Origin of the sequence: Curtobacterium pusillum, assembly GCF_007673235.1 — a bacterium.
Lineage (GTDB): Bacteria > Actinomycetota > Actinomycetes > Actinomycetales > Microbacteriaceae > Curtobacterium > Curtobacterium pusillum_C.
Genome location: NZ_VDZH01000003.1, coordinates 283,168 through 507,955, shown reverse-complemented (window position 1 = coordinate 507,955; position 224,788 = coordinate 283,168). Strand labels below are relative to the sequence as shown.

At 71.1% G+C, this 224,788-nt stretch carries 237 protein-coding genes and 1 pseudogene (1 of these 238 cut by a window edge); 155 read left to right on the top strand and 83 right to left on the bottom strand.

The genetic code is table 11. The features are described 5' to 3' along the window. The 11 genes from FS532_RS10905 to FS532_RS10855 all read left to right on the top strand — a co-directional run. A protein-coding gene (locus FS532_RS10905; RefSeq protein ID WP_144753851.1) for an arabinofuranosidase catalytic domain-containing protein crosses the window boundary here: on the top strand, positions 1-1,141 show its 3' portion. Its footprint begins 746 nt before the window's first position; 1,141 of the gene's 1,887 nt are visible here — the last part of the coding sequence; its start codon lies beyond the left edge, outside the window; the stop codon is at positions 1,139-1,141. A gap of 150 nt (positions 1,142-1,291) precedes the next feature. Next, positions 1,292-2,089 carry a hypothetical protein gene (locus tag FS532_RS10900; RefSeq protein ID WP_144753848.1) on the top strand — a complete coding sequence of 266 codons (798 nt, stop codon included), beginning with the start codon at positions 1,292-1,294 and terminating at the stop codon, positions 2,087-2,089. Positions 2,090-2,193: 104 nt separating this feature from the next. Beyond that, positions 2,194-3,243, top strand: a complete 1,050-nt coding sequence (locus FS532_RS10895) for a LacI family DNA-binding transcriptional regulator (RefSeq protein WP_144753844.1) — start codon at positions 2,194-2,196, stop codon at positions 3,241-3,243. Positions 3,244-3,323: 80 nt separating this feature from the next. Further along, entirely contained in the window at positions 3,324-4,586 is a 1,263-nt protein-coding gene (locus FS532_RS10890; protein ID WP_144753841.1) for a sugar ABC transporter substrate-binding protein, read from the top strand. Beyond that, positions 4,583-5,551 (top strand): carbohydrate ABC transporter permease, encoded by a 969-nt coding sequence (locus FS532_RS10885; RefSeq protein WP_222121977.1) that lies wholly within the window; start codon positions 4,583-4,585, stop codon positions 5,549-5,551. The genes FS532_RS10890 and FS532_RS10885 overlap by 4 nt, the downstream gene beginning before the upstream one ends. Beyond that, a complete protein-coding gene (locus FS532_RS10880) occupies positions 5,541-6,458 on the top strand; it encodes a carbohydrate ABC transporter permease (protein ID WP_222121976.1) in 918 nt (305 codons plus the stop codon). Before FS532_RS10885 ends, FS532_RS10880 begins: the two co-directional genes overlap by 11 nt. After that, a complete protein-coding gene (locus FS532_RS10875; RefSeq protein ID WP_144753838.1) occupies positions 6,455-7,792 on the top strand; it encodes a family 1 glycosylhydrolase in 1,338 nt (445 codons plus the stop codon). The genes FS532_RS10880 and FS532_RS10875 overlap by 4 nt, the downstream gene beginning before the upstream one ends. A gap of 171 nt (positions 7,793-7,963) precedes the next feature. Next, on the top strand, positions 7,964-9,397 hold the full coding sequence (locus FS532_RS10870) for an MFS transporter (RefSeq protein WP_144753835.1): 1,434 nt from the start codon (positions 7,964-7,966) through the stop codon (positions 9,395-9,397). Then, positions 9,394-10,335, top strand: a complete 942-nt coding sequence (locus FS532_RS10865; RefSeq protein WP_222121975.1) for a nucleoside hydrolase — start codon at positions 9,394-9,396, stop codon at positions 10,333-10,335. The genes FS532_RS10870 and FS532_RS10865 overlap by 4 nt, the downstream gene beginning before the upstream one ends. Continuing rightward, a complete protein-coding gene (locus tag FS532_RS10860) occupies positions 10,332-11,210 on the top strand; it encodes a PfkB family carbohydrate kinase (RefSeq protein ID WP_144753832.1) in 879 nt (292 codons plus the stop codon). Before FS532_RS10865 ends, FS532_RS10860 begins: the two co-directional genes overlap by 4 nt. A gap of 12 nt (positions 11,211-11,222) precedes the next feature. Next, positions 11,223-11,993 carry a GntR family transcriptional regulator gene (locus FS532_RS10855; RefSeq protein ID WP_144753829.1) on the top strand — a complete coding sequence of 257 codons (771 nt, stop codon included), beginning with the start codon at positions 11,223-11,225 and terminating at the stop codon, positions 11,991-11,993. A gap of 6 nt (positions 11,994-11,999) precedes the next feature. Here FS532_RS10855 and FS532_RS10850 read toward each other — a convergent pair whose 3' ends face one another. Continuing rightward, a complete protein-coding gene (locus tag FS532_RS10850) occupies positions 12,000-12,446 on the bottom strand; it encodes a MarR family winged helix-turn-helix transcriptional regulator (protein WP_144753826.1) in 447 nt (148 codons plus the stop codon). 61 nt (positions 12,447-12,507) lie between these two features. On the opposite strand from FS532_RS10850, the gene FS532_RS10845 reads away from it, so the two are divergent. From FS532_RS10845 to FS532_RS10825, 5 genes are all read left to right on the top strand, one after another. Beyond that, positions 12,508-12,873 carry a VOC family protein gene (locus FS532_RS10845; RefSeq protein WP_144753823.1) on the top strand — a complete coding sequence of 122 codons (366 nt, stop codon included), beginning with the start codon at positions 12,508-12,510 and terminating at the stop codon, positions 12,871-12,873. Positions 12,874-12,898: 25 nt separating this feature from the next. Continuing rightward, positions 12,899-13,681, top strand: coding sequence for an MBL fold metallo-hydrolase (locus FS532_RS10840; protein WP_260852645.1), 783 nt, complete (start codon positions 12,899-12,901; stop codon positions 13,679-13,681). 146 nt (positions 13,682-13,827) lie between these two features. After that, positions 13,828-15,858 carry a GMC oxidoreductase gene (locus FS532_RS10835; protein WP_144753820.1) on the top strand — a complete coding sequence of 677 codons (2,031 nt, stop codon included), beginning with the start codon at positions 13,828-13,830 and terminating at the stop codon, positions 15,856-15,858. A 35-nt stretch (positions 15,859-15,893) separates the two neighbouring features. Then, entirely contained in the window at positions 15,894-16,778 is an 885-nt protein-coding gene (locus tag FS532_RS10830; protein ID WP_144753817.1) for an NAD(P)-dependent oxidoreductase, read from the top strand. A gap of 9 nt (positions 16,779-16,787) precedes the next feature. Then, entirely contained in the window at positions 16,788-17,021 is a 234-nt protein-coding gene (locus FS532_RS10825) for a hypothetical protein (protein ID WP_144753814.1), read from the top strand. A gap of 60 nt (positions 17,022-17,081) precedes the next feature. Here the strand turns inward: FS532_RS10825 and FS532_RS10820 are convergent, their stop codons facing one another. The 5 genes from FS532_RS10820 to FS532_RS10800 all read right to left on the bottom strand — a co-directional run bounded on the left by FS532_RS10820 (position 17,082) and on the right by FS532_RS10800 (position 20,893). Continuing rightward, positions 17,082-18,335: a type II toxin-antitoxin system HipA family toxin gene (locus FS532_RS10820; protein WP_144753811.1), complete on the bottom strand. Its 1,254-nt coding sequence runs from the start codon at positions 18,333-18,335 to the stop codon at positions 17,082-17,084. Continuing rightward, a complete protein-coding gene (locus tag FS532_RS10815; protein ID WP_144753808.1) occupies positions 18,332-18,649 on the bottom strand; it encodes a helix-turn-helix domain-containing protein in 318 nt (105 codons plus the stop codon). The genes FS532_RS10820 and FS532_RS10815 overlap by 4 nt, the downstream gene beginning before the upstream one ends. 94 nt (positions 18,650-18,743) lie before the next feature. Next, positions 18,744-19,487, bottom strand: a complete 744-nt coding sequence (locus tag FS532_RS10810; RefSeq protein WP_144753806.1) for a sulfite exporter TauE/SafE family protein — start codon at positions 19,485-19,487, stop codon at positions 18,744-18,746. Next, positions 19,488-20,282 carry an alpha/beta fold hydrolase gene (locus FS532_RS10805; RefSeq protein WP_144753803.1) on the bottom strand — a complete coding sequence of 265 codons (795 nt, stop codon included), beginning with the start codon at positions 20,280-20,282 and terminating at the stop codon, positions 19,488-19,490. A 95-nt stretch (positions 20,283-20,377) separates the two neighbouring features. Continuing rightward, complete coding sequence (locus tag FS532_RS10800) at positions 20,378-20,893, bottom strand: MarR family winged helix-turn-helix transcriptional regulator (protein ID WP_260852644.1); 516 nt, start codon at positions 20,891-20,893, stop codon at positions 20,378-20,380. Positions 20,894-20,950: 57 nt separating this feature from the next. Between FS532_RS10800 and FS532_RS10795 the strand changes: the two genes are divergently transcribed. Both FS532_RS10795 and FS532_RS10790 read left to right on the top strand, forming a co-directional pair. Next, complete coding sequence (locus tag FS532_RS10795) at positions 20,951-22,198, top strand: FAD-dependent monooxygenase (RefSeq protein ID WP_260852643.1); 1,248 nt, start codon at positions 20,951-20,953, stop codon at positions 22,196-22,198. Then, positions 22,195-22,716, top strand: coding sequence for an AAA family ATPase (locus FS532_RS10790; protein ID WP_144753801.1), 522 nt, complete (start codon positions 22,195-22,197; stop codon positions 22,714-22,716). The genes FS532_RS10795 and FS532_RS10790 overlap by 4 nt, the downstream gene beginning before the upstream one ends. Before the next feature lie 3 nt (positions 22,717-22,719). On the opposite strand, the gene FS532_RS10785 is transcribed toward FS532_RS10790, so the two are convergent. Then, positions 22,720-23,121 (bottom strand): MerR family transcriptional regulator, encoded by a 402-nt coding sequence (locus FS532_RS10785; RefSeq protein WP_144753798.1) that lies wholly within the window; start codon positions 23,119-23,121, stop codon positions 22,720-22,722. A gap of 85 nt (positions 23,122-23,206) precedes the next feature. On the opposite strand from FS532_RS10785, the gene FS532_RS10780 reads away from it, so the two are divergent. From FS532_RS10780 to FS532_RS10770, 3 genes are all read left to right on the top strand, one after another. After that, positions 23,207-23,908, top strand: coding sequence for an SDR family oxidoreductase (locus FS532_RS10780; protein WP_144753795.1), 702 nt, complete (start codon positions 23,207-23,209; stop codon positions 23,906-23,908). Between the two features lie 92 nt (positions 23,909-24,000). Next, positions 24,001-24,531 carry a hypothetical protein gene (locus tag FS532_RS10775; protein ID WP_144753792.1) on the top strand — a complete coding sequence of 177 codons (531 nt, stop codon included), beginning with the start codon at positions 24,001-24,003 and terminating at the stop codon, positions 24,529-24,531. Further along, positions 24,528-25,097: a DUF6611 family protein gene (locus FS532_RS10770; protein ID WP_313957235.1), complete on the top strand. Its 570-nt coding sequence runs from the start codon at positions 24,528-24,530 to the stop codon at positions 25,095-25,097. The genes FS532_RS10775 and FS532_RS10770 overlap by 4 nt, the downstream gene beginning before the upstream one ends. Here the strand turns inward: FS532_RS10770 and FS532_RS10765 are convergent. The 7 genes from FS532_RS10765 to FS532_RS10735 all read right to left on the bottom strand — a co-directional run bounded on the left by FS532_RS10765 (position 25,048) and on the right by FS532_RS10735 (position 29,540). Continuing rightward, the gene (locus FS532_RS10765; protein WP_144753786.1) at positions 25,048-25,749 is read right to left on the bottom strand and encodes an alpha/beta fold hydrolase; all 702 of its coding nucleotides are present in this window, start codon (positions 25,747-25,749) and stop codon (positions 25,048-25,050) included. The genes FS532_RS10770 and FS532_RS10765 overlap by 50 nt on opposite strands. Then, entirely contained in the window at positions 25,746-26,531 is a 786-nt protein-coding gene (locus tag FS532_RS10760) for an SDR family NAD(P)-dependent oxidoreductase (protein WP_144753783.1), read from the bottom strand. The genes FS532_RS10765 and FS532_RS10760 overlap by 4 nt, the downstream gene beginning before the upstream one ends. Before the next feature lie 5 nt (positions 26,532-26,536). Further along, complete coding sequence (locus tag FS532_RS10755; protein ID WP_144753780.1) at positions 26,537-27,184, bottom strand: SDR family oxidoreductase; 648 nt, start codon at positions 27,182-27,184, stop codon at positions 26,537-26,539. Between the two features lie 118 nt (positions 27,185-27,302). Then, positions 27,303-28,064: an ABC transporter permease gene (locus FS532_RS10750; RefSeq protein ID WP_144753777.1), complete on the bottom strand. Its 762-nt coding sequence runs from the start codon at positions 28,062-28,064 to the stop codon at positions 27,303-27,305. Beyond that, positions 28,064-28,825, bottom strand: coding sequence for an ABC transporter ATP-binding protein (locus FS532_RS10745; RefSeq protein ID WP_144753774.1), 762 nt, complete (start codon positions 28,823-28,825; stop codon positions 28,064-28,066). Before FS532_RS10745 ends, FS532_RS10750 begins: the two co-directional genes overlap by 1 nt. Beyond that, complete coding sequence (locus FS532_RS10740; protein WP_079237533.1) at positions 28,822-29,190, bottom strand: DUF1048 domain-containing protein; 369 nt, start codon at positions 29,188-29,190, stop codon at positions 28,822-28,824. Before FS532_RS10740 ends, FS532_RS10745 begins: the two co-directional genes overlap by 4 nt. 2 nt (positions 29,191-29,192) lie before the next feature. Beyond that, positions 29,193-29,540, bottom strand: coding sequence for a PadR family transcriptional regulator (locus tag FS532_RS10735; RefSeq protein WP_097181398.1), 348 nt, complete (start codon positions 29,538-29,540; stop codon positions 29,193-29,195). 157 nt (positions 29,541-29,697) lie between these two features. On the opposite strand from FS532_RS10735, the gene FS532_RS10730 reads away from it, so the two are divergent. Next, the gene (locus FS532_RS10730; protein ID WP_144753771.1) at positions 29,698-30,183 is read left to right on the top strand and encodes a DUF4126 family protein; all 486 of its coding nucleotides are present in this window, start codon (positions 29,698-29,700) and stop codon (positions 30,181-30,183) included. A gap of 43 nt (positions 30,184-30,226) precedes the next feature. Here FS532_RS10730 and FS532_RS10725 read toward each other — a convergent pair whose 3' ends face one another. Then, complete coding sequence (locus FS532_RS10725; RefSeq protein WP_144753768.1) at positions 30,227-30,772, bottom strand: TetR/AcrR family transcriptional regulator; 546 nt, start codon at positions 30,770-30,772, stop codon at positions 30,227-30,229. Between the two features lie 91 nt (positions 30,773-30,863). Between FS532_RS10725 and FS532_RS10720 the strand changes: the two genes are divergently transcribed. From FS532_RS10720 to FS532_RS10705, 4 genes are all read left to right on the top strand, one after another. Beyond that, the gene (locus FS532_RS10720) at positions 30,864-31,595 is read left to right on the top strand and encodes an SDR family oxidoreductase (RefSeq protein WP_144753765.1); all 732 of its coding nucleotides are present in this window, start codon (positions 30,864-30,866) and stop codon (positions 31,593-31,595) included. Between the two features lie 49 nt (positions 31,596-31,644). Continuing rightward, the gene (locus tag FS532_RS10715) at positions 31,645-32,616 is read left to right on the top strand and encodes an NAD-dependent epimerase/dehydratase family protein (protein ID WP_144753762.1); all 972 of its coding nucleotides are present in this window, start codon (positions 31,645-31,647) and stop codon (positions 32,614-32,616) included. 96 nt (positions 32,617-32,712) lie between these two features. Continuing rightward, positions 32,713-32,985 carry a hypothetical protein gene (locus FS532_RS10710; RefSeq protein WP_222121974.1) on the top strand — a complete coding sequence of 91 codons (273 nt, stop codon included), beginning with the start codon at positions 32,713-32,715 and terminating at the stop codon, positions 32,983-32,985. Then, complete coding sequence (locus tag FS532_RS10705) at positions 32,985-33,317, top strand: helix-turn-helix domain-containing protein (RefSeq protein ID WP_144753756.1); 333 nt, start codon at positions 32,985-32,987, stop codon at positions 33,315-33,317. Before FS532_RS10710 ends, FS532_RS10705 begins: the two co-directional genes overlap by 1 nt. Before the next feature lie 3 nt (positions 33,318-33,320). Here FS532_RS10705 and FS532_RS10700 read toward each other — a convergent pair whose 3' ends face one another. Continuing rightward, positions 33,321-34,019 (bottom strand): carboxymuconolactone decarboxylase family protein, encoded by a 699-nt coding sequence (locus FS532_RS10700; protein WP_144753753.1) that lies wholly within the window; start codon positions 34,017-34,019, stop codon positions 33,321-33,323. Positions 34,020-34,141: 122 nt separating this feature from the next. Between FS532_RS10700 and FS532_RS10695 the strand changes: the two genes are divergently transcribed. Continuing rightward, positions 34,142-35,158 (top strand): aldo/keto reductase, encoded by a 1,017-nt coding sequence (locus FS532_RS10695; RefSeq protein ID WP_144754304.1) that lies wholly within the window; start codon positions 34,142-34,144, stop codon positions 35,156-35,158. Positions 35,159-35,229: 71 nt separating this feature from the next. Here the strand turns inward: FS532_RS10695 and FS532_RS10690 are convergent, their stop codons facing one another. The 4 genes from FS532_RS10690 to FS532_RS10675 all read right to left on the bottom strand — a co-directional run bounded on the left by FS532_RS10690 (position 35,230) and on the right by FS532_RS10675 (position 38,727). Then, positions 35,230-36,420: an MFS transporter gene (locus tag FS532_RS10690; protein ID WP_260852642.1), complete on the bottom strand. Its 1,191-nt coding sequence runs from the start codon at positions 36,418-36,420 to the stop codon at positions 35,230-35,232. Further along, positions 36,417-36,623 (bottom strand): hypothetical protein, encoded by a 207-nt coding sequence (locus tag FS532_RS10685; RefSeq protein WP_144753750.1) that lies wholly within the window; start codon positions 36,621-36,623, stop codon positions 36,417-36,419. Before FS532_RS10685 ends, FS532_RS10690 begins: the two co-directional genes overlap by 4 nt. Next, positions 36,620-37,534, bottom strand: a complete 915-nt coding sequence (locus FS532_RS10680; RefSeq protein ID WP_144753747.1) for a helix-turn-helix transcriptional regulator — start codon at positions 37,532-37,534, stop codon at positions 36,620-36,622. Before FS532_RS10680 ends, FS532_RS10685 begins: the two co-directional genes overlap by 4 nt. Positions 37,535-37,602: 68 nt before the next feature. Beyond that, a complete protein-coding gene (locus FS532_RS10675; RefSeq protein ID WP_144753744.1) occupies positions 37,603-38,727 on the bottom strand; it encodes a PQQ-dependent sugar dehydrogenase in 1,125 nt (374 codons plus the stop codon). Positions 38,728-38,877: 150 nt separating this feature from the next. Between FS532_RS10675 and FS532_RS10670 the strand changes: the two genes are divergently transcribed. Next, entirely contained in the window at positions 38,878-39,543 is a 666-nt protein-coding gene (locus FS532_RS10670; protein WP_144753741.1) for an SDR family NAD(P)-dependent oxidoreductase, read from the top strand. A gap of 51 nt (positions 39,544-39,594) precedes the next feature. Here the strand turns inward: FS532_RS10670 and FS532_RS10665 are convergent, their stop codons facing one another. Continuing rightward, a complete protein-coding gene (locus FS532_RS10665) occupies positions 39,595-40,137 on the bottom strand; it encodes a TetR/AcrR family transcriptional regulator (protein WP_222121973.1) in 543 nt (180 codons plus the stop codon). Positions 40,138-40,191: 54 nt separating this feature from the next. On the opposite strand from FS532_RS10665, the gene FS532_RS10660 reads away from it, so the two are divergent. Next, positions 40,192-40,524 (top strand): DUF952 domain-containing protein, encoded by a 333-nt coding sequence (locus tag FS532_RS10660; RefSeq protein WP_144753736.1) that lies wholly within the window; start codon positions 40,192-40,194, stop codon positions 40,522-40,524. 50 nt (positions 40,525-40,574) lie between these two features. Beyond that, the gene (locus FS532_RS10655) at positions 40,575-41,690 is read left to right on the top strand and encodes a hypothetical protein (protein WP_144753734.1); all 1,116 of its coding nucleotides are present in this window, start codon (positions 40,575-40,577) and stop codon (positions 41,688-41,690) included. Positions 41,691-41,716: 26 nt separating this feature from the next. Here FS532_RS10655 and FS532_RS10650 read toward each other — a convergent pair whose 3' ends face one another. From FS532_RS10650 to FS532_RS10640, 3 genes are all read right to left on the bottom strand, one after another. Then, complete coding sequence (locus FS532_RS10650) at positions 41,717-41,953, bottom strand: hypothetical protein (protein WP_144753731.1); 237 nt, start codon at positions 41,951-41,953, stop codon at positions 41,717-41,719. Beyond that, complete coding sequence (locus FS532_RS10645) at positions 41,950-42,543, bottom strand: ArsR/SmtB family transcription factor (protein WP_144753728.1); 594 nt, start codon at positions 42,541-42,543, stop codon at positions 41,950-41,952. The genes FS532_RS10650 and FS532_RS10645 overlap by 4 nt, the downstream gene beginning before the upstream one ends. 73 nt (positions 42,544-42,616) lie before the next feature. Further along, the gene (locus FS532_RS10640) at positions 42,617-43,411 is read right to left on the bottom strand and encodes an SGNH/GDSL hydrolase family protein (protein ID WP_186321989.1); all 795 of its coding nucleotides are present in this window, start codon (positions 43,409-43,411) and stop codon (positions 42,617-42,619) included. A 119-nt stretch (positions 43,412-43,530) separates the two neighbouring features. Here FS532_RS10640 and FS532_RS10635 point away from each other — a divergent pair, with 119 nt between their 5' ends. Beyond that, positions 43,531-43,974, top strand: coding sequence for a hypothetical protein (locus tag FS532_RS10635; protein ID WP_144753722.1), 444 nt, complete (start codon positions 43,531-43,533; stop codon positions 43,972-43,974). A 73-nt stretch (positions 43,975-44,047) separates the two neighbouring features. Here the strand turns inward: FS532_RS10635 and FS532_RS10630 are convergent, their stop codons facing one another. The 4 genes from FS532_RS10630 to FS532_RS10615 form a co-directional block, all read right to left on the bottom strand. Then, complete coding sequence (locus tag FS532_RS10630; protein ID WP_144753719.1) at positions 44,048-46,882, bottom strand: ABC transporter permease; 2,835 nt, start codon at positions 46,880-46,882, stop codon at positions 44,048-44,050. Next, entirely contained in the window at positions 46,879-47,607 is a 729-nt protein-coding gene (locus FS532_RS10625; RefSeq protein ID WP_079237515.1) for an ABC transporter ATP-binding protein, read from the bottom strand. Before FS532_RS10625 ends, FS532_RS10630 begins: the two co-directional genes overlap by 4 nt. Then, positions 47,604-48,179: a PadR family transcriptional regulator gene (locus tag FS532_RS10620; RefSeq protein WP_144753716.1), complete on the bottom strand. Its 576-nt coding sequence runs from the start codon at positions 48,177-48,179 to the stop codon at positions 47,604-47,606. The genes FS532_RS10625 and FS532_RS10620 overlap by 4 nt, the downstream gene beginning before the upstream one ends. Positions 48,180-48,330: 151 nt before the next feature. Next, positions 48,331-49,212: an aldo/keto reductase gene (locus FS532_RS10615; RefSeq protein ID WP_144753713.1), complete on the bottom strand. Its 882-nt coding sequence runs from the start codon at positions 49,210-49,212 to the stop codon at positions 48,331-48,333. Positions 49,213-49,297: 85 nt separating this feature from the next. Here FS532_RS10615 and FS532_RS10610 point away from each other — a divergent pair, with 85 nt between their 5' ends. After that, the gene (locus tag FS532_RS10610; protein WP_144753711.1) at positions 49,298-50,218 is read left to right on the top strand and encodes an endonuclease/exonuclease/phosphatase family protein; all 921 of its coding nucleotides are present in this window, start codon (positions 49,298-49,300) and stop codon (positions 50,216-50,218) included. A gap of 21 nt (positions 50,219-50,239) precedes the next feature. On the opposite strand, the gene FS532_RS10605 is transcribed toward FS532_RS10610, so the two are convergent. From FS532_RS10605 to FS532_RS10595, 3 genes are all read right to left on the bottom strand, one after another. Beyond that, complete coding sequence (locus tag FS532_RS10605) at positions 50,240-50,821, bottom strand: YdeI/OmpD-associated family protein (RefSeq protein WP_144753708.1); 582 nt, start codon at positions 50,819-50,821, stop codon at positions 50,240-50,242. Positions 50,822-51,005: 184 nt separating this feature from the next. Next, positions 51,006-52,568, bottom strand: a complete 1,563-nt coding sequence (locus FS532_RS10600; protein ID WP_144753705.1) for an FAD-binding oxidoreductase — start codon at positions 52,566-52,568, stop codon at positions 51,006-51,008. Between the two features lie 9 nt (positions 52,569-52,577). After that, on the bottom strand, positions 52,578-53,120 hold the full coding sequence (locus FS532_RS10595) for an acyl-CoA thioesterase (RefSeq protein ID WP_144753702.1): 543 nt from the start codon (positions 53,118-53,120) through the stop codon (positions 52,578-52,580). Between the two features lie 131 nt (positions 53,121-53,251). Here FS532_RS10595 and FS532_RS10590 point away from each other — a divergent pair, with 131 nt between their 5' ends. Both FS532_RS10590 and FS532_RS10585 read left to right on the top strand, forming a co-directional pair. Next, a complete protein-coding gene (locus FS532_RS10590) occupies positions 53,252-54,238 on the top strand; it encodes an aldo/keto reductase (protein WP_144753700.1) in 987 nt (328 codons plus the stop codon). Between the two features lie 178 nt (positions 54,239-54,416). Beyond that, positions 54,417-55,808 (top strand): nucleobase:cation symporter-2 family protein, encoded by a 1,392-nt coding sequence (locus tag FS532_RS10585; protein WP_260852641.1) that lies wholly within the window; start codon positions 54,417-54,419, stop codon positions 55,806-55,808. 171 nt (positions 55,809-55,979) lie between these two features. Here the strand turns inward: FS532_RS10585 and pucL are convergent, their stop codons facing one another. The 5 genes and pseudogenes from pucL to FS532_RS10565 form a co-directional block, all read right to left on the bottom strand. After that, positions 55,980-56,897, bottom strand: coding sequence for a factor-independent urate hydroxylase (gene pucL / locus FS532_RS10580; protein ID WP_144753697.1), 918 nt, complete (start codon positions 56,895-56,897; stop codon positions 55,980-55,982). Positions 56,898-56,901: 4 nt separating this feature from the next. Further along, complete coding sequence (uraH, locus tag FS532_RS19050) at positions 56,902-57,240, bottom strand: hydroxyisourate hydrolase (RefSeq protein ID WP_186322009.1); 339 nt, start codon at positions 57,238-57,240, stop codon at positions 56,902-56,904. Further along, a pseudogene (uraD, locus tag FS532_RS19045) lies at positions 57,241-57,699 on the bottom strand (2-oxo-4-hydroxy-4-carboxy-5-ureidoimidazoline decarboxylase); the annotation flags it as partial. A gap of 278 nt (positions 57,700-57,977) precedes the next feature. Then, positions 57,978-58,460 (bottom strand): FBP domain-containing protein, encoded by a 483-nt coding sequence (locus tag FS532_RS10570; protein WP_144753694.1) that lies wholly within the window; start codon positions 58,458-58,460, stop codon positions 57,978-57,980. Positions 58,461-58,640: 180 nt separating this feature from the next. Beyond that, positions 58,641-59,453, bottom strand: coding sequence for a class I SAM-dependent methyltransferase (locus FS532_RS10565; RefSeq protein ID WP_144753691.1), 813 nt, complete (start codon positions 59,451-59,453; stop codon positions 58,641-58,643). 38 nt (positions 59,454-59,491) lie between these two features. Here FS532_RS10565 and FS532_RS10560 point away from each other — a divergent pair, with 38 nt between their 5' ends. Beyond that, positions 59,492-59,743 carry a hypothetical protein gene (locus FS532_RS10560; RefSeq protein WP_144753688.1) on the top strand — a complete coding sequence of 84 codons (252 nt, stop codon included), beginning with the start codon at positions 59,492-59,494 and terminating at the stop codon, positions 59,741-59,743. Between the two features lie 25 nt (positions 59,744-59,768). Here the strand turns inward: FS532_RS10560 and FS532_RS10555 are convergent, their stop codons facing one another. The 3 genes from FS532_RS10555 to FS532_RS10545 all read right to left on the bottom strand — a co-directional run bounded on the left by FS532_RS10555 (position 59,769) and on the right by FS532_RS10545 (position 63,227). Beyond that, a complete protein-coding gene (locus tag FS532_RS10555; protein ID WP_144753686.1) occupies positions 59,769-60,674 on the bottom strand; it encodes a helix-turn-helix transcriptional regulator in 906 nt (301 codons plus the stop codon). 241 nt (positions 60,675-60,915) lie between these two features. After that, positions 60,916-62,175, bottom strand: a complete 1,260-nt coding sequence (locus tag FS532_RS10550; protein ID WP_144753683.1) for a hemolysin family protein — start codon at positions 62,173-62,175, stop codon at positions 60,916-60,918. A gap of 83 nt (positions 62,176-62,258) precedes the next feature. Continuing rightward, on the bottom strand, positions 62,259-63,227 hold the full coding sequence (locus tag FS532_RS10545) for a M23 family metallopeptidase (RefSeq protein ID WP_144753680.1): 969 nt from the start codon (positions 63,225-63,227) through the stop codon (positions 62,259-62,261). Positions 63,228-63,389: 162 nt separating this feature from the next. Between FS532_RS10545 and FS532_RS10540 the strand changes: the two genes are divergently transcribed. After that, entirely contained in the window at positions 63,390-63,884 is a 495-nt protein-coding gene (locus tag FS532_RS10540; RefSeq protein ID WP_144753677.1) for a hypothetical protein, read from the top strand. 18 nt (positions 63,885-63,902) lie between these two features. Here FS532_RS10540 and FS532_RS10535 read toward each other — a convergent pair whose 3' ends face one another. Both FS532_RS10535 and FS532_RS10530 read right to left on the bottom strand, forming a co-directional pair. Then, a complete protein-coding gene (locus FS532_RS10535) occupies positions 63,903-65,594 on the bottom strand; it encodes a cation:proton antiporter (protein WP_144753674.1) in 1,692 nt (563 codons plus the stop codon). A 27-nt stretch (positions 65,595-65,621) separates the two neighbouring features. Beyond that, on the bottom strand, positions 65,622-65,987 hold the full coding sequence (locus FS532_RS10530) for a hypothetical protein (RefSeq protein ID WP_144753671.1): 366 nt from the start codon (positions 65,985-65,987) through the stop codon (positions 65,622-65,624). A 191-nt stretch (positions 65,988-66,178) separates the two neighbouring features. Between FS532_RS10530 and FS532_RS10525 the strand changes: the two genes are divergently transcribed. Beyond that, positions 66,179-68,389 (top strand): NADP-dependent isocitrate dehydrogenase, encoded by a 2,211-nt coding sequence (locus FS532_RS10525; RefSeq protein WP_144753668.1) that lies wholly within the window; start codon positions 66,179-66,181, stop codon positions 68,387-68,389. Positions 68,390-68,528: 139 nt separating this feature from the next. Here FS532_RS10525 and FS532_RS10520 read toward each other — a convergent pair whose 3' ends face one another. Then, positions 68,529-68,975 carry a DUF3817 domain-containing protein gene (locus FS532_RS10520; RefSeq protein ID WP_144753666.1) on the bottom strand — a complete coding sequence of 149 codons (447 nt, stop codon included), beginning with the start codon at positions 68,973-68,975 and terminating at the stop codon, positions 68,529-68,531. Between the two features lie 89 nt (positions 68,976-69,064). On the opposite strand from FS532_RS10520, the gene FS532_RS10515 reads away from it, so the two are divergent. Next, positions 69,065-69,841 carry a ThuA domain-containing protein gene (locus FS532_RS10515; RefSeq protein WP_260852640.1) on the top strand — a complete coding sequence of 259 codons (777 nt, stop codon included), beginning with the start codon at positions 69,065-69,067 and terminating at the stop codon, positions 69,839-69,841. Next, the gene (locus tag FS532_RS10510; protein WP_144753664.1) at positions 69,838-70,968 is read left to right on the top strand and encodes a PP2C family protein-serine/threonine phosphatase; all 1,131 of its coding nucleotides are present in this window, start codon (positions 69,838-69,840) and stop codon (positions 70,966-70,968) included. The genes FS532_RS10515 and FS532_RS10510 overlap by 4 nt, the downstream gene beginning before the upstream one ends. Before the next feature lie 3 nt (positions 70,969-70,971). Here FS532_RS10510 and FS532_RS10505 read toward each other — a convergent pair whose 3' ends face one another. Further along, a complete protein-coding gene (locus tag FS532_RS10505) occupies positions 70,972-71,397 on the bottom strand; it encodes a hypothetical protein (protein ID WP_079237497.1) in 426 nt (141 codons plus the stop codon). 78 nt (positions 71,398-71,475) lie between these two features. Between FS532_RS10505 and FS532_RS10500 the strand changes: the two genes are divergently transcribed. The 8 genes from FS532_RS10500 (at position 71,476) to FS532_RS10465 (ending at position 78,329) form a co-directional block, all read left to right on the top strand. Then, positions 71,476-72,138 (top strand): ScbR family autoregulator-binding transcription factor, encoded by a 663-nt coding sequence (locus FS532_RS10500; RefSeq protein WP_144753662.1) that lies wholly within the window; start codon positions 71,476-71,478, stop codon positions 72,136-72,138. Between the two features lie 156 nt (positions 72,139-72,294). Beyond that, positions 72,295-73,173, top strand: a complete 879-nt coding sequence (locus FS532_RS10495) for an aminoglycoside phosphotransferase family protein (RefSeq protein WP_144753660.1) — start codon at positions 72,295-72,297, stop codon at positions 73,171-73,173. A 60-nt stretch (positions 73,174-73,233) separates the two neighbouring features. Next, a complete protein-coding gene (locus tag FS532_RS10490; protein ID WP_144753658.1) occupies positions 73,234-73,845 on the top strand; it encodes a DUF6197 family protein in 612 nt (203 codons plus the stop codon). Next, positions 73,842-74,534, top strand: a complete 693-nt coding sequence (locus tag FS532_RS10485; RefSeq protein ID WP_144753655.1) for a DinB family protein — start codon at positions 73,842-73,844, stop codon at positions 74,532-74,534. The genes FS532_RS10490 and FS532_RS10485 overlap by 4 nt, the downstream gene beginning before the upstream one ends. Before the next feature lie 127 nt (positions 74,535-74,661). After that, the gene (locus FS532_RS10480; RefSeq protein WP_097181359.1) at positions 74,662-75,309 is read left to right on the top strand and encodes an ABC transporter permease; all 648 of its coding nucleotides are present in this window, start codon (positions 74,662-74,664) and stop codon (positions 75,307-75,309) included. Then, positions 75,296-76,573, top strand: a complete 1,278-nt coding sequence (locus tag FS532_RS10475) for an ABC transporter ATP-binding protein (protein WP_144753652.1) — start codon at positions 75,296-75,298, stop codon at positions 76,571-76,573. The genes FS532_RS10480 and FS532_RS10475 overlap by 14 nt, the downstream gene beginning before the upstream one ends. Next, a complete protein-coding gene (locus FS532_RS10470; protein ID WP_144753649.1) occupies positions 76,570-77,331 on the top strand; it encodes an ABC transporter permease in 762 nt (253 codons plus the stop codon). Before FS532_RS10475 ends, FS532_RS10470 begins: the two co-directional genes overlap by 4 nt. Beyond that, positions 77,328-78,329, top strand: a complete 1,002-nt coding sequence (locus FS532_RS10465) for a glycine betaine ABC transporter substrate-binding protein (protein WP_144753646.1) — start codon at positions 77,328-77,330, stop codon at positions 78,327-78,329. The genes FS532_RS10470 and FS532_RS10465 overlap by 4 nt, the downstream gene beginning before the upstream one ends. Positions 78,330-78,404: 75 nt before the next feature. On the opposite strand, the gene FS532_RS10460 is transcribed toward FS532_RS10465, so the two are convergent. After that, complete coding sequence (locus FS532_RS10460) at positions 78,405-79,034, bottom strand: TetR/AcrR family transcriptional regulator (protein WP_144753643.1); 630 nt, start codon at positions 79,032-79,034, stop codon at positions 78,405-78,407. Positions 79,035-79,114: 80 nt separating this feature from the next. On the opposite strand from FS532_RS10460, the gene FS532_RS10455 reads away from it, so the two are divergent. The 3 genes from FS532_RS10455 to FS532_RS10445 are packed head-to-tail and all read left to right on the top strand — an operon-like array spanning position 79,115 to position 81,689. Beyond that, the gene (locus FS532_RS10455; RefSeq protein ID WP_144753640.1) at positions 79,115-79,861 is read left to right on the top strand and encodes an ABC transporter ATP-binding protein; all 747 of its coding nucleotides are present in this window, start codon (positions 79,115-79,117) and stop codon (positions 79,859-79,861) included. Continuing rightward, positions 79,858-81,135, top strand: coding sequence for an ABC transporter permease (locus FS532_RS10450; RefSeq protein WP_144753637.1), 1,278 nt, complete (start codon positions 79,858-79,860; stop codon positions 81,133-81,135). Before FS532_RS10455 ends, FS532_RS10450 begins: the two co-directional genes overlap by 4 nt. A 26-nt stretch (positions 81,136-81,161) precedes the next feature. Continuing rightward, a complete protein-coding gene (locus FS532_RS10445) occupies positions 81,162-81,689 on the top strand; it encodes a GNAT family N-acetyltransferase (protein ID WP_144753634.1) in 528 nt (175 codons plus the stop codon). A gap of 143 nt (positions 81,690-81,832) precedes the next feature. Here the strand turns inward: FS532_RS10445 and FS532_RS10440 are convergent, their stop codons facing one another. After that, positions 81,833-82,108: a hypothetical protein gene (locus FS532_RS10440; protein ID WP_144753631.1), complete on the bottom strand. Its 276-nt coding sequence runs from the start codon at positions 82,106-82,108 to the stop codon at positions 81,833-81,835. Between the two features lie 103 nt (positions 82,109-82,211). On the opposite strand from FS532_RS10440, the gene FS532_RS10435 reads away from it, so the two are divergent. The 3 genes from FS532_RS10435 (at position 82,212) to FS532_RS10425 (ending at position 84,864) form a co-directional block, all read left to right on the top strand. Further along, positions 82,212-82,898 (top strand): hypothetical protein, encoded by a 687-nt coding sequence (locus FS532_RS10435; RefSeq protein ID WP_144753628.1) that lies wholly within the window; start codon positions 82,212-82,214, stop codon positions 82,896-82,898. A 74-nt stretch (positions 82,899-82,972) separates the two neighbouring features. Next, entirely contained in the window at positions 82,973-84,418 is a 1,446-nt protein-coding gene (locus FS532_RS10430) for a phytoene desaturase family protein (RefSeq protein ID WP_144753624.1), read from the top strand. Positions 84,419-84,420: 2 nt separating this feature from the next. After that, positions 84,421-84,864: an SRPBCC family protein gene (locus FS532_RS10425; RefSeq protein ID WP_144753621.1), complete on the top strand. Its 444-nt coding sequence runs from the start codon at positions 84,421-84,423 to the stop codon at positions 84,862-84,864. Between the two features lie 85 nt (positions 84,865-84,949). On the opposite strand, the gene FS532_RS10420 is transcribed toward FS532_RS10425, so the two are convergent. Next, positions 84,950-85,768, bottom strand: coding sequence for a shikimate 5-dehydrogenase (locus tag FS532_RS10420; RefSeq protein ID WP_144753618.1), 819 nt, complete (start codon positions 85,766-85,768; stop codon positions 84,950-84,952). 135 nt (positions 85,769-85,903) lie between these two features. On the opposite strand from FS532_RS10420, the gene FS532_RS10415 reads away from it, so the two are divergent. Further along, positions 85,904-86,095: a PspC domain-containing protein gene (locus FS532_RS10415; RefSeq protein ID WP_144753615.1), complete on the top strand. Its 192-nt coding sequence runs from the start codon at positions 85,904-85,906 to the stop codon at positions 86,093-86,095. A gap of 34 nt (positions 86,096-86,129) precedes the next feature. Beyond that, the gene (locus FS532_RS10410; protein ID WP_144753612.1) at positions 86,130-87,521 is read left to right on the top strand and encodes an L-serine ammonia-lyase; all 1,392 of its coding nucleotides are present in this window, start codon (positions 86,130-86,132) and stop codon (positions 87,519-87,521) included. Positions 87,522-87,552: 31 nt separating this feature from the next. On the opposite strand, the gene FS532_RS10405 is transcribed toward FS532_RS10410, so the two are convergent. The 5 genes from FS532_RS10405 to FS532_RS10385 are packed head-to-tail and all read right to left on the bottom strand — an operon-like array spanning position 87,553 to position 92,279. Further along, a complete protein-coding gene (locus tag FS532_RS10405; RefSeq protein ID WP_186321988.1) occupies positions 87,553-88,389 on the bottom strand; it encodes a class II fructose-bisphosphate aldolase in 837 nt (278 codons plus the stop codon). Next, the gene (locus FS532_RS10400) at positions 88,386-89,375 is read right to left on the bottom strand and encodes a 1-phosphofructokinase family hexose kinase (protein ID WP_144753608.1); all 990 of its coding nucleotides are present in this window, start codon (positions 89,373-89,375) and stop codon (positions 88,386-88,388) included. The genes FS532_RS10405 and FS532_RS10400 overlap by 4 nt, the downstream gene beginning before the upstream one ends. Further along, positions 89,372-90,499 carry an N-acetylglucosamine-6-phosphate deacetylase gene (gene nagA, locus FS532_RS10395; protein ID WP_144753606.1) on the bottom strand — a complete coding sequence of 376 codons (1,128 nt, stop codon included), beginning with the start codon at positions 90,497-90,499 and terminating at the stop codon, positions 89,372-89,374. Before nagA ends, FS532_RS10400 begins: the two co-directional genes overlap by 4 nt. Further along, a complete protein-coding gene (locus FS532_RS10390) occupies positions 90,496-91,401 on the bottom strand; it encodes an ROK family protein (RefSeq protein ID WP_144753603.1) in 906 nt (301 codons plus the stop codon). The genes nagA and FS532_RS10390 overlap by 4 nt, the downstream gene beginning before the upstream one ends. Then, entirely contained in the window at positions 91,401-92,279 is an 879-nt protein-coding gene (locus FS532_RS10385) for an SIS domain-containing protein (protein ID WP_144753600.1), read from the bottom strand. Before FS532_RS10385 ends, FS532_RS10390 begins: the two co-directional genes overlap by 1 nt. Positions 92,280-92,411: 132 nt before the next feature. On the opposite strand from FS532_RS10385, the gene FS532_RS10380 reads away from it, so the two are divergent. The 14 genes from FS532_RS10380 to FS532_RS10315 all read left to right on the top strand — a co-directional run bounded on the left by FS532_RS10380 (position 92,412) and on the right by FS532_RS10315 (position 107,929). Then, positions 92,412-93,200: a DeoR/GlpR family DNA-binding transcription regulator gene (locus FS532_RS10380; protein ID WP_144753598.1), complete on the top strand. Its 789-nt coding sequence runs from the start codon at positions 92,412-92,414 to the stop codon at positions 93,198-93,200. A gap of 165 nt (positions 93,201-93,365) precedes the next feature. Further along, positions 93,366-94,574 (top strand): Gfo/Idh/MocA family protein, encoded by a 1,209-nt coding sequence (locus FS532_RS10375; RefSeq protein WP_144753596.1) that lies wholly within the window; start codon positions 93,366-93,368, stop codon positions 94,572-94,574. A gap of 22 nt (positions 94,575-94,596) precedes the next feature. Then, on the top strand, positions 94,597-95,922 hold the full coding sequence (locus FS532_RS10370; protein ID WP_144753594.1) for an ABC transporter substrate-binding protein: 1,326 nt from the start codon (positions 94,597-94,599) through the stop codon (positions 95,920-95,922). Further along, a complete protein-coding gene (locus FS532_RS10365; protein ID WP_260852639.1) occupies positions 95,919-96,917 on the top strand; it encodes a carbohydrate ABC transporter permease in 999 nt (332 codons plus the stop codon). Before FS532_RS10370 ends, FS532_RS10365 begins: the two co-directional genes overlap by 4 nt. Next, on the top strand, positions 96,914-97,774 hold the full coding sequence (locus FS532_RS10360; protein ID WP_186321987.1) for a carbohydrate ABC transporter permease: 861 nt from the start codon (positions 96,914-96,916) through the stop codon (positions 97,772-97,774). The genes FS532_RS10365 and FS532_RS10360 overlap by 4 nt, the downstream gene beginning before the upstream one ends. Beyond that, a complete protein-coding gene (locus FS532_RS10355) occupies positions 97,771-98,532 on the top strand; it encodes a hypothetical protein (protein ID WP_144753592.1) in 762 nt (253 codons plus the stop codon). Before FS532_RS10360 ends, FS532_RS10355 begins: the two co-directional genes overlap by 4 nt. Positions 98,533-98,586: 54 nt before the next feature. After that, positions 98,587-98,805: a hypothetical protein gene (locus FS532_RS10350; RefSeq protein ID WP_144753590.1), complete on the top strand. Its 219-nt coding sequence runs from the start codon at positions 98,587-98,589 to the stop codon at positions 98,803-98,805. A gap of 62 nt (positions 98,806-98,867) precedes the next feature. After that, complete coding sequence (locus FS532_RS10345) at positions 98,868-99,050, top strand: YegP family protein (protein ID WP_144753588.1); 183 nt, start codon at positions 98,868-98,870, stop codon at positions 99,048-99,050. A 39-nt stretch (positions 99,051-99,089) separates the two neighbouring features. Continuing rightward, positions 99,090-100,775 carry a bifunctional 3'-5' exonuclease/DNA polymerase gene (locus FS532_RS10340; protein WP_144753586.1) on the top strand — a complete coding sequence of 562 codons (1,686 nt, stop codon included), beginning with the start codon at positions 99,090-99,092 and terminating at the stop codon, positions 100,773-100,775. An 84-nt stretch (positions 100,776-100,859) separates the two neighbouring features. After that, positions 100,860-101,531 (top strand): GntR family transcriptional regulator, encoded by a 672-nt coding sequence (locus tag FS532_RS10335; RefSeq protein ID WP_144753583.1) that lies wholly within the window; start codon positions 100,860-100,862, stop codon positions 101,529-101,531. A gap of 57 nt (positions 101,532-101,588) precedes the next feature. Then, positions 101,589-102,410, top strand: a complete 822-nt coding sequence (locus tag FS532_RS10330; RefSeq protein WP_144753580.1) for a phosphatase PAP2 family protein — start codon at positions 101,589-101,591, stop codon at positions 102,408-102,410. 496 nt (positions 102,411-102,906) lie between these two features. After that, entirely contained in the window at positions 102,907-104,469 is a 1,563-nt protein-coding gene (locus tag FS532_RS10325) for a serine/threonine-protein kinase (RefSeq protein ID WP_144753577.1), read from the top strand. Positions 104,470-104,516: 47 nt separating this feature from the next. After that, positions 104,517-107,669 carry a GH92 family glycosyl hydrolase gene (locus FS532_RS10320; RefSeq protein ID WP_260852638.1) on the top strand — a complete coding sequence of 1,051 codons (3,153 nt, stop codon included), beginning with the start codon at positions 104,517-104,519 and terminating at the stop codon, positions 107,667-107,669. 59 nt (positions 107,670-107,728) lie between these two features. After that, entirely contained in the window at positions 107,729-107,929 is a 201-nt protein-coding gene (locus FS532_RS10315) for a hypothetical protein (RefSeq protein WP_144753574.1), read from the top strand. A 6-nt stretch (positions 107,930-107,935) separates the two neighbouring features. On the opposite strand, the gene FS532_RS10310 is transcribed toward FS532_RS10315, so the two are convergent. The 4 genes from FS532_RS10310 to FS532_RS10295 form a co-directional block, all read right to left on the bottom strand. Beyond that, positions 107,936-109,099: an acyltransferase family protein gene (locus FS532_RS10310; RefSeq protein WP_144753571.1), complete on the bottom strand. Its 1,164-nt coding sequence runs from the start codon at positions 109,097-109,099 to the stop codon at positions 107,936-107,938. A gap of 123 nt (positions 109,100-109,222) precedes the next feature. Next, positions 109,223-110,161, bottom strand: a complete 939-nt coding sequence (locus tag FS532_RS10305) for an aldo/keto reductase (protein ID WP_144753568.1) — start codon at positions 110,159-110,161, stop codon at positions 109,223-109,225. Between the two features lie 95 nt (positions 110,162-110,256). Then, positions 110,257-110,868: a CG0192-related protein gene (locus FS532_RS10300; RefSeq protein ID WP_144753565.1), complete on the bottom strand. Its 612-nt coding sequence runs from the start codon at positions 110,866-110,868 to the stop codon at positions 110,257-110,259. Positions 110,869-110,904: 36 nt separating this feature from the next. Then, positions 110,905-111,660, bottom strand: coding sequence for an SDR family NAD(P)-dependent oxidoreductase (locus FS532_RS10295; RefSeq protein ID WP_144753562.1), 756 nt, complete (start codon positions 111,658-111,660; stop codon positions 110,905-110,907). Between the two features lie 35 nt (positions 111,661-111,695). Here FS532_RS10295 and FS532_RS10290 point away from each other — a divergent pair, with 35 nt between their 5' ends. After that, positions 111,696-112,514, top strand: a complete 819-nt coding sequence (locus tag FS532_RS10290) for a putative RNA methyltransferase (RefSeq protein ID WP_144753559.1) — start codon at positions 111,696-111,698, stop codon at positions 112,512-112,514. Then, a complete protein-coding gene (locus FS532_RS10285; RefSeq protein ID WP_186321986.1) occupies positions 112,511-113,074 on the top strand; it encodes a GNAT family N-acetyltransferase in 564 nt (187 codons plus the stop codon). The genes FS532_RS10290 and FS532_RS10285 overlap by 4 nt, the downstream gene beginning before the upstream one ends. On the opposite strand, the gene FS532_RS10280 is transcribed toward FS532_RS10285, so the two are convergent. Both FS532_RS10280 and FS532_RS10275 read right to left on the bottom strand, forming a co-directional pair. After that, positions 113,071-113,571, bottom strand: a complete 501-nt coding sequence (locus tag FS532_RS10280) for a hypothetical protein (RefSeq protein WP_144753553.1) — start codon at positions 113,569-113,571, stop codon at positions 113,071-113,073. The two genes, FS532_RS10285 and FS532_RS10280, sit on opposite strands and share 4 nt — an antisense overlap. A gap of 91 nt (positions 113,572-113,662) precedes the next feature. After that, positions 113,663-114,079, bottom strand: coding sequence for a VOC family protein (locus FS532_RS10275; RefSeq protein ID WP_144753550.1), 417 nt, complete (start codon positions 114,077-114,079; stop codon positions 113,663-113,665). Between the two features lie 62 nt (positions 114,080-114,141). Here FS532_RS10275 and FS532_RS10270 point away from each other — a divergent pair, with 62 nt between their 5' ends. The 5 genes from FS532_RS10270 to kdpC all read left to right on the top strand — a co-directional run bounded on the left by FS532_RS10270 (position 114,142) and on the right by kdpC (position 119,779). Next, positions 114,142-115,086, top strand: coding sequence for a helix-turn-helix transcriptional regulator (locus FS532_RS10270; RefSeq protein ID WP_144753547.1), 945 nt, complete (start codon positions 114,142-114,144; stop codon positions 115,084-115,086). 226 nt (positions 115,087-115,312) lie between these two features. Next, positions 115,313-115,402: a potassium-transporting ATPase subunit F gene (locus FS532_RS10265; RefSeq protein ID WP_144753544.1), complete on the top strand. Its 90-nt coding sequence runs from the start codon at positions 115,313-115,315 to the stop codon at positions 115,400-115,402. Beyond that, a complete protein-coding gene (gene kdpA, locus FS532_RS10260; RefSeq protein WP_144753541.1) occupies positions 115,402-117,084 on the top strand; it encodes a potassium-transporting ATPase subunit KdpA in 1,683 nt (560 codons plus the stop codon). Before FS532_RS10265 ends, kdpA begins: the two co-directional genes overlap by 1 nt. Next, on the top strand, positions 117,081-119,174 hold the full coding sequence (kdpB, locus tag FS532_RS10255) for a potassium-transporting ATPase subunit KdpB (RefSeq protein ID WP_144753538.1): 2,094 nt from the start codon (positions 117,081-117,083) through the stop codon (positions 119,172-119,174). Before kdpA ends, kdpB begins: the two co-directional genes overlap by 4 nt. A 2-nt stretch (positions 119,175-119,176) precedes the next feature. After that, positions 119,177-119,779, top strand: coding sequence for a potassium-transporting ATPase subunit KdpC (gene kdpC / locus FS532_RS10250; RefSeq protein WP_144753535.1), 603 nt, complete (start codon positions 119,177-119,179; stop codon positions 119,777-119,779). An 8-nt stretch (positions 119,780-119,787) separates the two neighbouring features. On the opposite strand, the gene FS532_RS10245 is transcribed toward kdpC, so the two are convergent. Next, on the bottom strand, positions 119,788-120,552 hold the full coding sequence (locus FS532_RS10245; protein ID WP_144753532.1) for an Abi family protein: 765 nt from the start codon (positions 120,550-120,552) through the stop codon (positions 119,788-119,790). 236 nt (positions 120,553-120,788) lie between these two features. On the opposite strand from FS532_RS10245, the gene FS532_RS10240 reads away from it, so the two are divergent. From FS532_RS10240 to FS532_RS10220, 5 genes are all read left to right on the top strand, one after another. Beyond that, entirely contained in the window at positions 120,789-123,281 is a 2,493-nt protein-coding gene (locus FS532_RS10240) for an ATP-binding protein (protein ID WP_144753530.1), read from the top strand. 13 nt (positions 123,282-123,294) lie between these two features. Next, positions 123,295-123,987 carry a response regulator gene (locus FS532_RS10235; RefSeq protein ID WP_144753528.1) on the top strand — a complete coding sequence of 231 codons (693 nt, stop codon included), beginning with the start codon at positions 123,295-123,297 and terminating at the stop codon, positions 123,985-123,987. A gap of 91 nt (positions 123,988-124,078) precedes the next feature. Beyond that, positions 124,079-124,576 carry a helix-turn-helix domain-containing protein gene (locus FS532_RS10230; RefSeq protein ID WP_144753525.1) on the top strand — a complete coding sequence of 166 codons (498 nt, stop codon included), beginning with the start codon at positions 124,079-124,081 and terminating at the stop codon, positions 124,574-124,576. Positions 124,577-124,700: 124 nt separating this feature from the next. Next, the gene (locus FS532_RS10225; protein WP_144753522.1) at positions 124,701-125,786 is read left to right on the top strand and encodes a bifunctional GNAT family N-acetyltransferase/class I SAM-dependent methyltransferase; all 1,086 of its coding nucleotides are present in this window, start codon (positions 124,701-124,703) and stop codon (positions 125,784-125,786) included. Beyond that, positions 125,783-126,505 (top strand): alpha/beta hydrolase, encoded by a 723-nt coding sequence (locus FS532_RS10220; RefSeq protein ID WP_186321985.1) that lies wholly within the window; start codon positions 125,783-125,785, stop codon positions 126,503-126,505. The genes FS532_RS10225 and FS532_RS10220 overlap by 4 nt, the downstream gene beginning before the upstream one ends. On the opposite strand, the gene FS532_RS10215 is transcribed toward FS532_RS10220, so the two are convergent. Beyond that, the gene (locus tag FS532_RS10215; protein WP_260852637.1) at positions 126,465-126,905 is read right to left on the bottom strand and encodes an NUDIX domain-containing protein; all 441 of its coding nucleotides are present in this window, start codon (positions 126,903-126,905) and stop codon (positions 126,465-126,467) included. The two genes, FS532_RS10220 and FS532_RS10215, sit on opposite strands and share 41 nt — an antisense overlap. A 45-nt stretch (positions 126,906-126,950) precedes the next feature. On the opposite strand from FS532_RS10215, the gene FS532_RS10210 reads away from it, so the two are divergent. The 3 genes from FS532_RS10210 (at position 126,951) to FS532_RS10200 (ending at position 130,977) form a co-directional block, all read left to right on the top strand. Then, positions 126,951-127,496, top strand: coding sequence for an AAA family ATPase (locus tag FS532_RS10210; RefSeq protein WP_144753516.1), 546 nt, complete (start codon positions 126,951-126,953; stop codon positions 127,494-127,496). 125 nt (positions 127,497-127,621) lie between these two features. Then, a complete protein-coding gene (locus FS532_RS10205; protein WP_144753513.1) occupies positions 127,622-128,389 on the top strand; it encodes an HAD family hydrolase in 768 nt (255 codons plus the stop codon). A gap of 77 nt (positions 128,390-128,466) precedes the next feature. Then, positions 128,467-130,977, top strand: a complete 2,511-nt coding sequence (locus FS532_RS10200) for a glycoside hydrolase family 65 protein (protein ID WP_144753510.1) — start codon at positions 128,467-128,469, stop codon at positions 130,975-130,977. 33 nt (positions 130,978-131,010) lie between these two features. Here the strand turns inward: FS532_RS10200 and FS532_RS10195 are convergent, their stop codons facing one another. The 3 genes from FS532_RS10195 to FS532_RS10185 are packed head-to-tail and all read right to left on the bottom strand — an operon-like array spanning position 131,011 to position 132,199. Then, positions 131,011-131,397 carry a VOC family protein gene (locus FS532_RS10195; RefSeq protein WP_144753508.1) on the bottom strand — a complete coding sequence of 129 codons (387 nt, stop codon included), beginning with the start codon at positions 131,395-131,397 and terminating at the stop codon, positions 131,011-131,013. Beyond that, positions 131,394-131,909: a DUF1697 domain-containing protein gene (locus FS532_RS10190; protein WP_144753505.1), complete on the bottom strand. Its 516-nt coding sequence runs from the start codon at positions 131,907-131,909 to the stop codon at positions 131,394-131,396. Before FS532_RS10190 ends, FS532_RS10195 begins: the two co-directional genes overlap by 4 nt. Before the next feature lie 26 nt (positions 131,910-131,935). Then, positions 131,936-132,199, bottom strand: a complete 264-nt coding sequence (locus FS532_RS10185; RefSeq protein ID WP_144753502.1) for a hypothetical protein — start codon at positions 132,197-132,199, stop codon at positions 131,936-131,938. Positions 132,200-132,440: 241 nt separating this feature from the next. On the opposite strand from FS532_RS10185, the gene FS532_RS10180 reads away from it, so the two are divergent. The 3 genes from FS532_RS10180 to FS532_RS10170 all read left to right on the top strand — a co-directional run bounded on the left by FS532_RS10180 (position 132,441) and on the right by FS532_RS10170 (position 133,646). Continuing rightward, positions 132,441-132,800: a prevent-host-death protein gene (locus tag FS532_RS10180; protein WP_144753499.1), complete on the top strand. Its 360-nt coding sequence runs from the start codon at positions 132,441-132,443 to the stop codon at positions 132,798-132,800. A 66-nt stretch (positions 132,801-132,866) separates the two neighbouring features. Beyond that, positions 132,867-133,148 carry a hypothetical protein gene (locus FS532_RS10175; protein WP_260852636.1) on the top strand — a complete coding sequence of 94 codons (282 nt, stop codon included), beginning with the start codon at positions 132,867-132,869 and terminating at the stop codon, positions 133,146-133,148. Between the two features lie 36 nt (positions 133,149-133,184). Beyond that, positions 133,185-133,646, top strand: a complete 462-nt coding sequence (locus tag FS532_RS10170; protein WP_144753493.1) for a hypothetical protein — start codon at positions 133,185-133,187, stop codon at positions 133,644-133,646. Between the two features lie 53 nt (positions 133,647-133,699). Here the strand turns inward: FS532_RS10170 and FS532_RS10165 are convergent, their stop codons facing one another. Further along, entirely contained in the window at positions 133,700-135,172 is a 1,473-nt protein-coding gene (locus FS532_RS10165) for an NCS2 family permease (protein ID WP_079237442.1), read from the bottom strand. 158 nt (positions 135,173-135,330) lie between these two features. Between FS532_RS10165 and folE the strand changes: the two genes are divergently transcribed. From folE to FS532_RS10140, 5 genes are all read left to right on the top strand, one after another. Then, positions 135,331-135,936, top strand: coding sequence for a GTP cyclohydrolase I (gene folE, locus FS532_RS10160; protein ID WP_144754282.1), 606 nt, complete (start codon positions 135,331-135,333; stop codon positions 135,934-135,936). Continuing rightward, on the top strand, positions 135,933-136,868 hold the full coding sequence (gene folP, locus FS532_RS10155) for a dihydropteroate synthase (protein ID WP_144753489.1): 936 nt from the start codon (positions 135,933-135,935) through the stop codon (positions 136,866-136,868). Before folE ends, folP begins: the two co-directional genes overlap by 4 nt. Continuing rightward, positions 136,865-137,617, top strand: a complete 753-nt coding sequence (locus FS532_RS10150) for a pyrimidine reductase family protein (protein WP_144753486.1) — start codon at positions 136,865-136,867, stop codon at positions 137,615-137,617. The genes folP and FS532_RS10150 overlap by 4 nt, the downstream gene beginning before the upstream one ends. A 117-nt stretch (positions 137,618-137,734) precedes the next feature. Next, positions 137,735-138,388 (top strand): HAD-IA family hydrolase, encoded by a 654-nt coding sequence (locus FS532_RS10145; RefSeq protein ID WP_144753482.1) that lies wholly within the window; start codon positions 137,735-137,737, stop codon positions 138,386-138,388. 89 nt (positions 138,389-138,477) lie between these two features. Further along, the gene (locus FS532_RS10140) at positions 138,478-139,020 is read left to right on the top strand and encodes a type 1 glutamine amidotransferase domain-containing protein (RefSeq protein ID WP_144753479.1); all 543 of its coding nucleotides are present in this window, start codon (positions 138,478-138,480) and stop codon (positions 139,018-139,020) included. A gap of 16 nt (positions 139,021-139,036) precedes the next feature. Here FS532_RS10140 and FS532_RS10135 read toward each other — a convergent pair whose 3' ends face one another. Then, a complete protein-coding gene (locus tag FS532_RS10135; protein ID WP_260852635.1) occupies positions 139,037-139,609 on the bottom strand; it encodes a molybdenum cofactor biosysynthesis protein in 573 nt (190 codons plus the stop codon). Between the two features lie 89 nt (positions 139,610-139,698). On the opposite strand from FS532_RS10135, the gene FS532_RS10130 reads away from it, so the two are divergent. The 7 genes from FS532_RS10130 (at position 139,699) to FS532_RS10100 (ending at position 145,817) form a co-directional block, all read left to right on the top strand. Next, positions 139,699-141,279: an AlkA N-terminal domain-containing protein gene (locus tag FS532_RS10130; protein WP_144753476.1), complete on the top strand. Its 1,581-nt coding sequence runs from the start codon at positions 139,699-139,701 to the stop codon at positions 141,277-141,279. Further along, a complete protein-coding gene (locus tag FS532_RS10125; protein ID WP_144753473.1) occupies positions 141,276-141,788 on the top strand; it encodes a methylated-DNA--[protein]-cysteine S-methyltransferase in 513 nt (170 codons plus the stop codon). Before FS532_RS10130 ends, FS532_RS10125 begins: the two co-directional genes overlap by 4 nt. A gap of 28 nt (positions 141,789-141,816) precedes the next feature. Further along, entirely contained in the window at positions 141,817-142,077 is a 261-nt protein-coding gene (locus tag FS532_RS10120; protein ID WP_260852634.1) for a type II toxin-antitoxin system Phd/YefM family antitoxin, read from the top strand. Beyond that, positions 142,074-142,334 (top strand): type II toxin-antitoxin system RelE family toxin, encoded by a 261-nt coding sequence (locus FS532_RS10115; RefSeq protein WP_144753469.1) that lies wholly within the window; start codon positions 142,074-142,076, stop codon positions 142,332-142,334. Before FS532_RS10120 ends, FS532_RS10115 begins: the two co-directional genes overlap by 4 nt. Positions 142,335-142,482: 148 nt before the next feature. Continuing rightward, positions 142,483-143,301: an alpha/beta fold hydrolase gene (locus tag FS532_RS10110; RefSeq protein ID WP_186321984.1), complete on the top strand. Its 819-nt coding sequence runs from the start codon at positions 142,483-142,485 to the stop codon at positions 143,299-143,301. Positions 143,302-143,315: 14 nt separating this feature from the next. Further along, on the top strand, positions 143,316-144,197 hold the full coding sequence (locus tag FS532_RS10105) for a hypothetical protein (RefSeq protein ID WP_144753462.1): 882 nt from the start codon (positions 143,316-143,318) through the stop codon (positions 144,195-144,197). A gap of 144 nt (positions 144,198-144,341) precedes the next feature. Beyond that, on the top strand, positions 144,342-145,817 hold the full coding sequence (locus FS532_RS10100; protein ID WP_144753459.1) for an APC family permease: 1,476 nt from the start codon (positions 144,342-144,344) through the stop codon (positions 145,815-145,817). 23 nt (positions 145,818-145,840) lie between these two features. Here FS532_RS10100 and FS532_RS10095 read toward each other — a convergent pair whose 3' ends face one another. Beyond that, entirely contained in the window at positions 145,841-146,656 is an 816-nt protein-coding gene (locus FS532_RS10095) for a LysE/ArgO family amino acid transporter (protein WP_144753456.1), read from the bottom strand. A gap of 69 nt (positions 146,657-146,725) precedes the next feature. Between FS532_RS10095 and FS532_RS10090 the strand changes: the two genes are divergently transcribed. Further along, positions 146,726-147,661: a LysR family transcriptional regulator ArgP gene (locus FS532_RS10090; protein ID WP_144753453.1), complete on the top strand. Its 936-nt coding sequence runs from the start codon at positions 146,726-146,728 to the stop codon at positions 147,659-147,661. On the opposite strand, the gene FS532_RS10085 is transcribed toward FS532_RS10090, so the two are convergent. Next, positions 147,643-148,188 carry a TetR/AcrR family transcriptional regulator gene (locus tag FS532_RS10085; RefSeq protein WP_144753450.1) on the bottom strand — a complete coding sequence of 182 codons (546 nt, stop codon included), beginning with the start codon at positions 148,186-148,188 and terminating at the stop codon, positions 147,643-147,645. The two genes, FS532_RS10090 and FS532_RS10085, sit on opposite strands and share 19 nt — an antisense overlap. 128 nt (positions 148,189-148,316) lie before the next feature. Between FS532_RS10085 and FS532_RS10080 the strand changes: the two genes are divergently transcribed. Continuing rightward, positions 148,317-149,351, top strand: a complete 1,035-nt coding sequence (locus tag FS532_RS10080) for an aldo/keto reductase (protein WP_144753448.1) — start codon at positions 148,317-148,319, stop codon at positions 149,349-149,351. A gap of 188 nt (positions 149,352-149,539) precedes the next feature. On the opposite strand, the gene FS532_RS10075 is transcribed toward FS532_RS10080, so the two are convergent. Then, positions 149,540-150,319 carry an Fpg/Nei family DNA glycosylase gene (locus FS532_RS10075; RefSeq protein WP_144753445.1) on the bottom strand — a complete coding sequence of 260 codons (780 nt, stop codon included), beginning with the start codon at positions 150,317-150,319 and terminating at the stop codon, positions 149,540-149,542. An 8-nt stretch (positions 150,320-150,327) separates the two neighbouring features. Further along, positions 150,328-155,058, bottom strand: a complete 4,731-nt coding sequence (locus tag FS532_RS10070) for an ATP-dependent helicase (protein WP_144753442.1) — start codon at positions 155,056-155,058, stop codon at positions 150,328-150,330. A 162-nt stretch (positions 155,059-155,220) separates the two neighbouring features. Between FS532_RS10070 and FS532_RS10065 the strand changes: the two genes are divergently transcribed. Next, a complete protein-coding gene (locus FS532_RS10065; RefSeq protein ID WP_440130709.1) occupies positions 155,221-155,862 on the top strand; it encodes a PadR family transcriptional regulator in 642 nt (213 codons plus the stop codon). Positions 155,863-156,002: 140 nt separating this feature from the next. Here FS532_RS10065 and FS532_RS10060 read toward each other — a convergent pair whose 3' ends face one another. Then, a complete protein-coding gene (locus FS532_RS10060) occupies positions 156,003-156,620 on the bottom strand; it encodes an alpha/beta hydrolase (protein WP_186321983.1) in 618 nt (205 codons plus the stop codon). An 85-nt stretch (positions 156,621-156,705) separates the two neighbouring features. Between FS532_RS10060 and FS532_RS10055 the strand changes: the two genes are divergently transcribed. Next, on the top strand, positions 156,706-157,248 hold the full coding sequence (locus tag FS532_RS10055) for an NUDIX hydrolase family protein (RefSeq protein WP_079237421.1): 543 nt from the start codon (positions 156,706-156,708) through the stop codon (positions 157,246-157,248). 86 nt (positions 157,249-157,334) lie between these two features. Here the strand turns inward: FS532_RS10055 and FS532_RS10050 are convergent, their stop codons facing one another. Together FS532_RS10050 and FS532_RS10045 are read right to left on the bottom strand one after the other, a co-directional pair. After that, on the bottom strand, positions 157,335-157,538 hold the full coding sequence (locus FS532_RS10050; RefSeq protein ID WP_097181291.1) for a CsbD family protein: 204 nt from the start codon (positions 157,536-157,538) through the stop codon (positions 157,335-157,337). A 122-nt stretch (positions 157,539-157,660) separates the two neighbouring features. Continuing rightward, positions 157,661-159,268: a DEAD/DEAH box helicase gene (locus FS532_RS10045; protein WP_144753434.1), complete on the bottom strand. Its 1,608-nt coding sequence runs from the start codon at positions 159,266-159,268 to the stop codon at positions 157,661-157,663. Between the two features lie 230 nt (positions 159,269-159,498). On the opposite strand from FS532_RS10045, the gene FS532_RS10040 reads away from it, so the two are divergent. Further along, entirely contained in the window at positions 159,499-160,332 is an 834-nt protein-coding gene (locus FS532_RS10040; protein WP_222121971.1) for an endo alpha-1,4 polygalactosaminidase, read from the top strand. Positions 160,333-160,485: 153 nt separating this feature from the next. Here FS532_RS10040 and FS532_RS10035 read toward each other — a convergent pair whose 3' ends face one another. The 4 genes from FS532_RS10035 to FS532_RS10020 all read right to left on the bottom strand — a co-directional run bounded on the left by FS532_RS10035 (position 160,486) and on the right by FS532_RS10020 (position 162,717). Further along, the gene (locus FS532_RS10035) at positions 160,486-160,845 is read right to left on the bottom strand and encodes a GntR family transcriptional regulator (RefSeq protein WP_144753431.1); all 360 of its coding nucleotides are present in this window, start codon (positions 160,843-160,845) and stop codon (positions 160,486-160,488) included. A gap of 10 nt (positions 160,846-160,855) precedes the next feature. Further along, positions 160,856-161,425 (bottom strand): DUF1684 domain-containing protein, encoded by a 570-nt coding sequence (locus FS532_RS10030; protein ID WP_144754270.1) that lies wholly within the window; start codon positions 161,423-161,425, stop codon positions 160,856-160,858. A gap of 128 nt (positions 161,426-161,553) precedes the next feature. Further along, on the bottom strand, positions 161,554-162,045 hold the full coding sequence (locus FS532_RS10025; protein WP_144753428.1) for a hypothetical protein: 492 nt from the start codon (positions 162,043-162,045) through the stop codon (positions 161,554-161,556). Between the two features lie 39 nt (positions 162,046-162,084). Further along, positions 162,085-162,717 carry a GNAT family N-acetyltransferase gene (locus FS532_RS10020; protein WP_144753425.1) on the bottom strand — a complete coding sequence of 211 codons (633 nt, stop codon included), beginning with the start codon at positions 162,715-162,717 and terminating at the stop codon, positions 162,085-162,087. A 96-nt stretch (positions 162,718-162,813) separates the two neighbouring features. Between FS532_RS10020 and FS532_RS10015 the strand changes: the two genes are divergently transcribed. Both FS532_RS10015 and FS532_RS10010 read left to right on the top strand, forming a co-directional pair. Then, on the top strand, positions 162,814-163,434 hold the full coding sequence (locus FS532_RS10015) for a 2-phosphosulfolactate phosphatase (RefSeq protein WP_260852632.1): 621 nt from the start codon (positions 162,814-162,816) through the stop codon (positions 163,432-163,434). 37 nt (positions 163,435-163,471) lie between these two features. Then, the gene (locus FS532_RS10010) at positions 163,472-163,774 is read left to right on the top strand and encodes a DUF427 domain-containing protein (RefSeq protein WP_144753423.1); all 303 of its coding nucleotides are present in this window, start codon (positions 163,472-163,474) and stop codon (positions 163,772-163,774) included. 7 nt (positions 163,775-163,781) lie between these two features. Here the strand turns inward: FS532_RS10010 and FS532_RS10005 are convergent, their stop codons facing one another. The 6 genes from FS532_RS10005 to FS532_RS09980 all read right to left on the bottom strand — a co-directional run bounded on the left by FS532_RS10005 (position 163,782) and on the right by FS532_RS09980 (position 169,155). Further along, complete coding sequence (locus tag FS532_RS10005) at positions 163,782-165,038, bottom strand: Nramp family divalent metal transporter (RefSeq protein WP_144753420.1); 1,257 nt, start codon at positions 165,036-165,038, stop codon at positions 163,782-163,784. Between the two features lie 73 nt (positions 165,039-165,111). Next, entirely contained in the window at positions 165,112-165,807 is a 696-nt protein-coding gene (locus tag FS532_RS10000) for a CGNR zinc finger domain-containing protein (RefSeq protein WP_144753417.1), read from the bottom strand. A 47-nt stretch (positions 165,808-165,854) separates the two neighbouring features. Next, entirely contained in the window at positions 165,855-166,331 is a 477-nt protein-coding gene (locus tag FS532_RS09995; protein WP_144753414.1) for a SprT-like domain-containing protein, read from the bottom strand. Then, entirely contained in the window at positions 166,328-167,167 is an 840-nt protein-coding gene (locus FS532_RS09990; RefSeq protein WP_144753412.1) for a hypothetical protein, read from the bottom strand. Before FS532_RS09990 ends, FS532_RS09995 begins: the two co-directional genes overlap by 4 nt. A gap of 151 nt (positions 167,168-167,318) precedes the next feature. Further along, positions 167,319-168,014, bottom strand: a complete 696-nt coding sequence (locus FS532_RS09985; protein ID WP_144753409.1) for a DUF4064 domain-containing protein — start codon at positions 168,012-168,014, stop codon at positions 167,319-167,321. A 298-nt stretch (positions 168,015-168,312) separates the two neighbouring features. Beyond that, on the bottom strand, positions 168,313-169,155 hold the full coding sequence (locus tag FS532_RS09980) for a spermidine synthase (RefSeq protein WP_144753406.1): 843 nt from the start codon (positions 169,153-169,155) through the stop codon (positions 168,313-168,315). Positions 169,156-169,288: 133 nt separating this feature from the next. On the opposite strand from FS532_RS09980, the gene FS532_RS09975 reads away from it, so the two are divergent. From FS532_RS09975 to rpoC, 6 genes are all read left to right on the top strand, one after another. Next, the gene (locus tag FS532_RS09975; protein ID WP_144753403.1) at positions 169,289-169,798 is read left to right on the top strand and encodes a hypothetical protein; all 510 of its coding nucleotides are present in this window, start codon (positions 169,289-169,291) and stop codon (positions 169,796-169,798) included. After that, complete coding sequence (locus tag FS532_RS09970; protein WP_144753399.1) at positions 169,795-171,018, top strand: sensor histidine kinase; 1,224 nt, start codon at positions 169,795-169,797, stop codon at positions 171,016-171,018. The genes FS532_RS09975 and FS532_RS09970 overlap by 4 nt, the downstream gene beginning before the upstream one ends. Next, entirely contained in the window at positions 171,015-171,665 is a 651-nt protein-coding gene (locus tag FS532_RS09965) for a response regulator transcription factor (RefSeq protein ID WP_144753397.1), read from the top strand. Before FS532_RS09970 ends, FS532_RS09965 begins: the two co-directional genes overlap by 4 nt. A 380-nt stretch (positions 171,666-172,045) precedes the next feature. Continuing rightward, on the top strand, positions 172,046-172,564 hold the full coding sequence (locus FS532_RS09960) for a hypothetical protein (protein ID WP_144753394.1): 519 nt from the start codon (positions 172,046-172,048) through the stop codon (positions 172,562-172,564). Between the two features lie 396 nt (positions 172,565-172,960). After that, positions 172,961-176,449, top strand: coding sequence for a DNA-directed RNA polymerase subunit beta (gene rpoB, locus FS532_RS09955; protein WP_144753391.1), 3,489 nt, complete (start codon positions 172,961-172,963; stop codon positions 176,447-176,449). A gap of 42 nt (positions 176,450-176,491) precedes the next feature. Beyond that, the gene (rpoC, locus tag FS532_RS09950; protein ID WP_144753388.1) at positions 176,492-180,373 is read left to right on the top strand and encodes a DNA-directed RNA polymerase subunit beta'; all 3,882 of its coding nucleotides are present in this window, start codon (positions 176,492-176,494) and stop codon (positions 180,371-180,373) included. 69 nt (positions 180,374-180,442) lie between these two features. On the opposite strand, the gene FS532_RS09945 is transcribed toward rpoC, so the two are convergent. Beyond that, on the bottom strand, positions 180,443-181,591 hold the full coding sequence (locus FS532_RS09945) for a hypothetical protein (RefSeq protein ID WP_144753385.1): 1,149 nt from the start codon (positions 181,589-181,591) through the stop codon (positions 180,443-180,445). 145 nt (positions 181,592-181,736) lie between these two features. Next, positions 181,737-182,135 carry a VOC family protein gene (locus tag FS532_RS09940; RefSeq protein ID WP_144753382.1) on the bottom strand — a complete coding sequence of 133 codons (399 nt, stop codon included), beginning with the start codon at positions 182,133-182,135 and terminating at the stop codon, positions 181,737-181,739. A gap of 63 nt (positions 182,136-182,198) precedes the next feature. Here FS532_RS09940 and FS532_RS09935 point away from each other — a divergent pair, with 63 nt between their 5' ends. The 43 genes from FS532_RS09935 to rplO all read left to right on the top strand — a co-directional run bounded on the left by FS532_RS09935 (position 182,199) and on the right by rplO (position 224,758). Further along, positions 182,199-183,233 carry a GNAT family N-acetyltransferase gene (locus FS532_RS09935; RefSeq protein ID WP_144753379.1) on the top strand — a complete coding sequence of 345 codons (1,035 nt, stop codon included), beginning with the start codon at positions 182,199-182,201 and terminating at the stop codon, positions 183,231-183,233. 172 nt (positions 183,234-183,405) lie between these two features. Then, entirely contained in the window at positions 183,406-185,076 is a 1,671-nt protein-coding gene (locus FS532_RS09930; RefSeq protein ID WP_079237399.1) for a GspE/PulE family protein, read from the top strand. 16 nt (positions 185,077-185,092) lie between these two features. Then, complete coding sequence (locus FS532_RS09925; protein ID WP_144753376.1) at positions 185,093-186,724, top strand: type IV pilus twitching motility protein PilT; 1,632 nt, start codon at positions 185,093-185,095, stop codon at positions 186,722-186,724. After that, positions 186,724-187,947: a type II secretion system F family protein gene (locus FS532_RS09920; protein WP_144753373.1), complete on the top strand. Its 1,224-nt coding sequence runs from the start codon at positions 186,724-186,726 to the stop codon at positions 187,945-187,947. Before FS532_RS09925 ends, FS532_RS09920 begins: the two co-directional genes overlap by 1 nt. Before the next feature lie 186 nt (positions 187,948-188,133). Further along, positions 188,134-188,616, top strand: coding sequence for a type II secretion system protein (locus tag FS532_RS19135; RefSeq protein WP_313957234.1), 483 nt, complete (start codon positions 188,134-188,136; stop codon positions 188,614-188,616). Positions 188,617-188,669: 53 nt separating this feature from the next. Then, positions 188,670-190,091: a type IV pilus modification PilV family protein gene (locus FS532_RS09910; protein WP_144753370.1), complete on the top strand. Its 1,422-nt coding sequence runs from the start codon at positions 188,670-188,672 to the stop codon at positions 190,089-190,091. Beyond that, positions 190,088-190,780, top strand: coding sequence for a PulJ/GspJ family protein (locus tag FS532_RS18685; protein WP_186321982.1), 693 nt, complete (start codon positions 190,088-190,090; stop codon positions 190,778-190,780). Before FS532_RS09910 ends, FS532_RS18685 begins: the two co-directional genes overlap by 4 nt. Beyond that, complete coding sequence (locus FS532_RS09900) at positions 190,777-192,567, top strand: hypothetical protein (protein ID WP_144753367.1); 1,791 nt, start codon at positions 190,777-190,779, stop codon at positions 192,565-192,567. The genes FS532_RS18685 and FS532_RS09900 overlap by 4 nt, the downstream gene beginning before the upstream one ends. Then, positions 192,564-193,403, top strand: coding sequence for a prepilin peptidase (locus tag FS532_RS09895; RefSeq protein WP_144753364.1), 840 nt, complete (start codon positions 192,564-192,566; stop codon positions 193,401-193,403). The genes FS532_RS09900 and FS532_RS09895 overlap by 4 nt, the downstream gene beginning before the upstream one ends. 23 nt (positions 193,404-193,426) lie before the next feature. Next, on the top strand, positions 193,427-194,482 hold the full coding sequence (gene pilM / locus FS532_RS09890; RefSeq protein ID WP_144753361.1) for a type IV pilus assembly protein PilM: 1,056 nt from the start codon (positions 193,427-193,429) through the stop codon (positions 194,480-194,482). Beyond that, positions 194,479-195,228: a hypothetical protein gene (locus tag FS532_RS09885; protein ID WP_144753358.1), complete on the top strand. Its 750-nt coding sequence runs from the start codon at positions 194,479-194,481 to the stop codon at positions 195,226-195,228. The genes pilM and FS532_RS09885 overlap by 4 nt, the downstream gene beginning before the upstream one ends. Further along, the gene (locus FS532_RS18680) at positions 195,225-196,031 is read left to right on the top strand and encodes a type 4a pilus biogenesis protein PilO (RefSeq protein ID WP_186321981.1); all 807 of its coding nucleotides are present in this window, start codon (positions 195,225-195,227) and stop codon (positions 196,029-196,031) included. The genes FS532_RS09885 and FS532_RS18680 overlap by 4 nt, the downstream gene beginning before the upstream one ends. 176 nt (positions 196,032-196,207) lie before the next feature. Further along, a complete protein-coding gene (locus tag FS532_RS09875) occupies positions 196,208-196,771 on the top strand; it encodes a CBU_0592 family membrane protein (protein ID WP_144753355.1) in 564 nt (187 codons plus the stop codon). Between the two features lie 24 nt (positions 196,772-196,795). Then, positions 196,796-197,251, top strand: coding sequence for a DUF6121 family protein (locus FS532_RS09870; RefSeq protein ID WP_144753352.1), 456 nt, complete (start codon positions 196,796-196,798; stop codon positions 197,249-197,251). Between the two features lie 34 nt (positions 197,252-197,285). Then, on the top strand, positions 197,286-198,422 hold the full coding sequence (locus FS532_RS09865) for a hypothetical protein (RefSeq protein WP_144753349.1): 1,137 nt from the start codon (positions 197,286-197,288) through the stop codon (positions 198,420-198,422). Between the two features lie 475 nt (positions 198,423-198,897). Continuing rightward, on the top strand, positions 198,898-199,266 hold the full coding sequence (gene rpsL, locus FS532_RS09860; RefSeq protein WP_071292552.1) for a 30S ribosomal protein S12: 369 nt from the start codon (positions 198,898-198,900) through the stop codon (positions 199,264-199,266). A gap of 4 nt (positions 199,267-199,270) precedes the next feature. Next, a complete protein-coding gene (rpsG, locus tag FS532_RS09855; protein WP_071299505.1) occupies positions 199,271-199,741 on the top strand; it encodes a 30S ribosomal protein S7 in 471 nt (156 codons plus the stop codon). A gap of 89 nt (positions 199,742-199,830) precedes the next feature. Further along, positions 199,831-201,945: an elongation factor G gene (gene fusA / locus FS532_RS09850; protein ID WP_144753346.1), complete on the top strand. Its 2,115-nt coding sequence runs from the start codon at positions 199,831-199,833 to the stop codon at positions 201,943-201,945. A gap of 147 nt (positions 201,946-202,092) precedes the next feature. Further along, entirely contained in the window at positions 202,093-203,280 is a 1,188-nt protein-coding gene (gene tuf, locus FS532_RS09845) for an elongation factor Tu (RefSeq protein WP_079237384.1), read from the top strand. Between the two features lie 193 nt (positions 203,281-203,473). Beyond that, positions 203,474-203,740 (top strand): Rv0909 family putative TA system antitoxin, encoded by a 267-nt coding sequence (locus FS532_RS09840; RefSeq protein WP_144753343.1) that lies wholly within the window; start codon positions 203,474-203,476, stop codon positions 203,738-203,740. A 347-nt stretch (positions 203,741-204,087) separates the two neighbouring features. Next, entirely contained in the window at positions 204,088-212,652 is an 8,565-nt protein-coding gene (locus tag FS532_RS09835; protein ID WP_186321980.1) for an isopeptide-forming domain-containing fimbrial protein, read from the top strand. 95 nt (positions 212,653-212,747) lie between these two features. After that, positions 212,748-213,725, top strand: a complete 978-nt coding sequence (locus FS532_RS09830) for a DNA topoisomerase IB (protein ID WP_144753337.1) — start codon at positions 212,748-212,750, stop codon at positions 213,723-213,725. An 81-nt stretch (positions 213,726-213,806) separates the two neighbouring features. After that, complete coding sequence (locus tag FS532_RS09825) at positions 213,807-214,616, top strand: DarT ssDNA thymidine ADP-ribosyltransferase family protein (protein ID WP_144753334.1); 810 nt, start codon at positions 213,807-213,809, stop codon at positions 214,614-214,616. Positions 214,617-215,134: 518 nt separating this feature from the next. Next, positions 215,135-215,443: a 30S ribosomal protein S10 gene (gene rpsJ / locus FS532_RS09820; protein ID WP_022903286.1), complete on the top strand. Its 309-nt coding sequence runs from the start codon at positions 215,135-215,137 to the stop codon at positions 215,441-215,443. A gap of 13 nt (positions 215,444-215,456) precedes the next feature. Beyond that, the gene (gene rplC, locus FS532_RS09815) at positions 215,457-216,110 is read left to right on the top strand and encodes a 50S ribosomal protein L3 (protein WP_079237379.1); all 654 of its coding nucleotides are present in this window, start codon (positions 215,457-215,459) and stop codon (positions 216,108-216,110) included. A 2-nt stretch (positions 216,111-216,112) separates the two neighbouring features. Beyond that, entirely contained in the window at positions 216,113-216,772 is a 660-nt protein-coding gene (rplD, locus tag FS532_RS09810) for a 50S ribosomal protein L4 (protein WP_079237378.1), read from the top strand. Next, complete coding sequence (rplW, locus tag FS532_RS09805; RefSeq protein WP_022903283.1) at positions 216,769-217,068, top strand: 50S ribosomal protein L23; 300 nt, start codon at positions 216,769-216,771, stop codon at positions 217,066-217,068. The genes rplD and rplW overlap by 4 nt, the downstream gene beginning before the upstream one ends. Positions 217,069-217,086: 18 nt before the next feature. Beyond that, positions 217,087-217,926, top strand: coding sequence for a 50S ribosomal protein L2 (gene rplB / locus FS532_RS09800; protein WP_144753331.1), 840 nt, complete (start codon positions 217,087-217,089; stop codon positions 217,924-217,926). A gap of 11 nt (positions 217,927-217,937) precedes the next feature. Beyond that, positions 217,938-218,219: a 30S ribosomal protein S19 gene (gene rpsS, locus FS532_RS09795; RefSeq protein WP_022906343.1), complete on the top strand. Its 282-nt coding sequence runs from the start codon at positions 217,938-217,940 to the stop codon at positions 218,217-218,219. A 25-nt stretch (positions 218,220-218,244) separates the two neighbouring features. Then, positions 218,245-218,637: a 50S ribosomal protein L22 gene (gene rplV / locus FS532_RS09790; protein WP_022906344.1), complete on the top strand. Its 393-nt coding sequence runs from the start codon at positions 218,245-218,247 to the stop codon at positions 218,635-218,637. Continuing rightward, positions 218,637-219,434: a 30S ribosomal protein S3 gene (rpsC, locus tag FS532_RS09785; RefSeq protein ID WP_022906345.1), complete on the top strand. Its 798-nt coding sequence runs from the start codon at positions 218,637-218,639 to the stop codon at positions 219,432-219,434. Before rplV ends, rpsC begins: the two co-directional genes overlap by 1 nt. Before the next feature lie 2 nt (positions 219,435-219,436). After that, positions 219,437-219,856, top strand: coding sequence for a 50S ribosomal protein L16 (gene rplP, locus FS532_RS09780; protein WP_066657030.1), 420 nt, complete (start codon positions 219,437-219,439; stop codon positions 219,854-219,856). Next, a complete protein-coding gene (rpmC, locus tag FS532_RS09775) occupies positions 219,856-220,176 on the top strand; it encodes a 50S ribosomal protein L29 (protein ID WP_071292542.1) in 321 nt (106 codons plus the stop codon). Before rplP ends, rpmC begins: the two co-directional genes overlap by 1 nt. Continuing rightward, positions 220,176-220,460, top strand: a complete 285-nt coding sequence (rpsQ, locus tag FS532_RS09770) for a 30S ribosomal protein S17 (RefSeq protein ID WP_022906348.1) — start codon at positions 220,176-220,178, stop codon at positions 220,458-220,460. The genes rpmC and rpsQ overlap by 1 nt, the downstream gene beginning before the upstream one ends. A gap of 31 nt (positions 220,461-220,491) precedes the next feature. Beyond that, positions 220,492-220,860 carry a 50S ribosomal protein L14 gene (gene rplN, locus FS532_RS09765; RefSeq protein WP_017885523.1) on the top strand — a complete coding sequence of 123 codons (369 nt, stop codon included), beginning with the start codon at positions 220,492-220,494 and terminating at the stop codon, positions 220,858-220,860. Between the two features lie 3 nt (positions 220,861-220,863). Continuing rightward, positions 220,864-221,223 carry a 50S ribosomal protein L24 gene (gene rplX / locus FS532_RS09760; protein ID WP_022906349.1) on the top strand — a complete coding sequence of 120 codons (360 nt, stop codon included), beginning with the start codon at positions 220,864-220,866 and terminating at the stop codon, positions 221,221-221,223. Further along, positions 221,223-221,813, top strand: coding sequence for a 50S ribosomal protein L5 (rplE, locus tag FS532_RS09755; RefSeq protein ID WP_022906350.1), 591 nt, complete (start codon positions 221,223-221,225; stop codon positions 221,811-221,813). The genes rplX and rplE overlap by 1 nt, the downstream gene beginning before the upstream one ends. Positions 221,814-221,966: 153 nt before the next feature. Continuing rightward, entirely contained in the window at positions 221,967-222,365 is a 399-nt protein-coding gene (gene rpsH, locus FS532_RS09750; RefSeq protein WP_022906351.1) for a 30S ribosomal protein S8, read from the top strand. A gap of 6 nt (positions 222,366-222,371) precedes the next feature. Further along, positions 222,372-222,908, top strand: coding sequence for a 50S ribosomal protein L6 (gene rplF / locus FS532_RS09745; RefSeq protein ID WP_031261772.1), 537 nt, complete (start codon positions 222,372-222,374; stop codon positions 222,906-222,908). 2 nt (positions 222,909-222,910) lie between these two features. Beyond that, positions 222,911-223,285 (top strand): 50S ribosomal protein L18, encoded by a 375-nt coding sequence (gene rplR, locus FS532_RS09740; RefSeq protein ID WP_031261773.1) that lies wholly within the window; start codon positions 222,911-222,913, stop codon positions 223,283-223,285. Next, a complete protein-coding gene (rpsE, locus tag FS532_RS09735) occupies positions 223,282-224,112 on the top strand; it encodes a 30S ribosomal protein S5 (protein ID WP_079237376.1) in 831 nt (276 codons plus the stop codon). Before rplR ends, rpsE begins: the two co-directional genes overlap by 4 nt. Further along, positions 224,112-224,297, top strand: a complete 186-nt coding sequence (gene rpmD, locus FS532_RS09730) for a 50S ribosomal protein L30 (RefSeq protein ID WP_022906355.1) — start codon at positions 224,112-224,114, stop codon at positions 224,295-224,297. The genes rpsE and rpmD overlap by 1 nt, the downstream gene beginning before the upstream one ends. Further along, a complete protein-coding gene (gene rplO / locus FS532_RS09725; RefSeq protein ID WP_022906356.1) occupies positions 224,294-224,758 on the top strand; it encodes a 50S ribosomal protein L15 in 465 nt (154 codons plus the stop codon). Before rpmD ends, rplO begins: the two co-directional genes overlap by 4 nt. The last annotated feature ends 30 nt before the right edge of the window (positions 224,759-224,788 follow it).

The window sequence follows — 224,788 nt, the reverse complement described above, 5'->3', positions numbered from 1 at the left end:
CGCGATCAACACCGCGAACACCGGCAACTCGTCGAAGTTCGTCACGGCGCTCCTCAAGAACGACGGCGTCGCGAACTTCGCGCTGAAGGGCGGGAACGCGCAGTCCGGTTCGCTGTCGAAGTGGTACGAGGGGGCGCTGCCGACGGACAAGGACGGTGACGGCCAGGGCTACACGCCGATGAAGCTCGAGGGCTCGATCGTGCTCGGCGCCGGCGGCGACAACTCGAACCGCGGTACGGAGTCGTTCTTCGAGGGTGTGATGACCACCGGGTACTCCTCCGACGCGGCGGACAATGCCGTGCAGTCGAACGTCGTGGCGCAGAACTACCAGGGCGTGTCTACGGGCGGCGGCCCGGGGGCGGCGATCACCGGCCCCGGCGGCAAGTGCGTCGACGTCGACGGTGACGACACCGGTGGGAACACCGCGGTCGTGCAGCTGTACGACTGCCAGACGCTCGCTGCCGACCAGCACTGGCTCGGCAGCGTCTACGGCGCGCACACGCTGAGCACGCTCGGTCGGTGCCTGGACGTCAACGGCAACGGCACGGCGAACGGCACCCACGTCGAGCTCTACGACTGCAACGGTGTCGGCGGGCAGCAGTGGATCGTCCAGCCGGACGGCTCGATCAAGAACCCGCAGTCCGGTCGGTGCCTCGACGACCCGTCGGGCAACACGGCCAACGGCACGGCGCTGCAGATCTACGACTGCAACGGCAACCAGGCGCAGAAGTTCGTCGCCGCGGTCCCGATCGGGACGATCGGGTCCAAGTGCGTCGACGTGGCCGGCAACGACCTGCAGCAGAACGGCCAGCAGGTCCAGGTCTACGACTGCCAGACGCTGCTGACCGACGAGCAGACCACGGACCAGCAGTGGGCCTACAACGCGGCTGACCACACGATCCGGACGCTCGGGCGCTGCCTGGACGTCGACGGCAACGCGACGGCGAACGGCTCGCACCTGGAGCTGTACACGTGCAACGGCGTCGGTGGGCAGCAGTGGGTGCCGCAGGCGAACGGTTCCGTGCTGAACCCGCAGTCCGGTCGGTGCCTCGACGTGCCGTCGGGCAACACCGCGAACGCGACGCCGCTGCAGCTCTACGACTGCAACGGGCAGCAGCCGCAGGTGTTCAGCTTCAACTGAACCAGGTGACGGACAGGAGGCGCGGTGCCAGCTGGCACCGCGCCTCCAGTCCGTCGTTCCGCAGCTCACGAGCCGACACCTGTCGGTGAGGATGCCGTCGTGCCGTGCACTCATCCGCTACCGTGAGCACGTCGGGGAGGGGCAGCACACATGGGTGGGACCACAGCAGACTGGATCGGCGCAGCGTCGTCGGGCGCAGCGGTCATCGTGAGCGTCCTCGTGGCGCTGTTCGTGGGGCGGCAGTCCGCCTCGATCGCGGCGAACCAGGTCCGCCAGGAGCGCGAGGCGTACCTCGCGGGCCGGATGCAGGGCCTCGTCGACCACGCGCGCGCCGTCGTCACCGAAGCACGAACGGTGTGGGCGCTGACGAGCACTCGGTTCCGCGACGAGCTCCTGCAGATCCCCGCCGAAGACGAGCAACGTCGTGCGAGCCGACAGGAGAAGCTCAGTGAGGCGCTGACGCGGCTCGAGACCGAGGTCGGCCTGCTCCGTGCCTACGGCGTCACCATGCCCAACGGGCCGGAGAACGCACCCGACCCCGACGCCCGAGCTGCGGTGAGCCGGCTGACCGACGAGGGGACCTGGCTGTCCAGCGCTGCCCAGTTCGCGGCGTACACGCACTTCGAGGATCCGGACGACTCATCCGACGACTCCGTGTTCGACGACCTGGTGAGCGGTCACCTGGAGAACATCGACGCGCGGCTGCTCGCGAGTCTTCCCGATGGGATGGACCCGGATCGGGTGCCGTACTACCGCGAACCCGGTTCGCCGTGGCCAGCGATCCTCGACGATCGTCGGGACATCATGCGCGATGAGAGCCGGTCGTGGGCGGGGGAACCCCTGCCGGTCGTCGCCAACAGGGCCGTTGCATTCCTGCTGAACCGCTTCCAGGACGAGTTGATCACCGTGCTCGACGCGTGGAACAAGCAAGCACTGCGACGCGACTGACTCCCGCAGGGCGTGCGTTTTCGGACAACGCTTGCTTCATCGATTAAGCAGGTGCATGATGATGCCAGTTAATCGATAAAGCATCCCCGAGAAGAGGAGGCGTCATGCCGAAGTCCGTCACCCTGAAGGACGTCGCCGCGAAGGTCGGCGTGACGTCCGCCGCGGCGAGCATGGCCCTCGCCGGCCACGACCGCATCAGCGAACGGACCCGCGAAGCGGTCCGCCGCGCCGCCGACGAACTCGGGTACGTCCCGAGCTCCGCGGGCCGGGCACTCCGCAGCCAGCGCGCCGACGCCGTCGCCCTCATCGTCCCGAACTCGTCCGCGCACGTCTTCGGCCACCTGTACTTCATGCACGTCCTCACCGGGATGTCGACCGCGGCGAACGCCCACGACGCGCAGGTCATCGTGTCGACGAACGCCGACACGTCCTCGGGCGACGTCGCCTACGAGCGCGTGATGCGCTCCCGGACGGCCGACGGCGCTATCGTCACCAGTGCCGCGATCGAGGACGACCACGTGCAGGGCCTCGTCGCGAGCGGGCTGCCCGCCGTCCTCATCGGCAACTACCCGCACCTGTCCGGCGCGGTGACGGTCGGCATCGACGACGTCGCCGCGACCGAGCGGCTCGTGGACCACCTGGTCGAGGTGCACGGACGCCGTCGTCTGCTGCACGTCACCGGCACGCTCGACCACCAGACCGGCCTCGACCGTCGCGAGGGCTTCCTCCGCGCGGCCGCACGGCACGGCCTGACCGACGTCTCCGTGATCGAGGGCGACCTCTCCGAGGCCTCTGGCGCCACCGCGATGGAGCAGATGGTGCACGGGGACCCGTCGACCCGGCCGGACGGCGTCGTCTTCGCGAACGACGACATGGCGGTCGGTGGGCTGCACACCCTCCGTCGCGCCGGAGTCGACGTGCCGGGCGACGTCTCGGTCGTCGGCTTCGACGACTTCGGACTCGCACGCGTGACGACGCCGGGCATCACCACCGTGCGCGTCCCGGCGGAGGAGATGGGCCGCATCGCGACCGAGCGACTCTTCGACCTCGTCGACCACCGTGGCGGCCAGCCCGCCCACACCGAACTCCCCGTCGAGCTCGTCGTCCGCGCCTCGTGCGGGTGCGACCCCGACGCGGAACGCGTCCGGACCTGACCGGGCGCACCCAACACCGAACACGAACACCGAACACCACACCACCCTGCGAGCACAGCAACGCAAAGGAGCGTTCCCCGATGAAGCACGCACGCGCGACCCTCGCGGTCGGAGCCTTCGCCGCCGTGGCGGCCCTGGCCCTGACCGGCTGTTCGGCCGGCGGCAACGCCAGCACCGACGGCCCCGTCACCCTCAAGGTCTGGACCGGGTTCACCGGCGGCGACCGCCCCGGCTACGCCACGATCGTCAAGGACTTCGAGAAGGCCCACCCGGACATCAAGGTCGAGATGACCGTCCAGCCGTGGGACACCATCCAGCAGAAGCTGCCGTCGGCCTGGCTCACCGGCCAGGGCCCGGACGTCGCTGCGGTGAGCTCGGACCCGAACGCCGTCGCCCAGTACGTCAAGACGAACTCGGTGATGGCCATCACGAACACGGGCAGCGGCGACGGCAAGATCAACACGTCCGAGTTCGCCCCCGGCACCGTCAAGGAGTTCACCTACGACGGCAAGCTCTACGGCGTCCCGGCGAACTTCGCCACGCTGAGCCTGTACTACAACAAGAAGCTCTTCCAGGACGCCGGCATCGCGAACCCGCCGACCACGGTGCAGGAGATGGCGACCGACGCGAAGAAGCTCACCACGGGTGGCAAGTACGGCATCGCGCTCGCCGACAACCAGACGATCCAGATGTGGCCGGTGCTGCAGTGGCTCGAGGGCGGCGACATCGTGAACGGCAAGAACTGCAGCGTCCTGCAGACCAGTGACGGGCAGCAGTCCCTGAAGACCTGGGCCGACCTCGTCGCGAAGGACAAGGTCAGCCCGGTCGGACTCACCGGCGCCGAGGCCGACTCGCTGTTCTCGGCCGGCAAGGCCGCGATGGAGATCAACGGACCGTGGGCAGCGCCCGGCTACAAGTCGGCCGGCATCGACCTCGGCATCGTGGAGGTCCCGGTGGGCGTCGACGGCAAGTCGACCACGCTCGGCTCGATCGCACCGCTGTCGATCTCGGCGAAGACGAAGTACCCGGAGCAGGCGCAGGAGTTCCTCGCCTACTGGACCTCGAAGAGCGCGCAGCAGAAGTTCTCGCTGCAGACCGGCTTCCCGCCGCTGCGCACCGACCTGTCCGACGACGCGAAACTCAAGGCAGATCCCACGGTGTCCGTGTTCGCCAGCCAGGTGCCGGACTCGCGCCTGTACCTGCCGCACGTGCCGAGCGCCACGAAGGTCGACTCCGACGGGTACGTCCCGCTCATCGGCGAGATCACCCGCGGCAAGTCCCTCGCCGACGCCACCAAGTCCGCCGGTCAGACGATCGACGGTCTCACCGGCTGCAGCCAGTGACCGACCAGATCACCGGTTCGGCCCCGCCACGCACGCCGCGTGGCGGGGCCCCGGCCTCCGGCCGGACGAGCAGCCTGGAGGCGCGACCCACTCGCCGTCGACAGCGTCGGTTCCAGCCGGCCTGGCTCTTCATGGCCCCGTCACTGCTCATCCTCGGCGCGTTCGTCGTCTTCCCGATCCTGCGGTCGCTCTACTACTCGTTCTTCGACTGGACAGTCGGCGCGGTCTCGCAACCGTTCGTCGGCTTCGGGAACTACGTGCAGCTGTTCCACGACCAGCAGTTCTGGAACGCACTGCGGATCACGCTCGAGTACACGATCGTGTCGGTCGTGCTGCTGGTCGTCCTCGGCTTCGTCGCCGCCCTGCTGCTGCAGCGGGACACCCTGGCGAACCGGATCGTCCGGTCGGTGTTCTTCTTCCCGACGATCGTGTCGCTCGTGACGATCGGGCTCGTGTGGAAGTTCCTGCTCGACCCCGACATCGGGCTGGTCGGCGGCATCACCACCATGCTCGGCCTGCCGAGCGTCGCCTGGCTGCAGTCCACCTCGCTCGCCCTGCCGACGATCATCTTCGTGTCGGTGTGGAAGAGCATCGGGTTCGCGATGATCCTCTTCGTCGCCGGGCTCAAGGGCGTGCCGGCCGAACGGTACGAGGCCGCCGAGCTCGACGGTGCGAACCGCTGGCAGACCGTCTGGCGGATCACCCTGCCGAGCATCCGGCCGACCATGCTCTTCACGTCGATGATCCTGACGATCCAGTCGTTCCAGGTCTTCGACCTCGTGTACGTGATGACCGGGGGCGGCCCGGTCTTCCACACCGACACCCTCGTGAACCTGCTCTACCGCGACGGGTTCGTCAACTACCAGACCGGCTACGCGTCGGCGATCTCCTGGGTCCTCTTCGTGATCATCATGCTCATCTCCCTCCTGCAGCTCCGGCTCTTCCGGTACGACGATGTCGACTGAGGCGAGCGTCCGGCGACCGCCCGTGGCGGAGCCGACCCGTGCCTCCAGTCCGGAGGCCGTGCACCCGAGGCGACCCGGTCGCCGGAGCGGTGCCGCGCGCACCGGCTCCGTCCTGAAGTGGGTCTACCTCGGGGTCGGACTCGTGTTCGCCCTCGTGCCGTTCGTCTGGATGGTCAGCGGGTCGTTCCGGTCCGAGGCCGACCTGTTCGGCCACCCCGCCTCGCTCCTGCCGACGAGCGTCACCCTGCACGGCTACGAGGGTGTCTGGTCGCAGCTGCCCTTCCTGCGGCTGCTGCTCAACTCCCTCGTGTTCACCGTCGTGACGACCGTCCTGACGCTGCTGTTCGACTCGATGTGCGCCTACGCCCTCGCCCGGATGCGGTTCGTCGGACGGAACGTCGCGTTCGTGCTCGTCATCGCGACGCTCATGGTGCCGTTCCAGGTGACGCTCATCCCAGTGTTCGTCGAGCTGTTCCACCTCGGCTGGCTGAACACCTACCAGGGGCTCATCATCCCTCGGGCGACGAGCGCGTTCGGGATCTTCCTGTTCCGGCAGTTCTTCATCGACATCCCCACCGAGCTCGACGAGGCCGCACGCATCGACGGTGCCGGCCACTGGAGGATCTACTGGCAGGTGATCCTGCCCCTGGCGAAGCCGGCGATCGCGACGGTCGCGGTGCTGAACGGCATGGCGCTCTGGAACGACCTGCTCTGGCCGCTCGTCGTGACGACCTCGAACGACATGCTCACGCTGCCCGCCGGGCTGACGCTCTTCGGCGGCGCCCACGTCACCGACCACGCGGTCCTGCTCGCCGGTGCCGTGATCTCCCTGCTGCCCATCGCGCTCGGGTTCTTCTTCGCCCAGAAGTTCTTCGTCGCGGGCGTCGCCACCACGGGGCTGAAGTGAGCAGCCGCGACCCGGCGTTCGCTCCGGGGACGTTCACGTGGATCGCCGGGATCGAGGACACCTGCGTGTACCCGCCCGAACGGTTCGCGATGGCCCCGCTCGACGAGCACCGCCTGACCGGACACGACGACACCTGGCGTGCCGACCTCGACCAGGTGCGGGACCTCGGGGCGACCGCGCTCCGCTACGGCGTGGACTGGCCGCGGGCTCACGTGGCACCGGGCGTCTTCGACTGGTCGGTGCTCGACGAGCGGTTGCCGTACGCGGCCGCGCTCGGCCTCACCGTGATCGCGGACCTCGTCCACTACGGCACCCCGACGTGGCTCGACGAAGCGTTCGCGGACCCCGGCTACCCGGACGCGGTCGCGGACTTCGCGGCGGCGTTCGCGGCGCGGTACGCCGGCGTCGTCGACCACGTCACCCCGCTCAACGAGCCGATCACGACCGCGTCGTTCGCCGGACTCCGGGGTGTGTGGCCGCCCGCGCTGCACGGGTGGGAGGGGTGGACCCGGGTGGTGCTCGGGATCGCCGACGGCATCCAGCGGTCCGTCACGGCCATGCGCGCCGAGAACCCGGACGTCCGGATCGTGCACGTCGAGGCCTCGTCGCTGTTCTCGGCCGGGACCCCCTCGGATCCCGCACTCGTGGCCGAGGCAGCGCTCCTGAACGAGCTCGGGACCGTCCCGACCGACCTCGTCCTCGGCCGCGTCACCCCGGGGCACCGCTCGTACGACTGGCTCCTCCGGAACGGCGCTGCACCGGAAGCGCTCGCCGCCCTGGTCGAGGGTGCGGTCACGATCGACCTGCTCGGCGTCAACTACTACCCCGACCTCACCCCGCGCACCCTCGTCGCGACGGCCGCCGGGACGGTCCAGCACACCCACGACCGCTGGGCGTCCGGCCTCGAGGAGTCGTTGCGCTCCTTCTCCGATCGCTACGGGCTGCCGGTGCTCGTCACGGAGACGAGCACCGAGGGTGACGACGAGCGCCGCGGGAGTTGGGCGCGGGACTCGGTCAAGGCGGTGCGGGCGGTGGTCGCGGACGGCATCGACGTGCGCGGATGGACCTGGTGGCCGGTGTTCGACTTCGTGGACTGGTCGTACGCGTCGGGCGGTCGGAACGTCGAGGAGTTCGAACTCGCCGACGACGTCGTCGCGGCCCGGTCAGCATCGGCCGCGAAGGAGCCGTACCTGCGGCGGATGGGACTCATCCGGCTCGAGGAGGACGTCGACGGCGCGCTCCGGCGCGTGCCGACCGGCGCGGCCGCGGTGTACGCGGCGATGGCCTGGGGCGTGGCCGCAGGCCACGAGCGGGGCAGTCGGCTCACGCGGTAGACGCGGTGGACGTCCGGACCTGACGGACTGGAGGCACGGTGCGGGCTGGCACCGTGCCTCCAGTCCGTCCGTGCGCGCGTCGAGGGCAGCGCTTGCCAGCATGGGGACCGGGCCATAGAGTACGGACCTGTATTACAGGTACGTACGACAACTCGGACGAAGGAGTCCTCCATGACCGTCGCACCCGCTCGCCTCGAGACGGAACGCGAGCGCCTGTCCGGCCCACGCGTGCCCCTGCTCGTCGCGTCCCTCATCGTCGCGGTGCTCGCGTTCCAGCTGAACGCGAGCCTGCTCACCCCGGCCATCCCCGCGATGGCGATCGACCTGCACGCCTCCGCCGGCGTCGTCTCCCAGGTGCAGTCCCTCTTCTTCCTCTCCGGTTCGGTCCTCGGCATGGTGGTGTCCCGCTGGTCGGACACCATCGGTCGGCGGCGGGCGCTCCTGGTGACGATGGCGGCCCTGCTCGTGGGGACCCTGCTGACCGTCACGGCGCCGTCGCTCCCCCTCCTGCTCACCGGGCGGGTGCTGCAGGGGACCTCGTCGGCGGCGCTGACGATCGCGTTCCTCGTGCTGTCCGAGGAGCTCACGGCGAAGCAGTTCGGCATCTCGGTCGGCGTCGTGACCGCGGTGAACGGCGGCCTCGGTGGCCTCGACGGGTACATCGGCGGGGCGATCACCGACATCTTCGGCTGGCGCGCGGTCTTCGTCGTCATCCTCGTCGTCGCGGTGCTCGGCACCCTCTCGGTGATCGCCTTCGTGCCGCGGGTACGACGCACGGCAGCCCGCCGGATGGACTGGCTCGGCGCGACGATCCTCGGCGCGTTCCTCGTCGGGTTCTCGCAGTTCGTCAGCGAGGTCCCGTCCCGGGGCATCGCCGATGCGCGCACCCTGCTGTGGCTCGCCGTCGCCGTGCTCGCCGCCGTGGCGTTCGTGCTCGTCGAACGCCGGGTGACGCAGCCGCTCATCGCCGTGCCGGCACTCCGCGCCCGCACCGCGTGGCCGGTGCTGCTCTGCACGTTCCTGACGCTGTCCGGGGTCTTCGCGTCGACGAACTTCACCATCGTGGTCCTCAGCCAGGACGGGCCGAACGGGTTCGGGCTGAACGCGGCGATGTCCGGGCTCCTGTTCCTGACGCCGACCGCCATCGCGGGGCTGCTGACCGCACCGGCGGCCGGCTGGATCGCGCAGCGCATCGGGTGGGTCCGGTCTCTCCGCGTGGCCACCGGCGGGATCCTCCTCATCTCCGTCGCGCTCGCGTTCTCCGCCACCGACAAGTGGGTCGTCTTCGGCCTGCTCATCGTGATGGGCGTGTTCTACCTCGGGCTGTACCAGGCCACCGCGAACGGGCTGTCCGTGCTGAACGCCCCCGCCGACGCGCCGGGTTCCCTGCCGGGCATCCACGGGGCATGCTTCGGTCTGGGAGCCGGCACCGGGGTCGCCCTCGTCGGTCCTGCCGTCAGCGCGGGCACGCCCGAGGGATACCACCTGGCGCTCTGGATCTCCGTCGCCCTCACCGCCGCCGCGTTCGTCGCAGCGCTCGTCCTCCGTCCCACCCCGAACGCTCTGCCCGCCGGAGCCCGCTCAGAAGGAGCCGCAACCGCATGACCACCCCCACGATCCCGCTCTTCCTCGACTGCGACACCGGGGTCGACGACGCCCTCGCCCTGGCGTACCTGCTCGACGTCCCGCACGTTGACCTCGTCGGCATCGGCACGGTGTCCGGCAACATCGACTCGACGACCGCGGCGGTGAACACCACGGCGCTGCTCGGCATGTGCGGGCGCACGGTGCCGGTGGCGGTCGGCGCGCACGACCCGCTCGGCGGCGTGTACGGCGGTGGCGCTCCGCACGTGCACGGCGTGAACGGGGTCGGCGGAGTCGACCTGCCGGCCGGGGTGGCCGCAGCGGAGGACCCCGCGGCCGAGCTCCTGGTGCGCCTGGCGCGGTCGTACGCAGCCGGTCCGCGCCGGCTGGACGTGCTCGCGATCGGGCCGCTGACGAACCTCGCCGTCGCCCTCGACCTCGAGCCGAGGCTGCCGGAACTGATCGGCACGCTGACGATCATGGGCGGCGCCGTCTGGGAGCCGGGCAACGTGTCGCCGGTCGCCGAGGCGAACATCCACAACGACGCCGAGGCCGCGCGCCGCGTGCTCACCGCCGGGTTCGACCTCGTGCTGGTCCCGCTCGACGTCACGCGCCAGCACCGGTTCGACGACGCCGACGGCGACCGGTTCATCGCGGCCGGCGATCCGCTCCGTGTGGCACTCGGCACGATGCTGCACCGCTACATCGACTTCTACGAGACCGTCGACCAGGTCCGCCGAGCACCCCTGCACGATCCGCTCGCCGCAGCCATCGCCGCCGGCGAGGTCGAGCCGACCGTCCGCGAGACCGCACTCGACGTCGTGGTCGACGGTACCGAGCACGGCCGGACCGTCCCGGCGGCGCAGGGGCCGGTCGTGCAGGTGGTCGTCGGCGCCGACGCGGCCGCCGCGGACGTCATCCGGAACCGGATCCTCCAGCTCGACGCGGTGCACGCATGACCGGCACCCCTGCGCTCCCCTCGCTCGCCGTCCTCGGCAGCATCAACGTCGACGCCGTGCTCCGGGTCCCCGAGCTCCCGGCGCCGGGTGAGACGGTCCTCGCCACCGAGCAGCACCGGTTCCTCGGGGGCAAGGGTGCGAACCAGGCCGTCGCCGCCGCGCGACTCGGTGCCGCGGTCACGATGATCGGCGCGGTGGGCGACGACCCGGACGGCACCTTCGCCGTCGAGGAGCTCCGGCGAGCGGGTGTGCGGACCGAGCTCGTCGCGACGACCCCGGACGCCCCGACCGGCACCGCCGCCATCACGGTGGACGCCGCCGGGGAGAACGCGATCGCGGTGTTCCCCGGGGCGAACGCCCTCGTCGCCCTGCCGGCGGCACTGCCGGACACCGACGTGCTGCTCTGCCAGCTCGAGGTCGACCCGGCACTGGTCGACGCTGTCGTCGGAGGGTCGTCGGCGTTCGTCGCCGTCAACGCCGCGCCCGCCCGGCACCTGCGCCCGGAGACGCTCGAGCGCGCCGACCTGGTGGTCGTCAACGAACTCGAGTGGGCTGCGCTGCCGGAACTCGCAGGGTGCCGTCGCGTCGTGGTGACCGCCGGCTCGTCGGGTGCGTCCGTCCTCGAGCGGGGACGGGTCGTCGCCCGGGTACCGGCCGTGCCAGCGCGGGTCCGGAACACGGTCGGTGCCGGCGACGCCTTCACCGCGGCGGTCACGATCGCCCTCGCCGCCGGGCTCCCCGCCGAACAGGCCCTCCGCACCGCAGCGCGCGTCGGCGCCGCGGCCGTGGCGGACGAGGCGTCACAGCCCGCACTGCTCGCCTTCGCCGAGTACGCCGAAGCCGAAGCCGACCCCGTCGCGAGCGCGAGCGTCTGACAGGCTGAGCACATGACGATCGCCGATGCTCTCCGGGGCCCGCTCCCCGCACACGCCGGGGTCCCGCTCCGTGTGGCGGCCTACATGCGCATCAGCGACGCGATCCGCAGCGGGGCGGTCCGGCCGGGCATCCTGCTGCCGTCGGAGGCCGAGCTGGTCGAACTGCTCGGGGTGTCGCGGACGGTCGTCCGCGAGGCACTGATCTTCCTGGAGGAAGACGGGTTCATCCGCTCCCGCCGGGGCATCGGCCGCTTCGTCGCGGAACGGCTGCCGGTGTCCGGCCTGGAGCGGGTCGAGGCGCCCGAACGGCTGCTCGTGCCCGAGGGCGGCAGCGTCGAACGCACCGAGATGGTCGTCCAGGACCGCACCGGGCTGTTCGCGTCGGAGTCGCTCGGCATCGCGGAGTCCTCGGCGTCGTGGTTCGTCGAGAGCGTCGTCCGCCGCGGGGACACCGTCGTCGGCCTCGTCCAGGAGCACCTGCCACCGGACGAGGCACTGGTCGGCGAGTTCGCCCCGATCCGCGAGCTGATCCGGATGAGCCGGCCCGATCAGACGATGCTCGCGGCGATGTTCGACGCGGGCATCGTCCCCGGACCCGGCACCACCGAGGTGTCCATCGGCACACCGGGCGACACCCGCGGGCACCGGCTCGGTGTGGCCGCCGAGGAACCCGTGCTCGTCCTGTCGCGCAGTCTGCGCTTCGCGGGTCGGCCGCTCTACGTGTCGAAGACGCTCGTCAACCCGCACGAGGCGCGGATCACCGTGGCCCACGGCGCCCCCTGAGCCCGATCAGTCGTCGCGGAGTGCCCGCACCATGCTCCGCAGCGCGCTGAGCGCCGCCGCCTGCTCCTCTCCGCTCATCCCGCCGAGCATCCGCACCTCGACACCGCGCACCGCTGCCGAGGCCTGCTCGAGGGTCCGCTGACCCGCCGCCGTCAATCGCGTCGGAAGTGCCTTCCCCACCGGCGCCGCGGCGGGGCGGGACACGAGCCCGTCGCGCTCGAACGCCTGCAACAGGACGTTCATCGACTGCCGGGTGACGAACGCACCCCGCGCCAGGTCGGAGTTCGACAGCCCGGGTCGTTGCGCGAGCAGCTCGAGGCACGAGTACTGCGTCACGGTCAGCCCGAGGGGCCGCAGCACCGCCTCCATCGCGGCGCGCAGGGCACTCGAGGCCTCCTTCAGCAGGTAGCCCAGCGACGAGTCGAGGTCGATGCGATCAGCGTCTTGACTCATGTCAGTAGTCTGACATAGATTGCCTCGTGTCAGAAGACTGACACCCAACGAAGGAGCACCCATGCCCGTCACCGGCCCCGACTTCATCTCCCTGCAGACCCGCGACCTCGACGCGTCGCAGGCGTTCTACGAGCAGTACCTCGGGCTCGTCCGCTCCCAGGCCGGCCCGCCCCACGCGGTCGTCTTCGAGACCACCCCGATCGCGTTCGCACTGCGCGACATCGTCCCGGGCACGGACCTCGCCGTGTCCCAGCCCGGCATCGGTGCGGCGATCTGGCTGCACGCGACCGACGTCCAGGCCATCCACGACGCCCTGGTCGCCGACGGGCACACCATCGTCGCCGCGCCGATCGACGGGCCGTTCGGCCGGACCTTCACCTTCGCCGACCCGGACGGCTACCACGTGACGCTCCACGACCGCGCCTGAGGCCGCCTGTCCTAGGCTGACGCGCGTGGGGTCCGGTGGGAGTGCGGTGGTGACGGGGTTCGTGCCCGTGGCCGACGGCGTGCACGTCGCCACGAGCCGGCAGATGTCGACCACGTCGACGCTGCTGCACGACGGTCGTGACGCACTGCTCGTGGACCCCGCGTGGATGCCCGACGAACTCGCCGCGATGGCGGGCTCGCTCGAGCGCGCCGGCCTCCGGGTCATCGCCGGCTTCTCGACCCACGCGCACCACGACCACCTCCTGTGGCACCCGGGTCTCGGCGACGTGCCCCGCTACGCGTCGCCGCGGACGGCGGAGCTCGCCAGGACGGAGCGGGGCGACCTCGTGGAGTCCCTCGGTGCCGGTTTCCCGGCATCGTTGACGGAGCTGATGGGTCGTGTGCAGGGCGTCGAGGCGCTGCCCGCCGCGGCGATCCCGTCCGGGTTCCACCCCGAGGTCGTGGCGCACGACGGGCACGCCCCCGGGCACACCGCCGTCTGGCTGCCGGACCAGCGGGTCCTCATCGCCGGCGACATGCTCAGCGACCAGGAACTCCCGCTGCCGTTCTGGCCGGACGACCTGCCCGCGTACCTGCACGCCCTCGATGTCCTGGCGGAACACGCACGCACGGCGGAGGTGGTGATCCCCGGTCACGGTCGCCCCGGCACGGACGCGCTCGCACGGGTGGACGCTGATCGTCGCTTCCTCGAGACCGTCGCGCGCGGCGGTGACCCGGACGATCCGCGGCTCGCCAACCCCGGCATGCCAGAGGTCCTCGAGCACCTCCGACAGCTCATGCCGCGCTGATCGGTCGACGCGACTACGGCCTGGAGGCACGGTGCGCGTCCGGCGCACACCGCGCCTCCAGGCCGTGGTCGCCACCGACCACCGCAGCCCGCCCCGGTACGGTGGTCGCGGGCCGCAGCGGAGCAGCCCGGAGGGCTGGTGCACCGATGACCGGACGGACGTTCGTCCAGCAGCACACGGCGCGTCTGCGCGCGCTGGTCGACCGGGTGCTGCCGGGCGACGAGTACCCGTCGGCGTCCGAGGCCGGGGCCCTGGACTTCCTCGCCACCGTCCTCGACGACCGGCCCGACTGGACCGACCGGCTCCGCGCGGTGATCGACGGCGCCGACGACGACGGTGACCCCGACTGGGTCTGGTTCGCCGAACTCGTGTCGGCCGGCTACTACGCCGACGCGGGGAACGGCGGCAACGAGGGTGAGCGCTCCTGGGAGATGGTCGGGTGGCAGCCCGGACCGCCGGACGGGTGGAGCGTCCCGGTGCCGGTCCCCACGGCACAGCCGGTCGTGGTCCACCCGTCGGAGTTGGCCGAACGCTACGACGCGATCGTCGTCGGCTCGGGTGCAGGGGGCGGAGTCGCCGCGTGCGGACTGGCCGAGTCGGGCCGCCGTGTCCTGGTCGTCGAGGCCGGGCAGTGGCCGGGCACCGCCGAGCTGAGCCGCGACCACATCCGGAACCCGCGGTCGACGTGGGGCGTCGCACCGCGCTCCGGGCCCTCCGACGCGGGCAACCCGCGCACGGTGTCCGACGGGCGGACGCAGCTGCTGCTCCGGCCGTCCTCGCCTGGCTGGCACAACAACGCGGTCACGGCCGGCGGCGGCACCCGGGTGTACGGGGCACAGGCGTGGCGGTTCGGGCCGCGCGACTTCACGATGGCGTCGACGTACGGGGTGCCGGACGGCAGCAGTCTGGCGGACTGGCCGATCGGGTACGACGAACTCGAGCCCTGGTACGAGCGCGCCGAGTGGGAGGTCGGGGTGAGCGGCGGCGACACCGACGGACCCTGGGCCGGGCACCGGGGCCGGCCGTTCCCGATGCCCCCGGTGCCGTCCGGTGCCGCTCGGGACCGGCTGGCGCGTGCGGCCGACGTCCTCGGGATGTCGACGGTGCACGTCCCGCTGCTCGTGAACTCGACGCCGTACCTGGGGCGTCGGGCGTGCGAGCAGTGCGGGATGTGCGTCGGGTTCGCGTGCCCGGTGGACGCGAAGAACGGCAGCCAGAACACGATGCTGACGCGGGCGTTCGCGACGGGGAACGCCTCGATCCTGCTCGGCAGCCGGGTCGCCCGGCTCCGGACCGACGGCGCCGGTCGGGTCGTCGGCGTGACGATCGTCGGGACGGCGGACGGGCGGGACTGGACCCGGGACGTCGACGCCGCCGAGGTCGTGGTCGCCGCGGGGGCGGTGGAGTCCGCACGGCTCCTCCTCAACAGCCGCAGCGACCGGGAGCCGGACGGCATCGGCAACGGCACCGACCAGGTCGGACGACACCTGCAGGGACACGTGTACGGCGGGGCGATGGGGCTCTTCGACGACGTCGTGGACGACGGACTCGGACCGGGGCCCTCCATCGCCACGACCGACTTCCGCCACGGCGTGGACGGCCAGGTCGGCGGCGGGATCCTGGCGAACGAGTTCATCGCGACGCCGTCGAACACCTACCAGTACCTCGTCGGCACCGGACTCATCCCCCGGGCCGGCATCGAGAGCAAGCACGCGATGCGCGACCTCGCCCGGCGCAGCATGCGGATCATGGGGCCGATCCAGGAGGTCACGACCGCCGACGCCGGCGTCCGCGTCGACCCGTCCGTGACCGACCGCCACGGCATCCCCGTGGCGTGGTTCAGCGGCGGCGTCCACCCCGAGGACGTCCGCGCCCGCGACCACACGAGCGTGCGGAGTGCCGAGTGGCTGCGAGCAGCCGGGGCCACCCGGGTCGCGGAACTGCACGGACCCGTCGTCGGGACGAGCGGCGGGCAGCACCAGGCCGGCACGCTCCGGATGGGCACCGACCCCGCGACCTCGGTCGTCGACCCCGTCGGACGGGTGTGGGGCCACGACAACCTCCGGGTCGCCGACGGCTCCGTGCACGTGACGAACGGCGGGGTGAACCCGGTGCTGACGATCTTCGCCACGGCCATGCGGACGATCGACGCGATGGTCGCAGAACGCGGAGCCTGAGCCGCCTCCGCCCGCGCACCGAGTTGCGTCGACGGATGCACTCCACCATCGGGCTCGTCGGCGTGGGGCGGATGGGCGGCGCGCTGCTCCCGCACCTGCTGTCCGTCGCGCCGGTGGTGGCGCACGACGCCGACCCCGCCCGGACCGAGGCCGTCCGGGCCGCCGGTGCACGGTGGGCGGACGACGTCGACGAGGTCTTCCGGTCCGCGACGACCCTCGTCACGGTGCTCCCCGGGCCGCGGGAGCTCGAGTCGGTGATGGCGTCCGCCGCGTTCCTGCGCCCCGAGGCCCTGTGGATCGACATGACGTCGGGCGACCCGCGGGTGTCGGACCGGCTCGCCGCGGCTGTCGAGGCGCTCGGCGCGCAGGTGGTCAGCGCTCCGATCGCCGGCTCACCACTGGACGCCGAGCGGCAGGCATTGACCTTCTTCAACGGAGGTTCCCCGTCGGCGAAGACCGCCGCGGCACCCCTCCTGGAGCACCTGTCGACCGACGGGACCGTGCGGGACGCCGGACCCCGCGCCGGGGACGCCCAGACCGCGAAGCTGGTCGCGAACGCCCTCTGGTTCGCCATCGCCGTCGCGACGAGCGAGGCGCTGCTGCTCGGACGGTCCCTCGGCATCGAGCCGCCGGCGCTCGCCGCCCTGCTGCGCGACAGCGCCGGCGGGAGCGTCTTCGCGGACCGGCACCTCGGGCCGATGCTCGACGGCGATCCCTTCGCGACGTTCGGGATCGACCGGGTCGTCGAGGAGCTCGACACCGTCGCGGCGCTCGGCACCGACACGGGCGCGCCGATGCCGGTGCTCGGTGCCTCGGCCGCGGTGCACCGGGCGGCGCTGGCGCGGTACGGGCCGGAGCTCGGGGAGCTGCTGGCGGTGCGGTGGCTCGAGGACGAGGCGGGCCGACGGCTCCGGGGTTAGCCTGGCCCCATGAGCGACGACGCCGACGCACAGGCCCTGTGGCGATCCATCGTCGGGCGGCCGTGGGTCTGGCAGGCCGTCGCCTGGATCGTGATCGGCGCCGCGTGGATCGCGCTCGCCGTCGGTGCAGACGGGGTCTGGCGCTGGATCGTGGGCGGGATCTGGCTGGGGATCGGGGTGCTCTGGCTGTTCGTGGCGCTCTCGGACCGGCGACACGGGCGCGGGCGGTACGCGGGGCGCTGACGCCCGGCACTATGTCGGCAACGGGCATGCTGCGCGGCGTGCGAGAGTTCCGCTCCACGATCAGCGCCGTAGGGCGGCTCTCACGGTGCGGAGCGTCGCCACCCCGGCCTCGATGACGCCCCCGAGAGTCGCGTGTTCACGCTCGGGGACCCCGTTGATCCGTGCTCGGTCGCGCCAGCTGGATGCGGCCTCGGCGATGCGTTCGACTCGCTCCGCGGCGCGGTCGAGTCGCAGGCCGAGGTCGTCGCCGAGTGCGCGGAGACCGTCCGCTTCGTCTTCGATCGAAGTTGCTCCCGCGATCGCTGTCCGCCGGTCAGCCGAACTGTTCGGATTCGGGTTCACGTCGAACACCGGCGCGAGGCGCCACCCGCGCCCACTGTCGAGGATCCCCAGGTTCCGGAGGTGGTCGTCGGTGTTGTGCACGGCGACCGAGAACGCTACGCGGTCGAACAGGTCAGCCCGATCGGCTCGGAGAGCGCTCGAAGCATCCGCCAGACTCTCGCCGACTTCGATGTAGTCACTCTCCGCTCCGTCCTCGGCTCCGAGAAGGCTCATTGCGCTGATGTACGCGTGCCGTCGTCCGTCTGCTTCGCGGTCGAAGCGGCGGAGCAGCAGCACGTGGCGGCCATCGACCCGAGTGAGGCGGCGCTCGGGGACGGGTAGGCCAGCGCTCGCGGCCAGGTCGAGCATGGTTGCCTCCCAGCCCATCACGTCCCACTCGTCATGCGCGTGCGGGAACTTCGCTATCCCGAGTCCGCCGTCCTCGAGTCGGACGGCGGCCTTCGGACGCGCCCCGCCGAGTGATCCGGTGCCCGCGTCGAGGAGTGCCTTGACAGCCGCCGCGTCATCGGGGTCGGCGACGGCGTGGTCTGCGGCGTGGAGGAGTTCCGGCAAGCTGATCAATTTGGGGACCGTGGTGTCCTCCGCGAGGAACGGCCCGTCGTCGACCCGGTAGCGCAACGCACCCTGGCGAGTGTGGTCGCTCACACCGAGCAGGTAGTCGAGCTCGTCGAGCCGACGTGCCCGACGGCCTTCGATCCGGGCCGCTGCTCGCTCACGCCTGTCGATGAGGTTCCGCCCCCAACGGTCTGGAGCGCCGTCACCGAAAGCACCGGGCAGTCCGGTCGTGTGCTGCGCGCCGCCGGTGAGCGGGAGGTGTGGATCGATCGCAGGCGCACGTTCCACGGCCAGATAGTCCGGGTCGTACGTGAACGTCGTGCTGAGCGCGTTCCGGCCTCGGGTGACGAACGCGGTGCCGGCGCGGCGTGTCCTGCCGTCCTCGTCAAGGTGGACCTGGATCTGACCCGAGTTCACCGGCTCGATCCCTGCACTCGTGGAGTGCGACCGGCACGGACCCGACCGAGCGCGGACGCTCGTGCTCGCCCGAGGTCACTCGCGAGCGGGTCGACGCTCGCCGTGAGCTGATCGATCACGCCGAGCGCACGGCACACTCGGAGCACGACGTCGAACCCGACCGTCGTCTTGCCTCGTTCGAGGTTCCGCAACGTCGTCGGGGTGATGTCCGCGCGTTCACAGACTTGGACCGCAGTCAGTCCGAGGACGAGTCGCCATCCGCGGAGGTGTGCGCCGAAGTCCTGACCCTGCCGCGAGATGTCGTAGCCAGCCATGTTTCCTCCCAACTGCTACTGTAACGCGACTTAGCACTGTCAAACAGCAGCAGAGTGCCAGTTACTGGGAGGCTGAACCGCTTCGCAAGGCGGGTCACGTCGTCACGAACAAGTAGACCGCCAGTACGAACCCGCAGCCCGCGATGAGCACCCGGAGCACCGCGGCCGGAAGCCGCCGCGCCACGGACGGCCCGATCAGCCCGCCGATCACGGCTCCGATCCCGAGCGCCACGGCAGCGTGCCACACGACTGCCCCGAGCACCGCGAACAGCACCGCCGGCAGGATGTCCGCCGCGACGAGGATGACGTTCTTCAGCGCGTTCGCTCGGTGCAGGACGGGCTCGGTCGTCAGGAGCAGCAGCGCGATGAGCAGGATCCCCGACCCCGCGCCGAAGTACCCGTTGTAGACCGCGACGCCGGCCCCGGCAACTCCGACGACCGGACGGGAGAGTGCACGCCCTCGTGCGGTCTGCCACCGGGTGATCGCCGGCTGCAGCAGGAGGACGAGCGACCCGGCGGCGACGAGGAACGGCACGATCCGGTCGAAGACCTCGCCGGGGGTGACGACGAGCAGTGCGGCTCCCGCGAGCGAGAGCGCGACCGACACCGGCAACCAGGTGCGGATGGTCCGCCCGTGGCCGACGACGTCGGGTCCGGCCCGGAGTGCCGAGCTCAGTCCGGAGCCGATCAGGGCCACCGAGTTCGTGACGTTCGCGGCCAGGGGCGGGATGCCGACCGCGAGCAGCGCCGGGTACGCGACGAGGGAGGTGATGCCGCCGGCGGTGCCGATGATCCCCGCGACGACCCCGGCCGCGACGAGGAACAGCGCCTCCGGCACTCAGTCGCCCGCGGTGAAGGACAGCACGTCGTCGACGAGCCGGTCGGCCTCCTCGTACGCGAGCATGTGGCCGGAGTGCTCGTAGACCTCGAATCGTGCGTGCGGCAGGTGGTCCGCGAGTTCCCGGCCGAGTTCGGGTGGGTTCAGCCCGTCGCTCGCGCCGGAGATCACCAACGCGGGTGCGGTGACCGTGCTGAGACCGGGTCGGAGGTCGAAGCCGGCCAGGGACCGTTCGACCCGTGCCTGTTCGTCCGGCGTGAGCTGCACCTGCTCCCCCGCCATCGAGCCGAGCAGTTCCGCGCGGCGATCGGCAGGGGTGTCCGGGGACCAGAGCGCATCGGCGAGCAGGGCCATCGCGGCCTCGGGGTCGAGGCTCGCGAGATCGACCCCGCGCCGTGCGGCGAACGCGGCCGACGAGGACGTCGTGCCGTGCGCCTTGCTCACGACGAGGATGAGTCGGTCGGTGCGCGGGGGTTCGAGGATCGCGGCCTGCGCGACGAGGTACGAGCCCATCGAGATGCCCGCGAGGGTCGCGCTGGACCGCCCGAGTGCCGCGACGAGGGCGTTCAGCACGCGGCCCTGGTCCTCGATGGTGAAGGACGCCGGGTGGTCGGAGCGGCCGTGCCCGAGGGCGTCGGGCGTCACGACGTGGAAACGCTCCGCCAGTCGCGCTGCGAGCGGTGCGACGCTGGACGCGTCGCCGTTCAGCCCGTGCACGAGGACCAGCAGCGGCTGCTGCGGATCGCTGTACGCCTCGTACGCGATCCGGTGGCCCAGGACATCGATGGTCGGCATCTGGTTGTCCCTTCCAGTGGTGACCTCTCGAACGGTAGTCGCGACCACCGACGGCCTGGAGGCGCGTGGCGGCGCCGCCACGCGCCTCCTCTCCGTCAACCGGTCGCGTCGTCGTAGATCGCGATCAGCCGGTCCAGGAAGGTCTCGACGGCGGCCCGCTGGCCGGCGTCCATGCCGTCCACGAGGTCCTCGATCCCGTCGATCAACGGCAGTACGAGGTCGTACGCGCGGTCGGAGGAGCGTTCGGCGGCGGTGACCACGAGCTTCCGTCCGTCGCTCGGGTGGCGGTCGCGGCGGACGTGCCCTGCGGTCTCCAACCGGTTCAGCACGAGCGTCATCGCGGCGGTCGAGATCTCGAGTCGGCGGGCCAGTTCGGTCGGCGTCGCCGGCCCGGTCGCGATGAGGTGGTCCATCGCCTCGAGGCCCATCGCGTCGACCTCGAGCGCCCGCGCCAGGTGCCGTTCGAACCGCTGCTGCCGGACCGCGACCTGCTGCACGCGGGAACGGATGTCGTCGTCGGGGAGCGGCCGACCGTCGCGGCGGGCGGACTCGCGGTCGCGGCGGTCGTCGCGGTCTCGTCGGGGCTGCCCCGGCTGGTCCTCGTGCGGCACGGCTTCCATGGTAACCGTGTACATTGCCAATATCATTGGTAATCAAGGATCTGAGGAATGATGCAGCGCACCGACCGTGGACGCGTCCTGATCTCCGGCGCGAGCATCGCCGGACCCGCACTGGCGTACTGGCTCCACCGCTACGGCTACCGGACGGTGGTCGTCGAGCGTGCACCGGCACTCCGGACCGGCGGCCAGAACGTCGACGTCCGCGGCGCCGGGCGCGAGGTCGCGCGGCGCATGGGCGTCGAGGACGACATCCGGGCGGCGACGACGGGTGAGGTCGGCACACGCTTCGTCGGCCCGCGCGGCAGGACCGTCGCCGAGTTCCCGGCGGGCACGTCCGACTCCGGCGGGGCCACCGCGGAGCTCGAGGTCCTGCGCGGCGACCTCGCGCGCCTGCTCGTCGACCGGACCACCGGCGTCACCGAGTACCGCTACGGCGACCGGATCACGGGGATCGACCAGGACGACGACGGCGTCACGGTGTCGTTCGAGACCGCCCCCGACGAGCGGCTCGACCTGGTCGTCGCCGCGGACGGCATCGGGTCGAGCACCCGGCGGCTCGTGTTCGGCGACGAACCCGAGATCCGGTCGCTCGGTCTCGAGACGACCTACGGCACGATCCCCCGGACCGCCGCCGACGACGACTGGTGGCGTTGGTACAACGCCCCGGGCGGCCGGTCGATCACGCTCCGACCAGACGCACACGGCACGATCCGTGCGGCGATGTCGATCGTGACGGACCGGAAGCGCGAACGGGCGGGATCGGAGCGCCGCGACCTCGACGCCCAGCGCCGCCGGCTGCACGCGCTCTTCGCCGACGCCGGGTGGGAGGCGCGTCGGGTCCTCGAGGGCTTCGACCGGTCCGACGACCTGTACTCCGAGTCGATCGGCCAGGTGCACGCGCCGCGGTGGTCGGACGGTCGCGTGGCCCTGGTCGGCGACGCGGCGTACTGCGCCTCCCCGGTCAGCGGGATGGGCACGAGCCTGTCCCTCACCGGCGCGTACGTCCTCGCCGGCGAACTCGCGGCGCACGTCGACCACCGGGACGCCCTCCGTGGGTACGAGCGGATCATGCGCCCGTACGTCGCGCAGGCGCAGCAGCTGCCGCCGGGTACCCCGCGCGTCGCGAACCCGAAGTCCCGGCTCGGCATCGCGGCGTTCGGAGCGGCGGTGCGCGTCGCTTCCACGCCGCTGATCGGACGGCTCGGGGACCGGTTCTCCACGCCCCCGGCGGACGCGATCGACCTGCCCGACTACGCGCACCTCGAGGTCGACGGCCCGGGCACACTGGACGCATGATCGTCTGGCTCAACGGCACCCACGGCGTCGGCAAGACCACCACGAGTCGTCTGCTGCAGCCGCTGCTGCCGGGCGCCCGGGTCCTCGACCCCGAGAAGGTCGGCGAGACCCTGATGGACATCCGGCCGACCCTGCGCGCGACGGACGACTTCCAGCACTGGGACCCGTGGCGGCCGCTCGTCGTGGAGACCGCCCAGCAGGTCCTGCAGTACGCGGGCGGGACGTTGATCATGCCGCAGACCGTCCTGGTCGAGCGGTACTGGCGGGAGATCGCGGACGGCCTGGCGGGGCACGGCATCCCGGTGCGGCACTTCGTGCTGCACACCGACACGGACACGTTGCGCGATCGGATCCGGAACGACACCGACATGGGTCCGTCGACGTTCCGGTTCAGTCGGGTCGAGCCCTACGCCGAGGCAGCGCGGACGTGGTTGCACGACGAGGCCGAGGTGGTCGACACGACGAACACGACGGCCGAGCAGGCGGCACGGCAGATCGCGAGCGCCGTGCTCGGCTGATCGTCAGGCCGCCTGCGCCTGCGCCTGCGGCTGGGGCTCCCGGAGCGCCGGGCAGTGCTCGGGCGTCGGGTGCTCGCTGATCGCGATGACCTCGTCGAGCCGTTCCCGTGCGGCCTCGAGTTCGGCCAGCTGTGCCGTGATCCGGTCGCGCTCGGACACCAGCAGCGCAAAGGACTCCGGGGTCGCCCGACCGGAGTCGACGCAGGGCAGCAGTTGCACGATGGTCCGGCTGGGCAGCCCGGCGGCGAAGAGCTGCTGGACGAGCTGCACGCGTTCGACCGCGGGTGCGCCGTACACGCGCTGCCCGCTCGGCGTGCGGGTCGCGACGAGCAGGCCCTGCTCCTCGTAGTACCGCAGTGAGCGGACGCTGGCCCCGGTCGCGGCGGCGAGGTCTCCGATGCGCACGATTCCTCCTTGCACCTCACATGGATGTCAGGTCTTAGCGTAGCCGAGCCGCCGCGGGAAGTGCCCGCCCGGCAGGAGGAACACCATGGACATCGCTGGATCGGTCGCACTCGTCACGGGCTCGAACCGCGGCATCGGACGACGCTTCGTGCTGCAGCTGCTCGAACGCGGAGCGGCCAAGGTCTACGCCACCGCCCGCCGCCCCGAGCTCGTCGACATCGAGGGCGTCGAGGTCCTGCCGCTGGACATCACCGACCAGGCGTCGATCGCCGCCGCTGCCGCCGCGGCGTCGGACGTCACGCTGCTGGTCAACAACGCGGGGATCGCGACGACCGGCTCCCTGCTCACGGACCCCCTGGACGACGTCCGACGCGAGATGGACACGCACTTCTGGGGCAACCTGGGGATGGTCCGGGCCTTCGCGCCGGTCATCGAACGGAACGGCGGCGGCGGGATCGTGAACGTGCTGTCGGCGCTGTCGTGGTTCGCCTACCCGGGCTCCGGCGGGTACGCAGCGGCGAAGGCCGCGGAGTGGAACATGACGAACGCCGCCCGACTCGAACTCACCGCGAAGGGCATCACGGTGCAGGGCCTCCACCTCGGCGCGGCCGACACCGACATCATGGCCGGGTACGAGGGCCCGATGATCGACCCGGCGGAGGCCGCGCGGGCTGCACTCGACGGGGTCGAGCGTGGTGCGGCCGAGGTCGTGGTGGACGACTGGAGCGCGATGGTGAAGGCGTCGCTCGCGCACGAGCCCGAGCGCTTCTACGCCCAGTTCGCCTGAGCCGTCAGGGCGCCGCACGGAGTCGGCACCGGGGCGTGAGGAGTCCGTCAGGACCCGTTCCCCGGGCCGGCTCCCGGACGGATCGTGTCGGTGTGACCCTCACAGCGATCCTCCCGACGCTCCGCGCGTCCCTCCCGGAACCGATGGACCCCGCCCTCTGGCCGGCCCACACCGAGACCACCACCGACGACGTCCTGGTCGCCGCCGTGTCGATGGTGCGGCTCGCCGGACTGACCGGCACCCCGTGCGTGCACACCGCCGAGCAGGCGCCGCCCCGCTACCGACCGCGCTCGTGGACGCCGCGCGACGTGAGCGTCGCCGTCGCCTCGGTCCTCCGGGTCCGTCGACCGCGGACCGGTCTGGTACTCCTCGAGCTCGACGCCGTGCTGCCCCCGTTCGCCGTGCTCGACCAGGTGCGGTTGATCGGACGGGTCAGCACGGCCGCGCCGACCCGGACCTCCGTGGTCACGCCGTACGACGGAACGGACGGCGAACCCTTCCACCGGCTGCCGGCACCGTTGCCCGCGGACGTCCGGGAGGGCGACCTGCTCTGCTTCCCCTGCGTCTCGGCGATCCGGCACCGTGACGTCGTCGAGCCCGTGCGGGCCGAGGTGTCGCGGTGAGCCACGCCACGTGGCACCGGACCGGAGCGGACCTGCGCGCCCGAGTGGTCGACGGACCGCACGTCTGGGGCAGCTGCTCGGCACGCCCTGTGGGTCGCACGATGTGGAGCAGCCGCACCCTGGTCGTCTTCCCGCCCGGCACCACGCGGAGCGAACGTGCGCGGCTGCGGGCGTGGTCGACGTGGCCGGGCGTCGGGGCGCTCCTCGCCGTCGCGGTGATGGCGGCGCTCGCCGGGTCGCCGGTCATCGGCACCCTGGCGGCGGTGCTCGTGTACGGGGGTGGGTTCGCGACGCTCGCCCGAGCGACCCGGCGGCTGCGACCCGGTGTCCGCTCGGTCACCGTGACGACGTTCCACGGCAACGGCCGGCCCGAGGTCCACGGGGACGTCCGGCTGCTCCGGCGTTCCCTCGACGCGTTGGCCGTCACGGAGCGCGCACTCCGGGCCGGGGACCTCCGACCGGTCGACTTCGAGTCGGTCTGGGCCGATGTGTGGAACGACCTGCCGGCGCGCCCGGTCAGACCAGGAACGCCTCGAGCTGCTCGACGACGAGGTCCGGTCGACTGATGAACGGGTGGTGCCCGGTCGGCAGCTCGACGGCGCGCGTGGCCCGTTCGGCGTGCTGCCGCTGCAGGGCGACCGTGGTCGATCGGTCGTCACCGCACACGATCGCCGTGGAGTCCACGTCCGTCCACCCGGCCGCGGTCGTCGGCGTCCCGAACGCTCGGACGTCCTGCGAGGTGACGCGGCTCCAGGCCTCGCGGCGGGTGGCCTCGTCGGCGTCCTGCAGGAACCGTGCTCCGAACGAGTCCGCGTCGTACCCGTCGACGACGATGCGTCCGTCGTCGTCCTGGCGGACCGCGACGGGGTCCGGCTCGCCGGACATGATCGAACCCTGCGACGACCCGACCGGCGGCAGGTAGGACGACACGAGCAGGAGGTGCGACACGGCGGGGTGCGGGCCGGCCTCGGCGATGACGGTCCCGCCGTAGGAGTGGCCCACGAGGAGCGCCTCGGGCACCTCGTCGAGTGCTCGGCGCAGCGCCGCGGCGTCCTCGGTCAGGCCACCGGCCGCCTCGGTCTCGCCGCAGGACGGCAACGCGACCGCTCGGCTCTCGATGCCGGTGCGTTCCCGGAGGAGGTCGGCCGTCGGGCCCCACCACCACGCACCGTCGCGGACGAGCGCGCCGTGCACGAAGAGGACCGTCGGGTTCGTCATCGCATCACCATCGCGGACATGCGCGCCATCAGCCCCCGCGGCACGAACCGGTGCGCGCTGGCCATCACGGCGTTCCGGGCACCGGAAACCACCGTCGGACCCCCGTTCCGCGCGAACGCCTCGAGCCCGACCCGTGCGACCTCGTCCGCGGTCTGCCGTCCGCCCTCCAGGAAGGACCCGCCGCCGGCAGCCTCGAAGAATCCGGTCGACGTCGGGCCTGGACAGAGCGCGAGGACCCGGACGCCGGAGCCCCGGGTCTCCTCCCACAGCGCCTCGGTGAACGAGAGCACGAACGCCTTCGTCGCACCGTAGAGCGCCATGTGCGGTGTCGGCTGGAAGGACGCCGTCGACGCGACCGTCATCACGCCGCCCACCCGGCGCGCGGTCATCCCGGGGAGGAACGCGCGGACGAGCCGCACCACCGCGGTCTCGTTGAGGGCGATCTGCTGGACGATGCCGTCGTCGGGCTGCTCCGCGAAGGAGCCGTGCCACCCGACACCGGCGTTCGCGACGAGGACGTCGACCCGTGTGCCCTGCAGCGCCTCGATCACCGAGTCGACGCCGGGACCGGTCGCGAGGTCCGCCGGCAGTACCCGCACCGAGACACCGTGACGCGAGCGGAGACGACCCGCCACGGTCTCGAGGCGGTCGGCCGAGCGGGCGACGAGCACGAGGTCGGCTCCGCCCGCCGCGAGGCCCTCCGCCAGGGACTCGCCGATGCCGCCGCTCGCACCGGTGACGACGGCGAGCCGGCCGCGGTAGGGGTCGCGGTTGCGTGCCACGGTGCTCAGCCCGCCGAGCGGAGGAAGTCGGCGATCGGGGTCGAGCCGGTGTTGAAGCGGATGGTCTTCCCGACGGTCTCGTCGCTCTCGACCGCGTCCGCCACGACGTGCGCGACGTCCCCGCGCGGCACCTCGGTCGAGGACCCGTCCCAGTCGACCGAGCCGGTGGGCTCGTCGTCGGTGAGGGTGCTCGGTGCGACGACGGTCCACCGCAGCCCCGAGTCACGGAGGACGGCGTCGGCGATCATCTTCGACTGCGCGTACGCGAAGAAGTCGTTGTCCTGCGGGACCCCGTGGTCGAGGACCGATCCGGACCAGGACACCATCACGTACCGGTCGACGCCGGCCTTCGCGGCTCCCTGGACGGACAGCACGGCGGCATCACGGTCGATCGCCCACGTCCGGTCGGCGGATCCCCCGCCGGCACCCGCGGACCACACGACGGCGTCGTGCCCGTGGATGAGTTCGGCGAAGTCGGTGAGGGTCTGCTGCTGGATGTCCGCGACGTGCGGCTCGCCGCCGTGGGCGCGGATCTCGTCGGCCTGGTCGGGGTCGCGGATGACCGAGGTGACGGTGTGGCCGCGGTCGGCGAGGATCCGGGTGGCGAGGAGTGCGACCTTGCCGTGGCCGCCGAAGAGGATGACGTTGCTCATGCGGCGGACGCTACTCGCGGCGCCTCAGCAGACCGGGTGGCGGTCTGCAGGTGACCATCATCGGACTGGAGGCGCGGTGCGAGCTGGCACCGCGCCTCCAGTCCGTCTGTTGGTCGCGTCAGCCGACCCGCCGGCGCTGCACCAGGGTCGCGGCGCCGAAGGCGACGAGCAGGATCCCGACGCACCAGGCCGACGCGACCCACAGGTCGGACTCGGGTGCCTGCCCCGCGAACAGCGCACGGATCGAGTTCACGATGGACGTGACCGGCTGGTGCTCTGCGAACCAGCGGACCGGACCGGGCATGGTGTCCGTCGGCACGAACGCCGAGCTGATGAACGGCAGGAAGATCAGCGGGTACGAGAACGCGCTCGCGCCGTCCACCGACTTCGCCGACAGCCCCGCCACGACCGCGATCCAGGTGAGCGCCAGGGTGAACAGGACGAGGATCCCGAGCACCGCGAGCCACGCACCGACGCCCGCACTGCTCCGGAACCCCATGAGCAGGGCGACCCCGACGACCACCGTCACCGACACCAGGTTGGCGACGAGGGACGTCAGCACGTGCGCCCACAGCGACGCCGCGCGCACGATCGGCATCGACCGGAAGCGTTCGTCGATCCCGGCCTGCAGGTCGAGGAACAGCCGGTAGGACGTGTACGCCACCCCGGACGCCACCGTGATGAGCAGGATCCCCGGCAGCAGGTAGTCGACGTACGAAGTGCTCCCGGTCTCGATCGCGCCGCCGAAGACGTAGACGAACAGCAGCAGGAACGCGATGGGCATCACGGCGGTGGTGATGATCGTGTCGGGGCTCCGGAGCACGTGCTTCAGGGAGCGCCCGGTCAGGACGGCGGTGTCGTGGATCGGGTGGGCGGACATCACGCGACCTCCTTCTCGTGGCCGATGACTGCGAGGAAGACGTCCTCGAGCGTGGGTTGCTTCTCGACGTACTCGACCTTCGCGGGCGGGAGCAGTCGCTGGAGTTCGGCGAGGGTGCCGTCGGCGATGATGCGACCCTCGTGCAGGATGGCGATGCGGTCGGCGAGGTGCTCGGCCTCGTCCAGGTACTGCGTGGTGAGCAGCACGGTGGTGCCGCTGGCGGCGAGGGCGCGGACGGCGTCCCAGACCTCGATGCGTGCCTCTGGGTCGAGGCCGGTCGTCGGTTCGTCGAGGAACACCACGGCCGGGTCCCCGATCAGGCTCATCGCGATGTCGAGCCGTCGACGCATCCCGCCCGAGTAGGTCCCGGCACGACGCGACCCCGCCTCGGTGAGGGAGAACCGGGCGAGCAGGTCGTCGGCGATGGTGCCGGCGTGCGGCAGGTGCCGGAGCCGGGCGACGAGGACGAGGTTCTCGCGACCCGTCAGGACCTCGTCGACTGCGGCGAACTGCCCGGTGAGGCTGATCGACTCGCGGACCGCACCGGGTTCCGCGGCCACGTCGTGTCCCGCGACCGACGCCGTGCCGGCCGTGGCCTTCGCCAGCGTCGCGAGGATCCGGATCGTGGTGGTCTTGCCCGCGCCGTTCGAACCGAGCAGGGCGACCACGGAGCCGGCCTCGACGTCGAGGTCGACGCCACGCAGGACGTGCAGGTCACCGAAGGACTTCTCGAGCCCCCGGACCCGGATCGCCGCGGTCACGAGGGGTCTCGTTCCCTGTCGGCCTTGTCGATCGCGTCGACGAGGCGCTGCTGCTCCTTGCTGAGCCACGAGCCGATGCCGTAGTTCGCCTTGAACTCCTCGGCGAAGGCGATCGGGTCGTCGCCGACCACCGCGCGGACGCTCGTGCCGTCGGCGGCGCTCTGCTCGAACAGGTCGGCGAGGTCGTCGAGCATGCGCATGAGCTGCTCGCCGTCGTTCGGGCCGGTGTACATCAGGTACCGCTCGATGCCGTCGATGGCGGTGCGGTGACTCGTCGGCAGCGCTGCCGTGCGGGCCTTGTACTGCTTCCAGCGCTTCTTGTCGCCGATGAGCTTGGTCGTGATGTCCGAGATCGAGATCCCCATGGTCAGTCCTGTCCGTTCGTGCTGGTGGTGGTGTGCTTGAGGTGGTCGAGCCGCTCGGAGAGGAAGGCCCATGCCTGCCAGAAGTCGTCGAGTTGCTCCTGCCCGCGGGCGTTCAGGGTGAACACCTTGCGGGGCGGGCCCTTCTCCGAGGGGACCTTCTCGACGTCTACGAGGCCGCGCTGCTCGATGCGGACGAGCAGGGCGTAGACGGTGCCCTCGGCGATGTCGGTGAAGCCCTGCTCCCGGAGCGAGGCCGTGATCTCGTACCCGTGGGCCGGTCGGCCGACGAGCACGGCGAGGACGATCCCCTCGAGGATGCCCTTGAGCATCTCGGTCTCCTGCTTGGGCATGCGTGCCTCCTGCTGTCGATGTCGTGGTGCCGGTCGTGCTGCCGGTCATGGCGCCGGTCATGGCGCCGGTACTCAGTGTCGTTGACTACCAGTACATAGTAACGCTGAGTACCAGGAGCGCAAGAGTAGGTTCCGAACGGACTCGACAGGAGAACCGATGAGCAAGAAGAACGAGCAGCACACCCTGGTCCGCACCCTGGCGCTGGGCATCCTCAGTGGTGGCCGGAGCGCGACCCCGCTCGCCGTCATGGCGCTGAACCACGACCGTTCCTCGCTGAAGGGGTCGTGGCAGGACTGGAAGGTGTTCAGCACCCCGATCGGCCGTGGCGTACTCGTCGCCTCCGCCGTGGGTGAGCTCATCGGGGACAAGCTGCCCGGGACCCCGAACCGCATCTCCCCCGCCGGTCTGATCGGCCGGGTGGCCTCAGGTGCACTCGCCGGTGCCGCGCTCGGGACGACGGGCAAGCGGGACCTCCGCATCGAGGGTGCGATCCTCGGCGGCGTCGGCGCGATCGTCGGCAGCTTCGTCGGCTGGGGTGCGCGCAAGCTCGTCGGTGCGACCACCCGGCTCCCGGACCCGGTCGTCGCGCTCGCCGAGGACGCCGCGACCATCGCCGGTTCCGTGAAGGTCATCACCGCCTGACCACCGTCGGGCGGGGTGTCGCCGCTGGCGCTCGGCCCGCCGGTCAGCCGGCGGCGAGGACCCCTGCCGTCGCCAGCTGCACACGCTCCCGTGCTCGCTGCTCGTCGTCCCCGAACCGGTCGACACCCCACGACACCGTGGTCAACAGCTCGAAGACTGCGCTGGCGTCGACATTCGAGGCGGCCGCCGCTGCGCGGGCTCGGTCGAGGAGTTCCGCGGTCCGTCCGGTCAGCCGTGCGCACATCGTCCGGACGGGCGAGTCCTCGTCCTCGATGGCGTCGGCGATGCAGGTCGGGAGGTTCTGCCACACGCGGAGCTGCCAGGTGAGCCGGAACATCCACTCGCGCAGCGCGGAGGCGGGATCGACATCGTCGAGGTCGGCGGACTCGTCGATGATCGCGCGCACACTGTCGTCCATCACTGCGGCGAGCAGGTCGTCGCGCGTCGGGAAGTTCCGGTAGAGCGTCGCGTTGCCGACTCCGGCCCGGGTGGCGATCCCGTCGATGGGCGCGAGGATGCCCTCGGCGTCGAAGAGTTCTCGAGCCGCCGTGAGGATCGCGTCACGGTTCCGCTGTGCGTCGGCACGCATGCAACTCCTGGCTTGACGGATGTGGGGACACTCCCCACATAATGATCCGGGGACCTTCCCCGTTTCCGTCAGTCTAACCGCAGGAGTGATCATGTCCAACCAGCTCGAGAACCGAACCGTGCTCGTCACCGGCGCGAACGGGGGCCTCGGGACGGAGTTCGTCCGGCAGGCACTCGAGCGCGGCGCACGCCGGGTGTACGCCGCTGCCCGTTCCCCACGGCAGTGGGAGGATGACCGCGTGCAGCCGCTCGTCCTCGACCTCACCGATCCGTCGTCGATCACTGCGGCAGCCGAGACGGCTTCCGACGTCGACCTCCTCGTGAACAACGCCGGCATCGCGCCCGCCACGGACGGCTCGATCGCAGCGCCGTCGGACGAGTCGCTCGAGCAGGTCTTCGCGACGAACACCTTCGGCACCATCCGGATGTCCGCTGCGTTCGCGCCGGTCCTCGCCGCGAACGGTGGTGGGGCCGTGCTGAACGTGCTGTCACTCGCCGCGTGGACCCCGATCCCCACCGTCTACGCCGCGTCGAAGGCAGCCGCGTGGTCCGCGACCAACGGCCTCCGGGTCGAACTGGCCGCGCAGGGCACCTCGGTCACCGGGCTCATCGTCGGCATGGTCGACACCGCGATGGGTGCCCGCTTCGACGTGCCGAAGTCCCGTCCGGAGGACGTCGTTGCCCAGGCCCTCGACGGCGTCGCCGCCGGTGTGTTCGAGGTCCTGGCCGACGAGGACTCCCGCTTCGTGAAAGGGCTGCTGGCCCGGCCGGCCGAGGAGCTCGCGGCCGCGACCGAGGCTGCCATGCGCGCCGTCGTCGCCTAGCAGCCCGTTCCTGCTCGACACCCGGCCCGGTGCGCCTACGGTGAGCGGCATGCGTATCGTCGTCATCGGAGCCACCGGCCACATCGGCACGTTCCTCGTCCCCCGCCTCGTCCGCGCCGGGCACGAGGTCATCGCCGTGAGCCGCGGGACCCGCTCCGCCTACGCCGACTCCCCCGAGTGGGCCCAGGTCGAGCGGGTTACCGCGGACCGCGAGCAGGAGGACCGCGACGGCACGTTCGGTGCCCGCATCGCCGGACTCCGAGCAGACGCCGTCGTCGACCTCGTCTGCTTCACCCTGTCGTCCGCCGAAGCCCTCGTCGCCGCCCTCCGCGGGAGCGGCACGCACCTGGTGCACTGCGGGTCGATCTGGCGTGCCGGGGTCTCGCACGTCCTGCCGATCACTGAGGAGAACGCCACCGAGCCCTTCGGTGAGTACGGTACCCAGAAGGACGCCATCACCCGGATGCTCAAGCGTGAGACCGCCGACGGTGGTGTCGTAACGACCTCGCTGCACCCCGGGCACATCAGCGGTCCGGGCTGGGCGCCGATCGGTCCGCTCGGGAACCTCGACCCGTCGGCCTGGTCGAGGCTGGCCGCCGGCGAGACGCTCGAGGTCCCGGGCCTCGGCGCCGAGACCATGGCGCACGTGCACGCCGACGACGTCGCTCAGGCGTTCCAACTGGCGGTCGAGCACCGGGAGGCCGCGGCGGGCGAGGACTTCTTCGTCACGGCCTCGACAGCGCTCACGGTGCGCGGGTACGCCCACCTCGCGGCGTCGTGGTTCGGCCAGGAGGCGCGGCTCGAGTCCGTCACGTGGGACCGGTTCCGCGAGAGCACGGCTCCGGAGCACGCCGGTGCCAGCTGGGAGCACCTGTCGCGCAGCCAGGTGTTCAGCACCGAGAAGCCGCGCCGGCTGCTGGGCTACGAACCGGCGTACACGGCCGAGGCGACGGTGCTCGACGCGGTCCGCTGGCTCGTCGAGTACGGCGAGGTCGACGTCGCGCGGCCCCTCATCGCCTGACCGCGACCCAGTTGTGCTTGCGACCGTGATCAGTTGCAGCTAATATCAGTCCTGACTAATCTACAGCTCGAGCTCCTCACCTTCATGCTCAAACGGTTGGCGGATCTGGACGCGGTGCCCGTGCAGGACACGGCGATGATCAAGCGAGTCCGGCAGTCGAAGCAGCACGTCGTCTGGCGGGTCTCGCACCCGTACGTCGAAGGAATCGCGCTGCGGCTGATCTGCTGGTTCCCGCCGGGTGCGGATCGAGTGGTCGTCACGCTGTTCTCGGGAGACAAGGCCTCGATGGGCGACGTGTTCTACGACTCGGTGGGCATCCGGGCCGACCGATTGATCGACCGATGGGTCGACGAAGCGAAGGAAGCGTGATGGGCGAGAAGGACTTCGTACGCGGGAACGACCGCCTCGAGCGGCTGCTCCGGCGACCGGGCATGGCGGAGGCCGTCGAGGCGCTCGACGCCGAGGGCGACGAGTTGGACCGCGTCCACGCGATGAGCCTCGCGATGGTGCGGGAAGCCGGCAAGCGGACGCAGGCCGAGATCGCTCACGAACTCGGGATCAGCCAGGGCGCGGTGTCGCAGATGGAGCGTCGAGAGGACATGCTGCTCTCCACGCTCCGGAGCTACATCACCGCGACCGGCGCGCAGAACCCCCGGATCATCGTGACCGTCAACGGCCACGACGTGGAACTCGCCATCTGACCGTCAGGCGGCGGGCGCGCCCTCGTTCACCGCGGCCAGGCCGTTGAGCGTGCGGGGGTACCCGATCCAGGGCACCAGCACGGTGAGCACGTCGAGCAGGTCCGCGCGGGTGTTCCCGACCTGCAGGTTCCCAGCCACGTGCCCGCGCACCTGGGCGTCCGCCCCGCCGAGCGCGACGAGCACCGCGAACGTCAGGAGCTCCCGCGTCCGCAGGTCGAGGCCCGCGCGACCCACGGTGTCGCCGAAGCAGTTGCCGGTCAGGAACCGCTGGAAGTGCAGGGTGTCCGGCGTCGCGTTGTCGTACATCGCGTCGAGGCGCTCGGTGCCGACGACGGCGCCCTGGACCTCCCGGCCGCGCTCGAGCCGGTCCTCCGGGGTGCTCGTCGACTGACCGGGCAGGGGCAGTTCGACGCCCCGCGCGGTGAGGGTCTCGTTGACGATCCCGAGGAAGTCCCCAGCACGCGCGAACCCGACGTAGGCGACCGCCTGGTACACGACCTCCTTCGCCTCGACCGGAGTGACCGGCCCGTCGAGCGCCGAGCCGAGCAGCTCCCGGAACGTCCCGTGCGCACCGACGGCCACGACCGCGCCGAGCTGCACCACGAGTCGGTCGTGGTCACCCAGCGATGCGTGCCGCAGCGTCTCCTCGACGAAGGCGGCGGAGTACTGGGCGAACTCGGGATCGGTCTCGGTGATGCTCATGCCTCGACGCTACGGGTGGGTCCGGGCGCGAGGGAGGTACGGTCCTCACCCCTTTCCGGCACGCCCGTCGACCTACCGTGGCAACCGTGCCGGTCGGACGAGACCGGCACGGAGAGGACACCATGGAGTACCGCCAGCTCGGACGCACCGGCGTCGAGGTGAGCCCGCTCGCGCTGGGCACGATGATGTTCGGCCCGTGGGCGAACGCCGACGTCGACGACTCGATCCGGATCATCCACCGCGCACTCGACGCGGGCATCAACTTCGTCGACACCGCCGACGTCTACTCGGACGGCGTCTCGGAGGAGATCGTCGGCAAGGCGCTCAAGGGTCGCCGAGACGACGTCGTGCTCGCCACGAAGTTCTTCATGCCGATGGGCGACGGACCGAACCGCTCGGGGGGATCGCGCCGCTGGATCATCCGGGAGGTCGAGGACTCCCTCCGTCGTCTCGGCACGGACCACATCGACCTGTACCAGGTGCACCGGCCCTCGCCGTCGATGGACGTCGAGGAGACCCTGGGCGCCCTCACCGACCTCGTCCGCCAGGGCAAGGTCCGGAACATCGGCTCGTCGTCGTACTCCGGGGCCGAGATCGTCGAGGCGCAGTGGGTCTCCGAGCGTCGCGGCCTCGAGCGCTTCCGCACCGAGCAGCCGCCGTACTCGATCCTCGTGCGCGGCATCGAGCAGGACGTGCTCCCCACCGCCCAGCGGTACGGCATGGGCACCCTCGTGTACAGCCCGCTCGCCGGCGGGTGGCTGAGCGGGCGGTGGCGCAAGGACGCCCCGGGCACCCCGACCGCGAAGCACCGCCCGGCCGCCCGGTTCGACATGTCGACACCCGCGAACCAGCGGAAGCTCGACGTCGTCGAGGAGCTCGCACTGCTCGCCGAGTCGCAGGACATGTCGCTCATCGAGCTGGCACTGGCGTGGGCGATCACCCACCCCGGCGTCACGAGCGCGATCATCGGTCCCCGCACGATGGAGCAGTTGGAGTCCCAGCTGCCGGCTGCCGATCGGGTCCTGAGCGCCGAGGTGCTCGACCGCGTCGACGAGGTCGTCGCACCCGGCGTGACGATCAACCCCGATGACGACAGCTACGGTCAGCACACGCTCCTCGCGTCGGCTCGCCGGCGCTGACACGGGACGGACTGGAGGCACGGTGCCAGCCCGCCCCGTGCCTCCAGTCCGTGCATCGCACCATCCGCGCGTCAGTGCGCGGTGCGCACCACCAAGCCACGTCGGCGGTGGACCGCCCAGACCGTCAGCGCGAACCCGACCAGCACCGCGCCGCCCACGGTGACCGCGGTCCACCCGCCGGCGTTCCACAGGACCGAGGCGAGTGCGGACCCGATCGCTCCGCCGACGAAGTTCCCGGTGACGAACGCGGTGTTGAGGCGGCTCCGCGCTGCCGGGTCGATCGCGAAGAGCCGCGTCTGGTTGAGGACGTTCGTCGCCTGCACACCGACGTCCAGCAGTACGACGGCGACGAGGACCACCACGATCGACCGCGACCCGAGCCCGGCGACCACGAGCGAGACGAGCACGAGGGCGATCGTCGCGCCGGTCACCGGCACCGAGACCCCGCGGTCGTGGAGCCGACCGACCCGCTGCGCTGCGACCGCTCCGGCGAGCCCAGCCAGACCGACGAGCCCGATCGCACTCGTCGAGTACCCGAACGGCTCCGCGCTGAGCAGGAACGTCAACGCCGTCCAGAACATCGTGAAGACGGCGAACACCGCCGAGCTGATGACGAGGGTCACGCGCACGGAGCGGTGCGCGGCGACGGCACGGAACACCGAGGCGATGAGCGCCGGGTACCGCACGCGATCGCGTCGGTCCAGCTCGGGGATCGCCCGTCGGAGCAGCACGGCGAAGACCAGGGCGGCGACGGCGGCGACCACGTAGATCGTCCGCCAGCCGAACGCGTCCGCGACGAGCCCGCTCACCGTCCGCGAGACCAGGATGCCCGTGAGGACGCCCGACGCGATGGTCCCCACCACCCGCCCGCGGGACGCGGGATCGGCGAGGTCGCCGGCGAGCGGGATGAGGAGCTGGCCCGCGACGGTGGTGAGACCGACGAGTGCGAGTGCCACCAGGAGCACGGCGAACGACGGCGCGACGGCGGCGAACAGCAGCGTGACCGCGGACGCGACGAGCACCCCGGGGACCAGCCTGCGCCGGTCGAGGACGTCGCCGAGCGGCACCACGAGGAGGATGCCGAGCGCGTACCCGACCTGGGTCAGCGTGACGAGCAGCCCGGCGACCGCTGCGGAGGTCCCGAGCGACGACGCGATCTCGTCGAGCAGCGGTTGTGCCCAGTACAGGTTGCCGACCGCCGCGCCCCCGGCGATCGCGAAGAGCAGGGTCCGCGCGGGCGTCATCCCCGTGCGGTCGCTCACGGACGGCGCCGGAAGAGCTCGCCGAGGTGCCACGGCCCCGGGGCCAGGCGGACGGCTGCCTCGGCGCGGATGCGGTCCTCACGGGCGTGGTCGCGGGTGAGTTCGTCGATCTCGCGTTCGGCGTGCAGGCGGAACCTGATCCGTCCGAAGAACGAGAGCGGTTCCGCCGGGCGGGCGGTGCGGATCGAGTCGGTCTCGCTCATGCGTCCTCCGCGGTGGTCACGGCAGCGGAACCCGCGGCTTCGGCGGTGGACGCCTCCGCGGCGCTCGCCGCCTCGGTCGCGGTGAGGTTGGCGAGCAGCTGCAGGCGTTCCTCGGACGGGGAGCCGGGCTCGGCGCCGTAGACGATGAGCGTCAGCCCCGTGTCGGTGACCAGTTCCATCGTCTCGTAGGTGAGGTCGAGGTCGCCGACCTCCGGGTGGTGGAGCAGCTTCGTGCCGGTGCGGTGCCGCATCACGTCGTGCGCGGCCCAGCGCTGCCGGAACTCCTCGCTGCGGGTCGAGAGCTCCCCGATGAGGTCGGTGAGGCCCTTGTCGTACGGCGATCGGGCGGCCTCGGCACGGAGCACGGCGACCATGTCACCGGTCACGCCGTCCCAGTCGCGCCAGTACTCCCGGCCGCGGGGGTCGAGGAAGGCGAAGCGTGCGGTGTTCGGTGTCCCGGACGGTTCGAGGAAGAGCGGTGCGTAGAGCGCGCGGGCGAGGGCGTTGCCGGCGAGGAAGTCCGAACGGCCGTTCCGCACCCAGGCGGGTGCGGTCATCGAGTCGAGCACCCGTTGCACGTTCGGCCGGACCTTCGAAGTGGGGGTCCGCCGCCGCGTCGTCGCCGAGGCGTTCTGCGCACGGGCGAGGTCGAACAGGTGGGCGTGCTCGGCGTCGTCGAGGCGGAGGGCACGGGACAGCGACTCGAGCACGCTCTCGGACACCCCGGTGAGGTTCCCCCGCTCGAGCCGGATGTAGTAGTCGACGCTCATGCCCGCGACGAGGGCGAGCTCCTCGCGGCGGAGGCCCTTCACGCGCCGGGCGCCGCCGAAGTCGGGCAGACCGACCTGCTCCGGCGTGACGCGCTCCCGGCGGGTGCGGAGGAAGTCGCGGACTTCGTCTCTCGTGTCCATGTCCTCCACGGTACGGCGACCGGCCGCAGCGAAGGAGGGGCCGTCCGTACCTGCCAGCGGAGGTCTGGTCAGGCGAGCGGCACCGACACGATCCGGTCGTCGCCCTCGGCGGGGTCGCCGCGGCCGTCGGTGTTGTTCGTGACGAACCAGAGCGACCCCTCCGGCCCCTCCAGCACGGTCCGGATGCGGCCGAAGTCCCCCGTGAAGTACTCGGCGGACTCCGCGGGTGACGACGCCGGGATCGCCCGGACGACCTCGCCGCGCAGGTTCGCCACGAACACCGTGTCACCGATGACCGCGAGGCCGCTCGGCGATGCGTCGTCGGTGGACCACTGCTGCACTGGGTCCACGAACCCCTGGTCCTCGCCGCCCTTGCCCTCGACCTCGGGCCAGCCGTAGTCCTTGCCCTGCTCGATGACGTTCAACTCGTCCCAGGTGTCCTGCCCGAACTCGGACGCGAACATCGTGCCGTCCGCGGTCCAGCCCATGCCCTGCACGTTCCGGTGTCCCAGGCTCCACACCGGGGATCCGGGGAACGGGTTCGCGCCGGGGACGTCGCCGTCCGGGGTGAGCCGGAGGATCTTGCCGGCGAGCGAGTCGCGGTCCTGTGCGTCCGACCCCGTGCCGGCGTCGCCGACGCTCGCGTAGAGCATGCCGTCCGGGCCGAACGCGATGCGGCCGCCGTTGTGGAAGCTGTTGGACGGCAACCCGTCGATGATCGTCGTCGCGTCGCCGAGCGCGTAGGACCCCGCGCTGCCGGTGAGGTCGTAGCGCTGGATGCGGTTGCCGTCCTCGGCGGTGGAGTACACGAACAGGTCGCCGTCGTGCATCGCCAGCCCGAGCAGTCCGCCCTCGCCGCCTCCGGTGACGCCCGCGACCGTGCCGACCTCCCGTGTCTTCCCCGGCGCGGTCAGCTCGAGCACCTTCGCCGAGTCGCGTTCGCTGACCAGGGCGTCGACCCCGTCGCCCGTGCGGACCACCGACCACGGGGCGTCGAGGCCGGTGGCGATGTCGGAGGTCTCACCGCCCGGCGCGAGGACCCCGGCTGCCGGGGCCGTCGGGACCGTGGACGCGGACGCGGTGCCCCGCAGCGTCCGTGCCCCGTCGTCCGTGCACGCCGTCAGCACGAGTGCGGTGACGGCGGCCGCTCCGAGGGCCGCCCAGGTGCGGTGTGGTCGAGGGGTCGTGTGCACGGTGTTCCTCCCGGTTCGTGCGTCGATCACACTCGGCGTGATCGGGAATCCGCTGGGTGGCCCTGTCCGCACCCCTCTCCGGTGCGCTGCGCGGCCTACCGTCGGGTCCGAGCACGAGCAGGACGCCGTCACAACCGGAAGGACCACGTCATGACCACCATCGCCATCGTCGGAGCCGGCAAGGGCCTCGGCCTCGCCGTCGCCGAACGCTTCGGCCGCGAGGGCTTCTCGATCGCCCTCGTCTCCCGCAACCAGGACCGCCTCGACGGCCTCGCCGCGTCGTTGCGGGAGCAGGGCCTCACCGCTGCCGGGTTCGCCGCGAACGTCCGGGACGGTGACTCGCTCCGCGGCGCGCTCGAGCGTGCCACCGAGCAGCTCGGCCCGATCGAGGTGCTGCAGTACAGCCCGCTGCCCGCGAAGGAGTACATGCGTCCGGTGCTCGAGACCACGGCGGAGGACCTGGTCGGCCCGATCGAGTTCTCGGTCTACGGCTCGGTCAACGCGGTCCGCCAGGTCCTGCCGGGCATGCGTGCGATCGGCCGCGGCACGATCCTGTTCGTGAACGGCGGCAGTGCCGTCCGCCCGGGCGCGCGGGTCACCGGCACGTCCGTCGCCTTCGCGGGCGAGAGCGCCTACGCGCAGCTCCTGCACGACGCGGTCCGCGACGAGCAGGTGCACGTCGGGCAGCTCATCATCCCGTTCGGGATCGACGACGGGCAGCCGGACCACTCCGGCGAGTCGATCGCGGACCGCCTGTGGGCGATCCACACCGAGCGCGGCGACTTCCGCACGTACGCGGAGCCGCTCCCCGAGTGACGGCCTGGAGGCGCGTGGGGACCTGCCACGCGCCTCCCGTCCGTCAGCGGGTCACGTCGAGAGCAGCGCGACGGCCCGCGAGGCGCGCGCCGCGACCTGGTCGGCCGTCGGCTCCGGTGCCAGGCCGAGCAGCCGCTCGCGGTGGAGTTCCCCGAGCAGCAGCGTGAAGAGCTCCGCGGCGGTCTCCGGGGTCGCGCCGGCCCGGACGAGGGCTGCCTGCGCCGCGAGCGGGCCGGCCTCGTGGAACTCCCGCGCCAGCTCCGGGGACCGTCCGGCCTCCGCGATCACCAGACGGTGGAGCGCGACGGCCCGATCGGTCAGCAGCGCACGCGCGATCCCCGCGGCGGTCGATTCGAGGTCACCCGTCGGCTCCTCGGCGTAGGTGTGCTGCCGGCGGACGACGGCGCGGAGCAGCGCGTGCTTGTCCCCGACGGAGACGTAGAGGGTCCGCTTCGTGACCCCGGCGTCGGCAGCTACCCGGTCGAGCGTCACACCTGCGAAGCCGTGCGACAGGAACAGGTCGGTCGCGACGTCGAGGACCCGCTCGTCCCGGGCGGCACGTTCGTCGGCGGTCGGTCGTCCTCGCTTCGTCACGATCCCAGCCTACTCGGTAATGATACGGTCACGTGTCATTAGCGAGGAGGATCCATGACCGACGTCGTGTGCCACGTGGCGATCGCCGACGACTGGGAGATGAGCCGCGGGTTCGGCGAATACGAGGTGGCGACGCGTGGCGTGCCGCTCGAGCCGGGCGGCTACGTCCGGGCGACCCTCCCCGAGCGGGTCGGCGCCGTCGTCACCGAACGGTTCGGCGACCTGTCGATCCCCCTGCTCCGCATCGACCTCAGTGTCGCGGGGCTGGAGGCCACGGGCGTCCCGGTCGACTGGGTCGACGGCGACCCGCGCATCCAGGGCGCGATCCCGATGGACCCCGAGGTCGTCCTCGCCGAGGAGCCGATCCCGATGGGCCGTCGGACGTAGTCCTCCGTCCTGACTCTGCCGCGCCGAGGTCGGACTCGTAGCGTCGCGACGTGGACCCCGACGCCTTCGACGCAGCGGCCGGCACGGCGCTGCTCCTGCTGATGCCCGCCGCAGTGCTCTTCGCCGCCGCGGCCCTCAGGCGCCTCGGTGTCCCGAGGTGGTCGTGGGCGCTCTTCCTGCTCGGCATCGGCGGCGTGCTCGTGCTGCTGCACCTGTACGGGCACACGCGGTACGAGCTCGACGGCCCGTACCCCGACACGATCGTCGGGTGGGGGTTCGGGCAGTTCGTCGGCCTCGAGTTCGGTCGGATCGGGGTCGCCGTCAACGCCGTGGCTGCGGCCGTCTGGATCGCAACCCGCAGGACGGGTTACCACGAGCGGCTCCCTGAGCGTGAGACCGGTCTGCTCGTCGCGGCCTACGGCACGATGGCGGTCGCGACCGCGCTCCCGGCGACCTGGTGGGCCGTCGGGCTCGGTGTCCTCCCGCTGTTCGTCGAACTCCCCGTCGTGCTGGCGGGTGCGGCGTTCCTGACCGCCTCGCTGACGCTGCGGTGGCGACGACACCGGGGGATCCCCGAGGCCGAGCTCCCGTCGATCATGACCACCTGGCCGGCGGACGCCGTCGTCGCGGTCGCACTGACGGGCGCGATCGCGATCGGTCCACTCTTCGCGGGCAGCGGCCTGCCGGATGCGTCGCTGCTGTCCCGACCCGGGTATGCGACGTCGTCCGCCCCGGCGCGGACGCCGGAGCCCGAGTGGCCGGGGCCGACGCCGGTGACCTCGACGAGCCTCGACGCCGCCGTGGTCCAGAACGGCACCCGCACACTGCTCGACGACACGATCCGCTGGGCCGGTCCGCTCGACGACCTTTCCTCGCCGACCCCGGCGCGAGCGGAATCGCCACCCGTGGTCCTGACGGAGGAACGGTGCGACGGCGAGGGGCGGCGGTGGACCGGGGCGCTCGTGCTGCCGAGCGTGCGGCCGCAGGACCTCGCTCCGCGCGTGCTGGCCGGCTGGGAGTCGGCGGGCTACGCCGCGGTCGACCGGGCCATGGGGACCGACCTCGTCATGCCGCTCCGGGCCGATGCCGCCGTCGAGCGGATGCGACTCGGCGGCGGGCCCGACGGTGTGCACGTCGCCGTCGAGTCGTTCTGCGTCGGCGGCTGAGGCCGACCCGTCGGGCCCGACCGCGGTCAGCGGACCCGGGGTGCGTCGGCGGTGAGCGTGTCCCAGTGCCGGTGGCGTGCCTCCAGGGCGGTGCGCTGCTCGAAGGCGAGGCGTGCTGTCGTGCGGTCGGGGGCCGTGACGGGCCCGGACCGGAACTCGACCCGGGCGGCACGTGACTCGCTCCAGCGGAGCAGTGCCGTGCCGATGCGGTGGGCGGCCCGTTCGAGCGGGCCGACGTCGGTGAGGTGGAGTGCTGCGCTCATGATCCTTGCTCTTCGTCGTCGAGGACGGGCAGTGCTGCGAGGCGGAGGAAGACACGTTCGGTGCCCTCGACCGTGGTGTCGTCGAGCACATGCCGGGTGCGGAATGTGTCGATGAGGGCGTGGATGCCGTCGGTGAGTTCGACGACCTCGTCCGGGGTGAGCCGCATGATCGCGGTGGAGAACTCGCTCGCATCGCGCCAGGCGGGGTCGAGCGTCTCCTGGTCGCGCGCGAGGAACTCGCGGATCAGCTGCTCGGAGAACTCGTTCGACCCGTTCGCCAGCAGTCTCGCGGCCGCGATGCCCGCGGGCGACTGCGGACCGGTCGTGCCACCGGAGTGCACGGCGACGGGGACCCGGCGCCACCAGCGCTCACGGCCGTTGCCGCGGCCCTCGACCTCCTCTATGAAGCCGTGCTTCTCGAGTTGGCGGAGGTGGTAACTGGTCGAGCCGGTTGACTCCCCGACCCGTTCGGCGAGGGTGGTGGCCGTCGCCGGACCGTGCGCGGCGAGCTCGTTGAAGAGCTCGGTGCGCAGTGGATGGTTGAGCGCCTTCATCGACGGGAGGTCGAGGACGCGTGCTTCGGGGGCCATGCCTCGAGAGTACGACTGCAAAGAACTCTTTGCAAGTACTTCTTTGCAGCAGGTTCTTTGTAGTCGGTGACGGTCAGTCTCGGCGTGCGGCCGCGGTGATCGCCGAGGCCATCTCCCGTGCGATCCCGACGTTGGTCGCCGCCGTCCCGTGGATGCCGTCCGGCGAGGAACCGCGCACCCAGGCGCCGTCCGCCTGCCGGAACGCCGTGAACGGATCGGCGTACGACCAGCCGTGCTCGATCGCGTCCCGCTCGAGTGCCCGACTCAGGACGAGCTGCCCGGCGCGGCGGTCGGCACCCCAGTGGCTGCTCGTCCAGTCCGACGGCGGCCCGGCGACGACCAGGACGTGCTGTGCGCCGACCTTCCGCACGACGGCGTCGACGTTCGCGATCGTGGTCGCCGTCGGGACCGCCTGGTTGACGTCGTTCGTTCCGAGTTCGACCACCAGGACGTCCGCCGTCGGCACCGGGCCGATCTCGTGGAGCACCTGGTCCGCCCGGTAGCCGCTGTGCGCGTACCCGCCGACGGCGTGCAGGCGCGCGTCGGACTCGATGACGTGCAACCAGGAGTCGGGCCGGGCCGTGATCGAGTCGCCGGCGTACGCGAAGGTGACGGCGCCGGAGCGGCCGCGGTCGCCGAGGGCACCGGTCACGACCTGCTCGCGTACCGGGATGCTGGTGTCCGCCCGCTCCACCGGTGCCAGGGTGACGCGGGCACCGGGGACGGACAGGCCCGCGGTCGCGTTCTCGGCGGTGGCCGACCGTGCGGTGCCGAAGACGGCGGAGCCGACGACGAAGGAGCCACCAGCGACGAGGCAGGCGGCGGTGACGATGCTCGCGATCAGGGCGAGCCGACGGGTGCGGGACACGACATCAGGTATCCCCCGGATCGGCGCTCGGTACCAGCCCCCAGACCTGGGGAACCACGGCGTTCGCTGTGGGTCCTCGCGGCCGCTCCCAGCTTCGCCCACGCCCTAGGCTGGTGCGGATGTCCAGCGTCCTCCTCACCGTCCACGTGGTGGCGGCGCTCCTCACCCTGGGGCCGGTCTCGGTCGCCGGCAGCCTGTTCCCGAAGCCGGCTCGTGCGCTCGTCACCGACGCCGCCGACCCGGGGGCGCGGGCGGTCGCGACGGTCCTCCACCGGATCTGCCACGTCTACTCGATCGTGTCGCTCGCGGTCCCGACGTTCGGTGTGGCGCTGGCGTACGAGCTGGACTCCCTCGGCGAGGTCTGGCTGCTCGTGTCGATCGGACTCACGGCGGTGGCGGCCGCGATCCTGGCGTTCGGGGTGCTGCCGGAGCAGCGCGAGGTGCTCCGGGGCAACGGCACGGCCGCGTCACCGCGTCGACTCGCGCTCCTCGTCGGTCTGTTCAACCTCGTGTGGGTGGCGGTCGCCGTCCTCATGGTCGTGCAGCCCGGCGCCCGTTCCTGACGGGGCCGGGTCGCACCGGCCCGGAGGCGCGTGGCGGCGCCGCCCCGTGCCTCCAGTCCGGTGTGGGGCCGCGTCAGAGTGCGCGACGCACCGCGACCCGTCGGCTGCGGCCCGCCGTCAGCCACGTCCCCACCGTCACCAGCAGGGGCAGGCCGACGGCGAGCAACGCGAGGAACGGCCAGTCCGCGACGAACGGCATGTGCGACGTCCCGACCGGACCCGCCGTGAAGCGCAGCGTGAGCGCCCGGATCGGCAGCAGCCCGAGCAGGGTGCCGATCACCGCGCCGACCGTGGTGAGGATCGCCGCCTGCCAGGCCGACACCCGACGCCGGAGGACCGGGGCTGCACCGACCGAGTCGAGCACCTCGTCGTCACGGCGCCCGTCCGAGCGTGCGAGTCCGATGGCGACCGCCGTCGCGCCGATCGTCACGGCAGCGGCGAGTGCGAGCACGAGCGCCTTCACCACGCCCTGCGCGTCCACCGGACCGGTCTCGTACATGAACGTCGGGCCACCCCACCGGTCGCGGTCGAGGCCGCCCTGGCTCTGCCACGCCGAGGACAGTTCGTCCCACTGCGTCGGGGTGAGCTCGGTCGGCTGCGTCGTCACGAGCATCCCGTCGACGGCCGGCACGCGGTACCGCTCGGCGGTCTCGCGGGTCATGAAGACGCCGACCTGGATCCGCGGCGACTGCACGTCGAGCACGGCGGGGATCGTCGTCGTGGCGTCCGGTCGGTCACCCGACGTCGTCGTCATGCTGTCCCAGGTCTGGTCGTGGAAGGTGTCGATCTGCACGGCGCCGTCGTGCGCGTACTCCGGCCAGAGCGACACCGCCTTGCCGGAGGTCAGCGCGTCACGGACGGTCGCGGACGGACGGTGTCCGGTCAGCAGGGCGTAGTCGTCGACCGTGCCCGTCCAGATGTGCGGCGTCGAGTCGTCCTGGGACTGCAGGTACGCCGAGCACGAGGTCGTGTCGTTCGCCGGGCACTCCCGCGTCCCCCAGTCGTGCGGGAGGGTGACCGTCGAGGGGACCTCACCGGCCTGCTCGGACACGGCGCCCAGCACCCGCACCCTGTCGTGGGTGAGCACTCCGGCCACGACCTTCGCCGCGCGGGCGGTGAGGGCGGCGTCGTAGCCGGTCGCGTTGCCCTGGTCGTCGGTGACCGACACCGATGCGGTGGCGACGCCGACCGCCGTCCGGTACTCGTAGTCGCGGACGAACTGCGCGTGCGAGGACGCGCTCCACGTGATCGCGACCGAGGCCACGAACACGACGCTCATCACACTCGCGAGCACCGGGACGGTCCGGACCGGGTTCCGTCGAGCGTCCCGCGCAGCGAGGCGTGCCGACAGCCCGAGCCGGGTCGACAGGCGGGCGACGAGCGCGAGGAGCCACGGCGAGCACATCGCGACGCCGACCTGCACGAGGCACGGGCCGATCGCGACGCCCGCCCCCGCGACCCAGGCGTAGTCGTCGCCCTGCACCGGACGGTCGTTGAGCAGCAGGACCCCGACGCCGCACGCGAGGGTCATCACCGTGCCGACGACGATGAGCACCGGTGCCCAGACGCGTCGTCGACGCTCGGCGCGGGGGTTCACCTGCGCCGGTCGGAGGGATCCGCGCAGCGCGGCGAGCACGTTGATCCGGGTGGCGGCCCGCGCGGCGACCAGCGCGGCCACGAGCCCGGCGAGCACCCCGGCCGCACCGATCGCGAGCAGCAGGAACCCGGGGACGTGCAGGCCCGGCCAGGTGCTGACGTTGCCGTTGTCGACCAGACGGAACGCCAGCGCGCCGATCCCGGTGCCGAGTGCGACGCCGAGCACCGCCCCGGTGACGCCGAGCACGAGCCCGGACCCGGCCACGATCGTCCGCACGAACCGACGGTCCCCACCGACGCTCGTCACGATCGCGTACGAGCGGGTGTCCGCCCGGGTCCCGACCAGGAACGCGGCCCCGGCGAGCAGGGCGACCTCGAACATCGCGAAGACCCCGAGCAGCGCCATCGCCCCGAGGTACCAGCCGAGGGACGAGTTCCGCTGCGCGGCAGGGAACCGCTCGTCCGGCGGGTCGAGGACGACGGGGCGGGACTGGACGACGATCCCGTGCGCGTTCAGCTGTCGGATCTCCGACCACGTCGGTGCGTCGGACGCCAGGTAGACCGTGACGTCGGAGACGCCGCGCGTGTCCTCCCCGGTGGTCGGCGAGAGCGTGGTGCCCCACGGCAGGAAGACACCCTGCTCGCCCGGGTCGGAGCCGAGGTCGCGCATCGTCCCGGTGATGGTGAACCGCTTCGTGACCGGGTCGGTCAGGTCGACGGTGTCCCCGATCGACGCCCCCAGCCGTGCCAGGGTCGCCGGCGTCACCATGAGCTCGTCGCGGTCGGTCGGTGCGGTGCCCTCGAGCACCTGCCAGTGCCCCGCGAGCACCTTCGACCACACCGCACCCTCGACGGCCATGAGCCCGATCGGACCCTTCGGCCCGGAGAGCACGATCGACGCGGACCCGACCGGGATCGACACCGCGCCCGCCGGCACGTGGTCGAGGACGTTCGCGTAGCGGAGGTCGCCCTCGGCCTTCGACGCGGGGCTGCCCTTCGCTGCCTCGGAGTACTGCCAGGCGACCGGGTCCTGCCGCATGCCCGGCAGGTCGGGGCCCATCGCCCGCATCTGCGCGGCCGCGTGCCCGAGGTCGTACCCGAGCTGTTCGGTCGTGGTCGGCTGCGTGGACTGCACCACGACGGACACCGCGGCGAACCCGGCCGTCGGGATCCCGATCAGCGCGACGATGAGCGCCGCACGCCCGACCTTCGCGAACGCCAGACGTCGCCCGAGCCGGAGCGCCGGTCGGAGTGCGAACGGCGTGCGGACACGGGGCTGGTCGACGTCGGCTCGGCGCCGACGCGCGCTCACGAGGCGGCCCGGTCCGTGAGCGCCATCTCGACGCCCGAGTACACCGTCTCGTCCACCACCCGGCCGTCGCGGAGGAACACGATCCGGTCCGCCCACGCCGCGTGCCGGGCGTCGTGCGTCACGAGGAGCGCCCCCGCACCGGCGTCGACGTGTCGACGGAGCATCCGGAGCACGACCTCGCCGGTCTGCGAGTCCAGGGCACCCGTCGGCTCGTCGGCGAGGACCAGCCGGCGCTCGCCGACGACCCCGCGGGCGATCGCCACGCGCTGCTGCTGCCCGCCGGACAGGTCGTCCGGGAAGGCGTCGGAACGGTGACCGAGCTCGACGTTGTCGAGCGCGAGTTCTGCGGCTCGCCGTGCCTGCGAGGCCTTCCACCCGTCGAGTTCGAGCGGCAGGGCCACGTTCTCGACGGCGGTGAGCGACGGGATGAGGTTGAAGTCCTGGAACACGAACCCGACCAGGCGTCGGCGGAGCGCGGCGAGGTCCTTCGCGGGACGGTCCGACACGAAGTCCCCGTCGATCACCACCTCACCGCTGGTCGGCGGGAGCAGGGTACCGGCGCACGCGAGCAGCGTGGACTTGCCGGAGCCCGACGTACCCATCACCGCGACCATCTCGCCGCGGCGGATCTGCAGGTCGATGCCGGCGAGGGCGGTGACGGCCTTCGCGCCGGAGCCGTACTGCACGCTCACAGCGTCGAGCTCGAGGAGCGGCGCGGCGGTCACCGGGCGCTCCGGACGGTCGCGTCGGACGCCGGTGCGTCGACCGGAGCGGGATGCTCGTTCGGCCGGTACCGGGCGACGCTCGACTCCACGTGGTCGAGCCAGCGCACCTCGGCTTCCGCCTGGAACAGCATCGCCTCGAGGACGAGCGACCACGCGAGGTCCTCCGCCGGGTCCGTGCCCCGCTTCAGCCGGGTGAGGTCCTGCAGGTTCCGCACGGCCGCCGCGCGCTGCACCTGCACGAGGTGCGTGACGTCGACGCCGGGCACGGTGACGGCGAGGGCGAACTTGATCGCGAGCTCGTCGCGTCCGCGCTTGGCCGGGACCGGTTCGCTGAACCAGCGCGCCACTGCCTCGCGACCCGCGTCGGTCGCCGTGTAGACGACGTGTCCGTCGTCGTCGGCGTCGCCGCGGGCCACGAGGCCGTCCCGTTCCAGACGGTCGAGCGTCGTGTAGACCTGGCCGATGTTCAGCGGCCAGCTGCCCCCGGTCCGGTGCTCGAACTCCCCCCGGAGCTGGTACCCGTAGCCGGGTCCCCCCACCAGCAGCGCGAGTACGCCCATCCGTACGCTCATGACACTTCCCCCAGTTCCCGTCCACCGTGGACATACTGAGTATGCACATACCCGGTATGGGTGCGCAAGTGCGGCCCGCGAACGGTGCTGGAGACGGACTGGAGGCGCGGTGCCAGCCAGCACCGCGCCTCCAGTCCGTCTCGTGGTCGCGTCAGCGACCCAGCTTCGACAGCTCCTCGAACTCGTCGTCGGTCAGCTCGATGGTCGCGCCCTGCAGGTTGTCCTCCAGGTGCGAGACGCTCGACGTGCCCGGGATCGGCAGCACGACGGGCGAGCGCTTGAGCAGCCAGGCGAGCGCGAGCTGCGCCGGCGACGCACCCTTCCGCGACGCGATCTCGGTGAGCGGGGAGTCCTCGCCGGTCAGCCCGCCGGTCGCGAGCGGGAACCACGGGATGAACGCGATGCCCTGCTCGGTCGACCAGTCGAGGAGCTCCTCGGCGTCGCGCTTCTGCAGGTTGTACAGGTTCTGCACGGAGACGATCGTCGCGATCTCCTGGGCCGCCTTGACGTCGTCGACCGACACCTCGGACAGGCCGATGTGCCGGATCTTGCCCTCGTCCTGCAACTTCTTCAGCTCGCCGACCTGGTCCTCGAGCGGGACCTTCGGGTCGATGCGGTGGAGCTGGAACAGATCGATGCGTTCGAGGCCCAGGCGGCGGAGGCTCATCTCGGCCTCCTGGCGCAGGTACTCCGGGCGGCCGACCGGCGGCCACTCGTTCGGGCCGGTCCGGGTGAGTCCGGCCTTCGTCGCGATGACGACGTCGTCGCCGTAGGGGTGGAGGGCTTCGTGCAGGAGCTCCTCGGCGACGTAGGGGCCGTAGGAGTCGGCGGTGTCGAAGAAGTCCACGCCGAGCTCGACCGCGCGCTTGAGGACCCGGACGGCCTCGTCGTGGTCCTTCGGCGGCCCCCAGACCCCGGGGCCGGTGAGCTGCATGGTGCCGTAGCCGAGGCGGTGGACTTCGAGGTCGCCCCCGATGCGGAAGGTGCCGGAGGCGGCGGCCGGACGGTTCGTGGTGTCGGTGCCAGTGGTCATGCACCCGGTGTACGCCTGAGCGTTCGACCCGTGCTGGACGGTTGTCCCCCGGGGTGCTGTCAGCGCCGGTTCGTATGCTCCTCGGGTGCCCTTCCGTTCCCCACGACGGAGTCCCGGCCGCTCGCTCGTCATCGGTGTCGTCGGGATCGTGCTGCTCGCCGGGATCGTCGTCCTCGTGTTCCCCGCCGCGCTCGGTGTCCTCGGGACCGCCGGCTCGGTCGTCGGCTCCCTGCTCCCCTGGCTCGCCCTGCTGCTCGTGCCCGTCGCCGGGGTTGCCCTCGGCTCCCGGTCGAAGCGGCTCGCGGTGGGCTCCCTGGCGTTCGCCGCCGCGTGGGCGTTCGCGATCCTGCCCGGTGTGCTCACGCCGGACGCGCCGGGGTCGCCGGAGCTGACGGTCGTGACGGAGAACGTCGAGGCCGCGAACGAGGACCCGGCGGCCACGGCGCGGTCGATCGCAGCACGCACCCCGGACGTCATCGCCCTCGAGGAGCTCACGGAGTCCTCGGGCACCGCCGTCGCGGGCGTGCTCGACGAACGGTACCCGCACCACTACCGGGTCGGGTCGATCGGGGTGTGGAGTCGGACGACGCTGAGCGGCGGCGAGCCGTTGACGCTCGGCCTCGGGTGGGCGCGGGCGCTCCGCGTCACCGTGGACACCGACCGCGGCGACGTCCGGCTGTACGTCGTGCACATGGACTCGCTGCGGCTCGGCGGCGAGGACGGACGGCCGACGATGCTGGCGTCCCTCGCGACCGCGGTCCGTGACGACGACTCGGAGCGGCTCGTCGTCGCCGGGGATTTCAACGGCGGCTCGAAGGACCCGGAGATGCTCCCGCTGACCCGGATGCTCGACGAGGGCGGCGGGTTCGGGTTCACCTGGCCCGCGCAGGCGCCCGTCGTGCGGATCGACCACGTGTTCGTCCGCGGGCTCGACACCACGTCGACCGAGGTCCTCCCCGCGAACGGCAGTGACCACCGCGGCGTGCAGGTAGGGCTGCGCGGCTGACGCAGGCGGCCTGCCGGTGGCTCAGACCTTCCGCGGGTACGGCGTCTCGCCGCGCTCGAGCCCGCCGACGAGCTTCGTCAGCCGGTTCGTCCGGGCCGTCGCGCTCGGTGCCGTCATGATCCGGTGCAGTACGGCGTACCGGTTCGTGGCATCGAGTTCGGCGAACAGCGCGGCGGCGGCGGGCGAGGCGTCGAGCGCTGCCTGCAGGTCCTCCGGCACGGTCGCCGCAGCGGCCCCGGAGTAGGCACGGTCCCACCGGCCGTCGTCCTTCGCGCGGTCGATCTCCGCCTGACCCCGGTCCCGCATCCTCCCCTCGGCGAGGAGCGTCGCGACGAGTCCGATGTTCCGCTGCGACCAGAGCGAGGCCCTCCGCCGCGGGGTGAACCGCTGCCGGAACGTGGCCTCGTCGCGCCCGCGCTTCTGGCCGTCGATCCAGCCGGAGCACAGGGCCTCGTCGAGTGCCTGGTCGTAGGTCAGGGTCGTCGGCTCCGTTGTGCCCTTCTTCGCGAGGACGAGCCACACCCCGTCGGGTTCGTCCTCGTGGGCGTCGAGCCAGGCGCGCCAGGCGGCGGTGTCCGGCAGCACGAGGTCGTCGATGTCCACGCGCTCATCGTAGGACGGCGGTCCGGTCCCCGGCCCGGCCGGCCCGGCCGGCCCGGCCCGGCCGTGCCCGAGTCTCGGCGTGGGCGACACTTCTCGCGGCGCGCACCGCGAGAACTGTCGCCCACAGCGAAACTCGCGTCGCGCATGCCGAGACTCGCGTCGCGCACGGCCAGACCCCGCGCGGTCACACCCAGTGCGGCTGCGCCAGCATCCCCGTCGGGTCCGCCTGCTCCGCGATCCGGTGCAGCCGCGAGGTGTTCACGTCGAAGTAGTCCGCCGGGTCCGTGATCGCCGCGTCGCAGTAGTTCGCGTAGGCCGCGTCGCCCCACGCCGGCCGCATCGCCTTCCGGAACCCCCGCACGTACGCGTCGAACGGCGCCGGGTCCGCCCCGTCCGCGAACACCGCCGTGTACTGCACGGTCATCAGCGCCGACCGCCACGGGAACGCGGTGTCGGTCCGTCCGACGTCCGACACGACGCCGCCGAGCGCGTCGAGGGCGACCCCGCCCTCGCGGTTGCCGGCGACGTCGCCCGCCGCGGCCGCGTGCTGCACCAGGGTGTCGATCTGCGCGTCTGTCAGCTTCGTGGTGCCGATCGACGAGGTCGCCGCCTGGGAGACCCGCTGCGCCTTCCCCGCGAGCGTCGACATCGCCGCTCCGTAGGTCAGCTGCTGGGCGGTGTGCGCGAGCGGCGTGGCACCGGTCGCGCGGATGAACCCGTCGACGGAGGCGTCCGCCCCGGTCTTCGCCCCGGTCCACACGCCCGTCACGGTGACCGTCGGGGCGCTGTGCCGCGAGCCGTTCAGGAGCTTGAGCGTCGACCACAGCTGCCGGTCCGCCGTGGGCGCCCAGTCTTGCCAGGCCCGCACCACGGCAGCGGCGGCCGACCACCGGAAGGTGATGCGGAAGAGCAGGACGGGAGGCGCGGCCTGCGTCCGGTAGGTCAGTGCGGTCACGACGCCGACGCTTCCACCCCCACCGCCCCGGCAGGCCCAGAAGAGGTCGGGTTCGGCGGTCGCCGAGACCTCGTGCACGGTGCCGTCCGGGGTGACGAGGGTCGCACCGGTCAGCTGGTCGCAGGTCAGGCCGAAGGAGCGCACGAGCACCCCGACACCGCCGCCGAGCGTCAGCCCGCCGATGCCGACCGTCGGGCACGACCCGGCGCCGATGGCACGACCGGCCTTCGCGAGCGCGGCGTACACGTCCCCGAGCTGCGCACCGGGGCCGATCGTCACCGTGTCGTCGTCGTGCAGCTGGATCTGGTCGAGGTCCTGCGTGCTGATCACGAGCGACCGCGGGACGTCGGTGCCGCTCGCGCCGCCGGCCGACCACCCCGTGTAGGAGTGCCCGCCGGCCCGGAGTGCCACGGGGGTGTTCGTGTTCCGGGCGAAGGCGACCCCGGCCTGCACGTCGGTGGCGTCGGCGGCCCGGAGGATCGCCTGCGGATCGGCGTCGTCGTACCGGGGGTTCTCGACGAGCCGCGCCGAGTCCCAGCCGTTCGACCCCGACCGCAGCAGCCGGCCGGACACCGCGGCGGCGAGGGCGTCCCACGTGTCGGGTCCGCCCGGTGTCGGGGACGCGGTCGGGGTCCGGGTCGGCCGGGGTGTCGACGTCGCGCTCGGTGACGGGGACGGCGACGGTCGACTGCACGCCGCGAGCACCCCGGCGATCCCGAGTCCGACTCCCCCGGCGAGCAGGACCCGTCGGCTGGTGGCAGGGGTGCGGTGCTCGTCGTCGCGTTCGCTCACCGGACCTGTCTACCCCGCGGAGCTGCTGATGCGGGTCGCCCCCGCCCACTCGTGCACCCACTCCGGCACCGACAGGTCCCGGTCCGTCGCGCCCGCTGCCTCGAGGAGCTCCGACGGCGGCACCGTCCCGCCGGCCCGCAGGAGGAACCGCGCCTGGACCACGGCCCGTGCGACGACGGTCCCGCGTCGGACGAACGTCTGTTCCAGGTAGGCCGCGCGGTCGTCCATGCCGAGCACCCGGGTGACGAGTTCGAACCGCTGCCCGAGCGTCAGCGACCGCTTGTAGGTGATCGTCTGCGCGGACACCACCGGGTACCAGCCCCGCTCGGCGATGGCATCCCAGAACCCCGAGCGGAGCATGAGGTCGAGCCGCCCGAGGTCGAGCATCGACAGGTACTTCCCGTTGTTCACGTGGCGCAGCGGGTCGAGGTCGGTCAGGGTCACACGGAACGGCGTGCGGACCTCGTCCCAGAGCGAGGGTCGCCGTCCGCCGATCGTGGGGCGGAGCCGGACGCGCAACTGGAGCAGGAACAGCCGGAAGTACAGGTTCACGGATCCGATCCCACCAGCGGAGCCGGCCGAACGCGCGGAACCTTGGAGGAACCGCACGAAGTCGCATTCCCGGCTGACGGGTCCGGTCAGTGCCTCCCTCCAACCGAGGGACCCGGAGTAGACCTGCACCCATGCAGACACGCAAGCTCGCAGACCTCGAGGTCGCAACCGTCGGCCTCGGCACCATGGGCATGAGCGCCTTCTACACGGGCGCCGGCACCGACGACGACGAGTCGATCCGCACCATCCACCGCGCGATCGACCTCGGCGTCACCCTGTTCGACACCGCCGAGGCGTACGGCCCCTACACGAACGAGGACCTGCTCCGCCGCGCCCTCGCGGACCGTCGCGACGACGTCGTCATCGCGACGAAGTTCGGCCTCATCACCCACACCGCCGGTGAGGAGACCCCGGCCACCGGCCGCGGCATCAGCTCCGCGCCGGAGTCCGTCCGAGAGGCGCTCGAGGGCTCCCTCCGTCGGCTCGGCACCGACCACATCGACCTGTACTACCAGCACCGCGTCGACCCGGCTTTCCCGATCGAGGACGTCATCGGGCAGCTCGCCGGCTTCGTGCAGGAGGGCAAGATCCGCCACATCGGTCTCTCCGAGGCGAGCGCCGCCACGATCCGGAAGGCGCACGCCGTGCACCCGATCACGGCCCTCCAGAGCGAGTACTCGCTGTGGACGCGGGACCCGGAGGGCGACGTGCTCGACACCCTCCGCGAGCTCGGCATCGGCCTCGTGCCGTACTCGCCGCTGGGCCGCGGGTTCCTGACCGGTGCCATCACGAAGCCGTCCGACCTGGACTCCGACGACTTCCGCCTGGCGAACCCGCGCTTCCAGGAGGAGGCCTTCGCCGAGAACATGCGCATCGTCGACGCCGTCAAGGACATCGCCACCGAGGCCGGCGGGACCCCCGCGCAGGTCGCCCTCGCCTGGCTGCTCGCACAGGGCGACGACGTCGTCCCGATCCCCGGCACGAAGCGGGTCTCGCGGCTCGAGGAGAACGTCGGCGCAGCCGACCTCACCCTGACGGCGGACCAGATCACGCGCCTGTCGGCGCTCCCGGTCCCGACCGGCGACCGCTACCCCGACATGTCGACCATCGGTCGGTAGACGCGACCGGATGACGGCCTGGAGGCGCGGTGCCAGCTGGCACCGCGCCTCCAGGCCGTTGCGCGGTGCGTTTCGGGCGCGTGCCCGGTGACGGACGCGACCCACGCCCGTCATCCCGGGGAAACACGGGCTGCATAGCGTCCGGAGGACAGGGAAATCCACCACCGGAGGGGACGCCATGACGACCACGAAGACCAGTGCGGACGGGGTGGACTCCGTCCCGCCGCTCGCACGACTCCTGCCGCTCGGCCTGCAGCACGTGCTCGCGATGTACGCGGGGGCGATCGCCGTGCCGCTCATCGTCGGCGGTGCACTCGGCTTCGACAGCGCCGACCTGGCGTTCCTCATCAGCGCGGACCTGTTCGTCGCCGGACTGGCCACGATCGTGCAGTCCGTCGGCTTCTGGCGCTTCGGCGTCCGGCTGCCCCTCGTGCAGGGCGTCACGTTCGCCGCCGTCGGCCCGATGATCGCGATCGGCACCGAGCACGGCATCACCGCCGTCTACGGGGCGACGATCGCGTGCGGTGTCTTCATGGTCGTGATCGCGCCGTGGTTCGCGCAGCTCGTGCGGTTGTTCCCGCCGATCGTCACCGGCACGGTCATCCTCATCATCGGGCTGTCGCTGATGAGCGTCGCGGCGGGCTGGGTCACCGACGGCGGGAAGGACGGCGCGGCCGACCCGCTCGACGTCGCGTTCGCCGCTGGGGTGCTGCTCGCGATCGTCCTGGTCGAGCGGTTCGCGCCGCGGGGACTCGCCCGGGTGTCGGTGCTGTTCGGGCTGCTGCTCGGCACTGTGGTGGCGCTGTTCGTCCCGGGCATGGTCGACGGGTCGGGCATCGGGAGTGCCTCGTGGTTCGCCTTCGTCACGCCGTTCCACTTCGGGCTGCCGACGTTCGACCTGGCCTCGATCGTGTCGATGCTCGTCGTCGGGCTCGTGATCATGACCGAGACGACCGGGGACATGATCGCCGTCGGTGAGGTCACCGGCCGGCCGGTCTCCAAGCGAACGCTCGCCGACGGGCTCCGCGCGGACGGCCTCGGCACGGTCGTCGGCGGGGTGTTCAACACGTTCCCGTACACGGCGTTCGCGCAGAACGTCGGGCTCGTCGCACTGACCGGCGTGCGTTCCCGGTACGTGGCGACGGCGGCCGGCGGCATCCTCGTGGTGCTGGGCCTCGTGCCGAAGGTCGCCGCGGTCGTCGAGGCGATCCCGCACGCGGTGCTCGGCGGCGCCGGCGTCGCGCTGTTCGGTATGGTCGCGGCTTCGGGCATCAGGACGCTGTCGAAGGTGCGGTTCGACAACCGGAACGTCCTCGTCGTGGCGCTGCCGCTCGGCATCGCGCTGCTGCCGACCGTCGCCCCGGAGATCTACGGGCAGTTCCCGACCTGGTTCACCTTGATCTTCGACTCGGGCATCTCGGCCGGGGCGGTCGCGGCGATCCTGCTCAACCTGCTGCTCGGGTCGCGCTCCGTGGCCGAGCGGTACGGCGAGGACCCGGCGGTGGGCTCGTACGACGGGGTGCGTTCCACGGCGCCGATCGCCATCACCCGCGAGTCCGACCCGGTCTGATCGGGCTCGCCCAGCGGGCGCGCGGAGGGGCGTCGGGTGTGGTCGGACGGGCGCGCGAACGGGCGAAACATGCGCCTCTGGCAATGCTGAGGCTGCGTGTTTCGCCCGTTCGCTGCGTTGGTCGCGGACGCATGCCACCAGCGGCATGCACCGCCAGGCCGGCCGCCCGCCTCAGACGAACGCCGGCAGGTGCTCCCACGCACGCGGCGCATCGGCGACCCCGTCCCGTACGACGGTCCCCTCGATGAGCCCGTACGGACGGTCCGCCGCGATGAACACCTCGTTCTCGTTGGTCAGGTCGAACGGCGACAGGTCCACGACGAAGTGGTGCTTGTTCGGCATCGCGAAGCGCACCTCGGCGAGCTCGGGCCGGAGTGCGATCGCCGCGCGGCCCATCTCCCACAGGGTCTGCTGCAGCGCCAGGGAGTGCACCGTGGCGAACTGCTCGAGCATCACCCGGACGACGTCCTCGTACAGGCCGTCGTAGTCGATGCCGGCCTGCACGGCGGATGGCAGGTAGCGCCAACGCGCCGTGACCTCGGTCGCCATGATCCGGTCCGTGGTCTCCGGCAGCGTGGTGAACCGGGAGCGCGGGAACCCGTGGAACTCGGACCCGGTCGACTTCAGCACCACCAGGTCCTTGACGCCGCCGGTCACGTGGCGCTCCCCGGCCTCGACGTGCACGGTCGCGAGCCGGGTGCCCGAACCGGTGCGCCGGAACGAGTGGTCGTGCGGCCGGCCGTCGACCTCGATGCGCTCCCACGGGTGCACCTCGGCCTGCCAGACGCCACCCTCCACCCAGTCGAACTCGCTGGTGAACTGGTCGGCGAGCACCGCCAGGAACTCCTCCGGAGCACCGACCCCGTGCTCCTTCGCGAGCGCGAACACGGTGTTCTTCTGGGTGTCGGTCGCGACGATCCGGGAGTTGTCCCCGGCGGTGAACGACCCGGCGAACGCCTCGCCGATCAACTGCGAGGTGACGGTGAGGTCGGCGATCTCGTGCCGGTCCCCGTGCCGGGTCACCCGCACGAGGCGGTTCTCGGCCTTCCCGTACTTGTTCGGTCCCAGGTGGACGGAGACGTCTGGCATCGGATCAACTCCCTCGGTAGGTGCTGTAGGCGAACGGGCTGAGCAGCAGCGGCACGTGGAGGTGCTCGGTACCGCTGACGGTGAATGCGACGACCACGAACGGGTGGAACGCCGGGACCCCGACGGCCCGGTGGTACGCGCCGGAGTCGAAGCGGAGCAGCAGGTCGCCGCGGGGCAGGACGTCCGGCCCGAGCGCGGCGCGCCCGTCGGTGTCCGTCGTGCCGGTGGCGACGACGTCACCGTCGACGGTGCTCAGCACGAGGTGGATCCCGGCGGCCGGGGTTCCCCGCGTCGCGTCGAGCACGTGCGTGGTGAGGTGCGGGACGGCGAACGTCGCACGGATGCGGTGCACGGCGATGTCGGAGAGGGCTGCAGCGGCCTCGTCCGTCTCGGTCGCGGCGTCGTTGCCGAGCCGTCGTTGGAGTTCGGCGAGGAGTTGCTCCGGCGTCCGTCCGGCAGCGCGCACGAGGAACACCCGTCCGAAGCGGCGCTCGTACTCGGCGTTGCCCGCGGCGATCGCCTCGGCGACGTCGTCGGCGGCGGACCGCATCGACGACTGCTCCCGAGCCGAGGAGGCATCGACGGCACGCTCACCGATCCGCGGGTGCTGGGCCAGTGCTCCGTCGAGCTCCGTCGCGCCCCACGCACCGGCGGTGGCGGCGGCTCGCTCGATGAGGGCCTGCACGCTGCCGAACGGCCGCGCGGCCACGAGCGCGTCGACCCACGCGGGCACGTCCGCCCACCCCGCCGCGGTCGCCGCGGCATCGGGGGCGGTCGCGTCGTTGAAATCGCCGAGGTCCATCCCCTCACGCTATGGAACGCCCGTTTCACGGGCGTTACGCGGTGGTTTCCCCCGGAACGCGACCCACGGTCCTGAAACGGCCCTGTCTGCCGGCCTGGAGGCGCGGGTCGGCCCCGCCCGCGCCTCCAGGTCGTCACCCGGTCGCGTTTTCCGTCCCATCGCGCGCGCCATAGGAAGCGGAATCGCGCGTAGGAGGCCGAAAGAAACGGCCTCCTACGCGCGGAACGGTTTCCTACGCGCGGAACTGCCTCCTACGCGCGGAACGGCCGGGCCGGGGGCTAGACCTCGGCGGCGAAGGACGCGGCGCGGAGCTGCAGGTCCTCGATCCGCTGGAGGCGGGCGGCCTCGACGTCGTAGCCCTCGTAGGCGGGCGGCGGCAGCTTCCGGACGTTCCGGGAGCACTGGAACTCCTGGCAGACGAGCGTGCCGACCGTGTTGCCGTTCCGCCCCGCCTTGCCGGACCGTTTCGCGCTGTAGAACACGACGTCGTTCGGGAGCTTCACGTCCTGGCACCACGAGCACTGTGCACGGGAGCGCGACGAGGCCTCGGCCTGCCGGAAGAGGATCCCGACGATGTCGCCCTCGAGCGTGGGCACGACGGCGTACGCGCGCCGACCGATCTTCGGGTCGCGCCAGCCGAGGTAGTCGAGCGCGTCCCAGTCGATCGTCTCGAAGTCGGCGGGCAGGGTGAGGTCGGAGGTCTCCTTGCGGGAGGCGTTCACGAAGGAGCTACGCAGGGTCTTCTCGCTGATGGGCAGCATGGTCGATCGCTTTCGGAAGGGCCCGGGGCACGCGGACGCATGCCGCACCGGGCGGAGGGTTCAGGGTTCGATGACGGCGGCCACACCGAACGGTGCGACCGGGGGCATCACGCCCTGATGCCGGCGTTACGGGCGCCGACCACCTCCTGGAAGCTCACCCGACCAGCCTACGACGACGTGTCAAGCCGGGCGTGTCGCGGCAGTCGCGGACGGGCTCGCCGGCACCGCGGTGACCAGCACCAGTGCGCCCTCGTACGTCGGCTGCACGCGGAGCGAACCGTGGGCACGGTCCCAGTCACCGGACTCCAGCGCGGTCCGGAGTGCGGCGACGGAACGTCGTGCGGTCATCTCGTCGACGAAGCTCCACGCCGAGTTCGCCTGCCGGGCGCCCGGGTCGAGGAGCCGCTCGGGTCGGGCGTAGTACGCCTCCGAGAACCCGTCGACGCAGGTGAAGGGGATCGGCAGCGGGGTGCTCATCACGGTGTCCTGACCGAGCGCGTCGGCGATGCGGGCGAGCGAGGGGTAGCGCCGTGCCTCGGTGGCCATGACCTCGGGCGCGTACTCGGCGAGCCAGTAGTCCTCGACCCGGTCGGGGTCGCACGTCAGGATCACGATCGGACCCCGGGTCACCCGACGCAGCTCGGCCAGCCCGCGCTCGAGGTCGCCCCACTGGTGCACGGAGAACGTCGTCATCGCGGCGTCGAACGTGTCGTCGGCGAACGGCAGGTCCTCGGCTGTGGCGTCGATCGCCGTCGCGAGGGACTCCGGCCGCTGAGCGCGCATCGACTCCGACGGCTCGACCGCGGTCACCTCGCGGTCGGTCGGCTCGTAGGAACCCGCACCGGCACCGACGTTGAGGACGGTCCGCGCGTCGCCGAGCGCCGCTGCGATGGCCCGGGCGAAGGACGGCTCCGGTCGGCGGTACTTCCGGTAGTCCTGCCCGATCCGGGCGTAGTCGGCATCCCCCGCTGAACCGTCCGTCGTCCTCGTCACGACCCCAGCCTACGGACCGTGGCTGTTACGGTCGGGGCATGGTCTCCGGGGGATTCGCCGTCGTCAGTGTCCTGTACATCGCGTTCTTCGTGGCGCTGGCCGTGCTGACGGTCGCGCTCATCGTGCTCGTGTTCGCCGCGATCCGCGTGCTGCGGTTGTCCGCGACGGAGCGACAGCTGCGCATCGAGCGGCTGCGGTACCAGGCGGTCGTCGACGGCATCGACGACGGCGGTGCCGGCCCGGAGACGAATGGCCCGGACGCGGCCGGTCCGGCGGCGCCCACCGCCTGATGACGGCGGCCACGGCGACGACCGGTCAGTCGACCGGTTCGGTCTCCGACTCGCGGAGTGCCGCGTACTGCTCGGCGCGTTCGGTCGCCGCCCACGACCCGAGGAGGGCCAGGGACCGCTCCGACTCGCTGCTCGGTTCCGCCGAGTACGAGAACATCACGAGGCCGGGGTCGGCGACGAGCTCGAGTGCCTCGTAGTCGAGCCGCAGTTCCCCGACGATGGGGTGCAGGATCCGCTTCTTGCCGGTGCGGTGGGTCCGGACGTCGTGCGCAGCCCACCAGGCGCGGAACTCCTCGCTCCGCGTCGACAGCTCACCGACCAGCGTCACCAGGCCGGGCTCGCACGGGTTCGACACCGCTGCCGCACGGAGGATCGCCACCGCGTCCCGAGCGGTCTGCGCCCAGTCCGGGAAGAACTCCTTCGCCGCCGGGTCGAGGAACGTGAAGCGCGCGGTGTTCACCGGGCGCCCGGGGCCGGCGAACATCGGCGCGTACAGGGCACGGCCGAGCTCGTTCGTCGCGACGACGTCACCGCGCTCGTTCCGCACCCACGCCGGCGCTCCGGTGATCGAGTCGAGTAGCCGCTGCACGCCCGGGCGCACCCGGGTCGGCACGTTGCGGTGCATGACCTTCACGCCGGCGTTCGCCAGACGCGCGAGGTCCCACAGGTGGACGCGCTCGTCCTCGTCGAGCTGCAGGGCTCCGGCGAGCCCCTCGAGCACGCTGTCGGAGACGCCCTTGAGCGAGCCCCGTTCGAGCCGCGTGTAGTAGTCGACGCTGACGCCGGCGAGCATCGCGACCTCGTGGCGACGCAGCCCCGGCACCCGCCGGACCCCACCGCCGAACGAGGGCATGCCGACCTGCTCGGGGGTGAGTCGTGCCCGCCTCGAGGACAGGAAGTCGCGGATCTCGTTGCGCACGTCGATACCCATGCGACGAGCGTACGTCCCGAGGCTGGTACCGAGGCAGGCCCTGCCCGTACCCGCCACGGGCGGACTGGAGGCGCGGCGCGGGGCGGTGCGCGAAAGCGACACATCGCGCTCGGGACAACGAGCGTGTGCGCCGAAGCGACAGATCACCGCGAACGGTTCGCGGCGATCTGTCGCTTTCGCGGGATGGCACGGACGGGCGGACTGGAGGCGCGGGGCGGGGCCGCCACGCGCCTCCCGTCCGCTACGCGGTTGCGCTGGCCGTGATGCGCACGCGCGCCACGCGGTGACCGTCCATGGCGGTCACCTCGAGACGGTGGCCGTCCACCTCGACGACGTCCCCCACCTCGGGCACCCGGTCGAGGGCGACCTGCACCAGGCCACCGACGGTCTCGTAGTCGCCGTCGGGCAGGGCCGGGCCGCCGTCGGCGACGAGGTCCTCGAGCACGGTCGCCCCGTCGACGCCGTCGAGCTCTGCCGTCGGCTCGTCGTACTCATCGCGGATGCGTCCGACGAGGTCCTCGAGCAGCGCCTCGAGCGTCACCATGCCCGCGCTGCCGCCGTACTCGTCGACGACCAGGGCGATCTGGTGTCCCTCGGTGCGCATGTCCGCGATCGCACTCGACAGCGACTTCGTCTCCGGCAGCGCGAGCACCGGTCGGACGAGCGTCGACACCAGGGCCGTCGGGTCGGCCGGCCGCAGGAGGTCCCGCAGGTGCACGAAGCCGTCGACGTGGTCCCGCGTGCCGTCGGTGACGAGGTACCGGGTGTGCCCGAGGTCGATGGCGTGGTCGGTGGCCGCGGCGATCGAGGTGCCGGCGTCGATCGTCGACACGTCGTACCAGGGCCGCATCGACTCGCGGAGGATGCGGTCCCCGGCGTCGAGCGCGCTCCGGGCGATCCGGCGCCCCTGCGCGTCGATGGCGTCGTGGTCCTCGACGAGCCCGCGGAGTTCCTCGGTGCTCATCGACTCGCTCCGGGCGTTCGGGTCCCCGCCGAGCAGTCGCACGACGGTGTCGGTCGACTTCGAGAGGAGCCAGATGACCGGGCGCATGAGCGTGGCGAACCGTTCGAGCGTCGGTGCGACGGCCATCGAGAAGCCCTCGGCGCGCTGCAGGGCGAGCCGCTTCGGCACCAGCTCGCCGAACACGAGCGACAGGTAGGCGATGACGAGCGTCATCAGCACGAGCGCCACCGTCTCGGCCACACCCTGCTCGAGTCCGAGTCCGGTGAACAGCGGGGCCACGTCGGGGGCGATCGACGACGCACCGTACGCGGCGGAGAAGAAGCCCGCGACCGTCACGCCGATCTGCACGGCGGACAGGAAGCGGTTCGGGTCCCGTCCGAGCTCGGCGACGCGCATGCCCCGGGAGCCACGACGCTCGAGCTGCTGCAGCTGCGACTCACGGAGCGAGACGAGGGCGATCTCGGCGGCGGCGAAGACACCGCCGACGAGCACGAAGAGGACCACGAGCCCGAAGGCGATCCAGGTGTCGACGCCCATCAGCGGGCTGCCGGGTCAGATCGGCGACGGGCGGGCGGTCTGTGACAATCGTCCATGCCTGTGACTCTGCACAGGAAAGCTGATCAAGCGGTGAGGGAACGCCCGATGCGCGCTTCGAGCCAGGCCTCGGGGTCGATCGGCGTGATGCCGTCCATCCAGACCTCGAGGTGCAGGTGCGCCCCGGTCGAGACGCCGGAGGACCCGACCTTGCCGATGAACTCGCCCGCCTCGACGGTGTCGCCGACCTTGAGCGGGGAGGACCCCGGGATCATGTGGCCGTAGAGCGTGGAGACCTCGCGGCCGTCGACCACGTGGTCGATGATCACCGCGGTGCCGTACGAGAAGTAGGTGCCCGAGACCCGGACGGTACCCGCGGCGACGGCACCGATCGGTGCACCCATGCCGGGGTTGAAGTCGAGGCCCTGGTGCAGCGACGAGCACGCGCTGCACGGTGCCGAGCGGTACCCGAAACCCGAGCTCATCCGGACCGGTCCGGGGAACGGCGACCGGATCTCGCCGCCGTAGGACACCGACGTGCCCGGTGCTCCGGCGGAGCCGCCGCCGACGGTGAACTCGTCACGGTCGAGGGCGCTCGCCGAGATCGCCTTCGTCACGGCGTAGTCCTGCGTGCGGACGGACGGGGCGAGGGTCGCGGTCGCCATCGAGGTCCCGGCACTGGCGTGCGCCGGCATCGCCGACGCGGCGAACATCGCCAGGGCCGCGAGGGCGCTGGTCAGGGTGATCCGGCTGGCGCGGTACGACCGGGAGGCGCGGGGAGCGCTGGGCGCTCGGCTCACGCTGGGTGCGGGGCGGCGGACGACGTGCTGGATGCGGGAGTCGACGTGCTCGGTGGTGGCGCGGGCGGCGGCGGCGCGACGGCCGGGGCGCTCGGGCTTCGCGGGTCGCTCCGCCGCCGTGCGCTCCGGCTTCGTGGGGCGGTCGCGGCGGGCGGGCTTGCGGGCGGCTGCGCGCTCGGCCTCGAGGGCGGCGCGACGGGACAGGTGCACCACCGGGGTGTCCGGGTGCTGGTCGAGTTCGCGTGCAGTCGTCATGGCCGCCCACCATTCTGCACGACTCTGTCGCTTTGTACAGGTCCTTTCGTGATCTCTTCGTTACCGACGGCCTGGGAGGGTCCTGATGCGTCCGCCTGCCCCGACCGCGGACCCTCGGGGATCGGTAGTGTCCGCAGTGAGCGAGCGGAAAGGACCCTCCACATGGCCCGAACGCCGCGAGAGCGGCACGAACCCGTCGACCTGGCGTCGGCGCACGTCGTGCTCGCAGGGACGCAGGAACTCCTGCCGGTGCTCCGGACGGCGGCCGTACGCGCCGGGGTCGACGCGGCCCGGATGCGCGTGGTCGGTGTCGACGACCTGCCGGATCCCGGCGAGACCTGGGACGCGGAACTCGCCGTCATCGCCATCCGTCGACCGGGCAGCGACCCCGCCTTCCACCGTGCACAGGAGGCAGCGGAGATGATCGACTCGCTGCTCGCCCCGCACGCGGTCCGCATCGTCGTGACCGTGTCCGGCCTGACCCGGCTCGCGCCCAAGCTCGAGCGGACGCTGACGTCCGAGGTGCTGCACCAGATCGGCGCGGCGTCGGCCCCGTCCGGGTTCGAGCGGCCGTTCCGGAACTTCCGGATGCGGCTCGGGCTCGCGGCCCTGAAGACCGCCGGGGTCCGGGTCTTCCGCGTCCGCATCGGCGAGTGACCGCGAGCCGCCTGACCCTCAGCGGGCCGGCGCGCCCCTGAGCTCGAGCGCGATCTGTTCGGCGTCGAGGTTCTGCAGCAGGGACTCGAGTACCTCGGCATCGAAGCTGCCGTCGTCGCGGGCGTCGAGGATCGCGGCTCGCTGGGCCTCGAGCACCGCGAGTCGTCGAGCCTTCTCGCGACCCATCCACGCCCGGAGCTCGGCGGGGTCGGCTGCTTCGAGGTCCTCGCGCGCACGGGGTCCGGCCTCGCTCGTTCCCGGGACCTGCTCCGCCGCCGTCCGCATGAGGTCGAGGAGCCGCCTGCGCTCCTCGGTGTCCTTCGCGGCAGTGTCCGGCGCCGGAGCGGCGATCCGGCGGAGGAGGGGTCCGATCGTGCCGCCCTGGACCACGAGCGACAGCAGCGCGACCGCGAAGGCGATGAACACGAGCAGTGACTTCTGCGGCGTGCCGTCGGGCAGCGTCTGTGCCGCGGCGACCGTGACCGCACCGCGCATGCCGGCCCAGACGACGGCCGTGCCCTCCCGCCAGCCGAGCGGTGCCTTCGTGTAGTACGCGATGTCCGCCAGGGTTCGGCGGACCCGTGTGGAGAACCGGTCGAGCTCCCGCTCCGACGGGGCGCGGTTGCCGGGACGGTGCTCCCGGATGACGTCGCTCATGGCGTCGCGGTCACCGGCGTGCATCTCGGCGAAGCGCTCCTGCATGCGCTCCCCGCGCTTGGCGCTCGACGACAGCGCGAACAGCAGGGGGACGACGTACGCGGCCCGGACGGCCACGGTGAGCACGAGCGCGCCGACGGCGATGAGGAGCGCCGGCCCGATGCCCGTGTGGTCCCGCTCGACCTCCCGGAGGATGGACGCGAGCTCGAGGCCCATGGTGAGGAACACTGCGCCCTCGAGCACGAGTTCGATCGTCTGCCAGTTCTGTGCGTCCGACAGACGGTGCCCGGGCGGGAGTTTCCGTGGGCCCACGATCCCGGTGAACAGCCCGGCGACGACCGCGGCGACGAGCCCGGACCCGTGCAGGAGCTCGGTCGGCACGGCGGCGACGAACGGGACCGCGAACGAGAGCGCCGTGTTGACCGCGGCGTTCGGGACCCGGGCGCGGACGTACACGTTCGCCCAGCCGACGAACCAGCCGATCACCACGGCGATGGCCACGGCCTTCGCGAAGTCCCCGAGCGCGCCCCAGAACGAGAACGATGCGGCCGCGGCGACGATGGCGGTCCGCAGGAGCACGAGCGCGGTCGCGTCGTTGAGGAGCGATTCGCCGTCCAGGATCGAGATCGCCCGGCGGGAGATCGAGGTCTGCTTGACGATCGAGGTGGCCACGGCGTCGGTCGGGCTGACGATCGCCCCCAGTGCGATGCCCCACCAGAACCCGAGCCCCGGGATCACCCAGGCGAAGAACAGCCCGACGACGAGGCTCGACGCGATGACGAGCAGGACCGACAGCCCGCTGATGGCCCCGAACTCGCGCCGGAAGTTCATCGACGGCATCGACACCGCCGACGAGTAGAGCAGCGGCGGGAGGACCCCGGCGAGGATCCACTCCGGGTCGATCTCGGCGTTCGGGATCCACGGCACGAGGCTCGCGACGATCCCGACGACGACGAGCACGAGCGGTGCAGCGACACCGATGCGCGGACCGAGCACGGCGGCGCCCGCGATGGCGATGAGGGCGATGACGCCGATGACGAGGAATTCGGTCACGCACCCAGAATGACACCGTCCGGGCGGTCAGTCCCGGTCGGGCTCCGCGCTGTGGACGGCCGAGGCGTTCACCGCGTGCTGTGGAGGAACGATGTGCGCGACGACGGCCACGCTCCCGACGGCGAGGACGAGGGTGAGCGTGCCCGCGGTCACGGCGGTCCCGATCCGCCGCAGCCGCGAGCCCGACCCGCGGTCCCGTGGCGCGAACCGGGCGACACCACGTCGCGGCTCCGGTCCGACCAGCCAGGGTCCCGAGCCGTCTTCGTCGTACGAGAACGGACCGGAGCCGTCGGGCGCGTACCGGTACGGTCCGCTGCCGTCGACGGCGTACGCCGAGCGCAGGTCCTCGGCGGTCCACCCGAAGTCCGACGGTGTCTGCCGTGTCGTGGACATGCGCGCCTCCTGCGGTCGTGTGGTGCGGAAGACCATTGCAGGCGACGTTCCTATGTGTCGACAGTGCGCCTCCAGGAAGAAAGCCGAGTACCTGCTCGGCGCAGGCCGCACCATGTATCTTGATGTCGAGACATCCTGCGCCACGAGTACCGTGGACGTACCGACGGTCGAACAAGGGAGTACCCGCCAGCATGGCCAAGATCATCTACACCCTCACGGACGAGGCACCGTTCCTCGCCACCCACTCCTTCCTCCCGGTCATCCAGGCCTTCGCCGGCACCGCAGGTGTCGAGGTCGAGACCCGCGACATCTCGCTCTCCGGCCGGATCATCGCCCAGTTCCCGGAGCGGCTCACCGCTGAGCAGCGCCTGGACGACGCCCTCGCCGAGCTCGGCGACCTGGCGAAGACGCCCGAGGCGAACATCATCAAGCTGCCGAACATCTCGGCGTCCATCCCGCAGCTCAAGGCCGCGATCAAGGAGCTCCAGGCGCAGGGCTACGACCTGCCGGACTACCCCGACGAGCCGGAGACCGACGACGAGCGCGACGCCCGTGCCCGCTACGACCGCACCAAGGGCAGCGCCGTGAACCCGGTGCTGCGCGAGGGCAACTCCGACCGTCGTGCGCCGCTCTCGGTGAAGAACTACGCGCGCAAGCACCCGCACCGCATGGGTGCGTGGTCGTCCGACTCGAAGACGAACGTCGTGACCATGGGCGTCGACGACTTCCGCTCGAACGAGCAGTCCTGGATCGCCCCGGCGGACGACGTCCTGACGATCGAGTTCGTCGGCACGGACGGCGAGACCACGGTCCTCAAGCAGTCGATGCCCGTCCTCGCGGGCGAGGTCGTCGACGGCACCGTGCTGCACGTCCGCGCGCTCGAGGCGTTCCTGAAGGACCAGATCGCCGCGGCGAAGGAGCAGGGCGTCCTGTTCTCGGTCCACCTCAAGGCCACGATGATGAAGGTCTCCGACCCGATCATCTTCGGGCACGTCATCCGCGCGTTCTTCCCGAGCGTCTTCGAGCGCTTCGGTGCCGACCTCGTCGCCGCCGGGCTGAACCCCAACGACGGCCTCGGCTCGATCCTCGCCGGCCTCGACGCCCTGCCGAACGGTGCCGAGATCAAGCAGGCGTTCGCGGACGGCATCGACGCCGGCCCCGAGCTCGCGATGGTCGACTCCGACAAGGGCATCACGAACCTGCACGTCCCGAGTGACGTCATCGTCGACGCCTCGATGCCGGCGATGATCCGCACCTCCGGTCACATGTGGGGTCCGGACGGCGACGAGCACGACACCCTCGCCGTCATCCCCGACTCGAGCTACGCCGGCATCTACCAGGTCGTCATCGAGGACTGCCGCGCGAACGGCGCGTTCGACCCGGCCACCATGGGCTCGGTGCCGAACGTCGGCCTGATGGCGCAGAAGGCCGAGGAGTACGGCTCGCACGACAAGACGTTCGAGGTCCCGGCAGCCGGTCGCGTGCGCGTCGTCACGAGCGGCGGCGAGACGGTCATCGAGCACGGCGTCGAGGCGGGCGACATCTGGCGTGCCTGCCAGACCAAGGACGTCGCGATCCGTGACTGGGTGAAGCTCGCGGTCACCCGTGCGCGTGCCTCCGAGACCCCCGCCGTGTTCTGGCTCGACGAGACGCGTGCGCACGACGCGAACCTCATCGGGCTCGTCCGCACCTACCTCGGCGAGCAGGACACCGATGGGCTGCAGATCGAGATCCTCTCCCCCGAGGACGCCATGCGCTTCTCGCTCGAGCGCATCCGTCGCGGCGAGGACACCATCTCGGTCACGGGCAACGTCCTCCGCGACTACCTCACCGACCTGTTCCCGATCATGGAACTCGGCACCTCGGCGAAGATGCTCTCCGTCGTCCCGCTGCTCGGTGGCGGTGGCCTGTTCGAGACCGGTGCCGGTGGCTCCGCGCCGAAGCACGTCCAGCAGCTCGTGCAGCAGAACTACCTGCGCTGGGACAGCCTCGGCGAGTTCCTGGCGCTGGCGGTCTCGCTCGAGCACCTCGCCGGGGTGACCGGCAACGAGCGGGCGAAGCTCCTCGGCGAGACCCTCGACCGTGCCACCGGGACGTTCCTCGAACAGGACAAGTCGCCGGGCCGGAAGCTCGGCTCGATCGACAACCGCGGCAGCCACTTCTACCTGGCGAAGTACTGGGCAGAAGAACTGGCGGCGCAGACCGCTGACACCGAGCTCGCAGCGGCGTTCGCGCAGATCGCGTCGACGCTGGGCGAGCAGGAGGACACGATCGTCGGCGAGCTGAACGGCGTCCAGGGGCACCCGGCGGACATCGGCGGGTACTACCGCCCGGACGACGCGAAGACGAGCGCCGTGATGCGCCCGTCCGCCACGTTGAACGGGATCCTCGCGGCCCTGTAGCCGCGCTGACGACGGACGGGAGGCACGGTGCCAGCTGGCACCGTGCCTCCCGTTCGTTCGTGGTGGCGACCACCGCATCGAGTGAGCGGAGATCGTCGGGTCCGGGCCGCGCACCCGACGATTTCTGCTCACTCGATCGTCATCGACCGGGCGGACCGACGGCCAGCAGCGCCACGAACACCAGCGCGACCGCCACGACGCCGATGACGATCGACACCACCGGGCGGCGCACCACGAAGAACAGCAGGCGGTCCCAGAACCCCGCGTGGCCCTCGGCACCGCGGCGCCACGGACCCTCGAGCATCCCGCGCCGGGCCACCGCGACCTCGAACGGCACCGTCGCGTACGGCACGACGGCACTCGCCCACCCGAGCACGAGCGCCCCGAACGACCACCGCTGGTTCACCGCGACGACGGTCGTGACGACGAGGTAGGCCAGGAACACGAACCCGTGCACCCCGCCGCCGATCCGCACGCCCCAGTCGCCGGCGTCGAGTCCGTACTTCACCACCATCCCGGCGATGAGGAGCGTCCAGGTCACGAGTTCGGCCACCGCGGCGGCGCGGAACAGGGATCGGGGAGTCATGCCGACATCGTGACCGAACCGGCCTGGAGAACCCCCGACACTCCGGCGGTCGTATCGATTCGACGCACCGGGCGGCTAGCGTGGGAGCCATGTCGACGCCGACCGAATCCCGTCCCCTGAACATCGTCGTCTGGAACGAGAACGTGCACGAGACCCGCGGCGACGCGACGGTCATCGGGCACTACCCCGACGGCATGCACACCGTGATCGCCGCCGCACTCCGCGAGCACCACCCCGAGGCGACCGTGAGCACCGCCACGCTGCAGGAGCCGGACCACGGCATCACCGCCGAGCGCCTCGCCACCACCGACGTCCTGTTCTGGTGGGGACACGCCGCGCACGACGAGGTGAGCGACGCCGTCGTCGATCTGGTGGTCGACGCCGTGCACGCCGGGATGGGCCTCGTCGTCCTGCACTCCGGGCACTACTCCAAGCCGTTCAAGCGCCTGATGGGCACGACCTGCTCCCTGAAGTGGCGCAACGACGGCGAACGCGAACTCGTCTGGACCGTCGCTCCCGAGCACCCGATCGCCACCGGTGTCCCGCACCCGATCGTCATCGAGCGCCAGGAGATGTACGGCGAGTACTTCGACATCCCGCGCCCCGACGAGGAGGTCTTCCTGTCGACCTTCGCCGGCGGCGAGGTCTTCCGTTCGGGCGTCGCCTACCGGCGCGGCCTCGGGAAGGTCTTCTACTTCTCCCCCGGCGACCAGGAGTACCCCGTGTACCACCACCCGGACATCCAGCGCGTGCTGTCGAACGCGGCCGCCTGGGCGGCACCGGTGTCCGAGCGACGCGAGCTCACCGCCGACCCCCACCCGCGGGACTGGTTCCTGGGCGAGGGTGCGGGTAGACAGGACGGGTGACCCACCTCGACGCCGCAGCGCACCGAACGGCAGTGGTCGAGGCGCTCGGCGTCCTCGGCAGCGGCCCCGAGGAACGCTTCGACCGCATCACCCGCATGACGCAGGAGGCGTTCGGCGTCCCGCTGACCTTCCTCAACCTCGTGCACGACGACCTCGTCACGGCGCAGTCCACGCAGGGCTGGCGGCAGGGCGGGAGCGCTCCGGCCGAGCAGGTCTTCTGCTCGACGACGGTCCTGACCGACGAGCCGATGGTGGTGCCGGACGCCACGCTCGACCCGCGGTTCGCGCACCTCGCGGCGGTGACCGAGCAGGGCATCCGGTTCTACGCCGGCGCACCCCTGTCGATGCTCGACGGGACACGGGTCGGCACGCTCTGCATCATGGACGCGAAGCCCCGCGACCTGACGGCGGAGGACCTCGACCTGCTCCGGGACCTCGCGCGGTGGGCAGAGCGCGAGCTCGGGCACTCGATCGAACGCGACCGCGTGCGGCGGGTGGTCGACGGTCTCGTCCCGGAGCCCATCACGGTGCCCGGGTACGCGCTCGACACCCTGTCCGTCCCTCGGGAGGACTCCGGTGACGTCGCCGACTGGCGACTCGCGGCCGACGGCCGGTTGCACGTCACCGTCGGTTCGGTCCCGGCGGCGGGACGCGCGTCCGCGCTCCTCGCCGCAGCGGTCCGTGCCGCGGTCATCGCCCGCACGGACGTCGCGATGGGTGAGGCGATCGTCGGCCTGGAGGCGCAGGTCGCCGCCGACCTGTCGGCTGCGGACACCGTGGGATCGCTCTTCCACCTGCGGCTCGACCCGACGTCGGGTCACGTCGACCACGGGGACGCCGGGCACGGCCTCGCGGTGCTCCTCCGCGCCGACGGCACGGCCGAGGCGCTGCGGTCGCACGACCTCCCGATCGGCCTGCAGCCGGACACGATCCCGCGGACCCCGGGTTCCCTGGAGCTCGCGAGCGGCGACCGGATCGTGCTGTGCACCGACGGGGTCCTGGCGGGGGTGGGTGACCTCGATGCCCTGGTCGAGCTCGCCCGAGCGACGACGACCGGTGCCGACCTGGTCGACCGTGTCCGTGCGGTCGCGACGGGCGGGACGCTCATCGTCCTCACCCGGCCCTGAGGCTCAGCGCCGCGCGGGCTTCGCGGTGAGCGACACGACGAGCAGGGTGGCGAGCATCCCGAAGCCGGCGAGCTCGATGCCGAGGCCGGCGAGCTGCCAGTAGGCGCTGCCCACGACCTGCGGCTGCGTGATCGACTCCGGCCACCAGGGGTCGATGAGCGGGAACGAGCCGGGGAACGGGTCGAGACCGAACACCACGAGGCCGCCGATCAGCAGCACGACGCCGAGCGCCGCCATCGCCCCGCGGGAGCGCCCGAGCATGTGGACGACGAGTGCCGCCGCGATGCCCGCCAACCCGACGACGGCGATCAGGAACGCCAGCACGACGATCGTCTGCGGCGCCAGCGCGACCCAGTCGAGCACGGCGATCGGCAGCAGCAGCCACCGTCCCGTCCGTGCCCACCGTGCCGGGCTCCGCCATCCGTCCATGCCGGGAACCGTACGACAGGCCGCGTGGGAGAACCCCGGTGATCAGCCGGGAGTCCCCCTCGGTACGATTGCAGGATCATGGCGCAGGACGGTCGCACGCGGCAGCAGCGGGCAGTCGCCACGCGAGCCGCGATCATCGACGCGGCAGCGGGTGAGTTCGACGAGCGGGGGTACGTGGGCGCCTCGATGGACGCCGTCGCCGAGCGCGCGGGCCTGACGAAGGGCGCGCTCTACTTCCACTTCACGTCGAAGGCCGACCTCGCGGGTGCGGTGATCGCCCGGCAGCACGAGGTCTCCCGCGCGTACGGCGAGGCCGCGTTCGCCCGAGGCGACACCCCGCTCGAGGTCCTGATGTGGATGTCGCAGGGCCTCGCCTCGCAGATGGTCCACGAGGTCGTCGTGAGCGCCGGCATCCGACTCTCCACCGAGGCAGCGACGGCGGACGTGGCCCGGCAGGACCCCTACACCGACTGGATCGCCGTGGTCGCCGACCTCGTGCGCCAGGGCGTCGATGCCGGCGAGGTCGACCCCGCGTGGGAACCGGAGCTCGTCGGCCGCGTGGTGATACCCGCGTACACGGGCGTGCAGACGGTGTCCGACGTGCTCGCCGACCGGAGCGACCTGTACGAGCGGCTCCGCGAACTCTGGACGGTCCTGCTCGCCGCGATCGTCACCGAACGGGTGCGCCCGGAGATCCCGCGGCTCGTCGGGCTGATCGCCCCGATCACCCCCGGGGACTGAGCCCGTCCGAGCGACGCGGGTCCCCCCAGGGACACCCACGTCACCACTCCCCCTGAGGATACCCAGCGGTCGGTTTCCGCTCTCGCCCCCGTTCACGGGGCTGTGCCCACGGGGCCGTGCCCGCGGGCCCGGGCGCGGTCGGGCTAGCCTGACCCGATGGCCACCCCCGCTGCCGAGGTCGACGTCGACGTCCCGCTCGTCCGGGCACTGCTCCGCGACCAGCACCCCGACCTCGCGGACCTCCCGCTCGAGATCGTCGCGAACGGCTGGGACAACGTCGTCGTCCGGCTCGGTGACCTGCTCGCCGTCCGGCTTCCCCGCCGCGCAGCGGCCGCGGAGCTGATCGAGCACGAGCAGCGGTGGTTGCCGGAGATCGCCCACCGGGTCGCGGCCGTCGTGCCCGTCCCCGATCCGGTCCGCACCGGACGCCCCGCCCTCGGGTACCCGTGGTCGTGGAGCGTCGTCCGCTGGCTGCCCGGGGTGCCCGCCGGTGCCCGTCCCGGCGGCGTGCGCGTGGGCGAGGCGCTCGCCGCGTTCGTCGAGCTCCTGCACGTCCCCGCACCGCCCGACGCACCCGTCAACCCGGTCCGCGCCGTGCCGCTCGCGACGCGCAGCGACAGCGTGCTGACGCGACTCGCGACCGCGGACGTGCCCCGGGCCGGAGAACTCGCGGCAGTCTGGCGGGCCGCGGCGGCGCTGCCCGCGTACGCCGGGCCTCCCGTCTGGGTGCACGGCGACCTGCACCCGTTCAACGTGCTCCTCGAGGAGTCGCCGGACGGCGACCGCCGCCTGGCGGCGATCGTCGACTTCGGCGACGTCACGGCGGGCGATCCGGCGGTCGACCTCGCCACCGCCTGGCTGGTGCTCGACCGGGAGGCGCGGCGCACCTTCCGCGCGCGCGTCACCGCCGACGACGACACCTGGGAACGGGCGCGTGGCTGGGCCGTGTCCATCGCCTCGGCGCTGCACCTGTCCGACGACCGCACGTTCCGTGCCGTCGCACGCCGGACGATCGACGCAGTGCTGGACGGCTGACTCCGCCCGGGGCTATCGTGACCGCACCAATCCGTGCACGTGAAGATCGGAGGGGCCGTCATGACCCTCGAGTTCCGCGTCCAGCACGACGTCGCCACCGACGCCTCTCCCGTCCCGTCCGCCCCCACCCGCACCGGTCTCCGCGGGCTCCTCGACCGGTACGCCGCGCGCCGGGCCGCATCCCGTGTGCGTCGCGCCGAAGCCCGGTTGCAGGAGCTCGGCGACCTCGAACGGCTGCTGTCCGTCGCGCGCGGCGTCATCGAGCGGGGGTGGATCCAGCACGCGTGGTTCGCGTACCTCGACGAACACGGGCGCATGCGCAAGGCGTCGAGTGCCGCGGCCATGGACGTGCAGGGTCGCCCGCTCGTCGCCGCGTGCCTCGTCGGCTCGGTCGTCTCGGCCGCCGGCGGTCCGCACGCCGTGCACTCGCAGCAGGTCCAGCGGGCGCTCGACCTCGTCTGGCACGCCCTCGCCGTCGAGGAGGGTCAGCCGGTCCTCTGGTGCCCGGCCCCGGACGTCCGGATGGGCCGGGTGCGCGACCTGACGAGCTGGAACGACGCGCCGTCCCGGAACTCGGGTGAGGTCGCGGGCCTCCTGCTCACCGCCGAGCGCGTCGCCGTGCAGGAGTCGGAGCGCGTCCGACAGCGTGCGGTGGCACGATCGAGGGCATGAGCAGCGCCGACGCCGTCCCCGAGGTCCACCCCGCAGCGGCGGGTCCGTCGCTGGCGTCCAGCGGCGGCTCGCTGTTGTCGGACGAGGGGTCGGCGCCGGTCCTCGATGCAGCCGCGTACAAGCGGACCCTCCACCGGTACCTGCAGAAGCACCGGGACGCGCTCCTCGCGAAGCTCGACGGCCTGGCCGAACGGCAGGCTCGGTGGCCGGTGACCCCGACCGGGACGAACGTGCTCGGGCTGGTGAAGCACGTCGCCGGCGTGCAGGCCGGCTACTTCGGCGAGGTCTTCGGCCGCCCGCTGCCCGACCCGCCCGCCTGGCTCGAGTCCGAGGACGGCGACGACATGTACGCGACGCTCGACGAGACCCTGGCGGACGTCGTCGCGTTCCACCACCGCAGCGCCGCGCACGCCGACGCCACCATCGAGGCGCTTGACCTCGACGCCCTCGGGGTCGTCCCGTGGTGGCCGGAGGATCGCCGACAGGTGACGCTGCACCGGATCCTCGTGCACATGTCCTACGAGACCGCCCGGCACGCGGGGCACGCCGACATCGTGCGCGAGATGCTCGACGGGCTCGCGGGCGACGGGGACGGCAACCTCGCCGAGAGGACCCCGGACGAGTGGGTCGAGTGGCGTGAGCACCTCGTCGACATCGCCGAGCGATCCGGGCTCCGCGACCTCGCGTGATACCCGACCGTTGCTCGTCATCGTTACCGTTCTCCCAGTGATGCCCTGCTCCCTCCCTGAGTAGCCTCGAAGCCACTTGTGCCCCGGCCCGTGGGCACTTCGGCCGACCGGAGAGGAGCGCTTCCGCGTGTTCCAGTACATCGGGGAGCGGTGGGACCAGATCTGGTTCGCGTCGTGGCAGCACTTCTCACTGGTGGTCCAGTGCACGGTGCTCGCGACCCTCATCGCCGTGGTGCTCGCCACACTCGTCTACCGCAGCCCACGGCTCACGTCCGTTGCGAACGGGGTGTCGGCCATCGGCCTGACGCTGCCGTCCTTCGCCGTGATCGGCCTGCTCATCGTCCCGCTCGGGTTCGGCGTCGTGCCGTCGGTCGTGACCGTGGTGTTCTTCGCCACCCTGCCGATCCTCCGCAACGCCGTCGTCGGCCTCGCCGAGATCCCCCCGACGGTCGTCGAGTCGGCCCGGGGCATCGGCATGAGCCGCTTCCGGACCCTCGTCCAGGTCGAGCTCCCGATGGCGTGGCCGATCATCCTCAGCGGCGTGCGGGTGTCGGCGCAGATGGTGATGGGCATCGCCGCGATCGCCGCGTACGCGCTCGGCCCCGGTCTCGGCGGCTTCATCTTCTCCGGGCTGTCCCGCCTCGGCGGCGCCAACGCCCTGTTCTCCGTGACGGTCGGGGTGGTGGGGGTCGTCCTGCTCGCCCTCGTCCTCGACCTGCTCCTCCTCGGCCTCGGCCGCCTGACCATCTCGAGAGGTATCCGTGTCCAGCACTGACTCCGCCACCACCACCGCTCCCGCTGCTCCTGCCGGGGACGTCACCGGCCGCAGCATCCTGCTCGACGAGGTCACCAAGCGGTACCCCGGGCAGACGAAGCCCGCCGTCGACGGCATCACGCTCGAGATCCCGGCCGGCAAGATCGTCATGCTCGTCGGCCCGTCCGGCTGCGGCAAGACGACCACGCTGAAGATGATCAACCGCCTCATCGAACCGACCGAGGGCCGCATCGTGGTCGGCGACGACGACGTCACCGGCATCGACGCCGACGAGCTCCGTCGCCGCATGGGCTACGTCATCCAGGCGGGCGGGCTCTTCCCGCACATGACCGTCGCCGCGAACATCGCGATCGTCCCGAAGATGCTCGGCTGGTCGAAGGAGAAGATCGCGGCGCGCGTCGACGAGCTGCTCGACCTCGTCTCGCTCGACCCCGACACCTACCGCGACCGCTTCCCCCGGGAGCTCTCCGGCGGCCAGCAGCAGCGCGTCGGCGTCGCCCGGGCGCTCGCCGCGGACCCGCCCGTCCTGCTCATGGACGAACCGTTCGGTGCCGTCGACCCGATCACCCGGCAGCGCCTGCAGGACGAGCTCCTCCGCATCCAGGAGGAGTTGCACAAGACGATCGTCATCGTCAGCCACGACTTCGACGAGGCCGTGAAGCTCGGCGACTGGATCGTGATCTTCACCGAGGGTGCGCACATCGTGCAGTACGACACCCCGGAACGGATCCTCGCCGAGCCGGCCAACGAGTTCGTGGAGAACTTCATCGGGTCCGGCGCAGGACTGAAGCAGCTCACGCTGAACCGGGTGCGCGACGTCGAACTCGCCCCCGCGGTGACCTGCTCCCCCGGCGAAGACGCCAAGGCCGTGCTCCAGCGCATGAACGAGGCCGGCGGCCACCAGCACGCGGTCGTCGTCGATCGTCGCCAGCGTCCGATCGGGTGGCCGACCCGTCGCCAGATCGAGCGCCTCGACCGCATCCCCGAGGGCATCGAGCCCGAGCTGCCCGTCGTGGGCGAGGCGGCGACCCTGAACGACGCACTCGACACCATGCTCGTGTCCAGTGCCGGCGCCGCGCTCGTCACCGGACGTGGCGAGGCGTTCCGCGGCGTCATCACCGTCGAGACCGTGATGGAGGCCATCACCCGCTCGCGTGCTGCGGCCGCGGAGGACCAGGCGTACACGCCGGTCGGGACGAACACCAACCCGATCGAGACGATGCCGTCCGGCCCGACCATCGCCTCCAGTGGGGAGGACCTGTGAGCGCGGTCGCCGCCGGCCCGGCCACCGGTGCCAGGACCGGCTGGAAGGGGCTGCTGGTCCAGCCGATCGCGATCCTCGTGGTCCTCGCCGCGTTCGCGGTCTGGCTCGCCACCGCGGACCTGACCCCGACCGAGCGGACCACCCTCAACCCGGCCGACATCCTCGCGCTCACGGGCCAGCACCTCGTGCTGACGCTCGAGTCGACCGTCCTGGTGCTCGTCATCGGCATCCCGCTCGGCGTCCTGCTCACCCGCGGTCCGCTCCGCCGGGCGAGCGTGTACGTCCTCGCCGTCGCGAACTTCGGGCAGGCGGCACCCGCTGTCGGGCTCATCGTCCTGCTCGCGGCGTGGCTCGGCCTGAACTCGTGGTCGGCGGTCGTCGCCCTCGTGCTCTACGCCATCCTGCCGGTGCTCCGGAACACCATGATCGGCATCCAGAGCGTCGACTCCCGGCTGGTCGAGGCCGGTCGGGGCATGGGCATGAGCGCGTTCAGCGTCCTGATGAAGGTCGAGCTGCCGCTGGCCGTCCCCGTGATGCTCTCCGGCATCCGCACCGCCCTCGTGCTGCTCGTCGGTACCGCCAGCCTGGCGACCTTCGTCGGCGCCGGTGGCCTCGGGCTGCTCATCACGACGGGCGTGAACCTGTTCCTGCCGAAGGTCCTCGTCTCCGGGGCGCTGCTCGTGGCGCTCCTCGCCCTGTCCATCGACTGGCTCGGCCGCGTGGTCGAGACCGTCGCACGACCGAAGGGACTCCGATGAACCGCCGACTCCGCCGGACGGCCGCCGTCGTGGTGGCCGGCGCCACCGCCCTCGTCCTGGCCGGCTGCGGCTTGCAGCCCGCGACCTCGTTCGTCCCCGCGGCGGACCCCGGATCGATCAAGCGCATCGACGACCTGCCCGACGGCGCGCACATCACGGTCACGTCGAAGAACTTCACCGAGCAGCTCGTGCTCGGCAAGATCGCCGTCCTCGCCGCGAAGGCCGCCGGGTTCGACGTGACCGACGAGACGAACGTGCCGGGCAGCGTCGCCGTCCGCGAGCTCATGACCTCGCACGGTGCGGACTTCACGTACGAGTACACGGGCACGGCCTGGCTGACCTTCATGGGTCACGCCGAGGGGATCCCGGACAAGACCGAGCAGTGGGAGGCGGTCAAGAAGGAGGACGCCGGCAACGGTCTCACCTGGCTGCAGCCCGCGCCGATGAACAACACCTACGCCTTCGCCGTCCGCGACGAGGCCGTGTCGGAGCTCGGGAACATCAAGACCCTCTCCGACATCACGAAGCTCCCTGTCGACCAGCGCACCTTCTGCGTCGAGTCGGAGTTCAACTCCCGTGCCGACGGGTTCAAGCCGATGCTCAAGAAGTACGGCCTGGAGCTCGGTGGTTCCGGCGACAACGGCATCCCGACGAGCAACGTCAGCATCCTCGACACCGGCACCGTGTACACCGCGACCGACCGCGGCAAGTGCAACTTCGGCGAGGTCTTCACCACCGACGGCCGCATCAAGTCGCTCGGACTCACGGTGCTCGAGGACGACAAGGGCTTCTTCCCCGCGTACAACGTCGCCCCGGTGCTCGACACGGCGACGCTGAAGGAGTACCCGCAGCTCGAGGGCGTCTACGACCAGATCTCGCCGAAGCTCACGGACTCCGTCCTGCAGGAGCTGAACCGGCAGGTGGACGTCGAGGGCCGGGAACCGGCCGACGTCGCCTTCGACTGGATGGTCAAGGAGGGCTTCATCACGAAGCCGTGACGGCTCTCGACGTGGGGACACGATGGACTGGAGGCGCGGTGCCAGCTGGCACCGCGCCTCCAGTCCGTCCGTCCGCTACTGGGCCGTGATGCGGGACGCGGTGTCACGGATGGTCGCGACCACCCGCTCGCGGACCTCCTCCGGGTCCGACCCCTCGTGGCGCGCCGAGCTGCGCAGCCCGGTCATGCACATGCCGAGCAGCATCTCGGCCGCTTGCGGGGTCGCCGCGTCGGGACCCCATGCCGGATCGCGTTCGAGGATCGTGCGCACGGCCCCCGTCATCGCCTCGGCCACCGTCGTCATCCGCGAGACCTGCCGGCGCATGAGCTGCGGGAAGCGCACGATGACCTCCTTCCGGGCGAGCCGTTCGTGTTCGTCGCCGAACGAGGAACCGAAGACCAGGAACGCCAGGTCGACCACGGCCTGCGCTGCCGGCTCCCCCGCGACCGTCGCCAGGTGCGCGTCGAGGGTCTCCGGCGCGAGGTCGAGCTCGGTGTGCCCGAGGACCGCGTCCTCCTTGCTCTCGAAGTAGTTGAAGAACGTCCGCGGTGAGACCTCGGCGCGTGCGGCGATCTGCTCGATCGTGGTGTGGTCGATGTCCTGTTCGAGCGCGAGGGAACGGGCGGCCTCGGCGATGCGGAGCCGGGTCTCGAGGCGTTTGCGGTCGCGGAGGCCCATCTCGGAGGCGGGCGCGGTGTCGGGCATGGCCCGACTGTAACCGGAACGTCACATCGTTTACAGCAAACGCAAACTTGCAGTCGTGCAGCGGACAGTACGGTGGGCGCATGACCACTCCCGTGCTCGAGGCGCGTGACCTCGCCAGGACCTACGGCCGCGGCGCGACGCGGTTCGACGCGCTCAAGGGGGTGTCCCTGCAGGTGAACCAAGGCGAGAGCCTCGCCATCGTCGGCAAGTCCGGATCGGGCAAGTCGACCCTGATGCACCTGCTCGCCCTGCTCGACAAGCCGTCGGCCGGGCAGATCCTGCTCGACGGCACCGACGCCGCGACGCTGAGCGCCCGGCAGGTGAACCGCACGCGGAACAGCACGTTCGGGTTCGTCTTCCAGCAGTTCTTCCTCACGCCGAAGACCTCGGTGCTCGACAACGTCGTGCTGCCGCTGAAGATCGCCGGCGTCACCGGTGCCGAGCGGAAGCGCCGTGGGATGGCGGCGCTCGACGCCCTCGGGCTGGCCGACAAGGCGAAGAACGACGCGAACGACCTGTCCGGCGGGCAGAAGCAGCGCGTGGTCATCGCCCGCGCGCTCGTCGGCGAGCCGAGCGTGATCTTCGCGGACGAGCCGACCGGCAACCTCGACACGAACACCGGCCAGGTGGTCGAGGACATGCTCTTCGGGCTCCAGCGGGACCGCGGCATCACCCTCGTGGTCGTCACCCACGACGAAGAACTCGCCGAACGCTGCGACCGGCGCGTCAACGTGCGCGACGGACTCATCGTCGGTGGGTCGGACGACACGCCCGCCGCCGGCACCGCCGTCGACCAGCCGGCCACGCACGGAAGGCACTCCGCATGAACTTCCTCGACCTCCTGAGGACCGCCGTGGCGAACACGTTCCGGTCGAAGCTGCGCACCACCCTCACTGTGATCGCGATCTTCATCGGCGCGTTCACGATCACGCTGACCTCGGCGATCGGCACGGGCGTCAGCAACTACATCGACACCCAGGTCGCCTCCATCGGTGACACCGGGTCCCTGACGATCACGAAGACCGTCGAGTCCAGCACCGACAGCGGCCCCGCGAAGTACGACCCGGACGAGTCGAGCCAGAGCGTCAACCGCGGCCCGGCGTCGTTCGCGTACCTGTCCCAGTCGGACGTCGACAAGATCAAGGGCGTCTCCGGTATCCGGACCGTCCGTCCGGCCGTCGCCCTCAGCACGAAGTGGGTCGAGTACGACGGGAAGGGCAAGTACGTCGTCGACGTCGCGGCCAACGCCGGTGAGCTCGATGCCGACCTCGCCGCCGGCAAGCAGCTGGACGACGCGTCCTCCGCCGGCAACCAGGTGCTCCTGCCGACGAACTACCTGAAGAACCTCGGGCTCGGCAGCGCGAAGGCGGCCGTGGGCAAGCAGCTCACCATCGCCGTCGACGACTACCAGGGCACCGAGCACGCCCTGACCGCCACGGTCGCCGGCGTGCAGAACGAGTCGCTGTTCGGCGGCGGTGCCGGTGCGAACGCGACCCTGACCGACGCGATGCAGGCCGCCCAGGAGACCGGGAAGCCATCGTCCATCGCCACGTCGTACGCCAGCGCGACGGCCACCCTCGACTCCGGCGCGTCCGCGAGCACCGTGAAGAGCGCCCTGTCGAAGGACGGCTACACGGGCCAGACGATCCAGGACCAGCTCGGCCAGTTCCAGACCGTGATCAGCGGCATCGTCGGCGTCCTGAACGCCTTCGCCGTGATCGCGCTGGTCGCCGCCGGGTTCGGCATCATCAACACGCTGCTCATGAGCGTCCAGGAGCGCACCCGCGAGATCGGCCTGATGAAGGCCATGGGCATGGGCGGCGGCAAGGTCTACACGCTGTTCTCGCTCGAGGCCGTGTTCATCGGGTTCCTCGGCAGTGCGATCGGTGCCGGGGTGGCGATCCTGCTCGGCACCGGGATCTCGAACCTGCTCGCCGGCACCGTCCTGAAGGATCTCCCCGGCCTGCAGATCATGCAGTTCGCACCGTCCTCGGTGATCACGATCATCCTGGTCGTGATGTTCATCGCGTTCCTGGCCGGCACCCTGCCCGCACGTCGGGCCGCCCGGCAGAACCCGATCGAGGCACTCCGGTACGAGTAGGCGCTCGCGTGCCTAGGCTCTGAGGGGTGGCGGCGTTCGGGCGAGACCTCGGGGACGGGTACACGCTCACCCTGCGCGACCTGACGACCGTCCGGCCGCTGCACGAGCTGGTGGTGGCGAACGCCGAGCGGCTGCGGGCGGCCGAACCGTGGGCGTGGCAGGAGCAGACCGTCGAGACGATCGGCCTGCACACCGAGCACCTGCTCGGCCAGTACGCGATGGACCGTGCGCTCCCCTGCGTCATCCGCCAGGACGACCGCATCGTCGGAGCCGCCTCACTGGCCTTCGACCCCTACCTCGGGCAGGCGTCGCTCGGCTACTGGGTGGACGCCGGCCTGGAGGGACGGGGTGTCGTCCGCCGCGCCGCCACCGTCCTCGTCGGGGTCGCCCGGGCGCGGGGCGCGGCGCGCGCCGAGATCCGGACGGCGGTCGACAACGTGCGGAGTCGCGGCCTCGCCGAGCGGCTCGGCTTCACGCACGAGGGCACCCTGCGCAGCGCGATGCCCCTCGGGCCCGTGCGGGTCGACGTCGCCGTCTACGGCCTGGTGTTCTGACGCGGTCGCGGCTGCTGCTGTTGGCGCTGCTGCCGGTGCTGCGGGTGCTGCGGGTGCTGCGGGTTCGCGCCCGGGTACGGACATCGCGCCCCGGTGTGACGGGGCGCGATGTCCGCCCGGGGGCGCGACGAGCGGGTCCTGCGTCAGGAGCTCTGCGTCGCGCCCTGCCACACCGCGAAGACACCGCCGACGACGAGCAGTGCGAGCACGAGGATCCACACCGCCAGCGCGACGAGGTTGAGGAAGATCCCCCACCCGGCACGCCCACGGGAGAGCGGCTCACGGCTGCGCGACGCGACACCGAGGCAGAGCCCGATGACCGGCGCGACGAACGTCCACCCGGCGAGCAGCGAGCAGATGCCGAGGACGAGACTCGCCGTGCCCAGTCCGGTGCGGGGGGATTCCGAGTACGTGACCATGCACCTGACGCTACGGGCCCGTGGGAGGCGGGTCGTCCCTCCAGGGCGTGATCCGGGTCCACCTGCGGACGGATGGTCACCGGACGCCGGTATCGTCGACTGCATGGCCTTGTTCGGACGACGCAGCAAGCACGACGTGCGCGACCGCCCCGTCAGCCAGGTCGAACTGAAGCGCGCCGTCGACGAGGGGTTCCTCATCGCGAAGGCCGCGGTCACCATCGCCGTCGGCAACCGGATCATCACGAACGCCCTCCGCGACGAGGGGTACTTCGACCACGCCCTGATCGCCGAGGTCGCGCGCGAGGAACTGCACCGGATGGCCGACGAACAGCGCGGCGACGCTGCCCGGATGCGGGACATCCGGTCGAGGTCGAGCAAGCAGAAGGGCCGCTCGCGGCACCAGCACGACTACCGGCGCGGCGACGACCTCAAGCTGCGCACGCGCGAGGCCACGTACGAGCAGCTCGCCGAGATGCTCGACCGCCGCAGGGAGGACCAGGGCTTCGTCGACGGCATCGTCCTCGCCGCCCGGGCCCGTGCCTGGGACGACATCGGCACCACCGTCGTCGGACGGCTCGGGTGGGCGCAGCGACCGGCCGACGACTACGAGGTCGGCCGGGACGACCGCCTGCAGCAGATGCTCGACGAGGACTTCGCGGCGCTGCTCGCCGAGCACCCGGTCGGTGCGGGCACCCCGTCGGCCACCCCGGCGGACGCGGACGAGCCGGATGCTGCGGACGCCGGCGACGACGGGACGGACCCGGCGGACCCGGACGCGTCGCGCGCCTGACGTCGCGGGACGCGACGGGGCGTCGGTGATCTGACCGGGACGCCGTGCAGCCGGGGGTCCCTAGGCTCGGGGACATGGTGGATGCGGTGGTCGTCGGGGCCGGACCGAACGGACTCGCGGCAGCGGTGACACTCGCGCGCGCGGGCCTCAGCGTCGAGCTCGTCGAACGGAACGACACGATCGGCGGCGGTGCCCGGACGTCGGAGCTGACCCTGCCCGGGTTCCTGCACGACGTCTGCTCCGCGGTGCACCCGATGGCGCTGCAGTCCGAGTTCTTCCGACGCTTCCGGCTCGAGGACCGCATCGACCTCCGCCTGCCCGAGGTGCAGTACGGCCATCCGCTCGACGGCGGCCGTGCCGGGATCGCGTACCGGGACCTCGCCCGCACCGTCGACGAGCTCGGTGCGGACGGGCCGGCCTTCCACCAGCTCATGGCACCGCTCGCGAGGAACGCCGACGACGTCGCGGACTTCGCCACGGATGCTCTGCTGAACGTCCCGCGCCACCCCCTGAACGTCCTGCGCTTCGGCTTGCGGGCGCTCGAGCAGGGGTCGCGCGCCTGGAACCTGCGCTTCCGCGAGGACGTCGCTCCCGCCATGGTCTCCGGCGTCGCTGCGCACTCCATCCAGCACATGCCGTCGCTCGCCACCGCGGCCGCAGCCCTGTCGCTCGGCGCCTACGCCCACGGGCGGGGGTGGCCGGTGCCGATCGGGGGGAGCCAGGCGATCGTCGACGCGCTCGCCGCGGACCTGGTCGCGCACGGCGGCCGGATCGAGACGGGCCGGGAGGTCCGCTCCCTCGGTGATCTCACCCCGGCGAAGGCGGTGCTGTTCGACACGAGCGTGCCGGGCATGCTCCGGATCGCCGGGAAGCAGATCCCCACGCCACGGCGCGGTGCTCTCCGGCGCTTCCGGTTCGGGAACGCGGCAGCCAAGGTCGACTTCGCCCTGTCGGATCCGGTGCCGTGGACGAACTCGGCACTGCGGCAGGCCGGGACCGTGCACATCGGTGGGACGCGGGCCGAGATCGCGGCGGCGGAGGGCGCGGTCGCACGTGGCCAGCACGCGGAGCGGCCGTACGTCCTCGGATCGGAACCGACGGTGGTCGACCCGAGCCGGGCGCCCGAGGGGAAGCACGTGTTCTGGGCGTACGCGCACGTCCCCTCTGGCTCGGACGTGGACCAGACCGAGGCCGTCACGCGCCAGGTCGAGCGCTTCGCGCCGGGGTTCCGCGACACGGTCCTGCAGTCGAGCAGTCGCACGGCCCTGGACCTGGCGGCGTACAACCCGAACTACGTCGGCGGCGACATCGCTGCCGGGGCCGCGAGCTTCTGGCAGCTCGTCAAGCGGCCGCTGCTGTCGTCCGACCCGTGGCGGATGGGTGGCGGCATGTACCTCTGCTCGGAAGCCTCCGCACCCGGCCCGGGTGTGCACGGCATGGCCGGGTGGCACGCGGCCAGGAGCGCACTCCGTCACACGTTCGGGCTGTCCGAGCACGTCGATCTCGCACCGGAGGACTGAACATGTCGAAGAACGTCCGCATCCTGCACTGCAGCCCGGAGGACGTCTTCGACGTGCTCGCCGACGGCTGGCTCTTCACGACCTGGGTGGTGGGTGCGTCGCGCATGCGCGGGCAGGACGGCGGGTGGCCCGCAGTCGGCACCCGGCTGCACCACTCGTTCGGCTCGTGGCCCTTCGTGATCGACGACGTCACGACCGTGCACGAGTGGGATCCGCCGCACCGCATGGTCATCCAACCGCAGGGGTGGCCGCTCGGCGAGGCACGCGTCGAACTGACGGTCGAGGAGCACCGTCGCGGCTGCAAGGTCACCATCGTCGAGAACGCCATCGCCGGGCCCGGGTCGTGGGTGCCGGGCTTCCTGCTGCAGCCGGTGCTCTGGGTACGGAACCGCGAGACGCTGCGACGGCTCGGGTGGGTCGCTGCGGGTCGCGCCGCGACCGACTGACGTCCCTGACGGACCGGAGGCGCGGGGCGGGCCCGCACCGCGCCTCCAGTCCGATGGCCGCCCGGTCCGTCGGCTGCCACCGCCGCTACTCCGCGCGGCTGAACTCGCTCGCTCGGCGGACCTGGTCGTCCGTCAGCGCGACGCCCGTGTACCGCTCGAACTGGCGCGCTGCCTGCAGTGCGATCACCTCGGCGCCCGTGATGACCAGCTTGCCCGCCGTGCGTCCGGCGAGGACGAGCGGGGTCTCCGACGGGAAGGCGACGACGTCGAACACCGTGTGCGCGGCCGCGATCCGGTCCTGTCCGAAGGCGAGTGTGTCCTGCTGGTCGCCTCGCATACCGAGCGGCGTGACGTTGACGACGACGTCGGCCGCCGACGCCTCGCGCTCGTCCGCCACCCAGTCGTAGCCGTACTGCGACGCGAGTGCCGGGCCCGCCTGCTCGTTGCGGGCGACCACCGTCAGCCGCTCGAAGCCGGCACCCCGGAACGCCGCCGTGACCGCCTTCGCCATGCCGCCGGAGCCGCGGAGCAGGACACTCGACGTCGGGTCGACCGCGTGCGACGCGAGGAGCGACGCCACGGCTTCGTAGTCGGTGTTCGACGCGGTGAGCACGCCGTCGTCGTTCACCACCGTGTTGATCGACTCGATGGCCGCCGCGGACTCCTCGACGACGTCGACGAGCGGGATGATCGCCTCCTTGAAGGGCATCGAGACCGAGCAACCACGGATCCCGAGCGCACGGATGCCGGTCACCGCGCCGACGAGGTCCGTCGTCGTGAAGGCCTTGTAGGCGAAGTTCAGGCCGAGTTCGTCGTAGAGGAAGTTGTGGAAGCGGGTGCCGATGTTGCTCGGTCGAGCGGCGAGCGAGATGCAGACCTGCATGTCCTTGTTGAGGATGGGCATGCCGCAAGTCTCGCATCTCCATGCCGATGGAGCGGTCCACATCGCGAGCTGTAGACGGGGGTGGGGTTGTCCCCACCCCCGATACGGGAGTCCCCCGTATTCGAACCGGAGCGCCGTGTCCGTACCGTCGATGACATGAACGCACTCACCCGCCCCCGCAACGGCCGCCTCCTCGCCGGGGTCTGCGCCGGCATCGCCGACCGATTCGGCTGGTCCCGCACCTTCGTCCGCATCGCCTGGGTCATCCTGAGCTTCTTCCCCGGCCCGCTCTGGATCGCCTACGTCGTGCTCTGGATCCTCATGCCGAACCAGGGTTCGCGTCGCTGATCCCCCACCCGTCCGGACGGGTTAGTGTGGCGGGGTGCCGGTCTCCGTCTTCGATCTGTTCAGCATCGGGATCGGTCCGTCGAGTTCCCACACCGTCGGACCGATGCGCGCCGGCGCGGCCTTCGTCGCCCGTGCGACGCACGCCGCACGTGCCGCCGGGGCGACGATCGCGTCCGTCCGTGTCGACCTCTACGGCTCCCTGGCCTCCACCGGGCAGGGGCACGGGACGCTCGGCGCCGTCGTCGCGGGGCTGATGGGCTCCGACCCGGAGACGGTGGACCCCGATGCGATGGCACGTGACCTCGCCGAGGTCGAGGACACCGGATCGCTCCGCCTCGCGGGTGGGACCGCGGTGCCGTTCCGGCTCGCGGACATCGTCCTGCACCCCCTGACGATGCTCCCCCGGCACCCCAACGCCATGCGGCTCCGAGCAGCCGAAGCATCCGACGCCACGATCGCCGAGGAGACGTACTACTCGATCGGTGGCGGGTTCATCACGAGCGACACCGGCGGCGACGTCGCCGAGGCCGCGATCCCCGTCGACGACGCCGTGCCGCACTCGTTCTCCAGCGGTGCCGAACTCCTCGCCGCCTGCGCCGCCACCGGGCTCCCGGTCAGCGGAGTCGCCCTCGCGAACGAGACCGCGACACGGTCGCTCGAGGACGTCCGGGCCGGCCTCCTGCGGATCCACGACGTCATGGAGTCCTGCGTCGACCGGAGCGTCGAGCGGTCCGGAACCCTGCCAGGCGGGCTCACCGTCCGACGACGGGCGGCGAACTGGTACGAGCAGCTCACCCGTGACGACCCCGAGCACGACCCCCTCTTCGCGATGGAGTGGGTGAACCTCATCGCCATGGCCGTCAACGAGGAGAACGCCACCGGTGGCCGCGTCGTCACCGCTCCCACCAACGGCGCCGCCGGCATCATCCCGGCGGTCCTGTACTACGCCCTCACCTACGTCCCGACCGTCACGCCGGACACCCGTGACGACGCCGTCGTCCGGTTCCTCCTCACCGCGGGTGCGGTCGGGTCGATCTACAAGGAGCGCGCATCGATCTCCGGCGCCGAGGTCGGCTGCCAGGGCGAGGTCGGGTCCGCCGCGTCCATGGCAGCGGCCGGGCTCGCTGAGGTCCTCGGTGGCACGCCCGAACAGGTCGAGAACGCGGCGGAGATCGCGATGGAGCACAACCTCGGGCTGACGTGCGACCCGATCGGCGGCCTTGTCCAGATCCCGTGCATCGAGCGGAACGCCATCGCCGCGAACAAGGCGATCAACGCCGCGCGGATGGCCCTCCGCGGCGACGGGGTGCACCACGTGTCGCTCGACCAGGTCGTCGAGACGATGCGGCAGACGGGCGCGGACATGTCCACGAAGTACAAGGAGACCGCGATGGGCGGGCTCGCGGTGAACGTCCCGCTGTGCTGAACCGGCCGCTCGGCTGGCCGGTCGATCGTGGTCAGCCGTGCAGCAGCGTGAGCAGCCGTGCCGTTTCACCGGCGATCGCATCGCGCCCCGCCGACACGTACTTCCGGGGGTCGACGATGTCCGGGCGTTCGTCGAGCACCTCGCGAAGCGCCCGTGTGAACAGTCCGTTCAGGTGCGTCGAGATGTTGATCTTCGTCATCCCTGCCTGCACGGCGCCGCGGAGCTCGTCGTCCGACAGACCCGAGGAACCGTGCAGCACGAGCGGCACCGGCACCGCCGCGCGCAGTCGTCCGACGAGGTCCCGGTCCACCGAGGCCTCCCGCGTCTGCATCGCGTGCGACGTCCCCACGGCCACGGCGAGGGCATCGACCCCGGTGTCGGCGACGAACGATGCCGCGTCGTCCGGGTCGGTCCGCACGCCGGGCGCGTGGACACCGTCCTTCCCACCGACCTCGCCGAGTTCGGCCTCGATCGCCACACCCGCGTCGTGACAGCGCTGCGCGAGCCGCCGGGTCGCCTCGACGTTGGCGTCGAAGTCCAGGTGCGAGCCGTCGTACATGATCGAGTCCACGCCGAGCTCGATGCCCGCGAGCACCAGGTCGGTGTCCTCGATGTGGTCCAGGTGCACGAGGACCTCGACGTCGGCGGCACGGGCGATCGCCTGGGTCGCAGCGGTGATCGGTGCGAGGCCGCCGTGGTACCGGACGCAATTCTCGCTGATCTGCAGGATGACCGGGAGACCGGCGAGCTCGGCCCCGGCGACGATCGCCTCGGCGTGCTCGAGGAGGACGACGTTGAAGGCCCCGACGCCACGGTGGGCCGTGCGGGCGGTGTCCAGCAGGCCCGTCAGGGCGAGGTCGGTGATCATGCGGGGCTCCCGGTTCGGTCGTGCGGTGCTGTGTCTGTGTCTGTGTCGGTCTCGGTGGTCGTGAGGAACCGCCGGACGTCGTCGGGGTCGACCTCGCCGGCGACCGGGCGGAGGACCGCTGCGGCCCCGAAGGCGGCAGCGGTGCGGAGCGCGGTCTCGTCGACGACGACGGGCGCTCCGGCGCCGCTCACCCCGGCCGGCCGAGCTGCCAGCGCCGTGATGAGTCCGGCCGTCGCGGCGTCGCCGGCTCCCGTCGGATTCCCGGTCACCCCCGCGATCGCCGGGACCTCGACCACGTCGTCGACCGTGTGTGCGGCGATGCCGTCGGCCCCGCGGGACACCACGACGACCGCGGCTCCGCGGTCGAGCAGCTGGAGTGCGCCGGCCCGTTCGTCCGCCGCTCCGGTGGCCTCGAGCAGTTCGCCGCGGTTCGGCTTGCAGATGGTCGCCCCCGCGTCGGCCGCGGCGAGGAGCGCGTCGCCCGAGCAGTCGACCAGGCCCGGGACGCCGCGGGCACGGGCGGCGGCGACCCAGGCACCCACGACCGCCGGATCGGTGTCGCTCGGCAGCGAGCCGGACACCACGAGCGCCGAGGGCTCGGCGTTGTCGAGCAGCCGCTCGACGGAGGCGGTCACGGCGTCCCACTCGTCCGGCGTCACACGGGGTCCGGGTTCGCCGAACATCGTCGGGTGCTCGCGGTCGTCGACGACGGTCACGGTCGTGCGGGTCTCCCCCGTCACCGCGACGTCACTGTGTGGGAGTCGGAGCGCGTCGAGTGCGTCGGCGACCCAACGACCCGAAGGACCGCCGAGCGGCAGGACGGCGTGCGTCCCGGTGCCGGTCGCAGCGAGGACGCGACCGACGTTCAGGCCCTTCCCGCCGGGGCGGCGAGCGACGTCGAGGACGCGTTGGGTCGCACCGATGCGCTGTTCGGCGACGCGGTAGGTCACGTCGACCGCGGGGTTCGGGGTCACCACGATGATCACGGGAACACCACCGGTGTCGAGATCGCGCCCGCGTCGTCGAGGACGACCAGGTCCGCCGGGGCACCGATCGTGAGCGGAGCCGGACGGCCGAGGAGCCGTGCCGGTCGGGTCGACGCCGCGGCGACGACCTCGGTCAGCGGCGTCCCGGAGTCGAGCAGGCGGCGGACGGCGTCGGCGGCGGTGATGGTGCTCCCCGCGAGGGACGAACCGTCGCGCAGCATCGCGACGCCGCCCCGCACCGACACGGCCGAGCCGGCGATCGTGTGGTCGCCGTCCGGGCAGCCCGTCGCGGACATCGCGTCGGACACCAGGACCATCCGGCCGGGCGCCGCTCGTCGGACGAGGTCCACGGCGACGGGGTCGAGGTGGTGGCCGTCCACGATGCACTCCACCATGAGCCGGTCGTCCGTCAGCGCGACGCCGACCGGGCCGGATTCCCGGTGGTGCAGCGGCGGCATCCCGTTGAACAGGTGCGTGACCAGTGTCGCGCCGGCATCGACCGCCCGACGTGTCTGGTCGGCGGTGGCGTCGGTGTGCCCGATCGCGACGACGATGCCCTCGGCGACCAGCCGGTGGACGGTGTCGAGCGCACCCGGGAGCTCCGGCGCGAGGGTGACGACCGCGAGCGCCCCGTCCGCGGCATCGAGGAACGTGTCGACCTCGGCAGGGGTCGGCGGGTGCAGCAGGTCCGCACGGTGAGCTCCTCGGCGCGCGGGGCCGAGCCACGGTCCCTCGAGGTGGAGTCCGGCGAGCGTGCCGTCGGTGACGAGTGGACGCAGTCGGCGGAGGGCCGCCGCGGTGTCGTCAACCGTGCCCGTGGCGATCGAGGCCACCAGGGTCGTCGTCGCGTGGGAGCGATGGTGCGCGGCGGCCGCGACCGCGTCGTCGACGGTGCAGGCGGCGAAGTCGTGTCCGAGGGCCCCGTGGGCGTGCAGGTCCACCATCCCGGGGATGATCGTGCCCGCGACCGTCGTCGCGGAGTCCGTGGTCGGCGGTGTCCCCGTCCCGACGGCGACCACCACGCCGGACCGGTCGGCTCCGGCCGAGCCGTCGACGACCATCCACGCGTCGTGCAGGTCGTCCGTCGCCGTCACGATGCGGTCGGCGCGGAGCAGCGTCGTCATGCGGCCACCTCTATGCGGACGATGCGGCGCGCGAGCAACCCGGCGCCGATGGCACCGGCCGCGTCACCGTGGCGTGCGGGGACGAGCGACGGGACCCGCAACCCCGCGAGGCGTTCGGCGACGGCGGCTCGCAGCGGCTCGAACAGCAGTGCTCCGGACTCCGCCAGCCCCCCGCCGACGATGATCGTGTGGCACCCCGACACCACGGTGGTCCACACCAGGGCGTCGGCGAGCACGTCGACGCACTCGTCCCACACGGTCGTGGCGACGGGGTCTCCGGCGCGGACGCGGAGCATCGCCTCGTGCGCGGAGGCCGATCCGGAACGGCGGGCGACTCCCCCGGCCGAGGCGATCTCCTCGACCCGGTGTCCGGCGTGCGGACCGGTCGGGATGCGGACCTGTCCGATCTCCCCGGCCCAGCCACCACCCGTGACGACGTCGCCGTCCACCACCAGGGCACTCGCGAGCCCGGTGCCGACGGGGACGAACGCCACCGAACCCAGGGCCAGCGCGGCATCTGCCGTCGCCGTCTCGGCCAGGGCGCCGGCGCGGACGTCGTGCCCGAACGCGAGCGGGACGTCGATGCCGCGACGGGCGAGCTCGGTCCGGACGCGGTCGCGCACCGGCAGGTCGCGCCACCCGAGGTTCACCGAGAGCACGACCCGCCCGGCGTCGTCGTCGACGACCCCCGGGGTGACGAGTCCGATCGCGTCGAGCGGACCACGGTCGAGCGCGTGTGTCGCGAGGTCTGCCACGAGACCCGCGAGCCGAGTGGCATCCGGGTCGTCGCGCGGCGTCGGGACCCGGGTCTCGTCGAGGACGAGTCCGTCGGCACCGGTCAGCCGGGCCTTGATGCCCGTACCGCCGACGTCGACCCCGAGCACCGCGCCTGCGCCGGGCATCAGGTGAGGATGACCGAACGGGTGAGCGACCGCGGGTTGTCCGGGTCGAGCCCTCGGCCCTCGGCGAGCGCGACCGCGAAGCGGTGCACGACGACGAGTCCGGCGATGGGGTCGAGGTCGTGTGCGACGAACCGGGCACCTGTGGCCGCGACCTCGTCCGCGAGGCCGTCCGGTGCGGCGCCGAGCGACCACACCAGCCGCCCGGGCTGCGCGATCGCGATCGGGCCGTGGCGGTAGTCCATCGCCGGGTACGACTCGGCCCAGAACTGCGCGGCCTCACGCGTCTTGAGGGCCGCCTCGAACGTGAGGCCGACCGCAGCCCCGCGACCGACGAAGCTGACCTGCTCGGCATCGAGGAGATCGTCGATCGGCAGCGCGAGTGCGATCTCAGCCTGTGCCGCGAGTGCGTCGACGTCGTCACCGATGGACGCCCGCAGGAGCGCCAGGGCCGTCGTGGCGAAGCGCGTCTGCACCACCGAGCGCTCGTCGGCGAAGGGCAGCGCGACGACGTCGTCGGCCACGGCGGCAGCCGGGCTGTCCGGGACGGCCGTGATGAGCACGGTCCGCTGGTCGGGCAGTGCCTGCAGCAGGTCGACGATCTCGGTCGTCGTGCCGGAGCGGCTGATCGTCACGACGCGGTCGTACTCGCGGCTCGCCGGGTACTCGGAGCCGGCGAAGGCATCGGTGACGCCGAGGCCGGCCTGCTCGCGGGCGACGGCGTAGCTCATGGCGATGAACCAGCTCGTGCCGCACCCGACGACCGCGACGCGTTCGCCGGGCTGGGGGAGCGCGTCGGTGAACGACGGCAGCAGGGCCGCGGCGGCGCGCCAGGTCTCCGGTTGGGACGCCAGCTCTGCGCTCACGAAGGTGTCGGTCATGGGTGCCTTCCGGTCCGGTTCGATCCGGGTGATCGATGATCAGGAAGCGTAGCGAGCGATCGTGCGCGATGGAAGAGCAAAACGTCATTTCCGCTCAACTTGGGCGTCAGCCGACGCCCTAGGATTGCCGTCATGACTCCGCAACAGCGGCTCAACGCCCTGCTCGAACTCGTGAGTGAACGCGGCAACGTGTCGATCGCCGAGATCGGGGAGATGCTCGGGATCTCGGCGGCGACCGCCCGCCGCGACCTCACGACGCTCGCGGACCAACGGCTCGTCACCCGGACGCACGGCGGAGCAGCAGCACTCGGCGCCGGCTACGAACTCCCGCTGCAGTACAAGATCGCCCGGCAGGCCGAGGCGAAGACCGCGATCGCGCGCGCGGCCACGCGGCTCATCCAGCCCGGCGACACGGTGGGGCTCAACGGTGGCACGACGACGACCGAGGTCGCTCGGGAACTCGGCAAGAGCGAGCGGTTCACCCGGGCCGACGGCGAGTACGGGGTCACCATCGTCACGAACGCGCTGAACATCGGCTACGAGCTGTCCGTCCGCGCCAACGTCAAGATCGTGGTGACCGGCGGTGTCGCACGGCGGCAGTCGTACGAGCTGGTCGGACCCCTGGTCCGGGACACCCTCGACGAGTTCGCGCTGGACGTCGTCGTGCTCGGCGTCGACGGTCTCAGTGGCCAGTACGGCGCCACGACCATGCACGAGGGCGAGGCCGAGGTGAGCCGGCACTTCGCGTCCGTCGGTCGCCGGGTCATCGTGGTGGCGGACTCGACCAAGATCGAGCGTGCGACCTTCGCACGCATCTGCCCGCTCGACCGCATCGACGTCCTGGTGACGGACCAGCCGGTCCCTGCGGCCTTCGCCACGGACCTCGCCGGCGCCGGCGTGGAGCTCGTCGTCGCCGACTGAGCCCCTCCTGTGCCGGGGGACTCGTCCTCCGCTCCCTGTGGACGACGTTTCCATCGTGTAAAACCCTCCACGGTCTCCCCATGAGCGTTCGTTGAGCGCCTATTGTGCATTCATGATCGATTCGGCATCATGGGCGTCACAATCACGCAAGGGAGCGAGATGAGCATGGGTGACGCAAGGACGGCACGACCCCTCCGGGTCGGCATCGTCGGCATGGGACAGCGCGCGGCGATCGCCCGCCACGTGGCAGAGGCGGCTGCCGCGGCGACCGACCTGGAGGCACGGGTCGTCGCCGTCGCGGACGTCACCGACCATGGGCGCGAGCGAGCACGGGTCGAGTACCCGGATGCCCTCGTCGTCGCGCAGCACGGCGACCTCGTCGGAGCGGTGGACGCGGCGATCGTCACGACCCCGGACTGGACGCACGCCGCCATCGCGATCGACCTGCTCCGCGCGGGGATCGCGGTCTACCTCGAGAAGCCTCTCGCCATCACGGTCGAGGACGCAGATGCCGTCCTCAACACGGCAGCGGAGACCGGCACGCCCCTGTACGTCGGGCACAACTTCCGGCACGCCGCCGTCGTCCGGCTCATGCGCGCGATCGTCGACCGTGGCGAGATCGGCCAGGTCAAGGCGGTCTGGTGCCGCCACTTCGTCGGCAACGGCGGCGACTACTACTTCAAGGACTGGCACGCCGACCGCGCGAAGGTGAACTCCCTGCTCCTGCAGAAGGCCAGCCACGACCTCGACGTCATCCACGCCCTCGGCGGAGGGGACACCGCCCGCGTCGTCGGGATGGGATCGCTCTCGGTCTACGGCGACGTCACGGACCGTCGCGATCGCAGCGGCGAGCTCATGGGGGACTGGTTCTCGCTCGACAACTGGCCGCCGCTCGAGCAGACCGGACTGAACCCGGTCGTCGACGTCGAGGACGTCTCGATGGTGATGATGACGCTCGACAACGGCGTCCAGGCGAGCTACGAGCAGTGCCACTTCACCCCGGACTACTGGCGGAACTACACCGTCATCGGGACGGAGGGGCGCCTCGAGAACATCGGCGACACCGGCGGCGGCGTGGTGAAGGTCTGGACCCACCGTCGTGGCTGGGACGTCGCGGGGGACCGTGAGTACCCGATCGCCGGTGTCGAGTCCGGCCACGCCGACGCCGACCTCGTGACCATGACCGAGTTCCTCCGCCACGTCGCACTGGGGGAGCCCACGACGCTCTCGCCGATCGCGGCCCGCGCCGCCGTGGCGGCCGGCGCCCTCGCGACCCGTTCGCTCCGGAACGGTTCCGTCCCCATCGACGTCCCGCCGCTCCCGGCGGCGACGATCGCCCACTTCAGCACCCCCACCCCGGCCGTCACCCGCTGACGGACTCGCGAAAGGACACCCGATGCCCGCAACCACCCCCGCGAAGGGCCGTGGCCGTCGCCGCGCGATCCTCGGCGCCGTCGCAGCGCTCGGCGCCGCCGTACTCCTCGCCGGCTGCAGTACCTCATCAGGCGCCACCGGCTCCGGCGGCGACTACGAGAAGGCAGCCAAGGACACCAAGGCGACCCTGACGTACGCCGTCTGGGACGAGAACCAGGTCAAGGCGATCAAGGCGAACCTCGAGGGGTTCAACGAGGAGTACCCCGACATCAAGGTGAACGTCGACGTGACGCCGTTCGCGAGCTACTGGACGAAGCTGCAGACGCAGGGGTCGAGCGACACGCTGCCCGACCTGTTCTGGATGAACGGCCCGAACTTCCAGCTGTACGCGGCGAACGGCAAGCTCGCGCCGATCACCGGTGAGGTCAAGGCCGGGGCGATCGACCCCGCGAAGTACTCGTCCGCGCTCAACGACCTGTACACGTACGACAAGACCCAGTACGGCGTCCCGAAGGACTTCGACACCATCGGCGTCTGGATGAACAAGGCGCTGTTCGAGAAGGCCGGGGTCGCCATGCCCTCGAAGGACTGGACCTGGGACGACTTCCAGAAGACCGGCGCCGAGCTCTCCGAGAAGCTCAAGGCCGACGGCGCGTACGGCGCGGCCGGCGGCATGGACGGCCAGACCACCTACTACGACACGATCTTCCAGGCTGGCGGCAGCGTCGTCGGCGACGACGGCACGAAGTCGATGTACGACACGAAGGCCTCCGAGGCCGGTCTGCAGTTCTGGACCGACCTCATCGCCTCCGGAGCGTCACCGTCGATCAAGCAGCTGACCGACACCACCGCCGACCAGTGGTTCACCTCGGGCAAGCTCGCGATGTACCAGGGCGGCAGCTGGTTCCGTTCCGCACTCACCGGCACCGACCTCGAGAAGGACGTCGTCGTCTACCCGCTGCCGAAGGGCAAGGAGCAGGCCACGGTCATCCACGGCGTCTCGAACGTGGTCTCCGCGAACACGAAGCACAAGGCCGCGGCGCAGGCGCTGCAGGTGTACCTCGCCGGCAAGCAGGCCCAGCAGCAGCAGGGCGACATGGGCGCGGTGATCCCGGCGTACGACGGCACGCAGAGCGCCTTCACGAAGACGATGCCGGACGCCGACCTGCAGGTCTTCCTCGACGCCGTGGACTACGCGAAGCCGCTGCCCGTCTCGAAGAACACCGCCGCGTGGAACACCCTCGAGACGAACCTCCTGCCGAGTGCCTTCGACGGCTCGACGCCGGTCGACGACGTCGCGAAGGAGCTCGCGCAGAAGATGGACGCCGCCCTCGCCAAGGAGCAGTGACCCGAGTGACGATCCACACCGAGCGGCACCCCACCGCGAACACCCCGGCCCGAGCGCAACGCGCGTCCGGGCCGGGGGCCCCGGGGGCTGAGCGCCCCGACGACGGCCGGTCGGGGCGCCGACCCCGACGGACCGACGGCTTCTGGCCGTGGTTGTTCGTCCTCCCGCTGCTCGTCGGCGTGGGCACGTTCTACATCTGGCCGATCATCCAGACGTTCTGGTACTCGTTCACCACGTGGGGGGTCTTCGGCGGGGCGACGTTCAGTGGTGTCGCCAACTACGTCCGGCTCGTCTCCGACCCGCAGCTGTACCAGTCGCTGCTCAACACCGTGATCTACACGGTCATCGTCCTGCTCGGCATCCCCGTCGCGGTGTGGCTCGCGAGTCTCCTGAACACGCCGGGCCTGCGGTTCGCCCAGTTCTACCGGGTGCTCTTCTTCCTGCCGTACGTCGCCATGCCGGCCGCGATCGCGCTCGTCTGGCGCATCATGTTCAACGGCGACTACGGGATCGTGAACTGGTTCCTCGGACGCTTCGGCATCGACGGTCCGTACTGGATCTCGACGCCCGGGTTCGCCCTGGTCGCGGTGTCCCTCGTCGGTCTGTGGTCCTCGCTCGGCTTCTCGATGATCATCCTCGGCGCCGGCCTCAAGGACATCCCACCGGAGCTGTACGAGGCCGCCGAACTCGACGGCGCGAGCCGCTGGCGGCAGTTCCGCTCCGTCACGGTCCCGCTGCTCAGTCCGAGCATCTTCTTCGTGGTCATCGTCACGACGATCTCGAGCTTCCAGCTGTTCGACCTGCTCTACGCCATCCTCGGCAGCACCAACCCGGTCATCCCGAAGACGATGTCCCTCGTCTTCTACTTCTACAGCGCCGGGTTCATCGACAACGACAAGGGCTTCGCGGCCGCGATCGCCATGGTGATCTTCCTGCTCATCGGCATCGTCACGCTCGTGCAGTTCCGCGTGCAGAAGAAGTGGGTGCAGGCATGACCGCAACCGTCACACCACCACGGGCCGCGCGCCGGCCCGGTCGTCGCGGCGGCAGCCACTGGTGGATCCACGTCGTCCTCGGCGTCGGCGGGTTCCTGATGGCGTTCCCGTTCCTCTGGCAGATCATCATGTCGCTCTCCACCAACGCGCAGGTGCAGTCCGTCACACCGACGTTCTGGCCGGTGGAGCTGCAGTGGCAGAACTACACGCAGGTGTTCGAGCGCCTGCCGTTCCTCAGCCAGCTCGGCACCTCGGTCATGGTGACCGTCATCCGCACCATCGCCCAGATCGTGCTCTGCACCCTCGCCGGCTACGCCTTCGCCCGCATGAGGTTCCGCGGCCGAGCGGTCCTGCTCGCGATCGTCCTGTCGATCCTGCTCGTCCCCTCGCAGGTGTACCTGATCTCCCAGTACCAGATCGTGCAGGGCTTCGGGTGGCTCGACACCCTGATGGGCATCGTGGCACCGGGGCTGTTCAGCGCGTTCGGCACGTTCCTGATGCGCACGGCGTTCCTGAACCTGCCGCCCGAGCTCGAGGAGGCCGCGCGGATGGACGGTGCGAACCCGTTCCAGACGTTCTGGCGGATCATGCTGCCGCTCGCCCGTCCATCGATCAGCGTGCTGGCGATCACGACGGTGCTCTGGTCGTGGAACGAGCTGCTCTGGCCGCTCGTGGTGTCCACCCGCGCCGAGGACATGCCCCTCGCCGCCGGCCTCGCCACCCTGTCGGGAGACCGGACGATCGACTACCCGGTGCTCATGGCCGCGAGCCTGATGGCGATGGCGCCGGTCCTGATCATGTTCGTCGTGCTGCAGCGCCGGGTGATGGACGGCCTGGCTTCGTCGGGTCTGAAGTGACCGTCCTGGAGGCACGGCCCGCCTCCGTCGCGCTCCTCGCCGACGCGGTGGGTCGCCTCCAGGACCCGGGTGCGCTCGCCGCGGAGCTCGCGGCGAGCGTCGCGGACGCACCGCCGGAGGACCGCGACGACCTCGCCCTGGCGGCCGTCCGAGCCGTGCTCCCGCGCACTGCGACCTGGCTCGTCGAGCACGGTGCGACCCCGGAACAGGCGGCCGCGAGCATCGCCGACGTGGAGCGGAAACGCGACCGGTACGGTGTCGCGACCACGGGGTTGGACTGGTTCTGTGCCCTGGCGACCGCGCGCGTGGTGGCCGTGGGGCGCCTCCAGTTCGAACTCGGCACGCACCTTCCGGACGGGACCCGCGCGTGGGGCGTGCACGTCCCGGAGACCGGGCCGCTCGATCCCGCCGCGTGCGCGCGGTCCTTCGCCGCCGCTCCGGAGCTGCTCCGGCGGCTCGCTCCGGAGCACGCTGCCGCCGTCTGGACCTGCCGCTCCTGGACCCTGGACCCGGGGCTCGCGGTCGCCCTCGGGCCGGAGTCGAACCTCGTCCGCTTCGCCGCCCGCTTCGCACTGCTGCCGCCGGGGCCGCACGACGACGTCGAAGGGGATGCCAGCGTCGCGAAGTTCGTCTTCGGGACCGACCTCCGGGCCGCACGACGGGCGATGGCCTCCGGCAGGGTCCAGCGGGCCGTGCTCGATCGGTGGCGGGCCGGCGGGCACTGGACGGAACGGACCGGGATCGCCGCGGTCGGATGAGCACGGTGGAGTGAGGCCGTCCGCGTCCAGCGCTCGCCGGGTACCGTCGCGCACATGACCGAGCACGACCGCGACCACCTCGACGACGGTGTCGACATGTCCTTCGAAGCACGACGGCAGGACACGTTCCGCCGCATGTCCGGATCCGACGAGCACGATGCCGACCCGCGCGTCGAGGTCTCCCGGGCCGAAGACGGCGACGTCCGCATCGACGTCGCCGACACCGCTGCCGTCCGTCCCGGTGGCGTGACCCGGAAGACGACCGACCAGTAACGTGTGCCTCGAGCCGCGCAGAGTGGACACCGAGCACCATCGGATCGACACGACGAGTCGACATGGCTGGGAAGTTCGAGATCTGGACCGACGCCAAGGGGGAGTACCGCTTCCACCTGGAGGCGGGCAACGGCGAGGTCATCGCCACCTCGGAGGGGTACACCTCGAAGGCGAGCGCGAAGAACGGCATCGCGTCCGTGCGGAACAACGCCCCTGGTGCGGAGATCGTCGAACTCGACTCCTGAGCGCGCACGGGTGACGGTGGCGCACGGCATGATCGTTCCGTGCACCTCGTCCTCCGCCGTGTCGACGGCGGCGTCCTCGCGACGCCCCTGACCGACGCGGGGACCGCGTACGGCGAGCCGATCCGGGTGGACGAGTCGCGCCTCCCGGCCTTCATCGCGTCCCGCGACGCCCCCGACGTCCGGTGGGTGTGGGACGACACCACGCGCTGGTACCCGGCCGTGCTCGCGGCGGGGGGTCGCGTCGGTCGCTGCACCGACCTCCGACTGTGCCGCCGGATCCTCCGCGCGGCGCTGGCTGCGCGGGGCTCCGCGCTCGCCGCTGCGCCAGCCGACGCGTGGGATGCTCCTGCCCAGGAGCCCCGGGTCGTCCGCCCGACACAGGCGCAGCTCTTCGACGACGCGCTGTTCCAGGTGGCGCCGGCGGACGACGCCCTCGACCCGGTCGCCGAGCTCCAGGCACAGCTGGACGCCGTTGCGACGTCGAGTGCAGCGGGTGCGCTGCGCCTGCTCCTCACGGCGGAGTCGGCCGGTGCGCTGGTGGCCGCGGAGATGCTGCACGCCGGGCTGCCGTGGCGTGCCGACGTGCACGAGCGCCTGCTCGAGGACGCCCTCGGCCCGCGGGTGCCGTACGGCGTGCGCCCCCGACGGCTCGAGGAGATCGCCGCCGTCGTCCGGGACCGCCTCGGCGACCCGGCGCTCAACCCCGACTCGCCCGCCGACGTCCTGAAGTCGCTGCGCCGCGCTGGCCTCATGGTCACGAGCACCCGCAAGTGGGAGCTGCAGGAGATCGAGCACCCGGTGATCGAACCGCTGCTCGAGTACAAGCGGCTCGCGCGGCTGCTCACGGCGAACGGGTGGACCTGGCTCGACGAGTGGGTGCGGGACGGCCGGTTCCACCCGAAGTACCTGGTGGGCGGGGTCGTCACCGGGCGCTGGGCGGCGGACGGCGGGGGAGCGATGCAGCTGCCGAAGCTCGTCCGGCCCGCGGTCGTGGCGGACGACGGGTGGAAGCTCGTCGTGGCTGACGCAGCGCAACTGGAGCCCCGCGTCCTGGCAGCGATGGCCGGTGACCGGGCGATGGCGTCCGCGGGTGACGGGCGCGACCTGTACGACGGCGTGGTCGCCTCCGGGGCGGTCGAGAGCCGGCAGCAGGCGAAGGTCGCGATGCTCGGCGCGATGTACGGGGCGACGCAGGGCGAGGGCGGCCGGCTCGTGCCGCGGCTCGCACGGGCGTTCCCCGACGCGATCCGGCTCGTCGAACGGGCCGCGCGGGCCGGAGAACGCGGGGAACCCGTCACGACGCTGCTCGGACGGACGTCGCCGGTGCCGGAAAGCTCCTGGCTCGAGGCGCGCAACCAGGCCTACACGGTGGAGGGGACCCCTGCGATGCAGCGTGCCGTGGAGTCCCGCGCGCGGAGCTGGGGGCGGTTCACCCGCAACTTCGTGGTGCAGGGGACCGCGGCCGAGTGGGCACTGGCGTGGATGGGATCGCTGCGGTCTCGCCTGGCCGAACGGTTCCCGGGGCCGGTGACGGACGGGCCGCACCTGGTGTTCTTCGTGCACGACGAGATCGTGGTCCACACACCGGCCGAGCACGCCGACTGGGTGGCCGAGCAGGTCCGGGCAGCTGCCACCGATGCCGGGCGCCTGCTGTTCCGGGACTTCCCGGTGGTGTTCCCGCTGTCGGTCGCGATCGTCGACGACTACGGCGCCGCGAAGGACTGAACGCTGCACGATCCTTCCTCCGGTGTGATTGCATGTTGCATGCGTCCGGCGATGTTCGACGCAGCAGCATCAGAGGGGAACACCATGCCGATTCCGTCATCGAGCGCGCTGGAACGACGACGACCTCTCCGCGACCAGTTCGCGGACACGCTCCGCGACGCGATCCTCGACGGGACGCTGCAGCCGGGGGAGCGCCTCCGGGACGAGGAGCTCATCGCCTGGCTCGGGGGTTCCCGCAGCCCCGTCCGTGAAGCACTCTCGACGCTCGTCGCCGAGGGGCTCGTCGAGATGCTCCTGAACCGCTACACGAGGGTCGTCGTGCCGAGTGCCGAGCGGTTCGTCAGTGCGCTCCGGACCATCGGCACCGTGATGCGCGGCGTGGTGGCGTCCACCGTTCCGCTGTTCACCGAGGAGCAGCGGTCGTCGACGGTCGCCCGGATCGACCTCGCACGCGAGTCGATCCGTCCCGGACCCGAGCAGGAGGCCGCAGCCGCGCGGATGATGTACGGCATCGGGGCGAACTACGACGCGTGGCTCGACGCCTGCCCGAACCAGGTCCTCGCCGACGTCGGGCGGCGATCGATCACCGGCCTCGCGTACGACCTCCGGGTGGACCCGATCTCGGCGTTCCTCCCCATCGAGCGGCTCGACGAGGGGCTTCGCCGACTCCGCGCCGCCGTCGAGGCGGGCGACGGCGACGCTGCCGGGCGCGCGGTCGAGTACGTGCACCTGCTCCCGCCGGGACCCCGCGGCTGACGGACGCACCCGACCGGGTCGCGGGCGCGCTCGGCTGCCGTCGGGCAGGGTGGTGCGATGCAGACCGATCGCCCGGAGGGGCCCGACCACCACGTCGGCGACGTCGACCTCACGACGTGGCGCACCCGTGCGGGGAGGGTCGGTGCCGATCGGTGGGCGGCCCTCGGTGACCGGTGGGGTGCGCTCCCGCTCCTGGTGCTGACGCTCGCGATCGGCATCGGGGTCGCGGTCGTCGGCACCTGGGCGGCGTCCGAGGTCTACGACGCCGTGCGCGAAGCCGACGACGTCGCCGTGCTCGACCGTCCGGTGCTCGACTGGATGCTCACGCTCCGCTCACCGGTCGCCGACACCCTCGTGACGTGGTGGACGGACGTCGCGGGCACCATCGGGATGCCCATCGTGGCGCTGGGGTTCCTCGTGGGGTTCACGATCCAGCGTCGGGCGTGGACGCCGCTCGTGCTGCTCGGCGCGGCCAGCGGTGGGTCGCTGCTCATGACCATCGCGGGCAAGGATCTGATCGGCCGGGCACGTCCGCCGCTCGGCGACGCGGTCCCGCCGTACGAGCACTCGCCGTCGTTCCCGTCGGGCCACACCCTCAACGCGACCGTCATCGTCGGCACGATCGTGTACCTCCTGCTGCTCCGGCAGTCGCGGCTCGTCACACGGGTGTGGACGATCGTCGCGGGGACGGCGTTCGTCGTGTCGGTCGGGATCTCGCGGGTGTTCCTCGGACACCACTGGCTCACCGACGTACTGGCGGCGTGGGCGCTCGGGCTGGCGTGGCTCGCCCTGGTGGTCACCGCGCACCGGCTCTACCTGACGGCGCTCCGCCGTGGTGCGCGACCGGTGAAGCCGCTGCGCGACCGCCGCGCGGGCTGAAGAACAGGATGCGCGAACTGAGGGGTGCGAGCGATATCCACAGGGCTTCGTGCCGCGCACCGGATCACGGAAGGATCGGAGCGCCGACCGGGACTCCAGGCGAAGCCCGGTCGGACTCGATGAAGCACGAGAAAAGCCCCCGGCTGCAACCGGGGGCTGGTCTCACCTCGTGAAGAGGTCAGTCGTCTGAGTTGCGTAGAAACTCGAACCGCACGGTGTCGAGTCTACGCGACCCTCCCGGCCATCCGGAAGGGGAGCTCGGACCGCGGTCTCCTGCCCTGGGAAGGGAGGCCGACGATGGCGAGACACCGGCATCGTTGCGGCGACCGCAGGAGGTCCGTCCTCGTGCTCGAGGCACTCGGGCTGGCGACGGCGATCGTGACCCTCGTGGCCGCGATCCTGCAGCTGCTGTAGGTCCGCGGGGTGGTCGCGCCGAACGGTCGTGACCACCCCGTCCTCCCGACACCCGTCAGGTCCTCCCGGTAGGTTGCCCCGCATGGAAGAACGGGTCTTCGGCGGTCGGTACCGCGTCACGGGCACGCTCGGGCACGGGGGCATGGCCTCCGTCTACCGCGCGGTCGACGAGCAGCTCGGCCGCGAGGTCGCCGTCAAGGTGTTCCGCATCGGGCCGGTCGACCACGGCGAACGAGCCCGAGCAGAGGCCGAGATCCAGACGCTGGCGGCCCTGCGGAGCCCGTCGCTCGTCACGCTCTACGACGCTGCACTGGACGACCTCGACGGCGACTCGTACCTCGTGATGGAGCTCGTGCCGGGCAGCGACCTCGCCACGCGGCTGCGCGAGGGGCCGCTCGACCGGGCGACGACCGCGCGCGTGGGGGCGCAGGTCGCCGACGGCCTCGCCGCGGTCCACGCGCAGGGGATCGTGCACCGCGACGTGAAGCCGGCGAACGTGCTCCTGGAGGCCGACGGCTCCCACGTGAAGCTCGCGGACTTCGGCATCGCCCTGCTCCGCGACGCCGCGCGGGTCACCGGCACGGGCACGGTGATGGGCACGGCCGCGTACCTCGCTCCGGAGCAGGTCCTCGCGCAGGGCATCACGGGCAAGGCGGACGTCTACGCCCTCGGGCTGGTGCTGCTCGAGTGCCTGACCGGGCGGCAGCCGTTCCCCGGGAGCGCGGTCGAGTCGGCGACGGCACGGCTGACCCGGAGCCCGGAGATCGACCAGCACCTGCCGACCGCGTGGCGGACGCTCCTGCACGTGATGACCGCGCAGGACCCGGCCGACCGGCCCACTGCCGAGGAAGCCGCGCAGCGCCTCCGGGCGCTCCAGTACGACGACGCGGTGCCCGCGACCCAGCTCCTGCCCGGCGGTCCGGGCACCGTGACGCAGGCCGGCGGCGCTGCCGCGGCTGCTGCCGGAGCAGCTGCAGCCGGCGCTGCGGGAGCTGCCCACGCGGACGACGCGACCCGTGCGATGCCCGTGAGCAGCGCCTCCAGTCCGACGACCGGCGACGGCGGCCGACCCGACGCCGACGCGACCCGTGTGCTCAACGCGCAGCAGCCCGCGAGCGACGACGTCGCGACCACCGTCCTCGGCGCCCAGCGCGGCGCACCCAGCGCCGGTGTCCCGCGCGGACCGGTCGCCGCACCCCCGGCCCAGGCCCCCGATGAACCGAAGCGGCGCCGTCGGGGTCCGATCATCGCGGCGGTCGTCGTCGTGGTCCTCGTGCTGATCGGCATCGCGGTCGCGGTGTTCGCCCTGGGTGGCGACCGCACCCCGGCGCCGACGGACTCGAGTACACCGTCGACCTCGTCCGAGCCGGAGCAGCAACCGTCCGAGGAGCAGCAGCCCAGCGAGCCCGAGCAGCAGCCGAGCGAGCCGGAGCAGCAGCCGAGCGAGCCCGAGCAGCAGCCGTCCGAGCCGGAGCAGCCCGAGCAGCCGAGCGACCCGGCGGACGACCCGTCGGTGGGGCCGCAGCCGAGCTCCCCGGTGACGAACCCGGTGCAGGACCCGCAGAGCGGCACGGGCTCGGCGGCGGACGTCAGCGCGCCCGGCAACTCCGGGAACGCCCCGGGGCACACCAAGTCGGGCGGCTGACACGCCGGAGGTTTTCCTCCAGACGCTGGACCAAATAGGGTGACAGCGTGCGAGAGCTGCAACGGAGCGGTGGGCCGACGACGGCCGTCGCGGCCAGGAACCAGGCCGGATTCGAGTCCCCGGAGGGGTACCTCGTCGAGCGCGGAGCGGGGGAGACGACCGTCACGGCGATCGTGCCCGGGTTCGCCGGACGGACGATCGAGGCCGGACACGAGCTCTCCTGGGTGTGGTTCCCCGAACGCACACTGCCCGACGGTGCCTCGGAGCCGACCGAGGCCGACCTCCCGCACTTCTGGGACGCGACGGCGTTCTCGCTCGACGTCGTCTTCACGGACGGCTCCCGGCTGAGCGACACCCCGAGCGACGGTGCAGGACCGGCACGCGACCAGTACGGCGACGCGCTGACGCCCGCAGCGCAGGACGCGGCACGCAAACAGTGGGTCGACCAGTGGAACCGCCGCGCAGTCGACCTCACGCCGTTCGCTGGTCGCGTCGTGGACCGCCTGGAGGCACGGCTCGGCTCCGCCCCGCAGCACACGCCGGACGACGGCGAGCGTCCGCCACTGCGCGGCTGGCTCGACGCCGTCCGCATCGAGGCCGCACGTCCGGCCCCCACGACGCCGCTCGGCCACGTCCGCACCACCCGCGGCACCCAGGCGTCGTCCCGGTTCTCCCGCGGCAACAACGCCCCGCTCGTCGGACTCCCGCACGGCGGGGTGTTCGGCCTGCCGATGACCGACGCGTCGAGCAACCGGTGGCCGTACGCGTACCAGGAGCACGCCCGCACCGAGCCCGAGGGCCGGGTCCGACCGGCGATCCAGGCATTCGCGACGAGCCACATCCCGTCGCCGTGGATGGGGGACCGCGGGGTGTTCCAGGTCATGCCGTCCCCGCTCGGGACCCCCGACCCGGACCGCGCAGCGCGGGCGCTCGGGTTCGACCACGACCACGAGGACGACGGGCCGCACCGCTACCGGGTCGACCTCGACGGTGGCGTCACCGCGGAGGTGACCGCGGGGGAGTTCGCCCTCGGCTTCCGGTTCACGGGGGTGCGCAGCATCGTGCTCGACCACCACGGCCGGGTGTCGGACGTCTCCGTGACGGTCACCGACGACACCGCGGTCGTCGAGGCCCTGCTCGACGACCGCCCCGGGACCCCGCCCCACTTCGTGCACGTCCGGGTCCCCGGGGTGACGGCCGACCACACGACCGTCGGCGAGCGGGAGCTGCGCGGCTGGCTGTCGGTCGCGGGCGACACCGACGTGCTGCTCGGCATCTCCACGGTCTCGTTCGAGGACGCCCGCGCGAACCTCGACGCCGCCGGCACGTTCGCCGCGATGCGGACCCGTGCCGAGGCGCTCTGGACGGAGAAGCTCGACACGCTCTCCTTCGACGGTGCGACCCCCGACCAGCTCACGAGCCTGTACTCGGGGCTGTACCGCCTGTTCCTCTACCCGAACCGGGCCGGCGAGACCGCGCTCACCGGGACGCCGCACCACCGCTCCCCGTACGGTGCCGTGCAGGCCGAACCGATCCGCGACGAACCGGGACCCGAGATCGTCGAGGGCCCGTTCACCACCACGAACGGGTTCTGGGACACCTACCGGACCGCCTGGCCCCTGCTCGCGCTGCTCACCCCGGACACGGCGGGCGAACTCGCGCAGGGCTTCGTCGAGCACCACCACGACGGCGGGTGGACCCCGCGGTGGAGTGCCCCCGGCGCCGAGGACTGCATGACCGGCACCACGAGCGACACCGTCTTCGCGGACCTCGCGGCGAAGGGCGTCACCGGGTTCGACCTGGCGGAGGCGTACCGGAGCGCACTGCGCAACGCGACCGTCCCGCCGCGGGACGAGCGCGTCGGACGCAAGGGGAGCCTCCCGGGCGCCTTCCGCGGCCACGTCGACACCGGGACCGGCGAGGGCATGTCCTGGACCCTCGACGCGGCCATCAACGACTGGGGACTCGCCGTCATGGCGGGCCTGCTCGCCTCGCGCGCCGAGACACCGGCCGACCTCGCCCGGTACGAAGCCGAAGCGGAGTGGTTCGCACGTCGCTCCCTGCAGTACCGGAACGTCTTCGACTCCGAACGCGGGTTCTTCATCGGGCGCGACCCCGACGGCTCGTGGCGGGTCGGCACCGAGTTCGACCCGCGGGACTGGGGCGACGACTACACCGAGACGAACGCGTGGGGCACGGCCTTCACCGCGCCGCACGACGGTGCCGGGGTCGTCGACCTTCACGGCGGACCGTCCCGGTTCGACGCCCGGCTGGACGAGTTCTTCAGCACCCCCGAGACCGGAGCGACCGCGCACGCCGGGTCGTACGGCGTCCCGATCCACGAGATGACCGAGGCCCGCGACGTCCGCACGGGCATGCTCGGGCTCTCGAACCAGCCCGCGCACCACATCCCGTTCTTCCCGATGTTCACCGGGCGGCACGACGATGCGCACCGGATCGTCCGCTCGGCTCTGGAACGACTCTTCGTCGGTTCGGACCTCGGCCAGGGCTACCCGGGTGACGAGGACAACGGCGAGATGAGCGCCTGGTACGTGTTCGCGACGATCGGCCTGTACCCGCTGGCGCCGTCCACGGGTTCCTACGTGCTCGTGCCGCCGTCGGTCCGCAGGACGGTGCTGCAGCAGCCGGGAGGCACGCCCACCGTCATCGAGGTCGCCGCCGGCTCCGCGGGCGCGTACGTCGCGTCGGTGACGGTCGACGGCTCGCCCTGGACGTCGGTCAGCATCCCGCACCGCGTGGTGGTCTCGGCGTCGCGCATCGTCTTCACGCTGTCGTCCGAGCCCCGGGCCTGGGCGTCGGACACCCGGCCCGTCTCGGCGTCCGAGGTGCACGGGTACCGGGACACCCCCGTCGACCTGCTGCCCGTGGGGCTCGCACCACTGAGCGACGACACCGGTCGGACCGTCACGGCGTTGACCGCCGGGACGTCGGTGTCGTTCGAGGTCGCACCGGTGCCCACGTCGCTCTACACGGTCACCGTGTCCGAGCCCGGCGTCCACTCGTGGGACGTCGCGCTCGGTGACACCTGCGTCGCCGTGCAGGACGCCGTGTTCGACTGGGCCGGGCAGACCCGGGTGTTCCGGCTGCAGGGCACCGGCACCGACTTCACGTTCACGGCGGTGTCGGACCTGCCGCTCACGCAGCTCGAACTCATCGCGGCGGACACCCCGGCGGCCTGATCGCGCGTTCTCCGGAGGCTCTTGGGCGATTGCCAAGCACGACGGGCATGCTCGTCTGCATGTCGATTGCGAACTCGTTCGATCCGTCCGGCGGCCGTGCCATCCCGGAGGACCAGGTGAAGCAGGACGGGCTCGAGCTCGACGAGGACCCGGCGATGCTCGGGATCTCCTTCGACGTCGTGGGCGGGGCGTCCGCCGATCCCGCAGCGGTCTCGCCCGTCGATGTCAGCGTGCCGAGCGCCCCGACCTCGTCGGACTGACCGGCGTCAGCCGATCTTCGCGGGGTTCGGCTCCTCGACGTCGCGCTTCACGCCGACCATCGCGTGGTTCCCGGGCTTGGCCCACCGCAGGCGCAACGGCGTCTCGACGTACCGGTAGGACAGCCACGAGACCAGCACGAGTCCGGCGAGCCAGAGGAGCAGGTACTTCGAGTACCCGGGCCAGTGTCCGGCGACCTTCACGAACGCGAACACCGCGAGCAGGTTCCAGAGGTACAACCCGTACGAGAGCTTGCCGAGGAACACCAGCGGACGGATCGAGAGGAACCGCGCGAGGAACCCGCGGCGCTCCAGCACGAGCCAGGCCACCACGGCCGCCGCAGCGAGTGCCGTCTGCCCGAACCCGGCGGAGTCGAAGATCCGCACACCGCGCACGCCCTGCGGCACGACGGCGACCCAGCCGAGCAGCACGACGCCGATCGGGCCGGCGATGACCACGAGCCGCTCCAGCCAGCGCGAACCCGCCCACCGCTCGAGCACGATCGCCAGGATGCAGCCGAGGATGAGTGCGTCGGCGTGCGAGATCGGGCCGTACATCTGGGCCTCGTGCGTCGGGCCGCCCTTGTCCTGCAGGTACCGGAGCACCCAGAAGCCGACGTAGACGACGCCGAGCACCCAGAGGGTCACGGTCGACGACCGGAACTTCAGCAGCAGCACGAGCAGGAGCGGCCACACGAGGTAGAACTGCTCCTCGAGGCCGAGCGACCAGGTGTACTGGAAGTAGAAGCTCACGGAACCGTTGCCCGCGAAGTACTGGATGAGGTTCGTCGTGTAGGTCAACGCGCCCACGGGGCCTGCCCACCAGGTCGCGATCGGTTCGCGGATGACGAGGAGCCACCCGACGGTCACGAGGACCACGAGGACGAGTGCGGGTGCCAGGCGTGCGAAGCGACGCCGGAAGAACCGGCCGAGGGCGATCCGACCGGTCTGGGCGTGCTCGGCGGTGAGCAGGCTCGTGATGAGGTAGCCGCTGATGACGAAGAAGACGGTGACGCCGTGGTACCCGGCGATCCGTCCGCCGAAGTGGGCGTGACCCGCGATGACGCCGAACACCGAGATGGCCCGCAGCCCGTCGAGCGCGGCGTTGTAGCCGAAGCGCGCGCGGCTGGCCGGTTCGGCGACGATGTCGGCGTGGGTCAGTCGTTCTGTCACGGGGAGACCCTAGCCGACACGCGCGGGTCGCGGTCGGTTCGCCTGGGGTGTCCAGTGAGCAGCAATGGTCGGGTCCGTTCCGTGGACTCGACCATTGCTGCTCACTGAACGGTGCCGATCAGCTCAGGGAACGGTGTGTCCCGCCGCCGTGAAGATCCGGTACCACTCCTCGCGGGAGAGCTCCACGTCGGAACCGGCCGCCGAGTCCCGGACACGCTGCGGGTTCGTCGTGCCGAGGACGACCTGGAAGTGGGCGGGGTGCCGGGTGATCCAGGCAACGGCGATCCCGGTCGGCGTGACCCCGTGCGCAGCAGCGAGCTCGTCGAGCAGGTCGTTCAGCTCGGCGTAGTGCTCCCGGTCGCCCAGGAAGACGCCATCGAAGAAGCCCTTCTGGAACGGCGACCAGGCCTGCAGCGTGACGTCGTTGCTGCGCGAGTAGTTGAGGATGTCGTTGTCGCGGTCGATCGACTGGTCGAGACCGCCCATGTTCGCCGTGATGCCCTGCGAGATGACGTTCGCGTGCGTGATGCTCAGCTGCACCTGGTTGAACGCGAGGGGCTGCTGGACCGACCGACGCAGCAGCTCGACCTGGCCGGGGGTGTGGTTCGAGACGCCGAAGTGGTGCACCTTGCCGGCGGCGTGCAGTTCGTCGAAGGCCTTCGCGACCTCCTCCGGCTCGACGAGGGCGTCGGGCCGGTGCAGGAGCAGCACGTCGATGAAGTCGGTGCGGAGTGCTGCCAGGGACTCGTCGACCGACTCGATGATGTGCTCGTACGAGAAGTCGAAGTACGCGCCGTGCTCCGTCGGGCGGATGCCGACCTTGGTCTGCAGCACGATCTCGGCCCGCTCGGACGGCGAGAGCGTGACGGCGGAGCCGAACCGCTCTTCGCAGCCGTGCCAGCCGCCGTAGACCGCGGCGTGGTCGAACATCGTCACGCCGGCGTCGCGGGACGCAGCGTAGAGCGCGCGGATGTCCTCGTCGCTCATGTCGTTGATCCGCATCAGTCCGACGATCACGTCGGAGGCGGTGAGGTCCGTCTGTGGCAACTCCAGTGTCTTCACACCCTCGATCCTGCCACCGGCACCTCTGGACAGGCAGGCCCTGCCCGTACCCGCCAGGCCCTCGGACTCAGCCAGGCCCCAGGCCCCGCCGGGACCTACGACGGCAGGACTGCGAGCACGGCGGACCCGCCGGACCAGGAACCCGCCAGGGTCTCGCCCGACGGCAGGTCAGCGCCGACGATCCGTGCGATGACGAGCGACCCGTGATCGGTGTCGATCGTGGTCGTGTCGTCAGTGCTGCGCGCCACGACCGAGGACACCGTCGGCGAGTCAGGCGCGGTGCCGCTGCCGATCGCCGTGCCCTCCTTCTCCCACGTTCCCGGGGCGCCTTCCCGGGTGAGCTCGGCCTCGTGGCCGCCGGTCACGATCGCGCGGCGCAGGACGTCCGCGTACACGGGGTCGCCTGCGGCGTCGTACACCCAGCGACGTCCGAGCACGGAGTGGTCCATCTCGGTGACGAGGAAGTCCTCGGCACCGGCCAGCGGTGCCCCACGGTAGGTCAGCGGTGCGTGCAGCGTGCGTCCGTCGGGGGTCCGCACCAGGATCGTCTCGACGCCCACTTCGCCCTCGGGGTCGTCGAACCGGAACTTCCCCGCGATCGTGACGTCGTCGCCGTCGGACAGCCCGCTCCAGGGCTGCGTCGGCAACCAGGCGGCGAGCGCCTCGGCCTTGGACGGACGGAGTTCTGCCTGGTGGATGACGGCCATGCCCCGACCGTACCGAGGTTCAGCGGACAGGGGTGTTCAGTGCACGGAGAACCCTCCGTCGACCGCGATCGACTGCCCCGTGACGTACGCCGATCCGTCCCCGGCGAGGAACACCGCCGCGGCGGCGAAGTCCGACACGAGCCCGTTCCGCCCGACCAGGGTGCGTGCCGCGAGCGCGGCGACGGTCACGGGGTCGGCGCTCAGCCGCCGGTTCAGCGGTGTCTGCACGAACCCGGGGACGAGGACGTTGGAGGTGACCCCCTGTCCGGACCAGGCCTCTGCTTGGGACCGGGCCAGTGCCTCCAGACCGGCCTTGGAGACCCCGTAGGCGCCGCTGGCCGCGAAGGGGCGGTGGGCCTGCTGCGAGCTGATGCTGATGATGCGGCCGTGGCCGCGCGCTGCCATGCCGGGCGCGAGCCGCTGCCCCAGGACGAACGGTGCGTCGAGGTTCACCGCCATCGTGGCGTCCCAGGTGTCCTCGTCGAGTTCGGCCATCGATGGGCGGAGGTTGACCCCCGCGGAGTTCACGAGCACGTCGACGGCGCCGGCTGCGTCGGCGAGTGCGTGCGCCCCAGCGCGGGAGGAGAGGTCGGCGACGAGGCCGTCGGCCGATCCGCCCTCGCGTCGGATCGTGGCGACCGTTCCGTCGATGGTCGCCGCGGTGCGTGCTGCGACGAGGACGTGCGCACCGGCGTCGGCGAGGGCGGAGGCGATGGCCCGGCCGATCCCGGAACTCCCGCCGGTGACCAGTGCGGTGCGACCGTCGAGTCCGAAGAGCTGCTGCAGCGACATCCGGTCAGGCTACCGACGCCCGTACGCTGGTCTCCGTGCGCGACGACCTCCTGCCAGTGCTCGCCTGCCCCGTCTGCGCCGAGCCCCTCGGTCGTGTCGACGGCGGCCAGGTCGGCTGCGCCGAGGGCCACCGCTTCGACGAGGCGAAGCAGGGCCACCTGACGCTGCTGCCCGCGAAGCGTCGGGCACTGACCGCGGACACCCCGGAGATGGTCGACGCGCGCCTCCGGTTCCTGGGGCGCGGCCACTACGCGCCCGTCGAGCGGGCGCTCGCCGCGGTGGTCGCGTCGGTCGACGTGCCGGGCGTGGTCCTCGACGTCGGGTCGGGCCCGGGCACCTACCTCGCACACGTGCTGACAGCGGATTCCGTTCCTGCCTGGAGGCGCGGGGTGGCGTTGGACCTGTCGGCCATCGCGATCCGGCGGGCGGCACGGGCACACGAGCGTGCGGGAGCCGTCGTCGGGGACGTGACCGAGCGCCTCCCGGTCGTCGACGGCGCGGCCGCCGTCGTGCTCGACGTCTTCGCCCCGCGGAACCAGACCGAGTACGCCCGGGTGCTGCACCCCGACGGCGTGCTGGTGGTGGTGACCCCGCGGACCGGGCACCTGGCGGAACTCGCCGAAGCCACGATCGCGGTGGACCCGGAGAAGGAGCGGCGTCTGCACGACTCCCTGACGCCGGCGTTCGTGCTGCGGTCGTCGGAGGACCTGACCTGGACGATGGACCTCTCCGCCGAGGACGTCCACGACGTGGTGCACATGGGGCCGAGCCACCACCACGTCGACCCGGAGACGGTGTTCGCCCCGGCGACCGTGACGGCAGCGGTGACGGTGAGCACGTGGAGCCCGGCATGAGCGCGCTCGCGGAGCGCCTCGCCGCGCAGCCGACGCTGACCACCGAGCGGCTCCGGCTCGTGCAGCTCGGCCCGGACCACCTCGACGAGACGATGGCGGCGCTCGACGACCGGGACGCGATGCGCCTCACCGGCACGCGCGGCTCCTTCACGCGCGAGCAGGTCCGTGCGCACCTCGACCGCCTGCCCGGTGCGGGGGACCGGGCCGACTTCGCGATCACGGACGCCGACGGTGCGTACCTCGGCGAGGTCGTCCTCAACGAGCTCGAGGAGGACGACCTCGCGATGAACTACCGGATCGCACTCGCCGGCCCGTCGCTGCGCGGGCAGGGCTACGGCACCGAGGCCGGTCGGGCGGTCGTGGACTGGGCGTTCGACGAGGTCGGGCTGCACCGGGTCTCCCTCGAGGTGTACGCGTTCAACCCGGGGGCGCAGCGGTCCTACGAGAAGATCGGCTTCGTCGTCGAGGGTCGCGTGCGGGACGCCCTGCGATGGGACGGTGCGTGGGTCGACGCCGTGCGGATGGCGATGCTCGACACCGATCCACGCCCGGGCCGCTAGACCTGCCGCCGAGCGGTGTGCGCCCGCCCACGCGCCCGGTCGACCGCGATGCCGATCCGGGCGAGCAGGAGCACGGCGCCGACGACCCCCGCCGCGATCGGCGTGAGGAACAGCCCGAGGTCCATCCCGGGCATCCGCCAGAAGTCGATCGACCACGCTGCGGTGCCGGCGAACCCGAGCAGGAGTCCGGCACGCCACCACCACGGCCCTGGCAGCGATCCGACCCCGAGGGCGGCGAGCACCAGGAGCGCCCAGCACCCCTCCGGAGCGAAGGACCGCGGATCGTTCGTGCCGCAGCTCGACACGGCGCACTCCCACACGACCTGGTCGGCGACGCCGGCGTACCAGTGGAACAGTGCAGCCGCCCCGACGACCGCGACCAGAGCGACCGGTGGCCCGGCCCAGCGCCAGACCCGGCCGAACCGGGAGCGACGACGGGGACCGGAGGCCCATCCGCTGCCGAGCTCGTAACCTGGCATCGGGCGGAACTCGGGCATGCCGGCACGCTACCGGTGGCCGGATTTCGTGGGGAAGTGGCTCGGAAAGCACCGTGCGGCCCGGGGCAGGTCCCCGAGCCGCACGAGCGTCCTACTCGATCGGGGCGACGTCGAGCTGCCAGACGACACCGAAGCGGTCGCGCAGCTGACCCGCGAGCGGTGCCCACGGTGTCGGGCCGAGCGGCTGGCGGATCTCGGCCCCGTCGGACAGCGCTGCCCAGTAGCGCTCGATCTCGGCCGCGTCGTCGCCGTGCACGAACACGTAGAACGCGTTCGAGCCCTGGTCGTACGGCTGGTCCGGCCAGACGTCGAACGCCATGACCCGGAAGCCGGCGTCGGTGGCGACCTGGCCCCACACGATCCGGTCCGCCCAGGCCGGGTCCTGGGAAGCGCCCATCGCGCCGTAGGTCATGGCGGCGACCTCGCCGCCGAAGACCGTGGCGTAGAAGTCGAGGGCCGCGCGGGCCTGTCCGTCGAAGTTGAGGTGGGTTGTCGTTTCGATGCTCATGAGACGAGCATCCACGGTATTGCGGTCAGATAGTGGCCGCTTCTCCGGGGATACTGATCGACATGTCCGGTCCGTCCTCGCGCATGCTCGCGCTGCTCTCGCTGCTGCAGGTGCACCGCGACTGGCCCGGGGACGAGTTGGCCGGACGACTCGAGGTCAGCCCCCGCACGCTCCGGCGCGACGTCGACCGGCTCCGCGAGCTCGGCTACCGGGTCGAGTCGCTCCGCGGCCCGGCCGGCGGGTACCGGCTCGCAGCGGGCTCCGACCTGCCGCCGCTCCTGTTCGACGACGACCAGGCGGTCGCGATCGCGCTGGCACTCGCCGTGGCACCGGCATCGGGTGCGGACATCGCGGAGTCGGCCGCGCGGGCGCTCGCGACGGTCCGGCAGGTGATGCCGGCGCGGCTCCGATCACGGATCGACGCGGTCGAGGCACTGACGAGCCCCGGTCCCACCCGGACCGACCCGGGGGTCCTCGTCGCCGTCAGCGAGGCCGTGCACCTCCGTGAGCTCCTCCGCTTCGAGTACGGCGACGCCGAGACGCCCCACCGTGTCGAACCGCACGCGGTCGTCGCCCGCAACGGCCGCTGGTACCTGCTCGACTGGGACCTCGAACGCCAGGACTGGCGCACCCACCGGATCGACCGGATCACGCCGCGGATGCGGACCCGGGTGCCGTTCGCACCGCGGGCGATCCCGGGCGGCGACGCCGCGGCCTTCGTGTCCGCGCGGTTCAAGGGCTCGGCCCACGAGGACGTCTGGCCCTGCGTCGGCACCGCGGTCCTCGAGGTGCCCGCCCGGACCATCGCGCCGTACCTGCCCGCGGACGCCGAGCTCGAACCGCTCGGACCCGACCGGTGCCGAATCACCCGTGGATCGTGGTCGTGGGAGGGACTCGCCGCGGCGTTCGCTGCGTCGGCGGTGGACTTCACGGTGGAGGGCCCGGACGAACTGCGCGACGCGACCGCCGCCCTGGCCGAACGACTGCGGGGCGCGAGCGCGCGTTAGCGAGGCGCATGCGTCCGCCAGGAGCGCGTTAGGGATCCGTCAGGACCGGCCTGGAGGCGCGGCGCAGGACCCAGCATCGGTTCGGCACCACACGTGGTGCCGTCCGCGTCGCCCGGCGCGGACCCCGTGACCTTCTGGAGTCCCTCGTGTTCGACGTCTTCGTCGTCGCCGGTGTCCTCGCCGTGTTCGGCGTGGTGGCACTCATCGCCAAGGGGGTGGAGCGGCTGTGATCGTCATCACCATCGCGGCCGCCGTCCTCGGCATCGCCGCTGTCGTGTACCTCGTCTGGGCGCTCGTGCGCCCCGAGCGGTTCTGATGGGCGCCGCGGACGTCTGGGCGGGCATCGTCCAGGTCGCCACGCTCGTCCTGCTGCTCGTCGTCGCGTACCGCCCGCTCGGCGACTGGATGGCGCGGGTGTTCACCCCGGTCCGCCACAGCCGCGTCGAGCGCGGGGTCTACCGGGTCATCGGCGTCGACCCGGACGCCGAACAGTCGTGGCCCGCGTACCTGCGGGGCGTCCTGCTCTTCAGCGTCGTCGGGCTGCTGGTCGTCTACCTGCTCCAGCGCATCCAGGTCGTGCTCCCCGGGGACCTCGGACTGCCGAACGTCGGACCGTCGCTCGCGTTCAACACCGCGGCGTCGTTCGTGGCGAACACGAACTGGCAGTCCTACTCGCCCGAGGCCACCGTCGGGTACTCGGTCCAGATGGCCGGACTCGCGGTGCAGAACTTCCTGTCCGCCGCGGTCGGCCTCGCGGTCGCCGTCGCACTCGTCCGCGGGTTCGCCCGTCGGAAGTCAGGCACCCTCGGCAACGTCTGGGTGGACATCGTCCGCGGGACCGGTCGGCTCCTGCTGCCGGGAGCGTTCGTGTTCGCGATCGTGCTCGTCGCCGGCGGTGTCATCCAGTCGTGGGGGAGCGGCATCGACGTCACGACCCTGACGGGTGGCTCGCAGCACATCCCGGACGGATTCGTCGCCTCGCAGGAGGCCATCAAGGAACTCGGGACGAACGGCGGCGGGTACTTCAACGCGAACTCGGCGCACCCGTTCGAGAACCCGCAGGCGTGGACGAACCTCGTCGAGGTCTTCCTCATGCTCGTCATCCCGTTCTCGCTGCCGCGCACCTTCGGGCGCCTGGTGGGCGACGACCGGCAGGGCTACGCGATCCTCGCCGTGATGGGCGCGATCTTCCTGGTCTCGCTCTCGGTGATGTCCGCGTTCGAACTCGCCGGGGCGGGAACGGCCACCCACGCGGCCGGTGCCGCGATGGAGGGCAAGGAGGTCCGGTTCGGGATCCTCGGCACGACGCTCTTCGGCACCACGTCGACCGCGACCTCGACCGGCGCCGTGAACGGGATGTTCGACAGCTTCACGCCGATCGGCGGGATGATGGCGCTCCTCAACATGATGCTCGGCGAGATCTCGCCCGGCGGCGTCGGCTCGGGGCTCTACGGCATGCTCGTGCTCGCCGTGATCACGGTGTTCATCGGCGGCCTGCTGGTCGGCCGGACGCCGGAGTACCTCGGCAAGAAGATCCGTGCCCGCGAGATGACCTTCGCCGCGCTGTACATCCTCGTCACGCCGACGCTCGTGCTGCTCGCCACGGGGCTCTCCCTGGTGATCCCGGGTGTCCGCGAGCAGGTCATCGGCACGTCGATCTTCAACCCCGGCAACCACGGCCTTTCCGAGCTGCTCTACGCGTTCACCTCCGGCGCGAACAACAACGGCTCGGCGTTCGGCGGCCTCACCGCGAACACGACGTGGATGAACTCCGCGCTCGGCGTCGTGATGCTGCTCGGCCGGTTCGTGCCGATGGTGTTCGTCCTGGCGCTCGCCGGGTCGCTCGCCGCGCAGGACAAGGTGCCGGAGACCGCCGGCACGCTGCCCACCCACCGCCCGCTCTTCATCGGGCTGCTCGGCGGCGTCGCCGTCATCGTCACCGCACTCACCTACTTCCCGGTGCTCGCACTGGGCCCGCTCGCAGAAGGACTGTCATGACCGTGACCACCGAGCCGGAACCGCGCACCGCAGTGGAGCCGGCCACCCGCTCGTCCGCATTCGGACCCCGCCAACTGGTGGCGGGCCTCCCGGGCGCCCTGCGGAAACTCGATCCGCGACTGATGTGGCGGAACCCCGTCATGTTCATCGTCGAGGTCGGCGCAGCGCTCACCACCGTCTCGCTGTTCGTCGAGCCGTCCGCGTTCACGATCGCGATCGCCGTGTGGCTCTGGCTCACCGTCGTCTTCGCGAACCTCGCCGAGGCCGTGGCCGAGGGCCGCGGCAAGGCGCAGGCCGACACCCTGCGGAAGACCCGTTCCACCACCACCGCCCGACGCGTGCTCCGGTACGAGGCGAGCGACGCCGCGGCGACCGGCAACGAGACCGAGGACGTCGCTTCGGTCGACCTCGCCAAGGGTGACGTCGTCGTCGTGGTCGCCGGCGAGGTCATCCCCGGGGACGGCGACGTCGTCGACGGCATCGCCTCGGTGGACGAGTCCGCGGTGACCGGTGAGTCAGCGCCCGTCATCCGTGAGTCCGGCGGCGACCGCAGCGCCGTCACCGGCGGGACCCGGGTGCTCTCCGACCGCATCGTCGTGCGGATCACCTCGACCCCCGGCGAGACCTTCATCGACCGGATGATCCGGCTCGTCGAGGGGGCCGCTCGGCAGAAGACGCCGAACGAGATCGCACTGAACATCCTGCTCGCGTCGCTGTCGATCGTCTTCGTGATCGTCTGCCTCACGATGCAGCCGATCGCGGGGCTCGTCGGTGCGACCGTCAGCATCCCGGTGCTCATCGCACTGCTCGTGTGCCTGATCCCGACGACCATCGGCGCGCTGCTCTCCGCGATCGGCATCGCCGGCATGGATCGCCTCGTGCAGCACAACGTGCTGGCGATGTCGGGCCGCGCGGTCGAGGCGGCCGGTGACATCACCACGCTGCTGCTCGACAAGACCGGCACCATCACCTACGGCAACCGTCGGGCGTCCCGCGTGGTGCCGATCGCCGGCGTCGGTGAGGAGGACCTGCTCGCCGCGTCCGCGCTGTCGTCCGCTGCTGACTCGACCCCCGAGGGCCGGTCGATCGTGGAGCTCGCCGCGGCCGCCGGTGTGACGACCGGACTGCCGACCGGGGCGACCGAGGTGCCGTTCACCGCGCAGACCCGCATGTCCGGGGTCGACCTGGCCGACGGCACCCAGGTCCGCAAGGGTGCCGCAGCGGCTGTGCTCGCCTGGGCCGGAACCGCCTCGGCCGGTGTGGCCGCGGCGATCGACGAGACCGTCGTCGCCATCTCGGACGAGGGCGGCACTCCGCTCGTCGTCGCACGGCGTGACCCGTCCGGAGCCGTGTCGCTGCTCGGCGTGGTGCACCTCAAGGACGTCGTCAAGGACGGCATGGCCGCCCGGTTCGCGGAGATGCGCGAGATGGGGATCCGCACGGTGATGATCACCGGCGACAACCCCCGGACGGCCGCCGCGATCGCCGCCGAGGCCGGGGTCGACGACTTCCTCGCCGAGGCCACGCCGGAGGACAAGCTCGCGTACATCAAGCGCGAGCAGGAGGGCGGCAACCTCGTCGCGATGACGGGCGACGGCACGAACGACGCCCCGGCCCTGGCGCAGGCGGACGTCGGCGTGGCGATGAACACCGGGACGACCGCGGCGAAGGAGGCCGGCAACATGGTCGACCTCGACTCGGACCCGACGAAGCTCATCGACGTCGTCCGGATCGGCAAGCAGCTCCTCATCACCCGCGGAGCACTCACCACCTTCTCGATCGCCAACGACGTCGCGAAGTACTTCGCGATCATCCCGGCGATGTTCCAGCTCGCGTTCCCGGGGCTGGGAGCGCTGAACATCATGGGCCTGCACAGTCCGTCGTCCGCGATCCTGTCGGCGGTGGTCTTCAACGCGCTCGTCATCGTGGCACTCATCCCGCTGTCCCTCCGCGGGGTCGCCTACCGTGCGGCGTCCGCGTCGTCGATCCTCGGCCGCAACCTGCTCCTCTACGGGGTCGGCGGCGTGATCGTCCCCTTCATCGGCATCAAGCTGATCGACCTCGTCGTCGGTCTCATCCCGGGGTTCTAGTCATGGCATCTGCACGATCCACCTTCCGTTCCACGGGTGTGGCGATCCGCCTCACCCTGCTCAGCACCGTCGTCCTCGGCATCGCCTACCCGCTCGCGGTGTGGGGTGTCGGCCAGGCCGCGTTCCACGACCAGGCCAACGGCTCGATGGTGACCTCGTCCGACGGCACGACCGTCGGCTCGTCCCTGATCGGGCAGTCCTTCGACGGGAAGTCCGCCGACGAGTGGTTCCGGTCGCGGCCGAGCGCCGCGGGGGAGAAGGGCTACGACGCCAACGCGTCCAGCGGCTCGAACCTCGGGCCGAACAACCCGGACCTCCGCAAGGCGATCGAGTCGCGGCGCGCGGACATCGCGAAGGCCGACGGTGTGCCCGTGTCCGACGTGCCGGCGGATGCGGTGACGGCATCGGGCTCCGGTCTCGACCCCGACATCAGCCCGGCGTACGCCGAGCAGCAGGTCGCACGGGTGGCCTCGGCACGGGGACTGTCGGAGTCGGCAGTGCGGAAGCTCGTCGAGCAGCACACCGAGGCCCGGCAGCTCGGGTTCCTCGGTGAGCCCGTGGTGAACGTCCTCGAGCTGAACCTGGCGCTCGCGAAGGCGTCCTGACCGTGCCGTCACGCCGCTGCCCAGGTCGGGCGCCCGCCGATACCGACGACCAGGTCGTCGTGCTCGTCGACGAGGCGCCGGACGGCGGCGGCGTGGCGATCGCACGGGCCGACGGTCTCGGCGAGGTGGGCCAGGAGCTCGAGCGAGTGCACGGGGGTGCGCTTCGGCAGGCCCGCCAGCCGCGCGACGAGGTCGGGTGGGGAGCGGAACGTCGGCGGAGGGATCCGGAACTTCCGGTCCCAGAGCCGAGTGTGGTGCGCGCAGCAGTTGCGGACGTGCGTCAGGTGTTGCAGGCAGGGGCGGAGCGTCGCCGGTGGGAGTCGGAACGAGGCGGCCACGCCGTCGTGCACGCGGGGCTCGAGGCCGCCGACGAGTCGCGAGAGGGTGCCGAGGTCGAGTTCCTCGGAGAGCATCCCGAAGGAGACGGCCCCGAGCGAGCGGTCGGCCCAGACACGCTGGACGAGCGGATCGTGTGCGCGGTCCAGGGCTTCGGCCGCTCGCCGCAGCAACGATCCGTGATCGAAGGTGGTCCGGAACGCTCGTGGATCCAGGTGCCAGTGCGGCCCACGGCGGTGCCGGGCGACGGCATCGACCCGTCCTCGGAGGGCGATCTCGATCCGTTCGGTCAGCCCGAGTGTGATCGACCGGAACGCACTGTCGAACTCGTGCGCGCGTCGGACGGCTTCGTCGGATGCGTCGAGCCCGCGCGTCCGCAGGGCATGACGCAGGTGATCGCGGCGGTGCTGCGACATGGTGACGACACTGTCCGTCATCGATTGACTCCGAGATCGAAGGAGGAACGGGTGATCTCGGGCGAGCCGGCAGCAACTACAGCTTGGGAAACGAACGTGAGCGGTGAAGAAGAGTGCCCCGCGCCGGGGAACGACGCGGGGCGGTGCAGTCCCACCCGATTTGAGGAAGCCGGAGCTCGAGCCTTGGTGGGAACGGTTACGCGGAGAATATCAGTCGATCGGATGCCCTGCAACCGCACACGCGAGAGGATGAGCACGTGAAGCGCGGGAAGCTGCGGGTCCTGCTCGGTGCGGCGCCCGGTGTCGGCAAGACGTTCACGATGCTCGAAGAGGGGCGCCGCCTGCTCGACGAGGGCCGGGACGTCGTCGTCGCCGTCGTCGAGACCCACGGCCGGGCCGCCACCGCGGCGCTGGTGGACGGGCTCGAGGTCGTGCCACGCCGTGTGGTGGAACACCGCGGGGTCGAGCTCGACGACATGGACCTCGAGGCCGTCCTCCGCCGGGCCCCGGACGTGGCGCTGGTCGACGAACTCGCGCACACGAACGCCCCTGACGGACGGCACGAGAAGCGCTGGCAGGACGTCGAGGAACTGCTCGCCGCCGGCATCTCCGTGGTGAGCACCGTGAACGTGCAGCACATGCAGTCCCTCGGGGACGTGGTCCGCGAGATCACCGGCACCGTCCAGCGCGAGACCGTCCCGGACGCGGTGGTGCGTGCGGCCGACCAGGTCGAGGTGGTGGACCTGGCCCCCGCGGCGCTCCGCGAACGACTCTCGGACGGCCTGGTGTACCCGGCAGCCCGGATCGACGCGGCACTGTCGAACTACTTCCGGCTCGGCAACCTCACCGCCCTGCGGGAGATCGCGCTGCTCTGGCTCGCCGACGAGGTCGACGACGCACTCAAGGCCTACCGCGCCGAGCACGGCATCGACCACCGCTGGGAGACCCGGGAACGCGTGCTCGTCGCCCTGACCGGCGGACCCGAGGGCGAGACACTGCTGCGCCGCGGTGCACGCATCGCCGCCAGGAGCGCGGGCGGTGAACTCGCGGCCGTCCACGTCACGACCAACGACGGCCTCCGCGAGCGTCACCCCGGTGCCCTCGGGAAGCAGCGCACCCTGCTCGAACAGCTCGGCGGGACCTACCACCAGGTGGTCGGCGACGACGTCCCCACGACGCTGGTGCGGTTCGCGAAGTCGATCGACGCGACGCAGATCGTGATCGGGGTGAGCCGCCGCAGCCGTCTCGCCGCGGCCACCACGGGTCCGGGCATCGGCAACACGGTGATCCGCGAGTCCGGCGACATCGACGTGCACGTCGTCACGCACGAGCGGGCCGGCGGGGGCTTCGCCCTGCCGAAGCTCGGCGGCAGCCTGTCCCGCGGCCGGATCATCGCCGCGTTCGTGCTCTCCCTGGTCGCCGGCCCGCTGCTCACGTGGCTGCTGTCGTTCAGCACCGACCCCGACTCGATCACCGTCGACGTGCTCGCGTACCAGCTGCTCGTCCTCGTCGTGGCGCTCGTGGGCGGGATGTGGCCGGCGGTGTTCGCGGCGGTGCTGTCCGGGCTGAGCCTCGACTTCTTCTTCGTGCAACCCCTGCACATGGTCACCGTGCAGCAGCCCTGGCACCTGGTCGCCCTCGTCATGTACGTCATCAGCGCCGTGCTCGTGAGCTTCGTCGTGGACCGGTCGGCTCGTCGCTCGCGTGCTGCCCGACGTGCCGCGGCCGAGTCGGGCCTCCTGATGGGGATCGCCGGGAGCGTGCTCCGCGGGGACGACGCCCTGCAGGCACTCCTCGACCGGACGCGCGAGGCCTTCGGTTTCGCGGGCGTCCGGATCCGGCAGGGCGACGACGTCCCGGCCGCGTCGGGGACGTTCGGCGAAACGCCGGACGCGGCCACGCGCCTCCAGTCCGGTGCCGTCCTGGAGTTCGCTGGCGCACCCGACGACCCGACCCAGCGTCGGCTCCTGCGGGTCGTCGAGCAGCAGCTCGACGCCGCCGTCGAGCACCGTGACCTCACCCGTGCGGCGGTCGACGCGGAGCGGATCGCCGCGGCGGACCGCGTGCGGAGCGCCATCCTGGCGGCTGTCGGACACGACGTGCGGCGGCCGATCGCGGCCGCCTCGGCCGCCGTGCAGACGCTGCGTGCGTCCGACATCGAGCTGTCGCAGACCGACCGGGAGGCACTGCTCGCGACCGCCGACGAGAGCCTGCGTCAGTTGGCTGTCCTGTTGGCAGACCTGCTGGACGTCAGCCGCGTGCAGGCCGGAGTGCTCGCCGTCGCGCCGGTGGCACTCGCGATCGAGACGGTCGTCGCGCCGGCCCTGGACGAGCTCGAACTCGGACCGGACGACGTGGACCTCGACCTGCCGGCGGAGCTGCCGCCGGTGCTCGCCGACGCCGTCCTGCTGCAGCGCGTCGTCGTGAACCTGCTCGCGAACGCCGCTCGGTACGCCCCCGTCGGCACCCGGATCCGGGTCGCCGCGAGTGCGTTCGGCGGCGGCGTGGAGCTGCGCGTCGCCGACCACGGCCCCGGTATCCCGGACGACCGTCGCGGCGAGGTGTTCCAGCCGTTCCAGCGCCTCGGCGACACCGACAACGACACGGGTCTCGGGCTCGGACTCGCGCTCGCCCGCGGGTTCACCGAGGGCATGGGCGGGACCATCGAGGTCGACGACACCCCCGGCGGCGGGCTCACCGTCGTCGTGCGGCTGCCGATCGCCGGACACCTGGGAGTGGAGATCCGATGAAGGGCCGTGTGCGATGAAGGTCTTGATCGTCGACGACGACGCCCAGCTCGTGCGGGCGCTCGCGGTCACGCTCGCCGCCCGGGGCTACGACGTGGTCACCGCCCGCGACGGCCGCGCCGCGATCGACGCCGTGATCACCGAGCGGCCGGACCTCGTGCTGCTCGACCTCGGGATGCCGCGGCTCGACGGGATCGGGGTGCTCGAGGGCGTGCGCGCGTGGTCGCAGGTGCCGGTGCTCGTGCTCTCCGGTCGGACGGACTCGTCGGACAAGGTGGACGCGCTCGACGCCGGCGCGGACGACTACGTCACGAAGCCGTTCCAGATGGACGAACTGCTCGCGCGGCTCCGTGCCCTCGGCCGGCGGCAGGTCGCGGCCGCGTCCGCCGCTGGTGCGACGCCGACGGTGTCGGTCGGCGACCTGGTGGTGGACCTCGTCGCGAAGCAGGTGACGCCGTCGTCCGGCCCGGCCATCCGACTGACCCCGACGGAGTGGCGGCTCCTGGAGGTCCTCGTCACGAACCCCGATCGCCTGATGACGCGCGAGATGCTGCTCACCGAGGTGTGGGGTCCGACGCACGGCAACGACTCGGGGTACCTGCGGCTGTACATGGCGCAGCTGCGGCGGAAGCTCGAGCCGGACCCGTCGCACCCGCGGTACCTGGTGACCGAGTCGGGCATGGGGTACCGGTTCAGTCCCGCGGGATGAGCACGCTGCCGGGCCCGTGGCGGGTCCGTGGCGGGTGCGTGTCGTGGCCGTGTCGTGGTCCCGGGACGGACGCTTCCCTAGTGTTCTGGGCATGAACGAGATGCGGATCGCTGAGCTGCGACGACACCGTGGATGGACGCAGGAACGCCTTGCAGAGGCGAGTGGGATCGCAGTGCGGACCGTGCAGCGCATCGAGCGCGGGAGCGACGCCAGCCTCGAGTCGCTGTCGTCCATCGCGGGTGCGCTGGAGGTGCCCGTACGGGAGTTGTTCGCCATCGACGATGCGGGTGAGCGAACGCTCGGGCCCGAGGTCCGAGGACTCGACGAGCGGACGTCCTCGGAGCAGGCCCAACGCGATGCGTTCAGCCGTGGATGGCAGCACCTGTACACGGGGGTCGGGGTACTGGTGACGTTGGCGGCGGTCGCCTTGGTGGCCACCGACGTGGTCCCGTGGGTCGTGTTCCTCGTCGTGCCCGCGTACTGGGCCGCAGGGTCGCTGCTGTCCCGGTTCCTCAAGGCCACCGTGCTGGACCCGTGGCTCGACCGCCGGTACCCGCTGTCGCGGGTGGGCGCCACGCCCGGGCCCTGACCGCGGGACGGTGACTGAGCAGCAATCGTCGGGTGCGCGGTGCGGCACTCGACGATTTCTGCTCACTCGACGCGTCCGCCACGCGTCCACCCCGCGCCCGCGACCTCCGCGGTAGCGTCGGGGCGTGACCATCGAGCTGCGCCGGGTGACGGCGGACGACTGGGAGACCTGGCGCCCGGTCCGCCTGGCGGCGCTCGCCGAGGCCCCCGACGCGTTCGGGTCCACGCTCGACGACTGGGCGGAAGCGCCGGAGCACCGGTGGCGGACCCGGCTCTCGATCCCGGGAGCGCTCGACCTGGTGGCCCACGACGGCTCGGCGGCGATCGGCATGGCGAGCGGCGTCCCCGGTGACGAACCCGGGACCACCGAACTCATCTCGATGTGGGTCGACCCGATCGCCCGCGGCCGCGGTGTCGCGACCGACCTGATCCGCGCGGTCGTCGGATGGGCCGCCGGGGCCGACTCGCACACGCTCGAGCTCTCCGTGATGCCCGACAACGCAGCCGCCCGTCGGACCTACGAGCGGAACGGCTTCCTCGTCGCCGACGAGCCCGGGGACCCGCTGCCGGACGGCCGGCACGAGGTCCTCATGCGCCGCGACCTCACGGCGGAACGCACCCTCGCCGCGTACGAACACGGCGCCGAGCAGTACGCCGACCGCACCGACGGCCACCGCTCCGGCCTCGTCGACGACCTGGTCGCGCTGGTCACGCCGGGGTCCCACGTCCTCGAGCTCGGTTCGGGACCCGGTCGTGACGCCCTCGCGCTCGAGGACGCCGGACTCGTGGTGGACCGGACCGACGGCGCGCACTCGTTCGTCGAGGCGCTCCACGCCGACGGGCACACGGCACGCGTCCTCGACGTCCGGTCGGACGACTTCGGCGGCCCGTACGACGCCGTGTTCGCCAACGCGGTCCTGCTGCACGTCGCGCGCGAGTTGCTCCCGACCGTGCTGGAACGTGCCCGCGAGTCCGTCCGCCCCGGCGGGGTCCTGGCCGCGACGCTCAAGCACGGCGACGGCGATGCCTGGAGCACCCGGAAGCTCGACCGCGCCCGGCACTTCACCTACTGGACCGACCAGGACCTGACCGCCGTCGTCGAGCGAGCCGGCTGGACCGACGTCGTGGTCCGGGACACCACCCGCCCCGGCGCCGACGAGCGCTGGCTGACCGTCACGGCCCGTCGGCCGGAGGAAGCAGGACGACCGTGAACCGAGCACTCCGTTGGACCGCGTGGGTCGTCGCCGTGGTCGTCCTGATCGCAGTGGTGTTCCTCGTCTGGGCCAACATCGTCATGCAGGGCACCCGCAGCGCCGCGCTGCAGGTCTGGCGCGACGACCGCGTGTCCGTCCGCGACGCCGGTGACTCCGTCGTGATGACCCCGACCGGGACCGCGAACGGTGTCGGGATCGTGTTCATCCCCGGGGCGAAGGTCGACCCGTACGCGTACATGGCGACGTTCCGGCAGGTGGTGGCGTCCGGCACGACGGTGGTCATCACGAAGCCGACACTGCACCTCGCCTTCTTCGACACCCGTCCGCTGTCGACCTTCGAGGCGCACGCCCCGTCCGTCACACGCTGGGGTGTCGGCGGACACTCGCTCGGCGGTGTGCGCGCCTGCCAGCTCGCCCCGGACGCGGACGGCCTGCTCCTGCTCGGCAGCTACTGCGCGAACGACATCAGCCGGTCGTACATCAGCGTGCTCAGCGTGTCCGGCTCCCGCGACGGACTCTCCACCCCGGCGAAGGTCGACGCCGCACGGCACCTCCTGCCGTCGAACGCGACGATGACGGAGATCCAGGGGTCGAACCACGCCGACTTCGGTGCCTACGGCGCGCAGCCCGGCGACGACACGGCGACGATCTCCCGTGCCGACGCCCGGCAGCAGATCAGCGCGGCGATCGAGGAGTGGGTCGGGACGCTGCGCTGACCGCGCGCACGGCTCGCGCCGGGACGAGACCGACGTCCCCGAGCGTGTCGATGTTCACCCACGTCGGACGGTAGCGGTTCTCCGCCGTCGTGCGTCGGGCCTCCGGGGAGTTCGGCCCCAGGGCTGGTTCGTCGCCCGTCACGTGGACCCGCAGGTACACGGCGGGGGCGTCGCGGTCGACCCCGACCGGCAGCAGCTCCTCGACGACCCCGTCGAGGCCGGTCTCCTCACGGAGCTCGCGCAGGCACGCCTCCTGCGGAGTCTCCCCGGCCTCGACCGCGCCGCCGGGCAGCACGGCGTACGACCGTCCGTCGCGCTGGCGGAGGACGACCAGCACCTCGTCGCCCCGCACGGCCACTGCGACGGCTCGGATGCGCAGGGCTCCAGCCGGTCCGGTCATGCCCCGACGGTAGCCGGTGCGGGCTGCTGCTGGCAGCATCGGGGCATGGCCGTCCTCGTGCACCTGAACGGGATCCCCGCGAGCGGGAAGTCGACCGTCGCGCGCGCGTGGGCCGACCGGCACGCTGCGTCGCTGCCCGTCGCGTTCGACATCGACGTGCTGCGGGCGATGATCGGCGGCTGGCGTGACGCGCTCCGCCCGGCGGGCATCGCCGCCCGGGAGATGGCGATGGCGGCGATGCGCGCGCACCTCCGTTCCGGCCGGGACGTGATCGTGCCGCAGTACGCGCGGAGCGCTGCGTTCGTCGACGAGCTCGCGGCGCTCGCAGCGGACGAGGGCGCGGTGTTCGTGGAGTGCGCGCTGGACGCCGACCCGGCCGAGGCGGACCGGCGCTTCGCCGCGCGAGCCGCCTCCGGACCCGGCGTCCACGGTGATCTGGGCGGCGATCGGATGGTGGACGTGGCGGTCGGCCTGGAGGCGTTCCTCACGACCCGCAGGCACGTCACCCGGGTGGGTGGTCCGGCCCAGGGCATCGGTGCGGTCCTCGACCAGGTCGACGCCGCCGTCGCCGCGGCGCGGCTGCAGGGGTGATCCCTCCACATCGAACGACTGTGTGAACTCTTTCCACAGCGGGCGGCGCGCCTGAACGCCGCGCCTGGAGCGGTCCTAGACTCGTCCGGAAGCACGTCGACGACACCGTCCCCGGAGGGCAGCACATGACGACGCCGGACCGGCGCACACCAGCGCGACTCGCAGACCAGCGAGCGCTCCTGTTCGACCTCGACGGTGTCCTCACCCCGACCGCTGACGTCCACATGCGTGCCTGGAGCCGACTGTTCACGCCGTACCTCGCGGCGCACGGCGTCGACCCGTACACGGAGCAGGACTACTTCGCGTACATCGACGGCAAGCCGCGGTACGACGGGGTCCGCTCCCTGCTCGAGTCGCGCGGCATCGACCTGCCGCAGGGCACGCCCGACGACTCCCCGGACGCCGACACCGTGTGCGGTCTCGGCAACCGGAAGAACGCCGAGTTCACCGCCGAGCTGACCGAACACGGTGTCGAGCCGTACCCGGGCTCGCTCCGGTTCCTCGACGCCGCGATGGCCGCCGGAGTGTCCGTCGCGGTGGTCTCCAGCTCCGCCAACGCCACCTCGGTGCTGCGCACGGCGGGGATCCTCGACCGCTTCCCGGTCGTCGTCGACGGCCTGGTCGCTCGGCAGGACGGCCTGGCCGGCAAGCCCGCCCCCGACACGTACCTCGACGCCGCGAGCCGCTTCGGGCTGACCGCGGCCGAGTGCGTCGTGGTCGAGGACGCCACGAGCGGGGTCGAAGCCGGCCGCAACGGTGCCTTCGGACTCGTCATCGGTGTCGACCGCGGTGCCGGTGCCGACGCCCTCCGGGCACACGGGGCGGACGTCGTGGTGCAGGACCTCGACGAACTCGTCCACGAACTTCCCGAACCCGCCACGAGCGCGACGTAGGCCGACCGGCCGAGGCGATCCGCGCCTCCAGGCCGCTGTCGACCTCCCCACGAACCCCTCCCTTCCCACGGAGCACCATGAACCGCATCACCTCCGACCCGCTCGACCGCGTCCGCTACCCGATCGACGAGTGGGCACTCGTCGAGACCGAGTACGCGCCAGACGAGCAGGGCGTCGCGGAGACGAACTTCGCCGTCGGCAACGGGTACCTCGGCCTGCGCGGCAACCTCGACGAGGGCCGTGGCGGCGTGCAGTACGGCACGTACATCAACGGGTTCCACGAGACCTGGCCGATCCGGCACGCCGAGGACGCCTTCGGGTTCGCGAAGACCGGGCAGACGATCATCAACGCGCCCGACGCCAAGGTCATCCGGCTGTACGTCGACGACGAGCCGCTCGTCCTGGCCGAGGCGGACATCCTCCGGCACACCCGGCGTCTCGACTTCCGCGGCGGGTACCTCTTCCGCGAGACCGAGTGGTCGACGCCGTCGGGCAAGCGGGTGCTCATCCGCTCGCGGCGGCTGGTGTCGTTCACGGACCGCCACCTCGCCGTCATCGACTACGAGGTCACCGTGCTCGACGCGGACGCCTCGATCCTGCTGTCGAGCCAGATCCTCAACCGGCAGGACGTGCAGGACGAGTACCACGCGGGGATGCGGGCGGCGGCGAACGCGTTCGACCCGCGCAAGGCCGAGGCCTTCACCGAGCGTGTGCTCGAGCCGAAGCTGAAGCGCAGTACCGGCGGACGGTCCCTGCTCGGGTACCAGGCGGCGAGCTCCGGCATGACGATCTGCGTCGGCGTCGAGCACCACCTGGAGACCGAGAACAGCTGGGACGAGTCGTCGTCGATCGAGGACGACCTCGCGAAGCACGTCTACCGGGTGCAGGCACGGGCGGGACAGCCGATCCGTCTGACCAAGCACGTCGTCTACCACACCTCCCGCGGGGTGCCGGCGCGCGAACTCGCCGACCGGTGTGACCGCACGCTGGACCGTGCACACGCCGAGACCGTCGACGAGACGTTCGCGAAGCAGCGCACGTGGATGGACGACTTCTGGGCGCGGAGCGACGTCGAGATCGCCGGGCAGCCCGCACTGCAGCAGGCCGTCCGCTGGAACCTCTTCATGCTCGCGCAGGCCACGGCGCGTACCGACGGCCACGGCATCGCCGCGAAGGGCGTCACCGGCTCCGGGTACGGCGGCCACTACTTCTGGGACATGGAGATCTACGTCCTGCCGTTCCTGTCGTACACGGCGCCGATCGTCGCCCGGAACGCCCTGCGGTTCCGCTACAACATGCTCGATGCCGCACGGTCCCGTGCCCGCGAGCTCAACCAGCACGGCGCCCTGTTCCCGTGGCGGACGATCAACGGCGAGGAGTCCAGCGCCTACTACGCGGCCGGCACCGCGCAGTACCACATCGACGCCGACATCGCGCATGCGCTGATGCAGTACGTGCGGGCGTCCGACGACCGCGAGTTCCTCAAGCGCGGGGCGATCGACATCCTCGTCGAGACCGCCCGGCTGTGGGAGGACCTCGGCTTCTGGCGGTCCAACGGCGACCAGAAGTTCCACATCGACGGCGTCACCGGACCGGACGAGTACACGACCGTCGTCGACGACAACCTCTACACGAACGTGATGGCCCGGGCGAACCTGTGGTTCGCGGTGAACGCCTGCCGCGAGCTCGCGGCCGACGACCCGGAGGAGTACGACCGCATGGTGCGGCGGACCGGGCTGCAGGCGCAGGAGATCACCGACTGGGAGCACGCCGCCGAGTCGATGGAGATCCCCTTCGACCCGCACCGTGGCATCCACCCGCAGGACGCCCAGTTCCTCGACAAGGAACTCTGGGACCTCGACAACACCCCGGAGAGCAAGCGACCCCTGCTGCTCCACTACCACCCGCTGGTGATCTACCGGTTCCAGGTGCTCAAGCAGGCGGACGTCGTGCTCGCGTTGTTCCTGCAGGGACACGAGTTCACCGCTGCCGAGAAGCGTCGTGACTTCGACTACTACGACGCCCTGACCACGGGCGACTCGACCCTGTCGGCCGTCGTGCAGTCGATCATGGCGGCCGAGGTCGGCTACCACGACCTCGCGCTGCAGTACTTCCAGACGGCGCTCTACGTCGACCTGGCCGACCTGCACGGCAACACCACCGACGGTGTGCACATCGCATCGACCGGTGGCATCTGGGGCGGCCTCGTGAACGGCTTCGGCGGCATGCGGGACCACGGTGGCCGGATGTCCTTCAACCCCCGGCTGCCGCGGGACTGGGAGCGCATCACCTACCGACTGACGGTGCGTGGCTCGCGGGTGCGGGTCGACCTCGAACAGGACACGATGACCTTCACGGTCGAGACCGGTTCGGGCTTCACCGCCTGGGTGCACAACCAGCAGTGGGACATCACGGCCGGTGAGCCGACCGTCGTGCCGCTGCCGCACCAGGGGCCGCGGATGGCCGGGCGCGCACCGACGACGGCCGACATCCAGGGCACGCTCCGCGCGGACGGGTCGGTCATCACGGCGTCGATCCCGACGATCTCGCTCGACCGTGACCTGGAGCCCGACGAGACGACCGCCTGACAGGCCAACCGGACGCCGGGGCCGCCGGGCGGTTCAGCGTGCGACGAGCTCCACCTTGAACCGTTCGGTGTCCTCCAGGAACGCGGCGTGGTGCTCAGGGCCGCCGGCGTGCGGGTGCCGGTCGGCGTACAGCCGGCTCCATCCGTGGTCCGGCGCTGCCTCCCAGAGTCGAGCGACGTCGGCCTGGTCGCCGGCGTGGAACGCGAGGTGGCTCAGCCCGGGCCTCCGGCGGTCGTGTGTTCCGTCGAGCGGTGCCGACTCGAGCACGATGTACACCTCGCCGCGGCGCCAGCTCCGGCCGTCGTCCCACCGCTGGAAGGGTTCGTACCCGAGCTCTCCGAGCAGCCAGTCCCAGGCGGGCGCGGCCATGCCGAGGTCGGCGGTGCGCAGCTCGACGTGGTGCAGCGCCCCCCGCGTCACAGGAGCTTCCGGAGCGTGTTCGCGTTCCGGGTCGTGGTGGTGCGCTTGAACCGTGCGGCCCCCGCTCGTCTCGCGAAGGCCGTGTCCGTGCTCGACCCCTTCGGGCACGACCAGTAGACGACGCCGGATCCGCGGGCGACGCGTTCGACGGACTCGTCGAGCTCGAGGTCGGCGAGCAGGTCGTCGAGCGCGTCCTCGTCGGAGCCGAACAGCACGTAGTCGTGCCGGTCTTCGGTGGAGTCGAACGGGAAGCCGTCCACGATCGCTGTGAGGTCCTCGTGCTGGACCAGCACGATCCAGGCGTCGTAGCCGAACCGGTCTCGGAGCGCCTGCTCGATGTCGGTCTTCAGTGCGTCGGCCGAGCCGTCGGACGTGAACACCACGTTGCCCGAGGCGAGGACCGTCCGGACGTCCTGGTACCCGCGATCCCGGAACAGCGACGCGAGGTCCGCGCTCGTGATCGTGATCCCGTTGACGTTCACCCCGCGCAGCAGCGCGACCCACCTGGTCATGCCGGAACCGTAGCGGGCGCGGGTGGTCACGTCCACGTCCGGGCGACTCCCCAGCCGCCGCCCTCCGGGACGATGTCCACCACGAGTGACTCCCCGTCGTCCGCCGTGGCCTGGAAACGCCAGCCGACGGTGCGCTCGGGCGCGTGGGTGATCGCGGTCGGCAGTTCGGAACGCGTCACCGTCAGGCGGGTCGGTGTGTCGCTCACCCGCCACCGCCGTCCGGCCCAGACCATCCGCGAGGGGAAGCCGTCTGACCACCACACCGTGGCGGCCGTGTCGATGACCATCATCGGGATCCTCCGTTCGAACGTGTGTTCGAATGCTAGGTCGCGGATCGGGCCGTCGCAACAGTCGCATCGAAGCTCGGCGCGTCGCGGCTGAACAGGGAGAGTTGCGTTCAGAGCACGTTCTGAATAACCTTCCGACACGACTCTCCTCGCGCCCGCCCGGACCCGCCGATCCGTGCAGTCGTCCGACCTGTCCAGACATGCGAAAGACGTCTTCGCCGCGGCCGAGCAGGAGCCTCTGGAGGTGACCCGGCGAGACGGGAAACCGCTGGTGCTCACCACGAAGGAGCGCTCGGACGACGATGAAGCGGTCCTCGACATCGCTGCGCAGCTCATCGCCGCGGTGACGGTGAACGAGCACCTCCCGCTGCACGACCGGCTCGCGATCCCGTACCCGTGGCTGAAGATGCTCAGCCGTGCCGATCAGCAGCAGTTCGCACGCGAGATCGTCGACGTCGCCCGCGGGTCGTTCTCGCTCCGGCAGCCCCGTCGGCTCCTGCTCGAGATGCAGGCCTGGCGCAACTCCGCCGAGGCGATCGCTGCCGGTTGGGAGACGACCGAGCCCGAGTTGCTCGACGAGCCCGTCGTCGTCGAGAAGCCCTGAACGGTGGGCGCACGGCGGGCCGGTGTGTCGCGACCGGTGCGCACCACCGAGTTCACGATCGTCTTCGTGACCCGCGCCGCAGACCAGGGCTGGCGTGACGTCGTCGCGACGCAGCGGAACGCTGTCGTCGGTGCCTGGGAACGCCTCACGTCGGACCCGGTGAGCGAGGACCTTGCGTGCCACGCGCTCCGCGGCGAGCTCGGTGTCGTCACGCACTCCGGTCGCGACTGGGTCCGCCGGCAGTACGAACTGAAGCGTGGCGCACGGATCTGGTTCACGGTCGATGAGGCGAACCGGACGGTCCACCTGCTCGCTGTCCACACCCACCACCCGAACGCCACGAAGTAGAGAGCCGCCGCAGCCTCACTCCGGTAGACGGGACCCATGACGGACGAACCACACGACGACCAGGGACCCGACGAGCAGCACCAGGTGCCTGAGGGGGTGACCGACGCCACGGTCGAGGCCCTCGGGTCACTGTCTGCCGCGGTCGAGGTCATCGAGCACGCGCGCGGGCTGCTGTACGGCTTCCACCGCCTCACCGGCATGGCCGACCTGAACCTCGGCGAGGCGGTCGAGCAGCTCCGGAAGGCGGGGCACACGGATCTGGCCGACCGGATCGACACCGAGCTCGTCGGGCGGAACGTCATCGCCGGCCGGTGGACGTTCCAGGTCGTCGAGGACTACGACGACGGCTACTACGCCCTCGCGAAGGAGCTCGAGCGCACCGCCCGTGACGAACTCGTGCAGGGACGGAAGCACCTGTTCGAGGCAGCCATGAAGGAGGACCGACGCACGGCTGGTCGCCGCCACCACGAGGCCACGCCGGGCGACCTGGCGGACTGACACCGCGCCTCCAGGGAGAAGACGGAGCGCGCGAGCCGCGTCCGACCCGCGCGTCAGCCGACGCCGAGCACGGCCTCCAGCGGCCCCCGCGCGAAGTACAGCAGGAAGCCCGCCGCGACGACGTACAGCAGCCACGAGACCTGACGACCACGGCCGGACAGCAGCTTGATGAGCACCCAGCTGATGAAGCCCGCGCCGATGCCGTTCGCGATCGAGTACGTCAGCGGCATGATCACGATCGTCAGGAACGCCGGCAGCGCTGCACCGAAGTCGGTCCAGTCGATGTCCTTCACCTGCGCGACCATGAGCGCACCGACGACGACGAGTCCGGCGGCGGCGACCTCGAGCGGGACGACCTGGGTGAGCGGCGTGAGGAACATCGACGCCAGGAACAGCAGGCCGGTCACGACGGAGGCCATGCCGGTCCGGGCGCCCTCGCCGATGCCGGCGGCCGAGTCGATGAAGACGGTGTTCGACGATACCGAGGCGCCTCCACCGGCGATGGCACCGGCACCCTCGACGACGAGTGCGGACTTCAGGCGGGGGAAGGTGCCGTCGGCGTTCGCGACCCCGGCGGCCTTCGCGAGACCGGTCATGGTGCCCATCGCGTCGAAGAAGTTCGTGAAGACGAGCGTGAAGACGAGCATCGACGCGGCGATCGGGCCGATGCGGGTGAAGGCGCCGAAGACGTCCGCGTGCCCGACCAGCGACAGGTCCGGGACGGCGAACAGGGCACTCGGCAGACCGGGGGCGTTGAGGTTCCAGCCGGTGGGCGAGTCGACGGAGGTCGGCACCTTGAAGATCGCCTGCAGGATGATCGCGATGATCGTCGTCGCCACGATGCCGATGAGCAGTGCGCCCTTGACCTTGCGGGCCATGAGCGTGCCGATGATGACGAGGCCGATCAGGAACACGATCGTGGGCAGGGCCGACACGGAGCCGTCCTCACCGAGCTGCAGCGGCGGCGAGGCGTTCTTCGTGGTGCGGACGAAGCCGGAGTCGACGAGGCCGATGAACGCGATGAACAGGCCGATCCCGACCGTGATCGCGGCCTTGAGCTGCGGCGGGACCGCGGTGAAGATCATCGTCCGGATGCCGGTGAGCGCCAGGATCACGATCACGACGCCGTTGATGACGACGAGGCCCATCGCCTCGGCCCAGGTGACCTGGTGCACGACGCTGACGGCGAGGAACGAGTTGATCCCGAGCCCCGCCGCGATGCCGAACGGCAGGTTCGCGATGAGGCCCATCGCGATCGTCATGAGACCGGCGACGAGCCCGGTGGCCGCGGCGACCTGCGCGTTCTGCAGCCAGCCGCCGAGGACGTCCTGCGGTGCCTGGTCCTGGCTGAACCCACCGAGGATGAGCGGGTTGAGGATGACGATGTACGCCATGGTCACGAAGGAGACGAGACCACCGCGGATCTCGCGGGGGATCGTCGATCCGCGGTGCGTGATCGAGAAGAAGCGGTCGAGGCCGGTCGCGAAGCGGTTCCGGGGTGTGGTGTCGGTCTGCGGGGCGCTCACCGATCAAGGTTAAAGGACGCTGGGTTTCCGGCGTGTCACAGCATCCACACAGGTCGTCGGCCTGGAGGCGCGTATCGCCTCACCGGGGTACGTCACGCCCGGCAACCGCTCGCGTCCTCGGGCCGTGGCTGGTGTTGGATGAACAGGTGACGTCACGCATGGACCGTGCCCGCGTCGAGGCCGCGGTGCGCGAGCTGCTGCTGGCGATCGGCGAGGACCCCGACCGACCCGAGCTGGAGCGCACCCCCTCCCGGGTGGCCGACGCCTACTCCGAGTTCTTCGCCGGCATCGGCACGGATGCGGTGGCGATCGCCCGCGAGGGCACCGTGCACGCCGAGGACGGCGAACGCGGGCAGCTCGTCATCGTGCGGGACGTCCGGTTCCGTTCCGTGTGCGAGCACCACCTGCTGCCCTTCACCGGGGTCGCCCACCTGGCGTACGCGCCCGGCGACCGGCTGATCGGCCTCGGGACCCTGTCCCGCGTGCTCGACGCCGTCGCCTCACGCCCGCAGCTGCAGGAGCGTCTCGGCGAGCAGGTCGCGGCGACCATCGCGGAGGGACTCGGCGCCGCCGGGGTCCTCGTCGTGCTCGACGCGCAGCACCAGTGCGTGACCACCCGGGGTGAGCGGCAGTCGGGGTCGACGACGGTGACCGTCGCGGCGACCGGCAGCCTCGCGGACGCCGCCGGCCGAGCCGAGGCGATCGCGCTGATCGGCGCCGGAGCCGGTGCGGGCACTCGAGCCGACCCCGAGGCGGACGCATGACGACCGCCGGGGCCGGGTCGCGCCTCCCGGCCGCCACCGCACCCGGCTGGGTGGTGCCCGACCTGCGCGACCCGGTCCGCACCATCGGGCGTCGCACGTTCGACTTCGACCACCGCATCGCCGTCATGGCGATCGTCAACCGCACACCGGACTCGTTCCACGACCGTGGCGCGACGTTCGAGCTCGACCGTGCCGTCGAGGCTGCCGTCCGTGCCGCCGAGCAGGGCGCCGACTGGGTGGACATCGGCGGCGTCAAGTTCGCACCGGGGCCGGAACTGCCCGCCGCGGACGAGATCGACCGCGTCGTGCCCGTCGTCCGGCAGCTCGCGCAGGAGTCCGACGTGACCATCAGCGTCGACACCTTCCGCCCCGAGGTCGCCGCCGCCGCGATCGAGGCCGGGGCGAGCGTCGTCAACGACACCACCGGCCTGTCCGACCCGCGGATGGCGCGCGTGGTGGCGGACTCGGACGCGACGATCGTCATCACGCACTCGCTCGCCGAGCCCCGCCGCCCGTTGCCCGCACCACCGCAGTACGACGACGTCACGGGCTCGGTCGTCGGGTTCCTCCGGGAGCGCGTCGACCGGGCGCTCGCCGCGGGCATCCCCGATTCCCGGATCGTCGTCGACCCCGGGCACGACCTCAACAAGAACACGGTGCACACCCTCGAGCTCACCCGCCGGCTGCCCGAGGTCGTCGCGCTCGGGTACCCGGTGCTCGCGGCGGTGTCGAACAAGGACTTCGTGGGGGAGTCGCTCGGGCGTCCGCGCGGGGAACGGCTGGCCGGGTCGCTCGCCGTGGCCACGGTGAGCGCGATGCTCGGCGCCCGGATCGTCCGGATGCACGACGTGGTCGAGAGCGTCGACGCGATGCGGATGGTGGAGGCGACGCTCGGGTGGCGCGAGCCGGTCGAGGCGAGGCACAACACGTGAACCTCCTGCCGCCCGCGGTCGCGGAGCTGTCCGACGACGAGCTCCTCGCGATCTACGCCGAGGGTGCCGGGTCGCCGTGGCTGCGTGTCAACTTCGTGGCGACGCTCGACGGGGCCGCCTCGGCCGGGGGACTCTCCGGGTCGCTCGGCGGGCCGGACGACCTCCGCGTGTTCGACCTGCTGCGCCGGATGGCCGACGTGGTCCTCGTCGCCGCCGGGACCGTGCGTGACGAGGGCTACGGGCCGATGGTCCTGCACGACGCCGACGTGGCCTGGCGCCGCGCACACGGGATGTCCGACCACCCGGTGTTCGCGATCGTGTCCGGGTCGCTGTCGCTCGACGCGGACTCGCGGGTGTTCACGGCGGCGCCCGTGCGGCCGGTCGTGCTGACGTCGGCGGCTGCGGCGTCGTCGGACCGTGGCGCGGACCTCGCCGCTGTCGCCGAGGTCGTGCCGTGCAGCCCTGCGGCTTCGCCGGACGAGGTCGACGCCGTGCTCGTCCGGGACGCCCTGGTGGCGCGCGGTCTCGGGACGATCCACTGCGAGGGTGGACCGTCGTTCCTCGGCTCGCTCGTGGCGGCGGACCTCGTCGACGAGCTGACGCTGACGATCGACCCGTCGCTCGAGGGTGGCGCCGCCCCGCGGATCGTGCGGGGCTCCTCACCGGAGCTGCGCCGCATGCGCCCCGCGCACGTGCTCCGCGGCGCGGGCGACGTCCTCCTCACCCGCTCCGTCCGCGCGCGCGGGTAGCCGCGCCGGATAACGGGCCCCGATCCCGTCGACTGAGCAGGAATCGTCGGGTGGCCCGACGGCACTCGACGATTCCTGCTCACTCGACGACCGGGTCGGCACGCTAGGGTCGGGCGCGTGATCGACATCGTGGCGTCCGGGGTCCTCTTCGACATGGACGGGACCCTCGTCGACTCGACCGCCGTGGTGGAGGCCGCCTGGACCGGGTTCGGCCAGCGGCACGACCTCGACCCGCAGACGATCCTCGCGTTCTCGCACGGCCGCCAGACGATCGACACCGTGCGGCACTTCCTGCCGGACCTCGACGAGGCCGAGCAGCACCGCATCGTCGACGAGATGATCGCGGCCGAGGTGGACAACGTCGACGGGATCCTCGAGGTCCCGGGTGCCGCCGCGTTCGTGTCCCGGCTGGTCGACGCCGGGGTTCCGGTCGCCCTCGTCACGAGTGCACCGCGCGACCTGGCCGTGAACCGGATGCGGGCCGCCGGGGTGCACGTGCCCGAGGCGCTCGTCGCCTCCGAGGACGTCGACCACGGCAAGCCGCACCCCGACGGGTACCTCCGCGGTGCCGCCCTGCTCGGCGTGGACCCGACGGAGTGCGCCGCGTTCGAGGACGCCCCCGCCGGGCTCGAGGCCGCGATCGCCTCCGGTGCCACCACGGTCGTCGTCGGGGCACTCGAGGCCGACGTCACAGCGGGGCTCTACCGCGTCGCGGGGTACGACGGCATCACCGTCGAGGTCGAAGGGTCCGCTTTCCGCATCCGCGGCTGAGCACCGGCTCCGTCCTGCGGACACGTCCAGCGTCTCCCGGCCACCGTGGACGGTGCGGCCGGAACGACCGGGCCGCGGAAGGAGCGACCATGGCAGCCCTCGACGGCAAGAAGATCCTCGTCATCGCGACGAACTACGGGGTCGAGCAGGACGAGATCGTCGTCCCGGTCGACCAGCTCCGTGAGCGCGGTGCGACCGTGACGGTGGCGGCGCAGGAGACCGGGACGATCCAGACGCTCGTCGGCGACAAGGACCCGGGGAAGACCCTCGAGCCGGACACCACCATCGCCGGTGTCAACGCGGGGTCGTTCGACGCGCTCGTCGTCCCCGGCGGCACGATCAACGCCGACACCCTGCGCACCGATCAGCAGGCGGTCGCGCTCGTCTCGGCCTTCGTCGAAGCGGGGACGCCCGTCGCGGCGATCTGCCACGGCCCGTGGACCCTCATCGAGGCCGGGGTCGTCTCGGGGAAGACGATCACGTCGTTCCCGTCGCTGCAGACCGACGTGCGGAACGCCGGCGCCGAGTGGGTCGACCGCGAGGTCCAGGTCGACGGCGGCCTGATCACGTCCCGGAACCCCGACGACCTCCCCGCGTTCGTCGACGCGATCGAGTCGGCGCTCACCGCCTAGCAAGCGCCGAACGCACTCACCCGAGCGCGACCGGACGGGCCGTGCGGAGCACCGCGGGACCGAGGGCGAGCACGCCGTCGGACCCGGGGTCGCACCGCACCCCGGCCCGCCCCCGCATCGCCCGGAACGCCCCCGGCGCGACCTCGTGGTCCATCCACGCGCACGGGTTCGCCGGTCGGTACCCGCGGAAGAGGACGGGTTCGCCGCCGGGGCTCTGCAGCGAGAACTCCTCGCCCCGGAGTGCCTCGACGTCGGCGCCGCGCAGGAACACGTTCCGCCGGGTGGCCACCGGGTCGACGTCGACGTCGAGCTCGGCTCCGACGGCCTCGAGCGCCTCGAGTCCGATCACCGTGACCGAGGCGTGCACGTGCGCCCGGGAGGCGAAGTAGCGGTCGCCGACGATCCCGAGCCCGGCGCGGACCTCGACGTGGTCGCGCAGCTCGTCGGGGTCGTCCGCACGGACCGGCAGGGCGCCGTCGGCCGGCCGCCCCTCGTACCGGTGCCGCCGGGAGACCAGCAGCAGCGCGATCTCGACGTCGGTCCGGTTCCGCAGGTCGCCGGGGCCGGCCACGTCGTCCACTGAGGTCACCCGCCCCACGCTAGCCGTGCCTCCAGGCCGTCCGCTGCACCGTCCGATTTCCGCCAGTCGATGTCGGCGACCCGTGTCAGGCTGGACCCATGTCCACCCCCGGAACCGAAGCGCTGCACGCCGAGCGCTACCGTGTCGTCGCCTCCCGCGACGCCCGGTTCGACGGCCAGTTCGTCACCGCCGTGCACTCCACCGGCATCTACTGCCGCCCGTCGTGCCCCGCCCGGACCCCCAGGGAGTCCGGCGTCACGTTCTACCGGACGAGCGCGGCGGCGCACCTCGCGGGCTTCCGCGCCTGCAAGCGCTGCCTGCCGGAGGCGACACCCGGCAGCCCCGAGTGGGACCTGCGCGAGGACGTCGCCGGACGTGCCATGCGGCTCGTCCTCGACGGCGTCGTCGAACGCGACGGCGTCCCGGGGCTCGCCGCCCGCGTCGGGTACTCGGAGCGGCAGCTGAACCGCATCATGACCGCCGAGCTCGGCGCCGGACCGAAGGCGCTCAGCCGGGCGCACCGCGCACAGACCGCGCGCAGTCTGCTGACGTCGTCGGACCTGCCGATCGCCGACGTCGCCTTCGCCGCGGGGTTCGCGAGCGTCCGCCAGTTCAACGACACCGTCCGCGAGGTCTTCGCCGTCACCCCCTCCGAGCTCCGCGCCCGACGCGTGGTCCGGCCGGTCGAGGACGGCGCACTCCACGTGCACCTCCCCGCCCGGGCGCCGTTCGATGCGCAGGGTCTGCTCGACTGGCACGCGTTGCACGCCCTGCCGGGCACGGAACAGGTGGGCACGGACGCCTCGGGGCGCGTCACGTCGTACGGGCGGGTGCTGGACCTGCCTGGAGGCCCGGCCTGGTTCAGCGCGTCGGCTGCGGACACCGGGGCGGCCGGTTCCAGGGCGCCTGGTCGCGGCACCGGGATCGACCTGCGGGTCCGGGTCAGCGACCTCTCGGACCTGCCGACGCTGGTCGCGCGGGTGCGTTCGTACTTCGACCTCGACGCCGACCCCGCTGCCGTCGACGCGGTCCTCGGGGCGGTGCCAGCGCTCGCCGGCGCCGTGGAGCGGGTCCCCGGCATCCGGCTCCCAGGCGCCGTCGACCCGCACGAGATCGTGTTCCGCACGCTCATCGGCCAGCAGATCTCCGTCGCGGCGGCCCGGACCGCGCAGAGCCGACTCGTCGCGGCGCTCGGGACGCCGGTGCCCGCCACGGTGCTCGACGGCGGGCTGCTCTTCCCCCGTGCCTCGACGATCGCGTCACGGGGATGTGAGGTCCTCCGCGGGCCCGCTGCCCGGGTCGACACCATCATCCGGGTCGCCGAGGCGCTCGCCGACGGGTCGCTCGTCGTCGACGGCGGACAGTCCCTCGACGAGTTGCGCGCTGGGCTCCGGGCGGTGAAGGGCATCGGGCCCTGGACGGCCGACTACGTGGCGCTCCGCGTCCGCCACCACCCGGACGTGTTCCTCCACAGCGACCTCGCCGTGCGCAACGGTGCACAGGAACTCGGACTGCCCGGATCGGCGCGCGAGCTCTCCCTATGGTCGGAGCAGGTGGCGCCGTGGCGGAGCTACCTCACGATGCACTGCTGGCGACCGATCATCGACCGCGCGATCGCGACGGCCGGTGCGGCACACATGACGACTGCGGCACAGTCCGCTCGGAAGGACGAACGATGACCGATGCAACGATCCAGACGCTGGACACCCCGGACGGGCCCTTCACCGTGCTCGAGGACGCGCAGGGCCGGGTGCTCGCCTCGGGGTGGACCGACTCCGTCGACCGCATCCTCGGCCGGCTCGCCGACAAGCACCGGCCCGAGCGCATCACCGACGGCCGGGTCGCCTCGGCCGAGGCGGTCGACGCCTTCTACGGGGGCGAGGTCGAGCACGCCATGCAGGTCCCGGTGCGGCAGTTCGGCACCGAGCTCTTCACCGAGGGCTGGCGACAGCTCCGGCTGATCCCGGCCGGCGCCGTGCTGACCTACACCGAGTTCGCGGCGGCGATGGGCCGGCCGGACGCCGTGCGGGCTGCGGCGAGCGTCTGTGCCCGGAACGCCCCGGCGCTGTTCGTGCCGTGCCACCGCGTGCTCCGGACGGACGGCACGCTCGGCGGCTTCGCGTGGGGGCTCGACGTCAAGCGGGCGCTGCTCGAGCGGGAGTCGGTCGGCACGACGGCGCTGGTCTGAGTTGTACAAAACGCTCTAGAATGTACAGGTGAGCGAAGTGTCGATTTCCGAAGCGCGCAGCCGTCTGGCGTCGATCATCGACGATGCCCGGCACGAGCCCGTCTACCTGACGCGGCGCAACAAACGGGTCGCGGCCGTGGTGGACGCGGACGTCCTCGACCGTCTGCTCGAGGCGGCCGAGGACCTCGACGACTTGATCGCGTACGACGAAGCCGAGGCAGAGAGCGAACGGCTCGGCGGCGAGAACGTCAAGTGGGAGGACCTCAAGCGCGAACTCGGGATGGGATGACGTACGCGGTCGAAGTCAGGCCGAGCGCTGCGAAAGCCATCCGCAAGCTCCCGCCCGACGGCCGTCGGCGGATCGAGGGACTCCTCGCGATCCTCGCCGAGCACCCCCGTCCGCCGGCAGCGCGGAAGCTCGTGAGCCGGCCGGGTTGGCGGGTCCGTTCGGGTGACTACCGCCTGATCTACGAGATCGACGACGGCCGGCTCGTCGTGGTCGTCGTGAACGCCGGACACCGACGCGAGATCTACCGGGAACGCTGACCACGACGACCCGGTGTTCTCCCCCTGGTTGCGGGTGTCGACGGGAGCGCTCCAGGCTGTCATGCTCGACACAACCGACCCGCCAGGACCAGACCCGAAGGACCCGACGCCTGCGATGCAACGCGGTCGAACCACCTTCGAGGAACCCATGGACCAGCACGTCGACCGCACGGTCGTCTCCGCCGACGGAACGGTGATCGCCGTGTCCGACGCGGGCACCGGTCCCGCGCTCGTCGTCGTGGGCGGCGCCTTCGACCACCACGGCACGCCGTACCTGACCGGTCTCGCCGGCACCCTGCGCGACCGCTACCGGGTCGTCACGTACGACCGACGCGGGCGTGGGGCCAGCGGTGACACCGAACCGTGGTCGATCGACCGCGAGGTCGAGGACCTCGCCGCCGTCGTGGCCAGCGTGGACGGACCCGTCTCGGCGCTCGGGCTGTGCGTCGGCGCGGGCGTCGTCCTGCACGGCCTCGCCGGCGGAGTGCCGCTCGACGCCGCCGTGCTCTGGGAACCGCCGTACCGCGCCACCGTCGATCCGCACGCCGATGACGTCGTGTTCGCCGACCTCCTCGACGAGCACGTCGCGGTCGGCCGCCGCGCGCAGGCCGTCCGCGCGTTCCTCGCCCACGTGCTCGGCGTGCCGATGGGGCAGATCACCGCGCTCCGCTTGAAGGGTGCCCTCTGGCGGTCGCTCATCGTCGACGCGCACGTGCTGAGCCGCGACGTGCGGGTGCTGAACGGCCTCGCGATCCCGGAACGGGTCGCGGCAGCGGTCGGCGTCCCCGTGCTCGTCGGTGCCGGCGGCGACGGCCTGGAGTGGATGCGGCAGGCGGCCCGAGCGGTCGTCGAGGCCGTCCCGGGGTCGGAGTACACCGAGGTGCCGGGCCAGGGACACGTCCCCGAGCCCGAGGCGATCGGCCACGTCCTCGATCGGTTCCTCGCCCGGGCGGCGGCGCGCGGCTGATCGGGGCTGCGAGGATGGACGTCGTGAACGCACCACGTCTCGGACTCCTGCTCGACGTCGACGGGCCCATCGCCAGCCCCGTCTCCCGCACCATCGCGATCCCGAGCATCGTCGAGGACCTCGTGGCGCTCGCAGCAGAGGGCATCCCCGTCGTGTTCAACACCGGCCGGAGCGACGCGTTCATCCGGCAGGAGGTCGTGGGGCCGCTCCTGGCCGGCGGACTCGCAGCGGGCGGCCGGGTGCACGCCGTGTGCGAGAAGGGCGCCGTCTGGTGCTCGATCGGCCCGCAGTACGAAGGCGGCATGGGCGAGCTCACCGTCGCCGAGGACCTGGCGCTGCCCCGCGACTACGCCGACGAGATGCGCGAGCTCGTGCGCGACGAGTACGCCGACCTGGTGTTCTTCGACGAGACGAAGCGCGCGATGGTCTCGATCGAGCAGCGCGTCGAGGTGCCGAACGCGACGTACCTCGCCCGTCAGCCGGAGTTCGACGAGCGGGCGATGGCCGCGCTCCAGCGCCGCGGGCTCGGTGTCCGCCGGCTCGACGACGTCCGCCCCGACGCCGACGGTGCCGTGCAGTGGCGCATCGACCCGACGATCATCTCGACCGACGTGGAGTCGGACCGCAGCGGCAAGGACATGGGGGCCGAGCGCTCCCTCGAGCTCCTCGCCCAGGACGGCGAACTGCCGCTGGCCTGGCGCACGATGGGCGACTCCCGGAGCGACTACGCGATGGCGGACTGGCTGCACGCGCAGGGGCACGAGGTCGCGCACGTCGACGTCCGTCCGTCCGACGGTGTCCCGGCGACGCCGTACCCGGTGCTCACCGCACCCGACGGCGTCATCCACGACGATGCCGGAGCGCGGTTCCTGGCGGACTGGCGCCGGACCGCCTGAGTCGAGCCGCGCCTCCAGGCGGTCGCCCGACGCGCCACCGCGCGTCGCAGTGCCGGACGGAACCCATCCGCAGTATTTGCGTGCCGGGTTGGTACACCAGTACCCTCACGGGGTCCGCCGCCAGCCGATGACGGGAACCACCCCATGGCACCGAAGCTCCGCATCAAGTCGATCGAGGCCTCCCTCGCTGACTCCGAGGAGAAGGGGCGCTCCCTCAAACGGTCGCTGAAGACCTTCGACATCGCGGCGATGGGCATCGCCGTCGCGGTCGGTGCCGGCATCTTCTCGGTGGGCGCGAACGCCGCCGCGAACTTCGCGGGCCCGGGCGTCATCATCTCGTTCCTGCTCGCCGCCGTCACCTGCGGCCTCGCGATCATGTGCTACGCCGAGTTCGCCTCGACGATCCCGGTCGCCGGCTCCGCGTACACGTTCACCTACGCCACGATGGGCGAGCTGCTCGCCTGGATCGTCGGGTGGGACCTCATCCTCGAGACCCTGACCGCCAGCGCCGTCATCGCGAAGTACTGGGGGATCTACCTCAGCGAGGCCTTCAAGGTGTTCGGCGTGGACCTGCCGAGCACCATCGCCCTCGGCCCGATCGGCTTCACGTGGGGTCCGGTGCTCATCGTCGGCATCTTCACGGTGTTGCTCGCCTTCGGCACCCGCCTGTCCAGCCGTGTCTCGGCCGTCATCACGATCATCAAGGTCGCGATCGTCGTGTTCGTCATCGTCGCCGGTGCGTTCTTCGTGAAGGCCGCGAACTTCACCCCGTTCATCCCGCCTGCCGAGCCGACGAAGGGCGCCGAGGGCAGCGTCTGGACCCAGTCGCTCGTGTCCTGGTTCACCGGATCCGAGCCCGCGCAGTACGGCGTCTTCGGCCTGCTCGCTGCGGCCTCGCTGGTGTTCTTCGCGTTCATCGGCTTCGACGTCGTCGCGACCAGCGCCGAGGAGACCGAGAACCCGCAGAAGACGCTGCCGCGCGGCATCTTCATCGGTCTCGGCATCGTCACGCTGCTGTACGTCGGCGTGAGCGTCGTCATCACCGGCATGGTGTCGTACCAGCGCCTCGCGCAGGAGGACACGCCCTCCCTCGCGTCGGCGTTCAGCATCGTCGGCCTGCCCTGGGCCGCCGGGATCATCGCGATCGGCTCGCTCATCGGTCTCACGACCGTCGTCATGGTCCTGCTGCTCGGCCTGTCCCGCATCGTGTTCTCGATGAGCCGCGACGGGCTGCTGCCGCGCTGGTTCTCGAAGACCAACCCGAAGACGCAGACGCCCGTGCGGGTGCAGGTCGTCGCGGGTGTCGTCGTGGCGCTGCTCGCCGGCTTCACGGCCGTGGACAAGCTCGAGGGCATGATCAACATCGGCACGCTGTCGGCCTTCGTCCTGGTGTCGATCGGCATCATCGTGCTGCGTCGCTCGCGGCCGGACGCGCCGCGGTCGTTCCGGGTGCCGTGGTCGCCGGTGCTGCCGATCGTGTCGGCGGTCCTGTGCTTCTGGCTGATGCTGAACCTCGAGGTCGAGACCTGGCTCCGGTTCGTGATCTGGCTCGTCGTCGGGTTCGTCATCTACTTCGGCTACAGCCGCCGGAACAGCCGGGTGGGCAAGGGCCTGCAGTAGCGGTTCGGGTTCCGTCGCTCGCGCTACGCACCGAGGGCGAGCGCGGCGCCGAACCCGAGCATCACCAGGGCGACGAGGCCGTCGAACACCCGCCAGGTGAGCGGCTTCGCGAACAGCGGTCGGAGCAGTCGCCCGCCGAACCCGAGCGCGCCGAACCACAGGCAGCTCGCGGCCACGGCGCCGATCGTCCACCACCAGCGGTCGTCCACGCCCTGCTGGTTCGCGACGGAACCGAGGAACACCAGCGTGTCGAGGTAGACGTGCGGGTTCGCCCAGGTGAAGACGAGCATGGTCAGGACCGCCGCGCGCATGGTCGGGGCGGGCCGGCCGGGAGGCACGGTGCGGGTCCGCCCCGCCGCCTCCGCCGGGCGGGTGGTCGCCGCCACCGCATCTGCCGCATCGCGCCCCGCTCCGGACGTCGCGCCCGCGTGCACCGGGGCGCGATGTCCGCCCGCGGGCGCGATCGTCACTTGACGCCCGCCCGCGTCGAGGACGGGTGCGCCGTCGTCGTGCGCGTCCTGCTCGACACGCATCGTGTCGCCCGACGGCCGGAGCGCCCGCCGTGCGGCCAGCACCCCGTAGGTGAGCAGGAACGCCGCTCCGACGAACCGGATCACGACGATCGCGACCGGGAACCGCTCGACCACCACCCCGACGCCGAGCACGCCCGCGAGGATGAGCACCCCGTCGGAGACCGCGCACACCACGACCGCGACCGCGACGACCCGCAGGCGTGCACTGACCGCGAGCCGGAGCAGGTACGTGTTCTGCACCCCGATAGCGACGATGAGGGCGAGCCCGGTGCCGAGGCCGGAGAGCAGGGGGAGGAGCGCGGTCACGGTTCGACGCTAGGTGCACGGCTGGATGCAGTACAGCTCACGTTCCTGATGCTGCGTAAGCTGCGCTGCATGGCACGTCTGCAGCGCGAACACCTCGAGACACTGCTCGCCGCCGTCGACCACGGCACGCTCGACGCCGCAGCCCGAGCCCTCACGATCACCCCGTCGGCGGTGTCGCAGCGCATCAAGTCCATGGAGCAGCAGGTCGGGCGGGTCCTGCTGCAGCGGACGACCCCGGTGCGCCCGACCCCGGACGGCGAGGTCGTCCTCCGGCACGCGCGGCAGGCGCAGCTGCTCGACGAGGAGACCGCCCGGGCGCTCGGGGGCGGCGACTCCGTCGTGCCGTCCATCCCCCTCGCGGTGAACGCCGACTCGCTCGGCACGTGGTTCCTCGATGCCCTCGCGCTGGTCCGGGCGGACACCGAGGTCGTCTTCGACCTGCACCGCGAGGACCAGGACCGCACCGCCGAACTCCTGCGCGCCGGCACCGTGATGGGCGCGGTCACGGCCGAGGCGGATCCGGTTCAGGGCTGCTCGTCGGTGCCGCTCGGTGTCGACCGGTACCGTGCGGTGGCCTCGCCCGGCTTCGTCGCCCGGTACCTAGGCGACACGGACCCCGCAACGGCATCCGAGCGTCGGGTGACGGACCGGCTGGACCGGGTGCCGCTCGTGGACTACGACCGGGCGGACGACCTGCAGCAGGGCTACCTCCGCCGAGTGCTCGGCCACGCGCCGTCGGGCCCGCGCCACTTCGTCCCGACCTCGGCGGACTTCGCGCGGGCGGTGTCGCTCGGCTTCGGCTGGGGGATGCTGCCCGAGGCGCAGTGCCTCGACGCCTTGGCTCGTGGCGAACTCGTCGAGCTCACCCCCGGGCGGCGGGCGGACGTCGCCCTCTGGTGGCAGCGCTGGAACCTGGCGTCACCGCTGCTCGAGCGGGTGACCGACGCCGTGCGGGCCACCGCGGCCGAGCGGCTGCACCCGGTCGGTCAGGCCGTCGCGCGGTAGCGGAGGCCGTCCACGAGCAGCCCGACCATGAGCTGACTCTGCGCCGGGTCCGGGGCGCCGTGGCAGAGGTCGGCCACCGCGCGGAGCAGGACGGGGGCGTCCACGTCGGGGCGGATCGTCCCCGCTGCGGCAGCCGAGTCGAGCAGGCCGCCGAGGGCTCCGCCGAGACGGCCGATGAAGTACGCCGGGAGCGCCTCGAACGCCGGGTCGCCGGACTGCAGTGCGGCCGCGAGTCCGCGCTTGGTGGCGACGAACCCGGTGAACCGTTGGAGCCACCGGGAGAGCGCTTCGTCCGGGGAGGACGTGGCGGCGTACTCGTCTGCTGCGTTCGCACAGTCCTCGACCGCCTGTTGGAACACCGCCACCACGAGGTCGGACCGCTGCGGGAAGTGCCGGTACAGCGTGCCGACACCGACCCCTGCCCGGTCGGCGATCACCTTTGCGGGCGCGTCGACACCGTCCGTCGCGAACACCGCCGTGGCGGCGTCGGTCAGGGCGTCGGCGTTGCGTCGGGCGTCGGCGCGCACGGATCCTCCTGGAAACGACTCTTGCGTAAACGGAAAGCCGTTCCGTATAGTTCCGGAAGGGCGTTCCACTTCGGTCCACGATACGGCACCGGAGCGCAGCACGCCATCGACAGCAGGAGGAACCGCACATGCAGTACCGCACCCTCGGCAAGACCGGCATCCAGGTCAGCCCCTTCGCCCTCGGGGCGATGATGCTCGGCACCGACGGCCGCATCGGCAACGGCGACGAGCAGGACTCGATCCGGATCGTCCACCGCGCGCTCGACGCCGGCATCAACCTCATCGACACCGCCGACCGCTACTCGCAGGGCGGATCGGAGACCCTCGTCGGCAAGGCGATCAAGGACCGCCGCGACGACGTCGTCCTCGCCACCAAGTTCAACGGCCCCATGGGCGACGACCCGAACCGTCGCGGGAACTCCCGGCGGTGGATCATGCGTGCGGTCGAGGACTCGCTCCGTCGTCTGCAGACCGACCACATCGACCTGTACCAGGCGCACCGCCCGGACGACACGGTCGACCTCGAGGAGACGCTCTCCGCCCTGACCGACCTCGTCCGCAGCGGCAAGGTCCGGGCGATCGGCAGCTCGGACTTCCCGGCGTCGATGCAGGTCGAGGCGCAGTGGACGTCCGAACGCCGTGGCCTCGAACGATTCCGCACCGAGCAGCCCACCTACTCGATCCTCAACCGCGGCATCGAGCGCGAGGTCCTGCCGGTCGCGCAGCGGTACGGCATGGGCGCCCTCGTGTGGAGCCCCCTCGCCGGCGGCATGCTGACCGGACGCTTCCGGAAGGGGCAGGACTCCGACCTGGCGCGGGCGACGATGTTCCGGCACAACCAGGACGAGCGGCGCATCGACGCCGTGGAGCAGGTCGTCGTGCTCTCCGAGGAGACCGGCATCCCGATGACGCACCTCGCCATGGCGTTCGCGATCGCCCACCCCGGTGTGACGAGTGCGCTGATCGGGCCGCGCTCGATGGAGCAGCTCGACGACCTGCTCGCGGGCGCCGACGTGTCCCTGACGGACGACGTCCTCGACCGCATCGACGCGATCGTCCCGCCGGGCACCGACGTCGGGCGGCTCGACCAGCAGTACAACCCGCCGGCGATCCTCGATTCCGCGCTGCGGCGACGCTCGCCGGCCGATCGCGCTGCCGCCTGAGCGCCCCGCCCCGCGCCGGGTCTCGCGCGGCGTCGCTCGCACGGCGTCGCTCGCGCAGCGCCGAGCCGAGGCGCGGCGCCGCGGCGCGGATCGCAGTGTGCGAGGTTCCGCGCACGGTGGGACCCCGGCGACCCCGCACGGTGTCCGGAACCTCGCACACTGCGCAGGCGCCGTCGCACGGTGCGAGGTCAGGTCTGGCAGCGCGGGCACCAGTAGGTGTCGCGCAGGGTGAGCTCGGAGTCGCCGAGCTCCCCGTGCCGGATCGGCGTCCCGCACCGCAGGCACGGCTTCCCCGCCCGCCCGTAGACCCAGAACCGTCGGCCCGGACGGTCCACCCCGGTCGTCACACGGGCGCTGCGGTCCCGGTTGGCCAGGATGAGCCGGCTCGCCAGGGCGATCACCCGCGCCGGGTCGTGCACCTCGGCAGCCGGGCGGGTCGGCAGCACACCCCGGAGGAAGCAGAGCTCGTTCCGGTACACGTTCCCGAGGCCGGCGAGCACCCGCTGGTCGAGCAGCGCGAGGCCGATCGGGCGCTCCGGGTCCCGGATGAGGTTCGCCAGCGCGAGGTCGGGATCCCAGTCCGGGCCGAGCAGGTCCGGGCCGAGGTACCCGACGATCTCGGACTCCTGGTCGCGCGGGACGACCTCGAGGATGCCCAGCGCGAAGCCGACCGTCGACACCCCCTCGGCGTCGAGGATCGCCCGTGCCTGGTGCGCCGGTCGCCGCCACCGGTCGCCTGGCGCGTAGACGTCCCACCGCCCCTCCATCTTGAGGTGCGAGTGCACGGTCAGGTCGCCGATCCGGTGCAGGAGGTGCTTGCCGCGGGGGACCACCTCGTCCACGGTGCGACCGACGAGGTCGAGCGTCGCGAACGCCGGCACGCGGAAGTCGCTGCGGGTGAGGACCTTCCCCGCGAGCGCCGTGTGCAGCCGTCGGGCAGCGCGGAAGACGGTGTCGCCCTCAGGCACGTCGTTCCTCAGGCACGGAGCCGGACCCCCTGCGGTGTCGCGGTGAACCCGGCTTCCCGGAGCGCAGCGCCGAGCGGCGACTCGAGCACGAAGGCCCCGTCCACACGCTCGACGGACAGCTTGCCGAGCCCACTCCGGACCGCCGCCGCGATGGAGGCCGCGGCGACCGAGAGGTCCGCCGGGTCGTCCGTGAACGTCAGCACCGACTTGCCGCCACGCTCGACGTACACCGCGAGCTTCCCGTCGACCGTCGTCACGAGCGCGCCGGCCTTCCGGCCGGGACGGTGCCCGCGGGACTTCGTGGTGGCGTCGCCCGTCGGTTCGTCCTCGCCGAGCGCTTCCGTCGGTGCGTCGGTCGGCCACGGCAGCGACGCCCCGTACGGGTTCGCCGGGTCGGTCGCCGCCAGCGTGAGGGCCTCGCGCTTCCGGTCCGGGTCGGCGCGCTCGTCGTCATCGAGGTCCCGGGCGTACGTGCGGAGTCGGTCGACGGTCGGCCCGGTCGCGAACTGTGCCGCACCGAGCCCCTCGACGAAGTACCCGCGCCGGGCACGTCCGGACTCCTCGAACCGCGAGAGCACCCGGTAGACGCCGGCGAACCCGCCACGGACACCCTCGACCTGCACGGCACCGCGGGTCACGACCCCGTACCGCTCGAGCAGTTGTCCGGCGGTCGCCGCGGCACGCACGGTGGCGTCCGACTCGGCCAGGGGCAGCAAGGACCAGCGGCCGCCGACGGACGGCGGCCCGGACTGCGTCGGCATCGTCGGGCGAGGACGACCGCGGTACGCCCGGGCCCGCGGCGCGCTCGTGCTCTTCGCCTTGCCGCCGAGCATCGACCGCAGCGGAGCGAACGTGTCGTTGGTGATCTGGCCCGCCCACACCAGGTCCCAGAGCGCGGTCGAGAGCGCCTGGTCGTCAGTGCTCCCCACGGCCTGCCCGAGCTGCCGGAAGAAGTACGCGCCGCCGCCCGCGAGCGCGCCGAGCACGTCACGCTGCAGTTCGGTGGTCTCGTCGCCGGACGGCTCGGCGAGGGTCGTCGCCGCGGTGTCGGCGAGGTGCAGCCGCACCCAGCCGTCGTTGCCGGGCAGGGTGCCGCCGCCGGACCAGAGGACTTCGCCCGTCGCAGTCAGCTCGTCGAGCATGCTCGGCGCGTAGTCCGTGACGCGTGCGGGGAGCACGAGGGTCTCCCATGCGCTGGCGGGCAGCGCGACCCCGGCGAGCTGGTCGATGACCTGCAGGACACCGTCGACGCCGCGCAGCCCACCGCGTGCGCCCGGGGTGTGCACGTGCTGCCACGCCGGCAGGAACCGGGCGAGGGTGTCCGGGGACACCGGTTCGACCTCGTGCCGGAGCGCCGCGAGCGACTTCGTGCGGATGCGGCGGAGCACCTCGGCGTCGCACCACTCCGCGCCCTGGCGATCGGGTCGGAACTCGCCCTCGACCACCCGACGGTCGGCCACGAGCCTGCGCAGGGTGTCCTGCACGACCGCGATGCCGAGCCCGAGGCGCGCGGCAGCGTCCTGTGCGGAGAACGGGCCGTGCGAGCGCGCGTACCGGCCGACCAGGTCGCCCAGGGGATCGGCGACCGGTTCGACGAACGCCGTCGGGACGCCGATCGGCAGGGGGACCCCGAGGGCATCGCGGAGGCGGGAGGCGTCCTCGATCACGGCCCACCGGGTCGCCCCGGCGTGCGAGAACGAGAGCACGCGGCGGTCGCGCTCGAGTGCCGTGAGCGCACCCTGCACGGTCCTGACCGCGTCCGAGCGGCCTGCATCCGCATCCGCCGGCGCCAGCCAACTCCGGTCCACGATCTCGTCGAGGTCGAGCGCGCCCACCAGCCGGAGGACGTCGACGATCCCCTCAGCATCGCGCGCGCGGCGGTCCGGCGAGAGCCGCTGCAGGTCGCGTTCGACGGACGCGATCACCGCGGGGTCGAGGAGTTCGCGGAGCTCCGCCCGCCCGAGCAGTTCCCCGAGCAGGGTCGAGTCGAGCGACAGCGCGGCCGCCCGGCGTTCGGCGAGTGGGGTGTCGCCCTCGTACATGAACGCCGCGACGTACCCGAACAGCAGGGAGCGCGCGAACGGCGACGGCTGTTCCGTCTCGGTCTCCACCAGCCGGATGCGACGCCCGGCGATGTCGTCGGCGATGCTGAGCAGGGACGGCACGTCGTACACGTCCTGCAGGACCTCGCGCACGGTCTCGAGCACGATCGGGAACGACGGGTACTTCTGCGCGACCTCGAGCAGTTGCGAGGCTCGCTGCCGCTGCTGCCAGAGCGGTGAGCGCTGCCCGGGGTTCCGCCGGGGGAGCAGGAGCGCCCGGGCCGCACACTCGCGGAACCGCGCCGCGAACAGTGCCGACGACCCGACCTCGTCCGTCACCAGCGCCTCGAGGTCGTCGCGCTCGAACACGAACAGGTCGGCACCGGGGGGCTCGGCGTCGGTCTCGGGGATGCGGACCACGATGCCGTCGTCGGCGGCCATCGCGTCGCCGTCGATCCCGTGGCGTTCCCGGAGTCGCGCCGCCACGGCGAGGGCCCACGGAGCGTGCACCTGCATGCCGTACGGCGAGTGCAGGATGAGCCGCCAGTCGCCGAGTTCGTCGCGGAACCGTTCGATCACGAGCGTGGTGTCGTTCGGCACGTGCCCGGTCGCCGCGCGCTGGTCGCGCAGGAAGGTCAGCAGGTTGGTCACGGCGCGTTCGTCGAGCCCGCCGGCGGCGACGCGGGCGCGGGCGTCGTCATCGGACGCCCCTTCGACCTCGCGCACGAACGCGCCGGTGGCACGACCGAGCTCGGCGGGCCGGCCGATGCCGTCGCCCTTCCAGAACGGCACCCGGCCGGGCTGCCCGAACGCCGGGCTGACGACGACCCGGTCGTGCGTGATCTCCTCGATGCGCCAGCTCGTCGCGCCCAGGGCGAAGACGTCGCCGACGCGTGACTCGTAGACCATCTCCTCGTCGAGCTCACCGACGCGGGAGGCCTTCTCGCCGACCATGAACACGCCGAACATGCCGCGGTCAGGGATCGTGCCGCCGCTCGTCACCGCGAGTCGCTGGGCACCCGGCCGCCCGGTCAGGGTGCCGTGGACCCGGTCCCAGACCAGGCGCGGCCGGAGCTCGGCGAACTCGTCGCTCGGGTAGCGCCCGGTCACGAGGTCGAGCGTCGCCTCGAACGCAGAGCGGGGCAGGCCGCTGAACGGGGCGCTCCGCCGGACGAGCTCGAACCAGTGCTCCACGTCGACGGTGTCGATCGCGCCGGCCGCGACGGTGTGCTGCGCGAGGACGTCCAGTGGGTTCGCCGGCACCGAGATCGACTCGATCTGGCCGGACACCATCCGCTCGACGGTCACGGCGCTGTTCACCAGGTCGGCGCGGTGCTTCGGGAAGAGGACTCCGCGGGAGATCTCGCCGACCTGGTGCCCGGCGCGTCCGACGCGTTGCAGGCCGCTCGCGACCGACGGCGGCGCCTCGACCTGCACGACGAGGTCGACCTCGCCCATGTCGATGCCGAGCTCGAGCGAACTCGTGGCGACCACGCACCGCAGCCGGCCGGACTTCAGGTCGTCCTCGATGATGGCGCGCTGGTCCTTCGACACGGAGCCGTGGTGCGCGCGGGCGAGCACCGGCACCGAGGCGTCCGATCCGCCGCCACCGGTCTGCCCGGACGCGCCGATCACCTGCGCCGGCGGCCGTGCGTGCGCGGAGAGCCTGGCCGGGGACTGGGCACGGGGACCGGCGGCCGGGAGCCCGTCGTCCGCCGGGGACACCCCGGCCGGCACCAGCGCACCGTCGCCGACGGAACCGGTCGCGGCGAGCACCCGTTCCTCGTGGATCTCGTTGAGCCGCGCGGTCAGTCGCTCGGCCAACCGCCGTGAGTTCGCGAACACGATCGTCGACCGGTGTTCCTCGATGAGGTCGACCACCCGTTCCTCGACGTGGGGCCAGATCGACCCGTTCGTCGGTGACTCGGTGGCGTCTGCGCCGACCGGGGGCGCCCCGAGCTCGGCCATGTCGTCGACCGGCACGACCACGCGCAGGTCGAAGGTCTTCTGCGCGGGCGGCGCGATGATGGTCACGGGGGCACGCCCACCGAGGAACCGCGCGACCTCCTCGGGCGGACGGACCGTGGCCGACAGTCCGATGCGCTGGACGGGCTTCTCGAGCAGGTCGTCGAGGCGTTCGAGCGACACGGCGAGGTGTGCGCCGCGCTTCGTCGACGCGACCGCGTGCACTTCGTCCACGATGACGGTGTCGACGTTGACCAGGGTCTCCCGCGCCTGCGACGTGAGCATGAGGTAGAGCGACTCGGGCGTCGTGATGAGGATGTCCGGCGGTTGACGCAGGAGCCGCTGCCGGTCCGACGACGGGGTGTCACCGCTCCGGACGCCCACCGTGACGTCCGGTGGTTCGAGCCCGAGCCGCCTGGCGGTCTGGGTGATCCCGACCAGCGGGCTGCGGAGGTTCCGCTCCACGTCGACGCCGAGCGCCTTGAGCGGCGACACGTACAGCACCCGGGTCCGCTGCTTCGCGGGCGGCCGGTCGGACGCGCTGATGAGCCGGTCGATGGACCACAGGAACGAGGCCAGCGTCTTGCCGGACCCCGTCGGCGCGATCACGAGCGCGTGCTGTCCGGTGGAGATGGCGTCCCACGCCCCGGCCTGCGCTGCCGTCGGTGCGTCGAATGCACCCCGGAACCACTCTGCGGTGGCGGGGGAGAAGCGCTCGAACACGTCCGTCATGGTCCGTCCCATCCTGCCCGCGACCCCCGACAACCCGCCCAGTCGCAGATCGGGGTTGACAGAGCGATCTTTACAGATCTATCGTTAACACATCGCGATAGGAACGATACCGATCGCGAGCCAACTTCGAACACTGACCAGGAAGGACGCACCATGCGCCCCATGTACGACGACAACATCAACAACCACCAGCACCCGCGCGGCCCCCGGTTCGGCGGCGCGCGGCAGCACCACGGCGCCGGCTTCCCCGGCCGCGACCGCGGTGACCACGACCATGGCGGACGCGGTGGCTTCGGCCCCGGCTTCGGTCGCGGCTTCGGCCCCGGTTTCGGGGGTCCCGGTTTCGGTGGGCCCGGCTTCGGCCGTGAGCGCCGCCGTCGCGGCGACGTCCGCCTCGCGATCCTCGGCCTGCTGGCCGAGGGCCCGCAGAACGGCTACGCCGTGATCAAGACCATCGCCGAGCGCACCGGCGGCGCCTGGAAGCCGAGCCCAGGTTCGGTCTACCCGACCCTCCAGCAGCTCGTCGACGAAGAGCTCGTCGTCTCCACGGGAGACGGTCGCAAGACGCTCTTCGAGCTCACCGACGCCGGCAAGGCCGAGGCCGAGGCGAAGGCGGACGAGATCGCCGCGGCCTTCGAGGCGCCGGGCCTCCCGGACTCGTCACGCGAGTTCATCGAGGCGCTCCGCAAGACCATGGGCGTGCTGCACATGTACCGCACCAGCGCGACGGAGGAGCAGACGAAGGCGGCCACGGCCAAGATCGACCAGCTCCGAAAGGACCTCCTGCAGATCCTCGCCGACTGACGTCGGAAACGGCGGACGGGAGGCACGGTGCCAGCTGGCACTCCTCCCTCGCAGGCTCGGTCGGCGCGCCCCGCGCAACGCTTCGCGTTGCCGCCGAGCGGGGCGCGCTCCCGTTCGTCGTCCGGTGGCGTCGAGAGCCGTCAGCCGCCGATGAACGCGGCCACGTCCGCCAACTCCGCGGCGGACACCGCGTGCGGCAGGCCCTCGTAGGTGCGGTCCGTCACAGCGGTGTGCGCGGCGGCCCATGCCTGCGCCCGAGCGGTGGCCTCGGCCGGGATCACCGGGTCGAGGTCGCCGTGCCCGAGGAACACCCGCGGCCGGACCTGCTCCACGGCGGTGTCCCGACCGTCGGTGACGCCCGGCACGACGAAGCCCGACAGGGACACCGCGAACGCGAACCCCGACGGTCGAGCGCGCAGCAGCTGCAGTGCCATCGACCCGCCCTGCGAGAACCCGAGCAGTCCGATCCGCGGGTGGTCGGCGGCGACGGAGTCGATCCAGTCGAGCACGCCGGACACCGACTCGTCGACCGGTTCGAGCGCGGGGGAGCCCGGCGTGCCGAGCGGGTACCAGCTGAACCCCTGCCCCCACGGCATCGGTGCACGCAGTGACGCCAGGGTCCACGACGACGGCAGCGCCGGCGCGAGTCCGAGCAGGTCGCGTTCGTTCGACCCCACCCCGTGCATGGTCACGAGGAGCGGCGTGCCCGACCGCTCGGAGGGGTCCCGGGTCCACTGCACGACGTCGCGATCGATCATGTGCAAGACTTTAGTTGACGCATCAACCATCCCCAACCCCCGCGCCTTGCGCCGAACTCGCCGGGGCGACTGGTAGACACGGTGCATGGCCTCGCTGCGCACCCCCGACCCCGACTCCGGCTGGCTGTCCGACGAGGAGCTCGCGAACGTCCGCCGTCGACTGCCGATCTGCTACGTCGAGGCGGTCCCCGTCCGCACCGACGGTCTCGGTGTCGTCACCGAGGTGGGCGTGCTGCTCCGCGTGTCCCCGAGCGGGTCGATCGCCCGCACGCTCGTGTCCGGCCGCGTGATGTACGGGGAGTCGATCCGCACGGCGCTGTTCCGGCACCTCGAGAAGGACCTCGGCCCGATGGCGTTCCCGCAGCTGCCCTCGAGTCCGACGCCGTTCACGGTGGCGGAGTACTTCCCGCTGCCCGGCGCCTCGGTGTACACGGACGAACGGCAGCACGCGATCTCCCTGGCGTACGTCGTCCCCGTGACCGGCACGTGCGAGCCCCGGCAGGACGCCCTCGAGCTGACGTGGATGAGCCCGATGGAAGCCGCGTCGGACGCCGTCGCCGACGAGATGGAGGGCGGTCGCGGAGCACTCCTGCGCGCGGGCCTCGCGTCCGTCGGCGCACTCATGTAGCCGTTCCCGTCGACCTGCCCCGCGCACGACGAAGCCCCCGGATCCGAATCGGAACCGGGGGCTTCGCAGCGCGGTACTGGACCGGCTTACTTGTTCTCGTTCTTGAGGCTGTCGGCGACGCCTGAAGCGGCGTCCTTGACGTTCGTACCTGCCTGCTTGGTGTCGGCCTTGACCTGATCGGTCTTGCCTTCAGCCTTGAGGCGGTCGTTGTCCGTCACGTTCCCGACGGCTTCCTTGGCCTTGCCTGCTGCCTTCGCAGCGGCGTTCTTGACGTCTTCGATCCCAGCCATAGGCTCTCCTTCCGACAGCGGACAGTTCCCCGTCAGTCGCTTGCGCGGCATCCGGTGAAGGAGAACCTACGCGCCGGGAACCCGTCCGTGCCCAGGGGGCGTGGAGGTTGTCCCCCGAGGGGTCAGCGCGCGGAACCGGCGGGACGGGACGCGCGGCGCGAGCCACCTCGACGATTGCCGCCCGACTCGGAGCCGGCACCACGGCCGGCGGCGTAGCCGCCCTCCGAGGACCAGACCGGAGCGGACCCACCGCGGACGGTGTCGCTCGACGCGCGACGGCTGCCGCCACTGCGGCGACCACCGGACGCGGCAGCGGAACGCTGCCCACCGGCGGAGCCGGCCGACGCGCCGGCGCCGGCCTCGGCGGGACGACCGCCGCGACGCCCTGCACCGGACGACCCGGAAGCCGAGCCGGTGCGCGCGGGCTGCGCCGCGCCTCCAGACCGACCGCCGCGACCACGGCGACGACCGCCACCCGCACTGTCGGACTCGTTCGTCCGCTGCTTGGGCTGACGCTGCTGCTGTGCCGGCTGCTCCGGGGCGACGTGGCGGACCGGAGCGACCTCGCCGACGAGCTCCGAGACGGCGGGGGAGTTCGCCGTGACCTGTTGCGGTGTGACCTTGATCGCGGCCGCACGCATCATCTGCGCTACGTCGCGACGCTCGGCCGGCATCGTGACGGTGACGACGTCACCGGAGGAACCGGCACGCGCGGTGCGGCCCGAACGGTGCAGGTACGCCTTGTGCTCGGTCGGCGGGTCGACGTGGACGACGAGCTCGACGTGGTCGACGTGCACGCCACGGGCGGCGACGTCGGTGGCGACGAGCACGAGGGCCTCGCCGGAGGAGAACTTCGCGAGGTTCCGCTCACGAGCACCCTGCGAGAGGTTGCCCTGCAGGTCGACGGCCGGGATGCCCTGGCTGCTGAGCTGCTTCGCGAGACGCTTGGCGTGGTGCTTCGTGCGCATGAAGAGGATGCGACGACCGGTGCCGCTCGCGAGGGTCCGGACGAGGTCCTTCTTCGCGTCGGCGTCGGCGACCTCGAACAGGTGGTGCGTCATGGCCTCGACCGGGCTGGTCTCGTCGTCGACCGAGTGCATCACCGGGTTGTGCAGGAACTTCTTGACGAGCTTGTCCACGCCGTTGTCGAGCGTCGCGGAGAACAGCAGACGCTGCCCCTGCTCGGGCGTCGCCTGCATGATCTTCGTCACGCCGGGCAGGAAGCCCATGTCGGCCATGTGGTCGGCCTCGTCGAGGACGGTGACCTCGATGGCGTCGAGCTGCACGTGGCCCTGCTGCATGAGGTCGGCGAGGCGACCCGGGCAGGCGACGACCACGTCGACGCCACCGCGGAGCGCGTCGACCTGACGGCCCTGACCGACACCGCCGAAGATCGTCGTCGTGTTGAGGCCCATCGCCTTGGCGAGGGGGGCGAGTGTCGCGTCGATCTGCGTCGCGAGCTCACGGGTCGGGGCGAGCACCAGCGCGCGGGGGCGACCGGCGCGGCGCTTGCGCGGGTTCGCGGCGAGCCGGGCGGCGAGCGGGATCGCGAAGGCGATCGTCTTGCCGGAACCGGTGCGGCCGCGACCGAGCACGTCCTTGCCCTTGAGCGAGTCGGGGAGTGTGTCGGCCTGGATCGGGAACGCGGTCTCCTTGCCCTGCTGGGCGAGGACGTCGACCATCGGCGCGGGGACGCCGAGGTCGGAGAAACGGATGTCTTCGTTGGTCATGGTGACCTTTCGAGCCGGAGGACTCCGGCTGTGGGCGCGCTCTGGGGCAGCGCGCGGGCGGGATGCGCGCCAACGGGTGTGGCTGGCGCAGTCGCCGCAGCAGAGAAGCCTGGCACCTTCGGGAGGTGCTCGATCATCGGTCCGTGGACCGGGAGTTCGGGGGCGTCCGTACGACGCACGAGGCGATCGGCGCCTCGAGTACGTCCATCATAGCGTGCGAGGATCTGGGCGTGCGAGAACGGACAGTCCTTGGTGCGGCCGCGATGGCCGTGGTGGCGGTGATCGGGCTGTCTGGGTGCGCGGCAACCGGGTCTGGGTCGTCGTCTTCCTCCTACGAGAACCTGCCCGCCTCGGGGATCCCGGACTACCAGCTCGGCGGGGGCTACACGCCGCCGGCCGGGGTGACGATCGTCGAGCGGGACAGCACGGACCGCCCGGCCGCCGGGAAGTACTCGATCTGCTACGTGAACGGCTTCCAGACCCAGCCGGGCGACGCCGACGCATGGCTCGACGACCACCCGTCGGCGGTCCTGCGCGACGACGACGGGAAGCCCGTTTCCGACCCGGGGTGGCCGGACGAGATGCTCCTCGACACCTCCACGGCTGCGGCACGGTCCACGATCACGAAGGTCCTGACGACGTCGATCGCCCGCTGCGCCGACCGCGGGTTCGACGCGGTGGAGTTCGACAACCTCGACTCGTGGACCCGGTCGCACGGTGCGCTCACCCGCGCGGGCAACCTGGCGCTCGCCCGTGCCCTGGTCGAGGTCGGGCACGAGCACGGGCTGGCAGTCGGGCAGAAGAACACGCCGCAGCTCGGGGCCTCCGGGCGGAAGAGCACGGGGTTCGACTTCGTCGTCGCCGAGGAGTGCGTCGAGTACCAGGAGTGCTCGGCGTACACGAAGGCCTACGGGCAGCACGTCATCGACGTCGAGTACTCGGACAACACCGACCGGTCGTGGTCGTCGGTGTGCGCGGACGACGACCGTCCGGCGATGACGATCCTGCGCGACCGTGACCTCGTGACGCCGTCCCACGACGACTACGTGTTCGAGCACTGCTGACGGTCGGCGGCGGCCCGGCACCTCGCACGGTGCGAGGCCCGCGCGATGTGCGCACGCCACGGTGCGAGGTTCCGCGCACCGTGGGACGCGCGCGGCCTCGCACCGAGCGCGGAACCTCGCACACTGCGGCAGCGCGGCGTCAGCGCGCACCCGTCAGGCGGGCCAGGCGTCCCGGAGTGCCGTCGCGGCCTGGTCGGCGGAGAGCCCAGCGGCCCGGGCAGCGGCGGCGAGTGCGCGTGCGGCCTCGGTCACCGGTTCCGGGACGTCCGCCGGACGGATCACCCGGGTGCCGGCACCTCGTGCGGTGTGCACGAGGCCGGACTCCTCGAGGAGCTGGTAGGCCTTCGCGACCGTCCCCGCGGCGAGACCGAGCTCGTCGGCCAGCCCCCGGACGCTCGGCAGGCGTTCACCGTCGACGAGGTACCCCGCACCGATCTGCGCGGCGATCTGCGACCGCACCTGTTCGAACGGGGGGACACGCCCTCCGGCGTCGATCGCGACGAGACCCGACATGTGCTCCACCCTAGAAGTCGTACTGCTCGCCGACGGGGATCGGCACCGCGACGGTGTTGCCCGGAGGCGCGAGCGGGCACGCCCACGCTGGGTCGTACGCGCACGACGGGTTGTACGCGAAGTTGAAGTCGAGGACGAGTTCGCCGTCGTCGCCGCCGAGGTCGGCGCCCTTGATCGTGTCCAGCAGGTAGCGGCCACCGCCGTACGTCCCGCGGGCCTTGCCGGCGCTGGCGTCCTTGACGGGGACGAAGACACCGCCCGCGTAGCCGCCGTGCGACCACACGTCGAGCGTCCCGACGCCGGGCAGGGACACGATGCCGAGTCGGTCGAAGTGCACGGTGCCGTCCGTGCCGGTCTCGACGTCCATCGCCAGGGCCTCGGCCGGCTCGACACGGGCGCGGAAGCGCCAGGCCGGGTCGTAGTCCGGGACGGGCAGGGACTCGAAGTCGCGGGCGTCCTCGTCGAGGAGCGGGCTCGCGGGGTGCTCACCGAACATCGCGTCCCGGGTCTCGCGCCACATCGCGTGCGCGGTCTCCGGATCGGCGGTCGCCCGGACGCGGCGGTACAGGTCGAAGGTCATCCGCCGCCAGTCCACGGTGGCGAGCGTGCTGTGCACGCGGTCGTCGGTTGCCGGCTCATGCGTCTGGCTCACGGTGCGAGCGTACGCCCGTTGCGCGCCGGCCGGGAGGCCCGTGGTGCGTCCGTCGGTCAGGCCGCGGCCCGACGGGGTCGCCGCCACTGCGGTGCGAGCTGCCGCATCCGGAGCGCGCGCCACTGCCAGATGACCCACATCCCCGGCCACAGCAGGACGCCGAGCGCACTCGGGCGCATCCGGTAGGTGAGCCGGTCGATCAGCAGGGTCCGTTCGTCCGGCGCTGGTCGGACGGCCATCCGGTGCTGCATGGTCATGCGCCCGAAGAGGCCACTGGTGCCACCCCCGTTGTCGCGCTGCACGGGCACGCCCTCGACGTCGTACAGGTCGATGTCCACGTGCGTGTCGCCGCTCGGCACCAGACCGAACGCACTCGCCGTGATCGGGTGCGGCTCACCGGGGACCCACCGCGCGGGGAATCCCTGCGGGTCGCGGGACCGGTAGACGAGGAACGGTTTCGTGACCGCCACCATCACCGACGGGGACAGCAGGGCGTCGCGCACGGCCTCGACCGGCGCGTCGAGGACGATCCGGATGCCGACGTGCACGCCCCGAACGCTACTCGGACCGTGCCGGGTGCCGTCGGGTCAGGCGTGCCGAGCCGACCGGCGTCGGGACCCCTCGGCCCGGTCGTGCCGCCGCAGGCGCTCCGCCAGCGAGAGCCGGACGGTCGGCCACTCGGACGCGATGATCGAGAACACCACGGTGTCGCGGAGGGTGCCGTCCCGTCCGACCGAGTGGTTCCGCAGCACGCCGTCCTGCTTGGCCCCGAGCGCTGCGATCGCCGTGCGGGACTGCGTGTTGTGCCAGTGCGTCCGGAACTCCACCGCGATGCACTGCCAGACGTCGAACGCGTGCGACAGCATGAGCAGCTTCGCCTCGGTGTTGATGCCCGACCGCTGCGAGGACCGCGACAGGAAGGTCGCCCCGATCTCCACGCGTCGGTTCGCGGTGTCCGGGCTCAGGAAGGTGGTCGACCCCACCACGCGGCCGGTCGGACGGTCGCGCACCGCGAACGGCACCATGCGACCGGCGGCCTGTTCGGCGAGGCGACGGTCGATCTCGTCGTCGACCTGCGCCGGCGCCGGGATCGAGGTGTACCAGGTGCGCCAGAGATCGCCGTCAGCGACCGCCGCCCGCAGGTCGTCCGCGTGCTCCGGCCCGAGGGGCTCGAGCGTCACACGGTCGCCGGTCAGGGTGGGTGCGGGGGCGATCTCCATGGCACCAAATCCTACGGTCGCCGACCCTGGCGAAGTCCCGACGAGGGGCCATCTGTGGAAAAGGTCAGGGTGCTCCCGGCGGCTATCGTGGAGCGGGTGGCAGCACGCACGCAGCAGCGGTACCAGGTCCGTCTCGCATGGGGGATCGGTGGTGCGGCGCGCATCGCGCCAGACACCCACCTCATCGTCTGGATCGACGTCCTGCCGGCGACGGCGACGGCCAAGGCGACGGTGTACGGCGACCGCACGCAGCGGGCGCTCCGCGCCGTCACCGCCCAGCTGCCGGACGGTCCGGAGGTGGTGCTCGGCCACCTCGGCAACGCACGGGCGATCGCGGAACGCGTGACGCGCCTCCAGGCCGAACGCGGTGACCGCTGTGTCGTCGCGATCGTCGCCGCCGGACGCCACCACGCACCCGGTGACGACGCGGCGGAGGCCGCCGGTGAGACCGCCGACGTGCCGGACGCACCCGACTTCGCGGTCGAGGACCTCCTCGCTGCCGGAGCCCTCGTCGACGCGCTCGCCGAGGTCGGCATCGACCACACCTCACCAGAGGCGGCGGCTGCCTGCGCGGCGTACACGGGACTGCGCCGAGCGGTGAGGCACCTCGTCAGCGCGTCCGAGGCGGCTGCCGCACTTGGGCCGGAGGCGGTGCACGCGGCGCTCGCCGCCGGTGGCGAACTCGTCACCCTGCGGGAATCGACCCGTCGCGCGTAGCGTTCCGGTCGTCACCCGAAGAGCGAAGGAGCACGCCATGAAGGCAGTCGTCGGAGACACCGTGATCGCCGAGGCCCCGCAGGAGGACCTCATCCAGATCGAGGGCAACTGGTACTTCCCGCCGTCGAGCGTGAAGTCCGAGCTGTTTACCGAGAGCCCCACCCAGTACCACTGCCCGTGGAAGGGCGACACCCAGTACTTCACCGTGAACGTCGACGGCCAGGCGCTGCAGGACAACGCGTGGTCGTACCCGACGCCGATCCCGTCGTCGTTCGACCGCGTCGGCAAGGACTACTCGGGCTACGTCGCCTTCTGGAAGGGCGTCCGCGTCATCGAGTAGACGCGGCTCAGCCGGCCAGCGTCAGCGCGATGAGCGCGACGTTGAGCGCCACGATCACCAACGCGATGACCCCCGCCACCACGCGGGTGGTCATCGCGTTGACGTCCGCCCCCATCACGCTCCGCCGTGAGGTGTAGACCACGAGCGGCACGATCGCGAACGCGATCCCGAAGCTCAGCACGACCTGGCTGACCACGAGCAGCATCGTCGCGTCGGCGTTGACCGCGAGCAGGACGATCGCCGGCACCAGGGTGACGAGCCGCCGCACGATCAGGGGCACCCGGACGTGCAGCAGTCCGTGCATGATCTCCGCGCCGGCCATGCAGCCCACCGAGGTGGAGGCGAGCCCCGACGCCAGCAGCCCCACCGCGAACAGCACGCCGACGACCGGCCCCACGTTGGCGGCGATGGCCTGCTGGGCCCCGGGGATCGAGTCGGTGCCGGACACCCCGGGCAGCGTCGCGGCGGCGAGCACGAGCATGCAGATGTTCACGCCACCGGCCACGACGAGCGCGAGCCCGACGTCCCACCGGGTCGCGACGAGCACCCGGCGGCGTTCGGGTCCGGCGGGGACGTCGCCGTGCCGGTCCCGAGCGAGGGCCGAGTGCAGGTAGACGGCGTGCGGCATGACGGTCGCGCCGAGCATCGACGCCGCGAGCATCACCGACTCGGCGCCCTGGAAGCGTGGCACGAGCCCGGCGACGAGCTCACCAGGCGACACCTGCGCGAACAGCAATCCGGCGCAGAACCCGACGGTCAGGATCGCCAGCATCGCGGTGACGACGACCTCGAACGTCCTGGTGCCCCGGCGGCTGTGCAGGGCGAGGATGAGCATCGAGACGACGCCCGTGATGACGCCCCCGGCGACGAGCGGCACCCCGAACAGCAGGTGCAGGGCGAGTGCGCCGCCGATGACCTCGGCGACGTCGGTCGCTGCCGCCACGATCTCGGCCTGTGCCCAGAACAGCAGCCGGGGCGTGCGCTTCATCCGGAGCCCGAGGTGCTCCGGCAGGGACTTCCCGGTGACGACACCGAGCTTCGCGGAGAGGTACTGCACGACGACGGCGCTGGCGTTCGCGGCGACGAGGACCCAGAGCAGCAGGTAGCCGTACTTCGCCCCGGCCGTGAGGTTGGCGGCGACGTTTCCCGGGTCGACGTAGGCGATCGCGGCGACGAACGCGGGACCGAGCAGCGTCAGGCTCGCACCACGACGGCGCGGGATCGCGGGGTCACGGGTGGTGGGCGGGGTCGCCGTGTCGGTCATGCCGTCCAGCATGCCAGAGAATTCGGCGCACCGAATCCTTGAATTCGTGTCTTTGCAACACGCAGTGCGACGGTCAGGCCGTTGCGCGTCGCGCTCGGTGCGCCCGCACCTTCGCCCGGTTCCCGCAGCGCTGCATCGAACACCAGCGGCGCGTGCCCCCGCGCGAGGAGTCGTAGAACACCAGCCCGCAGTCGTCCGCCGAGCAGCGGCTCAGGCGGGTGGGCTGTCCGTCGGCCGCGACGTCGTCGAAGCCGACCTCGGTGAACAGGGACACCGCGTCCCGTGCGACGCTCGACAGCGCTTGCGCGAGCCGCACCCGGTTCGCCCCGGCGCGACGTCGACCACCCGGCAGGCTCGGGGGTACGTCCGGCAGCGCGGCGAACAGGTTGACGGTGTCGATGTCGTCGGGTGCGGGGCGGGTGCGACCGGTGCCAGCGCGCAGCCCCGCGGCCACCGCGGTGCGCTCGGCGGCGGTGGACGCCGGACCGGGGGCCGCGGCGACGGCCAAGCGGGCGATCGCGGCGCGGAGTGCACGGGCGTCCTGCAGCTCACGCGCCGTCGCTCCGACGTCGATCGGCTCGGTGTGGTCGGTCAACCACTCGTCCAGGTCGGCTGGGGTCATCAGCAGCTCCCCGAGCTGTGCACGCGGACGTCGACCGTCCGGGTCGTCGGCGAACCCACCGGTGTGCGCGAAGTCGAGGGCGATCCGTCCCGCGTCGAAGAACCAGGTGGAACCGGCGTCGGTCCGGATGTGCTGCCCCGTGTGCATCCGCCCAGGCTAACGGGTTACCGGCGCGCCTCCGAGCGGTCCGGTCGTCATGCGGTAGCTCGGCGCTCGGTCTCGCTCCGTCGGCGCCACGTGATCACGTTGCGAGCGTCGAACCGTCTCGAACACGCGGCGCACGCCAACGGCCGCGTCGGCGTGCGGTAGCGGAAGTGCTCGTGGCCGGCCGGGCAGGTGCCGATCCACGGCGCGAGCTCGCTCGCCACCGGGCCGTCGTACAGCCGCGAACCGGTGTACCCGAGCGCCGCCGCCGTCCGTCGCCAGCGCTGCCCGTGCCCCGCGCGGGGACCCGCCAGCGCGTGCGCGATCTCGTGCAGCAGCACCTGGTCGACGTCGTCCTCGGAGAACCGCACGGCCAGGTGCCGGCTCACCGTGATGCGCCTCCGGGCGAAGTCGCACTGCCCGGCGCGGGTCTTCGCGTGGTCGAAGGCGAACGACCAGCCCCCGGCCCCGAGGTGCGCCGCCATGAGGTGTTCGGCGCGAGCCCGGACCGCCTCGAGCGTCGTCACCGCACGTCGTCGTCGGGATCGCCCCGTCCGGCCTGGCCCTTCTGCGCAGCGCGTGCGGCGATGCGACCCCAGAGGTCGTCGGCCTCCGTCCGCGCTGCGTCCGGGGCGCCGAGCACGCGGCGGCGGATCGGTGGGACCTGCTTCACCGGTTCGGCGACACGGGTCTGCGGCTCGTCCTCCTCGGAGCGGCGGGCGGCGACCTCGCGAGCGGTGCGGGGACGGTCCTCGTCCTTGGGCTGGGCGACGGAGGCGCGGAGGGCGGCCTCCACGGCGGTCCGCAGGGCCTCGGTGCGCTCCGACGGTGCTCCGGCCTGCCGGAACGCCTGGTACGCGCGGGAGAGGGCCGAACGCGCTTCCTCGAACCGGGACAGCTCGAACAGCGACCAGCCCTCGAGCTCGGCGGCGGCGCCCTCGAGCTCCGGCCACTCCTCGGTCCGAGCGGTGTCGCGTGCCATGGCGGACTCGGTGGCGGCACGCTCGTACCGGCCGAGGTCGTGCAGCACGTGCGCGCGGCGGATCCGGGCGGAGACCTTGTCCGAGCGCTCCCCGGTGAACATCGTCAGCCGGAAGACCTCCTCCGCGATCACGAGCGACTCGTCGAGTCGACCGAGCAGCCGGAGGAGTTCGGCGCGTTCGGCGAGGGCCTCGGTGCTGCGGCTCTGCCCGAGGTCGCGCAGGCGCTGCTGGATCGCGTCGGCGTCGACGGCGGGGCGCAGGCTGATCGGGGCGAAGGTGCTGCCCGGGCTGACCCCGGCCGTCACGGGCGCTGCGTGGCGCGGTTCCCGGGCGCGGTCGAGGCGGTCGGGCTGCTGGCGGTCGTCGGGCGGGAGGGACATCGGTTCGAGGGTAACCACGCCGACCCGAGAGTGCGCGGTGCCACGCGCACGGGGGTCACGCGTTTCGTCCTGGACGCCGAACGGCCCGCCGTGCTGGTGCACGACGGGCCGTTCGGGTGCGCCGTGTCGGGCGCTCCGGGGGTGCTCGGCGTCAGACGCTGCCGCCCATCGCCCCGGCGACGGATGCCGCGGCGGCGATGAAGAAGGCGATCACGCCGACGACCGCGAGCACGATGCCCCAGACGCCCCACGCGCGGCCGCGCTTAGTGACGGCGGCGATGATGCCCTGCACGATCGCCCACAGGCCGAGGGCCGTGCCGAGGTAGAAGAGCAGCGACGCGGTGACGGCACCGGGTGACGTCATGAGTTCCTGCACCGCGGAGTCGCTCGGCGTCGTGGAGCCGCCGTTCGCTGCCTCGCGGAGGGCCGCCGAGTCGCCGAACGCGGCGCCGATGAGGACACCCGCGACGACTCCGGCAACGAGTGCGAGGAGGCCGACGACGAACGCGATCGCACCGACGGTCTTCTTCTTGCGCTTCGGCTCCTCGTAGCCCTGCCACGAGGGAGCGCCGGCACTCGTCGGCGCCGCAGCCGCCGCGTACGGCTGCTGGCCGTACTGCTGTTGCTGCCCGTACTGCGGCTGCGCGTCGTCCGGCCGGCCGTACTGGCCCTGCTGCTCGGCGTACTCGGTCGAGCCGTACCGCGGAGCCTCGGGCTGCGCGGCCTGCTCGCCGTACCGCGGGGGCTCGCCCTGCGGGGCCTGCTCGCCGTAGCGCGGTGCCTCGCCCCAGCTCGGCACCTGGCCGTCGCCGGTCCGGTCCTCGTTGCTCCGGTCGTCGTTCGTCATCGGGTGTCCCCTCGCTCGGTCGCGCTCCTGCGCGGTCGTTCAGGACCATCCTGGCAGTCGCGTCCTCCGCGTGCCCACCGAACACCGGACTGGAGGCACGGCGCACGTCCAGCACACCGCTTCCGTCCGGCACGTGGTTGCGTCCGCAACGGGCGACAGCGCCGATGTCGGACGACATCGAGCCTGTCGTTGCCCCGCGTGCGCAACCGTTGCAGACGCGCTGGTGCGACGAGTCCGGTGTCGTACGACGTCGGTGTCGTCGTTCCGAGTCCGCAGCCGACCGACCAGCCCGCGCCCGTCAGCCGCCGAACACACTCCGGTTCGGCTCCGGCGACGCCACCGCCGTCTGGTCCGTCACGATCGGCGCCCCGGCGATGAACGACCGCAGCTCGGCACCGTGCACGACCTTCGCCGGCATCGGGTCGGAGGAGTACCGCCGCGGCATGTCCGCCACGGGCAGGTCGGTGGGCGAGCCGAGCAGCACGATGTTCCCGAACCGGCGCCCCTTGAGCATCCCGGTGTCCGCGACCGCCGCCACCGACGGCAGCACCGCCTGGAGCGTCGAGGCCTGCCCTCGTGCGAACGCCAACCCGGCTCCGTCCGCCACGTTCACCGCGACGATGCCGGTGGGCGACAGGAACTCCGCGACCTCTCGGTAGAACTCGATGCTCGTCACGTGGGCCGGGATCTGCGAGCCGCCGAACACGTCGACGACGGCGAGGTCGACGGTGCCGCGGAGCCCGGCGGGGAGCTTCCCCAGGACCTCCCGCGCGTCGCCGTACCGCACCCGGATCGAGGCACCCCGGGGGAACGGCAGCGCGTCGCGCACGTGGTCGACGAGGTCCCGCTCGAGCTCGATCACCTGCTGGCGCGAACCCGGCCGGGTCACCGCGACGTACCGGGGGAGCGTGAGGGCGCCGGCGCCGAGGTGCAGCGCCGTGACGGGCCCGTCCGGCAGCAGGTCGATGGCGTGTCCCATCCGCCGGATGTACTCGAACGCCAGGTGCGTCGGGTCGTCCAGGTCGACGTGCGACTGCGGGGTGCCGTCCACCACGAGCGTGAACGAGCCCGGCCGGTGCCGGTCCGGCTCGACGACCGCGTACCCCGCACCGATCCGGAACCCGTCGAACGCATCAGCCATGGCACCAATCGAACACCACCGCGATCACCACCCGCGTCCCCACCCCTGGTTGGTGTGCCCGCAGACGCCGTCGAACGAGGCTGGTTGCACCGGTCGGGACAGCCCCGCCGGACCTCTTCGAAAGGCACACACCATGTCGGTCCAGCTCGTCGTGAACATCCTCATCGGGATCGCGCTCGTCGTGTTCCTCGGGTACCGCCAGGCGACCTGGCAGTACCTCGACCCCACCCGGATCTGGCGCACGCCGCTCATCATGGCGATCGTCGGCGTGGTCGTCCTCGCCCAGACCAAGGCGACCGTCACCACCACCGACGTCGTCTTCCTCGGCATCGAGGCGCTCATCACCGTCGGGGTCGGCCTGACCATGGGCAGCATCACCCGCTTCCGCACCGTCGGCACCCCGGACCGCAAGGGCCGCACGATCCAGTCCCGCACCGGCTGGCTCGGTGCCGCCCTGTGGATCGTCCTCATCGGCGTCCGCATCGGCCTCGACGTCCTCGGCGGTCACCTCGGCGCCCACCTCCTCACCTCGACCGGCACGATCCTGCTCGTCCTCGCGCTGAACCGCGCGGCCCGGGCACTCGTCATCGACCAGCGCATCCCCCGCGGAGACCGACAGGCGCGCGGCATGATGGTCCGGTGACCCTGCTGACCGGCCGTGACGAGGCCGACCTCCCCGGAGGTCGGCCGCGTTCGAGCGCCGCCTGGGGACTGAACGCGCTCGGCATCGCGATCGTCGCGTTCTTCTTCGTCCGGAACGGTGCGCTCCTGGGCCTGCCCGTCTGGGTGTGGGTGCTCGGCACGGTGGCGCTCGCCGGCTGGGTGCTCCGGGAGTTCGGCCGGTCGCCGCGACTCGTCACCACGGCGGGTGTCGTGATGGTCGCCGCCGGGTCGGTGACGGTGGTGCCGACGGACTCGCTGATGGTCGTCCCCGTGATCGTCGGAATCGTCCTGATCGGGGCGAACCTGCGCGTACCGGTCTGGGCCGCGTCGGTCACCGCGCTCGCCGCGATCGTCGTGGTCGCCGTCACCGCGACGGTGGAGCACGCGTCGCTCCAGTTCGTCCTCGGCACCAGCGGCGGCATGCTGCTCGGTGTCCTCATCGGCTTCAGCAGGCGGCAGTTCCGGGTCGCCGCCCAGCGCGCTCGCGAGGCCGAGCGGGAGCAGCAGCGCGCGCGGCTCCTCGCCGATCGTTCCCGGGCGGCGCGGGACATCCACGACGTCCTCGCGCACTCCCTCGGTGGGCTGGTGCTGCAGCTCGACGCGGTCGAGGCCCTCCTCGAGGCGGGCCGGGTCGAGGACGCGACGAAGCGTGCCGGCGAGGCCCGCACCCTCGCGGCCGACGGGCTCGCCGAGGCACGACGCGCGGTGCACGCGCTCCGCGAGGACGCGGACTCGGACACAGGACCGGAACCGGCCACGTCGACCACCGCAGCCGACACGACGGAGCCGAGCCGTGCCTCCAGGCCGACCACCGACCACGAGGCGGGCCTGACGGCCCTCGTCGACGCGCACCGCTCGTTCGGCGGCGAGGTCGTGACGCAGGGAGACGAGACGCTCGCCGACCTGGATGCGGCCCACCGTGCCGCCGTGGTCCAGGTCGTCCGGGAGGCACTGAGCAACGCCCGCAGGCACGCCCCGGGCCGCCCCGTGTCCCTGTCCGTCATCCGGGACGGCGACGCCGTGGACGTCGTCGTCGCGAACCCGCTCGCCCGCGGCGGCCACGGCCTGCTCGGGATGCGCGAACGCTTCCAGGAGCTCGGCAGCTCCGCCACGGTCGAGGCGGAGCGCTCGGACGACGAGTTCGTCGTGGCGATGCACCTGCCGGTCGACCCCGTCGCGGCAGCGGGGGACCGGTCGTGACCATCCGCGTGCTCGTCGTCGACGACCAGGCCATCGTGCGCGACGGCCTGGTGACGGTGCTGTCCCTCATGCCGGACCTCGAGGTCGTCGGCGAGGCTGCCGACGGCGCCGCGGCCGTCGCCGCCGTCGACCGCGACCTCCCTGACGTCGTGCTGATGGACCTCCGGATGCCCGTCGTGGACGGGCCGACCGCGACCGCGCAGATCACCGCGGCGCACCCGCAGGTGGCCGTCCTGGTGCTGACCACCTACGCCGACGACGAGTCCATCGTCACCGCGCTCCGAGCGGGCGCGCGTGGCTACCTGACGAAGGACGCCGGCCGCGCGGAGATCGCGACGGCGATCCGTGCCGTGGCGTCCGGGCAGTCCACGTTCGACGCGACCGTCGGTGCACGGCTCGTCGCGCAGCTCGCCGGCGGTGCGGTTCCCGCACCCGAGGCGCCGGTCGGACTCCGGACGCGCTTCCCGGACCTCACCCCGCGCGAATCGGACGTCCTCGAGCGCATCGCCGAGGGCCGGTCGAACCCGGAGATCGCCGCCGAGCTGTTCCTGACGGTTCCGACCGTGAAGTCGTACGTGAACCAGGTCTTCACGAAGCTCGGCGTCCGGACCCGGGCCGAGGCCGTCGCGCTCGTCCTCCGCTCGTAGCCGCGCGTCACCGGCTGCGCGGTGTGCGTGGTTGAGTACGCGCAGTCGAGGACGCGCAGTTGAATGCGTACACATGCACGGCCAGCGGACGTCAAGGCTCGTCTCCTATCGTTCACCGGGTCGTCACCTCGGTGCGTCGAACCGCGCAGTGCCCCACACCTCGCGGTTCCGCACCTCGACCGTGACCGCGGCGCGCCCGCCCGGCAACCCCCACTGCCGGCTCCGAGTGCGTGCCGTCGGCGCGCGCCGGGCCTCCCCGCTCTCCTGCGCGCCGCCCGTGGCCCTGCCCTGCGCACTGGCCATTGAGAACATCGCGTGCGCTATGTAAAATATGAGTTCAGCACACGCACCGGACCACGAATCCGCAGGAGCCCGCAGCCATGACCGACACCATGAGCGTCCCGACGTACCGACTCGTCACCGCGACCCGTACCGCCCGGCCGACGCCGGCACCCCCGCAGACCGACCGTGACCACGCGCCGACCTGGATGCGCGCGGTCGGCGGGGTCCTGCTGGTCGGCGGACTCGCGCTCGTCGCAGCGGTCCTCGGGTGGCCGGGCGAAGCGCCGGAGGCGGCCCTCGTCGTCCCGGGGCTCGTCGGTGTCGCCGTCGGCCTCCTGCTCCTGCTCGCCCGGACCGGGTTCACCGTGACGGACACCCACGTCGTCCTGCACTTCCGGCCGCTGCCCGCGCGACGGATCCCCCGACGGCGGATCGTGGACGTGCGGGTCGCCGAGGCGGATGCCTCCACGTACGGCGGGATCGGTCTCCGGCTCGGCCGTGGCGTGCGGGCGCTGATCCTCACGCCGGGGCGCGGGATCGAGATCACCGACGATCGTGGGCGCGTGACGTTCGTGCGGGTCCGGCGGCCGGAGAAGGCGCTCGGCGCGCTGCGCTGACGGGCGTGGCGCGGGCGCGTGCTCGCGGCAGTCGGCGTGATCTGGCCTGGCCGAGGAGCGGCGGGCGAGGGGAATACCGGGTCGGTCCACCGGCTTATACACGGCACTGACGAATTCGGTCAAGCCAGGACTGGACATCGCGCACGAGCGCGACCTATGATGACAGTTCGCGCTCCCTGGCATCCGTGTCGTCATATTGCGGTCGACGCCCGCCCTGGTGAAGCCGGACCCGTATATGTCGGCGGGTACCGCTCACCCAGATCATCGCACATGTGTCCTCGCTCACGCGGCGGCCCGTGATCGCGTGTCTTCGAGGGGTGCGCCGAAGCGTCAATCCACTCACCTACGTGCTGCTCGTCAGTACCGGCCCGACGGGGCCTACCGGAGGTCAAACCCTTGGCTGCTGCGCCCAACGCATCCACCAACCCCAAGAACGGTCGCAACCACTCGCGACTCTCGTTCGCCAAGATCACGGACACCCTCACGGTTCCTGATCTGCTCGCACTCCAGACGGAGAGCTTCGACTGGCTCGTCGGCAACGACGTCTGGAAGGCCCGCCTCGCCGAAGGCCAGGAGCAGGGTCGCACCGACCTCGCACTGCACTCCGGGCTCGAGGAGATCTTCGAGGAGATCTCCCCGATCGAGGACCTCGGCGAGACCATGCAGCTCGGCTTCACGTCGCCCGAGCTCGAGGACCCGAAGTACTCGATCGACGAGTGCAAGGAACGTGGCAAGACCTACGCTGCCCCGCTCTACGTCAACGCCGAGTTCATGAACCACATGACCGGTGAGATCAAGACGCAGACCGTGTTCATGGGCGACTTCCCGCTCATGACCGAGCGCGGCACATTCATCATCAACGGCACCGAGCGTGTCGTGGTCTCGCAGCTCGTCCGCTCGCCGGGCGTGTACTTCGAGCGTCAGCAGGAGAAGACCTCCGACAAGGACATCTACTCCGCCCGCGTGATCCCGTCGCGTGGTGCCTGGCTCGAGTTCGAGATCGACAAGCGCGACCAGGTGGGCGTGCGCATCGACCGCAAGCGCAAGCAGTCGGTCACCGTGTTCCTCAAGGCGCTCGGCATGACGAGCGAAGAGATCATGGACGAGTTCCAGGGCTTCGCCTCGATCGAGTCGACCCTCGAGAAGGACGCCATCCTCACCAAGGAAGAGGCGCTCAAGGACATCTACCGCAAGCTGCGTCCGGGCGAGCAGGTCGCCGCCGAGGCCGCGCGTGCGCTCCTCGACAACTTCTACTTCAACCCGAAGCGCTACGACCTCGCGAAGGTCGGCCGCTACAAGGTCAACCGCAAGCTCGGCATCGACGCGCCGCTCAGCGACTCGGTCCTGACCGTGCAGGACATCGTCCGCACGATCAAGTACCTGGTCTCGCTGCACGCCGAGAAGACCAACCTCGACGGCGTCCGCGACGGCGAGCCGGTGCAGCTCCGCCTCGACGTGGACGACATCGACCACTTCGGCAACCGTCGCATCCGCGCCGTCGGCGAGCTCATCCAGAACCAGGTCCGCACGGGTCTGTCCCGCATGGAGCGCGTCGTCCGCGAGCGCATGACCACGCAGGACATCGAGGCGATCACGCCGCAGACCCTGATCAACGTGCGCCCCGTCGTCGCCGCGATCAAGGAGTTCTTCGGAACGTCCCAGCTGTCGCAGTTCATGGACCAGAACAACCCGCTCGCGGGTCTGACGCACAAGCGTCGTCTCTCGGCCCTCGGCCCGGGTGGTCTGTCCCGTGAGCGTGCCGGCGTCGAGGTCCGTGACGTCCACCCGTCGCACTACGGCCGCATGTGCCCGATCGAGACCCCGGAAGGCCCGAACATCGGCCTGATCGGTTCGCTCGCGTCGTTCGGTCGGATCAACTCCTTCGGCTTCATCGAGACGCCGTACCGCCGCGTCGTGAACGGTCAGGTCACCACGACCATCGACTACCTCACGGCTTCGGAGGAAGACGACTTCGTCGTCGCGCAGGCGAACGCCCCGCTCACCGACTCCTTCCACTTCCAGGACGACAAGGTGCTCGTCCGGAAGAAGGGCGGCGAGGTCGAGCTCGTCGGCAAGGACGAGGTCGACTACATGGACGTCTCCCCGCGCCAGATGGTGTCGGTCGCGACGTCGCTCATCCCGTTCCTCGAGCACGACGACGCGAACCGCGCCCTCATGGGTGCGAACATGCAGCGTCAGGCAGTCCCGCTGCTCCGTTCCGAGTCGCCGCTCGTCGGCACCGGTATGGAGGGCTACACCGCCATCGACGCCGGTGACGTCGTCACCGCCGACAAGGCCGGTGTCGTCTCCGAGGTCTCGGCCGACGCCGTGACCCTGCAGCTCGACGAGGGCGGCACGCAGACCTTCTACCTGCGCAAGTTCGACCGCTCGAACCAGGGCACCAGCTACAACCACCGCGTGGTCGTCTCGGCCGGCGAGCGTGTGGAGCAGGGCGAGGTCATCGCCGACGGTCCCGCGACGGAGAACGGCGAGCTCGCGCTCGGCAAGAACCTCCTCGTCGCGTTCATGCCGTGGGAGGGCTACAATTACGAGGACGCGATGATCCTGTCGCAGAACCTCGTGAAGGACGACACGCTCTCCTCGATCCACATCGAGGAGTACGAGGTCGACGCCCGCGACACGAAGCTCGGCAAGGAGGAGATCACCCGCGACCTCCCGAACGTCAGCCCGGACCTCCTGGCCGACCTCGACGAGCGCGGCATCATCCGCATCGGTGCCGAGGTCCGCCCCGGCGACATCCTGGTCGGCAAGGTCACGCCGAAGGGCGAGACCGAGCTCTCCGCTGAGGAGCGCCTCCTCCGTGCCATCTTCAACGAGAAGTCGCGCGAAGTCCGCGACACGTCGCTCAAGGTGCCCCACGGTGAAGAGGGCACGATCATCGGCGTCAAGGTGTTCGACTCGCAGGACGGCGACGACGAGCTCGGCTCGGGCGTCAACCAGCGCGTGGTCGTCTACATCGCCCAGAAGCGCAAGATCACCGCGGGTGACAAGCTCGCCGGTCGTCACGGCAACAAGGGCGTCATCTCGACGATCCTGCCGGTCGAGGACATGCCGTTCCTCGCGGACGGCACCCCGGTCGACATCGTGCTCAACCCGCTCGGCGTCCCCGGCCGCATGAACTTCGGCCAGGTCCTCGAGATCCACCTCGGGTGGCTCGCGAAGCAGGGCTGGAACGTCGAGGGCATCCAGGAGTGGGCTTCGGCTCTCCCCGAGGCCGCCCACAGCGCGGAGCCCGGCACGAAGGTCGCCACCCCGGTGTTCGACGGTGCGTACGAGCGTGAGATCGAGGGCCTCCTCGACAGCACCCTCCCGAACCGCGACGGCGAGCGTCTGATCGGTTCGTCCGGCAAGGCGCAGCTCTTCGACGGCCGCTCCGGCGAGCCGTTCCCGGAGCCCGTCTCGGTCGGCTACATGTACATCCTCAAGCTGCACCACCTGGTCGACGACAAGATCCACGCCCGTTCGACCGGTCCGTACTCGATGATCACGCAGCAGCCGCTGGGTGGTAAGGCGCAGTTCGGTGGACAGCGATTCGGTGAGATGGAGGTGTGGGCGCTCGAGGCGTACGGCGCCGCCTACGCTCTCCAGGAGCTCCTGACGATCAAGTCCGACGACATCCTCGGCCGCGTGAAGGTCTACGAGGCGATCGTCAAGGGCGAGAACATCCAGGAGCCGGGTATCCCGGAGTCGTTCAAGGTCCTCATGAAGGAGATGCAGTCGCTCTGCCTGAACGTCGAGGTCCTCTCGGCCGACGGCCAGGCGGTCAGCCTCCGCGACACGGACGACGAGGTCTTCCGTGCCGCTGAAGAGCTCGGCATCAACATCTCCTCGCGGTTCGAGTCGTCGTCCGTCGACGACATCTGATCCCGCCCGTACTCGTAACGAATCCAGCTAGAGAGAAGAACATTGCTCGAAGCAACTTCATTTGACGCACTGCGGATCGGCCTCGCCACGGCCGAGGACATCCGCCAGTGGTCGTACGGCGAGGTCAAGAAGCCGGAGACCATCAACTACCGCACCCTCAAGCCCGAGAAGGACGGTCTGTTCGGCGAGCAGATCTTCGGTCCGTCCCGCGACTGGGAGTGCGCCTGCGGCAAGTACAAGCGTGTCCGGTTCAAGGGCATCGTCTGCGAGCGCTGCGGCGTCGAGGTCACCAAGTCCTCGGTCCGTCGTGAGCGCATGGGCCACATCGAGCTCGCCGCACCCGTCACGCACATCTGGTACTTCAAGGGCGTCCCGTCGCGCCTCGGGTACCTCCTCGACATGGCGCCGAAGGACCTCGAGAAGGTCATCTACTTCGCGGCGTACATGATCATCGACATCGATGAAGAGGGCCGCCACGCGGACATGCCGGGTCTCGAGAACGAGATGCGCCTCGAGATCAAGAACCTCGAGGGTCAGCGCGACTCGATCATCGCCGACCGCCTCAAGAAGCTCGAGGACGACCTCGCAGCGCTCGAGGAAGAGGGCGCCAAGGCCGACGTCAAGCGCCGCACCAAGGACACCGCCGAGAAGGAGATGTCCCAGGTCCGCAAGTCGTTCGACGAGGACATCACCCGTCTCGAGCGCGTGTGGGAGGACTTCCGCAACCTCAAGGTGGGCGACCTCAAGCCCGAGGACGCCGTCTTCCACGAGCTCCAGGACCGCTTCGGGATCTACTTCGACGCCTACATGGGCGCCGAGGCGATCAAGCTGCGGCTCGAGGCGTTCGACCTGGCCGCCGAGGCCGAGGCACTGCGCCTGCAGATCGCCGAGGGCAAGGGCCAGAAGAAGATCCGCGCGATCAAGCGTCTGCGCGTCGTCAGCTCCTTCCTCGCCACCGGCAACTCGCCGGCCGCGATGGTGCTCGACGTCGTGCCGGTCATCCCGCCGGAACTGCGCCCGATGGTGCAGCTCGACGGTGGCCGTTTCGCCACGTCGGACCTCAACGACCTCTACCGTCGTGTGATCAACCGCAACAACCGTCTCCGCCGCCTGCTCGACCTCGGTGCCCCCGAGATCATCGTGAACAACGAGAAGCGCATGCTGCAGGAAGCGGTCGACGCGCTGTTCGACAACGGTCGTCGTGGTCGTCCGGTCACGGGTACCGGCAACCGCGCCCTGAAGTCCCTGAGCGACATGCTCAAGGGAAAGCAGGGTCGTTTCCGCCAGAACCTGCTCGGCAAGCGCGTCGACTACTCGGGCCGTTCGGTCATCATCGTTGGCCCGCAGCTGAAGCTGCACCAGTGCGGTCTGCCCAAGCAGATGGCGCTGGAGCTCTTCAAGCCGTTCGTCATCAAGCGCCTCATCGACCTGTCGCACGCGCAGAACATCAAGTCGGCGAAGCGCATGGTCGAGCGTTCGCGTCCGCAGGTGTGGGACGTGCTCGAGGAGATCATCCGCGAGCGCCCCGTGCTGCTGAACCGTGCGCCGACGCTGCACCGTCTGGGCATCCAGGCGTTCGAGCCGCAGCTCGTCGAGGGCAAGGCCATCCAGCTCCACCCGCTCGTGTGTGCTGCGTTCAACGCGGACTTCGACGGTGACCAGATGGCCGTGCACCTGCCGCTGTCGGTGGAGGCCCAGGCCGAGGCCCGCATCCTGATGCTCGCCTCGAACAACATCCTGAAGCCGTCCGACGGCCGCCCGGTGACCCTGCCCGCACAGGACATGATCATCGGTCTGCACCACCTCACGACCGTCCGCGAGGGCGCCGTGGGTGAGGGCCGTGCGTTCTCCTCCGTCGCCGAGGCCATCCTCGCGAAGGACCAGAACACGCTGCACCTCAACGCGCTGGTCAAGATCCGCATGTCCGACGTGTGGTTCGCCGAGGGCGAGGCGCCGGAGGGCTACGTGCAGGGCGAGCCCGTCCTGCTCGAGACGACCCTCGGTCGTGCGCTCTTCAACGAGACCCTCCCGACGAACTACCCGTTCGTCCAGAAGGTCACCGACAAGGGCGTGCTCTCCGCGATCGTCAACGACCTCGCCGAGCGCTACTCCAAGACCGAGACGGCCGCCGCGCTCGACCGGATCAAGGACGCCGGCTTCTACTGGGGCACGCGCTCCGGTGTGACCGTCGCGCTCTCGGACGTCGTGACGCCTCCTCGCAAGAAGGAGATCATCGCGGGCTACGAGGTCCAGGCAGCCAAGGTGCAGGGCGAGTTCGACAAGGGCCTGATCACCGACGCCGAGCGTCGCGCCGACCTGATCAAGATCTGGACGGAAGCCACGAACGAGATCGCGCAGGAGATGCGCGACAACTTCCCCGTCGACAACACGATCAACCGCATGGTGTCGTCGGGTGCTCGTGGTAACTGGCTCCAGGTCCGCAACATCGCCGGTATGCGTGGTCTGGTGAACAACCCGAAGGGCGAGATCATCGCCCGCCCGATCATCAACTCGTACCGCGAGGGCCTGACCGTGGCGGAGTACTTCATCGCCACGCACGGTGCTCGCAAGGGTCTTGCCGACACCGCGCTCCGTACCGCGGACTCCGGGTACCTCACCCGTCGTCTCGTGGACGTCTCGCAGGACGTCATCATCCGCGAGGACGACTGCGGCACGACGCGGGGCCTCGAGCTCCCGATCGCGACCGTGGGCGCCGACGGCAAGCTGGTCCGCGACCCGCGCGTCGAGAACACCGTGTACTCCCGCACCCTGGCCACCGAGGCCGTGGACGCGAAGGGCACGGTCGTCGCCGAGGCTCGTGAGGACGTCGGTGACGTCCTGATCGACAAGCTGCTGGCAGCCGGTGTCGAGAGCATCAAGGTGCGCTCGGTCCTGACCTGCGAGTCGGCCGTCGGTGTCTGCGCGAAGTGCTACGGCCGTTCGCTCGCCACGGGCAACCTCGTCGACATCGGCGAGGCGGTCGGCATCATCGCCGCCCAGTCCATCGGTGAGCCCGGTACCCAGCTGACGATGCGTACCTTCCACACGGGTGGTTCGGCTTCGGCTGACGACATCACCCAGGGTCTGCCGCGTGTCACCGAGCTGTTCGAGGCGCGTACCCCCAAGGGTGCGTCCCCGATCGCCGAGGCCCCCGGCCGCGCGACGATCGAGGACACCGACAAGGGTCGTCGCATCATCCTGACGCCGGACAACGGCGACGAGCCGTTCATCTACCCGGTGCTCAAGCGTGCGACGCTCCTCATCGAGGACGGCCAGCACGTCGAGCTCGGCGAGCAGTTCATCGCCGGCACCGTCGACCCGAAGGAAGTCCTTCGCGTCAAGGGTGTCCGTGAGGTCCAGAAGCACCTCGTCAACGGTGTGCAGGACGTGTACGGCTCGCAGGGCGTGCCGATCCACGACAAGCACATCGAGGTCATCGTGCGTCAGATGCTCCGCAAGGTCACCGTCGTCGACCACGGCGACACCGACCTGCTCCCGGGCGAGCTCGTTGACCGTTCGCGGTACAACATGCTCAACCGTGCGGCGCTGCAGGAGGGTCGCAAGACCGCTTCCGCTCGCCAGGAGGTCATGGGCATCACGAAGGCGTCCCTCGCGACCGAGTCGTGGCTGTCCGCCGCTTCCTTCCAGGAGACCACCCGCGTGCTCACGCAGGCGGCCATGGAGGGCAAGCAGGACCACCTCGTCGGCCTCAAGGAGAACGTCATCATCGGTAAGCTCATCCCCGCCGGGACGGGCCTCAGCCGGTACCGCGACGTGGACGTGAACGCGACCGAGGAAGCGAAGGCGGAGCGGTACCCGAACCGCATCTTCGCGGACGACTCGTCGTTCTCGGACGCCGACCTGAGCTTCGTCGACTTCGACAGCTTCTCGTCGGACGACTTCACGCCGGGCACCTACAACTGAGTCGAGTGACCCACTGAGGAGGGCCCCGCATCCACCAGGATGCGGGGCCCTCCTTCGTCGTCCGACGGGTCAGCGGAACGCGACGGTGGCGCTCCCGAGCGGGTCCGGGCCGTCGGCCGCGGACACGGTCACGGTGCTCCCGGTGAAGCGCCGGGGGTCGAGGGTGACGGTCCACGTGGAGCTCCCCGGCACCGGTGGTTCCACACGGTTGCCGTCGGCGTCGGTGATGGGTGCGCCGTCGGCATCGGTGAAGGACAGCCGCGCGCCCGGCTCGGCGCTCCCGGTGAGCACGAGCTGCTTCGGCGTGTACTTGGACACGGCCGCCGTCACCGGGAACGGGATGGTGGCGCCGGACGTGGCAGAGCCGACGAGCGTGTCACCGGAGTAGACCTCGGCCACGATGCCCATGAAGCGTGTGTCGGCGCTCGGGTACATCAGGTCGGCGCTCCACGTGCCGTCGGTGTTCGTGGTCCAGTCCTGGCCGTCGGTGAGTGACCACGGCGCACCGGATGCATCGACGAACCGCATCTCGGTGCCGGCCGGCCCACGTCCCTCGACGTGCACGGTGCGCCCGATCGGGTCGACCCGGACGTCCTCGAACTCGGGGTCGCCGCTGATCTCGGTGCGGGTGTTCAACCGGAGCTGCTCCGCGCCGTCGAACCGTTCGATCGTGGTGACGGTGTGCTTCCCGAAGGCGACGTCGGAGATCCGGTGCGCGAAGGTGCCGTCGCGGTCGGCGGTCGTCGTGCCGATCGGAGCGCCGTCGAGCAGCATCTCGATGCGGGCGCGGGGCTCGAAGCCGAGCCCGGTGAGCTGGAGGAAGCGCTTCGCATCGTCGTGCGTCAGCTGGAACGACCGGAAGCTCACCTGGTGGGTGGAGGCCTGCAACGTCCGCGCCGAGCCTTCCGAATCGCTGACCCGGAAGGTGTGGTCGCCGAACCCGTCGACGTGCGCCTTCGCCCGCCACGACCCGTCCGGCCGCACGCGGGTGTCGAGCGGCTCGCCGTCCGAGGGCGTGATCGAGACGAGGTCGCCCGCGTCGCCGGTGCCGGTGAGGGTGACGTCACCGGCGTTGTGCGCGATCGCCCCGACCCGGGCCGAGAACTCGAGCGCGTGCGCCGGGGAGGCCACCGCGACCGATCCGAGCACCACCGCGGCGGCGATGCCGCCCCCGATCCACTTGCGGCGTACCACATCTGAAATACGTGTTGTCTGCATGGCCGACATGCTGGCACTGCGTCCGCCGCCTTGTCCAGAGGGGAAACGAGACGTTCACACGCGCGTGCTGCAGCGCAGAACGCACGGACGGACGGGAGGCACGGTGCCAGCCGACACCGCGCCTCCCGTCCGTGGGCGGGCACGTCTAGATGCTGCGCCCGGCGTCGCTGTCGCGACCGCCGGAGCCGCGACCCGTTTCGTCGACCAGCGAGAACAGGCTCAGGACGTTGCCGTCCGGGTCGCGGACGTCGAACCAGTCGACCGCGCCGTCGACGCACTCGACGGGACCGACGTCGATCCCGAGCGCGCCGATCCGGGCGTGCTGCGCGGCGACGTCGTCGACGCCGAAGCGGACGCTGACCGGGTTCTCCTCGGCGTTCTCGTCCTCGTAGAGCTGGATCCAGATGCCGCCGACCTCGTACTCGGCGATGCCGTCGTCGGGCTCGAGGTCCGGTTCGGCGCGTTCGAACACGGCGCCGTACCAGAGGCAGGACGCCTCGATGTCGGTGACGGGCAGCCCCACGGTCACGCTCGTGATGTCCATGACTCATCATGTCCCGCGGTGGGCGTGCGCGTCGAGCAGTTTCTGCCCTGGCAGGCTGGTGGCATGGCGACGCTGCGCGAACGGATCACGGCCCCTGCCCACCTCGAGTTCCCGGTGCCGGTCGGCGGGCTGACGTTCCGGGCCGGCTCACGGGACGACCTCGCCGCGGTGCACGCGCTCGCGGTGGCGGCCGCGGCGGTGGACGACCCGCACGCGCGTCCCTCCACAGCCGACTTCGAGCGGACGCTGTCCACGGAAGGGCTCGACGTCGCCCGGGACACCCTCGTCGGCGTCGATGCTGATGGGCATGTGCAGGCCTACGGCATCGTCATCGACGTCCCCTCCCGGGTCACCGCGGCACGCGCGGTGCTCGACGGCACGGTGCACCCCGGGTTCCGCGGCCGGGGGATCGGCCGACGGGTGCTCGCGTGGCAGGTCGGCCGCGCTCGCCAGCGGTTGGCGGTGCTCGACGTCGACCTGCCCGCCACGATCGAGGTCGGTGCCCCGCAGGGTGCCGGGGCGCTCCGGCTCGCGGCGCGGTCCGGGTTCGAACCGACCCGGAACTGGATCGACATGCAGCTGGTCTTCGGCGAGGGCGAGCGCGAGGGTGACGTCCCGGACGTGCCGGCGCTGCCGGACGGCCACGTCGTCCGGGCGGCGACCCCGGACGACATCGAGCCGCTGCGGCACGCCAAGAACGACTCCTTCCGCGACCACTGGGGGTCGCAGCCGATGGTCGCGTCCGACTGGCACGGCTTCCTCACCGCGAGCAAGAGCCGGCTCGACCTGTCGCGCGTGGTGCTCGACGCCGACGGCGCGATCGTGGCGTTCGCGATCGTCGAGGTGGACCCGGACGGCTTCGCTGCCCGCGGTCGCTCGTACGGGTACGTGCACTGGGTCGGTGTGGTCCGAGCCGCCCGGGGACGGGGACTCGCGCCCCTCGTGCTCGACGCCTCGCTGCGGGCGATCCGGGCGGATGGCCTGTCCGCCGCGGTGCTGCACGTCGACGCCGAGAACCCCAGCGGTGCTGGTCGCATCTACGAGCGCCTCGGCTTCGTCGCGGGCGAGGTGCACGTCACCGCGTCGACGCCCCTCTGACGAGGGTCGATACCCGCGGGTACCCCTGCACTGGGGCCACGGAACACCCCGTCGCCCCCTCGTTGTGGGACTGCGGTGGCCGTTCGGCGCGGACGTAGCGTGGTCGGGCGTCGAACCCCTGCGGCGCTCGTCCCCACGTCCAGCGTGCGACCCGAAGGAGGCTCGGAGGCACATGGCCACACTGTCCGAGATCCTCATCCTCAACGGAGCCCTGCCGATCGAGCACCTCGACTCGATGACCGGCGACGAGGAGATCGACGACCGCTCGATCCGGTCGCTGGTCGACCAGGGGCTGGTGAGCGAGGCGCAGTACATCACCGCCCGCGCCGCGTCGAACAACTCCAAGACCGTCCCGCTCACCGACTACCCGGTGGACGGCACCGCCGTGTCGATGCTGCCCGCGGCGCTCTGCCGGCGGCACGGCGTACTCGGCGTCGGGTTCGAGGGCGAGACCCTCGTCCTCGCGATGGTGAACCCGACCAACGTCCTGGCGATCGACGACGCTCGCACCGCCTCCGGTCGTCCGGTGAAGCCGTTGCAGGTCGACGAGCGCGACCTCGCCGCCGCGCTCGACCGCTACCTCCGCGCCGACGACGAGCTGAACGACCTGACCTCCTCGCTCGAAGAAGAGGCGTCGGCCCAGGCGCAGCAGCAGGTCGACCTGACCGACGGTGCGCTCGACGACGTCCCGATCGTGCGCTTCGTGAACCTGCTCGTCTCGCAGGCGATCCAGGACCACGCGTCGGACATCCACATCGAGCCCGGCGAGCACGAGGTCCGCGTCCGCTACCGCATCGACGGCGTGCTGCACGAGATGGCCCCGGCGCCGAAGAACATCCAGAACGGCGTCATCAGCCGCCTGAAGATCATGAGCGACATCGACATCGCGGAGCGCCGGAAGCCGCAGGACGGCCGCATGTCGGTGCGCCACGGCGGTCGGCAGATCGACCTCCGCGTCGCGACCCTCCCCACCGTCTGGGGCGAGAAGGTCGTCATGCGGATCCTCGACAACACGAACACGTCGATGTCCCTGAAGGACCTCAACCTGCTCGAGCAGAACTTCCAGGCGTACCAGCGCTCCTACTCGAAGCCGTACGGGATGATCCTCGTCACCGGCCCGACCGGGTCCGGCAAGTCGACGACGCTGTACACGACCCTCAACGCGGTCGCCCGCCCGGAGATCAACGTCATCACGGTCGAGGACCCGGTCGAGTACCGGATGGCCGGCATCAACCAGGTGCAGGTCAACCCGAAGGCCGGTCTGACCTTCGCGTCCGCCCTGCGTTCGATCCTGCGCTCCGACCCCGACGTCGTGCTCCTCGGTGAGATCCGCGACCACGAGACCGCGCAGATCGCGATCGAGGCCTCCCTCACCGGCCACCTGGTGCTCTCGACCCTGCACACGAACGACGCCCCCTCGGCGATCACGCGTCTGACGGAGATGGACATCGAGCCGTTCCTCGTCGGGTCCGCGCTCGACTCCGTCGTGGCACAGCGTCTCGCCCGCAGGCTCTGCGACCGCTGCAAGGCCCCGGCGCAGTACACGCCCGCGCAGCTCGCCGCGCTCGGCTTCATCGACACCGAGGACTCCGCCGTCCCGGAGTTCTTCGGCCCCGTCGGCTGTGCGGTCTGCTCGAACACCGGGTACCGCGGCCGCATCGCCCTGCACGAGGTCATGACCGTGACCGAGGAGATCGAGCGCCTCGCCGTCTCCCGTGCGTCCAGCGCCGAGATCAGCCGCGTCGCCCAGGCGCAGGGCATGCTCACCCTCCGCCAGGACGGGTGGGAGAAGGTCAAGCTCGGCATGACGAGCATCGACGAGATCCTGCGCGTGGTCGCGTAGGCGTGGGAGTGGAACGATGACTGACTCCGTCTACGACATCTCCGTGCCCGGGGACGAACCCGTCGCCGGCTGGCACCCAGGGCGCCCCGGTACCGAGGTCGGTGGCCGTCGTGCCGCGCGACTCGCGGCAGCCGCTGCGCAGCAGCCGACCTCACCCGACCTGGAGGCACGGGTCGCCCCCGCCCCGTCGGTCCCCGTCCACGACCTGTCCAGTGACACCGCCGTGTGGCCGGCGCAGACCGGTGCGGTCGCGTCCTGGCCGGCACCGGCCGGCGACCCCGTCGCCGTGCCGGTGGCGCAGCCGCACGCGGCTCCCGCGACGCCACCCGCAGCCGTCCCGCCGTCGACCGCGTCCTACGGGTACGCCGACGCCGTGACCCAGCACCTGCCGGTCGTGCCCGCGGAGCCGACCACGCGCCTCCAGACCGTCACCCCCACCACCTACGCGCCCGCACCCGACGGGCAGGCCGAGATCAACTTCACCCGTCACGCGCGCGAGGTCGCCGACCCCGACCTCATCACCGCGCTCGCGCAGGTGGTCTACCAGGGCGCCTCCGACCTCCACCTCACCGCCGACGCAGCACCCACCGTGCGCGTCGACGGGTCGCTCCGTCCCGCCGTCCCCGGCGGTCCGTGGGCACGCAACAAGGTGATCGCAGCCCTCAAGACGCTGCTCTCCGTCGAGCAGGCCGGCCAGTTCGACCACGAGCAGGAGCTCGACTTCGCGTACTCGCTGTCGCCCGAGTACCGCTTCCGCGTGAACTACTACCAGCAGCGCGGCAACTGGGGTGCGGCGTTCCGCATCATCCCCACGAAGATCAAGACCCTCAAGCAGCTCGGCATCCCCGAGTACGTGGGGGAGTTCGCCAAGCTGCCGCGTGGGCTCGTGCTCGTCACCGGGCCGACCGGTTCGGGCAAGTCGACCACCCTCGCCGCGCTCATCGACCTCGTGAACGAGACCCGTGCCGACCACATCGTGACGGTCGAGGACCCGATCGAGTTCATGCACGACCACAAGAAGGCGATCATCAACCAGCGCGAGGTCGGTGCGGACACACACTCCTTCGCCGCCGCTCTCAAGCACGTGCTCCGACAGGACCCCGACGTCATCCTCATCGGCGAGCTCCGCGACCTCGAGACCATCTCCGTCGCGCTCACCGCCGCCGAGACCGGCCACCTCGTGTTCGCCACGCTCCACACGCAGAGCGCACCCGGCACCATCGACCGCGTCATCGACGTCTTCCCGCCGCACCAGCAGGGCCAGATCCGGACCCAGCTCGCCTCCACGCTCGAAGGCGTCGTCTGCCAGACGCTCGTGCCGAAGGCCAACGGCTCCGGGCGCGTCGTCGCCACCGAGATCATGAAGACCACCCCGGCCATCGGGAACCTCGTGCGCGAGGGCAAGACCTACCAGATCACCTCCGCCATGCAGGCCGGGCGTGACATGGGCATGCACACGATGGACCAGGACCTCGCCGAACTCGTCAACGTCGGCACCATCACGCGGAAGGCCGCGCTCGAGAAGGTGCACGACCTCGAGGGCTTCGACCGGCTCGTGCAGCGCGTCGAGTCCCCGTCCGACTCCTCCGCAGCCGCGATCGCCGCGTCCGAGATCGACTTCGGCGACAAGTACTCAGGAGGCCACTGATGTCGCTCGCCTACGACTACCGGGGGCGCGACGGCGCCGGCAAGCTCGTCAAGGGTCGGCTCGACGCGTCCTCCGAGGGTGCCGTCGTCCAGCGACTCCGGGGGATGGGGGTCTCGCCGATCGCCATCACCGAGGCGAAGGCCGGCACGGGCCTGCAGACCGAGATCAAGATCCCCGGGTTCGAGAAGGGCGTGGGGCTCAAGGACCTGGCGATCATGTCGCGACAGGCCTCGACCATGCTGTCGTCCGGGCTCTCGCTCCTCCGCGCGCTGTCGATCCTGGCGGACCAGACCGACAACAAGAAGCTCAAGGAGATCCTCGGCAAGGTCCGGGACGACGTCGAGCGGGGTGTCTCGTTCTCCGACGCCGTCGCGAAGTACCCGGTCGACTTCCCGCCGATCATGATCAACATGATCCGGGCCGGGGAGACCGGCGGCTTCCTGGACCAGGCGATGGACTCCATCGCGACGAACTTCGAGAAGGAGCACAAGCTCCGGTCGACGATCAAGTCGGCGATGACCTACCCGGTCGTCGTGCTCGTCATGTCCCTCGTGGCCGTCGTCGTCATGCTCGTGTTCATCGTCCCGATCTTCCAGAAGATGTTCTCGTCGCTCGGCGGCCAGCTGCCGTTGCCGACGATGCTGCTCGTCTACGCGTCGCACGCGATGGTCTGGGTCGGTCCGATCCTGCTCGTCGCGATCGCGTTCGGCTGGTTCTGGTGGCGCGCGAACAAGAACACTGACCGTGTCCGCGGGTTCGTCGACCCGATCCGACTCCGCCTGCCGGTGTTCGGCGAATTGAGTCGGAAGATCGTCATCGCGCGGTTCGCGCGGAACTTCTCGAACATGATCGGTGCCGGCGTGCCCATTCTGCAGGCATTGCAGATCGTCGGAGAAGTGTCGAACAACTTCGTCGTGCAACGCGCTCTCGAGCGAGTCGCGGAATCGGTGCGAAAAGGTGAGTCGATCGCGGTTCCGTTGGCGGCGGAGAAAGTCTTCCCGGAAATGGTCTCGCAAATGGTCGCCGTCGGCGAAGACGCCGGATCACTCGAAGTGATGCTCGAGAAGATCGCCGAGTTCTACGACAACGAGGTCGAATCGACCACGGAAGCGCTGACCTCACTCATCGAGCCCCTGCTCATCGCGTTCCTCGGCGTCGTCGTGGGCGGCATGATCGTCGCGCTGTACCTGCCGATCTTCAAGATCACGTCGCTGATCCACTGAACTCGCGGCCGAGAACACTGTCCCGCGCTCGGGGGTGGTTTGGTCGAGAATGCCCCCGTTACTGGGGGCATTTTCTTGCCCGTTGCCCCCCGTTCTCGGGATTATGCCCAGAAAGTGCCGTCAATACGCTTGTCGACGGCGGCAGAGCACAGCCCCATCACCATTTCCAATCACATTCCCGAAAGAATGGAAGAAGTCATGTACTTCGCGCTCATGGGCAAGCTGAACGCTCGCCGCAACGAACTCGTCAAGGACTCCGAGAAGGGCTTCACGCTCATCGAGCTCCTCGTCGTCGTGATCATCATCGGCATCCTCGCCGCGATCGCCATCCCGGTGTACCTGGGTGTGCAGAACAACGCGAAGGACTCGGGCGTGCAGAACGACGTCTCGAACTTCAAGACCGCGATCGTCTCCATCCAGACGCAGAACAGCGGCACCCTTCCGGACGACGCCGATCTGAAGTCCACCGCGGACGTTGCGGCGGCTTCCAAGGTCGGAGCGGTCGCCGGGCAGACCTGGGCGGACGCTGGCGCGACCTGGAGCGACGCCGAGAACGGACTGACCTACAAGAAGGTTGGCACCACCGGGTTCTGTGTCCAGGGCACCAGCTCGACGACGAAGACGTTCTTCGCGACGCAGACCGCGGGTGTCAAGGCAGGCAAGTGCTGATCTGATCGCACCAGCGAGAGGGCTCGGGATGCCGGGCCCTCTCGTCGATCCCGATGACCTGGCAGAGAGAGGAACGGTCGACCGTGGGCATGCTCAAGCTCGCCGTGTCCCGAGTCAGCCGTCGGGACGACGGTTTCACGCTCGTCGAAGTGATCGTCGCCATCACCGTGTTCGGCATCATCATCGCCGGCGCGCTTGTCGGGGTCGCTTCAGTTATGCGCGTCACTTCGGACAATTCGGCCCGAAGCACAGCGACGAACCTCGCTGCCGGAGCCATCGACACGGCCCGCATCGAAGCCCAGAACAACATCACCGGCATGGCCGGCAGCACGGACCAGCCGACGGTCGACGGGCGGAAGTACACCGTCAAGCGGACCCTCGACTGGCAGTACACCGACGGCACGACGAACCGCTGCTCGGCCGCTGCGAGCGGGACGACCGCGCAGCTCCTCTTCCTCAACGTGCACATCAAGGTGACGTGGCCCGGCATGGGGTCCGCGGCGCCGGTCACGCAGGAGACCGTGTTCTCCCCCTCCACCAAGATCAACGACCCGACGCTCGGCACGATCCTCGTGCAGGTGCAGTCGATCACCGGCAGCGGTGGTGTCGGCGGCGTCAACGCCACGATCGCGCCGTCGACGTCCGTTGCATCGAACACCGCGAAGACGCTCTCGACCCAGCCCGACGTCACGAACCAGGACGGCTGCACCGTGGCCATCAAGGTCACCCCCGGTACCTACACGGTGACGCTCGGCCCCCCGTCGGGTCAGTACCGCGACCAGGAGCAGACGGCCACCCCGACGAAGACCGTCGTGGTCAAGGCCGGACAGTCGAGCGGAGCCTCGTTCAACTACGACCCCGCCATCGCGGTGTCGATGAACTACGCGAGCAACGGCTCCGGCGCGCTCCTGCCCACGAACCTCGTGACCTCGTTCGTCAGCACCTACGGCACCTACAAGGCGACCGGCACGAGTGCGACGCAGTACCTCAGCCCCATCGGTTCCGGCTACGTCGTGTACCCGGGCGTCTACGACTCGAACGCCACCAACGCCGACACGACCACGAACCCGAACAGCTGCCTGTCGACCGATCCCACGATGTGGCCGAAGGCGAGCGACGGTCGGATCGGCAAGACGCCGACGCCCCCGGTGTCGAAGGACCAGCTCACCGCCAACGTCGCGATGGGCCTCGTGACCGTGACGATCAACAAATCCGACACGATCCTGACCGCGAGGACGGCCGCTGCCACGGGCGGCGACCCGGGGTGCAAGGTCACCCAGAGCTACTCGTTCGCGCGCACCGCCACCGGGACGTCGGGGACCACCGACATCACGCTCGCGCTCCCCTACGGCACGTGGTCGGTCACCAGCCAGAAGAACTCGAGCTCAGCCGCGGTGAACGTGACGGCGAAGGGGCTGATCGGGGTGATCCTGAACTCCGGTTCGGTGACCCTGGACCCGAGGGTGGCGCCGTGATCGAACGCATCAGGTCGGTCATCCGTGGTGAGCGCCGTGAAGACGGTCTGACGCTCATCGAGTTGCTCGTGGCGATGGGTCTGTTCGCGGTGCTCCTCGCCATCGTCGGCGGTACGTTCTACTCGATCACCCGGGCGACCACGTTCGCCGCGGCGCGCGACCAGAACAGTCGGAACGCCTCCAACGCGATGAACGAGATCGTGCGTCAGGTCCGCGCTGCCGCGGACAACCCGCGGGTCGGCGCGAGTGACTCGCCGGCGTTCATCTCCGCCGGGACGTCTGGGGTGCAGTTCACGACCCTCGTGTCGACCGGCCGCGACTCCGTGCCGCAGCAGGTCACGTTCTCGGTGAGTGCTGCCGGAGTGCTCACCGAGAAGATCGTCGCCGGATCCACGACCGACAACGCGTACTACACCTTCTCGGGCGCCGGGTCGACCTCGACGATCGCGTCGTCGATCGAGGTCCCCGCGACCACTGCCACGCCGATCTTCCAGTACCTCGACGTCGGGAAGACCGTGCTGACGCCGAACGCAGCCGGCCTGCTGACCGCGGACCAGGTCGGCCAGATCGCCTTCGTCCAGGTCACCCTCCGCTTCTCGTCCACGGCGAGCACCCTCAAGAACGGCATCACCCTGCAGAACACCGTCGGGCTGCCGAACCTCCTCCAGCCGTCGGGAGACTCGACATGATCCGGCTCCGCCGCCTCTTCCACCTCGACGCCCTGCGGGACGATCGGGGCATGGCCCTGGCCATCGCCGTGATCTTCGGGACCGTCGTGGTGTTCATGATCGCGACCGCGACGTCGGTCGCCGTCGCGGGCATCAAGAAGTCCTCCACCGACTCCGACTGGAACGCCGCCCTGAGCGCTGCGTACGCGGGCGTGCAGGACTACGAGGCGCGTCTGTCGAACGACACCGGGTACACCCAGTACGGCAACCCGGCGGCGCCGTTCTCGTCGACGAGCACAGGACTCACGCTCCCCACCGGTGGCGCCGCGAACACCGCGTTCGGCACCGGGACGACCGGTACGTGGGCCACCGTGCCCGGCGGCGACGGCAAGTCGTTCTACCGGTACGAGGTCGACTCCTCGAAGTACTACGACACGGGGGTCATCCGGATCCGCGCCACCGGCAAGGTCGGATCATCCGTGCGCTCCGTCGTCGCCAGCATCCGCCAGCAGGGCTTCATCGACTTCCTCTACTTCACCGACTACGAGATCCAGGACCCGGTGATGACGAACGTGGACACCGCCACCTGTGTCAAGCACGCGTGGGAGGGACGGCCGACGTCGACCTCGCGCAACGTGTGCGGCGAGATCGCGTTCAGCGGTGGCGACACCATCGACGGTCCGGCGCACTCGAACGACACGATGCGCATCTGCCAGGCGACGTTCACCAGCCAGATCACGACCTCGAACCCGACGTCCGGACTGCGCTACAGCAAGATCGACTCGAACGGGTCGAGCTGCACGGGGCAGAAGTTCCCGGCAGGCGTCACGCAGCCCGCCTTCACGTCCACGATCGGCATGCCGTCGACGAACGCGCAGCAGAAGGCCGCGACGCAGTACAACACCACCGTGACGGCGACCCGCAGCCCCGGCTGCCTGTACACCGGTCCGACGGACATCACGTTCAACGCCGACGGGACCATGACGGTCAAGTCGCCGCGGTCGATCAAGACGCAGACCGATGCGACGGACCCGACGAAGGGACAGACCCCGACCGCCTGCGGTCTCCCCGGCACCGGAGCGGGACAACTCGGCTCGGCCGCGGGGGCCACCGTCCCGGTCCCCGCCAACAACCTCGTCTACGTGCAGAACGTGCCGCAGTCGGGCGACGCGAACGCGACGACGACGGCGAAGCTGGCGGACTCCTGCAACACCGGGAACGGTGTCGGCTACCCGCGGACCGGTGAGGCCCAGCTGAGCACCTCGCCGTGCAGCTACGGCACGCGATCCGGAGACGCCTTCGTGCACGGCGTCCTCGACGGCCAGGTGACCGTGGCTGCCGAGAACTACCTCTACGTCACGGGCGACATGACCTACGCGGACCGAGGATCGGACATGCTCGGGCTCACCGCCACGAACGCCGTCATGGTCTGGAACCCGGTGAAGGCGGTCTCCTGTGGCTACAACAGCACGTGCTACTCGTCGATCCTCGGTGACACGGACCGAGAGATCGACGCCGCCATCATCTCCGCCGCGCACACCTTCCAGGTGCAGAACTACGGCTACGGCGGGGACCGCGGGACGCTGACGGTCTACGGGGCGATCGCGCAGAAGTTCCGTGGCGTCGTGCGATCGGGGGCGAACGGCTACATCAAGGCGTACGCGTACGACGCGCGCCTCAAGCACTCCGCTCCACCGAGCTTCCTCAACCCCGTGACCACCACCTACGGCGTGACGACGATGGCGGAGGTCTCGCCGGCGTACGCGACGTCAGGTGACTGCGTGAAGAAGGCAGGTGTCTGCGTATGAGCGCGCTCCAGCAGCTCGCGGTGGTCGTCGTCGGCCTCGCCGGCGTCTTCGGCCTCCTGATCGGCTCGTTCCTCAACGTCGTGGTGTACCGGGTCCCGGCGGGGCTCTCGGTGGTTCGGCCGGCGAGTTCCTGCCCGCAGTGCGGGCACGAGATCCGAGGGTTCGACAACGTCCCGGTGCTGTCCTGGCTCGTCCTCCGCGGAGCGTGCCGTGACTGCGGCAACCGGATCTCCGCGCGGTACCCCCTCGTCGAAGCAGCCACCGCTGCGCTCTTCTCGGTGGTCGCCGGCATGGTCCTCGCACGCGCCGCCGGTAGCGGGACGACGCTCGTCCCGACCATCGGCATGCTCGTCGTGCTCCTGTACCTGATGGCGATCACCGTCTCGCTCGCGCTCATCGACGTCGACACCCACCGCCTGCCGGACAAGATCGTGCTCCCCGCGTACGCGGTGCTCGCCGTGCTCCTCACGGCCACGTCTGCTGCATCCGGGGACTGGTGGGCGCTCGTGCGCGCCGGCATCGGCATGCTCGTGCTCCTCGCCGTGTACTTCGCCCTCGCCGTCGCGGTCCCCGGCGGGATGGGGATGGGCGACGTGAAGCTGGCCGGCGTGCTCGGCCTCGTCCTCGCGTACCTCGGATGGGGACCCCTCGCAGTGGGAGCTTTCGGCGGGTTCGCGCTCGGAGCTATCTTCGCCATCGGTCTCCTCGCCGCTCGCCGCGCCAAGCGGGGGAGCGGGATCCCGTTCGGACCGTGGATGCTCGCCGGAGCCTGGCTCGGCATCCTCTGCGGCGGCCCGTTGTGGGACGCCTACACCGGCCTCATCGGCCTCACCTGAACCGCCCGGAGGAAGCGATCACCATGACGAGCAACGTCGTCGGCATCGACATCGGCAGCGTGTCCATCCGCGCCGTCGAGGTCGCCCGCTCCCGGAAGGGCGTCGCGTCGATCGAGCGCATCGCCGAGGTGCCCCTGCCTGAGGGGTCGACCCAGCGCGGAGAGGTCCTCGAGACGAACACGATCGCGGGGGTCCTGCGGCAGCTGTGGTCCGTCGGCAAGTTCAAGTCCAGGGACGTCGCCCTCGGCATGGGCAACCAGCGCGTGCTGTCGCGCGACCTGACCGTGCCGAAGGCACCCCTGGCCCAGATCCGCGAATCGCTCCCGTTCCAGGTGCAGGACCTGCTCCCGGTCCCCGTCGGTGACGCGATCCTCGACTTCTACCCCACGGGTGAGGGCTTCAGCGAGGCCGGTCCGGTCGTGCACGGGCTCCTCGTGGCGGCCGTCAAGGACGCCGTGCTGGCGAACGTCCGGGCCGCGCAGCTCGCCGGGCTCAACCCCGTGAGCGTCGACCTCATCCCGTTCGCGCTCAGTCGTGTGCTCACGCCCATCGGCTCCGCCGCGGGGACCGTCGCCCTCGTCGAGGTCGGCGGCAACACCAGCACCGTCGTCATCAGCGTGGACGGCGTGCCGCAGTTCGTCCGCATCATCCCGACGGGCGGGGACGAGATGACGAAGCAGATCGCGGTGCGACTCGAGATCCCCGTCGAGCAGGCCGAGGCCGTGAAGCGGTACATCGGCATGGGTGCGCGGGCGCAGACGCCCGACGACCAGCGGGCCGCGGCGGTCATCCGCGAGGCCGCGCACGAGCTCGTCGCCAGTGTCCGGAACACCCTGAACTACTTCGCGAACACGAAGAACGACGGTCGGCCGGTGGGGCGGATCGTCCTCGCCGGCGCGGGAGGCGACCTCGTCGGCTTCCGGGAGGCGCTCGCCGACTCGACCGACGCGGACGTCGTCCACGGCGACGCCTTCGCGGGCGTCCCTCGTGCACGCGGTGTGGACGCCTCCGTCGTCGAACAACGTGGTACCTCGCTCGCAGTGGCGTGGGGCCTCGCAGCAGGAGGACGAGCAGCATGACCGAGACCCTGTCGAAGCCGGTGACCGGCTCCCGCACCGGCAAGGCGAAGCGGGCGCGGAACGCCTCCGATGCTCCCCGCGCTCCGAAGGCGACGGGCAAGACCCTCCTCGTCATCGGGGGCGTCCCGCGCGCTGACCTCCTCCCGCCCGAGGTCCTCGTCCACCGACGGCAGCGTGCCACCGTGCGTCGAGCGTGGCTCGGCGTGGTCGTCGTCGCTGCCGTCGTCGCACTCGGCGTCGGGATCTCCACGATGGACAACGTCTCGTCGGCGGCGCAGCTCCGCGCGGCGCAGGACGAGGGTACGTCGCTGCTGCAGCAACAGGGGCAGTACTCGGAGGTGCGGAAGGTCGAATCGCGGACCGCCCTCGCCGAAGCCGGTCAGGCCGTCGGCGGGGCACCGGAGATCGACTGGAGTGACTACCTGAAGAAGGTGCAGGCATCGCTCCCGGCTGGTGTGAGCATCGTCGGCGTCACGGTGGACTCGGCATCTCCCCTGGAGAGCTACGAGCAGCCGACCACCCCGCTGCAGGGCGAGCGCGTCGCGACGCTCACCGTCGAGGCGGACAGCCCGACCCTCCCGTCGATCCCGGACTGGCTCGACAGGGTCCACGGGCTCACCGGCTTCGTCGACGCGAACGCCAACGCAGTCACCCTCAACTCGGACACAGGGCACTACACGGTCGACATGACGCTGCACATCAACGACGAGGCGTTCGACGGCAAGTACGCGGAGAAGACGAAATGACCAAGAACCGGTTGCACCTCGTGATCGCCCTGGCGATCGGCGCCGTCGTGCTCGTCGGCGGTTTCTTCCTCGGCGTCCAGCCCCAGCTCGCCTCGGCTGCGTCGAACCGCGAGCAGCAGCAGTCGATCGACTCGACGAACGACACCTACCGCGCCGAGCTCGCGCGGCTCGCTGCACAGTCGGCGAAGCTCCCGGCGATGCGGCGCGAGGCCGCAGCGCTCGAGCGCTCGGTGCCGTCCTCCGCGGACACCTCGGCCTTCTACAAGGAGGTCGACGGGGTGGCTGCCTCCACCGGGGTGACCGTCAGCGGGATCACGACCTCGTGGGCAGCCGCGTACACGCCCCCGGTCGCGGAGACGCCGGCGACCACGCCGACGGACGCCGCGAGCCCCTCGGCCGCGGCGACCCCGTCACCCACCACCACTGCGACGCCGTCGACCCCCGCCGTGACGGCTCCGGTGACCGACGCGCAGATCACCGCGTCCAACTTCTCGACCATCGCGATCAGCATCGACGTCACCGGGTCGTTCGAACAGGCGCTCGCCTTCACCTCGGGGGTGCAGAACGGTGAGCGGCTCTTCCTCGTGAACGACATCAAGTCGACGCGTGCCGAGACGACGGACGGCTCCGCGGCCGACGGCTCCACGACCGACACTCCGGCTGGCTCCGGAGCGACGACCTGGACGCTGTCCGGCTTCATCTACGTGCTCTCGGACGCGGCGTCGGCCCAGTCCTCGCAGAAGTCGGAGAGCGGCTCCGGGGCTGCAGCCGACGCCTCCTCGACCACCGCGTCGAAGGGCTGACGACACCCCTCCCGAACGGGGTGTGACGCGCCACGCCGCACCCTCTTCCGCGACGCCTGTCGGTGTGCTTACGATGCTCCTGACACCGCACTCGCGGCTGCTCATCCCCCTCTCGAACGGCCGCTCGAAATGGCCGTTCCTCGTCGTGCCCGGAGTCGCGCGTGTTGGCTGGAATCGTGGAATTCCTCGGCTGGTTCGGAGCCGTAACCGTCCTTGCTGGTTACCTGCTGTTCTCGATGGGCAAGCTCCCGAACGGGCCGGTCTACCAACTCTTCAACCTCGTCGGCGGGCTCGCCGTCGCGATCAACGTCGCGGCCCACCACGCGGTCCCGTCGACCATCGTGAACGGCATCTGGGCGATCGTCGCCGTGGTCGTCCTGGTGAAGATGGCGAAGGCCCGGCGTGCTGCGAAGCGAGGAGCTCCGGCGACGGCCGAGATCCCTGTGCTGCACACCGAGCCGGCGGCGACCACGGCGGTCCTGCCGGTCATCGGTCCGGCGCTGCGTGACCACGAGCCGGAGGTGCCCGACACGGCGGACGCCGCCCCGCGCCTCCAGGTCGAACCGACGGCGTCGACGGTGACGACGGACGCACCCACCGCACCCACGGCAACCAACGCACCCACCGCCGCCGCCCCGATGACCGAGTCGATCCCGGTGATCACCGCGACCATCGCCCTGGCACTCGTCGCGGCAGCCCAGGAACAGCAGCCGCACACCGCAGACGCCTCCCACGCCTGACCCTCCCAGCGATACGATCACCGCATGTCCCGGTGGTTGATCGCGACGATGACGTCGATCCTCTTCATCGCGCTCGTGATCGCGGTGACGGGGTTCGAGGCGCTGCTCGCCGACGTCGAGGTCATCTCCCAGCCCGACGCCACCCCGTACCTCGGTCCCGCGATGGTGCTGGCCGGCGCGGTCGTCGTCTTCCTCGCGACCGCGGTCGGTGCTCGAGAGGGCAACCCCGGCGTCACCGGGCTCGTCGCCGCCGCGACGGTCTACCTCGTGATGCTCGGCGTCGGAGCGGTCGGGTACGCCCTGGTCCGCGGCGACCTCACCGAGCTGGTGGTGTTCCCCGCGGGCTACGCGCTCGGCCCGTTCGTGGTCGGCTCGGTGGTCGTGGCGCTCCTCAGCGTCGTCGGGGGGATCGCGGCGTCCCGCCACCAGTCGCGTGCGGAGCGGGTCACGACGACCGGCGATGACGGTGCCCGACGGTAGGATCCCAGCAGCACCACAGGACGACGGGGGACCGATGACCGACCAGCAGCAGGCCGACGGATGGGGTTCCGTCCCGAACGTCGACGACATCAGCGGCGAGCACGGGGCGCCCTTGCAGACGGAGCCCCCCGTACCCGCGAGACCGCGACGGAAGCTCGGGCGCGGTCCGCTCATCGGCATCATCGCCGGTGGCGCCGCGGTCGTGCTCCTGGCGGTCGCCGGCGTGGTCGGCTACTCCGTCGGGACGTCGACGCACTCCGCGGACCGCCCGGTGCGCGCGTTCCTCGACGACCTCTCGGCCGGCAAGGTCGAGGACGCCCTGAAGACCGCGGGCATCGACCACGACAAGGACGACGTGCTCCTGACGGATGCCGCGTACGCCAAGGCGAAGGGTCGCGTCACCGGCTACCGGATCGCCGCCACCCGCGACGACGGCGACACCGCGACGGTGACCGCCTACCTGCGGCAGGGCGGCCGCGACGTCTCGTCGACGTTCACGCTCGACAAGACGGGCACCGACTGGGGCGTGTTCCCGGTCTGGGAGCTCGAGGCCCCGAAGCTCGGTGCGGTCGACGTGAGCCTCCGTGGTCCGGCCGGCGCGAAGGTGCTGGTCGGCGGGCAGGGCGTCACCACGTCGAAGGACGGCACGGCGACCCTGACGGCGCTCCCCGGCACGTACGACGTCGCGGTCGACGGCGGCAAGTGGTACTCGGCCGACGCGACGACGGCGACGGTGTCGGGCTTCGGCGGGACGGCGTCGTCGCCGGTGTCGATGACGACGAAGCTCACGGCGGCGGGGGAGCAGTCCGCGAAGGCCGCCGTGGACGCCTGGGTCGACGGCTGCATCGCCTCGACGGACGCGGCACCGAAGGGCTGCAGCTTCTACGCCTACGGCGAGGACTCCGCCTACACGTACACGAACCAGAAGTGGACGCTCGACACCCGTCCGGCGGTGTCGGTCGGCGGGTGGCTGTCGAACGGCTGGCTCGTCACGACGACGACGTACGGCCGGGCGACCTTCACCGCGGACATCTCCGGCGCCGGTGGCGTGGGGACGGCCTCGGCCGGTCCGATGAACGTCAACGCGAGCGGCTACATCACGGGCTTCACCGACGCCGGCGCGACGTTCCGGTCTGCCATCGGCAACGGCTCCTCCGACACCGGTTCCTGACCCGTCTCGCGTCCGACGCCTGGTCGGCGGTCCGGCCTGGAGGCACGGCGCGCGCCCGCAACGTCGGCTCGCGTCGGGGCCGGCACGGCTCCACCGCCCGGCCCCGAGGCGCGGCGTGCGCCCGCCACACCGGCGAACGCCGGACGCGGTCCGGCCCCACCGCCCCCGCACGACGACGTGCCGGCGCGCGTCGGCGTCGCGCCCCGCGCACAGCGCGACCACCCCGTTCAGGCGTGTTCGCCCACGGCGGTCCGGACGGGCCTCCAGGGCGACGCGCCCGGATTGATTTCGCGAGGTTACGCGGGTAGGCTCTTCCGGGTGTGCGCCCTCGTGCGCGCCCGAAAAATCCGGCTCGACCAACGGTCGACCGGACTCCGTCCCCCATCGTCGTCCGCCGTCAGGCGGCAATCAGCGTGGGACGAGGAAGCCGGCGGACCGCGTCGGCCAGAGAACACGAGCAGGACCAGGAGAACAGTTGCCTACTATTCAGCAGCTCGTTCGCAAGGGTCGTTCGCCGAAGGTCACCAAGACCAAGGCGCCCGCCCTGAAGGCGAACCCCCAGCAGCGTGGTGTGTGCACCCGCGTCTACACCACCACCCCCAAGAAGCCGAACTCGGCACTGCGCAAGGTCGCTCGTGTGAAGCTCTCGAACGGTACCGAGGTCACGGCCTACATCCCCGGTGAGGGCCACAACCTCCAGGAGCACTCGATGGTGCTCGTGCGCGGCGGTCGTGTGAAGGACCTCCCCGGTGTCCGCTACAAGATCATCCGCGGCGCGCTCGACACGCAGGCCGTGAAGAACCGTAAGCAGGCGCGTAGCCGCTACGGCGCGAAGAAGGGTTGAGCCAATGCCTCGTAAGGGTCCCGCCCCCAAGCGTCCCGTCGTCGCAGACCCGGTCTACGGCGCTCCGATCGTCTCCCAGCTGGTGAACAAGATCCTGCTGGACGGCAAGAAGGGCCTCGCCGAGCGCATCGTCTACGACGCACTCGAAGGCGTTTCCGCCAAGAACCAGCAGGACGCGGTCGTCACGCTCAAGAAGGCGCTCGACAACGTCCGTCCGACCCTCGAGGTCCGCAGCCGCCGCGTCGGTGGCTCGACCTACCAGGTGCCGGTCGAGGTCAAGCCGCACCGCGCGAACACCCTCGCGCTCCGCTGGCTCACCTCGTACGCCAAGGCCCGTCGCGAGAAGACGATGACCGAGCGTCTCATGAACGAGATCCTCGACGCGTCGAACGGTCTCGGTGCCGCGGTCAAGCGCCGTGAGGACACCCACAAGATGGCCGAGTCGAACAAGGCCTTCGCCCACTACCGCTGGTAGTCCCGGCACCGTCCGGGCGCCGGTGGTCATGAACCGCTGGCGCCCCGGACGGCCGCCAACCTCTCCTACAACTCTTCCGGAGGAACCCTGTGGCACAGGACGTGCTCACCGACCTGAACAAGGTCCGCAACATCGGCATCATGGCGCACATCGATGCCGGCAAGACCACGACGACCGAGCGCATCCTGTTCTACACGGGCATCACGCACAAGATCGGTGAGGTCCACGACGGCGCCGCGACGATGGACTGGATGGCGCAGGAGCAGGAGCGCGGCATCACGATCACGTCGGCCGCGACGACCTGCTTCTGGGACAACAACCAGATCAACATCATCGACACCCCCGGTCACGTGGACTTCACGGTCGAGGTGGAGCGTTCGCTCCGCGTCCTCGACGGTGCGGTCGCCGTCTTCGACGGCAAGGAGGGCGTCGAGCCCCAGTCCGAGACCGTGTGGCGTCAGGCGGACAAGTACAACGTCCCGCGCATCTGCTTCGTCAACAAGATGGACAAGCTCGGCGCTGACTTCTACTTCACCGTCGACACGATCATCAACCGCCTCGGTGCGGAGCCGCTCGTGCTCCAGCTCCCGATCGGCGCCGAGAACGACTTCGTCGGCATCATCGACCTGATCGAGATGCACGCCAAGGTCTGGCCCGGCGACGCCAAGGGTGATGTCACCATGGGCGCCCAGTACGAGGTCCAGGAGATCCCCGCCGACCTCCAGGCCCGTGCCGAGGAGTACCGCGCCAAGCTGATCGAGCGCGTCGCCGAGACCGACGACGCCCTGCTCGAGAAGTACTTCGGTGGCGAGGAGCTGACCAAGGACGAGATCAAGGGCGCGATCCGCAAGCTCACGATCTCCTCCGAGGTCTACCCCGTCCTCTGCGGTTCGGCCTTCAAGAACCGCGGTGTGCAGCCCATGCTCGACGCGGTCATCGACTACCTCCCGTCCCCGCTCGACGTGCCGCCGATGATCGGCCACGACGTCAAGGACGAGGAGAAGGAGATCATCCGCAAGCCGGATGCCTCCGAGCCGTTCTCCGCGCTCGCGTTCAAGGTCGCGGTGCACCCGTTCTTCGGTCGCCTCACCTACGTCCGCGTGTACTCCGGCTCGATCGAGTCCGGTGCGCAGGTCATCAACTCGACCAAGGGCAAGAAGGAGCGCATCGGCAAGATCTTCCAGATGCACTCCAACAAGGAGAACCCGGTCGACAACGTGACCGCCGGCCACATCTACGCGGTCATCGGCCTCAAGGACACCACCACCGGTGACACCCTCTGCGACCCGCAGAACCAGGTCGTCCTCGAGTCGATGACGTTCCCGGAGCCGGTCATCGAGGTCGCCATCGAGCCGAACACGAAGGCCGACCAGGAGAAGCTCTCCACGGCCATCCAGAAGCTCGCCGAAGAGGACCCGACGTTCCGCGTCGAGCTCAACGCCGAGACCGGTCAGACGACGATCAAGGGCATGGGCGAGCTCCACCTCGACATCCTCGTCGACCGCATGAAGCGCGAGTTCAAGGTCGAGGCGTCCGTCGGCAAGCCGCAGGTGGCCTACCGCGAGACGCTGACCAAGGTCGTCGAGCGCTACGACTACACCCACAAGAAGCAGACCGGTGGATCCGGTCAGTTCGCGAAGGTGCAGATCGCGCTCGAGCCGATGGAGGTCACGGCCGAGAAGGTCTACGAGTTCGAGAACGCCGTCACGGGTGGCCGCGTCCCGCGCGAGTACATCCCGTCGGTCGACGCCGGTATCCAGGACGCCATGCAGGTCGGCATCCTCGCCGGGTACCCGACCGTGGGCGTGAAGGCCATCCTCAAGGACGGCGCGGCGCACGACGTCGACTCGTCCGAGATGGCGTTCAAGATCGCCGGTTCCATCGCCTACAAGGAAGCCGCCCGCAAGGCCGGCCCCGCCATCCTCGAGCCGATCATGGCCGTCGAGGTCCGTACTCCCGAGGAGTACATGGGCGACGTCATCGGTGACCTCAACTCCCGTCGTGGCCAGATCGCCTCGATGGAGGACGCTTCCGGCGTCAAGGTGGTCCGCGCGAGCGTGCCGCTGTCCGAGATGTTCGGCTACGTCGGCGACCTCCGGTCGAAGACCTCTGGTCGTGCCGTCTACTCGATGACCTTCGAGACCTACAGCCAGGTCCCGGCCAAGGTCGCCGAGGAGATCATCGCGAAGAACGCGGGGGAGTAGCGCTCCAGCGCTTCTCCACAGGCGGGGGCGCCTGGCGACGGGCCCCTCGCCACCAAGTAAAGTAAAGACACACACCGCGCACCAACGGTCCCGAGCCCATCCAGGGCCGGCCGGGGGTGTCGCTTCCGAGTCCTGAGGAGGACCCCAGTGGCCAAGGCCAAGTTCGAGCGCACCAAGCCGCACGTCAACATCGGAACCATCGGTCACGTCGACCACGGCAAGACGACGCTCACGGCGGCGATCACCAAGGTTCTGCACGACCAGTACCCGGACCTCAACGAGGCCCGTGACTTCGCGCAGATCGACAGCGCTCCCGAGGAGCGCGACCGCGGTATCACGATCAACATCTCCCACGTGGAGTACCAGACCGAGAAGCGTCACTACGCGCACGTCGACGCCCCCGGTCACGCTGACTACGTGAAGAACATGATCACGGGTGCGGCGCAGATGGACGGCGCGATCCTCGTGGTCGCCGCCACCGACGGCCCGATGCCCCAGACGCGTGAGCACGTGCTGCTCGCCCGCCAGGTCGGCGTCCCCTACATCGTCGTCGCGCTGAACAAGTCCGACATGGTGGACGACGAGGAGATCCTGGAGCTCGTCGAGCTCGAGGTCCGTGAGCTCCTCGGCTCGCAGGAGTTCGACGAGGACGCCCCCGTCGTGCAGGTCTCGGCGCTCAAGGCGCTCGAGGGCGACGAGAAGTGGGTCAAGTCCGTCCAGGACCTGATGGCCGCCGTCGACGAGAACGTCCCGGACCCGGTGCGCGCCACCGACCAGCCGTTCCTCATGCCGATCGAGGACGTCTTCACGATCACCGGTCGTGGCACCGTCGTCACCGGTCGCGTCGAGCGTGGCACGCTCGACCTCAACTCCGAGGTCGAGATCGTCGGCATCCGCCCGACGCAGAAGACCACGGTCACGGGCATCGAGATGTTCCGCAAGCTGCTCGACAAGGCCGAGGCTGGTGACAACACCGGTCTGCTCATCCGTGGCCTCAAGCGCGAGGACGTGGAGCGCGGCCAGGTCGTCGTCAAGCCCGGTTCGGTCACGCCGCACACGGACTTCAAGGCGAACGCGTACATCCTGACCAAGGACGAGGGTGGGCGTCACAACCCGTTCTACGCGAACTACCGCCCGCAGTTCTACTTCCGCACCACGGACGTCACCGGCGTCATCACGCTGCCCGAGGGCACCGAGATGGTCATGCCCGGCGACACCGTCTCCATGACCGTCGAGCTCATCCAGCCGATCGCCATGGAGCCGGGCCTCCGTTTCGCCATCCGTGAGGGTGGTCGTACGGTCGGCGCCGGTACGGTCGAGGAGATCACCAAGTAACTCCGGTTACCTGCTGAAGCGGGGTCGGGCCTTCGGGTCCGGCCCCGCTTTTGTGTCCCCCGGAGTCGTCGTTTGCTCACAGTTCGCCTGCGTTTCGCGGACAACGGGCACGACCGGGGGCACGATGTGGGCCAAGCGGTCGGGAGGTCCGGCCATCGAGTGGCCGGTTCGCCCGGCCGGACAGGGAGGCAGCATGGCCGGCTTCGACGACATCCAGAAGAACGTGTCCGCCAAGGCGCAGGAAGTGACCGACAAGGCGAAGGCCTTCGTCGACGAGAACCGCGACAAGATCGAAGAGGCCGTCAAGAGCGACAAGGCCGAAGAGGTCTCGGACAAGATCATCCACGGCCTCGCGGACGGCATCAAGAAGGTCACCGGCGGCAAGTTCGACGAGCAGATCGACAACACCGCGCGGAACCTCGACGACAAGATCGGGAACAACGGCAGCGACCCGGCCTGAGCGCTTCGCTCCGACTGCGCCCGTCCGGCACCGAGCCGGGCGGGCGCAGTCGTGCGAGGGCGGCCCGTTGTCGCCCGCTCGGGGGTCGTCCGCGCAAAGGGGGGCACCCGTGTACCCCACACTGGGTGCAGCGGCGGTTTCCCGCAACTGGATACCGTGGAGTCGCGAGGCCGGACCGGCCCGCGTGGTGACCCGAACACCCCCGCAGCACGCACCCAGGGACCCTGCCCGCACGGTGCTGCTCCGCTGCGCTCCGCTCGGCGTCACCCGACGACGACCCGAGAGCACTCCCGATGCGTTCTGCCCTGTTCCCTGCACGCCCGCGCGCCATCGCCATGGCGGTGGTGGTGAGTCTCCTCGTCGCGTTGCTCTCCGTGTTCGCGGTCGCCGTACCCACGAGCGCCGCTGGATCGCTGGTGTCGGTCTCCGTCAAGGCGGACGACTCGGTGCTCAACGGCGCACCGGCCGGCGTGACGATCACGGCGAAGAACACCACGGCCGCTGGCAGCGGTACTGCGCTGTACAACCTCGGCTACACCTACAAGCTCCCGGCTGGGGTCTCGTACGTCGCGGGTTCCGCAGGGACGCAGACCGGGGAACCAGTCATCACGACGCTGACCGCCGCGCAGGGCGGCGGGACGCTCCTCGTGTGGTCGAACGTCTCCGACCTGGTCGCCGGGGACCAGAAGTCGATCTCGTTCTCGGTCCAGTCCGCTGATGCGTCCTGGCCGGTCGGTACGGCCTTCACCGCCGACGCGCAGGTCGCGGCGAGCACGGACGCGCGCACCCTCCCGACCTACGGCGCCACGGGGACGCCGACGGCCGGCACCGGGATCAACGCCGCCGCCGCGACGTCGAACGCCACGACGGTGTCAGCGCTGAGCATCACGAAGGCCGAGCCGAGCCCGGAGAACGAGCTCGTCCGGGGCGTGCACGACCACCCGACCGTCTACACGCTGACGGTGAAGAACACGGCGCAGGCGCCCACCACGGGCGTCGTCGTCACGGACTACCTGCCCGCCGGACTCGAGTTCCTGCAGTGCGGCGCGATCGACAACACCACCTCGGGCGCGGAGTACACGGGTGCCCCGTCCCTCACCGCGACCACCGCGGCGAAGGCCACCGGTACCTGGGACGCCACTGCCTGCCGCACGCCGCAGAGCGTCGAGACGGTGAACACCGTCGCGGGCCAGGGCTCGTCGGTCTTCACGAAGGTCGTCTGGAACGTCGGCGACCTCGCCAAGGGTGCGACCGTCACGATCAAGTACCTGGCTGCCGTCCCGCTGCGCGAGAACACGATGTCGTTCGCCGGCCAGCCGGGCCAGCCCTCGACGAGCTCCACCGCTCCGGCCGCCGCGTCGCTGCAGCAGGCCGCCGACCTCGACAACAACAACGGCGCCTCGACCCGGCAGAACACCGCCGACACCACCTCGAACGGCCACGGCCTCACCAACCTCGTCGACGCACAGGGCACGTACACCGGCTCGGTCGGTGGCGGGGCGACCTCCGCGCAGAAGGCGAACGCCTCGCTGACGGTCGAGGCGATGGACCTCGCGGTCGCCAAGAGCGTCTCCCCGACCACGTTCGCGGCGGGCAAGCTGGCGACGTACTCGCTCCTCATCCGCACCAGCGAGTACGAGTCCTCCGCCGGCATCACGCTGACCGACACGCTGCCCGACGGCCTGTGCCCGGCGTTCCCCGCCGGGACCCCGACGACCGGTACCCTGCCGGCCGACTGCGACCCGGCGAAGAACGCCGCGCTGGACCAGCAGATGACCGGTGCCACGATCGACTCGGTCGCCTACTCCGCCGCGGACGGCAGCTTCAGGGTCGCGTTCCACATCGCGGACCAAGCGACGAACGCGGCGCCGACCGTGACGTACAAGGCGCTCATGCGCCAGAGCTACTCCGTGGCGGGCAGCGCCGGGCCGACGGCCGCGGGCGACGACTTCACGAACAAGGTCGCCATCGCCGGGACCTCCACCGGTGTGCACGGCGACACCGGGACGCAGAAGGTCGTCGACGACTCGAAGGCGACGATCACCTCGAACAGCCCGCAGATCGCGAAGTCGGTCCTACCGCGCAGCACCACCTCGCCGGTGACCAGCGCCGCTGACTGCGCCGCCTCGACCGGGACCTACTCGTCGGCGACGCCCGCCGACCCGTTCACCGTCAACGACCTCGTCTGCTTCCGCCTGCAGGTCGCGTTCCCCGCCGGCGTGCAGAGCCGCAACGCGACCGTGACGGACATGCTCCCCGTGGGCACCACGGCGTCTGCGGCCCAGTGGGTCGAGGGCACCGACTGGGCCTACGGTTCCGAGAGCACCGTCCCGGCCGCGCAGGTGAAGCTCACCGGTTCGAGCGCGTCGATGGCGTCCTTCTCCATCGGGTCCTCGGCCACCGGCGGCACGTACGTGGACGGTGACACCGCCGGTGCGACGGTCGTCCTGTACGTCGCCGCCCGGATCTCGAAGGCCGGTTCCAGCACGACGGTGCCGGACATCACCGCGAACCTCATGAAGTTCGCCCAGCAGAACACCGCCGGCTCCGTGACCAGCCTGCGGTCCTCCGCGAACTACAAGGTCGCCGGGGTCGCCTCCGCCGCCCTCGCGAAGAGCATCGTGCAGACCGGCAAGGACGCCGGCAGCCTCAGTGCGAACGTGAACCCGACGAACACGACCGAGGGCCAGCTGCTGCAGTACAAGGTCAGCGTCACGAACCCGGCCGGCACCGGTGGCGGGTACCCGATCAGCAACGTCTCGGTGTGGGACGCGCTGCCCGCGGGGATCCGCTGCGCCGCGGTCGACGCCTCGGCCAGTGGGGGCACCTGCACGAACACCCCGCCGACCGGAGCGTCGTCGACGTTCTCGGGCCGCTCGTTCATCGTGTGGACGGGCGTCGGCCCGATCGCTTCCGGCGCGACCACCGACCTGCTCTACACGATGCAGGTCCCGGCCCAGTCGTTCGCCGGCACTGCCTACAAGAACTCCGCCTCGGTCGTGCGCTTCGACACCACGGCAGACACCGGGACCGCGCAGACCTGGGTGCCCGCACCCGTCGCCGGCACGAGCGCGCACGCATCCGGTGCGACCGGATCGCAGCTCGCCGCCGTCAGCGCGGACGCGCAGCGCCAGGTGACGATCACGCCCGTCGTCGTCGCCAAGACCGGTGGGACCGACGGCGGTGCGACGAACCGGTCCGGCCTGAACGCCGTGCCGGGGCAGCCGCTCAAGTACACCTACTCCGTGACCGTGAAGGCCGGCACGAGCGTCGGAACCGCATCGCTGGTGGACCCGCTGGCCTCGGTCACCGGGCTGAAGACGACGAGCGCCACCACGTGGACGCTGGGCCTGCCCGGGGCCGCGAACGCGGCGACGCGCGGCATGACCGACGGCGACACGACCGTCACCTACGGCGGCCAGGACTTCACGTTCACCGGCGGTGCCACGATGAACACGAACGGCGGGGGCGCGCTCGTCTTCCCGAGCGTGTTCGACAACACCACCACGGCTGACGTGACCTTCACCGTCACGGTCTCCGGGCTCGCGGTGTCCGCCGGCACCGGTGCGTACCCGAAGTCGGACGGCACGACGTTCTCGTCGGCGACGATCACGAACACCGCGACGTTCCGCAGCACCGACCCGGTGACGGGCACCTCCGTCGCCCCGACGAAGCAGGTCGCGGTCGGCGTCACCGCCCCGAACCTCGCGATCACGAAGACCGACGACCGGAACGGCGCCGTCGTCTCCGGCCAGGACGTCGTGACGTGGACGCTCACGGCGACGAACAAGTCGACCACGACCGATGCGCGCAGCGTCCTCGTCGCCGACTGCTTCCCGTCGTCGCTGCAGTTCACCGGCTCGTCGCGAACGGAGGTGACCCCCACCCAGGCGCAACGTGATGCGCTCGGCACGTGCGGCACCGACCGCACCCTGCACGCGTGGAACGTCGGCACGTTGGCCGCCGGTGCCTCGGCCACCGTCACGGTGACCGGCACCCTCGCCGACAAGGCCCCCGCGGGCACCAGCTACGCGAACACCGCGAAGGTCGTGGGCTCGAGCCTCGACACCGACTACGCGACGGCCGGCGCGACCTACGTCCAGACCGCGAGCGCCGACGACACCATCACGGTGGCGTCCCCGTCCGTGTCGAAGCAGCTGACGGCGCCGACCTGGTCGAACAGCGACGGCTCGGCCGGTACCCCGGCCACGACGAACCCGGCGAACACCACCGCCCTGCCGGTCCGCCCGGGTGACGCGGCGACCTACCAGGTGACGGCGACGATCCCCGCGAACGTGGCGGTCTTCGACGCCCGGCTCACGGACGCGCTCCCCGCCGGCCTGACCGTCGACGGCACTCCGACCGTGACCTCGTCCGACGGCTCCGTCACGGCGACGGGCACCGTCGACGCGTCCAGCCGCACCGTGACCGTCTCCGTCAGCGACATCGCGACCGGCCGACCGCAGGCCGTGGTCGTGACCGTGTCGATCCCGGTCCGCCTGTCCACCGCGGCCACGGCGGGCACTGCACTGTCCAACACCGCGACCTTCGCCTGGGACAAGACCGCGAAGGGAACGGCTCCGACCGACGGCTCGGCGACCTCGAACCAGGCGAACGCCTCGGTCGTCGCTCCCTCGCTGTCGATCGGCAAGACCGCGACCGTGCTCGGGACCACCAGCACCGACCTCGACGTCGAGCCCGGCCAGTCCGTCCGCTACACCGTCACCGTGACGAACGCCAAGGGCGCATCGCCGGCGTACGGTGCCGTCGTGACCGACTGCGTGCCGGCGGGCATCGTCGTCGACGGCTCGTCGATCTCGGACGGCGGGACGCTCGGCACCACGACGTCACGGTGCGGCGGTGGCGTGATCACCTGGCCGTCGACCACCGTCGGCGGCGCCGGAGCCACCGTGCAGCACACGTACTCGGCGAAGCTCGCCGACGACGTCTCGCTGAGCGGTGCGCCGCTCACGAACACGGTCTCGACGGGTGACTACCGCAGCCTGGCGACCGGCGGCGCGTCGTACGACGCCGTCACGGCCACCGCCACCGTGACCCCGGCGTTCCCGGACGTCGCCGTCGCGAAGTCGAACGACACCCTCGGCGGGCTGTCGTACATCGGCGTCGCCTCGGACTTCTCCGTGACGTTCACGAACACCGGAAGCGCCGCGACGAAGGTCACCGCGAAGGACGTCCTGCCCGCGAACTGGGAGTACGTCGCCGGCAGCGCCACGCTCGTCCGTGACGGCGGAGCCGCCGCCGAGGTGGCCGACGCCACGGTGAACGGCAGCACGCTCACCTGGTCGGACCTCGGCCAGCTCGGGGCGAACGCCACGATGACCCTGCACTACCGGGCGACCCCGACTGCGGACGCGGCCACGACGCCCGGCGCCGGCACGAAGGTCGCGCACGTCAACCACGTCACCGCGACCGTCACGGACGCCTCCGGTGGCACCGCGTACGACGGCGGCGACGGCTCGTTCGTCTCCTACCCCGGCGGCGGGGACGACGCGACGGCCACGGCCCGGATCGCCGCGGCCGACCTCGCGCTGACGAAGACGGCCACGACCGCGAAGGTCGTCGCCGGTGCCACCACCGCGAAGGCCTGGACCATCACGGTGACCAACACGGGTGACGACGCCGCCCACGGCACCACCGTCGTGGACGCGCCGACCGGCCTGCCCGCGGGCGCGACCCTGACCTTCACGGGCACCGGCTGGACCTGCACGCCGACCGCCGGCACGTGGTCCTGCGTCAACGGGGCTACGGTCGCCGCGGGCAGCGCGTTCCCCGAGCTCGACGTCGCGTTGACCCTGCCCGCGAACGCCCCGCTCACGGCGATCCGCAACACCGCCACGATCCACCAGGGCACGGGGCAGACCTTCGACCCGGAGGCCGGCAACGACAGCGACACCGCGAGCGTGACCCCGGTCGCGGTCGCCGACCTCGCGATCGCGAAGACCGGCCCGTCCGAGAAGGCCCAGGCCGGCCGCACCATCTCGTGGAACCTGTCGGTGCAGAACCGGAAGGACGCTGCGGTGCAGAGCCTCTCGGACGCCCGCGGCACGGTGACCGTCACCGACACGCTGCCCGACACCGTGACGCTCGTCAGCGCCGCCTCGACCGACACGGCGTGGACGTGCGACACGGAGGACAACACCGTGACCTGCACCCGCGACGGCCTCGCGAACGGCACCACCGCCGGCGCGATCACGGTCACAGCGACCGTGCACTCGGACGTCACCGCCGCGCAGTCGATCGTCAACACCGCCGCGGTCGCGGTGGACACGACGAAGACGACCGACCCGACCTCGTCGAACGACGACTCGAAGGCGACCACCGCCGTGGACGACGCGACGTCGCTGACGATCGACAAGGCCTTCGGCTCGGGGTCCCTGGTCGCCGGTGACCCGGCGGACTGGACCGTCACGGTGAAGAACACCGGGACGGCGGACGCCCGCACGGTCCGCGTGACGGACACGCTCGAGTCGGGTACGCGCCTCCGGTCCGACGAGCCCGTCGACAAGGGGACCGACACCATCACCCAGACCGACGGTGCCTGGACGTGCACGGCCCCCGCGGCCGACGGCAACGACGTCACCTGCGTGCTCGACGGCACCCTCGCCGCCGGGGGGAGCGCGACGTTCACCCTCACGGTGACGACCCCGTCGTCCTTCACCGGCACCCTGGTGAACACCGCCGTGGTGACGGCCGACAACGCCGCGACCGCCCAGGACCAGGCACGCAGCGACGCCTCCCAGACGGCCGGCCTGTCGGTGACGAAGACCGCGGACGTCGAGACGATCGACGCCGGCGAGGACGTCACGTACACGATCACGGTCGCGAACCCGAACGGCCCGTCCGACCTGCCCGCCGGCGACGACAGCACGCCGAGCGTCCGGGTGCAGGACACCCTGCCGGCCGGCGTCGAGTTCCGCAGGCTGTCGCCGGAGACCCAGCAGCACTGGACGCTCGAGTCGAACGAGGGCGGCGTCCTGACCCTGTCGAGCGCGGACGGCATCGCCGCGGGCGCCACCGACCCGAACACGATCGTCCTGACCGTGCACGTGCCGGCGTCCTTCCGGGGTTCGTCGATCGTGAACACCGCGACCGCCTCGCCGATCACGGCGTCCGGTCCGGTCGTGCAGGACGACGCGACGGTCGACGTCACCACGCACGCCGACCTGTCGATCACGAAGCAGCGCACGAGCGCCCCGAGCGCCGACGCCGGCACGGACGTCACCTACGACGTCACCGTGACGAACGACGGCCCCTCGGACGCGCAGGACGTCACCTGGACCGACACCCCGCCCGCGGGCATGGCGATCCGGAAGGTGACGACGGACGCCGCCTGGGAGACAAGCGCCGAGCAGGGCGCCGACCGGAGCACCTGGACCACGGCCACCCTGGCGAGCGGTGACACCGCCGTGTTCCACGTGACTGCCTCGATCGCGTCCGGCACCCCGGCCGGCACGCTCCGCAACACCGCGGCGGTGTCGAGTGCGACGCCCGACACGGACCCGACGAACGACACCGCCGGCGACGACGTCACGGTGACGACGCACGCTGCGCTCGGCCTGACCAAGACCCCGGTCACGGAGGTCGGGTCGACGACGGCCGCGAAGCGGGTCACCGCCGGTGCGGAGCAGGTCTGGCTGCTCCAGGTCCGCAACGAGGGACCGTCCGACGAGCAGCCCACCACGGTCGTCACCGACCGGCTGCCCGAGGGCCTGACCTTCACGGGCGCCTCGAGCGACGGCTCCGTGTGGACCTGCGACGGCACGACCGACCCGACCCTCGTCACGTGCTCGCTCCCGACGACGATCGTCGCCGGGACGGACGCCCCCGGCCTGTGGATCACCACGAAGGTCGCGTCTGGCTACACCGCCGGCACCATCGAGAACCGGGCGGTCATCACCGGGCAGGGCACCAACCCGCCGGTGGGCACGAACGACGAGCCGGTCACGAGCCCGCTCGACGTCGACGCCGTGGCGAACGTGGCGATCACGATCGGGCACGACGGCACCGCCGTGATCGGCAAGGACCTGCCGGAGACGATCCAGGTCCGGAACGCCGGGCTCTCCGACGCCGCGGCCGTCACCGCGACGTACACGCTGCCGAAGGGCCTGACGTACGTCTCGACCGAGGCCGACCCCGCGTGGACGGTCACCGGCGTGGTCGCGAACGCCGACGGCTCGACCACCGTGTCGTTCGCCCTGGCGGGCACGCTGGCGGCGGGTTCGCTCGCGCCGGTCATCACGGTGCACCAGACGCCGACGGCAGTCGCCTACCCGGGCGTGCAGCCGAGCGCGACCGTGGCGACGAGCACGACCGAGACGACGCTCGCCGACAACGAGGCGGCCGACGAGCTCGCCGTCGACCCCGCCTCCAGCCTGTCGGTCACGAAGACCCACACGGGTCAGGTCGTCCGCGGGGAGACCGTCGGTTACACCATCACGGTGCGCAACGACGGCCCCACCGAGGACCCGGGCCCCGTGGTCGTCACCGACCGGCTACCGTCCGGCCTCACCCTGGTGAGCGTCAACGACGGGAAGGCCGCCACGTGCACCACCGGGCAGACCGTCACCTGCACGCTGACCGGTCCGCTCGCGGTCGACGGCCGTGTGGTGTTCCAGGTCACCGCCAAGGTGGCGGACGACGCCCCGGACCGCATCACGAACGTCGCCACGGTCGCGTCGCCCACGACCCAGGTGGTGCCGGTCTCCGGTTCCGCCAGCCCGACGGACCCGATGCGCGCCAGCGACCCGGCCCCGGTGCGCGACGCACCGAAGCCGGCGGGCGAGCTCGCCTTCACGGGTGCGGCCGGACTCGGGATCGGCGCGCTGATCGCGCTCCTCGCGATGGCAGCCGGTGGCGTCCTGCTGGTGACGCGCCGACGTCGCCGAGCGTGACCGTCTGACGGACGGGAGGCACGGTGCCAGCTGGCACCGTGCCTCCCGTCCGTCGCCGGGCCGGGTCACAGGCGGCAGCGAGTTGCATCGAGGACGTGACACGTCTCCGCCGCTCCGCGACCAACGGTCGCGGCTACCACCGCGTCCGCAGCGGCCGCGGGTTCTCGTACCGCGACCCGGACGGCGCCACTGTCACCGACTCCGCGGTGCGCCAGCGCCTCGAGGACCTCGTCATCCCGCCCGCGTGGGACGACGTGTGGATCTCGCCCTACGAGAACGGACACGTCCTCGCCACCGGGATCGACGGCGCCGGACGGCGGCAGTACATGTACCACCCGTCTTGGCGCGAGCGCATGGACCGGATCAAGTACGACCGAGCCCTCGCGCTCGCCGAGTCCCTCCCCGTCGCCCGTCGTGGCGTGACGCAGGACCTCCGCCGCCCGGAGCCCGACCGTCGACGGGCCCTGGCCGCAGCGTTCCGGATGCTCGACCAGGGCTCCCTCCGTGTCGGGTCCGAGCGGTACGCCTCCGAGCACGGCAGTCGCGGGCTCTCGACGCTGCTCTGCGCGCACGCCCACGTCTCCGGGGACGACATCGAACTCGGCTTCCCCGGGAAGAGCGGGCAGGAGTGGTCGTCCTCCATCCACGACGCCGACCTCGCGACCGTGATCGCCGGCATGAAGCGCCGGGGACCGAACGCCCGGCTGCTCTCCTTCCGGGAACGTCGCGGCGCCGAGTGGGAGCCGCTCTCCGCCGAGGACATCAACGAGTACGTGAAGGAGCGCGCGGGGGACGAGTTCACCGCGAAGGACTTCCGGACGCTGCACGGCACGGTGGCCGCTGCCGTCGACCTCGCGTCGACCGGGCCGCAGTCGTCCCAGGCGAAGCGGCGCAAGGCCGTCTCGCACGCCGTGAAGGTCGCGAGCGAGGAACTCGGCAACACCCCGACGGTGTGCCGGCAGAGCTACATCGACCCGCGACTGCTCGACGCCTACGACCACGGCGAGACCATCGACCCCGACCGCACGCACGCGGCGGAGTCGGAGGTCCGCGCACTGCTCTACCGACAGTGACCGGGAAGGGGCCGGGATGACGTACCGTTGGACCTCGTGCCCGATCACCCCCACCCGGGCACGGAAGGACCCCCACCAGTCGTGACTGACGAGTGCATCCACGGATTCCCCACCGAGCTCTGCGACATCTGCGCCCCGCGCCAGCGCGAGGCAGCGGAGAACCCCACCCCGACCCCGCGCCGTACCCGGATCACCACCTCGCTCCGGAGCGTCCCCGGCCAGGCCGCCGCACCCGCGTCCTCGCTGCGGTCCCCGGTGCCCGACCTGCCCGAGGCGCGTGACTTCGCATCGCTGCGTGCCCACCACGTCACCCACGTGGACAACCTCGACGACATCGTCGGCTCCGGCGCGATCCTCGCCTCCGACGCCGTGACGCCGGTTGTCGACGTCTCCTCCGCGACCGCCCGTGCGGCACGGGCCGAGGCCACTGCCCCGGACGGGTCCCCGATCGCCGGCCACGTGCCGTTCACGCTCTCCCCGGACGCCACGCGCTGGGACGAGCTGCGCACCGGTGCCGAGGGCGAGCGCTGGTCCGACGCCGCGCGCCGGACCCGGGCGACGGAGTACATCATGCTCGTCGTGCCCGTGTCGGCCTTCGGCTCGTCCGTGATCGTCGCCGACCAGGACGCCGAGGCCGAGGACGTGCGCTTCGCCGTCGGTCCCGAGGCCGCGACGAACCTCATCCGCCGCACGGACTTCACCGACCCGGAGATGCACGAGCTCGAGCTGCTCGCCGGGCCGAGCGTGCCGTTCTCCGCCGTCGCGGTCATCGGCGTGCCGAACGACCGCGTCCGGCAGACCGTCAAGGCGGTCCTGCAGGACCACGGCGGACACGCTCCCCGGGTGGCGGTCTTCCCGCCGTGGTTCGTCCCGCCCCTGGTCGCCGAGTAGCGTCGGCACCGACCTTCCGCACATGCCCTCCGGATCCGCTCCGGAGGGCATGTCGCGTGTCGGGGCCGACCCGTGCCTCCAGGCCGTCGATCCCCGTGGATCCGGGGAAGTGGGCCGATCCCGACACGCCCGCGAATCGCGACACGCCCGGGTTGCACGGATGCCGTGCCTATGCGAGACTTGTCCGGTTCCGAATTCCGCGTGCGTCCGCGTGCGCAGGATCACTGCTCTGGCAGTGCACAACCCCCTTGTTCAGCAGGGCTGGGTTGGGCCGCAGGCAGCAGAACACGATCGACTCCCTCGAATGCGCCCGGCCACTGCTGTGTCCGGACGTGGGGGAAGCGACATGCCCACGCTGGACGGCCCAGGTCGCCCCGCGCGGTTGACAGGAGAACAGCGGTCATCCCCAGCGGATGCGGCCGGTTGGTTCAGGAAAACAGCCAAGTCGTGCAGGAATGCACGGCGCAGGCGGCGTCAGGCGGCCCGAGGGTGCGCGGCGCAGAGAGGACAAGAGACACATGGCGGGACAGAAGATCCGCATCCGGCTCAAGTCGTACGACCACGAGGTCATCGACACGTCGGCCCGGAAGATCGTCGACACGGTGACCCGTGCCGGTGCGACCGTGGTCGGCCCGGTGCCGCTCCCCACCGAGAAGAACGTGGTCACCGTGATCCGTTCTCCCCACAAGTACAAGGACTCGCGCGAGCACTTCGAGAAGCGCACGCACAAGCGGGTCATCGACATCGTCGACCCGACGCCGAAGGCCGTCGACTCGCTCATGCGACTCGACCTGCCGGCCGACGTCAACATCGAGATCAAGCTGTAAGGGGGCTGCACTGATGGCGAATTCAACCAAGACCGTCAAGGGCCTCCTCGGCAAGAAGCTCGGGATGACCCAGGTGTGGGACGAGAACAACAAGTTCATCCCCGTCACCGTGATCGAGGTCGGCCCGAACGTGGTCACCCAGATCCGCAACGTCGAGCGCGACGGCTACGAGGCGATCCAGATCGCCGCCGGCGCCATCGACCCGCGCAAGGTCAACAAGCCGGCCGCTGGTCACTTCGAGGCCGCCGGGGTCACCCCGCGCCGCACCCTCACGGAGATCCGCACCAACGACTCCGCCGAGTACACGCTCGGCCAGGAGCTCACCGTCGACACCTTCGAGGCCGGCCAGAAGGTCGACGTCGTCGGCACTTCCAAGGGCAAGGGCTTCGCCGGTGTCATGAAGCGCCACGGCTTCCACGGCGTCGGCGCCTCGCACGGTGCGCACCGCAACCACCGCAAGCCCGGCTCGATCGGTGCTTCGTCGACCCCGTCGCGTGTCTTCAAGGGCATGCGGATGGCTGGTCGCATGGGTGGCGAGCGCGTGACCGTCCTCAACCTCACGGTGCACGCCGTCGACGCCGAGAAGGGTCTGCTGCTCGTCAAGGGCGCGATCCCCGGTGCTCGCGGTCGCTCCGTCTTCGTCCGCACCGCCGTGAAGGGTAAGTGATCATGGCCACCACGACCGCAACCACGATCGACGTCCTCGACGCATCGGGGACCAAGTCCGGCACCGTCGAGCTCCCCGCCGAGCTCTTCGACGTCGAGACCAACGTCCCGCTGATCCACCAGGTCGTCACCGCGCAGCTCGCAGCCGCGCGTCAGGGCACCCACAAGACCAAGAACCGCGGCGAAGTCCGCGGTGCCGGTCGCAAGCCGTTCAAGCAGAAGGGCACCGGCCGCTCCCGTCAGGGTTCGGTCCGCGCTCCGGAGCACACCGGCGGTGGCGTCGTCCACGGACCGACCCCGCGCGACTACTCGCAGCGCACCCCGAAGAAGATGATCGCCGCTGCTCTGCTCGGCTCGCTCTCGGACCGCGCCCGCGGTGGCCGCATCTCCGCTGTGGAGGGCTTCGTCACGGCCGAGGTGCCGTCGACCAAGACCGCCCGCACGCTCCTCGAGAAGGTCGCGCCCGTCAAGCACGTGCTCATCGTGCTCGAGCAGGACGACGAGCTGACGCTCAAGTCGATCCGCAACCTGCCGAACGTCCACGCGCTCTCGTACGGCCAGCTCAACGCCTACGACGTGCTCAAGGCCGACGCGCTCGTCTTCAGCAAGAGCGCACTCGACGCCTTCATCGCGTCGAAGACCGCGAAGGAGATCTCCGCATGAGCGGCTTCAACAAGGACCCGCGCGACATCATCATCTCGCCGGTCGTCTCGGAGAAGAGCTACGGCCTGATCGACCAGGGCAAGTACACGTTCATCGTGGACCCCCGTTCGAACAAGACCGAGATCAAGCTCGCCATCGAGAAGATCTTCGACGTCAAGGTCGCGAGCATCAACACGCTGAACCGTCCGGGCAAGACCCGTCGCACGCGTTTCGGCATGGGCAAGCGCAAGGACACCAAGCGCGCCATCGTGACGCTCAAGTCCGGTTCGATCGACATCTTCACGGCTGTCGGCTGAGGACCAGAGGGATAAATCATGGCTATTCGTAACTACAAGCCGACGACCCCCGGTCGTCGCGGCTCGTCGGTCGCCGACTTCGCTGAGATCACCCGTTCGACGCCGGAGAAGTCGCTGCTTCGTCCGCTGCCGAAGACCGGTGGTCGCAACAACTCCGGCCGCATCACCACCCGTCACATCGGTGGTGGCCACAAGCGCCAGTACCGCGTGATCGACTTCCGTCGTCACGACAAGGACGGCGTGGACGCCAAGGTCGCACACATCGAGTACGACCCGAACCGCACCGCGCGCATCGCGCTCCTGCACTACGTGGACGGCACGAAGCGCTACATCATCGCGCCGAACAAGCTCAAGCAGGGCGACGTCATCGAGCAGGGCCCCGGCGCCGACATCAAGCCCGGCAACAACCTGCCGCTGCGCAACATCCCCGTGGGTACCGTCGTGCACGCGATCGAGCTCCGCCCCGGTGGCGGCGCGAAGATGGCCCGCTCGGCCGGCGCCTCGGTGCGTCTCGTCGCCAAGGACGGCCCCTACGCGCAGCTCCGTCTGCCGTCGGGCGAGGTCCGCAACGTCGACGCCCGCTGCCGCGCCACGATCGGCGAGGTCGGCAACGCCGAGCAGTCGAACATCAACTGGGGCAAGGCCGGCCGCATGCGCTGGAAGGGCGTCCGCCCGACCGTCCGTGGTGTCGCGATGAACCCGGTCGACCACCCGCACGGTGGTGGTGAGGGCAAGACGTCCGGTGGTCGTCACCCGGTCAGCCCCTGGGGCCAGGCCGAGGGTCGGACGCGCAAGCCGAACAAGCCGAGCGACAAGCTCATCGTCCGTCGCCGTAACGCCGGCAAGAAGCGCAAGTAGGAGTTCAGAAGATGCCACGCAGTCTGAAGAAGGGCCCCTTCGTCGACGAGCACCTGCTTCGCAAGGTCGTCACGCAGAACGAGGCCAACACCAAGAACGTGATCCGCACCTGGTCGCGTCGCTCGATGATCATCCCGAACATGCTCGGGCACACGATCGCCGTGCACGACGGCCGCAAGCACATCCCGGTGTTCGTCACCGAGTCGATGGTCGGTCACAAGCTCGGCGAGTTCGCGCCGACCCGCACCTTCCGTGGTCACGTGAAGGACGACAAGAAGGGCCGTCGCCGCTAACGCGGCGACGCAGAGGAGGAACGAAATGGTGGAGTCGATCGCACGCGTGCGACACATCCGCGTCACGCCTCAGAAGGCCCGTCGCGTCATCGAGCTGATCCGCGGCAAGCAGGCCCACGAGGCGCTCGCCATCCTGAAGTTCGCCCCGCAGGGCGCTTCGGAGCCCGTGTACAAGCTGGTCGCCTCGGCGATCGCGAACGCCCGGGTGAAGGCGGACTCGACGAACAGCTTCCTCGACGAGCGCGACCTCTACGTGAGCCGCGTCTTCGTCGACGAAGGTACGACCCTGAAGCGGTTCCAGCCGCGCGCCCAGGGCCGCGCCTTCCGCATCAACAAGCGCACCAGCCACATCACGGTCGTCCTCGCGACGCCGGATGAGGTCGAGGCTGCCGCGACGAGCAAGAAGGCGAGCAAGTAATGGGCCAGAAGGTCAACCCGTACGGCTTCCGTCTCGGGATCACGACGGACCACGTCTCGCACTGGTTCACCGACAGCACGAAGCCGGGTCAGCGCTACGCCGACTACGTGGCCGAGGACATCAAGGTGCGCGAGTACCTGAAGAAGACCCTCGACCGTGCCGGCGTCGCCCGCATCGAGCTCGAGCGCACCCGTGACCGTGTCCGCGTGGACATCCACACCGCGCGTCCGGGCATCGTCATCGGTCGCCGTGGCGCCGAGGCGGAGCGCGTCCGTGGCGAGCTCGAGAAGCTCACCAAGAAGCAGATCCAGCTCAACATCCTCGAGGTCAAGAACCCCGAGACCGAGGCCCAGCTCGTCGCGCAGGGCATCGCCGAGCAGCTCTCCGCTCGTGTCGCGTTCCGTCGCGCCATGCGCAAGGGCCTGCAGGGTGCACAGCGCGCCGGCGCCAAGGGTGTCCGCATCCAGGTGTCGGGTCGTCTCGGCGGCGCCGAGATGTCGCGCTCGGAGTTCTACCGCGAGGGCCGCGTGCCCCTGCACACGCTCCGCGCGAACATCGACTACGGCTTCTACGAGGCCCGGACCACGTTCGGCCGCATCGGCGTGAAGGTCTGGATCTACAAGGGCGACATCACGAACAAGGAGCTCGCTCGCGAGCAGGCGAACCAGCGTTCGTCGCGCCCCGAGCGTCGTGGCGGCCCCCGTGGCGAGCGCGGCGACCGCCGTGGCGGCGACCGCGGTGGACGTCAGCAGCAGGCTCCGCAGGACGCGCCGGCCGGCGCAGGAGTTGAGGCGTAACCATGCTTATTCCCCGTCGAGTCAAGCACCGCAAGCAGCACCACCCGAAGCGTTCGGGCCAGGCAACCGGTGGCACCAAGGTGTCGTTCGGTGACTTCGGTATCCAGGCCCTCACGCCCGCTTACGTGACCAACCGTCAGATCGAGTCCGCTCGTATCGCCATGACGCGTCACATCAAGCGTGGCGGCAAGGTGTGGATCAACATCTACCCGGACCGTCCGCTCACGAAGAAGCCGGCCGAGACCCGCATGGGTTCCGGTAAGGGTTCCCCCGAGTGGTGGGTCGCCAACGTCAAGCCGGGTCGTGTGCTCTTCGAGCTCTCCGGCGTCAGCGAGGACATCGCCCGCGAGGCGCTGACCCGTGCAATCCACAAGCTGCCCCTCAAGGCACGCATCATCAAGCGCGAGGAGGGCGACGCATAATGGCGATCGGTTCCAAGGAGCTCCGTCCGACGGAGCTCGACACGTTCGAGAACGAGCGTCTTGCTGACGAACTGAAGAAGGCCAAGGAGGAACTCTTCAACCTCCGCTTCCAGTCGGCCACCGGCCAGCTGGAGAGCCACGGTCGTCTCCGTGCCGTCAAGCGCGACATCGCTCGCATCTACACCGTCCTCCGCGAGCGCGAGCTCGGCATCCGTGCCACTCCCGCGCCCGTCGAGACCGCCACCAAGGCCAAGAAGACGACCAAGAAGGCTGAGAAGCCGGCTGAGTCGACCGAGGCCGAGACCGCCGAGGAGAAGTAATGGCGAACGAAGAGAAGACCTCCGCCGCCTCCGCTCGCGGCTACCGCAAGACGCGTCGTGGCTACGTCACGAGCGACAAGATGGACAAGACCATCGTGGTCGAGGTCGAGGACCGCGTGAAGCACGCGCTCTACGGCAAGATCATCCGTCGCACGTCCAAGGTGAAGGCCCACGACGAGCTCGGCACCGCTGGTGTCGGCGACCTCGTCGTGATCAGCGAGACCCGTCCCCTCAGCGCTTCCAAGCGCTGGCGCCTGGTCGAGATCCTCGAGAAGGCCAAGTAGGCCCCGGCCTGCTTCGGAATAGGAGACAGCAGTGATTCAGCAGGAATCCCGCCTCAAGGTCGCCGACAACACGGGTGCCAAGGAGATCTTGACCATCCGCGTGCTCGGTGGCTCGGGTCGTCGCTACGCCGGTCTCGGTGACGTCATCGTCGCCACGGTGAAGGACGCCATCCCCGGCGGCAACGTGAAGAAGGGTGACGTCGTCAAGGCGGTCATCGTTCGCACCAAGAAGGAGACCCGTCGTCAGGACGGCTCCTACATCAAGTTCGACGAGAACGCGGCAGTGATCCTCAAGGCTGACGGCGACCCGCGCGGCACGCGCATCTTCGGTCCGGTCGGTCGCGAGCTCCGTGACAAGAAGTTCATGAAGATCATCTCGCTCGCGCCGGAGGTGCTGTAAGCCATGGCGAACATCAAGAAGGGTGACCTCGTCCAGGTCATCACGGGTGCCAAGCAGGAGCGCGGCGGTGACCGTGGCAAGCAGGGCAAGGTCATCGAGGTCCTCAAGGACAAGAACCGCGTCGTCGTCGAGGGCGTGAACTTCGTCACGAAGCACGTCCGCGTCGGCCAGACGCAGCGCGGCTCGAAGACCGGCGGCATCGAGCAGCACGAGGCTCCGATCCACGTGTCGAACGTCGCCATCGTCGACCCGAAGACCAAGAAGCCGACGCGCGTCGGTTTCCGCAACGAAGAGGTGGAGAAGGACGGCGTCAAGAAGACCGTCCGCGTCCGCTACGCCAAGAAGTCGGGTGAGAAGCTCTGATGACCGACACGACTGCCGCGCCGGCGACCAAGGTCGAGCCGCGCCTCAAGCAGAAGTACAAGAACGAGATCAAGGCTGCCCTCACCGAGCAGTTCGGGTACGCGAACGTCAACCAGGTCCCCGGCCTGGTCAAGGTCGTCGTGAACACCGGTGTCGGTGAGGCCGCTCGCGACTCGAAGATCATCGAGGGGGCCATCAAGGACCTCACGGCGATCACGGGTCAGAAGCCCCAGGTCACGAAGGCCCGCAAGTCCATCGCGCAGTTCAAGCTGCGTGAGGGCCAGGCCATCGGCGCGCACGTCACCCTCCGTGGTGACCGCGCGTGGGAGTTCATCGACCGCCTCGTGACCCTCGCACTGCCCCGCATCCGCGACTTCCGCGGCCTCAGCGACAAGCAGTTCGACGGCAACGGCAACTACACGTTCGGTCTCACGGAGCAGTCCGTGTTCCACGAGATCGATCAGGACCGCATCGACCGCGTGCGTGGCTTCGACATCACCGTCGTGACCACCGCGAAGTCGGACGACGAGGGCCGCGCGCTGCTCCGCCAGCTCGGGTTCCCGTTCCGTTCTGCCGAGCAGACGGTCTAAGATACTTCGGGCGGTGCGGGCCGGAGGATTCACGTCCTCCGGCCCGCACGCACGAACACACCGATCCAGGGGAATCGCCCCAGGATCACCCGATCGCTCAGGTCGGCATTCGTGGAACGGGTGTCGAAACCAGGCGAAGAATGGACGACCATCATGACGATGACCGATCCGGTCGCAGACATGCTGACCAGATTGCGGAACGCGAACTCGGCGCACCACGACGCCGTCTCGCTTCCCAGCTCCAAGCTGAAGAAGAACATCGCTGAGATCCTCAAGCGCGAGGGTTACATCAGCGAATGGAAGATCGAGGACGCCCGTGTCGGCGAGACCCTCACGATCGACCTGAAGTACGGCCCCGAGCGCGAACGCTCGATCGCCGGCATCAAGCGCGTCTCGAAGCCCGGTCTCCGGGTGTACGCGAAGTCGACGGAGATCCCCCAGGTCCTCGGTGGCCTCGGCGTGGCGATCCTCTCGACCTCGTCGGGACTGCTCACCGACCGCGAAGCCGAGCAGAAGGGCGTGGGTGGGGAAGTCCTCGCCTACGTGTGGTGATCGACAATGTCTCGAATCGGACGTCTTCCCATTGACATCCCCGCTGGCGTGACCGTCTCCATCGACGGCCAGAACGTCGCGGTCAAGGGCCCGAAGGGCGAGCTCGCGCTCGTCGTCGCGGAGCCCATCCAGGCCAAGGTCGAGGAGAACCAGGTCCTCGTCACCCGTCCGGACGACGAGCGCAGCTCGCGTGCGCTGCACGGCCTGACCCGTACCCTCATCGCGAACAACATCGTCGGTGTCACCCAGGGCTACTCCAAGGGCCTCGAGGTCGTCGGCACCGGTTACCGCGTGCAGGCGAAGGGCAACAACGTCGAGTTCGCGCTCGGCTACTCCCACCCGATCACGGTCGAGCCGCCCGCGGGCATCAGCTTCGCCGTCGAGGGCAACAACAAGCTGACCGTCAACGGCATCGACAAGCAGTCCGTCGGCGAGGTCGCTGCAAACATCCGCAAGCTGCGCAAGCCCGAGCCCTACAAGGGCAAGGGTGTTCGCTACGCCGGCGAGATCGTGCGCCGCAAGGCCGGAAAGTCAGGTAAGTGATCATGGGTCTCCTCAAGACACGAGGCAAGAGCAAGTCGGCCGCCAAGGCGCGCCGTCACAACCGTCTCCGCAAGAAGATCACCGGCACCGAGGCCCGTCCGCGTCTCGCTGTCACCCGTTCGGCGCGTCACGTGTTCGTCCAGGTCATCGACGACGCGAAGGGCCACACGCTGGCCAGCGCGTCGACGATGGAGGCCGACCTCCGCACGTTCGACGGCGACAAGACGGCCAAGGCCCGTCGCGTCGGCGAACTCCTCGCCGAGCGCGCGAAGGCCGCTGGCGTCGAGGCCGTGGTCTTCGACCGCGGTGGTAGCAAGTACGCCGGTCGCGTCGCCGCGATCGCCGATGGTGCCCGTGAAGGAGGGCTGAACCTGTGAGCGACATCGCGAACACGAACGAAGACGCCAACGTCGAGTCGACCGAGGTCGAGTCGACCGAGGCCGTCGAGTCCACCGCGACCGCCGAGGCGACCGAGGCCGACACGAGCGCCAAGGCCCCCGCGGCCAAGGAGCCCGAGGTTCCGGTCGTCGAGCGTCCCGTCGAGACCGCAGCGGGTTCGGCATCGAACAACCGCGACTCCGCCGACAACCGTGGCCGCCGTGGTGGCGGACGCGACCGTCAGCAGGGTGGCGGCCGTGGCAACGACCGCAACGGGCGGGGTGGCGACAGCCAGTTCCTCGAGCGCGTCGTGACCATCAACCGCGTCTCCAAGGTCGTCAAGGGTGGTCGTCGCTTCAGCTTCACCGCGCTCGTCGTCGTCGGTGACGGCAACGGTCTCGTGGGCGTCGGCTACGGCAAGGCCCGCGAGGTCCCGACCGCCATCTCGAAGGGTGTCGAGGAAGCGAAGAAGAACTTCTTCCGCGTCCCGCGCGTCGGCAACACCATCCCGCACCCGGTGCAGGGTGAGGCCGCTGCCGGTGTCGTGCTCCTCCGTCCGGCCGCTGCCGGTACCGGTGTCATCGCCGGTGGTCCGGTCCGCGCCGTCCTCGAGTGCGCCGGCATCCACGACGTCCTGAGCAAGTCGCTCGGCTCGTCGAACACGATCAACATCGTGCACGCGACCGTCACGGCGCTGCAGCAGCTCGAGGAGCCCCGTGCGGTCGCAAGCCGCCGCGGCCTCCCCGTCGACCGGGTCGTCCCGGACCGTCTGCTCCAGGCCGAGGCCGCTGCTCTGCGTGCCGCGTCCGAGAAGGCAGGTGCGTGATGGCGATGCTGAAGATCACGCAGACGAAGTCCGTTATCAGCGAGAAGCAGTACCAGCGCGACACGCTCCGCAGCCTGGGTCTCAAGCGCATCGGCCGTACGGTCCTGCGTGAGGACAACGCCCAGAACCGCGGGTACGTCGCAACGGTCGCGCACCTCGTGAAGGTCGAGGAGGTCGACGCATGAGCGACGAGAAGAACGAGCGCGTGCAGGTCCTGAAGCTGCACCACCTCCGTCCCGCCGAGGGTGCCAAGAAGGCTCGCACCCGCGTCGGTCGCGGTGAGGGCTCCAAGGGCAAGACCGCCGGCCGTGGTACCAAGGGTCAGAAGGCTCGTTACCAGGTCAAGGTCGGCTTCGAGGGTGGGCAGATGCCGCTGCACATGCGCACCCCGAAGCTCCGCGGGTTCAAGAACCCGTTCCGTGTCGAGTACCAGGTCGTGAACCTGGACAAGATCGCGGAGCTCTACCCCAACGGTGGCGACGTCACCGTCGCGGACCTGGTCGCCAAGGGCGCCGTCCGCAAGAACGAGAAGGTCAAGGTTCTCGGTCAGGGTGACATCAGCGTGAAGCTCACGGTCTCGGTCGACAAGGTCTCGGCGTCCGCCGCCGAGAAGATCGCGGCTGCTGGCGGCACCGTCTCCCAGTAACCCCGTCGGCGGCCCGTGCGTTTGCGCACG

Bases quoted from the DNA above. Each gene is read 5' to 3' on its own strand.
- FS532_RS10900 (WP_144753848.1), top strand. From the start codon at position 1,292: ATGGGTGGGACCACAGCAGACTGGATCGGCGCAGCGTCGTCGGGCGCA.
- FS532_RS10895 (WP_144753844.1), top strand. From the start codon at position 2,194: ATGCCGAAGTCCGTCACCCTGAAGGACGTCGCCGCGAAGGTCGGCGTG.
- FS532_RS10890 (WP_144753841.1), top strand. From the start codon at position 3,324: ATGAAGCACGCACGCGCGACCCTCGCGGTCGGAGCCTTCGCCGCCGTG.
- FS532_RS10880 (WP_222121976.1), top strand. From the start codon at position 5,541: ATGTCGACTGAGGCGAGCGTCCGGCGACCGCCCGTGGCGGAGCCGACC.
- FS532_RS10870 (WP_144753835.1), top strand. From the start codon at position 7,964: ATGACCGTCGCACCCGCTCGCCTCGAGACGGAACGCGAGCGCCTGTCC.
- FS532_RS10865 (WP_222121975.1), top strand. From the start codon at position 9,394: ATGACCACCCCCACGATCCCGCTCTTCCTCGACTGCGACACCGGGGTC.
- FS532_RS10860 (WP_144753832.1), top strand. From the start codon at position 10,332: ATGACCGGCACCCCTGCGCTCCCCTCGCTCGCCGTCCTCGGCAGCATC.
- FS532_RS10855 (WP_144753829.1), top strand. From the start codon at position 11,223: ATGACGATCGCCGATGCTCTCCGGGGCCCGCTCCCCGCACACGCCGGG.
- FS532_RS10850 (WP_144753826.1), bottom strand. From the start codon at position 12,446: ATGAGTCAAGACGCTGATCGCATCGACCTCGACTCGTCGCTGGGCTAC.
- FS532_RS10845 (WP_144753823.1), top strand. From the start codon at position 12,508: ATGCCCGTCACCGGCCCCGACTTCATCTCCCTGCAGACCCGCGACCTC.
- FS532_RS10835 (WP_144753820.1), top strand. From the start codon at position 13,828: ATGACCGGACGGACGTTCGTCCAGCAGCACACGGCGCGTCTGCGCGCG.
- FS532_RS10830 (WP_144753817.1), top strand. From the start codon at position 15,894: ATGCACTCCACCATCGGGCTCGTCGGCGTGGGGCGGATGGGCGGCGCG.
- FS532_RS10825 (WP_144753814.1), top strand. From the start codon at position 16,788: ATGAGCGACGACGCCGACGCACAGGCCCTGTGGCGATCCATCGTCGGG.
- FS532_RS10815 (WP_144753808.1), bottom strand. From the start codon at position 18,649: ATGGCTGGCTACGACATCTCGCGGCAGGGTCAGGACTTCGGCGCACAC.
- FS532_RS10805 (WP_144753803.1), bottom strand. From the start codon at position 20,282: ATGCCGACCATCGATGTCCTGGGCCACCGGATCGCGTACGAGGCGTAC.
- FS532_RS10795 (WP_260852643.1), top strand. From the start codon at position 20,951: ATGATGCAGCGCACCGACCGTGGACGCGTCCTGATCTCCGGCGCGAGC.
- FS532_RS10790 (WP_144753801.1), top strand. From the start codon at position 22,195: ATGATCGTCTGGCTCAACGGCACCCACGGCGTCGGCAAGACCACCACG.
- FS532_RS10780 (WP_144753795.1), top strand. From the start codon at position 23,207: ATGGACATCGCTGGATCGGTCGCACTCGTCACGGGCTCGAACCGCGGC.
- FS532_RS10765 (WP_144753786.1), bottom strand. From the start codon at position 25,749: ATGACGAACCCGACGGTCCTCTTCGTGCACGGCGCGCTCGTCCGCGAC.
- FS532_RS10755 (WP_144753780.1), bottom strand. From the start codon at position 27,184: ATGAGCAACGTCATCCTCTTCGGCGGCCACGGCAAGGTCGCACTCCTC.
- FS532_RS10750 (WP_144753777.1), bottom strand. From the start codon at position 28,064: ATGTCCGCCCACCCGATCCACGACACCGCCGTCCTGACCGGGCGCTCC.
- FS532_RS10740 (WP_079237533.1), bottom strand. From the start codon at position 29,190: ATGGGGATCTCGATCTCGGACATCACGACCAAGCTCATCGGCGACAAG.
- FS532_RS10735 (WP_097181398.1), bottom strand. From the start codon at position 29,540: ATGCCCAAGCAGGAGACCGAGATGCTCAAGGGCATCCTCGAGGGGATC.
- FS532_RS10730 (WP_144753771.1), top strand. From the start codon at position 29,698: ATGAGCAAGAAGAACGAGCAGCACACCCTGGTCCGCACCCTGGCGCTG.
- FS532_RS10725 (WP_144753768.1), bottom strand. From the start codon at position 30,772: ATGCGTGCCGACGCACAGCGGAACCGTGACGCGATCCTCACGGCGGCT.
- FS532_RS10720 (WP_144753765.1), top strand. From the start codon at position 30,864: ATGTCCAACCAGCTCGAGAACCGAACCGTGCTCGTCACCGGCGCGAAC.
- FS532_RS10715 (WP_144753762.1), top strand. From the start codon at position 31,645: ATGCGTATCGTCGTCATCGGAGCCACCGGCCACATCGGCACGTTCCTC.
- FS532_RS10705 (WP_144753756.1), top strand. From the start codon at position 32,985: ATGGGCGAGAAGGACTTCGTACGCGGGAACGACCGCCTCGAGCGGCTG.
- FS532_RS10700 (WP_144753753.1), bottom strand. From the start codon at position 34,019: ATGAGCATCACCGAGACCGATCCCGAGTTCGCCCAGTACTCCGCCGCC.
- FS532_RS10695 (WP_144754304.1), top strand. From the start codon at position 34,142: ATGGAGTACCGCCAGCTCGGACGCACCGGCGTCGAGGTGAGCCCGCTC.
- FS532_RS10685 (WP_144753750.1), bottom strand. From the start codon at position 36,623: ATGAGCGAGACCGACTCGATCCGCACCGCCCGCCCGGCGGAACCGCTC.
- FS532_RS10680 (WP_144753747.1), bottom strand. From the start codon at position 37,534: ATGGACACGAGAGACGAAGTCCGCGACTTCCTCCGCACCCGCCGGGAG.
- FS532_RS10670 (WP_144753741.1), top strand. From the start codon at position 38,878: ATGACCACCATCGCCATCGTCGGAGCCGGCAAGGGCCTCGGCCTCGCC.
- FS532_RS10660 (WP_144753736.1), top strand. From the start codon at position 40,192: ATGACCGACGTCGTGTGCCACGTGGCGATCGCCGACGACTGGGAGATG.
- FS532_RS10650 (WP_144753731.1), bottom strand. From the start codon at position 41,953: ATGAGCGCAGCACTCCACCTCACCGACGTCGGCCCGCTCGAACGGGCC.
- FS532_RS10645 (WP_144753728.1), bottom strand. From the start codon at position 42,543: ATGGCCCCCGAAGCACGCGTCCTCGACCTCCCGTCGATGAAGGCGCTC.
- FS532_RS10635 (WP_144753722.1), top strand. From the start codon at position 43,531: ATGTCCAGCGTCCTCCTCACCGTCCACGTGGTGGCGGCGCTCCTCACC.
- FS532_RS10620 (WP_144753716.1), bottom strand. From the start codon at position 48,179: ATGAGCGTACGGATGGGCGTACTCGCGCTGCTGGTGGGGGGACCCGGC.
- FS532_RS10615 (WP_144753713.1), bottom strand. From the start codon at position 49,212: ATGACCACTGGCACCGACACCACGAACCGTCCGGCCGCCGCCTCCGGC.
- FS532_RS10590 (WP_144753700.1), top strand. From the start codon at position 53,252: ATGCAGACACGCAAGCTCGCAGACCTCGAGGTCGCAACCGTCGGCCTC.
- FS532_RS10585 (WP_260852641.1), top strand. From the start codon at position 54,417: ATGACGACCACGAAGACCAGTGCGGACGGGGTGGACTCCGTCCCGCCG.
- pucL (WP_144753697.1), bottom strand. From the start codon at position 56,897: ATGCCAGACGTCTCCGTCCACCTGGGACCGAACAAGTACGGGAAGGCC.
- FS532_RS10570 (WP_144753694.1), bottom strand. From the start codon at position 58,460: ATGCTGCCCATCAGCGAGAAGACCCTGCGTAGCTCCTTCGTGAACGCC.
- FS532_RS10560 (WP_144753688.1), top strand. From the start codon at position 59,492: ATGGTCTCCGGGGGATTCGCCGTCGTCAGTGTCCTGTACATCGCGTTC.
- FS532_RS10555 (WP_144753686.1), bottom strand. From the start codon at position 60,674: ATGGGTATCGACGTGCGCAACGAGATCCGCGACTTCCTGTCCTCGAGG.
- FS532_RS10550 (WP_144753683.1), bottom strand. From the start codon at position 62,175: ATGGGCGTCGACACCTGGATCGCCTTCGGGCTCGTGGTCCTCTTCGTG.
- FS532_RS10545 (WP_144753680.1), bottom strand. From the start codon at position 63,227: ATGACGACTGCACGCGAACTCGACCAGCACCCGGACACCCCGGTGGTG.
- FS532_RS10540 (WP_144753677.1), top strand. From the start codon at position 63,390: ATGGCCCGAACGCCGCGAGAGCGGCACGAACCCGTCGACCTGGCGTCG.
- FS532_RS10530 (WP_144753671.1), bottom strand. From the start codon at position 65,987: ATGTCCACGACACGGCAGACACCGTCGGACTTCGGGTGGACCGCCGAG.
- FS532_RS10525 (WP_144753668.1), top strand. From the start codon at position 66,179: ATGGCCAAGATCATCTACACCCTCACGGACGAGGCACCGTTCCTCGCC.
- FS532_RS10520 (WP_144753666.1), bottom strand. From the start codon at position 68,975: ATGACTCCCCGATCCCTGTTCCGCGCCGCCGCGGTGGCCGAACTCGTG.
- FS532_RS10515 (WP_260852640.1), top strand. From the start codon at position 69,065: ATGTCGACGCCGACCGAATCCCGTCCCCTGAACATCGTCGTCTGGAAC.
- FS532_RS10505 (WP_079237497.1), bottom strand. From the start codon at position 71,397: ATGGACGGATGGCGGAGCCCGGCACGGTGGGCACGGACGGGACGGTGG.
- FS532_RS10500 (WP_144753662.1), top strand. From the start codon at position 71,476: ATGGCGCAGGACGGTCGCACGCGGCAGCAGCGGGCAGTCGCCACGCGA.
- FS532_RS10495 (WP_144753660.1), top strand. From the start codon at position 72,295: ATGGCCACCCCCGCTGCCGAGGTCGACGTCGACGTCCCGCTCGTCCGG.
- FS532_RS10490 (WP_144753658.1), top strand. From the start codon at position 73,234: ATGACCCTCGAGTTCCGCGTCCAGCACGACGTCGCCACCGACGCCTCT.
- FS532_RS10485 (WP_144753655.1), top strand. From the start codon at position 73,842: ATGAGCAGCGCCGACGCCGTCCCCGAGGTCCACCCCGCAGCGGCGGGT.
- FS532_RS10465 (WP_144753646.1), top strand. From the start codon at position 77,328: ATGAACCGCCGACTCCGCCGGACGGCCGCCGTCGTGGTGGCCGGCGCC.
- FS532_RS10460 (WP_144753643.1), bottom strand. From the start codon at position 79,034: ATGCCCGACACCGCGCCCGCCTCCGAGATGGGCCTCCGCGACCGCAAA.
- FS532_RS10455 (WP_144753640.1), top strand. From the start codon at position 79,115: ATGACCACTCCCGTGCTCGAGGCGCGTGACCTCGCCAGGACCTACGGC.
- FS532_RS10450 (WP_144753637.1), top strand. From the start codon at position 79,858: ATGAACTTCCTCGACCTCCTGAGGACCGCCGTGGCGAACACGTTCCGG.
- FS532_RS10440 (WP_144753631.1), bottom strand. From the start codon at position 82,108: ATGGTCACGTACTCGGAATCCCCCCGCACCGGACTGGGCACGGCGAGT.
- FS532_RS10435 (WP_144753628.1), top strand. From the start codon at position 82,212: ATGGCCTTGTTCGGACGACGCAGCAAGCACGACGTGCGCGACCGCCCC.
- FS532_RS10430 (WP_144753624.1), top strand. From the start codon at position 82,973: ATGGTGGATGCGGTGGTCGTCGGGGCCGGACCGAACGGACTCGCGGCA.
- FS532_RS10425 (WP_144753621.1), top strand. From the start codon at position 84,421: ATGTCGAAGAACGTCCGCATCCTGCACTGCAGCCCGGAGGACGTCTTC.
- FS532_RS10420 (WP_144753618.1), bottom strand. From the start codon at position 85,768: ATGCCCATCCTCAACAAGGACATGCAGGTCTGCATCTCGCTCGCCGCT.
- FS532_RS10415 (WP_144753615.1), top strand. From the start codon at position 85,904: ATGAACGCACTCACCCGCCCCCGCAACGGCCGCCTCCTCGCCGGGGTC.
- FS532_RS10405 (WP_186321988.1), bottom strand. From the start codon at position 88,389: ATGATCACCGACCTCGCCCTGACGGGCCTGCTGGACACCGCCCGCACG.
- nagA (WP_144753606.1), bottom strand. From the start codon at position 90,499: ATGACGACGCTGCTCCGCGCCGACCGCATCGTGACGGCGACGGACGAC.
- FS532_RS10390 (WP_144753603.1), bottom strand. From the start codon at position 91,401: ATGCCCGGCGCAGGCGCGGTGCTCGGGGTCGACGTCGGCGGTACGGGC.
- FS532_RS10385 (WP_144753600.1), bottom strand. From the start codon at position 92,279: ATGACCGACACCTTCGTGAGCGCAGAGCTGGCGTCCCAACCGGAGACC.
- FS532_RS10380 (WP_144753598.1), top strand. From the start codon at position 92,412: ATGACTCCGCAACAGCGGCTCAACGCCCTGCTCGAACTCGTGAGTGAA.
- FS532_RS10375 (WP_144753596.1), top strand. From the start codon at position 93,366: ATGGGTGACGCAAGGACGGCACGACCCCTCCGGGTCGGCATCGTCGGC.
- FS532_RS10370 (WP_144753594.1), top strand. From the start codon at position 94,597: ATGCCCGCAACCACCCCCGCGAAGGGCCGTGGCCGTCGCCGCGCGATC.
- FS532_RS10360 (WP_186321987.1), top strand. From the start codon at position 96,914: ATGACCGCAACCGTCACACCACCACGGGCCGCGCGCCGGCCCGGTCGT.
- FS532_RS10350 (WP_144753590.1), top strand. From the start codon at position 98,587: ATGACCGAGCACGACCGCGACCACCTCGACGACGGTGTCGACATGTCC.
- FS532_RS10345 (WP_144753588.1), top strand. From the start codon at position 98,868: ATGGCTGGGAAGTTCGAGATCTGGACCGACGCCAAGGGGGAGTACCGC.
- FS532_RS10335 (WP_144753583.1), top strand. From the start codon at position 100,860: ATGCCGATTCCGTCATCGAGCGCGCTGGAACGACGACGACCTCTCCGC.
- FS532_RS10330 (WP_144753580.1), top strand. From the start codon at position 101,589: ATGCAGACCGATCGCCCGGAGGGGCCCGACCACCACGTCGGCGACGTC.
- FS532_RS10325 (WP_144753577.1), top strand. From the start codon at position 102,907: ATGGAAGAACGGGTCTTCGGCGGTCGGTACCGCGTCACGGGCACGCTC.
- FS532_RS10315 (WP_144753574.1), top strand. From the start codon at position 107,729: ATGTCGATTGCGAACTCGTTCGATCCGTCCGGCGGCCGTGCCATCCCG.
- FS532_RS10300 (WP_144753565.1), bottom strand. From the start codon at position 110,868: ATGGCCGTCATCCACCAGGCAGAACTCCGTCCGTCCAAGGCCGAGGCG.
- FS532_RS10295 (WP_144753562.1), bottom strand. From the start codon at position 111,660: ATGTCGCTGCAGCAGCTCTTCGGACTCGACGGTCGCACCGCACTGGTC.
- FS532_RS10285 (WP_186321986.1), top strand. From the start codon at position 112,511: ATGAGCGCGCTCGCGGAGCGCCTCGCCGCGCAGCCGACGCTGACCACC.
- FS532_RS10280 (WP_144753553.1), bottom strand. From the start codon at position 113,571: ATGCCCGAGTTCCGCCCGATGCCAGGTTACGAGCTCGGCAGCGGATGG.
- FS532_RS10275 (WP_144753550.1), bottom strand. From the start codon at position 114,079: ATGAGCATCGAAACGACAACCCACCTCAACTTCGACGGACAGGCCCGC.
- FS532_RS10270 (WP_144753547.1), top strand. From the start codon at position 114,142: ATGTCCGGTCCGTCCTCGCGCATGCTCGCGCTGCTCTCGCTGCTGCAG.
- kdpA (WP_144753541.1), top strand. From the start codon at position 115,402: ATGGGCGCCGCGGACGTCTGGGCGGGCATCGTCCAGGTCGCCACGCTC.
- kdpB (WP_144753538.1), top strand. From the start codon at position 117,081: ATGACCGTGACCACCGAGCCGGAACCGCGCACCGCAGTGGAGCCGGCC.
- kdpC (WP_144753535.1), top strand. From the start codon at position 119,177: ATGGCATCTGCACGATCCACCTTCCGTTCCACGGGTGTGGCGATCCGC.
- FS532_RS10245 (WP_144753532.1), bottom strand. From the start codon at position 120,552: ATGACGGACAGTGTCGTCACCATGTCGCAGCACCGCCGCGATCACCTG.
- FS532_RS10235 (WP_144753528.1), top strand. From the start codon at position 123,295: ATGAAGGTCTTGATCGTCGACGACGACGCCCAGCTCGTGCGGGCGCTC.
- FS532_RS10230 (WP_144753525.1), top strand. From the start codon at position 124,079: ATGAACGAGATGCGGATCGCTGAGCTGCGACGACACCGTGGATGGACG.
- FS532_RS10215 (WP_260852637.1), bottom strand. From the start codon at position 126,905: ATGACCGGACCGGCTGGAGCCCTGCGCATCCGAGCCGTCGCAGTGGCC.
- FS532_RS10210 (WP_144753516.1), top strand. From the start codon at position 126,951: ATGGCCGTCCTCGTGCACCTGAACGGGATCCCCGCGAGCGGGAAGTCG.
- FS532_RS10205 (WP_144753513.1), top strand. From the start codon at position 127,622: ATGACGACGCCGGACCGGCGCACACCAGCGCGACTCGCAGACCAGCGA.
- FS532_RS10200 (WP_144753510.1), top strand. From the start codon at position 128,467: ATGAACCGCATCACCTCCGACCCGCTCGACCGCGTCCGCTACCCGATC.
- FS532_RS10190 (WP_144753505.1), bottom strand. From the start codon at position 131,909: ATGACCAGGTGGGTCGCGCTGCTGCGCGGGGTGAACGTCAACGGGATC.
- FS532_RS10185 (WP_144753502.1), bottom strand. From the start codon at position 132,199: ATGATGGTCATCGACACGGCCGCCACGGTGTGGTGGTCAGACGGCTTC.
- FS532_RS10170 (WP_144753493.1), top strand. From the start codon at position 133,185: ATGACGGACGAACCACACGACGACCAGGGACCCGACGAGCAGCACCAG.
- folE (WP_144754282.1), top strand. From the start codon at position 135,331: ATGGACCGTGCCCGCGTCGAGGCCGCGGTGCGCGAGCTGCTGCTGGCG.
- folP (WP_144753489.1), top strand. From the start codon at position 135,933: ATGACGACCGCCGGGGCCGGGTCGCGCCTCCCGGCCGCCACCGCACCC.
- FS532_RS10140 (WP_144753479.1), top strand. From the start codon at position 138,478: ATGGCAGCCCTCGACGGCAAGAAGATCCTCGTCATCGCGACGAACTAC.
- FS532_RS10130 (WP_144753476.1), top strand. From the start codon at position 139,699: ATGTCCACCCCCGGAACCGAAGCGCTGCACGCCGAGCGCTACCGTGTC.
- FS532_RS10125 (WP_144753473.1), top strand. From the start codon at position 141,276: ATGACCGATGCAACGATCCAGACGCTGGACACCCCGGACGGGCCCTTC.
- FS532_RS10115 (WP_144753469.1), top strand. From the start codon at position 142,074: ATGACGTACGCGGTCGAAGTCAGGCCGAGCGCTGCGAAAGCCATCCGC.
- FS532_RS10110 (WP_186321984.1), top strand. From the start codon at position 142,483: ATGGACCAGCACGTCGACCGCACGGTCGTCTCCGCCGACGGAACGGTG.
- FS532_RS10105 (WP_144753462.1), top strand. From the start codon at position 143,316: ATGGACGTCGTGAACGCACCACGTCTCGGACTCCTGCTCGACGTCGAC.
- FS532_RS10100 (WP_144753459.1), top strand. From the start codon at position 144,342: ATGGCACCGAAGCTCCGCATCAAGTCGATCGAGGCCTCCCTCGCTGAC.
- FS532_RS10090 (WP_144753453.1), top strand. From the start codon at position 146,726: ATGGCACGTCTGCAGCGCGAACACCTCGAGACACTGCTCGCCGCCGTC.
- FS532_RS10080 (WP_144753448.1), top strand. From the start codon at position 148,317: ATGCAGTACCGCACCCTCGGCAAGACCGGCATCCAGGTCAGCCCCTTC.
- FS532_RS10070 (WP_144753442.1), bottom strand. From the start codon at position 155,058: ATGACGGACGTGTTCGAGCGCTTCTCCCCCGCCACCGCAGAGTGGTTC.
- FS532_RS10065 (WP_440130709.1), top strand. From the start codon at position 155,221: ATGTACGACGACAACATCAACAACCACCAGCACCCGCGCGGCCCCCGG.
- FS532_RS10060 (WP_186321983.1), bottom strand. From the start codon at position 156,620: ATGATCGATCGCGACGTCGTGCAGTGGACCCGGGACCCCTCCGAGCGG.
- FS532_RS10055 (WP_079237421.1), top strand. From the start codon at position 156,706: ATGGCCTCGCTGCGCACCCCCGACCCCGACTCCGGCTGGCTGTCCGAC.
- FS532_RS10050 (WP_097181291.1), bottom strand. From the start codon at position 157,538: ATGGCTGGGATCGAAGACGTCAAGAACGCCGCTGCGAAGGCAGCAGGC.
- FS532_RS10045 (WP_144753434.1), bottom strand. From the start codon at position 159,268: ATGACCAACGAAGACATCCGTTTCTCCGACCTCGGCGTCCCCGCGCCG.
- FS532_RS10035 (WP_144753431.1), bottom strand. From the start codon at position 160,845: ATGTCGGGTCTCGTCGCGATCGACGCCGGAGGGCGTGTCCCCCCGTTC.
- FS532_RS10030 (WP_144754270.1), bottom strand. From the start codon at position 161,425: ATGACCTTCGACCTGTACCGCCGCGTCCGGGCGACCGCCGATCCGGAG.
- FS532_RS10020 (WP_144753425.1), bottom strand. From the start codon at position 162,717: ATGGAGATCGCCCCCGCACCCACCCTGACCGGCGACCGTGTGACGCTC.
- FS532_RS10010 (WP_144753423.1), top strand. From the start codon at position 163,472: ATGAAGGCAGTCGTCGGAGACACCGTGATCGCCGAGGCCCCGCAGGAG.
- FS532_RS10005 (WP_144753420.1), bottom strand. From the start codon at position 165,038: ATGACCGACACGGCGACCCCGCCCACCACCCGTGACCCCGCGATCCCG.
- FS532_RS10000 (WP_144753417.1), bottom strand. From the start codon at position 165,807: ATGCACACGGGGCAGCACATCCGGACCGACGCCGGTTCCACCTGGTTC.
- FS532_RS09990 (WP_144753412.1), bottom strand. From the start codon at position 167,167: ATGTCCCTCCCGCCCGACGACCGCCAGCAGCCCGACCGCCTCGACCGC.
- FS532_RS09985 (WP_144753409.1), bottom strand. From the start codon at position 168,014: ATGACGAACGACGACCGGAGCAACGAGGACCGGACCGGCGACGGCCAG.
- FS532_RS09980 (WP_144753406.1), bottom strand. From the start codon at position 169,155: ATGGCTGATGCGTTCGACGGGTTCCGGATCGGTGCGGGGTACGCGGTC.
- FS532_RS09975 (WP_144753403.1), top strand. From the start codon at position 169,289: ATGTCGGTCCAGCTCGTCGTGAACATCCTCATCGGGATCGCGCTCGTC.
- FS532_RS09960 (WP_144753394.1), top strand. From the start codon at position 172,046: ATGACCGACACCATGAGCGTCCCGACGTACCGACTCGTCACCGCGACC.
- FS532_RS09945 (WP_144753385.1), bottom strand. From the start codon at position 181,591: ATGCAGACAACACGTATTTCAGATGTGGTACGCCGCAAGTGGATCGGG.
- FS532_RS09940 (WP_144753382.1), bottom strand. From the start codon at position 182,135: ATGGACATCACGAGCGTGACCGTGGGGCTGCCCGTCACCGACATCGAG.
- FS532_RS09935 (WP_144753379.1), top strand. From the start codon at position 182,199: ATGGCGACGCTGCGCGAACGGATCACGGCCCCTGCCCACCTCGAGTTC.
- FS532_RS09930 (WP_079237399.1), top strand. From the start codon at position 183,406: ATGGCCACACTGTCCGAGATCCTCATCCTCAACGGAGCCCTGCCGATC.
- FS532_RS09925 (WP_144753376.1), top strand. From the start codon at position 185,093: ATGACTGACTCCGTCTACGACATCTCCGTGCCCGGGGACGAACCCGTC.
- FS532_RS09920 (WP_144753373.1), top strand. From the start codon at position 186,724: ATGTCGCTCGCCTACGACTACCGGGGGCGCGACGGCGCCGGCAAGCTC.
- FS532_RS19135 (WP_313957234.1), top strand. From the start codon at position 188,134: ATGGAAGAAGTCATGTACTTCGCGCTCATGGGCAAGCTGAACGCTCGC.
- FS532_RS09910 (WP_144753370.1), top strand. From the start codon at position 188,670: ATGACCTGGCAGAGAGAGGAACGGTCGACCGTGGGCATGCTCAAGCTC.
- FS532_RS09900 (WP_144753367.1), top strand. From the start codon at position 190,777: ATGATCCGGCTCCGCCGCCTCTTCCACCTCGACGCCCTGCGGGACGAT.
- FS532_RS09895 (WP_144753364.1), top strand. From the start codon at position 192,564: ATGAGCGCGCTCCAGCAGCTCGCGGTGGTCGTCGTCGGCCTCGCCGGC.
- pilM (WP_144753361.1), top strand. From the start codon at position 193,427: ATGACGAGCAACGTCGTCGGCATCGACATCGGCAGCGTGTCCATCCGC.
- FS532_RS09885 (WP_144753358.1), top strand. From the start codon at position 194,479: ATGACCGAGACCCTGTCGAAGCCGGTGACCGGCTCCCGCACCGGCAAG.
- FS532_RS18680 (WP_186321981.1), top strand. From the start codon at position 195,225: ATGACCAAGAACCGGTTGCACCTCGTGATCGCCCTGGCGATCGGCGCC.
- FS532_RS09870 (WP_144753352.1), top strand. From the start codon at position 196,796: ATGTCCCGGTGGTTGATCGCGACGATGACGTCGATCCTCTTCATCGCG.
- FS532_RS09865 (WP_144753349.1), top strand. From the start codon at position 197,286: ATGACCGACCAGCAGCAGGCCGACGGATGGGGTTCCGTCCCGAACGTC.
- rpsG (WP_071299505.1), top strand. From the start codon at position 199,271: ATGCCTCGTAAGGGTCCCGCCCCCAAGCGTCCCGTCGTCGCAGACCCG.
- FS532_RS09840 (WP_144753343.1), top strand. From the start codon at position 203,474: ATGGCCGGCTTCGACGACATCCAGAAGAACGTGTCCGCCAAGGCGCAG.
- rpsJ (WP_022903286.1), top strand. From the start codon at position 215,135: ATGGCGGGACAGAAGATCCGCATCCGGCTCAAGTCGTACGACCACGAG.
- rplC (WP_079237379.1), top strand. From the start codon at position 215,457: ATGGCGAATTCAACCAAGACCGTCAAGGGCCTCCTCGGCAAGAAGCTC.
- rplD (WP_079237378.1), top strand. From the start codon at position 216,113: ATGGCCACCACGACCGCAACCACGATCGACGTCCTCGACGCATCGGGG.
- rplW (WP_022903283.1), top strand. From the start codon at position 216,769: ATGAGCGGCTTCAACAAGGACCCGCGCGACATCATCATCTCGCCGGTC.
- rplB (WP_144753331.1), top strand. From the start codon at position 217,087: ATGGCTATTCGTAACTACAAGCCGACGACCCCCGGTCGTCGCGGCTCG.
- rpsS (WP_022906343.1), top strand. From the start codon at position 217,938: ATGCCACGCAGTCTGAAGAAGGGCCCCTTCGTCGACGAGCACCTGCTT.
- rplV (WP_022906344.1), top strand. From the start codon at position 218,245: ATGGTGGAGTCGATCGCACGCGTGCGACACATCCGCGTCACGCCTCAG.
- rpsC (WP_022906345.1), top strand. From the start codon at position 218,637: ATGGGCCAGAAGGTCAACCCGTACGGCTTCCGTCTCGGGATCACGACG.
- rplP (WP_066657030.1), top strand. From the start codon at position 219,437: ATGCTTATTCCCCGTCGAGTCAAGCACCGCAAGCAGCACCACCCGAAG.
- rpmC (WP_071292542.1), top strand. From the start codon at position 219,856: ATGGCGATCGGTTCCAAGGAGCTCCGTCCGACGGAGCTCGACACGTTC.
- rpsQ (WP_022906348.1), top strand. From the start codon at position 220,176: ATGGCGAACGAAGAGAAGACCTCCGCCGCCTCCGCTCGCGGCTACCGC.
- rplX (WP_022906349.1), top strand. From the start codon at position 220,864: ATGGCGAACATCAAGAAGGGTGACCTCGTCCAGGTCATCACGGGTGCC.
- rplE (WP_022906350.1), top strand. From the start codon at position 221,223: ATGACCGACACGACTGCCGCGCCGGCGACCAAGGTCGAGCCGCGCCTC.
- rpsH (WP_022906351.1), top strand. From the start codon at position 221,967: ATGACGATGACCGATCCGGTCGCAGACATGCTGACCAGATTGCGGAAC.
- rplF (WP_031261772.1), top strand. From the start codon at position 222,372: ATGTCTCGAATCGGACGTCTTCCCATTGACATCCCCGCTGGCGTGACC.
- rplR (WP_031261773.1), top strand. From the start codon at position 222,911: ATGGGTCTCCTCAAGACACGAGGCAAGAGCAAGTCGGCCGCCAAGGCG.
- rpmD (WP_022906355.1), top strand. From the start codon at position 224,112: ATGGCGATGCTGAAGATCACGCAGACGAAGTCCGTTATCAGCGAGAAG.
- rplO (WP_022906356.1), top strand. From the start codon at position 224,294: ATGAGCGACGAGAAGAACGAGCGCGTGCAGGTCCTGAAGCTGCACCAC.